Origin of the sequence: Paenibacillus sp. FSL H8-0259, from assembly GCF_037963255.1 — a bacterium.
Taxonomy (GTDB): domain Bacteria; phylum Bacillota; class Bacilli; order Paenibacillales; family Paenibacillaceae; genus Paenibacillus_AQ; species Paenibacillus_AQ phytohabitans.
This window is the reverse complement of sequence record NZ_CP150147.1, coordinates 1,384,116-1,614,801: the sequence shown is the minus strand read 5'-3', so window position 1 is coordinate 1,614,801 and position 230,686 is coordinate 1,384,116. Positions and strand designations below refer to the sequence as shown.

General features: G+C 51.8%; 215 protein-coding genes, 5 tRNA genes and 2 pseudogenes (2 of these 222 only partly in view). 64 read left to right on the top strand and 158 right to left on the bottom strand.

The window, feature by feature from the left end; genetic code table 11:
* Together NSU01_RS06995 and NSU01_RS06990 are read left to right on the top strand one after the other, a co-directional pair.
* A protein-coding gene (locus NSU01_RS06995; RefSeq protein ID WP_076242401.1) for a Cof-type HAD-IIB family hydrolase crosses the window boundary here: on the top strand, positions 1-775 show its 3' portion. Its footprint begins 29 nt before the window's first position; the window shows 775 of its 804 coding nt (coding positions 30-804); its start codon lies off the left edge, out of view; its stop codon occupies positions 773-775.
* Positions 776-890: 115 nt separating this feature from the next.
* Positions 891-1,256: a hypothetical protein gene (locus NSU01_RS06990; protein ID WP_076242400.1), complete on the top strand. Its 366-nt coding sequence runs from the start codon at positions 891-893 to the stop codon at positions 1,254-1,256.
* 45 nt (positions 1,257-1,301) lie between these two features.
* Here NSU01_RS06990 and NSU01_RS06985 read toward each other — a convergent pair whose 3' ends face one another.
* The 8 genes from NSU01_RS06985 to NSU01_RS06950 all read right to left on the bottom strand — a co-directional run bounded on the left by NSU01_RS06985 (position 1,302) and on the right by NSU01_RS06950 (position 10,666).
* Positions 1,302-3,137, bottom strand: coding sequence for an ABC transporter ATP-binding protein (locus NSU01_RS06985; RefSeq protein ID WP_076242399.1), 1,836 nt, complete (start codon positions 3,135-3,137; stop codon positions 1,302-1,304).
* A 14-nt stretch (positions 3,138-3,151) separates the two neighbouring features.
* Complete coding sequence (locus NSU01_RS06980; protein WP_042134392.1) at positions 3,152-3,733, bottom strand: GNAT family protein; 582 nt, start codon at positions 3,731-3,733, stop codon at positions 3,152-3,154.
* A 946-nt stretch (positions 3,734-4,679) separates the two neighbouring features.
* Positions 4,680-5,402 (bottom strand): 5'-methylthioadenosine/adenosylhomocysteine nucleosidase, encoded by a 723-nt coding sequence (locus NSU01_RS06975; RefSeq protein ID WP_076242398.1) that lies wholly within the window; start codon positions 5,400-5,402, stop codon positions 4,680-4,682.
* A gap of 4 nt (positions 5,403-5,406) precedes the next feature.
* Positions 5,407-6,684, bottom strand: a complete 1,278-nt coding sequence (locus NSU01_RS06970; protein ID WP_256703761.1) for an iron-containing alcohol dehydrogenase family protein — start codon at positions 6,682-6,684, stop codon at positions 5,407-5,409.
* A gap of 115 nt (positions 6,685-6,799) precedes the next feature.
* On the bottom strand, positions 6,800-7,459 hold the full coding sequence (locus NSU01_RS06965; protein ID WP_039296489.1) for a methionine ABC transporter permease: 660 nt from the start codon (positions 7,457-7,459) through the stop codon (positions 6,800-6,802).
* Positions 7,459-8,478, bottom strand: a complete 1,020-nt coding sequence (locus NSU01_RS06960) for a methionine ABC transporter ATP-binding protein (RefSeq protein ID WP_076242396.1) — start codon at positions 8,476-8,478, stop codon at positions 7,459-7,461. The genes NSU01_RS06965 and NSU01_RS06960 overlap by 1 nt, the downstream gene beginning before the upstream one ends.
* Entirely contained in the window at positions 8,471-9,685 is a 1,215-nt protein-coding gene (locus NSU01_RS06955; RefSeq protein ID WP_076242395.1) for an aminotransferase class I/II-fold pyridoxal phosphate-dependent enzyme, read from the bottom strand. Before NSU01_RS06955 ends, NSU01_RS06960 begins: the two co-directional genes overlap by 8 nt.
* 123 nt (positions 9,686-9,808) lie before the next feature.
* Positions 9,809-10,666 (bottom strand): MetQ/NlpA family ABC transporter substrate-binding protein, encoded by an 858-nt coding sequence (locus tag NSU01_RS06950; RefSeq protein WP_256703728.1) that lies wholly within the window; start codon positions 10,664-10,666, stop codon positions 9,809-9,811.
* 240 nt (positions 10,667-10,906) lie between these two features.
* Here NSU01_RS06950 and NSU01_RS06945 point away from each other — a divergent pair, with 240 nt between their 5' ends.
* Positions 10,907-11,362: an S-ribosylhomocysteine lyase gene (locus NSU01_RS06945; RefSeq protein WP_076242394.1), complete on the top strand. Its 456-nt coding sequence runs from the start codon at positions 10,907-10,909 to the stop codon at positions 11,360-11,362.
* 21 nt (positions 11,363-11,383) lie between these two features.
* Positions 11,384-12,154, top strand: a complete 771-nt coding sequence (locus tag NSU01_RS06940) for an SDR family NAD(P)-dependent oxidoreductase (RefSeq protein WP_042134383.1) — start codon at positions 11,384-11,386, stop codon at positions 12,152-12,154.
* A gap of 148 nt (positions 12,155-12,302) precedes the next feature.
* Here the strand turns inward: NSU01_RS06940 and NSU01_RS06935 are convergent, their stop codons facing one another.
* Positions 12,303-12,650 (bottom strand): VOC family protein, encoded by a 348-nt coding sequence (locus NSU01_RS06935; protein ID WP_042134381.1) that lies wholly within the window; start codon positions 12,648-12,650, stop codon positions 12,303-12,305.
* 90 nt (positions 12,651-12,740) lie between these two features.
* On the bottom strand, positions 12,741-12,950 hold the full coding sequence (locus NSU01_RS06930; protein WP_042134378.1) for a hypothetical protein: 210 nt from the start codon (positions 12,948-12,950) through the stop codon (positions 12,741-12,743).
* Positions 12,951-13,284: 334 nt separating this feature from the next.
* Here NSU01_RS06930 and NSU01_RS06925 point away from each other — a divergent pair, with 334 nt between their 5' ends.
* A complete protein-coding gene (locus NSU01_RS06925; protein WP_042134376.1) occupies positions 13,285-13,605 on the top strand; it encodes a MazG-like protein in 321 nt (106 codons plus the stop codon).
* A gap of 97 nt (positions 13,606-13,702) precedes the next feature.
* Here NSU01_RS06925 and NSU01_RS06920 read toward each other — a convergent pair whose 3' ends face one another.
* From NSU01_RS06920 to cysT, 6 genes are all read right to left on the bottom strand, one after another.
* A complete protein-coding gene (locus tag NSU01_RS06920) occupies positions 13,703-14,485 on the bottom strand; it encodes an MBL fold metallo-hydrolase (protein ID WP_076242393.1) in 783 nt (260 codons plus the stop codon).
* A 130-nt stretch (positions 14,486-14,615) separates the two neighbouring features.
* A complete protein-coding gene (locus NSU01_RS06915) occupies positions 14,616-15,245 on the bottom strand; it encodes a hypothetical protein (protein WP_339302814.1) in 630 nt (209 codons plus the stop codon).
* Positions 15,246-15,289: 44 nt separating this feature from the next.
* Positions 15,290-16,357: a sulfate ABC transporter substrate-binding protein gene (locus NSU01_RS06910; RefSeq protein WP_076242391.1), complete on the bottom strand. Its 1,068-nt coding sequence runs from the start codon at positions 16,355-16,357 to the stop codon at positions 15,290-15,292.
* A gap of 39 nt (positions 16,358-16,396) precedes the next feature.
* Positions 16,397-17,461: a sulfate ABC transporter ATP-binding protein gene (gene cysA / locus NSU01_RS06905; RefSeq protein WP_076242390.1), complete on the bottom strand. Its 1,065-nt coding sequence runs from the start codon at positions 17,459-17,461 to the stop codon at positions 16,397-16,399.
* A 2-nt stretch (positions 17,462-17,463) separates the two neighbouring features.
* Entirely contained in the window at positions 17,464-18,261 is a 798-nt protein-coding gene (locus NSU01_RS06900; RefSeq protein WP_042134367.1) for a sulfate ABC transporter permease subunit, read from the bottom strand.
* Complete coding sequence (gene cysT, locus NSU01_RS06895) at positions 18,258-19,073, bottom strand: sulfate ABC transporter permease subunit CysT (protein WP_042134365.1); 816 nt, start codon at positions 19,071-19,073, stop codon at positions 18,258-18,260. The genes NSU01_RS06900 and cysT overlap by 4 nt, the downstream gene beginning before the upstream one ends.
* Positions 19,074-19,266: 193 nt before the next feature.
* On the opposite strand from cysT, the gene NSU01_RS06890 reads away from it, so the two are divergent.
* The gene (locus tag NSU01_RS06890; protein WP_042134363.1) at positions 19,267-19,668 is read left to right on the top strand and encodes a secondary thiamine-phosphate synthase enzyme YjbQ; all 402 of its coding nucleotides are present in this window, start codon (positions 19,267-19,269) and stop codon (positions 19,666-19,668) included.
* Between the two features lie 153 nt (positions 19,669-19,821).
* On the opposite strand, the gene NSU01_RS06885 is transcribed toward NSU01_RS06890, so the two are convergent.
* The 3 genes from NSU01_RS06885 to NSU01_RS06875 form a co-directional block, all read right to left on the bottom strand.
* On the bottom strand, positions 19,822-20,403 hold the full coding sequence (locus NSU01_RS06885) for a TetR/AcrR family transcriptional regulator (RefSeq protein ID WP_039296452.1): 582 nt from the start codon (positions 20,401-20,403) through the stop codon (positions 19,822-19,824).
* A gap of 4 nt (positions 20,404-20,407) precedes the next feature.
* Entirely contained in the window at positions 20,408-21,040 is a 633-nt protein-coding gene (locus NSU01_RS06880; RefSeq protein ID WP_039296449.1) for a YigZ family protein, read from the bottom strand.
* Between the two features lie 130 nt (positions 21,041-21,170).
* Positions 21,171-22,526, bottom strand: coding sequence for a glucose-6-phosphate isomerase (locus tag NSU01_RS06875; RefSeq protein WP_039296447.1), 1,356 nt, complete (start codon positions 22,524-22,526; stop codon positions 21,171-21,173).
* 263 nt (positions 22,527-22,789) lie between these two features.
* On the opposite strand from NSU01_RS06875, the gene NSU01_RS06870 reads away from it, so the two are divergent.
* Positions 22,790-23,692, top strand: coding sequence for an NAD(P)-dependent oxidoreductase (locus tag NSU01_RS06870; protein WP_076242389.1), 903 nt, complete (start codon positions 22,790-22,792; stop codon positions 23,690-23,692).
* A 498-nt stretch (positions 23,693-24,190) separates the two neighbouring features.
* Here NSU01_RS06870 and NSU01_RS06865 read toward each other — a convergent pair whose 3' ends face one another.
* Entirely contained in the window at positions 24,191-24,508 is a 318-nt protein-coding gene (locus NSU01_RS06865) for a pyrimidine/purine nucleoside phosphorylase (protein WP_039296439.1), read from the bottom strand.
* A 34-nt stretch (positions 24,509-24,542) separates the two neighbouring features.
* Complete coding sequence (gene tkt / locus NSU01_RS06860) at positions 24,543-26,594, bottom strand: transketolase (protein ID WP_076242388.1); 2,052 nt, start codon at positions 26,592-26,594, stop codon at positions 24,543-24,545.
* 318 nt (positions 26,595-26,912) lie between these two features.
* Between tkt and NSU01_RS06855 the strand changes: the two genes are divergently transcribed.
* The gene (locus NSU01_RS06855) at positions 26,913-27,557 is read left to right on the top strand and encodes a hypothetical protein (protein WP_042134351.1); all 645 of its coding nucleotides are present in this window, start codon (positions 26,913-26,915) and stop codon (positions 27,555-27,557) included.
* Between the two features lie 81 nt (positions 27,558-27,638).
* Here the strand turns inward: NSU01_RS06855 and NSU01_RS06850 are convergent, their stop codons facing one another.
* From NSU01_RS06850 to NSU01_RS06785, 14 genes are all read right to left on the bottom strand, one after another.
* Entirely contained in the window at positions 27,639-30,824 is a 3,186-nt protein-coding gene (locus NSU01_RS06850) for a hypothetical protein (RefSeq protein WP_076242387.1), read from the bottom strand.
* A gap of 573 nt (positions 30,825-31,397) precedes the next feature.
* Complete coding sequence (locus NSU01_RS06845) at positions 31,398-33,662, bottom strand: hypothetical protein (protein WP_076242386.1); 2,265 nt, start codon at positions 33,660-33,662, stop codon at positions 31,398-31,400.
* An 8-nt stretch (positions 33,663-33,670) separates the two neighbouring features.
* Complete coding sequence (locus NSU01_RS06840; protein ID WP_076242385.1) at positions 33,671-34,288, bottom strand: hypothetical protein; 618 nt, start codon at positions 34,286-34,288, stop codon at positions 33,671-33,673.
* Positions 34,289-34,345: 57 nt separating this feature from the next.
* On the bottom strand, positions 34,346-34,843 hold the full coding sequence (locus NSU01_RS06835) for a hypothetical protein (protein WP_042134344.1): 498 nt from the start codon (positions 34,841-34,843) through the stop codon (positions 34,346-34,348).
* A 20-nt stretch (positions 34,844-34,863) separates the two neighbouring features.
* Entirely contained in the window at positions 34,864-35,244 is a 381-nt protein-coding gene (locus NSU01_RS06830) for a hypothetical protein (protein ID WP_039296416.1), read from the bottom strand.
* Positions 35,245-35,259: 15 nt separating this feature from the next.
* On the bottom strand, positions 35,260-35,403 hold the full coding sequence (locus tag NSU01_RS06825; RefSeq protein ID WP_156118554.1) for a hypothetical protein: 144 nt from the start codon (positions 35,401-35,403) through the stop codon (positions 35,260-35,262).
* Positions 35,404-35,408: 5 nt separating this feature from the next.
* Positions 35,409-35,618, bottom strand: a complete 210-nt coding sequence (locus NSU01_RS06820; protein ID WP_042134342.1) for a hypothetical protein — start codon at positions 35,616-35,618, stop codon at positions 35,409-35,411.
* A 61-nt stretch (positions 35,619-35,679) separates the two neighbouring features.
* Positions 35,680-36,549 (bottom strand): hypothetical protein, encoded by an 870-nt coding sequence (locus NSU01_RS06815; RefSeq protein WP_144025956.1) that lies wholly within the window; start codon positions 36,547-36,549, stop codon positions 35,680-35,682.
* Between the two features lie 11 nt (positions 36,550-36,560).
* On the bottom strand, positions 36,561-37,610 hold the full coding sequence (locus tag NSU01_RS06810) for a hypothetical protein (protein WP_076242383.1): 1,050 nt from the start codon (positions 37,608-37,610) through the stop codon (positions 36,561-36,563).
* 11 nt (positions 37,611-37,621) lie between these two features.
* A complete protein-coding gene (locus tag NSU01_RS06805) occupies positions 37,622-39,196 on the bottom strand; it encodes an ATPase, T2SS/T4P/T4SS family (protein WP_076242382.1) in 1,575 nt (524 codons plus the stop codon).
* On the bottom strand, positions 39,193-40,263 hold the full coding sequence (locus NSU01_RS06800) for a hypothetical protein (RefSeq protein WP_042134335.1): 1,071 nt from the start codon (positions 40,261-40,263) through the stop codon (positions 39,193-39,195). The genes NSU01_RS06805 and NSU01_RS06800 overlap by 4 nt, the downstream gene beginning before the upstream one ends.
* A gap of 25 nt (positions 40,264-40,288) precedes the next feature.
* Positions 40,289-41,068, bottom strand: a complete 780-nt coding sequence (locus NSU01_RS06795) for an SAF domain-containing protein (protein ID WP_076242381.1) — start codon at positions 41,066-41,068, stop codon at positions 40,289-40,291.
* A 272-nt stretch (positions 41,069-41,340) separates the two neighbouring features.
* Positions 41,341-42,237 carry a formyltetrahydrofolate deformylase gene (gene purU, locus NSU01_RS06790; RefSeq protein WP_042134331.1) on the bottom strand — a complete coding sequence of 299 codons (897 nt, stop codon included), beginning with the start codon at positions 42,235-42,237 and terminating at the stop codon, positions 41,341-41,343.
* A gap of 46 nt (positions 42,238-42,283) precedes the next feature.
* Positions 42,284-43,411, bottom strand: coding sequence for a deoxyribonuclease IV (locus tag NSU01_RS06785; protein WP_076242380.1), 1,128 nt, complete (start codon positions 43,409-43,411; stop codon positions 42,284-42,286).
* 171 nt (positions 43,412-43,582) lie between these two features.
* Here NSU01_RS06785 and NSU01_RS06780 point away from each other — a divergent pair, with 171 nt between their 5' ends.
* Together NSU01_RS06780 and NSU01_RS06775 are read left to right on the top strand one after the other, a co-directional pair.
* On the top strand, positions 43,583-44,047 hold the full coding sequence (locus tag NSU01_RS06780) for a DUF2621 domain-containing protein (protein ID WP_042140824.1): 465 nt from the start codon (positions 43,583-43,585) through the stop codon (positions 44,045-44,047).
* Positions 44,048-44,097: 50 nt separating this feature from the next.
* The gene (locus NSU01_RS06775; protein WP_076242379.1) at positions 44,098-45,003 is read left to right on the top strand and encodes a TIGR01777 family oxidoreductase; all 906 of its coding nucleotides are present in this window, start codon (positions 44,098-44,100) and stop codon (positions 45,001-45,003) included.
* On the opposite strand, the gene NSU01_RS06770 is transcribed toward NSU01_RS06775, so the two are convergent.
* From NSU01_RS06770 to NSU01_RS06725, 10 genes are all read right to left on the bottom strand, one after another.
* Positions 44,994-46,700, bottom strand: a complete 1,707-nt coding sequence (locus NSU01_RS06770; protein WP_076242378.1) for a DUF6382 domain-containing protein — start codon at positions 46,698-46,700, stop codon at positions 44,994-44,996. The two genes, NSU01_RS06775 and NSU01_RS06770, sit on opposite strands and share 10 nt — an antisense overlap.
* A gap of 41 nt (positions 46,701-46,741) precedes the next feature.
* On the bottom strand, positions 46,742-47,254 hold the full coding sequence (locus tag NSU01_RS06765) for a prepilin peptidase (protein ID WP_042134324.1): 513 nt from the start codon (positions 47,252-47,254) through the stop codon (positions 46,742-46,744).
* Positions 47,255-47,281: 27 nt separating this feature from the next.
* Positions 47,282-48,256 carry a TadE/TadG family type IV pilus assembly protein gene (locus NSU01_RS06760; protein ID WP_076242377.1) on the bottom strand — a complete coding sequence of 325 codons (975 nt, stop codon included), beginning with the start codon at positions 48,254-48,256 and terminating at the stop codon, positions 47,282-47,284.
* 15 nt (positions 48,257-48,271) lie between these two features.
* Positions 48,272-50,347, bottom strand: coding sequence for a hypothetical protein (locus NSU01_RS06755; protein WP_144025955.1), 2,076 nt, complete (start codon positions 50,345-50,347; stop codon positions 48,272-48,274).
* 335 nt (positions 50,348-50,682) lie between these two features.
* Positions 50,683-51,348, bottom strand: coding sequence for a TadE family protein (locus tag NSU01_RS06750; protein WP_076242376.1), 666 nt, complete (start codon positions 51,346-51,348; stop codon positions 50,683-50,685).
* The gene (locus NSU01_RS06745) at positions 51,345-51,533 is read right to left on the bottom strand and encodes a Flp1 family type IVb pilin (protein WP_076242375.1); all 189 of its coding nucleotides are present in this window, start codon (positions 51,531-51,533) and stop codon (positions 51,345-51,347) included. The genes NSU01_RS06750 and NSU01_RS06745 overlap by 4 nt, the downstream gene beginning before the upstream one ends.
* Before the next feature lie 13 nt (positions 51,534-51,546).
* The gene (locus NSU01_RS06740; protein ID WP_076242374.1) at positions 51,547-52,419 is read right to left on the bottom strand and encodes a type II secretion system F family protein; all 873 of its coding nucleotides are present in this window, start codon (positions 52,417-52,419) and stop codon (positions 51,547-51,549) included.
* An 18-nt stretch (positions 52,420-52,437) separates the two neighbouring features.
* A complete protein-coding gene (locus tag NSU01_RS06735) occupies positions 52,438-53,229 on the bottom strand; it encodes a type II secretion system F family protein (RefSeq protein WP_076242816.1) in 792 nt (263 codons plus the stop codon).
* Positions 53,230-53,291: 62 nt separating this feature from the next.
* A complete protein-coding gene (locus tag NSU01_RS06730; protein WP_076242373.1) occupies positions 53,292-54,563 on the bottom strand; it encodes a CpaF family protein in 1,272 nt (423 codons plus the stop codon).
* A complete protein-coding gene (locus NSU01_RS06725; RefSeq protein WP_076242372.1) occupies positions 54,560-55,717 on the bottom strand; it encodes a hypothetical protein in 1,158 nt (385 codons plus the stop codon). The genes NSU01_RS06730 and NSU01_RS06725 overlap by 4 nt, the downstream gene beginning before the upstream one ends.
* 294 nt (positions 55,718-56,011) lie before the next feature.
* Here NSU01_RS06725 and NSU01_RS06720 point away from each other — a divergent pair, with 294 nt between their 5' ends.
* Entirely contained in the window at positions 56,012-57,202 is a 1,191-nt protein-coding gene (locus NSU01_RS06720; protein ID WP_076242371.1) for a copper amine oxidase N-terminal domain-containing protein, read from the top strand.
* A gap of 109 nt (positions 57,203-57,311) precedes the next feature.
* Here the strand turns inward: NSU01_RS06720 and NSU01_RS06715 are convergent, their stop codons facing one another.
* The 3 genes from NSU01_RS06715 to NSU01_RS06705 all read right to left on the bottom strand — a co-directional run bounded on the left by NSU01_RS06715 (position 57,312) and on the right by NSU01_RS06705 (position 58,819).
* Positions 57,312-57,710 carry a thiol-disulfide oxidoreductase DCC family protein gene (locus NSU01_RS06715; RefSeq protein ID WP_076242815.1) on the bottom strand — a complete coding sequence of 133 codons (399 nt, stop codon included), beginning with the start codon at positions 57,708-57,710 and terminating at the stop codon, positions 57,312-57,314.
* 127 nt (positions 57,711-57,837) lie between these two features.
* On the bottom strand, positions 57,838-58,116 hold the full coding sequence (locus NSU01_RS06710) for a hypothetical protein (RefSeq protein ID WP_039296361.1): 279 nt from the start codon (positions 58,114-58,116) through the stop codon (positions 57,838-57,840).
* 283 nt (positions 58,117-58,399) lie between these two features.
* Positions 58,400-58,819 (bottom strand): organic hydroperoxide resistance protein, encoded by a 420-nt coding sequence (locus tag NSU01_RS06705; protein ID WP_042140820.1) that lies wholly within the window; start codon positions 58,817-58,819, stop codon positions 58,400-58,402.
* A gap of 187 nt (positions 58,820-59,006) precedes the next feature.
* Between NSU01_RS06705 and NSU01_RS06700 the strand changes: the two genes are divergently transcribed.
* A complete protein-coding gene (locus NSU01_RS06700; RefSeq protein ID WP_076242370.1) occupies positions 59,007-59,486 on the top strand; it encodes a glutathione peroxidase in 480 nt (159 codons plus the stop codon).
* 139 nt (positions 59,487-59,625) lie between these two features.
* Here the strand turns inward: NSU01_RS06700 and NSU01_RS06695 are convergent, their stop codons facing one another.
* The 3 genes from NSU01_RS06695 to NSU01_RS06685 all read right to left on the bottom strand — a co-directional run bounded on the left by NSU01_RS06695 (position 59,626) and on the right by NSU01_RS06685 (position 61,234).
* Entirely contained in the window at positions 59,626-60,540 is a 915-nt protein-coding gene (locus tag NSU01_RS06695) for a polysaccharide deacetylase family protein (protein WP_076242369.1), read from the bottom strand.
* A 123-nt stretch (positions 60,541-60,663) separates the two neighbouring features.
* A tRNA-Leu gene (locus NSU01_RS06690) sits at positions 60,664-60,746 on the bottom strand.
* A gap of 119 nt (positions 60,747-60,865) precedes the next feature.
* Positions 60,866-61,234, bottom strand: coding sequence for a helix-turn-helix transcriptional regulator (locus NSU01_RS06685; protein WP_042134309.1), 369 nt, complete (start codon positions 61,232-61,234; stop codon positions 60,866-60,868).
* A 148-nt stretch (positions 61,235-61,382) separates the two neighbouring features.
* On the opposite strand from NSU01_RS06685, the gene NSU01_RS06680 reads away from it, so the two are divergent.
* Complete coding sequence (locus NSU01_RS06680; protein ID WP_076242814.1) at positions 61,383-61,580, top strand: Rha family transcriptional regulator; 198 nt, start codon at positions 61,383-61,385, stop codon at positions 61,578-61,580.
* A 36-nt stretch (positions 61,581-61,616) separates the two neighbouring features.
* Positions 61,617-62,258, top strand: coding sequence for a hypothetical protein (locus NSU01_RS06675; RefSeq protein ID WP_076242368.1), 642 nt, complete (start codon positions 61,617-61,619; stop codon positions 62,256-62,258).
* A 19-nt stretch (positions 62,259-62,277) separates the two neighbouring features.
* Here the strand turns inward: NSU01_RS06675 and NSU01_RS06670 are convergent, their stop codons facing one another.
* The 41 genes from NSU01_RS06670 to NSU01_RS06470 all read right to left on the bottom strand — a co-directional run bounded on the left by NSU01_RS06670 (position 62,278) and on the right by NSU01_RS06470 (position 103,063).
* Complete coding sequence (locus NSU01_RS06670) at positions 62,278-63,270, bottom strand: hypothetical protein (RefSeq protein ID WP_076242367.1); 993 nt, start codon at positions 63,268-63,270, stop codon at positions 62,278-62,280.
* Positions 63,267-63,704, bottom strand: coding sequence for a DUF3788 domain-containing protein (locus NSU01_RS06665; RefSeq protein WP_042134303.1), 438 nt, complete (start codon positions 63,702-63,704; stop codon positions 63,267-63,269). The genes NSU01_RS06670 and NSU01_RS06665 overlap by 4 nt, the downstream gene beginning before the upstream one ends.
* A 531-nt stretch (positions 63,705-64,235) precedes the next feature.
* On the bottom strand, positions 64,236-64,643 hold the full coding sequence (locus tag NSU01_RS06660) for a hypothetical protein (RefSeq protein WP_042134301.1): 408 nt from the start codon (positions 64,641-64,643) through the stop codon (positions 64,236-64,238).
* An 11-nt stretch (positions 64,644-64,654) separates the two neighbouring features.
* Positions 64,655-64,807, bottom strand: a complete 153-nt coding sequence (locus NSU01_RS06655; protein WP_081969850.1) for a deaminase domain-containing protein — start codon at positions 64,805-64,807, stop codon at positions 64,655-64,657.
* On the bottom strand, positions 64,782-65,426 hold the full coding sequence (locus NSU01_RS06650; protein WP_076242366.1) for a hypothetical protein: 645 nt from the start codon (positions 65,424-65,426) through the stop codon (positions 64,782-64,784). The genes NSU01_RS06655 and NSU01_RS06650 overlap by 26 nt, the downstream gene beginning before the upstream one ends.
* 415 nt (positions 65,427-65,841) lie before the next feature.
* Complete coding sequence (locus NSU01_RS06645) at positions 65,842-66,183, bottom strand: Imm3 family immunity protein (protein ID WP_042134298.1); 342 nt, start codon at positions 66,181-66,183, stop codon at positions 65,842-65,844.
* A 32-nt stretch (positions 66,184-66,215) separates the two neighbouring features.
* Positions 66,216-68,324: a deaminase domain-containing protein gene (locus NSU01_RS06640; protein ID WP_076242365.1), complete on the bottom strand. Its 2,109-nt coding sequence runs from the start codon at positions 68,322-68,324 to the stop codon at positions 66,216-66,218.
* Between the two features lie 109 nt (positions 68,325-68,433).
* Positions 68,434-68,733: a WXG100 family type VII secretion target gene (locus NSU01_RS06635; protein WP_042134296.1), complete on the bottom strand. Its 300-nt coding sequence runs from the start codon at positions 68,731-68,733 to the stop codon at positions 68,434-68,436.
* Between the two features lie 189 nt (positions 68,734-68,922).
* Entirely contained in the window at positions 68,923-71,877 is a 2,955-nt protein-coding gene (locus NSU01_RS06630) for a DUF5704 domain-containing protein (protein WP_339302796.1), read from the bottom strand.
* A gap of 418 nt (positions 71,878-72,295) precedes the next feature.
* Positions 72,296-73,531, bottom strand: coding sequence for an S-layer homology domain-containing protein (locus NSU01_RS06625; RefSeq protein ID WP_076242364.1), 1,236 nt, complete (start codon positions 73,529-73,531; stop codon positions 72,296-72,298).
* 40 nt (positions 73,532-73,571) lie between these two features.
* Entirely contained in the window at positions 73,572-74,549 is a 978-nt protein-coding gene (locus NSU01_RS06620; RefSeq protein ID WP_076242363.1) for a hypothetical protein, read from the bottom strand.
* Positions 74,536-75,087, bottom strand: a complete 552-nt coding sequence (locus NSU01_RS06615; RefSeq protein ID WP_076242362.1) for a hypothetical protein — start codon at positions 75,085-75,087, stop codon at positions 74,536-74,538. Before NSU01_RS06615 ends, NSU01_RS06620 begins: the two co-directional genes overlap by 14 nt.
* A gap of 15 nt (positions 75,088-75,102) precedes the next feature.
* Positions 75,103-75,465, bottom strand: coding sequence for a hypothetical protein (locus NSU01_RS06610; protein WP_076242361.1), 363 nt, complete (start codon positions 75,463-75,465; stop codon positions 75,103-75,105).
* The gene (locus NSU01_RS06605) at positions 75,465-76,004 is read right to left on the bottom strand and encodes a hypothetical protein (protein ID WP_042134289.1); all 540 of its coding nucleotides are present in this window, start codon (positions 76,002-76,004) and stop codon (positions 75,465-75,467) included. The genes NSU01_RS06610 and NSU01_RS06605 overlap by 1 nt, the downstream gene beginning before the upstream one ends.
* A gap of 24 nt (positions 76,005-76,028) precedes the next feature.
* On the bottom strand, positions 76,029-76,553 hold the full coding sequence (locus NSU01_RS06600; RefSeq protein WP_042134287.1) for a hypothetical protein: 525 nt from the start codon (positions 76,551-76,553) through the stop codon (positions 76,029-76,031).
* A gap of 59 nt (positions 76,554-76,612) precedes the next feature.
* The gene (locus NSU01_RS06595; RefSeq protein ID WP_076242360.1) at positions 76,613-77,122 is read right to left on the bottom strand and encodes a hypothetical protein; all 510 of its coding nucleotides are present in this window, start codon (positions 77,120-77,122) and stop codon (positions 76,613-76,615) included.
* A gap of 13 nt (positions 77,123-77,135) precedes the next feature.
* Complete coding sequence (locus tag NSU01_RS06590; RefSeq protein ID WP_042134284.1) at positions 77,136-79,217, bottom strand: hypothetical protein; 2,082 nt, start codon at positions 79,215-79,217, stop codon at positions 77,136-77,138.
* A complete protein-coding gene (locus NSU01_RS06585) occupies positions 79,214-81,061 on the bottom strand; it encodes a Flp pilus assembly complex ATPase component TadA (protein WP_076242359.1) in 1,848 nt (615 codons plus the stop codon). Before NSU01_RS06585 ends, NSU01_RS06590 begins: the two co-directional genes overlap by 4 nt.
* Positions 81,054-81,884, bottom strand: a complete 831-nt coding sequence (locus tag NSU01_RS06580; RefSeq protein WP_144025952.1) for a hypothetical protein — start codon at positions 81,882-81,884, stop codon at positions 81,054-81,056. The genes NSU01_RS06585 and NSU01_RS06580 overlap by 8 nt, the downstream gene beginning before the upstream one ends.
* A 2-nt stretch (positions 81,885-81,886) precedes the next feature.
* Positions 81,887-82,465 carry a hypothetical protein gene (locus NSU01_RS06575; protein ID WP_042134276.1) on the bottom strand — a complete coding sequence of 193 codons (579 nt, stop codon included), beginning with the start codon at positions 82,463-82,465 and terminating at the stop codon, positions 81,887-81,889.
* 5 nt (positions 82,466-82,470) lie between these two features.
* Positions 82,471-83,517: an SAF domain-containing protein gene (locus NSU01_RS06570; RefSeq protein WP_042134274.1), complete on the bottom strand. Its 1,047-nt coding sequence runs from the start codon at positions 83,515-83,517 to the stop codon at positions 82,471-82,473.
* A gap of 21 nt (positions 83,518-83,538) precedes the next feature.
* A complete protein-coding gene (locus tag NSU01_RS06565) occupies positions 83,539-83,892 on the bottom strand; it encodes a hypothetical protein (RefSeq protein WP_144025951.1) in 354 nt (117 codons plus the stop codon).
* A gap of 20 nt (positions 83,893-83,912) precedes the next feature.
* Positions 83,913-85,364, bottom strand: coding sequence for a hypothetical protein (locus tag NSU01_RS06560; protein WP_076242357.1), 1,452 nt, complete (start codon positions 85,362-85,364; stop codon positions 83,913-83,915).
* Positions 85,365-85,392: 28 nt separating this feature from the next.
* Positions 85,393-85,644: a hypothetical protein gene (locus NSU01_RS06555; protein WP_042134268.1), complete on the bottom strand. Its 252-nt coding sequence runs from the start codon at positions 85,642-85,644 to the stop codon at positions 85,393-85,395.
* Positions 85,613-86,383 carry a hypothetical protein gene (locus NSU01_RS06550; RefSeq protein WP_144025950.1) on the bottom strand — a complete coding sequence of 257 codons (771 nt, stop codon included), beginning with the start codon at positions 86,381-86,383 and terminating at the stop codon, positions 85,613-85,615. The genes NSU01_RS06555 and NSU01_RS06550 overlap by 32 nt, the downstream gene beginning before the upstream one ends.
* 8 nt (positions 86,384-86,391) lie before the next feature.
* Complete coding sequence (gene essC, locus NSU01_RS06545; protein ID WP_076242355.1) at positions 86,392-90,381, bottom strand: type VII secretion protein EssC; 3,990 nt, start codon at positions 90,379-90,381, stop codon at positions 86,392-86,394.
* Positions 90,382-91,089: 708 nt separating this feature from the next.
* Positions 91,090-91,347 carry an ABC transporter permease subunit gene (locus NSU01_RS06540; RefSeq protein WP_076242354.1) on the bottom strand — a complete coding sequence of 86 codons (258 nt, stop codon included), beginning with the start codon at positions 91,345-91,347 and terminating at the stop codon, positions 91,090-91,092.
* A gap of 282 nt (positions 91,348-91,629) precedes the next feature.
* Positions 91,630-91,712, bottom strand: a tRNA-Leu gene (locus NSU01_RS06535).
* Positions 91,713-91,716: 4 nt separating this feature from the next.
* Positions 91,717-91,791, bottom strand: a tRNA-Glu gene (locus NSU01_RS06530).
* A gap of 172 nt (positions 91,792-91,963) precedes the next feature.
* Positions 91,964-93,100, bottom strand: coding sequence for an alanine dehydrogenase (gene ald / locus NSU01_RS06525; RefSeq protein WP_076242353.1), 1,137 nt, complete (start codon positions 93,098-93,100; stop codon positions 91,964-91,966).
* Positions 93,101-93,324: 224 nt separating this feature from the next.
* The gene (locus NSU01_RS06520) at positions 93,325-94,521 is read right to left on the bottom strand and encodes an ABC transporter substrate-binding protein (RefSeq protein WP_076242352.1); all 1,197 of its coding nucleotides are present in this window, start codon (positions 94,519-94,521) and stop codon (positions 93,325-93,327) included.
* A gap of 75 nt (positions 94,522-94,596) precedes the next feature.
* Positions 94,597-95,298, bottom strand: coding sequence for an ABC transporter ATP-binding protein (locus tag NSU01_RS06515; RefSeq protein ID WP_076242351.1), 702 nt, complete (start codon positions 95,296-95,298; stop codon positions 94,597-94,599).
* A 4-nt stretch (positions 95,299-95,302) separates the two neighbouring features.
* A complete protein-coding gene (locus tag NSU01_RS06510) occupies positions 95,303-96,085 on the bottom strand; it encodes an ABC transporter ATP-binding protein (RefSeq protein ID WP_042134258.1) in 783 nt (260 codons plus the stop codon).
* On the bottom strand, positions 96,054-97,022 hold the full coding sequence (locus NSU01_RS06505; protein WP_179093401.1) for a branched-chain amino acid ABC transporter permease: 969 nt from the start codon (positions 97,020-97,022) through the stop codon (positions 96,054-96,056). The genes NSU01_RS06510 and NSU01_RS06505 overlap by 32 nt, the downstream gene beginning before the upstream one ends.
* Positions 97,023-97,034: 12 nt before the next feature.
* On the bottom strand, positions 97,035-97,940 hold the full coding sequence (locus NSU01_RS06500) for a branched-chain amino acid ABC transporter permease (RefSeq protein WP_039296535.1): 906 nt from the start codon (positions 97,938-97,940) through the stop codon (positions 97,035-97,037).
* 473 nt (positions 97,941-98,413) lie between these two features.
* Entirely contained in the window at positions 98,414-99,496 is a 1,083-nt protein-coding gene (locus NSU01_RS06495) for a Gfo/Idh/MocA family oxidoreductase (protein WP_042134256.1), read from the bottom strand.
* An 18-nt stretch (positions 99,497-99,514) separates the two neighbouring features.
* Complete coding sequence (locus NSU01_RS06490) at positions 99,515-100,432, bottom strand: helix-turn-helix domain-containing protein (RefSeq protein ID WP_179093400.1); 918 nt, start codon at positions 100,430-100,432, stop codon at positions 99,515-99,517.
* Positions 100,433-100,474: 42 nt separating this feature from the next.
* Positions 100,475-101,479 (bottom strand): Gfo/Idh/MocA family oxidoreductase, encoded by a 1,005-nt coding sequence (locus NSU01_RS06485; protein ID WP_076242349.1) that lies wholly within the window; start codon positions 101,477-101,479, stop codon positions 100,475-100,477.
* A gap of 556 nt (positions 101,480-102,035) precedes the next feature.
* Positions 102,036-102,124, bottom strand: a tRNA-Ser gene (locus NSU01_RS06480).
* Between the two features lie 6 nt (positions 102,125-102,130).
* A tRNA-Asn gene (locus NSU01_RS06475) sits at positions 102,131-102,206 on the bottom strand.
* A 104-nt stretch (positions 102,207-102,310) separates the two neighbouring features.
* A complete protein-coding gene (locus tag NSU01_RS06470; RefSeq protein ID WP_076242348.1) occupies positions 102,311-103,063 on the bottom strand; it encodes an MBL fold metallo-hydrolase in 753 nt (250 codons plus the stop codon).
* 133 nt (positions 103,064-103,196) lie between these two features.
* On the opposite strand from NSU01_RS06470, the gene NSU01_RS06465 reads away from it, so the two are divergent.
* On the top strand, positions 103,197-103,625 hold the full coding sequence (locus NSU01_RS06465; RefSeq protein WP_179093399.1) for an Lrp/AsnC family transcriptional regulator: 429 nt from the start codon (positions 103,197-103,199) through the stop codon (positions 103,623-103,625).
* Positions 103,626-104,671: 1,046 nt separating this feature from the next.
* On the opposite strand, the gene NSU01_RS06460 is transcribed toward NSU01_RS06465, so the two are convergent.
* The gene (locus tag NSU01_RS06460) at positions 104,672-111,592 is read right to left on the bottom strand and encodes an S-layer homology domain-containing protein (RefSeq protein WP_076242346.1); all 6,921 of its coding nucleotides are present in this window, start codon (positions 111,590-111,592) and stop codon (positions 104,672-104,674) included.
* A gap of 227 nt (positions 111,593-111,819) precedes the next feature.
* Between NSU01_RS06460 and NSU01_RS06455 the strand changes: the two genes are divergently transcribed.
* Complete coding sequence (locus tag NSU01_RS06455) at positions 111,820-112,461, top strand: pentapeptide repeat-containing protein (RefSeq protein ID WP_042134244.1); 642 nt, start codon at positions 111,820-111,822, stop codon at positions 112,459-112,461.
* On the opposite strand, the gene NSU01_RS06450 is transcribed toward NSU01_RS06455, so the two are convergent.
* Positions 112,458-112,943, bottom strand: coding sequence for a SprT family protein (locus tag NSU01_RS06450; protein WP_081969846.1), 486 nt, complete (start codon positions 112,941-112,943; stop codon positions 112,458-112,460). The genes NSU01_RS06455 and NSU01_RS06450 overlap by 4 nt on opposite strands.
* Positions 112,944-113,064: 121 nt before the next feature.
* On the opposite strand from NSU01_RS06450, the gene NSU01_RS06445 reads away from it, so the two are divergent.
* Entirely contained in the window at positions 113,065-113,424 is a 360-nt protein-coding gene (locus tag NSU01_RS06445) for a hypothetical protein (RefSeq protein ID WP_039296308.1), read from the top strand.
* Positions 113,425-113,551: 127 nt separating this feature from the next.
* On the top strand, positions 113,552-113,689 hold the full coding sequence (gene cmpA, locus NSU01_RS06440; RefSeq protein WP_099052445.1) for a cortex morphogenetic protein CmpA: 138 nt from the start codon (positions 113,552-113,554) through the stop codon (positions 113,687-113,689).
* A gap of 113 nt (positions 113,690-113,802) precedes the next feature.
* On the opposite strand, the gene NSU01_RS06435 is transcribed toward cmpA, so the two are convergent.
* Both NSU01_RS06435 and NSU01_RS06430 read right to left on the bottom strand, forming a co-directional pair.
* Complete coding sequence (locus tag NSU01_RS06435; protein WP_179093398.1) at positions 113,803-113,970, bottom strand: hypothetical protein; 168 nt, start codon at positions 113,968-113,970, stop codon at positions 113,803-113,805.
* Positions 113,971-114,094: 124 nt separating this feature from the next.
* Entirely contained in the window at positions 114,095-114,589 is a 495-nt protein-coding gene (locus NSU01_RS06430) for a DinB family protein (protein ID WP_039296306.1), read from the bottom strand.
* Positions 114,590-114,771: 182 nt separating this feature from the next.
* Here NSU01_RS06430 and NSU01_RS06425 point away from each other — a divergent pair, with 182 nt between their 5' ends.
* A complete protein-coding gene (locus NSU01_RS06425) occupies positions 114,772-115,347 on the top strand; it encodes a CGNR zinc finger domain-containing protein (RefSeq protein ID WP_076242345.1) in 576 nt (191 codons plus the stop codon).
* 3 nt (positions 115,348-115,350) lie between these two features.
* Here the strand turns inward: NSU01_RS06425 and NSU01_RS06420 are convergent, their stop codons facing one another.
* Together NSU01_RS06420 and NSU01_RS06415 are read right to left on the bottom strand one after the other, a co-directional pair.
* Positions 115,351-116,484 (bottom strand): GGDEF domain-containing protein, encoded by a 1,134-nt coding sequence (locus NSU01_RS06420; protein ID WP_256703727.1) that lies wholly within the window; start codon positions 116,482-116,484, stop codon positions 115,351-115,353.
* A 290-nt stretch (positions 116,485-116,774) separates the two neighbouring features.
* Entirely contained in the window at positions 116,775-116,948 is a 174-nt protein-coding gene (locus NSU01_RS06415) for a hypothetical protein (RefSeq protein ID WP_042134236.1), read from the bottom strand.
* A gap of 132 nt (positions 116,949-117,080) precedes the next feature.
* Between NSU01_RS06415 and NSU01_RS06410 the strand changes: the two genes are divergently transcribed.
* Together NSU01_RS06410 and NSU01_RS06405 are read left to right on the top strand one after the other, a co-directional pair.
* A complete protein-coding gene (locus tag NSU01_RS06410) occupies positions 117,081-117,380 on the top strand; it encodes a hypothetical protein (RefSeq protein ID WP_042134234.1) in 300 nt (99 codons plus the stop codon).
* Between the two features lie 250 nt (positions 117,381-117,630).
* A complete protein-coding gene (locus NSU01_RS06405; protein ID WP_076242343.1) occupies positions 117,631-118,626 on the top strand; it encodes an S-layer homology domain-containing protein in 996 nt (331 codons plus the stop codon).
* A gap of 150 nt (positions 118,627-118,776) precedes the next feature.
* Here the strand turns inward: NSU01_RS06405 and NSU01_RS06400 are convergent, their stop codons facing one another.
* The 4 genes from NSU01_RS06400 to NSU01_RS06385 all read right to left on the bottom strand — a co-directional run bounded on the left by NSU01_RS06400 (position 118,777) and on the right by NSU01_RS06385 (position 121,888).
* Positions 118,777-118,977, bottom strand: a complete 201-nt coding sequence (locus NSU01_RS06400; protein ID WP_144025949.1) for a hypothetical protein — start codon at positions 118,975-118,977, stop codon at positions 118,777-118,779.
* Between the two features lie 131 nt (positions 118,978-119,108).
* Complete coding sequence (locus tag NSU01_RS06395) at positions 119,109-119,300, bottom strand: hypothetical protein (protein ID WP_076242342.1); 192 nt, start codon at positions 119,298-119,300, stop codon at positions 119,109-119,111.
* Positions 119,301-119,412: 112 nt separating this feature from the next.
* The gene (locus NSU01_RS06390) at positions 119,413-119,826 is read right to left on the bottom strand and encodes a hypothetical protein (RefSeq protein WP_076242341.1); all 414 of its coding nucleotides are present in this window, start codon (positions 119,824-119,826) and stop codon (positions 119,413-119,415) included.
* Between the two features lie 82 nt (positions 119,827-119,908).
* Positions 119,909-121,888, bottom strand: coding sequence for a TetM/TetW/TetO/TetS family tetracycline resistance ribosomal protection protein (locus tag NSU01_RS06385; RefSeq protein WP_076242340.1), 1,980 nt, complete (start codon positions 121,886-121,888; stop codon positions 119,909-119,911).
* A gap of 292 nt (positions 121,889-122,180) precedes the next feature.
* On the opposite strand from NSU01_RS06385, the gene NSU01_RS06380 reads away from it, so the two are divergent.
* Positions 122,181-123,155, top strand: coding sequence for an S-layer homology domain-containing protein (locus tag NSU01_RS06380; RefSeq protein ID WP_076242339.1), 975 nt, complete (start codon positions 122,181-122,183; stop codon positions 123,153-123,155).
* A 151-nt stretch (positions 123,156-123,306) separates the two neighbouring features.
* Here NSU01_RS06380 and NSU01_RS06375 read toward each other — a convergent pair whose 3' ends face one another.
* The 13 genes from NSU01_RS06375 to NSU01_RS06315 all read right to left on the bottom strand — a co-directional run bounded on the left by NSU01_RS06375 (position 123,307) and on the right by NSU01_RS06315 (position 138,213).
* Positions 123,307-124,059, bottom strand: a complete 753-nt coding sequence (locus NSU01_RS06375; RefSeq protein ID WP_144025948.1) for a hypothetical protein — start codon at positions 124,057-124,059, stop codon at positions 123,307-123,309.
* A 71-nt stretch (positions 124,060-124,130) separates the two neighbouring features.
* Complete coding sequence (locus NSU01_RS06370; RefSeq protein WP_076242338.1) at positions 124,131-124,610, bottom strand: GNAT family N-acetyltransferase; 480 nt, start codon at positions 124,608-124,610, stop codon at positions 124,131-124,133.
* 66 nt (positions 124,611-124,676) lie between these two features.
* Entirely contained in the window at positions 124,677-125,591 is a 915-nt protein-coding gene (locus NSU01_RS06365) for a GNAT family N-acetyltransferase (RefSeq protein WP_256703726.1), read from the bottom strand.
* A 942-nt stretch (positions 125,592-126,533) separates the two neighbouring features.
* Positions 126,534-128,696, bottom strand: a complete 2,163-nt coding sequence (locus tag NSU01_RS06360) for a Tex family protein (RefSeq protein ID WP_179093432.1) — start codon at positions 128,694-128,696, stop codon at positions 126,534-126,536.
* 693 nt (positions 128,697-129,389) lie between these two features.
* Positions 129,390-130,601: a tetracycline resistance MFS efflux pump gene (locus tag NSU01_RS06355; protein WP_042134223.1), complete on the bottom strand. Its 1,212-nt coding sequence runs from the start codon at positions 130,599-130,601 to the stop codon at positions 129,390-129,392.
* Positions 130,602-130,922: 321 nt separating this feature from the next.
* Complete coding sequence (locus NSU01_RS06350; protein WP_256703760.1) at positions 130,923-131,486, bottom strand: TetR/AcrR family transcriptional regulator; 564 nt, start codon at positions 131,484-131,486, stop codon at positions 130,923-130,925.
* Between the two features lie 280 nt (positions 131,487-131,766).
* Positions 131,767-132,117 carry a type II toxin-antitoxin system PemK/MazF family toxin gene (locus NSU01_RS06345; RefSeq protein ID WP_019913013.1) on the bottom strand — a complete coding sequence of 117 codons (351 nt, stop codon included), beginning with the start codon at positions 132,115-132,117 and terminating at the stop codon, positions 131,767-131,769.
* 3 nt (positions 132,118-132,120) lie between these two features.
* Positions 132,121-132,402 (bottom strand): ribbon-helix-helix protein, CopG family, encoded by a 282-nt coding sequence (locus tag NSU01_RS06340; protein ID WP_039307597.1) that lies wholly within the window; start codon positions 132,400-132,402, stop codon positions 132,121-132,123.
* A 212-nt stretch (positions 132,403-132,614) separates the two neighbouring features.
* Positions 132,615-133,796, bottom strand: a complete 1,182-nt coding sequence (gene alr / locus NSU01_RS06335) for an alanine racemase (protein WP_042134217.1) — start codon at positions 133,794-133,796, stop codon at positions 132,615-132,617.
* Positions 133,797-133,978: 182 nt separating this feature from the next.
* Positions 133,979-135,061 (bottom strand): outer membrane lipoprotein carrier protein LolA, encoded by a 1,083-nt coding sequence (locus tag NSU01_RS06330; protein WP_042134215.1) that lies wholly within the window; start codon positions 135,059-135,061, stop codon positions 133,979-133,981.
* Positions 135,062-135,357: 296 nt separating this feature from the next.
* Positions 135,358-136,257: a DUF4367 domain-containing protein gene (locus NSU01_RS06325; protein WP_042134213.1), complete on the bottom strand. Its 900-nt coding sequence runs from the start codon at positions 136,255-136,257 to the stop codon at positions 135,358-135,360.
* Positions 136,254-136,817: a sigma-70 family RNA polymerase sigma factor gene (locus tag NSU01_RS06320; RefSeq protein WP_042134211.1), complete on the bottom strand. Its 564-nt coding sequence runs from the start codon at positions 136,815-136,817 to the stop codon at positions 136,254-136,256. Before NSU01_RS06320 ends, NSU01_RS06325 begins: the two co-directional genes overlap by 4 nt.
* 193 nt (positions 136,818-137,010) lie before the next feature.
* Entirely contained in the window at positions 137,011-138,213 is a 1,203-nt protein-coding gene (locus NSU01_RS06315) for an MFS transporter (protein ID WP_197074336.1), read from the bottom strand.
* Between the two features lie 183 nt (positions 138,214-138,396).
* Here NSU01_RS06315 and NSU01_RS06310 point away from each other — a divergent pair, with 183 nt between their 5' ends.
* Positions 138,397-138,972, top strand: a complete 576-nt coding sequence (locus NSU01_RS06310) for a TetR/AcrR family transcriptional regulator (RefSeq protein WP_042134209.1) — start codon at positions 138,397-138,399, stop codon at positions 138,970-138,972.
* A 7-nt stretch (positions 138,973-138,979) separates the two neighbouring features.
* Here the strand turns inward: NSU01_RS06310 and NSU01_RS06305 are convergent, their stop codons facing one another.
* The 3 genes from NSU01_RS06305 to NSU01_RS06295 form a co-directional block, all read right to left on the bottom strand.
* Positions 138,980-139,162, bottom strand: a complete 183-nt coding sequence (locus tag NSU01_RS06305) for an aspartyl-phosphate phosphatase Spo0E family protein (RefSeq protein ID WP_039307562.1) — start codon at positions 139,160-139,162, stop codon at positions 138,980-138,982.
* 264 nt (positions 139,163-139,426) lie between these two features.
* A complete protein-coding gene (locus NSU01_RS06300) occupies positions 139,427-140,332 on the bottom strand; it encodes a DMT family transporter (protein ID WP_305954176.1) in 906 nt (301 codons plus the stop codon).
* Positions 140,333-140,505: 173 nt separating this feature from the next.
* Complete coding sequence (locus tag NSU01_RS06295; protein WP_039307558.1) at positions 140,506-140,922, bottom strand: MarR family transcriptional regulator; 417 nt, start codon at positions 140,920-140,922, stop codon at positions 140,506-140,508.
* A 341-nt stretch (positions 140,923-141,263) separates the two neighbouring features.
* Here NSU01_RS06295 and NSU01_RS06290 point away from each other — a divergent pair, with 341 nt between their 5' ends.
* The 3 genes from NSU01_RS06290 (at position 141,264) to NSU01_RS06280 (ending at position 143,938) form a co-directional block, all read left to right on the top strand.
* A complete protein-coding gene (locus NSU01_RS06290) occupies positions 141,264-141,800 on the top strand; it encodes a DoxX family protein (protein ID WP_042134203.1) in 537 nt (178 codons plus the stop codon).
* 208 nt (positions 141,801-142,008) lie between these two features.
* Positions 142,009-143,133, top strand: a complete 1,125-nt coding sequence (locus tag NSU01_RS06285) for a stalk domain-containing protein (protein WP_076242336.1) — start codon at positions 142,009-142,011, stop codon at positions 143,131-143,133.
* A 25-nt stretch (positions 143,134-143,158) separates the two neighbouring features.
* Positions 143,159-143,938, top strand: a complete 780-nt coding sequence (locus NSU01_RS06280) for a TatD family hydrolase (RefSeq protein WP_076242335.1) — start codon at positions 143,159-143,161, stop codon at positions 143,936-143,938.
* A gap of 345 nt (positions 143,939-144,283) precedes the next feature.
* Here the strand turns inward: NSU01_RS06280 and NSU01_RS06275 are convergent, their stop codons facing one another.
* The 4 genes from NSU01_RS06275 to NSU01_RS06260 all read right to left on the bottom strand — a co-directional run bounded on the left by NSU01_RS06275 (position 144,284) and on the right by NSU01_RS06260 (position 148,460).
* A complete protein-coding gene (locus NSU01_RS06275; RefSeq protein WP_076242334.1) occupies positions 144,284-144,859 on the bottom strand; it encodes a histidine phosphatase family protein in 576 nt (191 codons plus the stop codon).
* Positions 144,860-144,940: 81 nt separating this feature from the next.
* On the bottom strand, positions 144,941-146,230 hold the full coding sequence (locus NSU01_RS06270) for an MFS transporter (RefSeq protein ID WP_076242333.1): 1,290 nt from the start codon (positions 146,228-146,230) through the stop codon (positions 144,941-144,943).
* Positions 146,231-146,316: 86 nt separating this feature from the next.
* Positions 146,317-147,471, bottom strand: coding sequence for a winged helix-turn-helix domain-containing protein (locus NSU01_RS06265; RefSeq protein ID WP_076242332.1), 1,155 nt, complete (start codon positions 147,469-147,471; stop codon positions 146,317-146,319).
* Positions 147,472-147,704: 233 nt separating this feature from the next.
* Positions 147,705-148,460 (bottom strand): YjgB family protein, encoded by a 756-nt coding sequence (locus NSU01_RS06260; RefSeq protein ID WP_076242331.1) that lies wholly within the window; start codon positions 148,458-148,460, stop codon positions 147,705-147,707.
* Between the two features lie 281 nt (positions 148,461-148,741).
* Here NSU01_RS06260 and NSU01_RS06255 point away from each other — a divergent pair, with 281 nt between their 5' ends.
* From NSU01_RS06255 to NSU01_RS06245, 3 genes are read left to right on the top strand one after another with little or no spacing between them, the layout of a single operon-like run.
* Positions 148,742-149,401: a sigma-70 family RNA polymerase sigma factor gene (locus tag NSU01_RS06255; RefSeq protein WP_339302767.1), complete on the top strand. Its 660-nt coding sequence runs from the start codon at positions 148,742-148,744 to the stop codon at positions 149,399-149,401.
* Complete coding sequence (locus NSU01_RS06250; protein WP_076242330.1) at positions 149,398-149,742, top strand: hypothetical protein; 345 nt, start codon at positions 149,398-149,400, stop codon at positions 149,740-149,742. The genes NSU01_RS06255 and NSU01_RS06250 overlap by 4 nt, the downstream gene beginning before the upstream one ends.
* Positions 149,732-152,095 (top strand): carboxypeptidase-like regulatory domain-containing protein, encoded by a 2,364-nt coding sequence (locus NSU01_RS06245; RefSeq protein WP_076242329.1) that lies wholly within the window; start codon positions 149,732-149,734, stop codon positions 152,093-152,095. The genes NSU01_RS06250 and NSU01_RS06245 overlap by 11 nt, the downstream gene beginning before the upstream one ends.
* A gap of 93 nt (positions 152,096-152,188) precedes the next feature.
* Here the strand turns inward: NSU01_RS06245 and NSU01_RS06240 are convergent, their stop codons facing one another.
* The gene (locus NSU01_RS06240) at positions 152,189-152,740 is read right to left on the bottom strand and encodes an RDD family protein (RefSeq protein ID WP_076242328.1); all 552 of its coding nucleotides are present in this window, start codon (positions 152,738-152,740) and stop codon (positions 152,189-152,191) included.
* Between the two features lie 20 nt (positions 152,741-152,760).
* On the bottom strand, positions 152,761-153,246 hold the full coding sequence (locus NSU01_RS06235; protein ID WP_076242327.1) for a hypothetical protein: 486 nt from the start codon (positions 153,244-153,246) through the stop codon (positions 152,761-152,763).
* A gap of 137 nt (positions 153,247-153,383) precedes the next feature.
* On the opposite strand from NSU01_RS06235, the gene NSU01_RS06230 reads away from it, so the two are divergent.
* Positions 153,384-154,295, top strand: coding sequence for a copper amine oxidase N-terminal domain-containing protein (locus tag NSU01_RS06230; RefSeq protein ID WP_076242326.1), 912 nt, complete (start codon positions 153,384-153,386; stop codon positions 154,293-154,295).
* On the opposite strand, the gene NSU01_RS06225 is transcribed toward NSU01_RS06230, so the two are convergent.
* Positions 154,296-154,604 carry a hypothetical protein gene (locus NSU01_RS06225; RefSeq protein WP_042134179.1) on the bottom strand — a complete coding sequence of 103 codons (309 nt, stop codon included), beginning with the start codon at positions 154,602-154,604 and terminating at the stop codon, positions 154,296-154,298. It abuts the gene before it with no gap.
* 201 nt (positions 154,605-154,805) lie between these two features.
* Between NSU01_RS06225 and NSU01_RS06220 the strand changes: the two genes are divergently transcribed.
* Positions 154,806-155,786 (top strand): BadF/BadG/BcrA/BcrD ATPase family protein, encoded by a 981-nt coding sequence (locus NSU01_RS06220; RefSeq protein WP_076242325.1) that lies wholly within the window; start codon positions 154,806-154,808, stop codon positions 155,784-155,786.
* A gap of 64 nt (positions 155,787-155,850) precedes the next feature.
* On the opposite strand, the gene NSU01_RS06215 is transcribed toward NSU01_RS06220, so the two are convergent.
* A complete protein-coding gene (locus NSU01_RS06215; RefSeq protein ID WP_076242324.1) occupies positions 155,851-156,759 on the bottom strand; it encodes a L,D-transpeptidase family protein in 909 nt (302 codons plus the stop codon).
* Positions 156,760-157,015: 256 nt separating this feature from the next.
* On the opposite strand from NSU01_RS06215, the gene NSU01_RS06210 reads away from it, so the two are divergent.
* Positions 157,016-157,579 (top strand): hypothetical protein, encoded by a 564-nt coding sequence (locus NSU01_RS06210; RefSeq protein WP_063779782.1) that lies wholly within the window; start codon positions 157,016-157,018, stop codon positions 157,577-157,579.
* Between the two features lie 119 nt (positions 157,580-157,698).
* On the opposite strand, the gene NSU01_RS06205 is transcribed toward NSU01_RS06210, so the two are convergent.
* The 3 genes from NSU01_RS06205 to NSU01_RS06195 form a co-directional block, all read right to left on the bottom strand.
* Positions 157,699-158,706 (bottom strand): sugar kinase, encoded by a 1,008-nt coding sequence (locus NSU01_RS06205; RefSeq protein ID WP_042134174.1) that lies wholly within the window; start codon positions 158,704-158,706, stop codon positions 157,699-157,701.
* Complete coding sequence (locus tag NSU01_RS06200; protein ID WP_042134172.1) at positions 158,703-159,758, bottom strand: SPFH domain-containing protein; 1,056 nt, start codon at positions 159,756-159,758, stop codon at positions 158,703-158,705. Before NSU01_RS06200 ends, NSU01_RS06205 begins: the two co-directional genes overlap by 4 nt.
* Before the next feature lie 175 nt (positions 159,759-159,933).
* Positions 159,934-163,293, bottom strand: a complete 3,360-nt coding sequence (locus tag NSU01_RS06195; protein WP_076242323.1) for an Ig-like domain-containing protein — start codon at positions 163,291-163,293, stop codon at positions 159,934-159,936.
* Positions 163,294-163,729: 436 nt separating this feature from the next.
* Here NSU01_RS06195 and NSU01_RS06190 point away from each other — a divergent pair, with 436 nt between their 5' ends.
* Together NSU01_RS06190 and NSU01_RS06185 are read left to right on the top strand one after the other, a co-directional pair.
* Entirely contained in the window at positions 163,730-164,737 is a 1,008-nt protein-coding gene (locus tag NSU01_RS06190) for an ABC transporter substrate-binding protein (RefSeq protein ID WP_076242322.1), read from the top strand.
* A gap of 144 nt (positions 164,738-164,881) precedes the next feature.
* Positions 164,882-166,594, top strand: a complete 1,713-nt coding sequence (locus NSU01_RS06185; RefSeq protein ID WP_256703725.1) for a helix-turn-helix domain-containing protein — start codon at positions 164,882-164,884, stop codon at positions 166,592-166,594.
* An 813-nt stretch (positions 166,595-167,407) separates the two neighbouring features.
* On the opposite strand, the gene NSU01_RS06180 is transcribed toward NSU01_RS06185, so the two are convergent.
* From NSU01_RS06180 to NSU01_RS06130, 11 genes are all read right to left on the bottom strand, one after another.
* Complete coding sequence (locus tag NSU01_RS06180; RefSeq protein ID WP_256703724.1) at positions 167,408-168,922, bottom strand: alpha-L-fucosidase; 1,515 nt, start codon at positions 168,920-168,922, stop codon at positions 167,408-167,410.
* Positions 168,923-168,927: 5 nt separating this feature from the next.
* Positions 168,928-169,620 carry a copper homeostasis protein CutC gene (locus tag NSU01_RS06175; RefSeq protein WP_076242320.1) on the bottom strand — a complete coding sequence of 231 codons (693 nt, stop codon included), beginning with the start codon at positions 169,618-169,620 and terminating at the stop codon, positions 168,928-168,930.
* 8 nt (positions 169,621-169,628) lie between these two features.
* Entirely contained in the window at positions 169,629-170,528 is a 900-nt protein-coding gene (locus NSU01_RS06170) for an ROK family protein (RefSeq protein WP_076242319.1), read from the bottom strand.
* Entirely contained in the window at positions 170,525-171,241 is a 717-nt protein-coding gene (locus NSU01_RS06165; RefSeq protein ID WP_042134161.1) for an N-acetylmannosamine-6-phosphate 2-epimerase, read from the bottom strand. The genes NSU01_RS06170 and NSU01_RS06165 overlap by 4 nt, the downstream gene beginning before the upstream one ends.
* A 93-nt stretch (positions 171,242-171,334) precedes the next feature.
* On the bottom strand, positions 171,335-172,153 hold the full coding sequence (locus NSU01_RS06160; protein WP_042134160.1) for a carbohydrate ABC transporter permease: 819 nt from the start codon (positions 172,151-172,153) through the stop codon (positions 171,335-171,337).
* The gene (locus NSU01_RS06155; RefSeq protein ID WP_039309670.1) at positions 172,150-173,031 is read right to left on the bottom strand and encodes a sugar ABC transporter permease; all 882 of its coding nucleotides are present in this window, start codon (positions 173,029-173,031) and stop codon (positions 172,150-172,152) included. The genes NSU01_RS06160 and NSU01_RS06155 overlap by 4 nt, the downstream gene beginning before the upstream one ends.
* Positions 173,032-173,381: 350 nt before the next feature.
* Complete coding sequence (locus NSU01_RS06150) at positions 173,382-174,677, bottom strand: extracellular solute-binding protein (RefSeq protein WP_076242318.1); 1,296 nt, start codon at positions 174,675-174,677, stop codon at positions 173,382-173,384.
* Positions 174,678-174,859: 182 nt separating this feature from the next.
* A complete protein-coding gene (locus NSU01_RS06145; RefSeq protein ID WP_042134155.1) occupies positions 174,860-176,056 on the bottom strand; it encodes a response regulator in 1,197 nt (398 codons plus the stop codon).
* Between the two features lie 3 nt (positions 176,057-176,059).
* A complete protein-coding gene (locus NSU01_RS06140) occupies positions 176,060-177,910 on the bottom strand; it encodes a sensor histidine kinase (RefSeq protein ID WP_256703723.1) in 1,851 nt (616 codons plus the stop codon).
* Between the two features lie 641 nt (positions 177,911-178,551).
* The gene (locus NSU01_RS06135) at positions 178,552-179,283 is read right to left on the bottom strand and encodes a ThuA domain-containing protein (RefSeq protein ID WP_039309665.1); all 732 of its coding nucleotides are present in this window, start codon (positions 179,281-179,283) and stop codon (positions 178,552-178,554) included.
* Between the two features lie 113 nt (positions 179,284-179,396).
* A complete protein-coding gene (locus NSU01_RS06130) occupies positions 179,397-180,275 on the bottom strand; it encodes an AraC family transcriptional regulator (RefSeq protein ID WP_076242317.1) in 879 nt (292 codons plus the stop codon).
* Positions 180,276-180,475: 200 nt separating this feature from the next.
* Here NSU01_RS06130 and NSU01_RS06125 point away from each other — a divergent pair, with 200 nt between their 5' ends.
* Positions 180,476-181,141: a sensor domain-containing protein gene (locus tag NSU01_RS06125; protein ID WP_083705102.1), complete on the top strand. Its 666-nt coding sequence runs from the start codon at positions 180,476-180,478 to the stop codon at positions 181,139-181,141.
* Positions 181,142-181,263: 122 nt separating this feature from the next.
* Here the strand turns inward: NSU01_RS06125 and NSU01_RS06120 are convergent, their stop codons facing one another.
* Together NSU01_RS06120 and NSU01_RS06115 are read right to left on the bottom strand one after the other, a co-directional pair.
* Positions 181,264-182,130: a GNAT family N-acetyltransferase gene (locus NSU01_RS06120; RefSeq protein ID WP_076242315.1), complete on the bottom strand. Its 867-nt coding sequence runs from the start codon at positions 182,128-182,130 to the stop codon at positions 181,264-181,266.
* Between the two features lie 209 nt (positions 182,131-182,339).
* The gene (locus NSU01_RS06115) at positions 182,340-182,792 is read right to left on the bottom strand and encodes a YhcH/YjgK/YiaL family protein (protein ID WP_042134145.1); all 453 of its coding nucleotides are present in this window, start codon (positions 182,790-182,792) and stop codon (positions 182,340-182,342) included.
* Positions 182,793-182,937: 145 nt separating this feature from the next.
* Between NSU01_RS06115 and NSU01_RS06110 the strand changes: the two genes are divergently transcribed.
* The gene (locus NSU01_RS06110) at positions 182,938-183,540 is read left to right on the top strand and encodes a hypothetical protein (RefSeq protein ID WP_042134142.1); all 603 of its coding nucleotides are present in this window, start codon (positions 182,938-182,940) and stop codon (positions 183,538-183,540) included.
* Between the two features lie 8 nt (positions 183,541-183,548).
* Here NSU01_RS06110 and NSU01_RS06105 read toward each other — a convergent pair whose 3' ends face one another.
* The 5 genes from NSU01_RS06105 to NSU01_RS06085 form a co-directional block, all read right to left on the bottom strand.
* Positions 183,549-184,076, bottom strand: a complete 528-nt coding sequence (locus NSU01_RS06105) for an NUDIX domain-containing protein (RefSeq protein ID WP_042134141.1) — start codon at positions 184,074-184,076, stop codon at positions 183,549-183,551.
* A gap of 159 nt (positions 184,077-184,235) precedes the next feature.
* A complete protein-coding gene (locus NSU01_RS06100; RefSeq protein WP_076242314.1) occupies positions 184,236-185,024 on the bottom strand; it encodes a VOC family protein in 789 nt (262 codons plus the stop codon).
* Complete coding sequence (proC, locus tag NSU01_RS06095; protein WP_076242313.1) at positions 185,021-185,836, bottom strand: pyrroline-5-carboxylate reductase; 816 nt, start codon at positions 185,834-185,836, stop codon at positions 185,021-185,023. Before proC ends, NSU01_RS06100 begins: the two co-directional genes overlap by 4 nt.
* A 1-nt stretch (position 185,837) precedes the next feature.
* A complete protein-coding gene (locus NSU01_RS06090) occupies positions 185,838-186,680 on the bottom strand; it encodes a MetQ/NlpA family ABC transporter substrate-binding protein (protein ID WP_076242312.1) in 843 nt (280 codons plus the stop codon).
* On the bottom strand, positions 186,658-187,725 hold the full coding sequence (locus NSU01_RS06085) for a uroporphyrinogen decarboxylase family protein (protein ID WP_042134132.1): 1,068 nt from the start codon (positions 187,723-187,725) through the stop codon (positions 186,658-186,660). The genes NSU01_RS06090 and NSU01_RS06085 overlap by 23 nt, the downstream gene beginning before the upstream one ends.
* Positions 187,726-188,009: 284 nt before the next feature.
* Here NSU01_RS06085 and NSU01_RS06080 point away from each other — a divergent pair, with 284 nt between their 5' ends.
* Together NSU01_RS06080 and NSU01_RS06075 are read left to right on the top strand one after the other, a co-directional pair.
* Positions 188,010-189,179 carry an amidohydrolase gene (locus NSU01_RS06080; RefSeq protein ID WP_076242311.1) on the top strand — a complete coding sequence of 390 codons (1,170 nt, stop codon included), beginning with the start codon at positions 188,010-188,012 and terminating at the stop codon, positions 189,177-189,179.
* Positions 189,180-189,331: 152 nt separating this feature from the next.
* Positions 189,332-190,066: a glycerophosphodiester phosphodiesterase gene (locus NSU01_RS06075; RefSeq protein ID WP_076242310.1), complete on the top strand. Its 735-nt coding sequence runs from the start codon at positions 189,332-189,334 to the stop codon at positions 190,064-190,066.
* Between the two features lie 376 nt (positions 190,067-190,442).
* On the opposite strand, the gene NSU01_RS06070 is transcribed toward NSU01_RS06075, so the two are convergent.
* A complete protein-coding gene (locus NSU01_RS06070) occupies positions 190,443-191,294 on the bottom strand; it encodes a GGDEF domain-containing protein (protein WP_076242309.1) in 852 nt (283 codons plus the stop codon).
* A gap of 234 nt (positions 191,295-191,528) precedes the next feature.
* Entirely contained in the window at positions 191,529-192,110 is a 582-nt protein-coding gene (locus tag NSU01_RS06065; protein ID WP_305954175.1) for a histidine phosphatase family protein, read from the bottom strand.
* A gap of 192 nt (positions 192,111-192,302) precedes the next feature.
* Here NSU01_RS06065 and NSU01_RS06060 point away from each other — a divergent pair, with 192 nt between their 5' ends.
* The 17 genes from NSU01_RS06060 to cysC all read left to right on the top strand — a co-directional run bounded on the left by NSU01_RS06060 (position 192,303) and on the right by cysC (position 210,734).
* Entirely contained in the window at positions 192,303-193,454 is a 1,152-nt protein-coding gene (locus tag NSU01_RS06060) for a phosphodiester glycosidase family protein (protein ID WP_042134127.1), read from the top strand.
* Between the two features lie 186 nt (positions 193,455-193,640).
* Positions 193,641-195,263: a spore germination protein gene (locus NSU01_RS06055; RefSeq protein ID WP_083705100.1), complete on the top strand. Its 1,623-nt coding sequence runs from the start codon at positions 193,641-193,643 to the stop codon at positions 195,261-195,263.
* Complete coding sequence (locus tag NSU01_RS06050) at positions 195,260-196,363, top strand: endospore germination permease (RefSeq protein WP_042134124.1); 1,104 nt, start codon at positions 195,260-195,262, stop codon at positions 196,361-196,363. The genes NSU01_RS06055 and NSU01_RS06050 overlap by 4 nt, the downstream gene beginning before the upstream one ends.
* Positions 196,360-197,592, top strand: coding sequence for a Ger(x)C family spore germination protein (locus NSU01_RS06045; RefSeq protein ID WP_076242308.1), 1,233 nt, complete (start codon positions 196,360-196,362; stop codon positions 197,590-197,592). Before NSU01_RS06050 ends, NSU01_RS06045 begins: the two co-directional genes overlap by 4 nt.
* Positions 197,593-197,604: 12 nt before the next feature.
* Positions 197,605-197,838: a hypothetical protein gene (locus tag NSU01_RS06040; RefSeq protein ID WP_042134121.1), complete on the top strand. Its 234-nt coding sequence runs from the start codon at positions 197,605-197,607 to the stop codon at positions 197,836-197,838.
* 9 nt (positions 197,839-197,847) lie between these two features.
* On the top strand, positions 197,848-198,945 hold the full coding sequence (locus tag NSU01_RS06035) for an endospore germination permease (protein ID WP_076242805.1): 1,098 nt from the start codon (positions 197,848-197,850) through the stop codon (positions 198,943-198,945).
* Between the two features lie 113 nt (positions 198,946-199,058).
* Entirely contained in the window at positions 199,059-200,021 is a 963-nt protein-coding gene (locus NSU01_RS06030) for a YafY family protein (RefSeq protein WP_076242307.1), read from the top strand.
* Positions 200,022-200,105: 84 nt separating this feature from the next.
* On the top strand, positions 200,106-200,564 hold the full coding sequence (locus NSU01_RS06025) for an SRPBCC domain-containing protein (RefSeq protein ID WP_042134116.1): 459 nt from the start codon (positions 200,106-200,108) through the stop codon (positions 200,562-200,564).
* Between the two features lie 297 nt (positions 200,565-200,861).
* Positions 200,862-201,116 (top strand): FeoA family protein, encoded by a 255-nt coding sequence (locus tag NSU01_RS06020; RefSeq protein WP_042134114.1) that lies wholly within the window; start codon positions 200,862-200,864, stop codon positions 201,114-201,116.
* Positions 201,113-201,844 (top strand): FeoB small GTPase domain-containing protein, encoded by a 732-nt coding sequence (locus tag NSU01_RS06015; RefSeq protein ID WP_042134113.1) that lies wholly within the window; start codon positions 201,113-201,115, stop codon positions 201,842-201,844. The genes NSU01_RS06020 and NSU01_RS06015 overlap by 4 nt, the downstream gene beginning before the upstream one ends.
* Positions 201,822-203,231, top strand: a complete 1,410-nt coding sequence (locus NSU01_RS06010; protein ID WP_042134111.1) for a nucleoside recognition domain-containing protein — start codon at positions 201,822-201,824, stop codon at positions 203,229-203,231. The genes NSU01_RS06015 and NSU01_RS06010 overlap by 23 nt, the downstream gene beginning before the upstream one ends.
* A 1,057-nt stretch (positions 203,232-204,288) precedes the next feature.
* A complete protein-coding gene (locus tag NSU01_RS06005) occupies positions 204,289-205,134 on the top strand; it encodes an STM4015 family protein (protein ID WP_076242306.1) in 846 nt (281 codons plus the stop codon).
* Positions 205,134-206,582: an STM4014 family protein gene (locus tag NSU01_RS06000; RefSeq protein WP_144025947.1), complete on the top strand. Its 1,449-nt coding sequence runs from the start codon at positions 205,134-205,136 to the stop codon at positions 206,580-206,582. The genes NSU01_RS06005 and NSU01_RS06000 overlap by 1 nt, the downstream gene beginning before the upstream one ends.
* Entirely contained in the window at positions 206,579-207,364 is a 786-nt protein-coding gene (locus tag NSU01_RS05995) for an STM4013/SEN3800 family hydrolase (protein ID WP_042134103.1), read from the top strand. Before NSU01_RS06000 ends, NSU01_RS05995 begins: the two co-directional genes overlap by 4 nt.
* Positions 207,365-207,395: 31 nt before the next feature.
* Entirely contained in the window at positions 207,396-208,784 is a 1,389-nt protein-coding gene (locus tag NSU01_RS05990; RefSeq protein WP_076242305.1) for an STM4012 family radical SAM protein, read from the top strand.
* On the top strand, positions 208,781-209,683 hold the full coding sequence (locus NSU01_RS05985; RefSeq protein ID WP_076242304.1) for an STM4011 family radical SAM protein: 903 nt from the start codon (positions 208,781-208,783) through the stop codon (positions 209,681-209,683). The genes NSU01_RS05990 and NSU01_RS05985 overlap by 4 nt, the downstream gene beginning before the upstream one ends.
* A gap of 490 nt (positions 209,684-210,173) precedes the next feature.
* The gene (cysC, locus tag NSU01_RS05980) at positions 210,174-210,734 is read left to right on the top strand and encodes an adenylyl-sulfate kinase (protein ID WP_076242303.1); all 561 of its coding nucleotides are present in this window, start codon (positions 210,174-210,176) and stop codon (positions 210,732-210,734) included.
* A 206-nt stretch (positions 210,735-210,940) separates the two neighbouring features.
* Here cysC and NSU01_RS05975 read toward each other — a convergent pair whose 3' ends face one another.
* Together NSU01_RS05975 and NSU01_RS05970 are read right to left on the bottom strand one after the other, a co-directional pair.
* The gene (locus tag NSU01_RS05975; protein ID WP_052421691.1) at positions 210,941-211,612 is read right to left on the bottom strand and encodes a hypothetical protein; all 672 of its coding nucleotides are present in this window, start codon (positions 211,610-211,612) and stop codon (positions 210,941-210,943) included.
* A gap of 477 nt (positions 211,613-212,089) precedes the next feature.
* Positions 212,090-213,526 (bottom strand): PLP-dependent aminotransferase family protein, encoded by a 1,437-nt coding sequence (locus tag NSU01_RS05970; RefSeq protein WP_076242302.1) that lies wholly within the window; start codon positions 213,524-213,526, stop codon positions 212,090-212,092.
* A gap of 241 nt (positions 213,527-213,767) precedes the next feature.
* On the opposite strand from NSU01_RS05970, the gene NSU01_RS05965 reads away from it, so the two are divergent.
* Positions 213,768-214,718, top strand: a complete 951-nt coding sequence (locus NSU01_RS05965; protein WP_076242301.1) for an EamA family transporter — start codon at positions 213,768-213,770, stop codon at positions 214,716-214,718.
* A gap of 103 nt (positions 214,719-214,821) precedes the next feature.
* Here the strand turns inward: NSU01_RS05965 and NSU01_RS05960 are convergent, their stop codons facing one another.
* Positions 214,822-215,415, bottom strand: a complete 594-nt coding sequence (locus NSU01_RS05960; protein WP_042134094.1) for a hypothetical protein — start codon at positions 215,413-215,415, stop codon at positions 214,822-214,824.
* 315 nt (positions 215,416-215,730) lie between these two features.
* On the opposite strand from NSU01_RS05960, the gene NSU01_RS05955 reads away from it, so the two are divergent.
* Genes NSU01_RS05955 through glpX form a run of 3 tightly spaced genes read left to right on the top strand, consistent with a single transcriptional unit; the run spans position 215,731 to position 218,224 of the window.
* The gene (locus NSU01_RS05955) at positions 215,731-216,375 is read left to right on the top strand and encodes a helix-turn-helix transcriptional regulator (protein ID WP_179093394.1); all 645 of its coding nucleotides are present in this window, start codon (positions 215,731-215,733) and stop codon (positions 216,373-216,375) included.
* Between the two features lie 18 nt (positions 216,376-216,393).
* Positions 216,394-217,194, top strand: a complete 801-nt coding sequence (locus NSU01_RS05950) for a pyruvate, water dikinase regulatory protein (protein WP_039302045.1) — start codon at positions 216,394-216,396, stop codon at positions 217,192-217,194.
* 34 nt (positions 217,195-217,228) lie between these two features.
* A complete protein-coding gene (gene glpX, locus NSU01_RS05945; protein ID WP_042134091.1) occupies positions 217,229-218,224 on the top strand; it encodes a class II fructose-bisphosphatase in 996 nt (331 codons plus the stop codon).
* Positions 218,225-218,670: 446 nt separating this feature from the next.
* On the opposite strand, the pseudogene NSU01_RS05940 reads toward glpX, so the two are convergent.
* Together NSU01_RS05940 and NSU01_RS05935 are read right to left on the bottom strand one after the other, a co-directional pair.
* Positions 218,671-219,054, bottom strand: a pseudogene (locus NSU01_RS05940) (YsnF/AvaK domain-containing protein); the annotation flags it as partial.
* A gap of 300 nt (positions 219,055-219,354) precedes the next feature.
* A pseudogene (locus NSU01_RS05935) lies at positions 219,355-219,849 on the bottom strand (general stress protein); the annotation flags it as partial.
* A 373-nt stretch (positions 219,850-220,222) separates the two neighbouring features.
* Here NSU01_RS05935 and NSU01_RS05930 point away from each other — a divergent pair.
* The 4 genes from NSU01_RS05930 to NSU01_RS05915 all read left to right on the top strand — a co-directional run bounded on the left by NSU01_RS05930 (position 220,223) and on the right by NSU01_RS05915 (position 223,764).
* The gene (locus NSU01_RS05930) at positions 220,223-220,534 is read left to right on the top strand and encodes a (2Fe-2S) ferredoxin domain-containing protein (RefSeq protein ID WP_042134087.1); all 312 of its coding nucleotides are present in this window, start codon (positions 220,223-220,225) and stop codon (positions 220,532-220,534) included.
* A gap of 171 nt (positions 220,535-220,705) precedes the next feature.
* Positions 220,706-221,551, top strand: coding sequence for an AraC family transcriptional regulator (locus NSU01_RS05925; RefSeq protein WP_042134085.1), 846 nt, complete (start codon positions 220,706-220,708; stop codon positions 221,549-221,551).
* 159 nt (positions 221,552-221,710) lie between these two features.
* Positions 221,711-222,700 (top strand): aldo/keto reductase, encoded by a 990-nt coding sequence (locus tag NSU01_RS05920; RefSeq protein ID WP_039302057.1) that lies wholly within the window; start codon positions 221,711-221,713, stop codon positions 222,698-222,700.
* Positions 222,701-222,855: 155 nt separating this feature from the next.
* Positions 222,856-223,764, top strand: a complete 909-nt coding sequence (locus NSU01_RS05915; RefSeq protein WP_076242299.1) for an aldo/keto reductase — start codon at positions 222,856-222,858, stop codon at positions 223,762-223,764.
* A 119-nt stretch (positions 223,765-223,883) separates the two neighbouring features.
* Here the strand turns inward: NSU01_RS05915 and NSU01_RS05910 are convergent, their stop codons facing one another.
* Complete coding sequence (locus NSU01_RS05910) at positions 223,884-224,177, bottom strand: hypothetical protein (RefSeq protein WP_042134081.1); 294 nt, start codon at positions 224,175-224,177, stop codon at positions 223,884-223,886.
* A 313-nt stretch (positions 224,178-224,490) separates the two neighbouring features.
* On the bottom strand, positions 224,491-225,225 hold the full coding sequence (locus tag NSU01_RS05905; protein WP_081969841.1) for a ZIP family metal transporter: 735 nt from the start codon (positions 225,223-225,225) through the stop codon (positions 224,491-224,493).
* A gap of 425 nt (positions 225,226-225,650) precedes the next feature.
* Here NSU01_RS05905 and NSU01_RS05900 point away from each other — a divergent pair, with 425 nt between their 5' ends.
* Positions 225,651-228,443 carry an S-layer homology domain-containing protein gene (locus NSU01_RS05900; RefSeq protein WP_076242298.1) on the top strand — a complete coding sequence of 931 codons (2,793 nt, stop codon included), beginning with the start codon at positions 225,651-225,653 and terminating at the stop codon, positions 228,441-228,443.
* A gap of 164 nt (positions 228,444-228,607) precedes the next feature.
* On the opposite strand, the gene NSU01_RS05895 is transcribed toward NSU01_RS05900, so the two are convergent.
* Both NSU01_RS05895 and NSU01_RS05890 read right to left on the bottom strand, forming a co-directional pair.
* The gene (locus NSU01_RS05895) at positions 228,608-229,924 is read right to left on the bottom strand and encodes an amidohydrolase (protein WP_076242297.1); all 1,317 of its coding nucleotides are present in this window, start codon (positions 229,922-229,924) and stop codon (positions 228,608-228,610) included.
* A gap of 12 nt (positions 229,925-229,936) precedes the next feature.
* Positions 229,937-230,686 carry the 3' portion of a Zn-dependent hydrolase gene (locus NSU01_RS05890; protein ID WP_083705098.1) on the bottom strand. The gene runs 663 nt beyond the window's last position, so the window shows 750 of its 1,413 coding nt (coding positions 664-1,413); its start codon lies beyond the right edge, outside the window; it ends in the stop codon at positions 229,937-229,939.

Here is a 230,686-nt window from a genome sequence, read left to right as displayed (position 1 = left end):
CGACACCCTGATTAATGACGACAAGGAAGTTACCCCTGCCACCCAAACTGCGCTGGAACAGGCTGTTGCCGCTGGCGTTGTGGTTACCCTCGCTACCGGACGCGCTTATGCTTCCGCCCAGGCGATTGCCCGCCAGACCGGACTGAATGTGCCGATCATCACTTATCAGGGGGCACTCGTTAAGAATCTGCTGGACGAAGAAGTGCTCTATGAGCGTTATGTCCCGCAGGATGCGGTGCGTAAGCTGTTCCAGTACTGTGTGGAGCATGACCTGCATCTGCAGACTTACATCGACGACAAGCTGTATGCCCGCGAAGAGAACCAGAAGCTGATCGACTATTCCGCTCTAAACAAGACTCAATACTACATTGAGCCGGATTGGGAAGGGAAACTGGTCCCGCAAAAAACACCTAAAATGCTCATCATCGACGATCCGGCCTTCCTGGATGAGCTGTCCCCGATCCTGCGCAATCTGCTCGGTGATTCGGTTCACATCACGAAGTCCAAGCCGCATTTCCTGGAAATCATGCATCACGAAGGCACCAAAGGCCTGGCGCTTGAATTCCTGGCTAAGCATTTCGGCTGCGAGCTGTCCGAGACCATCGCTGTCGGTGATTCCTGGAACGATCACGAGATGCTCGAAGCCGCCGGCCTCGGTGTCGCTATGGCGAATGCCATTCCTGCCCTGAAGGAAATTGCCGATTTCGTTACCCTCAGCAACAATGAGGACGGCGTGAAATTCGCCATCGATAAATTCATTCTCGGTGCAGAATAACAGGCATTCCTCTCTGAGCGGATATCTTATATGACAAAGGTGGCTTACCGCCGGTTCAGTTTATTGAACCGCTGTAAGCCACCTTTTATAATCCAAGAAGAAAGGAGGGTCATCCATGGAAGAAGTATCTGCTGCGGACCAGCTCGAATCCATTAAATCCTGGCAATCGACCATCAAAAAACTCGAAAATGCCTTTGCGCAAATGACTCAAAAGGGCACAAACATTTCGCTGGTAAAGAAACGGCTCAATGCTTCACACATCGGCTTAGCGGTTCTGGAGAACGTCTGGAATCAACAACCTCATCAGTACTCCCATGAAGATATAGCAGAAGCCCGCAAAGTTCTGATTGAAATAACCCCATCTGTTGAACATAGTTACGCTAAATCCAAGGCTGGCAGTCCACAACAAACTCTTTTAGAAAGAAGACTCCAAGCCTTGAAGCTGGCTGTTCAAGCGATTGACGCTCTCTCTGCCAAGTAGCGCGTAGCGCATGCTGAAAGCCAAGAACATAGCTGAAGAAGACTATTATAACGTACCTGCCGCAGCTGTCTCCTGCTTGAGGGGGGTCGTTCCGCCGCTGCTCAAGCTCTCACCGCCCAGAGAAGAATATTGCCCTTCCTCCACTGCTTCCTGCTCCAGCTGGGAATTATACAGCTCGAAGTACCGTCCCTCTGCCGCCAGCAGCTCCTCATGTCCGCCCCGCTCCACAATCTCCCCGTTCTCCATCACCAGAATAATATCGGCATTCTGGATGGTTGAGAGGCGGTGGGCGATGACCAGCGTTGTTTTATCCTTCATCAGCTTGCGGATCGCCTGCTGGACCATTTTCTCCGACTCATTGTCGAGTGCCGCCGTAGCTTCATCCAGCAGCAGAATCGGCGCGTTCTTCAGCATCGCTCGGGCAATGGAGAGACGCTGTCTCTGCCCTCCGGACAATCTCGAACCATGCTCACCAATATCGGTGTGGATGCCTTCCGGCAGCTCCATCACGAAATCATAAGCGTTCGCCTGCCGCAGCGCTTCTATAATCTCTTCTTCCGTAGCCCCCGGTCTTCCGTTACCGATATTATCACGGATGCTTCCAGTATACAGACCCGACTCCTGGGGAACATAGGCGAAATAACTTCTCAGCTGCTCAAGCGGCATCCCGGCAATCGCCTGATTATTAATTGAAATCCCACCTGCATCCGGTTTGTAGAAACCGAGCAGTAGCTTGAACAGTGTGGATTTACCGCCGCCGCTCGTACCCACCACAGCCATCTGCTTTCCGCGCGTTAACTCCAGGTTAACCTTGCTTAGACTCTGCTTCTCACTCTCCGGATATCCGAACGACAGGTCTGCGAGCTGTAGCACATTGAAATCAGGCTGCTGCATCTGCTGGTCAGGCAGTACCTCAACCTCGGGAGCAGCATCCATCACTTCAAAAATCCGTTCCGCCGCACCCAGCGACTGCTGCATGGAAGCGACCAGGCCCGGCAGTACCGAGAACGGCCCAACCAGATAATTCATCAATTGGATGAAGGCAATCATCGCCCCGACCTCAAGCGAACCTTTGGCCACAAACCACCCGGCAATGACCAGCGCAAGCAGGAAGGTAAGGTTGCCCAGTACAGAGGAGATCGCCCCAGTTGCTCCTTCGATTCTCGCCTTCTTCTTCTCCCCGGAGGCAATGCTCTCACTATATTCTATATACTGCTTCTGCAGCCTGCGCTCAATCGAGAACGCTTTGAACACCATGCTGCTGCCCAGGATATCATTCAGAAAAGCCGTCGTTCTGCTCATATTTTCCTGTACCCGCACACTGTTGGCACGCATCGCATTGCCGAATATTTTGCCGGTCAGGAACAGCAGCGGCCCTACGGACAGACAGATCAGCGCAAGCAGCCAGTTGATATAGATCAGATAAGCGAAGGAGGCCACCGCCAGCAGCGGATTGCGCAGCAGGTCCATCATGACATGTCCGCAGGCTTCACCGACCGACTGATTGTCGTTCGTGAACCGGGACAACAGATCGCCTGAATGATTGCGGTCGAAATAAGACTGCGGCAAAGCCAGGGTATGTCCCATCATGTCCTGGCGCAGTTCATTTCTGATTTTGGCCGAGATATTGGTTTTGAGATACACACTTAGAAAGGTGTTGATTCCGGCGACCGTCAAGAATATAACTCCGAACCAGGCAAGGTCTGTAAAAGCCTCTACGTCCAGACGGACCGCCGCATCCGTAATCCGGGACAGGAACCAGGCCATCGTCAGATCAAGGACAATACTAAACAGGGTAACTAGCAGTAATATGCTATAAATCAGCTTATGTCTGAGCATGTATGTACTTAATCTGGCAAAAGCACCTTTCTTCTTCTTCACATCATCATCTCCCTTTAGAATTCAACACCCCGCACCTTAGCGTACACTTTGCTGTCATGGAGTTCCCCGTCCGCCTCGCGTGTGCTCCGGCGCAAAATGCCGTCCAGCGTGAACCCGGCACGCTCGGCGACAGCAGCGCTTTTGGCATTCCGCGCACTGCAGCGGATCTCAATCCGGCTGGCCTCCAGCTCTCGTATTGCGAAGGCGGTAATTCCGTTCACCGCTTCCGTGATGTATCCGTTGCCCGCGCAGGAGCTCCTAATCCAGTAGCCTGTCTCGAAACGGCGGCAATCCCAGTCGATATGATGCAGGCCGATGTTGCCGATATATGTGCCGTCCACCTTGCTGTAGATCTGCATATTCAGTGTCGAGCGCTTCAGATACGCTACCCGCGACTCCCGGACATAGACCTCGGTCTCTTCCACCGCCGGCATGCTCTGGGCAAAAGGCATCCACGGCTTCAGCTCGTTCAGGCTCTCTCCGATCGCCTTATTCATTTCCGCCCCGTCTCCCGGCCGCGCAGCCCGGACGAGCAGGCGCTCCGTTTCAAAGCTCTCTGGAATATCCAGCAGAATTGGAAGCAAATTCTCACTCATACCAAATTCATCCTCCACTATAATCGAATATCGTTATATTATAGTGCGTCCTCCTTTTCTTGGAAATAATGAAAAATACACATTAGTTGCTTAAAATTGGAAGGCGGGCTCATTGTTTATTTACATTCCGTGCTTGGATGCCTTTAGTTTACAGAGCTTGCGGGAAAGCGCCCAGCGGCGGCAGGCGGATTCGCGGGTCGGTCCTGGGGCTGAAAAATGTCGCTACTGCACAGCAAAAACCGCCTTTAAAGCCACGAACAAAGCTCTTCAGCAGCTCCGTTCAGTACTCACAGGCGGTTCCGGGTAGATTGAACTTGAAATTATTCCAATTGGGATGTTGTTCATAACTGCGGTGAATATTTGGACTTTCAGCCGCTGTTGTCACCAGATTTCTTGATTGTTACTGCTTTTAGCGGTAGAGTCCGGTGACAAAGGCAGTCGCTGGCGCTCCTACAGTTCCAAAATTCCCCTCCGTTATTCTCATCTGTTATTGTCTTCTTCAGTTCAAGCTATAGAAGTTTAATATATTCAACTATAAAGAAAGGCTGATCTTGAAATACTTACGCATACTTAGCTTTCCTCAGTAAATGTTGTACGGAATACAACAATTCCTTCCTAATATCGAGCGAAATCCAAAATTGTTGTATAAAAGGCAACATTTCCGCTCATCCAAACGGTTTAAAGGGACAATTATTGTATTTCATACAACAATCTGTCCAATCATGTTGGTTTCTGGGGAGCCAAGTTGTAATACGTACAACAATTGCAGTGTTGACCGGTTACTTGTTTTGGTTTTGATCAATAGTGCGGTTTATAGTAGTTGTTCTTCTTAGTAAATTGGCCGATAGTAGTTGCTCAGGCCAGTTGCTCACTGTTAATGGTCTGTCCACTTAGTATTTAGTCACTTAGTATTTAGTCACTTAGTATTTAGTCACCTATCAGGCACTCACTTAGCGCCACGAGTCTCCGCCGCTGTATACAGTGCCAGAATCTCCGTAACGATCTCCGCCGAGTTGGTGGCGGCGAGCTCCAGATGCGACTTGAATAATCCGGCCGCTTCTGATCCGGCTATGTCGGAGATCGCACGGACAGCAAGGAACGGCACACCGAATTGGTAGGCGGTTTGCGCAATCGCTGCACCTTCCATATCTGTAGCCTTAGCTGCAGGGAAGCGGCTGCGGATCTCATCGGCCCGCTCCGGTCGGCTGATGAACGAATCCGCCGTAGTAATCAGTCCGGTGACGACTGCCTCCGCCCTGGAAGTGCGGGCAATCACCTGCTTCGCCGCAGCCAGCAGATCGCCCGCGACCGGATAACGGTCCGGCATCTGCGGCACCTGCCCATAGGCATAGCTGAATGCTGTTGCGTCCACATCGCTGTAGATCAGTTCCTCGGCGATGACCACATCGCCAACCCTAAGCTCCGGAGCCAAGCCACCGGCAGCACCGGTATTAATGATGAGCTCACAGTGGAACCGCTCCAGCAGCAGCGTTGTAGTTACTGCCGCATTCACTTTGCCGATGCCGGACTGCAGCAGAACCACATCCAGCCCGTTCAGCCTGCCGGAATGAATTCTTCCCACGCCTGCCTTCAGGCTGCGCACCTCCGTCATCCGTGACAGCAAGAGCGCTACTTCCTCTTCCATTGCGCCGATAATCGCAATACTCATGATGTTACTGCCCCCTGACCATGATATTTTGTTGACGCACACCGGACGCCGTCTGCCCTCTTTGATAGCTATCGTCCGTGTCCACTTTCCAGCCAGCTTCGTCCACATACCCTGCTCCTGCAGTATCGTTTGTCTGTGCCACTTCACCGGTACCTAACGCCCGTCCCGGTCCTCCGGCGGAATCCCGGCGCCAGCTGCCAACGAACCGCTCCAGTTCAGCCGCCGCATCCGCAATCCGCGCGGCAGTAATCACGCCGTGCATCCTGTGAATGGAGGCCTCCGGCACCGCCGCCCGTTCTCCCAGCTCCAGCAGATCGCCCGGAGTCAGGAAGTCCAGCCCCATATCCGCCAGACTGGCTGGCAGGCCGATCTGCCGGTAGAACGGTAGCAGTTCTTCTATCTCCGCGAAGTTCTCTTCCAGCGCAAGCTGAACCAGCACACCGTAAGCCACCTTGCTGCCATGCAGCAGGCTGTGGGCCTCCGGGATAGCCGTAAGCGCATCATGGACGGAGTGCGCACCGGCAGTTCGGCCATAATCTTCACCGAAGCCGCCGACCAGACCGCCCACCATGATGATCGTTTCTACCGTCCGGGTCAACGCATCATCCAGCACTCCCGCCGAAACGGCCGCGAGCGCTGCTGCGCTGTACTCCAGCAGGTGATCACGGCATTTGCGCGCCGTGAACCAGGCCAGCTCCACTTCAACCGGAGGCGCAGGCAGATGGCGGATGATGGCGTCAGCCTCATACCATTTGGCCAGCGTATCGCCAATGCCGGCTGCCAGCAGCTCTGGCGGTGAAGCGGCGATGACAGCCGGATCGAGCAGCACCAGCGCGTTGCTGCGCGGGAACACATCGAAGCGGACATAAGCCCCTTGACTGTCGTACATCACGCTCAGCGAGGACCAGGCGGCGCAGGTAGCGGCCAGCGTCGGCAGAATAACTGCCGGCAGATTCAGCTTGGCTGCAGCAGATTTGACCACATCCGTGATCTTCCCGCCGCCTACGGCAATAATCGCCTGCAGCTGATGCTCTACCGCATAACCGGCTATGGCATCACGCTCCCCGTAGGTGCATTCACCGCCGTAGACATGATAATGGATCTCCGTTCCGTCAAGCTGCGGCCAATACCGCCCGGCCGCCGCCCAGGACTTCACACCGCGCACCACCAGTACCCGCTCAATTCCCCGTCTGCGCAGATGCTCCTCCAGGTCATTCCAGCTGCCCTCCCGGCAGACGAATTCCTGCGGTGCCGCGCGCACGATAAGACGTTCCGCCATAATGGACCCTCCTTCAAAGTTTTGTAAGCCTACGCTTCTTGAATCACCTTCATACAAAACTTGCTTCGGAAGCATCCGCTTAAGTTTTGTAAGCCTACGCTCAGCCTCAGCCTCATTCCTAGTCCCGCCGCGCCTTACGAGCCAGCCGGTTCCCTGCAGACTGAATACCCTGAACGAAGATAATCAGAATGGCTACGGTAACGATCATGACGAAGGTGTCGAACCGCTGGTAGCCATACGAGATCGCCAAATCACCAATTCCGCCGCCCCCGACCGTTCCCGCCATTGCTGTGGCCCCGACGAGTCCGATCATCGCCGTGGTCATCGTCAGGATTAGCGACCCGAACGCCTCCGGCAGCAGGAAATGCCAGATCACCTGAAACGTAGTCGCTCCCATCGCTTCCGCAGCCTCCAGAATCCCCGGGCTAACCTCAAGCAGAGAGTTCTCGACCAGGCGTCCAATATAAGGCGCTATGTATACAACAAGCGGTACAATCGCGGCGCTGGTACCAATCGAGGTGTGCACAAGCAGCCGCGTGAAGGGAATAATCGCTACGAGCAGAATGATGAATGGCAGAGAACGGACAATATTAATGATCGGATTAAGCACCGAATAGATAATTCTGTTAGGCAGAACACCGCCCGGACGTGTAATAACAAGGATGATGCCGATAGGAATCCCCAGCAGCGCTCCAAAAAACAACGAAACCCCAACCATAACCACCGTTTCCCTCAGTGCCTGAAACAGCTGCTCCGAGGTAATCACTGTATCCAGCATTAAACCTCCACCTCCTGAATGTCCACACCCTGGCTGACGATAAAAGCCGCCGCCTGATCGATCACTGTATGCTCGCCGTTCAGCTGCAGAATCATTGTCCCCAGCGTTGTCTGCTGGATTTCCGTCATGTTGGCGAACAGAATATTCGCATTGACTTCGAATCTGCGGATCAGGCTGTTGATAATCGGCTCCGAGGCTGTGCCTCCAACGAACTTCAGCCGGAACAGCCGCCGCCCAGGTTCGGCCTTCAGCGTGTTCAGCACACTTTGCGGCACACTGTTATGAATAACCGTCTGCACGAAGCTCTGCGTAGTGGGGTGATGCGGACTGCCGAACACATCCAGCACCTTGCCCTGCTCGATGATCTCCCCCTGCTCCATCACGGCAACCTTGTTGCAGATCTGCTGGATGACAGCCATTTCATGCGTAATGATCATGATGGTGATGTTGTACTCTTTATTTATTTTTTTGAGCAGCTCCAGAATAGATTTGGTCGTCTGCGGATCAAGTGCCGAGGTCGCTTCATCACATAGCAGGATCGACGGATTGGTAGCCAGCGCCCGGGCAATGCCCACCCGCTGCTTCTGGCCGCCGGACAGCTCCTTGGGATAACTCTTCGCCTTATCCTCCAGCCCGGTGAATTTCAGCAGCTCGGTGACCCGGTCCTGAATCTCCTTTTTGCTGCGTTTCAGCAGCACCAGCGGAATCGCGATATTGTCGAATACGGTCTTAGATTCCAGCAGGTTGAAATGCTGAAAAATCATGCCGATCTTCTTCTTGGCCGCGCGCAGCTGCGCCGGATTGTACTCCGCCAGCGGCTCACCTTCCACGAGCACCTCTCCGCCTGTCGGCCGCTCCAGATAGTTGACCAGCCGGATCAGGGTGCTTTTACCTGCACCGCTGTAGCCGATAACCCCGTAAATATCACCCTTGTCCACATGCAGGCTTACCCCGCGCAAAGCTTCAATGGATTGGCCCTTCCGTTCAAACGTCTTATAAATATCTCTTAGCTCAATCATGCTGAGCTGCCCCCCTCAGGTTCGTGACCACCGTCTGCTTGAAAATACCTGCCGCTTCTATCCGGTCTACCGCTTCGTTCAGCCTGTCCTCGCTGTTCACCAGGCTAAGCCGCACATACTGCCGTCCTTGTTCTCCGAAGCCTTCCCCCTGCGCCACAGCCACCTGCGCTTCATCCAGCAGCCGCTGGGCGAAGGTTTCCGCTGTATAGCCTGAAGGCACTTTGAACCACGCGAAGAAGGTGCCCTGCGGAGCCGGAACCTCCCAGCCGATGCCCCGAAGTCTCTCTACCAGCACATCGCGCCGCCGCTGATACAGGCTTCCCAGCCGCCTCACCGCATCCTGCGGTCCGAGCAGAGCCGCCGCTGCCGCATCCTGCACTGCACCGAACACGGTGCTGTACGCCTGCGTATGATAATGCTTCAAGGCAGCAATGATCGAAGCGTTGCCGGCGGCGAAGCCGAACCTCCAGCCTGCCATGTTGTAGGTTTTGGACACAGTATAGGTTTCAATTCCATAGGCTTTGCCGTCCGCATGCTGAAGCAGGCTAAGCGGCTTGTGGCCGTCGAAGCCGAACGCGCCATAGGCAAAATCATTCAGCACCGGGAACTTATAGCGGGCGGCAAGCTCCAGCGTCCGTTCCCAGAATTCCCTCGTAGCCACCGCCCCGGTCGGATTATTGGGATAGTTCAGCATCAGCAGCTTCACCTGCCGGAGGATCTCTTCAGGAACACGCCCGTAATCCGGCAGGTAGCCGTCCTCTTCATAGACAGGAAGGGTATGAACCCGGGCTCCCGCCAGCTGGGCAGCGGCATGATAGGCCGGATAAGCCGGATCGGCGGTAAGCATCAGATCCCCCGGATTCAGCAGACTCTGAGGAATGCCGACCACCCCAATGCCCGAGCCAGTGAACACAGCGATCTCATGCTCCGGGTCAAGCTCAACGCCATACTCCCTTTTATAGAAGACGGCGATGGCTTCAAGTGTGCTTTTTTTACCGTAAAACGGCGGGTAGCCCTGATTCTCCGGTTTGTCGATTGCCGCTTTCAGGGCATCAATTATAGGCTGCGGCGTGGGCTGATCCGGGTTGCCGCTGGCCAGATCGATCACGTCTATCCCTTTGCTGCGGTAATCGGCGATTCTGGCTTTCAGCGCGTTAAAGTAATTCCCGGACAACTCTTTTACAACATTAGCGGGTTCAAAATCCATACACTTACACCTCTTCACAAGATCTCTGAGACTTCAAGCTTCAGGCTGGAATATACAAAGGCGATCTGCCACTTCTCCCAGACAGGGAAATGACAGATCACCAGGCAGCGCTATAATGGTTTGTTATTTCGTAAAGTAGTCCGGCAGCTTGTAGCCTTCATAATCCGGATTCGACGTGATGTACTCCTGGAACTCAGCAGAATGGTAGCCTTCGATAATATCTTTGACAAATTGGGCATCCTTGTTCTTGCTGTCGACCGCCACGATATTCGTGAACGGGTCCGTCATTTTCTCCAGCTGCAATGCCGTGGTCAGCTTAATATTATTGGAGACGGCGAAGTTCCCCTGAATAGCAGCGTAATCCACATCCTCCAGTGCGCGCGGGCCCTGGGCCGGCTCAGTGGCGATGAACTTCAGATTGTGGGGATTGGATGTAATATCTGCCAGTGAAGTCTGCAGCGGATCAATATCCTCCTTCAGTGTAATCCAGCCCACATCCTTCAGGACGTTAAGCGCGCGGAGCATATTCACCGGTTCGTTCGGCAGGTTGACCTGATCGCCGTCGCTGACTTCATCCAGGCTGGTGTGTTTTTTGGAATAGAGGCCCATCGGCGGAGTAGGCACCTTCACCACACCTACCAGGTCGATTTTCTCACGCTCATTGATAGATTCGAGGTACAGCGAATGCTGGAACACGTTGGCGTCAATCTCGTCATTCGCTACGGCAACATTGGGCTGGATACCATCGGTGAATTCTTTATAAGTAATGGTGTAGCCCTTGCTCTCCAGGTAGGGTGCAACACCGTTCTTGAACTGGTCACTGTAAGGTCCGGGATTGAAGCTGATGCGCAGCGTCTTCTTCTCTTGTCCGGAGGAATTACTGCCTGAACCGGAAGCTTCACTGTTATTACCGCAGCCTGCGATAACCAAAGTGGTGGCAATGACTAACAGCGCGGAATGAATCCATTTTTTCTTCAACATGTAATTTCTCCCCCAATGTAGATATTTCTGCAGAAACCCAAGCCAGACGATCCGGCAACAACAACCGACAATTAAACCTAGTAAAAGCATCAGAATTAAGTTGATTCATATGTTACAATGCATTAATATTCATGTCAACACATTTTAATTAAGATGATTGGATTAATCGGCTTTGTCTATTTACATCTTTTATACGTTGTGATAGTTTGATATGAAAAGCTTGAAAGGAAGAGGAATAACATGGCGAAGGTTGAAAGTTTCCAATTGGATCATACGAAGGTAAAGGCCCCTTATGTGCGGGTTGCAGGTACGGAGAAGAATGAGAAAGGCAGCACCATCCAGAAATATGATTTGCGCTTCCTGCAGCCGAATGCGGATGCATTGCCTACTGCCGCTGTCCACACCCTGGAGCATTTGCTGGCCACTTATTTGCGTGATGAGCTGGAGGGCATTATTGATATCTCCCCGATGGGCTGCCGGACCGGCTTTTATCTGATTATCTGGGATGAGCATAACCCTGCCGATGTTGCTACCGCGCTGACCAAGGTTCTGCATAAAGTACTGGATACAGAGGTTGTTCCTGCGGTCTCTGCACTGGAATGCGGCAACTATAGAGACCATTCCCTATTCAGCGCCCAAGAGTACGCCAGACAGGTCCTGGATGCCGGAATCAGCGATGATCCCTTCAGAAGCTAGAATGAGAGGAAGCCTGCTGCCATGCTGAACATCGATTTTACTGGAAAAACGCTGGTAGTCACCGGGGGGCTGACCGGAATCGGCAAAGGCATTGCCGATTTATTCCTGCAGGCTGGTGCGAATGTCGTGATTGGCGATATCGCCTGTAAGCCTGGCGTGGAACAGATCCATGAGCGGCTGGTGCAGATCCGCATCGATGTCACGTCAAGTGAGGATGCCGCGCGGCTGGTTGAATGTGCGGTGGATTCTTTTGGCCGGATCGACTTCCTGGTGAACAACAGCGGGACATCGACGATGGACTTTGCCGTTGACATCAAGGAGGAAGACTGGGATAAGGTAATGGATATCAACGCCAAGGGCGTATATCTGGTCTCCCAGGCCGGGGCGCGCCAGATGCTCCGCCAGGGCGGCGGCGGCCGGATCATCAATATTGCCTCACAGGCGGGCAAGAACGGCTACCGCTGCATGGGCAATTATGTAGCCTCCAAGCATGCGGTCCTTGGTTTCACCAAGGTCATGGCGCTGGAGCTGGCCCGGGAGCAGATTCTCGTGAACGCGGTCTGCCCGGGGATCGTCGAGACGGACATGAAGAAGCGCGAGCGTGTGGAAGGTGCTGCCCTGCGCGGAATGACACCGGAGGATATTCTCGCCGAGGACCGTTCGCAGGTCCCGCTCGGCCGGACGGCTGAGCCGGAGGATGTAGCGAACGTAGTGCTGTTCCTCGCCAGCCCGCTCGCCTCCTACATGACCGGCCAGGCAATCAATGTCACCGGCGGCATGACGATGAACTAACGCAATCCCCCCATAAAGCGGGGCCTCTCATGGACCCTGATAACTTTTCAAATTTATTATTACAATAAAAGGACTTCACCTGCGGCAGGCGCCGCCGGGTGAAGTCCCTTTTTAACAGATTCGCCGTATGAAATTGAATTTCTACCTTCTATTTCTCCCAAAGCTCAATCAGCCGCCCGTCAGGATCTTTAATCCACACAAACTTGCCGTATTCGCTGCTCTCTTGTTCCTTGGCAAGCGGTACGCCTATTGTTTCGAAGTGCTGAATAGTCTCGTTTATATCATACACCTGGAAATTCAGCATCACCTGTTGGTCGGTTGGAAAATAACTGTCATCCTCCGCAAAGAACGAAAAGATCGTCTCATCCCCGGATTGGGGATTAATCACAGTCCCATTCCAGTTGTTGATTTCAAGCTTCAGCACATCACTATACCATTTTTTTACAGACTCAAGATTAGTAGTTCTCCAGAATATTCCTCCGAAACCTTTTATCATCGCATCCGACTCCTCTCCATCATCACATTGTCAGCTAGCCGATTACGTTAGATATTCGAGTTCTGAAGCGGAGTTCCTTCTGACTAAGCATTAAATAAAGTCTATCTGAATTTGCGGAGGCTGCGTAAGAATGAACGTTGAGGTGCGCCGCGAATGCTGCCGTCCTCCCACCACTACCTCATTCTCATCATACCCGTTCACACGCCCTCCGCCAGTCATCTTCCCCTCTGTTATAACCAGAACATAGCTGCCGAAAAAAATTGCATTATCCAGCTCAAAATCATGCTGCAGTGTTGTCATGTATATGTTCACCCGCGCTTACAGCAGATCTGCCGTTAACGTATTCATGTAGGCCTCGACGTCGTGTGCATTGGAAGCATCCATATAATCAATAATAACCTGTGGTATTGATGGTTCATTTTGACTCATTAGTATACTCACTCCTGTCCGTCATCTTCGCTGCCAGCCCGGCTACCGGCCAAGTTCACAAGTCCACTATACGCCCTGTAACAGGACTACATTATGTCATATTAAGCAGGAGTCATATTCTAATATGACATAATGCCGTCTAATTAGGCGTGCTATATTGGGCAGGCGATATACTAACTTGCCATAGGGGAGAAGTGCAATAGATATGAATATTAACGAGGCGGCATTACGTTCCGCTCAAATCAGACAGCTCTATCATCAATTGGAACGGCAGCATCATGATAAGGAGTGGACAGTCGAAGAGGATGCACTGGCATTCCTGACAGATGCCGGATTGGTGGGCCGTCTGACCATGTCACAGCAGGGGCGCTGGCTGGCTCAAGGGGATACTGCAGCTGAACTGGAGCATAAGCTTGGCGAATGTGCGTGGTGGCTGATGGTTTTGGCTGAACGGATGAATATTGACTTCGCTGCAGCACTGGATACCTTCTTATCCAAAACAGAGAAGCTGCTTGGGCAAGAATAATTAGGGTTGCATGTTAAGAAGCTCCGGGAGATCCGGAGCTTCTTTGTTTGTATATACACGGATCGTTCATGCTGAAGTCACCCGCTGATCCGGCGCTTCAAGACTCCTCACGATACAGCCGAACCCTCATCCCGGTAACGGCAAGGGTGACCTTCTCCGGCAGAATATAATCCTTCTCCAGATTCACATCATGGGACATATGCGTATATACCGCGCGGCGCGGCTGCACAATTTCAAGCAGGTCTGCCGCCTCCGTCATGTCATATACAGAACGGGTGGACAATTCTGCCGCCTCGTAATAAAAGCTGGTTCCCAGCACCAATAAGTCTGCTCCGTGCATATGCTTCGTTTCCTCCGGTGTGAGGGAGATGGAGTCCGGACAGTAGACCCAGACATAACCTTCTTTCTCCAGCCGGAAGGCGTAAGAGTAGCCGTTCTTGCCATGGTTGACCCGCCACGTGCTGATCTGCCAGCCGTCCAGTGTAATGCCGTCATCGCAGGGAATCATGTCGATATGAGCACTTAGCCACGGGTATTGGCGCAGGATCACGGGAATCACCTCCGCCGGAGCGTAGAGCTCCCCCCTGAAGCCCATCCAGCGGCAGCTGTCCGCCCATTCCGGCAATCCGCCGATATGGTCAAAGTGAGCATGCGTCACCAGCAACCGCTGCATGCTGCGGTGCCCCAGCAGCTCCATCTGCTTGCGCCAGTCTGGTCCGCAGTCAATCGTCAGAAAGCCGCTGCCGTTATCTATAAAGACAGAAGAACGCAGCCGGTTATTACGGCCGCTCGTTCTTGCTTCCGTGCAGGTTTCACAGTCGCAATAGACCCGGGGTACGCCCATGGCATCCCCTGTTCCCCCAAAAATCAATGTATCCATAAGCCCGCCCTCCTTCATTGTGCTATTTCAGAGTATCTCAATCTGTATATTATAAAACAGCAGCCGTCCCTTTGCATCCTGCATCCCGATTCCCGCCGCTCCCCCGCCCGCAACACGAAGACGAACAAACTCATCGGCTTATGCAGCCTGTGCAGCTTATGTAGATTATAGGCCGCCTACTTTCGGCGGATTCAGGGGCACTTTTGCCCCTCATTTCCTCCTGCTGCCCACTTTTGGTGGATTCAGAGGGATTTATCCCTTTAATTTCCTCATACCGCCCACTTTCAACAGAATCAGAGGGATTTATCCCTTTAATTTCCCCATACCGCCCACTTTCAACAGAATCAGAGGGATTTATCCCTTTAATTTCCCCATACCGTCCACTTCCAGCGGAATCAGAGGGATTTATCCCTTTAATTTCCTCATACCGTCCACTTCCAGCGGAATCAGAGGGATTTATCCCTTTAATTTCCTCATACCGTCCACTTCCAGCGGAATCAGAGGGATTTATCCCTTTAATTTCCTCATACCGTCCACTTTCAGCGGAATCAGAGGGATTTATCCCTTTAATTTCCTCATACCGCCCACTTTCGGCGGATTCAGAGGGATTTATCCCTTTAATTTCCTCATACCGCCCACTTTCGGCGGATTCAGAGGGATTCCTATACAAAAACAAAGAGCCGTCCGGCAGCATCCGCCGCTGAACAGCTCTCCTAATCGCCCGCATCTCACCGCAAGCGTGAATCACAAATAATTCCATTTCCTCTAAGCATCATCCGTCAGACTGTATCCTCCAGTCCCCGCCTAAATCCCGGCCAACACCTGATACCAGATTCCACGCTTGGAATAGAGGGTCGTACGGACTTCTTCCCAGCCGCCAAGGTAGCTGATATCGAACAGTCCCGCTGGAACCGGATACTGGCTCTCATGCTCCGCATAGACCTGCTCGTTCACCGGACGGAAGCCGAATTTGGCGAAGACCTCCTGCGCCTCCGGCGTGGTCAGATAATCCACCAGCGCCTCTGATGCCTCGCGGGTGCCATGCTCATCCGCATATTTGTCCACCACTGCAGCGGGGTTCTCGATCAGGATTGTATTCTGCGGGATGATCACCTCATACTTCACCCCTTGGGCTATCCGCGCCAGCAGCTCATTCTCATAAGTGACGATTACATCGCCTACCCCGTATTCGAAGGCCGCCATCGAAGCGCGTCCGCTTTTATCCAGAGACTCCACGTTGGCGTGTATGCTCTCCAGAAAAGCTTTCGCGGCAGCAGGGTCTTTCGCCCCCTCCTGCTCCTCAGACAGCTTCAGACCCGCCCCGTAGATCGCATTGATGTCCCACTGCGCACCGCCGGACGTCTTCGGATTCGGATAGAGCACCTTCACACCCGGCTTCGCCAGATCGGCAAAATCATGAATGCTCTTGGGGTTGCCTTCCCGTGTACCCAAGGCCACAACCGAACGCGTGACCATTCCAGCCTCGCCGCGTTCCTTCCAGCTCTGCTCCACTAGGCCCGCTTTGACCAGCTTCTCAACATCGCCTTCCATCGCCAGCAGAGTGACATCCGCCTCGAATCCGCCGGCAATCGCCCGCGCCTGGGTTCCGGAAGCCTCATAGGACTCCTGGAATACGATTTTTTGGCCGGTCTTGGCCTGCCATTCCTCCGCGAACAAGGGTAGAATTTCGCCCATCGCATCCTTCGCTACACTGTAAGCCCCGACTACCAGGGTCAAATCCCCCTGCTGCGCCGCAGCAGCTGTTGAACCTTTCTGCTCATTTCCGCAGCCGGCGGCGGTCAAAGTGAGCACCGCCAGCATTACGACAGCCAGCCATCCGTGCAGTTGTCTGCTCCTTCTGAAAAGCCTCATACCGGCGACACATCCTACATCTTATATTTTTAAATATTTCTAGATAAATACAGGCATCGGATCTTCCTTCAGCCCGTTCTCCTGAATCCAGCTGTGTTCATCATTGAACAGGTAGGCGCGGTGCACAAGCACGGAAATTTTCTGCCCGGGAGTCAGCGTCTCCTTCTCCAACGAGCGATAGGTTACCAGCTTATGACCGTTCACCTCAACCTCCACCAGCCATTCGCTGCCGCGGAAATGCAGATGCTTCACGATGCCCTGCTCGGTGGCCGAAGCCATTTTGAATTCATGCAGGTGGCCTACCTCGATATACTCGGGACGGATCAGTGCCTTGGTCGGTTTGCCGCCGCCTGCCCCTTTGAACCCCTTCAGCTCGGAGGCACTCTCAATCAGCGTCGATTCCCCGATAAAGGTCGCCACGAACGGTGTCTTCGGCTCCTTGTAGATATCCCATGGCGTACCCTTTTGCTCCAGGCGGCCCTGGTTGATGATCATAATCTCATCCGCCACCTCAATCGCTTCATCCTGGTCATGGGTAACGAAGATCGAGGTTATGCCGACACGCTCAATCAGCTCCCGCAGCCAGGAGCGCAGCTCTTGGCGGATCTTGGCATCAATCGCCGCGAACGGCTCATCCAGCAGCAGCAGCTGCGGCTCAGGCGCGAGCGCCCGGGCAAAAGCCACACGCTGGCGCTGACCTCCTGACAGCTGATGCGGATACCGCTTCTCGAAGCCCTTCAGCCCGGTAAGCTCCACCAGCTCGGCCACGCGGTCATGGATGGCATTTTTCGAACTCTTTTTCACCTTCAGCCCGAAGGCAATATTCTCAAACACGGTCATGTGCTTGAACAGCGCATAGTTCTGGAACACGAAGCCGATCTCACGCTCCTGGGGCGGCAAGTTATTCACAGTTTTGCCATGGAAAATAATCTCCCCGCTGTCCGGTGTCTCCAGTCCCGCCAGCATGCGCAGGATGGAGGTTTTGCCGCCTCCGCTTGGGCCGAGCAGCCCGATCAGATGACCTTTGGTAATCCCGAAATTGACGTCCTTCACGGCGTGGAAATCTCCAAAATGCTTATTCAGTCCCCGGACCTCTACATGCATAACTAGTGCACACCCTTTCTTCTCTTGCTCCATTCCATCAACAGCAGCAGACCCGCGGAGAACGCGGCCAGCACCAGCGCTATACCGCCCGCAGCCGTAACATTGAAATTCTCGACATCCTGATAGACCAGCGTGGTCGCAGTCTGCGTTTTGTTCATAATATTGCCGGACACAACGAGCACCGCACCGAATTCACCAAGCGAACGGGCCACCGTCAGAATCACTCCATAGATCACGGCCCAGCGGATCGAAGGCCAGGTCACTTTCCAGAAGGTCGTCCATCCATATGCACCAAGCGTCGAAGCCGCTTCCTCCTGCTGGGAGCCAATCTCCTGCAGCACCGGCATCACCTCACGCACCATCAGCGGGAAGGTCACGAACAATGTGGCAATGACCATTCCGGGAAAAGCATACACAATCTTCACTCCGATTTGTTCAAACAGCGCACCCAGCGCACTGTCCGGCCCCAGCAGCAGGACGATCATCAGACCGCCGATCACCGGCGATACCGCATAAGGCAGGTCAACGATGCTGTTCAGCAGGCTTTTCAGGCGCCGTCCCAGCCAGTTCGCCCGCACCAGATACAAAGCCATCATGATACCAAACAGCGTATTCAGCAGCGTAACTACGACCACCACGAATCCGGTCATCATCAGCGCGTGCAGCGCCTCCGGCCGGGTCAGGGCATTCCAGAAGCCGCCCCAGCCTTCGCTGAAGGCACCGATCGTCATTTTACCCAGCGGCGCGGCAATCAGCAGGAAGAATACGAGATACGTCAGTGTAATCCAGAGTCTTCTCATGATCTTCTCCCCCGCATCTGCAGCAGACTAATCAGCCAGAGAATAAGAAAGGACAAGGTCAGGAGAATAATCGAGACCGCTGCGGCCCCCACCGGATTATCACTCTCAACTTCGCCGAAAATAAATACCGATGACACCAGCGTCCGCCCCGGAATATTGCCCGCCACCAGCACAACCGCTCCGAATTCAGCGAGCGCCCGGGAGAAGGCCAGCATCCCCCCGCCAATCATACCCGGTGACATCGACGGCAGAATGACCTGCAGGAAGACCCGGCTGGGCTTAGCCCCCATCGTATACGCCGCCTCTTCTTCAGAAGCGTCCAGCTCCTCCAGCAGCGGCTGCACCGCCCGGATCACGAAGGGAAAAGTGACGAAGACCATGGCAATCACAATCGCCGGCTGGTGAAAAACAATCTCGAACCCCAGCGACTCCGCCAGACCGCCGATTAGGCTCCCTGGACCCAGCAGCAGAAGGATCATTAGGCCTCCAACGGCAGTAGGCAGGGCAAACGGGAGATCAACCAGGCTGTTCAGCAGCGCTTTGCCGGGAAACTTATAGCGTATAAGCACCCAGGCAATCATCGTCCCCAGCAGCACATTAATGAGTGTGGCGATAACCGCCAGCTTAAGCGTCAGTAAAACCGACTTCCAGGCAATCGGATCCATAATACTCTCGACAAAACTGCCAATACCGAGCGAGAATGAATTGTAATAGACACCGAGTATCGGCAGCACGATCAGCACTACAAAATAAAGTAAAATAGTTGTACGGAATCCCCAGGTCCAGCCTTTGTGTCTAATCAACGAATTCAATGGTTAAGCCTCCCACCTCCGGCTATCCGGTCGGTATACTCGTCTTTAAAGCTGTAATTATTCCTATTAATATACTTGGTTTAAAGTTATCACTACTTTACCAAAGACCGCTTGCTGCCGTCAATTACTTTCGTAGCTTTTGGGTTAAAGTATATAACATTCATTTTGCCTATGTAAGAGAGGGGAGTTCATTATGCTTCATACTATGGAGATCAGCACCAGCAAACGGGATGAGTTACGGGATATCACCCGCGAGGTCCAAGCTTATGTGAAGAAAAGCGCAGTGCGAAGCGGAATTATTGTAGTGTATTGTCCGCACACCACCGCGGGGATTGCGATTAACGAGAACGCCGACCCGGATGTGAAACATGATGTGCTGATGCGCCTGGATGAAGTCTATCCGTGGGAACATCCGAAATACCGCCACGCCGAGGGCAATACCGCTTCCCATCTGAAGTCAATCACAGCAGGCCCTTCCCAAACCATTATTATTCATGATGGAGCCTTGCTGCTGGGCCGCTGGCAGGGGATCTATTTCTGTGAGTTCGACGGTCCAAGACACCGGCAGTATTATCTGAAAATCATCGGGGGGTAGTCCGTTATTCCGTATAAAAGCTTATAGAAAAGCAGCTTCGCCGGTTCCTGCGGAGCTGCTTTCTATATTATTTATAGCTTCTATAACACTTTCACCAATCAATGTTATACCAATGCAACGCTCTAAAGTGCGGATTGCTAAAAAAAACAGCTATTATAAACTGCGGCTTAATACTTTGACATGAGTAAGTGCGGCTTGCTTCACATCTTCGAAAAGCACCTTATCTTGAATATAATAGGAGATAAATCCGTGAGCAGACAAGAACAGGGTCAGCGGCACACTTTGCCAGTCTTCCGACACATATCCCTCTTCCTTCATATGACGGCGGACAATACCTGCAAACAACTCGAAACATCGACCCTGTTCAGCTCTACAATAAGCAAGCAGCTCTTCATCGCGGATCATGAACATGATCTCATACTGGTACGGATGATCCAGCCCGAAACGGATGAACTCCATAATCAGCTGTTCAACACGGGTCATTCCCTCTTCAGGGGGCATGCTCATTGCCTGATTCAGCAGTGTAGCCACATGATTGAAATCCTCGACTACGATTGCGTAGAATAATTCAGCCTTCTCTTTGAAGTGGTAATAGAGAGAACCGTGACTATAACCCAGATGCTGGCCGATGCTGCGCATCGAAATGGCCCGGTACCCTTTGGTTATAAAAAGATGCCTCGCCGCCTCCAATATCCTTTCCCTCGACAATTCCTGCTCCACTGCTCTTCTTGCCATAAATTTATTCCCCTTCGCTGTAGTAAAGCCGCCGCCCTTCCGTAACCTGGGCTTGCGCCCCGGTAAGATCGGTTATCCATGCGATAAATGCGTCACCTTCATCATTGCGCGGAAGACATAGCAGCGTAACTTTATCCGTAAATAAAGTTTCGCCAGTCTGGATGCCTCTGCCCCGCAGCGCGTTCTCCACCTTGCCCAGCCAGGTGTATTCGATTTCCACGAACACCTCCCGCCTCAGCACACGGGTGATCACCTCTCCGGCTTCCAGTGCCAGCACTGCGCCGTCTGTATAGGCCCGAATCAGTCCGCCTGCGCCCAGCATAATGCCTCCGAAATAACGGGTAACTACAATAGCGACATTTTTAACCTTTTGGCTGCGGATTACTTCCAAAATCGGCTTCCCGGCCGTTCCACTCGGTTCACCGTCATCCGACTGTCTTTGGATCTCATCCCTCTCACCAATCATATAAGCAGAACAGTTATGTGTAGCGTTCCAGTGCTGCTTCTTGATGTCTTCAATGAATTGCACGGCTTCTTCTTCGCTCTCCACCGGCATTACATGTCCGATGAAGCGTGATTTACGGATTACGACTTCCCGTGAACCGGGAGCACGTACCGTCCGGTATTGTTCCAGCATTTGTTGTCCATTCCTTAATATACATATGATAACTTGATATATATTAGGAGCAGCCCCCGGTAATGGTTACCTATGGACTGCTCCCTGATGACTTACATTTAGTATGAATGATCTGCGCGTATGGTTACAACTACTCAGTAAGTCTGGCTTCCAGCTCTGCCTTTTCTTTCTCGTAGCCCGGTTTACCGAGCAATGCGAACATATTCTTCTTGTAAGCTTCAACGCCCGGCTGATCGAACGGATTCACACCCAGCAGGTATCCGCTGATGCCGCAGGCTTTCTCGAAGAAGTACACCAGATAGCCGAAAGTATAAGGCGTCTGGTCAGGAATAGTGACGATCAGGTTCGGCACTTGGCCGTCTGTGTGCGCCAGCATGGTTCCCTGGAAGGCCTTCTTGTTCACGAAGTCCATCGTCTTGCCTGTCAGGAAGTTCAGTCCGTCCAGATCATCAGGATCAGACTCGATCGATACATGGTGCTGTACCTGTTCTACCTGGATAACCGTTTCAAAGATATTGCGGTTACCTTCTTGAATGAACTGACCCATGGAGTGCAGGTCTGTCGAGAAGTCAACGGAGGAAGGATAGATTCCTTTGTAATCCTTGCCTTCGCTTTCTCCGTAGAGCTGTTTCCACCATTCAGATACAAAGTGCAGGGACGGCTCGTAGTTCACGAGGATTTCCGTAGTCTTGCCTTTGCGGTAAAGTGCGTTACGTACTGCGGCATATTGATAGCTCTGGTTCGTAGCTACATCCGGATTGTTGAACTCATCGGCTGCAGCTGCGGCCCCTTGCATCATTTCTTCAATGTTGATTCCGGCTACAGCGATGGGCAGAAGGCCTACCGGTGTCAGAACGGAATAACGTCCGCCTACATCATCAGGAATAATGAACGACTCGTAGCCTTCTTCGTTAGCCAGCTTCTTGAGTGCGCCCTTCTCCTTGTCTGTAGTTGCGTAGATACGTTTGCGTGCTTCTTCCTTGCCGTATTTCTTCTCCAGTGCTGCACGGAAGATTCGGAAGGCAATAGCCGGTTCAGTAGTCGTACCCGATTTGGAAATTACGTTCACGGAGAAGTCTTTGCCTTCTACCAGATCAAGCAAATGCGTGATGTAGGTAGAGCTGATGTTGTTGCCGGCAAAATAAACTTCCGGAGTCTTGCGCTTGTCCTTGGACAGGTTGTTGTAGAACGAATGCGAAAGCGCCTCAATAGCTGCGCGTGCTCCCAGGTAAGATCCGCCGATACCGATAACGATCAGTACATCGGAATCACTTTGGATTTTCTTGGCAGCCTGCTGAATACGGGCGAATTCTTCCTTGTCGTACGCTGTAGGGAGATCAATCCAGCCCAGGTAATCGGAGCCGGCTCCGCTCTTGTTATGCAGCTGTTCGTGGGCCAGTTTCACCGGAGCGGCGAAATAGTCAATCTCGGTCTGGCTGAAGAAGGAAAGGGCTTTGGTGTAGTCAAAATTAATCTTCTTGGACATCGGTAATGGTAGCCTCCTGTTTATCTCTTTAGATTTGACACCGTTTGTTGCAACATTATTATCTAGGATACTTTAATTTGCCTTGACTGGCAAGGTCTTAAGGCATATCCCCGGCTTTGGAACCATGTTTATGAAAATTCCATGGAAGCGTTTACTGTCCGGAACCGGAAACCTGTTCTGTGGAACATGCCAGGACCTTCTGATAGAATGTAGACAAACTTAGTTTCTATATTATGATCTCAAAGAGCAAAGGTGGAAATGAAATGAAACAGATCGGCTTTATCGGACTCGGAACGATGGGAGCGCCTATGGCGTCTAACCTGCTGCGCAGCGGCTTTGAGGTTACGGTGTACAACCGCACAGCAGAGAAATGCAGACCTCTGGAGCAGGAAGGCGCGAAGGTTGCTGCATCTCCGCAAGCTGCGGCAGAAGGCAAGAATGTTATTATCACCATGATCAGCAATGATGATTCGATCCGGGAAGTATTCTACGGTGATAACGGTATTCTGGCTACCCTTCAGCCGGGAACCACCGTTGTGGATTCCAGCACCATCTCGCCAGGCCTCGCGAAGGAAATTGCCGTAGCCGTGGAAGAACGGGGCGGCAGCTTCCTCGATGCTCCGGTAACGGGAAGCAAACCTGCAGCCATCGAAGGCACCCTCGTCTTCATGGTTGGCGGCAGCGCCGCAGTGATTGAAGAGCACCGTGATATCTTCGACTCCATGGGCAGACTGCTGCTGCATATGGGTGCTAACGGCAGCGGTGCCGTAGCCAAGCTCGCTCACAATGCCATGGTCGGCATTCATAATGTCGCCCTCGCCGAAGGCTTCTCCATCGCCGTGAAATCAGGTGTTCCCGCAGACAAGTTCCTCGAGCTGGTGAAGAACGGATCGGCAGGCAGCAAGCAGGCTGAGCTGAAGGGACAGAAGATTATTGATAATGATTTCAGCAACCAGTTCTCCCTTGCTCTGATGCTCAAGGATCTCAAGCTGGCATCCTCGCTCAGCGATTCTACCGGCGTACCTTCGCCTATGCTTGGTGTCGCCAAGAGTATGTTCCAGGCGGGCTTCAATCACGGCTACGGGGATGAAGACCTGTCTGCTGTGGTGAAATCTTACGAAGACTGGATCGGCCAGAAGATCGGCGGCAAGGCTGACCAGAAATAATAAACCATACTCAATCAACAATTCCTGCAGGCGCAGCCGGATTTCAGGCTGCGCCTTTTAGCTGCAAATTTAAAATACACTAAGTGCAGGGCTCGCCCTCTCTTAGGTTCGTTCTCCCTAGTTACAGCTTATGTAATTATCCGATTGCAGCCTAAAAATCCCACTTCTCTGCACCTCTGAGAGCTCAACAACAACAAACATACGTTCTTATGTAATGGTAACAAATTTCCGGTTATATGGCAACACTCTCCTCATTTACCTCAATTGATATGGGACTAGCCGAATACGCCAATACCTCACTTATAACGTTGTGTAACTTGGATTTGGGCCGATTCAATGAGGAGAATGTTGTATTCTGGGCGGAATTTTAACAAAATCACCTTGAACTATAGGCAGTCTATGACATGACCCGCGCCATTTCAATCATTATCTGCACACAAAGAAATCCCCCGGCAGCCTAAAGCTCCCGGAGGATTTCTACATTTCTATACTTTTAAATTACACAATCGGGTAAGAACAGCAATAATCAGTTAATGCGAAGACTTCCAGCGCAAACTTGGAGTTGCCGGGAACATGGAACGTTTCTGTTCCGTCGATGTCTTTCCACACGTCAGTACCGGGAAGCAGTACTTTAAGATTGCCGGAGAGGATTTCCATCGTCTCTGGACCTTCTGTGCCGAATTCATACACTCCAGGCAGCATAATACCGAGTGTCACCTTAGTACCGTTCTCTAAAGTAACTGTACGGCTGGTAACTTTTCCGTCGTAATAGATATTCGCTGCTTTTTGAATTGTCGCGCCCGTAAACTGACTCATATGCTTATTCTCCCCTTTATGGTTAATCCGTCTATTATAGCAGGGCTTTCACGCGGCTGACTACATTTTCCACGGTGAAGCCATACTCTCTGATTACTGTGTCGCCAGGGGCGGAAGCGCCGAAGGTAGTGATACCCAGGATGTCGCCTTGATCGCCTGTATAACGTTCCCAGCCGAAGGTTTGCGCCATTTCAATCGCCAGACGGGCTTTCACTTCAGGCAGAATTACGGAATCACGGTAAGCCTTGTCCTGTTTCTCGAACAGATCCCAGCTCGGCAAGCTGATTACACGGACATCAATGCCTTCTTCGGCAAGAGCAGCCTGAGCCTTAACAGCCAGCTGTACTTCAGAGCCTGTAGCAATGATCTGTGCCTGCGGGGTACCATTCTTGGAATCAGAAACTACATAGCCGCCGCGTTTGATGTTCTCGCGAACGCCGTCCACAGTTCCCGGCAGGATCGGCAGGTTCTGACGGGTCAGTACCAGCGCTACCGGATTGGCTGTGTTCTCCATAGCATAAGCCCAAGCTGCCGAAGTTTCGTTGCCGTCAGCCGGACGAAGCACGGTAAGGCCTGGAATGATACGCAGGGACGCAAGCTGTTCAATCGGCTCATGGGTAGGACCGTCTTCACCGACAGCGATACTGTCATGTGTAAGCACGTAGGTTACCGGCAGCTTCATGATGGAAGCCAGACGGACAGCCGGGCGCAGGTAATCTGTGAATACGAAGAACGTACCGCCGAATACTTTGAGCCCGCTGTGCAGTGCAATCCCGTTCATAGCCGCAGCCATACCGAATTCGCGGACGCCGAAATAGATATTGCGGCCGTCATACGATTCAGAAGTGAACTGGGACAGACCGTTCAAGTGAGTCATTGTCGAGCTCTCAAGGTCAGCAGAACCTCCGACCAGCTGCGGGATACCGGCAGTCAAACCGTTCAGCGCATTACCGGAAGCGACACGGGTGGATACTGCTTTGTCTTCTGCTTTGTAGAATGGAAGATTGGCATCCCAGCCTGCTGGAAGCTCACCGTTCAGTGCAGTTTCGAGCTGTGCAGCAAGCTCAGGGTAAGCTTGTTTGTAAGCTGCAAATTTCTCATCCCATGCTTTGTTAGCTGCGATCCCTTTGGCTTTCACTTCTGCAAAGCTGGCGCGTACTTCGTCCGGAACAAAGAAATCTTCTTCATATACCCACTTGTAGAAGTCCTTCGTAAGCTTCGCTTCATCAGCACCCAACGGGGAGCCGTGAGTACCACCATGGCCGCCTTTACCTTGTTTGTTCGGGCTGCCGTAGCCGATAACGGTCTTCACTTCGATCAATGTTGGTTTGCTGCTGTCTGCTTGAGCTTCAGCAAGAGCCTTACCGAGTGCAGGAAGATCGTTGCCGTCTTCTACGCGCAGAACCTGCCAGCCGTAAGCTTCGAAACGTTTGGCCACATTCTCGGAGAACGCGAGGTTCAGCTTGCCGTCGAGGGAAATATCATTGGAATCATACATTACAATCAGTTTGCCCAGCTTCAAATGGCCGGCAAGCGAAGCGGACTCGGAAGAGATCCCTTCCATCAAGTCGCCATCGCCACAGATCGCATACGTATAATGGTCGATTACATTATGTTCGTCTTTATTGTAAGTAGCACCCAGCTGCGCTTCAGCCATCGCCATACCTACAGCCATACCGATACCTTGTCCAAGCGGACCGGTTGTCGCGTCTACACCTGCAGTGTGGCCGAACTCCGGATGTCCCGGTGTCAAGCTGCCCCATTGGCGGAACTGCTTCAATTCTTCCATTGGCAGATCATAGCCGCTCAGGTGGAGCAGGCTGTAGAGCAGCATGGAGCCATGTCCGGCGGACAATACAAAACGGTCACGGTTTACCCAAGTCGGGTGATCCGGGTTATGATTCATCGTCTTGGCGAACAGCTGGTATCCCATGGGTGCGGAACCCATTGGCATGCCGGGATGTCCGGAATTCGCTTTTTCAATCGCATCAATAGCAAGTGTACGGATCGTAGTGATGGCCAGGTTGTCCACCGTCGAGTTTTCTTCTTTATGAATGGCTTGATCTTTTTTTGCTTGTTCAGTCATTAAAATAATCCTCCTCAAATCAAGAATGTCATTTTGACTATTATTGTATCACGTAAGTGGAAGCATTTCCAATTGTTTTTGCTACAGCTTATAGTTAGCGGCTTCTGCCAGGTCTATGCACTCTACCACCAGCTTCGCAGAGTTTCGGAAGGGTTGGGGAGGATGCAATACTGGGATGGAGGAACTTAGCCTTAAGTCTAGTTTCTATCTAAGACTAAAGTTTGTTTTACAAAGCTGATTTATACAGTAAGATGGAAGTACCTCAGCAATATTTTTTACCGGATTATCCATTACTTCCAGCAGAAAGGGATTTCGAAGATGACTGCAAATAGAGATATCTATGTTGTGCTTACCGGAACGGGTACGGCCTTCAGCGGAATTATTAAATGGTTCACCAAAGCAGAGCTGAATCATGCTTCGATCGCCTTTGACAGTGAACTGCGCGAGGTCTACAGCTTCGGGAGAAAAAGAGTGCACAATCCGTTTATCGCCGGACTGATCCATGAGAACTTTATCCATCCGTTCTACAGCAGTGCAGACTGTGCCATCTATCAGCTTAGAGTCAGTGCCGAAGAGTATGACACCATGTACAACCATGTCCAAGGTATGATGCAGAATCAGGAGCGCTATAAATATCATCTGCTCGGCCTGGTGGGTGTGCTGCTGAATATCCGGATCGACAGGGAGGATGCTTTTTTCTGCTCACAATTTGTAGCCTCTGTATTTGAAGAAACGGCCGTGCATCCGGTGGCCAAGCCCTCCTGCTTCGTAACTCCGGAGGATTTCGCCTCGTCCCTGTGTGCCCACAAGATATTCAGCGGCAAACTTTCCTATTATATGCGCCGTAATAATCGTGTGGCTCTCCTCACATCCAGCTTACATACCACCAGTTCACCCGTTCCGGGGGCGGTTGCCGCACGAATGCTCCGCTTAAACGAAGAACGGACTGAGGGGATCGTCTGAACGATCTCCCTCCGCCCGTAGGATGCTGCGTGATATGAACAGATAAGAATAAGATACCGGTAGCTGAGTGACTAAGTTCCGTTATTTTACGCGATGACTCTGATAATATTCTGACCAATCCCCCAGAATGGTTACCGTAACTGAATCGACTTTGGTGGTGAATTCATTAGTCGCGGTAAAAGTGAACGTAACCGGACCATCCGGCAGCTGTTCAAACGACGGGTCTGCCAATTCGCCTGTCCACTTGGTCTTGTCACTTCCGGTCGGACTCAGCTGCGCTGTATACCCTCCGCTCATTGTAACCTGAACGGTATCCGGCAATCCGGTTGCCGTGCCCTGCAGCACGAATTTCTCACCCGCCCAATAAACAGTATACCCCCGCGGACTCTCCGCATTCCCGCTTTTATTCAAATTGTAAGCCTGACGGTTGCTGTTCCACTCCTCTGTGTGCTGGACAGCCCCCTTAATGCTGAGCAGATTGACCATCATATATTTGCGCGGAGACACACTGCTCCAGCCGAACCCGTCATACCCCTCAACTTCCACAGCATATTTCTCATTCTCAGCAAGCATGCCGGAAGGAACCTTCCACTGCTTAGCGCCGGATACCTGTTCACCGGACTGGGCCTTTACCGCCCCGCTTGCCAGATTAATAATACGTACTTTGAAGCGTTGCTGCACATCGCCGTCTTCATCCTGATAATCCCACTGAATCACAGGGGTGAGTGTACTAACAATGGTTGGACTGGATGGGCTGGTGCTGGTTGGATAAATAATATTCACAGCCGGAATCCGGTTCACGACCGTGATATTCTGCGACAGCTCCCGGTATAGTCCCAGACTGTCCGTGACGACTTGCCGCAGCGCGAAGGTTCCGTTTGACGTGAATTGCTTGGTGAAGCTCTCCTGTATGCTGGCCAACCCTTCGTTCCCGCTTGAAGGCTTAAGGAAATATTGATATTTAATACTGTCGCCCTTCGGGATATCCGCATCTGTTGCAGTGCCAGTGATCTGCAGTACATCCGTCCGGTAAATGGGTACCGCTGCTGCATTGCGGCCCGTATCCGTCATCAGGGTAAAACCGGCATGCGGCGGATTATCGATGATGAAGGCTTTTTCATTGGAGACTTCCGACCAGGAGCCTTTTGAATAAGCCCGGGCGTATAGGCTGAAGATCGCGAACCGTTCAAAGGTGGGATTAAGCACCTGATACTGACGCAATCCGCCGGTAGAATCTGTATTCTCGACTGTTTTGGCCAACTGTCCGTCTTTCGCGAAGAACTCCAGCCGGTATTTCTCCTGCGGATCGTTCTCCGGATCACTGTAGTTCCACCCAATGAGAGGATCGCCCTGCAGCTCTGCATCCAGAACAGTCGGATTTGTAACCGTACCTGCCGGAGCCGTAAGCGTGATAGCTGGAGCCTGGTTTTCAATGACATCAATCTTTAGCTTAGCCACGTTTGACTTTGCACCGATTTGATCCACTACCCAATGTTCCAGGGTGTAGGACCCTGTGTCCGGGAAATCTATATTTATATTGGCTGTGCGGTACATTGTTGTGGTTCCATCGCTGCTGGTAACCTTCCAGTAGTATTGTAAGCTGCTTGCATCCGACGAGTCTTCATCCGTATCCACACCATAGTAGGTTTTGTTGTCATATTGGTATACAACCGCTGGTCCATTGATTCCTGCCGTTGGAACATGATTCTTGACCGTAAACAACCGAGTGGCATTCGAACTCAGCAATCCATCCGATGCTGTAAGCCGCATTTCCCACCCATCAGAGATGGCCTGCTGCTGTGATATCCCGTAGTTTGAAATTAAATCACGGATCGTTATCACTGGACTCCGATTACCGCTGGTATAATAATAGCCTGAGTTATTGATCCGTGCGTTCCAGCCATAACTCAGTCTGTCCCCATCCTCGTCCGGATCGGGCGTCAAATTTTCCAGCGGAATTACCGTATCCCGGTACACTTCAGATGGCATATAGAATGCAGCTGCAGGTGGATGATTCATGACCTGCACGGTTTGGCTGTAGGGTTCTGACCAAAGCCCCCGATTATCATGGACCTGTAAGGTTAACTGGTAAGTCCCCACTCCGTAGGCGGCAATATTCGGAGGTGTAGTTGCCCCGCCCCAATGACTCCATACCTGCTGCCAGCCGTCCTTAACCACCGTCCAGCTATACACATCAAGCGGATCATTATCCGGATCAAAGGACTTGTCTGTGACCGTCGTAGACTTACGATAGGATACAATGTTGGGATCTACCGTAAAGAGTGCAACCGGTGGGAGATTCCCCCCATTGCCAACAGTACGCACACACCAGTCACTCCAAACTCCTGCTCCATTTTCTCCGTCCACATCACGCACCCGCAGCCGGATATCATATTGATCAGATGTCGGCAGCTGCGCAGGCGGTTGCCCGTCCATCCACATTTCAGATTCGGTTATTTTATACTGCCATTGCCAATCCATCAAGCCCTTGTTATACGCCTTAATATGATCAAGATCGTAGGAGCTATCTGTGATTTGGAGCCATCCCCCCGTTAGCTTCGCACTAAACAGAGCAATCGGCTTGCGGTGTACGTGAAACGTCATGGATGATAAATTATCGCGGCTCCATAGCCGGTAATCATCGAACCGATCATCACTTTTTGGATTATCTCGAGCCTGGAAGGTGGCCACATACACCCCGCTGTAGGGGAATGACTGATACTGGGAATTCCGCCATAGACCACTGTCACCAATGATCCCCATCGAATTGTCAAAAAAGTTCGGATCGTGATCATACCGGTACCTGTCTTGATACTTCGGGTCCCCTTCATAATCTGTATAGGATGTCGTGATGTCTACAGGTGTATTGATTAAGATAAAAGACTTATTCCTTAACCTATAGGACACATTTACATATAGTGTCCTCTCGTCTTTGAAGTTGTATGGATCTACGACTTTGACAGTGATCGTATGCCGTCCAGGAGGTATCCCGTCTGCCAAAACGTCTATGGGTATGGAAAATGGTTTATTATATAATGCCTGCGGAATGGTTACTTTCTTGTAGAAAACATTCGGGATCTCCGCACTGACCACCACATCGTTATTGTCCACATCGCGTACATATCCTTCAATGTTCATCCCGCTGAAGCCCGGCTCGTTAATGAGCTGCTGTTCGCTCGGAGTCGTTACGGTTAGACTTGGAGCTGAATTGATAATTAACGGCACATCGTAAAAATAACGTTGGGCGGCATTCGCCCAACCATTCATGGGAGTGTGATACCAATGACTATCTCTTGCCCATACCACAATATCTAACTTGGTAGGAAGTTCCCGATCCCATGGTACACTCACCTGACTCGTAGGTGGTCCTGATAGACTCAATGTATTATATGTTTGAGTAGCCGGGAACTCATTTACTAACCATTCCCTATAATTAACTGTAGCGCTCTTTGTTGGCGAACTAAAACTTGTGGAAATGCTCACAAATCTAGTTCTCCAGTAGTCAGAATACCAATCCTTATTTGACGATTTCATTATAATTGGTGAATCCAGAACGACGTCATATTCAAAGTTAAGAGTTGTTAGGTCAAATCGGACATTTTTTAGAGTAAGACTTGGCATATCAAGAGTTACATCTCCGATTTCCCCCATATATGGTTCCCAATACCTAGTATCGCTAAATGCCTCTACATGTATGTCGATATAGTTAATTACATTGGGATCACCCGCAGCAGCTACCCGCACCTTTCCCGGAAAAGCTTCAGGACAGGTTAGAAGCAATAACACAGCAGCCATGAATATTGAGAGTACCTTGTTAAATTTCTGCATATTCTTTCCTTTCTACCATGACCAATCCACATCTGGTGCCTGATTTTTAACCTTAAAGATTCGTTCAATAGCATTCTGTGTGATGTCTGAGTTGTTCGATTGGCGATCATCCTGGGTAACAAATTCATCAATCGTGGGCTGACCAAATTCTTCAAATACGGTGAGCCTTACCTGGTACTGCCCAACATCCCGCACTTTAAAATTGAGATGATCTAAATTCTCGTTACTAAAGATGACCCAGCTCTCATCTGCAAAATTCCCGTTGTTATTCGAATCGTAGCGATATTCCCATAGCCTCCGGGCCACAATATCCTTATCCGGAGAATAGGACATGTCATCGATAGAGATCGTCGCCTGATTGCCATCTGCAGGGTTACGATACGCAGAGCCAGGAAGTGTGAAGTAAGCAAAGGGCTTCTCATCCGGTACAATATCAAACGACACTTCGCTATTCGCAGACAGCCCCAGGGTATTCTCGACATAGATTGTTGCTTTATATCTGCCGGGCTTTTTAAACAGTACATCTTTACTTGGCACGTCATTCAGCGACCCGCTGTATTTAATGTCTGCGTTGGTACAGCCAGAAACGGCAGTGATGGTGATTTTAGTTTTAGAATCTACCAACGGGTAATGTGTAGGGCTGCTGCTATAACTGCGGATAATGACCTTCCGGTTCTGTTTTAAGGTTCCTTCAGCGTAAATAGATGCATTCGGGACCGGCTCAATGACCGTAATTTCAGTACTGGTGCTCCCGGCCATTGAATCATCATCCAAAACCGTGAGTGCCAGCGACTGCTCACCTAAGTGCTCTTTATCGTACCAAAGGGTCCCCCGCGGCCGATTTGTCAATTCTCCTATAGCATTCGGCGTGTCCCAATAATAGCTTTTGATAAAGCCATCCGTATCGTAGGAGCCTGCGCCGCTGGCTTCAAATTCTTGTCCTGCCTTAATCGTCTTTGGTGCTGAGATAAGGGCAATCGGCGGCTTCAGCTCTCGCGGAGGATTCGGAGGAGAAGTTGGTCCTGGAAAATCCCCGCCTGGAGGAGTTGGAGTTGTATACACTCCGGCTTTCACGGTGTAGGACTCCTTCAATGAAGTGATGGTTCCCGTTTTGGTTACAACGGGTTTCTTGAACCTCACGACTATACTTAATTCGTATTCCTGTGTGATACTAGGTGCCTTCACTTTTGACTTTTGAATCGTAAAATCTATTTTCTTTGAGGACGTAAGGGTTTTAGAATAATCCTTTAGCGTTTTCAGTGTGCTGTCATTGCCTTTTTCTTTGGCATAAAACACCCATTCCTCGATGTTAGACGAATCTTTATATGCCAACAGCTCCCCTTTTAGGTTAATTTGTACCGGCACGTCTTTATCCTCGAACTTTGCCGGATTGGGTGAAGGCTTTTCGAGGATTGCTGCACCGGTTAGAGTTGGTTCATCGGGGAGGCCGTAGTCGAAGGTTACCGAACCGGCATAGCTATATGAGGTTACCTTGGCATTGGCTGTGAAGTAATAAGGCAATGTGACGTAATACAAACGTCCTTCTACCCATTGCCCTTTTTCAAAGCTATCCGATACTTCTTCAAAAGTATACTTACTTGACGGTACCGTGTACGTAATAACAAACTTCCCATTTTTGGTACCAACCTTTCCTGCATCATCTTCCAGAGATAGTGCATTAAGTTGGATGCTTGACTGTATAACGCTACTATAAGGAACAGTATCAACTCCATTCTTGTACCAGTTCGCTTGCCCCGGGTCCACAGGAATCGATTTGGTAGTGACTACTCTGTTAGGTGGACCTCCAGATGGGGTTGATGAATCTTGAGCATTGACATTATAGTTTTTATTTACATCAAGTTTTTCATCGTAATCATTAATTTGCCATCTTCGACCATCCGCATAACGCCATATAGAATTACCAGGAGTAGTTTTAAAATTTCTAGAATAAGTACGGTCTTTACCTTCAACCTTAAAGGTTTCAACTTTCTCGTTTCCCTTTAACGTAAGCTTTATTTTCCCGTTCTCAACGACAATTTCACCGATAACACTGTTATTACCAGAATATTTAAAAGTTCCCGTCTTAATTGCTGAACTACTTACTCCGCTGGGGAGATCCAAATAGAAGGTTTTGGCGCTGTTGTCTGATCCGACTAACCCTATTGAAACAGGAATACTTACTGATCCCAACTTTGTATCAGCAGCTTGTACAGCGGAATTCGTGAAAAAAGGGAGTAGGAGGAGTATGCACAGCGCTACAATATATATTTTCTTCACGGCTCTACCTACTCTACTGCTCGTTTGACGATGTATTTTTCTGTGAATTGACCCTTGTTATCTACCCAAATCACAAAGGTTTTAAAATTCTCATCGTATGAAAATGCTTGATAGGTTGATAACTTTTTTCCGGGTTCAAGTTTCCATACCCACAAAGCATCCTTGCTGTTCAATTTGTTGGCACTACTTTGTGGCATAACTGTCAAAGCATCTTTCCCGAAATACAGACGCCATTTTTCGCTTAAATCCTTAGATGAAAACTGTACAACTGTCTTGCTATTGTTCGTAATAGTTATTTTTGTCCAAATAAAATATTTTCGTTCAACATTGTACCCATACTTCTTAATCAGCGCTTGTGCATCCTTGGACTTTGCATCATAAATCATAATCTTCTCCAGCGTATAACTAAGTCCCCCAGCCTCAACTGTTACCGGAAGCTCTACATCCTTCACCAACCCATATTTCGAAAGATTATCCCTCATAATCGGAGCCGCCGTCGGTTTTGCAGCTGTTGCACTGGCAGGCCCAACTTGACCTGCAATTACACCGGCTAACAATGTTGTTGCCAGTAAAACTTTTACAGCTGTTCTCCCCATCATTGTTTTGCTGAGCATCGTCTTTTTCATAATCGTACTCTCCCTTAATTGTAGTAGTTGGATCAGAACCCGCCGAAGCTCATATGGCTAATGATTCAGCTTATATTCTTGAACCGCCGGCACAGTAATTGCTTCTTGTACTTTGTTTCTGGAGATCAGGGCCGGATGCTCTGTTTCAATAACTGCGATGACCGAAGGGCCCTGTATGTATTTGGTGATGCCGTAAGCAGGGTCTTCATAGAGCATGGGAAACGTATTACCCGTCGCTTCATCCACAATGTCGAACTTGACGATCTTCACTTGAGCCTGGAGCCGGCTCCCCGCTAAGGGGGATAAGCCGTCGTCCAGTCCCAGATTACTTTGCAGCGTTTGGCGGAAGGTCTCATACGCCGCAGATGGGTCAATAATCAACCTACCTTGTGCCCGCGCTGCTTCGTTCAACTCCTGTGATGCATCGTGAACCGCCATATTGTTGGCATCCTTGAGCATACTGCGCATGATGTCCCACTCCTGATTCTGAATTTGAAAAAACCAGGAGTAAATAAAGATCAGCAGGACAAACGCTAGCTTAATAATATAATCCATTGGTCAGCTTCATCCCTTAGTTAATCGAGATATTCACTCATGATCGATCCGTGCCCATAATAACGTGTCGGCTGGGAGACGCCGGAGAAATTGTAGGGAAACAGATTTACCCTTGGCGCTGTTACATACACATCTATCCGCTGCTTGCGCTCAAGAATCATTTCCGTACTGCTAGTAATTTCAATAGAGCTCTCCGGAAAACCGACAGCCTTCAGGTTCGAGATGACCTCGCCTCTCATAGAGGCTGTAACCATTCCTTCGGTTGCAGCCTTTTGCGTGATATAGGATGTGTTGGCTTTGACCTGCAAATCCAGCAGATAATCAATATACGTAAAAATCGGCTGCAGGATAATGAACAGCACCAGCCACATAAACAATGCCCGGAGGACGGTTGCCTTCAAGCGCAGCGCCTCCTTTTAATACTGTTCAACTGCTTTGACATGGGTAATGATATCATCCTGGCTGCCGCCGATAATGCTTGTTGCCCCGGCGATAAAAATCCCTGCAATCACAAAGCCAATAGCCAGAAACAGTGCGACGGAAATCGAGTCCTTCTTCATCTCCGTTAAACCAAAGGAGGAACGATGGTATACGTTACGGCTGCTTCCCCCGAGCCTGACGGCTCAACCAGGCTAACCGCCGGAATGACCGGTCTGTTATCATCTGCATCGTCAATTACGTCCCGTACGACAGGAATCAGAATTGCGATTACGATAGCCACACACAGAAATCCGATAGCGATAAATAAACCAGTAGAAATAGCGTCCTTTTTCATTGTTAATATCTCCCTTTTTATTTTATATTTTTAAGTGCTGTTTGAATATACAAAAATTCACTCATTGAAACATCCCCACACCGCTAAAATTGCCCTTAATCAGCATAATGTACTGCATAGCCAGACATACAATCATCAGGAAGGTAGCGATAGACGGAATTACATTAATGATGGTCGATACATCGCCGATGAAGGACCATTTCTTCAGATATTGGTCGCTCGATATTTTGGTGATAATCTTGCCCTGCTCCCTTAAATAATTCGCTGCTTCATGATCATCATCCATGCCCTCTGTCGCCAGCAGAATCGAACGGATATCATTAATGAAAGCGTGGTTCTCTGGAAATTTGCCGCAAAACCATTCAATCGCACGTTCGGTTCCCTCATCTACCGCCCTTTCCGAGAGCTCATATAGATCCTGACGGATATAATTGAAGTGACTGGCTGTCCCTGCACAAAAAGCTCCAAATTCCACATACCCGCGCTTGCGCAGCCGGTTATTCTCATAGAGACGGATGAAGGAAATCAGCTCCCCGTCTTTTTGAATAAGCGTCTTCTGATGCAGCCAGACCAGCAGCCAGCCAAGGGGCAGAACCCGCTGCGGACTGGTAATCAGCAGAATAAGCGCAGCAATAAGCGGATCATAAATAGATAAAGGCTCTGAACGTACGAAGTCACCTGCCGTCTGAACCAGCAGATAAATCAGCGCCGCCGAGTACCGGAACAGTGTGATTTTGCCTGCTGATATGGACAGACCGCTCTGATTCAGCAAGTGCTGCAGCCGTTCATTCTGCACCCGTTCCCCGAAGGCCTTCCATTTCACGCCGAGACGGAGCACATAACGTTCCTGACGGCTGCTGCTGCTGACAAAAACCAATAGAGCGAGATACACAATACCTGTTACGGCTATCAAAAGTAGTAATCTATCCATTATTCATCACCTTAGTGGTAGTCCAGCTTGGGCCTGGCGAGGATGGTACTGATCATGAACGAGATGAACATTCCCGCAATGATGACCATCATAAATGTAAGACCAACGGTAGTCTCAAACTGCAGTTTGAAATAGACGTCGGGCTTCAGCATGTACATAAATGTTCCAACCGAAGAAACCAGCACAACCAGATTTCCGTACAGTCCCAGGCTAATCGCATCCCTGCTGCTTGCTTTGACCGTCAGAATCGTCTCCCGTTGCTGCTCCATGGAGCGGTTAAGCATCATGAGCGAGCTTTTGAGATAACGTGTGCCTTCCTTCTCGCAATAGAGCAGATCCGATACGAATTCTACGGCAAAGGTTGTTCCGATCGCTCCGGCAAAACGCCCCGCCTCCTCATTCAGCTCCCGTTCATTACTGTAATTGGCAAACGCCGCTCCAAGCAGCTTCAAGGGAGTCTTCAGCACATTATCCCCGGCCAGCAAATCACTGGTTCTCGACAGAATGGAATCCGCAGATAAATGAGTGAATTTGGTGGCGATTTTGATCACATCGAGCAGATCGTAGCTCCCCCGTACTTTCCTCTGAGCATAGGTATACCTCATCCGTAAATATGGAATGCTTGCCGAGAGAACTGCCAGAAACAGCGGGAGCCGCCAAGCGTCCTGCACAGCTGTACCGTCATTTAACACAATCCCCTCCAGGAAAGGATTATTAAAGCTCATATGTCCCGGCAGCTCCCGCAGAGTCAGCAGACCCGATAGAAAAACCCCCGTGAACAGCATGCCTGAACGGGTGACAAAACGCATAACACTGATTCCCGGCTCATACCTCTTATGGGCAAAATACAGCAAATCATCCAGATGGCGGTATAGCCACATTCTTTTATTAATCATGCTTACCTTTTTGCCGAACAGACTCATCCTCAGGTTCATCCGGAAATCCATCTTTTGTCCCCACTGCGATAAATGCCGCTCAATAAGCGGCTTCACCAATAGCCACAATCCGCCCGCGGCCAGTAAATGAAAGACAAACTGGATGATATAGTACAGCAGCCCCACAGGCTCCCCCCTCATTCGTTCAAAACAATCCTGGATTTCAAGCTTTCCTTCAGCGGGTCCACCATTGGTTTCTGGGCAGCGAGATGTCCAAGCTCCTGCAACATAAGCCGCGTGGCCCGTGCATTCTTCTTCTTCATCTTCAGCATTAGTCCCGGCGTCAGCTTGTCATTGTAGCTCCAGGCCGACTGCTCCGGCTCCCAGCGCATCAGATCATTAGCGAATACCGAGTTACTGGCTTCCTCATAAAAAACCTCGGATATCCGCGCGAGCCGTTTCTTCCCATCGGGCACACTTTCCAGAATAAATACCAGCTCACAGGATTTCAGCGCTGAGATTAAATGCCCCTTCAGGCTGCCGCCAATCCGTGTAGATACGGCAAATGCACCCTGGTAAGGAATATCCTCCGAATCCACCGTATGAAAGGTTCCGGTAATGCCGTCATAGCCCTTCTCGCCGCTCCACAGATAGAATTCCCATTCGTTATAACGCATCTCCGTCATATAGAGAATGTTCGGGTCATGCCGCAGCGATTCCACGCCGACCTCCATCAGCTCCTCATTGGATGCCTGGATTGGAATGATCCGGTGGCCCTTGATCTGATATGGCAGAATTGACTCCGGATGCTTCTCAATCATCACCACTCCCATGCAGGAGGAGGAACCGAGCAGCTGCTCTCCGACAATTGTATTGGCAAAAGTGGTTTTGCCCGAGCCTACGGCACCCGCGATAATCGTATTACGAAACGTACCCGTAAGCGCACGGATCAGTTCAATCGCTTCCGCAGGGATGCATTCTGTGCCGGCCTGATCATCCAGATCCAGGAATTCGACGACCTGGCGGCGCAGCGATATGGTGGTGAAGCCTTCCCAGACCCGTGGCGACACCCAGATGGCTAACCGGATGAACCGGCCCGGCCAGAGGGGATCGTCCATTTTGAATTCCACCGAAGGGTTATCCTTGTTCAGCTTTTTGTTGGGATCGCTTTTCAAAAGGGATCGCTTGAGCTGCTCTACACGATCCAGCGAAGGCATCTCATACGGATAAGCTACAAACCTGCCCTGGTGGTTATAGAAAATTTGCCGTCCGATCATCTGCAGACCGGTTGATTCACTATAAGCCCGGTCCGTAAACCAGCGGTACGCAGGTCCGAACCCTTTCCATTCATGAAACAGCGCTTCAGCGGCTGTACGGTAAGCCTCCGGCACCTTGCCCGTAAACGGGGTACGGCGCAAATATTTCTCGATCTCGTTCATGAAAAAGCTGACTGCCTGCGGATCACCAATCAACGCCTTGGCATTTAGCTCGAAATAGCTGTCATCCTCACGCTCCAGTCCGGCGTTCATTTCACTTTTCATTTTTTGCAGAAAGCCGTAGAAGTCTTCCTTGCCGGGTTTACTGGTACGGAGCACGCTCTGCTTCAGTGAGAAAAGCCGTATGTCCTCTGTCTCCTTCGCTAATCCAGGCAGTGCCTGTCCGCTCCCGTCCTCCTCTTCCTGCCGTCTTCCATGCTCAGGGTCTAGCGGAGTCCATCTTGATGGAATTCGCCCCTGCTTCAGCGGCCAAGCTTCATCCGGATATTCAATCATTGAAATATTCCCTTCTTTCGGACTTCCAAGGCCAGACCCAGTGAAACCAACAACGCATGAACCTTATCGTCTACATGCTGAAGTTCTTTTTTGCCGAGCGGCAGGCTCTCCAGGAAAGGCTGGTAATACGGAAGCTCCAGCAGGATCTCACTGCCAAAGCGCAGCGCCAGATTCTTGGAGGAGGTCAGCTCTTCTACATTGCTGCGGTTAATGATCCACTGGAAATCCTGCGGATGCAGATCCATATGCCCGGCCAGCTCCATCAGAGGCTGCAGCCTGTATTCATGACGGGGATGCGTTACAATCATCCGCAGCACGGATTTCTGCATACCCACATACCAGGCGGCACTTTCCGGAATGGACCCGAAATCAGCCACCACTACATCGGCATTGTCACTTGCTCTGGCCAGCAAATACTCGATCTCCTCCTCCTGATAGTCCTGAGCGCTTAAATAATCGAAGTTGCCCGGCAGATACGAATATCCTTCCTGTTTCACAAACCCGGCAAAGTCCTCATCGTGAAGCATTTTGCCGGTAATCCGCGGCCGCAGCCTGTCCAGACTGACTGCTGTCTTACGGTCATAACCCGGATCGTACAGATCAAGACCCAGCACGATCACCCGCAGCCCCGAAGCCGCAATCCGTCTGGCGAATAGCTTAGCTGCACTTGTACAGCCAATGCCCGGCCCGGACCCGAAGAATCCGATCAGATTTCCCCGCTCTGCCTGCTCATCCTCAAGCATGTAGCGCAGCTTATCGATGATCGCTGATGAGGTGGAACGCGGAGGCATGAAGAAAATCCCCAGGCTCTCACATTGCATATGAATGGCCTGATACCCCCTCACTCCTTTTTGCAGATATACATACAAAATGTTGGAATCCGCATAACTCCGGCGCAGCCCGCTGAGTCCGGATACCGGTACCTGCTCACTTGTCACCATCAGCAGATGTCCTCCGGCCTGCGCCGGCTCAGGCAACACGCTTTGGGCGATGACCGTAAATCCGGCAAGCTTTATTTCATTAATGGTCAGCTGATCCATACCCAGACTGAATATTTTCAAGCTCATCTTTCCTCCTGTCTGCTCCACTCTCCTACTCCACTCTTACGATCCACAGCTTCTTGCCCTGTTCCAAAAATGCCCCCAGCAGCTCCCCGTCGCTCTTCTTCAGCTTCAGCTCCGGCGTAGCTACTTTCCCGGTCGAGGTGAAGCGGTTATTGTTGTTGCCATTCTCCGAATCCAGCACATCATTGTTGTCTTCAGTGCGCACATAATTCACGGTTACTCCGCTGAGAAATACTTTGCGGCCGGGAAGCGCCGGCTGAATTTCCTCATCCACCGCAGATGCCGGTCCTGAAACCTTCACGCCTGCGGAAGCATCTGCTGCCCCGGCTGCCGGGCTATAGCCTGTCCGGTCCTTAACCGGCGAATCCCCTTCTACCAGATAAATATCCACTTTATCTCTGCTGCGGAGAGAACCATTAATGGCATAGATCGCCTCTTTGGGTATAGGAAATATCCCCTCATCCTGCTGCGGCTCCAGATTGCTCACATCAATCAGTGATTCGGTCAGAATACTGCCATCCGTCAGATTCACATTCGTAATCTTCTGTTCCACCTGATCCAGGCTTCGGATGACACCAGCCGGAATGTCTTTGGTCTGCACGGAATCCAGATAGAGATCTCCGGGCTTCAGCTCATAATTTTTCGGTAAAAAGCCTCCGCCATCCACCTTGATTTTGACGACTGTCTGAGAGAGTACATAGGGTTTGAAATAGAGATCATAGCCAAGCAATCCGCCGAAGCCGGTGGTCAGGATGAGAAAGGCAAAGATGTAATTGCGTTTTACTAAATGTCCGCGTTGTGATGACAAGCCCTTTACCCCCTTTGAATGTGAAATCTGCACATAACAAAATACATTTTGGTTTGAGATCCAAAATGCCGATAAAATGCTTTTTTACCTATAGTGGTGAGAAGTGTATTAGATTATTACTGTGAGGTTGTTGTATAGCTTGAGGCTGCGGGAGAAGCTCCCGGCTGAAGATGTTTCCGGTAAAAATCAGGCCGGAAGGATGTTATATGCATCCGTGTGATTCCTGACCTTTACCGGAGTGGTTGTAATGGTTAACTGGAATGCTTCGCTGCTTAATTAAAAACTACTGTTTTATTATGATGCACGAGGATTCTGTCCTCAATATGCCATTTCACCGCACGGGCCAGAACTACCCGTTCAATGGTGCGTCCGATGCGCTTAAGCTCGTTCACATCATCGCTGTGGCTGACCCGCTGCACATCCTGCTCGATAATCGGACCGCCGTCCAGCTCTTCAGTCACATAGTGGGCAGTAGCGCCGATAATCTTAACCCCGCGCTGATACGCCTGGGCGTACGGCTTGCCGCCGACAAATGCCGGCAGGAACGAATGGTGGATATTGATAATCCGGTGCCGGTAATGCTCGATGAACGAAGGGGAGATAATCTGCATATACCGGGCCAGAATGATCACATCGATATCATCACCGATCACCTCTAGCTGACGTTTCTCTGCGGCTTCCTTCGTATCCGCCGTAACCGGAATATGATGGAAAGGAATGCCGAAGGATTCAACATAAGCCTGCATGTCCGTATGGTTGCTGACCACAAGTGCAATATCCGCATCCAGATCACCAGCCTGCCACTGCCAGAGCAGCTCCACCAGACAGTGATCCTCTTTGGATACAAAGATCGCCAGCCGCTTCTTGTGGCTTACATTGAAGATCTGCCAGTTCATCTTGAAGCGCTCGGCAACGCCGCCAAAGATCGTACGCACCTCTTCCAGCCGTTCATCCAGCTTAGGCAGGTCAAACTCCACTCTCATAAAAAACATTCCGCCGTCCGGGTCCATCGTATATTGATCCGACTGCACAATGTTCGCACCATGCTGGTACAAGAAATGCGACACCGCCGCTACGATTCCCGGACCGTCTGGACAGGAAATGAGCATACGCGCCCGGTCCGGATATTGTCCGCCTGATGAATGATCTCTTTTCACATGTAACTCCATATTTCTCCGTCCATCCTCTCATCTGCTTGCGCAATCTGTTGTTGGATTAAGCATTCACGAGCAGCTGCTTGCCTGCCAGCCAGGCGATCAGCCGCTGGTTGACAGCTTCCTCACTAAGCTGAGGGAATAATCCGGCGGCAATTACATTGTCATAGAGACGTTCCAGCGGTTCACGGGGATCGGCTTTTTTGGCTTTGGCATCATTCTTCAGCAATTCCCATACATCAAGCACATAGCGGCGGGAGTCCAGCTCCTGTTTGGCAAAAAAAGCATGCAGCTCTTCCAGCTCCTGCAGGAACTCCGCTCCGAAACGTTCAGCCACATTGCCGCGCAGCAGAGCAATTTCCACTTCATACATTGGACGAAGCTTCTTGGCATCCTTGCCAATCCACGGGGTCTCCAGAATGAACGGCAGACCTGCCAGTGCTTCATGATGTACGACATTGTTGATCGTCTCAAAACCAATATAGCCCGAGCCAATCGGAGTATGGCGGTCTTTGCCCGCTCCCCGCGGATTCTTGCTGTCATTAATGTGGATAACGCCGAGCCGCCCCAGGCCGATGGTATCGTCGAATTTCTTCAGCACGCCATCCAGATCGCCCACGATATCGTATCCGGCATCATGAATGTGACAGGTGTCGAGACAAATGGACAACCGCTCATTATGTACGACCTTATCGATAATGGAAGCAATCTCCTCGAAGCTGCGTCCGACCTCTGTTCCCTTGCCGGCCATTGTTTCCAGAGCAATATGCACTTCCGTCTCATTCGTACCGCCAAGGACCTCATTTAGTCCGTCTGCAATACGCTGAATGCCATATTCGGCATCCTTATCGGTAAATGCACCCGGATGCAGGACAATATGCTTAACGGCAAGCGCATGGGTACGGCGGATCTCCTCCTGCAGGAAATCAACTGCCAGTTGGTAGGTGCTTTCCTTGTAGGAGCCCAGGTTAATAATGTATGGGGCGTGAACCACAATCTCTTCGACGCCATTCTGCGCCATAGCCAGCTTCCCTTCCTCAGGGAACATCGATTCAATTGGCTTACGGCGCGTATTCTGCGGCGCTCCCGTATATATCATAAACGAGGTAGATCCGTACTCATTTGCTTCATTGGCCGCGCTCAGGAGACCCTTGTCCGCGCAGGACACATGTGAACCTATTTTCAGCATGCCTATTTCCCTCTTTCCTTCACGAATTAACCCTTATTCTACCGTGATCGGGAAAATAAATCTAGGCAAGCCCCAGAAGGCTGCTTCCGCTTCGCAAAACTTTGGAAATACGCTATACTTTAGATGAGTAAAAGGAAAGTGACAATCATCATTGTCAAAGGCGGTGTATACATGCATTTTCATTCACCCTCAAGCTTGTTATCTGCAGCTCCGAGCAACTGGTTTATGAATTCCATCGCATTTTGGACCTTTTTACTGCTGGGCTGTATGTGCATCGGCGGCTATTTTATGTTCCGCAAATTTCTTAAGGTACTGCCCAAGGCTGACGGCAAGTCCAAGCTGGACTGGCAGAATTACTGGGTAGAACGCAGCCGTCCACTATGGAGCGACGAGATGAAGGCTTTTCTGGACCAGCTGGTTCAGCCGGTACCCGGCCCCTTCCGCGACATCGCCAAACATTCCATTGCTGCCGAGATCGGCAGAATTGCTGTGGAGAGCAACGCTCCGGAGGTAACCCGCGAGCACTGCATCAAAGGCTATATTATAGCCACACCACGGCGCGATAACCGCTTTCTGGTTACCTTCCTGGAAAAGAACGGCATCGACTACACACCTTATAAACATTTAGTCAAATAACTGCTAATCAGGTCACGCCATGGTCAGGCGTCCAGAACAGGAGCACCCCTATGAAATATATCATTTGCGGAGGCAGCGGCTTCATCGGCAGCGAACTAACCGAATATTGGCTGCAAAGCGGGCATCAGCTCATCAGTGTCGGCCGCAAGCTTCCGGCGAACCCACGAGCTCATCCGGGTCTGAGCTATCTTACCTGGGACAGTCTGAAATCAAATCCAGAAGCTGCCGAAGGCGCAGATGCACTGGTTAATCTTGCCGGAGCTTCCCTTAGCCAGCGCTGGACTCAAAGCGGCAAGCAGGCGATTATGAAATCACGGCTGGAAACCGTTACCGCAGCAGGGAAGCTGCTGCAGTCGCTGCAGCATAAGCCCCAGGTAGTCGTCCAGTCCTCTGCTGTCGCCATTTACGGGACTTCACGGCAGGATACCTATAATGAATCTTCTCCAACCCGCGTTGTAGACTTCCCTTCAGAAGTCGTCAAGACCTGGGAAGAGGCTGCCGATGAAGCATATTCGGGCTGCCGGCTGATCAAACTGCGCACAGGCGTTGTGCTGGGCAATGAGAGCGGTGCTTTTCCCAAAATGAGGTTGCCGTACTCCCTTGGCTTCGGCGGCAGAATCGGCAGCGGCAAGCAGTGGCTGTCCTGGATTCACCTGACGGATATCGTCCGGCTAATCGAATTCTGCATTCTTCATCCTGAGATCGAGGGTCCTGTCAATGCCACTGCACCGCAGCCGGTTACGAACGAACAATTCGGAAGCATGATCGGCAAAGTCTATCATCGTCCGCATTGGTTCCCCGTCCCGGCATTTCTGTTGAAGGCTGCCGTAGGTGAGCTGTCGGAAATTCTGCTTGGGGGACAGCGCGTACTTCCTTCCAAAGCGGTGAATAACGGCTTCACGTTCACCTATCCAACCCTGCAGCCGGCACTTGAACAGCTGAAATCTCAAGTGTGAAACGTATAGCAGCCCTTAACAATCGTGAACACCGCTCCTTCGGTCAACGGATACTCTTTATAAGGAACCATAACCTCACCAGCGAGAAGCGTGCCGTTCCTTGAGTCCAGATCCTTCAGGATATATACGCCGGAGCTTCTGGAAATTTCGGCATGCACCCGCGATGCCCCTTCAGATGTCTCTACATACTGGGCGACCTCTGAAGAGCGGCCAATAATGAAGCTGGGGCGGTTCAGTTCAATTCTCTCAGGAGTTCCGCCGTCATCCGCCTCGCTTCTTTCCAGATAAGGAACTGCCCGCCCGCTTGATGGGAGCCCACCCCCTTTAACCGGTTCCGGTTCCCGGATAAGCAGCGCCGTGGCAGCTACAGCAGCAGGCGCTTCTTTCACATGAAGCCGTTCCTCGGCAATCTCCGGGGCTGTACCCTGTCCGCCTGCCATTGTCCCCCTAAGATAAGAGATTTCAGCAGATGATGCTTGTTCTGAACGCATGTAAGCGGGAGCTGAAGTCCGGAACGGCGCTACCGGATTTCTGCCAAAATCCCATTCCAGCTCATTCCTCAGCTTCCGGCCTGTACCCTTCCTGTCCTCTATCCCCTCCTCCAAAAATTCTTCCTCTTCCTCAGATCCGCCCCGGGTAATCCTACCGCTCCACACCATCCAGCATACAACTGCCAGCCCCAGAGTTACTGCTGCACAGACCGCGAGCCAAAGCGTCAAGGGATTATTTAAATAGAGAAACTTCCATAACAACGCATCGCACAGCACTGCACCAAGTACAATATACGTCCGATACGATGATGTTCCGTCCACAGCAGCTTGGAGGGTTTGTTCAGGCATATCAGGCCTCAGCTGTTCTCCGGTTGCTCCCCCATCCTTCCGCTTCAGCCGCGGTGCGCCGCTCATCCATGGAGCCTGATCTGGCGCCTGTCCAGAAGCAGGAGGCACACTCTCCTTACCTCCTTGCTCCCACGCGAAGGCTGCTCTCCCCGGGAAAGCCGTCTTTGGCTCTTCCAGATTAAGGAGCGGAGGCTGTTCCATTCTGTCTGCTGACCGAATCGGCGCTCCTGCCAGCTTCCCCTGAACCAGCCCCATGGCTTCAGGAGGAGCCCTGTATTGGTCTGCCCCTGTCAGCAATTCTGCTAATAGTTCCTTAAGCCCTGCAGGGCTGAAAGCCTCCTCCCCGCAGTATTGCAGCAGCCGCTGCATTCCGTCACCGGACAGCTCATGGATGGCCGTCATAAAAACCATGATCAGTGATCTGAGTGACTCCCCCGGACTTACAGCTGATTCTGTATGCTGCAGTGGAAGGTAGGTAAGGAACACTTTTCCACTGTTTAACGGACCCTCAATGAAGATGTAGTCTTCATGCAACGCGTACTGCTCTGCACGCAGCATATACAGGCGCCCCTCCTCCATTCCTGCAGCGATCTGCAGCAGCAGCCCGAAGAATTCAAGCATACTCAGCCTCTCACTTTTGAGCAGAGCCCCCAGCATTTTTCGTCTTGATACGGTATATTCCAGTGTCACCTGCAGGTCTATCTCTCTAAGAAGCAGCCGCAGATGATGCGGAATGCCGGTGTTCATCAGCATGCGGGCCTGAACCATGTTAAGCTCTCCTGCCGCCAATCCCTCAGGCTTGCCGAGTAGCATCGTTATCCCATCCTGCTGCACGAAATCACGTTCCAGTCCAAACAAGCAGCTTCACCTCCTGAGCTGTTATAACTCCAAACCTCAAGTCAGAAATAATAATACGCACAGATAAATCCCGGAAAAACAGCCAGCATAAACGGAAACCGGAGCAGATCACTCGCCTGTCCTTTTTTGAACATATCCGTATTACGGAGCAGCAGGAATCCCGCACTTCTGCTTAATATACCGCGTACCCTCCGGCCTGCTCCCCGCCTGAAGAGAATCATGCTCCAGCCGACAACGGCTCCCAACAGCACTGAATACACAATTACCTGCAGGGAGAACAATACACCAGTCCAGGCACCAATTCCGGCAAAAAGCTTAACATCTCCAGCCCCCACTGCCCCGATGAAATACATGATCAGCAGCAGCAGAAACCCCGAACCTGCACCGCACAGAGATAAGAGCAGTCCATGCCAGCCACTCATAATCACCTGCAGGGATATTCCTGCAACCAGTGCAGGCAATGTGATCCAGTTAGGGATCTTCATCCAGCGTATATCTGTGATTAATGCTGCTGTCAGGAACGGCAGGCAGCCCCAAAAAGCCCATTCTGTCATCCCCACTCCCCTTCCCGTAAACTTCAGTTATTTCACAACTGTAAAAGTAGCCTCCAAGGAGGTGCCGTCAGCCAAACAAATGACGAAGGGCCAGGTCCCCGGTGTTGTATTTACGCCTATCTTCCATTCCCATTCGATATATCCGTTCTCATCCGCCTGCTTCCAGCCCAGATATTTGGCCGTGCTCTGACCGCTTTTGTAAAAAATGGCCAGGTTCGCCGAAGCACCCGGAGGCACCTTAACCTTTATCAGGCCCTGATGGTTCGCCACGCCCGGATTAGGCTTCTCCAGGACGACAATGATGCCTGTTTCTTCATCGGGTCCGGCCGCACCGCCATCTCCGGATACATCTGTGTTGCCGATCCATAAGCGTTCGACTGCACTGGCCTCAAGTACAATCTTTTGATTCAGGAACGGGACCTTCATCGGCAAATCATAGCTGACTACCAGTCCGAAGTAAGGATGTGTTCCTTTATTCAGATCAGGGACGGTTACATTAGACACATGAATCCGGCTGTATTTAAGCCAGTCCGAAGACAGATACGGCTTCAGCATAGGCTTAAGTGCGATATCCAGTACGGCCTCGGAAGCTCCGGCCTGCACCTTCTGGAGCGGCCCTTCTCCCTGCTGGACTGCAGCGCTGACCCAAGATTCCATAGGCTCAGGAAGCTCTTTCACATAATTCTCGCTCCATTCGGCAAGCGACAACCGCGGAATACTCCATACACCCGGAGAGGCAGAGCCAGCGGACGAATCTGTGTTCTCTGCTTCACCTGCATCATCCCATTGCTGTGCGGCCAAAGCCGCAGGATACATATGCGCCGAGACTATTTTAACCGTATCGGAAACCGTGCTCTGCAGCGCCGTGGAATATAGTGTCATTTGCACAATAAAGATCAGGAACAGGACAAATAACAGAAACATGGGTAGAACCAGCGCCGCTTCTACAACCATGCTGCCTTCATCACGCGGGCCCGGCGATTTCCGCAGACAGAGCTTCATTCGGCCAATCCTCCTTCAATAAGAAAAGTCGGCCCCTACTTTCCTGAAATAATTCTTACCCCGGACGTCCCCTGAGAGTCCTGCACTATAATCCACCAGCTTCACTACTCCAGGGAGAAACCACAGCGGCATGCCCATTGTGAGTTCTGCTGAGGCATACGTGAACTTACCCGCCGGATCAGTGCCGGTATTCAGGCGGATAAGTGCAAGCATCCGGGCCAATTGTTCCTCCCCTCCTCCATGAAGCAGAAGAAACAACCGCAAATGATCACGATAGGTAAGCTTCGCGGTCATATATTTGGATAAAGGAATCTCCCCGTTCCTGCAGAGCAGAAGCATGTCCTGAACAGCCTGTTCAACTCCATACAAAAGTGCAGCAGCCAGGACCGCCAGCGGATTGCCCAGACTGGCTTTCTCTATCATTCCCTCCATAGTCCGTACGGCCAGCCGCAAGGCAAAGATCTCCCCATATGCCGCCGCTACATTTCCGGCAGGATTATAGAAGCCATACAGAATATACTCCAGCTCCTGAGCCTGAGGATCAAGTTGTTCCCCGAGCTTTTCTCCGAGTCCTTCCGCAGACCCGGAAGCCAGCGGAGTCAGCGCCGATAGATCAAAATGACGGAAATACATTGCTGAATACTCTGTTTGATACAATCTGTCCCTGGTGCCTTCCAGAACACTGCTCATCGCTGAGTACAAGCCGTCCATATTTTTCATTGATGATTTTCCGGCAGTATACTGATCACCGCTATTCACAGTAACTGTTGCTTCCTGCTCTATACCCTCATTGAAAGAGACATTCTCCTCGTAGTATTGACGCAGACTACGGTACCGTTCCACGGCTTCTTCTGCGCTTTCACCCAGACCGCGGATCTCATTAAGCAGTTTCATAGCCTCCCCGAGCTTGGTTTTGGCCTGTTGTTCCGTTTGCCTGCGCCCACTGTCCGAAGTCCGGCGGCCGTCAATCTGCGCGGCCTCAGCTGTAATAATGGATCCATGCTCGCCATAATTCTGTATATAACTATGAATTGTCCCTGAAGCATTCAGAACACCTGTAACCATGCCTGAATACTCTCCAGATGATCCTGATAATGCACTCAATACGGCTGGTAATCCGGATACTGCCGGCTCCAGGTTCATTGCAGCCTGTTCCTGTTCCCCTAAGTTATTGTCCATAGTACTGAACTCGGATGAAGGGAGAATAAGGCTTGCTGCTTGTTCCCTCAGCTTCCTGAGCGGCTCTGAATTCATTTCTTCCACGCTCCCCGGGATGTCCCAGTTCCGCGCAGGATCATTTCCGGCAGTATCTGCGGCAGCCATTGACTGATCGAGCATGCTTTTCATCTGCCGGTTTAAATCCTCAGCCTTCGTAAGTGCTGATCTGGCCTCCTGTAACCGGGAGTTATGATCTGCCTGAACCTCAGCCAGAACACCAGGTATCCGGCTGATCAAATCAGATACTTGATTTCTATACAGCGATAGAACTCCTGAGTACTTTGGCGGTTTTTTGGTATCCCGGAACAAATCCTCGTAATACTTGGCGAAATAATCGTTATACATCGCCGGGATATCCGCTGCAGAGGCAATGGAGCCCAGCCCAGCAGGATATATATGATTAGCAGGAGGATTCATCAGAAGCTTCTGCAGTTTCACTGTACTGTCAGCAGCCTCTCTTCTCTTCTGCAGCATAAGTTCCAATGCTTCCTCACGCTGAGTATATAGAGGCTGCAGGTCTCCCAGTATCTGTGTTGTCTGTGAAGCCTCCGTCATTGCCGCAGACAGGGGTTTCAGCTTTCCTGCCAGCTCCAGTGCGAAATCAACAGGTGCTTTATACTTCATTTCTTCAATAATCTGCCGCCGGAAGATATCATAGCTGCCAAGCGGCCGGCTCCAGTTCAGCGAAGAGGAATCCAGCTTTACCGGCAGCAGATTAAAGGCATCTGCCCGCCCGCTCTCATACAGATTATCGTTCAGCACCTTGGACAGCAGCTGATTGCCATCGTTACCGCCGAAGGCGAACAGGGCATACCGGTCCCGTAAAGTAATATCATAAGAGGACATCACGGAGCGGACCCCTGCTCTCGCCAAACGTTCCTCCTGCACATTCACAGCCGCAATCCGCGCGTAATCTATGAGCACAGTGGTGAAAAGAAATACGAAAGCCAATATCATAATCAGAAAAATGGAGACAGATCCTTCAGTTGTATGCAGATATCTGAAAGTACACCTAACTAACCTTCCGGTTCTATTACTATCGCTACTTCTGTTGCTACTTCTGTTCCTAGTTCCGCTCCGCCTTGCGTAATTCCGGCAGCGGCCCGGGCTAGGAAGCTTGCTGAACTTGCATTCCTTGGAATGCAGCATCCGTTATCACCTCCTTCCAGCCCCATCACCTGAACCAGTCCCGCCGAGATATTGGCAGCTTAGTGCAGCTTGTCCAGCATGAGGGCAGCGTTCTTCTTCTCCATGCCCGTGTCCTCCTTGCTGCCGGATGAATGATTCTTGAACTTGGACCCGTAGTAACGCATGAGGTCTACGGTTCGAATAAACTCAACAGGCTCAGTAACATAGGAGCTGGCAGACACCTCGGGAACCGCCTCATCCGCCAATAATTCATCCAAGACCGGTAAACTCAGCACCTTCTTTAATTCAGCACTGATCTTGCGGCCTGTGAATCCGTAAGTGTAGCTAAGCTCTCCCGTCAGATTCAACGGGACAATCTTCGAAGCTTGCCGCAGCTTCACTACGGGCAATTCGCCCCCACCCTCCGCCTCACCAGGCAGTACAATTGCCGTACTACCATTCTGTGCCCCCTTTCCGAACAAGGACCCCAATAATCCATCTTCGCTGATTCTCCAGTACAGCGGATCATAATTCCCAGCTGCGAATTCCCCATCCACCGCCCTGTTGCTATTCTCCCAATTGTAGGCCGCACGCTCGGTTGCAGCTGAGCCCACCTGCAGCAGCATCGACTTCTGATAGCTGTAGAGGGAGAAAAACAGCAGCAGCATTGTGATGCACATAATGATCGGCAGCAGAAGCGAAGCCTCGATTGTGAAGCTTCCCTCCTCCTCCTGTAGAGGAATCACTCAAATACTTCCTGACTCTTATCTCCGGCAGTACTAATCAAATCCTTAACTACCTTTACAATCTCTTCACGGAACACCATCACTACCGCAATCAACACAGCAATAATCAGTATCATCTCGAGCGTGCCCAGTCCATCTTCATCTCTCCAAAAATTCCTCACACCTTCTGCAATCAGCGTCATCATATGCTTCTACCTCCTACATTTTTAACATCATCAGCGCCGGTGTCCCCACCAGCACAATCACAATTAAGAAGATAACCACCATCGGGAAGACCAGCTTTGAGGAAGCCTGTTCCCCGTGGGTCCGGCTGATAGCCTTCCGCTTCTCCCAGAGCATCCGCGACAGATCACGCAACGACAGAACAAAGTCAGCTCCGCCTCTGCGGTAATTTAGCAGTACTGTAGTTGTGAAGATGGAGACTTCCTGCACCGCACAACGCTTGCTGAAGTTCTCAAACGCCTGCTGGAACGAATAGCCGCCTTCCCATTCCGCTGTCATCTTCAGCAGTTCAGCATACAGCGGATGGGCACTGTCTCCCTGGCGGCTGTTGACACAGCGGAGGATTGCCCGCTGCACCGTCTCGCCTGCACCAACAAGCAAGACTAGGCTATTCAGCAGCTCCGGCAGCTCAAGCAGGATTAGCTGCTCCCGCAGGCGCACCTTCTTGTGCAGGTCACTGACCATCGCAACCGGAAGTAGAACTGCCAGGAGGCCGCCAATTGAGATTCCCGCCTGCTCACCCGTAAACAAGGTTAGTGCGCTGCCTCCTGTGATCAACAGCCAGCTGTAGCTGAACATCTCTCCCATGAATAGCAAAGTTCTTTCTGCGCTATGGCGCATGCCGTAGATCCGCTGCAGTGAGCGCTGAATTTTGAACATTACTGCCGGGATTAGGCTAACGACCTTCCCCTTCTCCACAAGCAGCAGGATTGGCTCGCCCAGCCACCGCAGCCGGAGCCCTGCCATGGGCAGCTCACGCAGCGCTGCGTAGCGGCCGCTGCATTTGAAGCGCAGAATCATCCAGCCGGCGGTGAAGATAAGCATGACTGCAGCACATAACAGTGACATGTCAACCCTCCCTCCTCTTCACAATGGAATATCCATGATCTTGGAGGTCCAGAGATAGCAGAGAAATAAGGCAATCAGCGCCAGCGTGGAGACCCCTATTCCAGCACCTGTATACATCGGCTGCATATAGTCTCCCGCTGTCAGGCTCATGAACATCACCATCATCAGCGGAGAGACGAGTAAGGCCTTGGCCTCAAATTTCTTCTGGGCAATACTGACCGCAATATCCTGCTGAATATCCAGCTTCTCTCCAATAATTGTAGAAGTGCGGCGCACGATCTCCACGAGATCCCCGCCCGTCCGCTTGCAGACCATGAATACATCTGCAAAACGTTCCACATCCTCCATGCCTGCCCTTTTGCTGAAATCATACAGCGCCTCTTCTACCGGCTCCCCGTACTCCATGCGGGTACAGATAATATTCAGCTCAGCGATCATGTCACCGCTTCCCTCAGGGTCAAGCATCCGTAGATCAAGCACCGCCTCGCGAAATGCATTCTCTACCGACCGTCCGGCAGATAGCGATGAAGAGAGCGAGAATAGCATCTGCTTGAACTGCAGATTAAGCGCTGAGCGCCGGCGCTGGAGCAGATATTTGCGCAGCAGGCGGGGGCAGGCTGCACTGCCCGGCACAAGCAGCACAGAGAGAAGCAGATGATGATAGAACAGGTAACCAAGGCCAAATAACAGTACACCCCCTGTCAGAATGACCAGAATTCGTTGCATGGCGTTCAATTCGTACCGGGTATAATCCGGAAGCACTGCTTGCTCGCCCGCAGCAGATCCGCCAGGCGGCTGAACCGGCTTTATTCCTTTCGCGAATATCCTTCTATCCGCTTTGGGTACACTCTGGCTTCTGTTCTTCAAGGCATTCAGGACACAACCTCCTCTTGCTTCCTTCTGGCTGCGCTGAAGCGCAGCAATGAATAATCACTGATTCCGGCCATTCGCAGTTTGTTTGTATGCAGCAGCGGATTGCCGCAGGCGGCAAGGCCGCCCAGTACCCGGCCATCCCTTTCCCCGGTTTCCCGAAATTCATATAACGGATTCAGCTCAACCTCTCCGCTGCGCAGACCCGCAACTTCACAAATCTCCATGACTCTGCGTGAACGGTCCCGCAGCCGTGAGAGATGTACGAATATATCAATCGCTGACCCGATCTGCTGACGGACTACAGCTACCGGCAGCTCCGCGGCACTGAGAACCATAGTTTCCAGACGGCTGACCATATCATGCGCACTGTTGGAGTGGCCTGTTGATAAACTTCCGTCATGGCCGGTATTCATCGCCTGCAGCATATCCAGGCACTCTGCTCCACGCACCTCACCAACAACAATACGGTTCGGCCGCATCCGCAGTGAAGTGCGGATCAGATCGCGGATGGTAATCTCACCCCTTCCTTCCGTGTTGGCATTTCTGGTCTCCAGCGAGACCAGATTCGGGACCGTGACAATCTGCAGCTCCGCAGAATCCTCTACCGTAATCACACGCTCCTGCGGCGGTATGAACTGCGACAGGGCATTCAGAAAGGTAGTCTTTCCCGAGCCTGTCCCCCCGCTGATGAAGATGTTGTACTTGGCCGCAACCAGAATCTGCAGCAGCTCTGCAGCTTCCTGACTGAGCGCTTCACGCGTCACCAGCTCGGCCATGGTCATAGGTGTCTCAGGGAACTTGCGGATGGTCATTGCCGGGCCCCTTAGCGCAGCAGGCGGCAGCACGATATTGACACGCGAACCGTCCTGCAGCCGGGCATCTACAATTGGCGAAGACTCATTCACCACCCGGTTAACACCTGAGACTACAGTCTGGATAATATCTTCCAGCCGGCTTCTGGATTCAAAAGCCAGCGGCAGTCTGCGGATCATGCCATCCTCCTCCACAAAGATCTCCTCATGGCTATTGATCATAATCTCGGTAATGGCCGGATTATCTATCAGCGGCTGCAGGATATCCAGCCCCCGGAAGGAGTCGAACAGCTTCTTCACCAGCTCGTGCTTCTCCTTGGCCGTCAAAAATTGCAGATTGTCCCGTCCAAGAATAATCCGTTCAATAAAAACGGCAAGCTCATGGTTTCCTATGGCCGAAGTAACGTCCAGCCCTGCCCGGATGTCGCTGCGCAGTGCTCTGAACATTTCTTCATTCATGCAGAACTCCCGGTAAATACGCCCGGCAAAGCCGGTTCAATTATGCTTCTGCAGAGCTGCTGTACTCCCGCTATGAATTGAGGTGAGCTCAGGCACAGCTCTCCGTAATGCTGCATCCCCCAGGAAGGAATATACGGAAGTGTACCCGCCAGCCCGGTTCGGGCATCCGCGAGGTTGTCATTCACCGCATCCGAACAGCAGTTCATCACGAATCTGCTCCTGGCTCTCAGTTCCGTGGGCATGCCGGAATGCGGGCTGTCGAAGTAGGTAAGCCAGCGTTCCGTCTTGTGCCGGCTTACCTGCTCGTTCTTCAGTACCCACAGCAGGAGTCCGCATCTGTGTAATACAGCCTGAGCCCGCTCCTCCTCAATGCTTCCGGTATCCGCAATGATCACATCATAGCTTCCGGACGCAGCCAGCCCTTCTAATATCTCCAGCGTATCCTGCCGTGACATCTGAAGCATTTCCCTGAAATTTTCCACAGGTCTGAATGCATCACAACGCAGGCTATCATGCCTGAACGCATAATCCTTCCATAAGGGCTTCCCCCTCCCTCCCTTGTTCTCTCCCCCAGCCTTGAGTTCGTAGAGCAGGCGTTCAAAGCCCGGAGCGTTACCGCCCGGCATCCGCAGATATAATCCGCTGCTGTCCACACTCTCCAGGTTGAGGTAGAACACCGAGAGGCCGAGTGCACCAAGCTGCTTCGCCATATTCAGGGCAAGCGTTGTTTTGCCGCTGCTGCCGCTTGCCGAGACAACCCCCAGCAGCAGTGTTTGCTCCTTGGGAGCAGCAGCAGTCCTGACCCGCTTCAGATCACACAGCTGGAGAACGGACTCCAGCAGCGAGGGAAGCGCCTGGTATTTGGCAATCCTCATTCCTCCTGCCACATTACCGGCATTCGGCAGATCTCCCGCATCACTCAACACTGCCCACGGAACCGTGCTCCTTCCTTCCACCAGCCAGGCTTCAATGAAGGAAGGGTCACCGGCAACGGCATCCGGAATCTCGTCTCCCTTCATAAATTCCATAAAAGTGTCCAGCCTGCTGAACGCTGTGATCCGCAGCATTTCCCCATACTCACTATGGTGAAGATAATGCAGCAGCGGTTCAATGTACTCGCTCTCCCGGACTGCAAGTACAATTCTTGCCGTCATGAAATCACTCTCCTCTCAGAATATTGGCAAAAATGGCAGCAAAAAAAGCACCGCCAATAACCGTGGGATACGGTCATTGAACGGTGCTTCCGTTACTGTTCCTTTAATTTACAGCTATAGTAGCATATATATAAGAGCTCAGCAATATCTTTTTTACCAATATCCGAGTGAACCTCCCAGAATCCCCCTATCTCACATGTCCTGCAAGGGATATGTGATCATTCTCCGCGTACCTTTATAATACATACGTACATACATAAGTTAGTCCAGATTATAGAGAGGAGTTTCACAATTATGAAACTAATTCCCGGATTCCTTGCCGTTCTTGCCTTATCCGGTGCAGTCAGCTTATCCGCTGCCGCAGCAGAACAACCTATTACAGTCCTGATTGATCAGCAGAAGCTGAACCTGAGTTCCAGCTCGCCGGTCAAAGACAACGATTCTATCCTCGTGCCTATGCGCCCGATCTTCGAGAAGCTGGGCCTGGAGCTTACCTGGGATGCCAAGACCAGCACCATCACCGCCAGTAAGGAAGGCCTGAGCATCAAGCTGCAGATCGGCAGCAAAAAAGCAAGCGTGAATGGAACGGTCAAGTCGCTGGTATCCGCTCCCCGGATGATTAATAATGTGACGTATGTCCCGCTGCGCTTCGTCAGTGAAGCTACCGGCAACCAGGTGAGCTGGGATGCCAAAGCTAATACCGTAGCGATTACCAGCGCAGCAGACACTGCTGCATCCACCAAAGAAATCTCAGCCCTGTTCGATAAGTACGCCGACTATTTGAATAATGAGAATGCCAAAGGTTTCGTGTCGCTTATCGATCCGCAGTCTCCGCTAACCGCGATTGGTCCGCAGCTTGAGGAACAAATGGCGGAGTATGATACCAAGACCACCATTGAGCAGCTGAACATTATTGATGTGCAGAAGAGTGAAGCAACTGTGCAGACGATCGAAACCAGCAAGAAGCTCGGCGGTGCTTTTATGCTGAACAGCAAAGCTGAGTACATCTATTCCCTGACCCGGAGTACCGCCAGCACACAGTGGCAGATCAGCAATCTGCAGATCAAAGCAATAGAGTATTCCCTTCCGGAGGGGACACTCGAAGCAGCAGTTTCGGTCCCCAAAGCTGAGGAAGATCTGATCAATGCTGTGGTTCAGGCTAATTTTGATTATACCAACAAAGAGAACCTGGACGGCCTGCTCTCGACCATTGACGAGACTTCTCCCGCATATACTCAGACCAAACAGGTGTATGCCCAGATGTTCCAGGTCTATGATCTGGATTCCGCTATCGAGTCTTCCAAGATCATTGATTATGCAGCCGATGAAGCTTCCGTATATCTGGTGCAGACGACCAAGAAACTAAGCGGTCCTGCGTTACCGGATAGCCGCTCCACCACTGTGACAACCCTGAAGAAGTCTGCTGACGGCAAATGGAAGCTTTCCCAGAGCTATATGCTTAAAACGGAACCTTTGAAGCCGTAAGGAACTGCTCAGGAAACATTGAATTCATCTGCGTCAAAATAATCTGCACCCCAAAAAGCAGTGCCGTCCTCAGAGGACGGCACTGCTTTGTATTAAACCCGGTTTCCGGCTACAGGAATCTCCGCTTCAGATCCGGTGACGGGAGCAGACACTGTTCATCCCGGCCGAACCAGCGGTAGCGGTTCCTTGCCACAAGCCTGTACAAGGCGTTACGCAGCGGTTTCGGCACCAGGATGAACACATATGCGAGCGGCCACGGAAACCGCAGTCTGCGGGCAATCCGCAGCACTGCAGCCGACTCTGTATAATAGCTGCCGTTCTCCACAAGCACCACTGTGTTTAACTGATTGCCGGGCAGGCTGCCAGCCCTCAGCAATTCCTTGGCCGGCTCACTCTGCAAGGAGGCGAACATGAAGTTCGCCCGGGGATCACGGGGAACAATGAACCGGACCAGCCCCTGGCACAGATGACAGACTCCATCAATCAGCACAATGGATTTACCCTGCATTTCCTTGTACTCTTCAGCCACTTCGCCGCCCCCTTCCTCTTAATCATAGTGTACCCTTCATATCCTCTTCTGAAAAAAAACAAAAAACGCGGGATAGCTCCCGCGCCTACAACGTCCGTACGTGTAATTATTCAGCAATTGCCTTGTTAATCCACTCGTCCCCGATCATTTGCCCTTCGAAATCAGCTGTGAAGGAATCCATGCATCTGCAGATGAAATCTTTGCGGCATACCGGACATGGCGTCTTGAGCAGGCGGCTGATGTTCGTCATTTTCCATTCCGGAAACCGATTGTAGAACGCGCGGCACTCCGTTCCGTCAGCAAGCTTGATAATGAACTCGTACAATCCTTCCTTATCATTGCTGCTGGCTTTGGTCACATTCGTAATATTCGGTCTGTAAGACATCTTCATCACCCATTATTTAAATTTTTGGTAGTTAATAGCACACGCGACATTAACAGATACTTAGACATATTAAAGAATTTCCGGGGTGATGTCAACCAAACAGCAAGCTCGCGCCCGCTATTTATTGCACTTCTAACCTTCTCCGACTCTATTTAGCCATTATTCCCAGCTTTGTTCATTCCTACCCGTTGTTTCTGCGGCTCCACATAGTATAAGACCGGACATCGGCTGTCCGGCCTTATACGGGAACATATCATTTTCAATGATATAACTTCACCATACCTTACAGTACGTTCAGTTCAACCTCAATATTTCCGCGGGTCGCCTTCGAGTACGGGCAGAAATCATGAGCCTTCTTCGCCAGATCTTCCGCTACAGACCGTTCAATACCCGGCAGCTTCACATCCAGTTTAACCGCAAGCTTGAAGCCTCCGTCGCTCTCGTCCTTGCCAATCAGCACGTTGGAAGTGATCTCCACATCCTGCAGCTTCACGCCCTCCTTACGGGCAATGTTGGCTAGTGCACTCTCATAGCAGGCACCATACCCTGCCGCGAACAGCTGCTCAGGATTCGTACCGGCACCGCCGGGACCGCCAAGCTCCTTCGGAATTTTGAGGTCATGCTTAAGGGCTCCATCCGATGATTCCACTGAACCCTCGCGGCCCCCGCGAACGGTTGCTGTAGCTGTATATAACGCCTTCAGTTGCACTGCAGTCATCTTTGATCTTCTCCTTTTTCAAGCGGATTTTGTACCGACACATACCTTTAACTTAAACATCCCCTGCATTTTGAAACGATTATGCAATGTTGTCACAACCTGGAGGGTTGCTTCTGACGGTGAATAGTGTACAATTAAATTGTGATAAATCAATGTTCGGGAGGAATTATCCATGAGTGTCTATGATTATGAAGCCAACACCCTTAAGGGCCAGGAAGAATCACTCTCCAAATACAAAGGTAAAGTACTGCTTGTCGTGAACACAGCCAGCAAATGCGGTTTCACTCCTCAATATAAGGGTCTCCAGGAAGTGTACGATAAATTCAAAGACCGCGGATTCGAAGTTCTGGGGTTCCCCAGCAACCAATTCGCCGGACAGGAGCCGGGTGAGAGCGAAGACATCGCCGAGTTCTGCGAGATTAATTACGGTGTAACCTTCCCTATGTATGAGAAAATCAATGTCAACGGCAATGAAGCCCATCCTTTATTCAAATATCTCTCCAAAGAAGCACCCGGCGTACTCGGCTCCAAGAGCGTGAAATGGAATTTCACTAAATTCCTGGTGGATCAGGAAGGCCGCGTGCTGAAGCGGTTCTCACCGCAAACCACACCGGACCAGATTGAAGCAGACATCGCCAAGCTGCTGGAGTAGAGCGACCTAATTCATCTGTCTGCCGCAAAATACAAACACCCTTACTGCCCGCATGAATGCCGGGTGTAAAGGGTGTTTTTTTCATCTTAAGCTTACCGGTAACTTCCTGTAATTAACCCCGGCGCAAGCCTTGCCTTATCTAGCCCAAGCGCATCTGTTCACGTACGTCCTTCCAGGATATCAATCGGATTTCTTCGTCCACCAGCAGCTGTCTGAATTCCTTGTCCATACACAAGTTATATTCCATTTCTCTTTTGGCCGAAGAGGGGGTAAGGGTGCGCATTTCAGCAGTGTCCCTTGAAGGGTGCACGACCAGCTCCGTTATTCCAGCTTTCATTTCTTGGATGGCCTGCGATAATTGCCGCCTCACATCAGGATAACCCTCCCCCTGCTCCTGCTCATAAGGCAGAATGATTAAATCATCAATCAGCGGGATTCCCCGGCGGTCTGCCGAATGAATTCTCTTCTGGAACAACTCCCGCATCTGCGGAGATAAAAAAGACTGGTTCACAATGTTCCGGGGCAGCTTGAACGGCAGCCGGTATTCCTCACACAAGTCGAAGGCCAGCTCCAGAAAATCGCGTCCGCCCGCCAGTCCCAATAGACTGCCCTCATGACTGTCCAGATGTGTCGGATCAATCCCCATCCGTATGGCGGCTTCGATCTGATTGCGTACTTCAGTCCTGACTGCTTCTTCAGCAGCCTGAAGCTCCACTTCAGCCGATGTCCCCCAAAAGTACCCCTCTTGAGTCATTAACGATTGAACCCTTCCATCTCTCGTCACCGGCCCCCACTTATACTGCGGGAAACTGGAAGTAAGCGTAAGATGCACACCGATATTCGCTTCGCGGTTATGTGCGGCATAGTCAGCTGCCTGCTTAGCCCAGGGCCCTGGCATCATAATCATGGCGGAAGTAATGGCCCCTGTGTCCCAAAGCTTCATAATCGCCTCATTCATAGAGTGGCACATGCCGAAATCATCCGCAGTAATAATCAGGCAGCGCCCGTTCAGACTCCGCTTCCCACTCCATTCTTTACTCCGTCCGGTATACATTATCCTCATCCCCTTCTTATTTGATTTCACTCCATGCTCCTGCAGCTGCAAACCCAAATAAACAGCAAAAAACCTGAAGTCCCTTATGGATAAGGAATTTCAGGTTTCTGCTGTTACATGTTATGCGGTAGAGAGGACTCGAACCTCCACGGGTATACACCCACTACCCCCTCAAGATAGCGTGTCTGCCATTCCACCACTACCGCGCGGTGTGTACAAATGTTAAAGCTTTGTTTGAGGCCAACATTCAATATTATAAATCCATTGCCGCAAAAAGTAAAGATCCCCTTTTAAGAATTTTCACTCCTGTCAGAGCATCGCTTATTTAATTAGAATTCCCGTCATCCGCCTTGCGCTTACGGTACTCTGTAAATTCAATGTATTCCTTGATAAACTCCTTCTCTTTCTGCAGCAGTTCATCCGTTTGGCAATTCAATTGCCGTATTTGGCCAAAAAAATAATCCTCTCCGCTTTCTTTCACCGTGTCCACACTCCGCTTGCCCAGAATCAGCCAATCGAGGCTGACATTAAAAAATGCGGCGATCTCAATCAGCTTATGCGTGCCGGGCGTCGACTTGCCCCGCTTCCAGTCTCCCATGTTGCCGGTGCTGATATTCAGCTGCTCACAGAAAGCTTTCTTCGTAAGTCCTTGCCGTTTGATGAGAGATTCAATTCGTTCGTAAATGGAGTGCATTCGGTAACCCGCCTTCCGCCAAAATGTTTTATACGTAAAAACGTTATTTTTTATTGTAAAATGACGTAAAAAAGTATATAATTAACTATTATTATGTCTTTTCCTAATTATAACATAGCGGCTGGATAGTCGATAAGAGGTGAGTGATCTGAACAGCAAACGACCTATTACTCCATATGGCTGGGCTATCAAACAGCGTCTGACAGAACTGCATTTGGACCAGAAGAAATTCTGTGAGTTACACGGCATCCCACCCTATCGGCTATCCAACCTGATTCACGGCACACGTAAAGCCGACCGCTACCGCCGCCAAGTCGCCGAACTGCTGAACCTCCCGCCATCCTAGCTTGTCATTCCTGCACCACCCAAGGAGCGATTACCATTGCCGGACAGTATCTCTTCTTCCATCATTCAATCCCTGAATGCCATGAAGCATAACTCGCTGGTAATCGGCAGCACTGGGGACATCCGTTTCGCCAGCGATCACTGGGAAGACTTTAACCGGCTGTACGGCTTCTCAAGTGCTGGGGACTGGCTCGAATTGAATGTGCTGGAGCTGTTTCGGCACAAGCTGGCTGATCCGGACGGGATGGTAAAGCTGGAGCAGCTGCTGTGTGATATTTTCAAGGGAATCCGCCTTGTTGCCAGCGCTCAGCTAACACTACTGACCTGGAATAACGGCAGCAGAATATTTCACCTGGATATCTTCCCGCTCCTTACTGAACAACAAGCACCCGCGCATCAGACTGCCGTCCTTACACTGCGTGATATTGGACCTTCCCCTAAGTCAGAGGAATCTGCCGGTCCTCCCCTTGTAACCCAGTGCCCCAGCGTCCATCTACACCCAAGCCCCCAGCTCGTGCCCATCTGTGCAGCCTGCAAATCAGTCCGCAGCAGCCAGGAGGAATGGATTACCATTGAACGTTTCCTGAAGCTGCAGCTCTCTTTACAGTTCACCCATGATATCTGCCCGGACTGTATCCGCGAGCTGTATCCGAAATATGCGGCGGCTCTGAAGTGGTGAATCCTGTTAATAAGCTCTGTTAGCGAGACCTTGCCAGAATAATTAATTCTCCATCCCATTCGGGAATAAACAAGTGGTTGTTATAATAGTCAAGACTGCAAATTTTGGGTAGCTGCAGAGCAAGCGGATTTATAGATATAGCTGAATCATTAATGTAAGAAGGGACTCTTGAAGTACGGCCAGCAATCGTGGTTATCCGCCCCGTTTCGTGTTCGACCGTTCGAACCACATGATTCTGTGTGTCTCCAATGAATAGATTGCCCGCCTCATCAATCGCCAAAGACCAGGGCCCATCGAAGTGCTCATCCTGATTAGATCCGAAGGTTGCCTCTAATGCCGGGCCGCCATCTCCGGAATAACCACCTGTCCCCGTACCTGCCACTCGTATTACTACATCACAGCTAACATCAATCATCCGTACACAATAATTCCCGCTATCCAGAACATAGATATTGCCATCAGGCCCGCGCCGCAGATCAAAAATCCAATTAAACTGCACTTCATCCCTTGCTGCCTTATCCTGCGCAACCCCTGGTACACCGTTACCGAAAGTGGTAAGCAGCCGGCCTTCAAGGTCGAACTTGTGCACTCTGCATCCGGTCACCTCATTAATCCACAAGAAACCGCCCGGATCATACTCGCAATTGCCGATGTCCTTCAGCCCCCATACGTCTCCGGCGATCAATAGCTGCGAACTGCCTGTAAAGTGATTTATCCGGAATACCTTGTTATTCCCGCTGCTTACAACCATGATTGTATCTGAATCTATTGTAGTCATATAAGTGGGGTTAGCCAGATCAACATGGATATGCCGGACTCCAGCCCTCACCGGTGACTTCCCGGCCGTCCAGCTGAGCGTATTGCTGCTCCTGCTTATTTTCCCCAGCCAATGTGTATCATGATCCAGTATGAACCGGTTCCCCTGACCGTCGTGAAAACCGAAATGACAGTATCCGTCGATAATTGTGCTCCGCTCTTCAAAATGCAGAATACGTTCAACCGTCCAGTTCATCGGCGGACTCTCGCTTTCCTCTTGATCAGAATCATCCTTTGGATATCCTCAAGCTGTCCGGCAGCTTCGACCCTTATCCATAACCATTTCCCGTCATGATACTGGGCTGCAGAATCATACACGGAGCGGAAAGCGCCGCTGAACTCTGCACATCTGTCCTGATATCCTTCAATCTCCTTTTTTCCAAGGACAAGCAGGACGGTAAATCCGTTTTTCTCCGGGAACATGTTAAATAGGGTTTTTCCACTTTTACGGTACCTGACGTTCCAGCCGTAATTCTTGCCGCCATAATTCCATTCGGCTACATGGTCGTAATGCTCCTCTGCAAAGCTCATTAATTGAACCCAGGCATCCTTCGCCCCACTTCCAAGAGATGAATACAGCTCGTCTTCCGTTGGCATTTCGTTTTTATCGGTAAACCGGTCACTATTCATACCTGCACTCCCCTGAATTTATGATTCAAAGCAAGCATTCGCAGGCTGTCATTACGAGTATTGTAGCATTTTATTGCAAAAAAACGGAAACCCTTATCGCTAAGGATTTCCGTTCTCCATAGCTTGATTCAATTCCGAAGGAATACCTTGCTGTGACAAATATACCCCAGATTTAACCAGTAGTGTCCGTTAGGCTCAATACCAGTGAGGACGGTCACTCTTGGCACGTAACTGCTGAAGCGCCTTTATCCATTGAAGCCAGCTTCTCATTACTAGGATGGTCTGACAGTAATACTGAAATGAATAGCAAGGCTAATCATGGTCGTATCTAACCATAATCAGCCTGCTTCGGTGACGAATAACGTTATTCGGTTACACCATTAAAGTATTCCCGTGCTTTCTAACAAAATAGTAAAATCTTCATAAGGGCATTACATGGTTATATCTGTTATTTGTTGACTGATGCTTTCATTCGGCACTAAGTAGCCTCCACCTGTTTAAGTTCGTAGTACCACCTTTACAACACTAACGTCAATCAACTTTCAAACCTAAGATGTATTCTACTCTTGACTTAGTAGCAAAGCTTGTCTCCCTAATTTTATACTCATCTTTACTATCAATTAATTTCTTACATACTTGAATATCTTGCACCAGCTTTTCAATGTCATTTTTATCTATATTTTCTTCGAATTCAACGTTTTCAAGGTAAATATCCAGCTTGTAATATATAAAATCAGCAATTTCTTTATATTTTAAACTCTCTATGGCAATAGAAATAAAATATAATGTTTTAGTAAATAAACTATCGTTTACTCTTCTCCAGTCTTCTTCCAAGGTTTTTGCTGAAACTTGAGCCACATTTAAACCTTCTTCTTCAATGTATTCCTCAAAATCTAGCCCTATTGATGATTTTATCGATTCATAACTTGTCATATTCATATCATCAGTCCTTATTTCATATTTTTAGAATAGACATTCAACTCAATATTTGGAAACTTACGTCTAAACCCCATAATTAAATTAGAACAACTTTGACACGCATCTAGTTCTGTAAACAAATCTATTCGCCCTTTAACATTAGGATCTTTTATTTGAGAGCGCATATTCTTCCTTCTCCAGCAGTGGTACGCTTTTGTCTGTAATGGAAGGATCGTAGTCACAGGCTTTGATAGCTGACTGCTTGTAATATCCGCTGAGGTCCTTCCCGGGCTGATACTGGACTTCGCTTATCCCCATCGACTTCAGCTTCTTGCGCGCTTCTTCTGCCTGCTGATGTGCAGCCTCCATTTGTGCCTGATTGCCAAAGGTCTTATACACCTCGTAGGCGGTCTGTGACTTTCCAATCTGCTCCCGTGCTTCGTAAATCTCTTTCAGCTTCATCTGCGCGGCCAGTCCATTGATGCTTACCAGGCCTGACTGCTGAATCATTCCCCGCAGCTTCTGCACCACCGGATCGCTGCTCCATTCATCCCTGGTACTTAGAATCGTTAACGTACATATCAGGCTGGTCACGGCCTTCTGTGCCAAGAAGGGGATAGAAAGTGGACCGAATGACCCACGGCTGCCTCCGCTTCCAAATAACCCTGCCAGTACACCCAGTTGCTGGCTGAGCTGACCTGCCTGCCGCTTATTCTCGGCTTGTACACCCTGGACGCCCTGAACGGCACTACGGATCAGATCCTCCAGCTTCTCAGCCTCGCTGGTTAATTCCTTGATGAGCAACTGGCTTTCTGATGGTTTGACCCTGCTAGGATGGTCTGACAATAATACTGAAATGAGAAAACAGGCCAATTATGTCGTTTTTGACTATAATTGGCCTGCTTCGGTAACGGAATAGCATTATTCGGGCTACAACATTAAAGTATCTTTGTACGTGCAATCAAAATAGTAAAAACTTTATCCGGGCATTATTATTGGTTGACTGATGCTTTCATTCAGACTCTGTGTAGCTTCCCAACAAAGAAAAACTTTGAAAAGCACGAAGTCAATCAAGGTTGTTTACTCCACCTGATCAAACTAAAATTGCGATAGTTCATACGGCACTTAATGCATCTATCTACCATCTACCATCAATCAGATAGTCACAGCACTAAAGATAACTCATTTTTAGCTCTATTTAAAAAACATATTCCCTTAATTAGGTTACTCTGAAAAGCCGCCTCCGTATCTCTTCTATCTCCTTTTTCACAATGTTTAGTTCAGCATCCTCAAATTGATTTAGTGTGTGCAATAATATATCGGCTTCTGTAAGTTTAAAAAACTCATCAGAAACATCGGGTCGAACTTCATTATGCTCAACGCTTAATTTCACCAAAATAATATAAATCATTAGTTTTTCCAATTCATTTGCTTCAATTACTGTTTCAAATTCATAAAGCGCTCTTTCAACTGATTGGGTGACATTCAGTCCAAGAGCTAAGGATTGGTCAAAATTTTCACGAACTATTTCACTAGCCTCTTCATAACTCCAAATCTCCATTGGAATCCTCTCTTCATTCAATCTTAATAGAATTATTTCTTTCCAGTATAAATGTTCAGTTGTATATTGGGATATCTTCTTCTAAATTCCAAGATAACATCACTACAGCTAGCACAGGCCAACCGTTCAGTAAATAAGTCAATAGTTCCAGTGGCTTGTGTGTTTTCCCCAAGTCTATATGCTACGTCTTCCAATATTTTAACTTCTGTATCCCATTCCCGGCTATAAGCTTTTTCTGTTCCAACATATCCATCCTTATCGACATTAATTGTTTCAAAGCTCCTTTGCTCTTTTGATTTTAATAAAATAAAACCGTCTGAACCTTTATCAGTTGCAAAGTTTACGCTACTGTGAGCTTTTAATTCATTAGGAAGTCCACTAATTTCTATCTTGGCAACACCTAGATTGCCAGATTTTTTGATTGAGCTTGGTAATTCACTTCTTATCTCATCAACTCGTTGTTGGAGTGCTGCTGCCACTCCAGTCTTTCCCTTCCCCCCAACCCGAACCTCCTCAAGCTCCTTACCCTTCCCATCAATCTCCGCCTTGGCCTTAGCGGTGCCATCCACCTCTTTAAACTTCACTTCACGGATAGACCCGTTCACGAGCTTCTTTACACTCGCCAGCCCTTTGCTGGCGGCGGTGAATAACGCATCTCCCGCTCCCGCTATTGTCGTGTTCACACCTACCGAGATTAAGCGCTCTCCCACGCTTTGCTTCCCATCATCCCGGTAATCGTTGATCGCGTCCATGGTTTCTTCAAGGGTTCCGCTGATCGCTCCGGCTACCATCGATTTAAGTAAGGTGGGCGAGAACTTACCTACCACGCCTGGTGTCTTCACTGCGCCCAAGAACTTCCAGGGCAGGCCGATGCTAATGAAGGTTCCGGCTATTTGTCCCGCTTTTTTTCCATACGGATCGTCCATTGGGTTCACATAGCCTTCCGGCATTGGACCTGCAATCCAGTCCCCCAGCATCCTTGGGAGTCCAAATGTGGCCGTGTTAATGGCTTGGACCATCATATTGCTTCCACCCATTAGGATGTTCGCCACTGTCTGATTCCCTACTCCGCTTCTCGCCAAACGGTCTTGATCTGCTGCTTCCTTATCCAGCTTCTCGTAATACGCCTTGAGTTCTTCATATATCCGGTCCTGTTCCTCAGCTGGTAAAGTAACCCAGTACGTTCCTTTCAGCCGCTCGATCACCGCCGGATCGTTCCGGTTCAGAATGTCCGCTTCTGACACGCTGTTATACGGGTCTACCGGTCCTAGCGTTGCCTCCGGTTGAATCAGGGCCAGTTGCTGCTTCGCCCACTCCCCCTTTATTCCCGGCTCCATCGCCATCCGCAGCAAAAGCGCATATTCTTCCTTCTCCAGCAGTGGTACGCTTTTGTCAGTAATGGACGGATCGTAGTCACAGGCTTTGATCGCGGACTGCTTGTAATATCCGCTGAGGTCCTTCCCGGGCTGATACTGGACTTCGCTGATTCCCATTGACTTCAGCTTCTTGCGCGCTTCCTCCGCCTGCTGATGGGCCGCCTCCATTTGTGCCTGATTGCCAAAGGTCTTGTACACCTCGTAGGCGATCTGTGACTTTCCAATCTGCTCCCGTGCTTCGTAAATCTCTTTCAGCTTCATCTCCGCGGCCAGTCCATCGATGCTTACCAGGCCTGACTGCTGAATCATTCCCCGCAGCTTCTGTACCACCGGATCGCTGCTCCATTCATCCTTGGCACTCAGGATCGTTAACGTACGAATCAGGCTGGTCACGGCCTTCTGTGCCAGGAAGGGGATAGAAAGTGGACCGAATGACCCACGGCTGCCTGCGCTTCCGAATAGCCCTGCCAGTACACCCAGCTGCTGGCTGAGCTGACTTGCCTGCCGCTTATTCTCGGCTTGAACACTCTGGACTCCCTGGACGGCACTTCGGATCAGATCCTCTAGCTTCTCAGCTTCGCTGGTTAATTCCTTAATGAGCACTTGGGCTTTTAGCAGCTCCTGCCCCAGCGGGATGCCGCCCCAGTCCGAGGCTTTTCCCTTGAACTGCAGATGCAGGCGGTTTGTGTCCTGGCTGACCAGTCCAATCTTCGTCCGCAGGCGCTCTACTTCATCGACATTGAACAATAGTTTCGTCGTCGCCATGGCTTCCCCCTGCTAGTTTCTAATAAAATCAGCTATGCAGTATGCTGCATAGCTGATTGCATTCTTATGTAGTGGGACTCTTGCTGTTTATTTGGATAAAGAAAATTATTTAGAAACTTTTGTTCTGAGCAGCTTTAATTTCTTTAGAAAGAGTTTCATAACTGTTCGAAACATTTCTCATATGAATTCCAATATTCTCAAGAGCTTGGCCAAATGCAGTAAAAGTTTTATCCATTCCTTTCACCTTTTCCGCAAACTCTCTTGCGGCAGTATCCTCCCAGATACTGTTCAACGTCGTAGCTGTAGTCGTAATTTTTTTCATTAAATTATCGTATTCTCCTTTTTGTTTTATAATATTCTCTGCAAGTGTTTTCAAACCATCATAGTTTACTGTTACTTTGTCTGCCATTATAAATCGCTCCTTATAAATCATATTTTTATATAAAAATGAACTTGAAAAACACAATTATTAATTTGAAGGAATTTCAAGTTCATTAGTATAACTCAGGTTTCACTTAATTTATTTATCGGATAAACGCGTAAATTATTTTATATTTTATTCCTTTAAAAGAACTTTTTACCTTAATTTAAATTATCTTCATTTCCCCTGCCCCTGATAGTCATTGCGCACCGAGAAATCCGATTCGAACAGGATTATATCTCCCGAGGTAAAGGAAAAGGTCTGCCCCATTTCATCTGTGTCTGCGGTCATCTGGCCCTCAATCGACCACATATTGGCTTCAGGCGCTTTGTAGCCCAGAATGCGGGTGCCGGCATCACTATTTTTGACCGTATAAATTTCGAACTTCACCAGGATATATCCGCCGGTAATGAACTCCTGTTCATGGCCGTCCAGTGCGCCTCCATAATGATTCGCCAAAGTCACAATGTTAGTCCCCTTGGGCAGGATATAAGGAGCTATCGGCAGGTTGTATTCCCCGTACCAGTGCTGCACGCTGCGTACTGCGGCAACGGGGTTTACTCCATTCGGAATATTCGTAGGACCGACTAAGGTACGAGATGTATAAGGCAGAATTTCCAGGTTATAGCCTTCGGCAATCTCGGTTTTACGCTTTATATACTTCTCGTAGAACTTCAGCCAATTAGTTTGTCCCCGCTCCGCCTCCGTGAGGATATAGTTATACTCATAGCTGGCCGCCGTGAATAACTCACCGCCTGATATATTCCGCAGGCCATCGGCCAAGCGGTAGGTGCGGGTATAGCTCAACTTGTCCTTCGGTGAGCCGACGCCGATCATCTTATTGCCCGAACCCGAGACGTCATAATACAAATCTACGGGCGCTGCACTTCCTCCGGTTTTCGGAATAAAGTAGAAGCTTGGCTCAATGCGAATTCCCTCTCCCGGCTGCCACAGATTCCCAATGGTCCGGAAATCGAACAGAAACGAGTAGCCGTTATGCGGAACCGTTATTTGCTCCGTGGGATGTGAACCTTTGCGGATAGGGAGATGCCACTGTCTTTGTCCGCTTAAAGCCGTTGGTGCACCATTCTCATCGTTCCCGCCCGTATAATACATTGCGCTGCTATGGTCCAAATTGCCCGTTCCCGTGCGGAATACTTTTTCAAACCGGAAATCTCCGATATCCCAGATCCGAAAATCGAACAGCCGCCCGACCACACCGACATTGAAGCTCTCTGCTGCGCAGTAATTCGCCAGATTACCGTTCAGATTAACCTGACACAACTCCGCCCCGTCTGAAGGTGTATTGATTGCCCAGGACTGTGTATGAATGGTATAGTCCCCTTCGTTAACCCAAGTCGGCATGGTAAAGTTCATATACGGTGTCCCGACAGGGATGTTGATCCAGGTGTTTTCCGGGTAATACTGCCCCTCTTGGAACACACCGAACGGAAACTGGATGCGTTTGTTCTGCGTGTACTTGCCATAATCCCGGTTGCCGTAGCCGGGAATGTTCAGGTGCTGCCCGCTCTCTGTGAAATGAACAGTAAAGGGCCGGTCCAGAATCAGCACCGTCCGGTCGTAATCCGGGTCCATCCGCTGGTCGTAAGGACGGTTATCATCCGGGAGAAGCGAATAGTTGACGACGGGTGTGTGTACGGTGATGGAGTTAATTCCATTGATTGGATACGACTGGTCCCCCTGTCCCTCCACATTCTCCGGCAGCATCGTGTAATATATTGAGCCAGAACTGGCCGCATTTGCCCGGTTGAGCAGACTCCGGTTAATCATCAACTGGCCTTGATAAAGTACATCGCCTCCGGTATCCTGCGGATCGGCAATCCTTCCCGGAACGGGCCCGGTCTTTGTAGAGACAGTGTCATCCATAATTATCTGTCCGTTGAATACCAGCCGGTCATTCTGCACCTTTGGATCGTTCGTTTGCGATTCTGCAAGACTCTTAAGCTCCGCTGAATCATCAACATCGTCCGGGCCAGGTTCATGGTCCCCACCATCAACCACCTCCGGCGTAAACGATAGGGTTCCTGTCTCTTGGGGAACAACATGCTCTTCCACCACTGTGCTATTGGCAAGTTCAAGCGCTGGAGGATTATAGTTATTAGGGTAAAGTGTGACTGAACCATCCGGCAGTGCATAGTTCTCCATCAGTGCCCGGTCGATTTGATAGACAGATAACTGATCGATCTGCCAGTACGCATATTCTCTAGGCGTCAGTTCAAAGGTATAGGTTTTGTCAAAGGATGAATCTTTGGGAATTGGATCTTGGGGGATCGGATCTCCACCATCCTCTCCCGGAAGATCCGGCTGCGCTTCCTCCCATTTAGTAGGATAGGTAACATCCACACTGCAGGAATAGCGTATCTGCCCTGCCATATTGGCAAAGGTATGTTCAAACAAATAATTCTTTCCCCACGCATTGGCGTATAAATGATCTGAGGTAGGAATTCCGGTCGGTGCATCAAAATGTATCCCATTCGCTGCATCATCACCCAGAATGACCCCGCTCGCTGCCGGGTCCATAAATGATGCTTGCGGAGCCGCAATCTTGTTCGGAGGTTGAATGGTGTAGGTGCATTCGCCTGAGCCGGAGCCTTCTCCCCCGCCTACGGTTATGGTAGCAGTTCCATATAGGGAATATGGATATTTGTTCCACTTGGCTGTGATATGTGCAGTTCCTTCTGCATGGGCCACTACTTTCCCATACTGGTCTACAGTAGCTACTGCTGAATTATCTGAGCTCCAGATCGTATTCGTTGTCGCCGATGTCACATCGTTCCAATTGTTGGAGAAATCGGTCATATCAGTAGCCATTGTCCGCACCTGAGCCTGCAGATTTTTCGAATCATTAACTTGAAGAGTAGCATTTTGGAGTACACGCATTTGTTTCTTTTCAACTACATATCCTTCGTATTTTACATCCATTGGAATATAGTATTCTGCTGTATATTTATTCGCCCCATCCGCTCTAGTACCAAATTTTGTTTTTAGATTATAATTTAACGGATAGCCCGTATAGACCTTGATGTTAGCTGTCATTGTACCTGCCTGAAACTCCGGATTTCCGCCAGCCACAGCTGGCGTATAAGTGGCCCCAACTGCTTTCCATGCCATATCTGATATTTCCAGATTTTTGATTTCAGATATGGGGAATGCATTTTCTCTTTGGTCTTTCATGGATTCAGGGGCATAATCTCTCATATCCAAAATAAAATCGGTACGTTCTTTCTTCGGAACCGCAGAGTCTCCAGATCCATTCGTTAAAGTTGTTTTTGGCCCGCCTGTATAAGTTGCTGTCCATTCGGGACCATCTGATTGCACCCATACGACTTTGGGACGTGCCTCTTTCTCACCTCTTACTTTTACTTTCACAGTCTGCATGGGTGCCAGACCTTGCGGAGTTACATCAATGTCTAGGACCCCCTCCGGGTATCCCTGATTAAATCCTGTTGCATAAGACGGAACTGGAAATAGAGCAAGTATTAAAGCTAGAAGGAGTAAACCTACGCCCCACTTTTTCATACCGCCTCACCTATTCCTCTTTCGGTTTATAATAGAGCCAGTATCCGTCATCCATCGTCAAACCCTTTTTACTTTGCCCAACTTCTATGAATTGCACCTGCCATAAAGTAACCCCTTTTCCGTCCATATAGTTTGCAAAGAATTGCTGAGGTTCATCATAGGGTAAAGTATTATATCCATATTTATTTTTAAGATTATCAGTCCTTGTTCTATTTCCTGTAAATAAACCACTATCATGATCACTGTAATAATCACCTATGGAGAATGGACTTTTCAACGGATAAATAGTAACTTCAACATACGCCCTATATACTCCAGGTTTATCTTGTTCAGCTATTATTTCACTTTCATCGAAAAACAAAGGTGCATAAATCCCTTTAGGATTTTTGGGATCCTGTGCATTCACAAAAATGAAATGATTTAATTTGACAATACAGCTTTTATTTTTGAATGTGAATGTTTTCTCAGCAGCATCATTAAAGGAAGATTTACCCGTCGTAAACGGACTGATGCTCTCCATATTCGTCCGCTTGGTTCCCACTTCCCGCAGCTCATTTAATCCCACGAAACTGGCTGCCGGCTGCTGACCGACCTCATTCAAACGCAGCAGGATAGCGGATGCTTCCGCTCGTGTCGCTTTTTGAGTTAATCCAAAGGATCCGTCCGGATAGCCGCTCATCAGCTTGGTCCCCAGCGAAACCGCAATATACGGAGCTTGGGACTGTGAGACTCCCGGTTTAAAATACTCTTTTACCGGAAGCACCGTTGTAACCGTGTCCTGCAAGGCCTGCTTATACTCTGGATCGGCTGCCGCAAGTCCGGATGCCATCCATTTGGCAATTTCCATCCGTGTAATAGGCGTGCTTGGCTTGAACCCGTTCGGATAATCACTGATATTAATGTATCCCAGTGCAACTGCCCGGTTCACTTCAGTCTCACTCCAATGCCCTGCCAGATCCGGGAAATTTCCCGGTTGTGCTGTCTCAGGCTGTACCTTCGACGCCCTTGCCAACAATGCCGCGAACTCTGCCCGGGTTACTGATCCATTCGGTTTGAATGTGCCGTCAGCATAACCTTTGAAGTAGCCATTTTTCACCGCCGTATCGATAGCCGCTTTAGCCCAGTGCCCTTTAATGTCCGTAAACGTAACAGTCTGCTCTGCTGCTAGCACTGGACGACTCTGCACCAACAAACTTGTGCATACTATAGAAACAATCAATAGACTGTTAAGTATTATTTTTTTCATTATTTCCCTCCTTTATTGAATTGCACTCATTCATTTTCTTTCACCTAACCGCACAATCCTCCACAAAATACCCTTTCCTCGCTGCCTCCTCCGGATCGAACAGGCTCTCAATCACATTCGCTCCGGCAGGCAAGCAGCTTTCACCGTAGGCCGTACGCCGGCCTGCTGCATTCCGGGTTCCGATTAGCACCTTGCGCCGCATGACCGCGCCGCTGCCGAGGGAATAAGCATCCAGCAGCTCCCCGCCGGGAAGCGGATAGCCTTGTATAAAAGCCATCATTCCCACATCCTGTATTGACTGCTCCTGAAGACCGCGCGGCAGTGTGAACTGGATGGATAAGCCCATCCGCTTCACCAGCTCCAGGTGCCTGTTAATGGCCGTGGCCAGATCCTGTTCGACCAGTGAAGTGATCGTGCTCTGGCGGATCTCACGGAATAGCTCAAGTGAGTTGATAGGCGCTAGACTCGTCTCTCCGGCCAGCTCCGCGTAATCTCCCTCATAGAATTCATTGGTCCCAGTATCATACACCCGGGCGTTATCGTCCAAAGTGAAGTAGAGCAAATTACCATTACGAAGCTTGTAATAGTAAGGCCGTTCCGGCCAGCTGACAGGCTTAAGCTCCTTCTCTCCATTACTGGCTGTATCATCAAGCGTAACCAGGGTATATCCGCTATAACCGAACATCACAAGGGCCGGCATATGCATTTTCAGATTGTTCAATTCAGTCCTATTATTCTCCAGTCCGAATTTCAGCGCCAGGTTACTGTAGAACACACTCAGCACATCCTGATCCAGCTTCAGCTGGCGTTCCCGGCCATAATGGACTGCCGTTATCGTCGGCTGCATTTCCAGCCGGGACAGATAGTCTCCGGCATCATCCACTGCGGCCTGAAAATCATCGGAATAACGTTTGTACTGGTCTTCATTAAAGACCCGGAGGTCTTCTCTAGTATCATTAATAAGCACTAGCGGTATTACTATAATCAGAAAAACAAGCACTACACTAAGGGGCTTCACTTCGCACCATTCCCCCGTACTTCAAATTGAGCGGAATCCCCTCACTATGGAATAACATGGACCGCATCCGCGAAGCCAGTGTCGTCCCTGCAGATTCCAGCCGGACATTGAACAGATCACCAACATGCATGGTGAACCTTCTGCCGGGGGCATCTGCAGCAAGCGAAGCTGCTGATCCAGGATACAGGACTCCCAATATATCCTTATTAAAATATCCGTCATACCTGACACTGAAGCTGTTCTGAAAGGTCGAATAATCATCAGGATTGGTGTATAGAGGCTCCAGGTTCTTTTTGTAATATTCCATTTGAACATCGAATACTGCATATGAAGCATCCAGCGTATGAAGAAACCTCTCATAATCTCCGACATCCACATACCCTTTGGCACGAACCGTATCTACGAACTCCACCATAGCCGCATTCGCTGCAAGCTTCGTATTCTTCTCTACTACCTCTGATTGGCGGAAGGCCGGGTAGACTCCAAACACAAATGCCAGCAGAATCACGATAATTACACCTTTTAGCGCATCTGCCATGCGGCTCCTCCTTTCTCAGCGGGCAGCAGAGATTTCCGTAACCATCTCATTAGTCCGCGTAACCCTTAGCTCATAAGCAACACCAGGCACACCCCGCAGATCCACTGCATCAAGGTCTGTTTCTTCATTAAATACAATGCCGTCTATCACTAAAATGTAATCCCCTTCGAGTGCCTGAGGAATCATACCAATTAGCTGCTCTCCTGAGACTTTCTTCAAATCACCGGTCCCTGTATAGGGGGCTAATGCAACTGTAGGCGGCTCCGGCCGACTGGCCTGAACAGTGCTGTCAGCTTCCAGGCGCAGAAACGTAAAGCCGCCAATTACGAACATGATCCAGGCGAATAGGGTTAGCAGGAATTGGGTGGCGGTTTTCATTACTTCACAGGGTCTTGATTAAACTCAATAATCCGGACCTCACCGTTTTTATCCCTATGCAATGTGGCTGTAAAGATAGAGAGCGTATTAATATTGCAGTTATAATCATTAGCCGCATTTACACTTTGATCGAGCATTTGGGATACGGAATAATTGTCAGCATCATCGTTTATATCTGAAAGATTAAGCTCTGTAGCCGCTGTTCCTTCGACAGCCGCTTTCGCTGGCACATAATAAGTTGTGTATGTATTCCGGGCATAGAAACCTTTCTTATTGACGCCTGTCTTAATCAGAATGGAAAATTGAGGTCTTCCCTTATACCGCATAGCAGCATTAATCACATCCTGACCGGACACATCCTTGTTATCATACATATTGAATTCCGCCTGATTGATCATTTGGGTCTGGGCCAGTGTCTGCTCCTGGGCACGGATAAAGTAATTGTTAATAATCAGATAAATACTTACCCCTGCAGCAACAATTAAGATGGTAACAATAATACCGATAACCCATTTCAGACCCGTTGAAATATTCTCCATCTTCAATAACTCCTTCCTGAATATTTATTTCTGCGTAAACACAATTAAACGCACTTCCTGATTACTGTCCCTGTAAACAACAGCTTTAAAGACGGATAGCGTATTTACCAAATGATTTTTATCTCCGTAGGAGGATGGTATCTTGGTCTGATCCAGCATTTCTGAAACACCGATGCCTGCATCGGAATTTTCAGTTTTCGTCAAATCAACAATAGGCTTATTTATATCAGTAGGCTGAGTATAGTTCTTCCCATATGTATTCTCTGCATAAAACCCTGTAGTATTTTCCCCGGTAATGATCTTAATCGCAAACTGCGGACGCCCCTTGTACCGCATCGCCGCATTGATTACATCCTGGCCGGACACATCCTTGTTGTCATAGCTGTTAAATTCCGCCTGATTAATCATCTGGGTCTGAGCCAGCGTCTGCTCCTGGGCGCGGATGAAGTAGTTGTTAATGATCAGGTAAATACTTACACCTGCGGCGATGATTAGAATGGTAACGATAATGCCGATGACCCATTTTAGGCCCGTCGAAATATTTTCCATGAAGTTCTCCTCCTCACTTTATATTGAAAGGTTGCTTCTATACTCTCAGTCCAACAACACTACTGTGCCTGAAAATAAATAGCCGCAATCCGCTCGTTCTTGTCTTTGATCAGCTTAGCCCTGTACCTGGATTGGGGGCTGACGTAAACCGGGCCGGATGCATTTGAAATTTCCTCATCTGTCCGGGTATAACTAATACTGGTCCCTTCCTTGAACTCCCCGCTTGAATAATTAAAATTACGGCAGGAGCCCTCCCCGCTCGGATTCATACTAAATTCCCTGGTGGATACATCCTGACCGTAGACATAAGGTCTTTGAACATAAAGGCAGAAGCCCGGCTGTGACTCATAGCGGCGGTAAGCCGTAAGAATCTGCGAGCCGCTGACCAGCTGATTGTCGAAGGCGGAATATTGCTGCTCCGACAACGCCCTCGCCTGTGCTGCTGCCTGGCTGTTCGCAAGCTCAACTACAGGCTGTGTTTTCCCCCACAGGAACAGGCCGGAGGATATAATGGCCAGCGTGATCAGAATGGATATGGTTGTTTTCAAAAAGCTTGCTATATTCTCCATGCCTGTAGCTCCTTCACATTTTGCCGGTCACAACAGTCAGGTCGCCCAGCTGCTGGAAGGCCATATAGACGAAGGGAAGCAGTAAATATAAGGTGAACGTTGCCTGCATCGGCAAGAACCCGAACATTTTGCCCAGTGTACTTTTCCTGCTGATTACCTTCTCGTAGTGCTCCTTGCGCTGATCCATCGCGAACGCTCTTTCGGCATCCATATCATCGAATGCTTTTTTTACCGGAATCAGATCAGCAGCAACCTGCAGGCGGTCAGCCAGCCGTTCCAGGGGAACAAAACGTGCATCCTCCTTCAGCTTCTCAATGGCATCCCAGCCACCCGCTTCATAATCCAGCATGCAGCGCAGCAGCTGCCGCTCAAAAATATAACTGTAACGGTGCAGCCACTCTATAATTTCATACACGCTGATATTCGGAAATTGCGACAGCATCATCGACAGCGTATTGAAGCCGTCCACCTCATTCTGCATTTCCCATTTCCGCAGCTGGGTTCGGATAATCAGGTAAGCATCCGGGAGGAAGAAGCCTGCCGCAGCCAGCCCGAATGCCAGCAGCAGCTCATACCATTTGTAATATTCCCGGTGGTACTGCTCCACTCTGTTCATCAGCTGCTGTGCATAGGCATTCTGGTCCAGGCTGGACTGAAGAAACGGCTTATGCTCGGCCTGCTCCTGAATATATAGCAGCATCTGATCCGGTGTAATATCTCTCGCTACCAGCTCTCCGATCAGCGACTGCTCGAAGGCATAACGTTCCTCACTGAGCATCTTCTGGGATTCCGTCTGATTCCCGCCCGTCGTAATCAGTACATTGGGATGGAGGAGGTTATGTCTGATATTCACATGGATAGAGAACTGAATAATCACTACGAGCAGGAATATGCCCACTGCAGCCAGGGTCTTCTGTAAGTAGTAGGCATGATGGGAGAGGCCGGAGTTGGCATCCTTCAGAACACCCGCTACCTTAAAGTGGACGGGTTCATGCTCTTCCGGAGTAATCCGGTCCGTTACTCTGTAGACCCACTTGTTCTTCAATAGCCGGTTTAACCACTTGCCTTCATCCTTAATAGCCTGCGTATCCTCATCAACACCCTTCAGAATCCGCAAGGCAACGAACGATACAATAAACGTAATGTACAGCAGAATCAGTGAATACAATCCCCAAGCGGAATTATAGTAATTAGTCACAATCGGGAACATGCTCTCTGCCCATTTACGGATCGGGTCCAGCATGAATACCGGTGACACCGCTACAAAGACAATCCCGTACAACAACCGGTCAATCCGCTCACGGCGGTTGATATCCATATGGATCTCTTCTCTGATATTGCCAAGCATGGACAGATAGATAGAGCGCTCGCCCTTATGAATATCCGCATCGCCATATTCACCTATCTTGTAGCTCACTCCGGCCAATTGCTTCATATACCGGTTAGGTGCAACCTCATAATACCGCTGCAGCTCATCTTCCGGGTCCACCGCTGCAAGAATGCCGGCAATCTGTCTGGCATGCATAGCCACCATAGGCTTGGAACGCTCTGCAGAATTCTCCAGGCTGACCTGCACCATATGTGTCTGATGATATTCATGGCGGATATCCAGAATCATGGAAGACTGGTCATACAGCATCTGCTTGGCCAGACGGCCTATGAAGAGGTCGCTTAGAATTCCTCCCAGATAAATGGAAACCAGCATAATGGTTGCACGGCTGACCCAGGAAGAGGTCCAGAGAAAGGACAGCAGCGAGATCAGCAGAATACAGGCAACGATCATTAGAGTCAGTGCAGCTGCACGGCTTCTGATCATAATTTCATTTCCGGCATGAATTAAGGTGAGGCGGGACCGCATCCGGTGGAGCAGTTTTTTGATGACCGGAAGTTCATCAAGTACCGGATAGGCCTTATGAGCTTGTTCCAGCCATCTTTTGTCCTTGGTACGTGTAGGCAGCAGTGCCTTGAGGCGCCTTTGCTCCTGATATTGCGTGCCCTTCAGCTTACGCTGCACAATGCTGAGCAGGACAAGCAGGAGAGCCAGCAGGATGACGGATGTAACGAGAACAATCAGCACTATATTTTGCAGACTCATGCAGATTGCCCCCAGTACTTATCAATAAATGCAGTGAACTCCGCCGCATCATCCTCATCCATGTTTTTGCGCATTTCATCAATTTTCCGGCTGCTGATTGGATGCTTGACCACGTATTCTCCGGCTTCCCAGACAATGATATCCTTGTAATCATAAGAACGCCTGTCAGTCATCCGCCCGAAATATTCAGTCATGGTATCCATAAAAGCATCCAGCTTGTCCGTAATTTCAGCGCGCTCCGCGTAACTCCGGGGATATTCGAACTGAGGGTCGGCCGGAATAATCTCTGTAATCCGCTCAATATAACGTTTGCCGGCTCTGAGCACCAGATGGACGTTGAAGCCCAGCGCCTCAACCACCTGCACCTCGGCAATTTTTTCATTGCTGAATGCTCCCGAGGCAATCAGGCTGTTGCGGAGTGCACTGACGAGATTCGCCAGTGTTTTGCCGTGATGGGTAAACAAGGTATACTCAGAGGCCACCTGGGCTGCCTGAATGACATAACTGACCACACTGTGAGTGGCGGCTTCGCCGACAATGTTAACCGCACCATCTGTTTTCTTTTGTACATCCAGCCCGTCCTGACCGCTGACCGAGGGCGTTTCCCGAAAAGAAAGGATATTTTTACCCGGATACATTTTTCTCGCCCAAATTTCAAAAGAGGTCTCCTGAATCCGGATATTCTTCGCATCAATATATTTGATTAGCGCTTTGAGCAGCGTTGTTTTACCCGATCCCTGTCTTCCTGTAATTGCAGTTACTTGATGACCAAGGATGAGGTAGACCAGCATATGAATAGCAAGCGGCGCACCCTGATCTTTGATCTGCTGGTCCAGTTCTACCAGTGAATCATTGAATTTGCGGACAAAGAACGCCCAGCTCTCTGCCATTTTGGGCCTCACCACCACGACACGGCTACCGTCAGCCATATCGTTGATGATATAACCCTTGGATTCATTCAGCTGGCCTGGATTGCCGAAGCCGTAAATGTTCTGGCAGACCCGCTTCAGCTCCTTTTCGGAACCGAAGCTCAAGAATTCCAGATGAAGCGATTTCCCCCGGTAAAACGTCCATACCGCATCATAGGATTGCGGAATGAAATGCTGCTGTTTGGTATATTCCAGAAAATCAGTGGTTTGCACGACATCCGGAGGCATCCCGCTTGTTCCGCCATTCACACCGTCGATATTCTGATCCCGCAGCTCATCAATGACCCCAAGACCTTTATAAATTTGATAGGCCCGTTGTACAATAATTTCAATCTTGTCCTGCATGGACAATCCCGGATGCTCCGATTGATAGATGTGGCGGATCTGCTCTTCTGTAATCTTGTATCCCCGGGAACCGTCAGGCAGTCTTTGCAGAGTATCCAGACTATATTTGCTTACCATTACATTAAAGGCATCCTGCCCGTGATCTTTCTTGAAGACATGGAGCAGGATATCGAAGCAATCCTGTGAAGTCAGACGGCCCGCATGGCCGAAGCTGATGATCTTGTCCACATTTCCTTCATCCAGACCATAGGTCTGCACCAGCAGATCCTTCATGTACAGCTTGACGTATTTCTTGGCGGATAAATCACCATGCATGCAGCTTCTAAGTGCCTTCTGCAATTCTCTGCGCCGTGCTTTGCGGCGGTTATATTCTTCTTCGCTCGGACTGCCTTCATAGAGGGAAGAGGCGATAATCTCCTCGAACGCACGTCTCAGAAACAGCACGATTTCATTCATATCGTATTTCAGCTGCACGGATGGCGGAGCCGAGTTTTTACGTCTGCCCAGCCATAAGAACAGGAATACTCCAATAATAATCAGGACTATAAATATCAGGATAAGATTAATCATTTGCAGCTTCCAATTCCGGCAAGGCGGATATTTCCAGCGTCTGAAGAATAAGCTGGCCCATCCCCCGCACTGCAGCAGTGAAAGTTCCGTCTTCACTAAATTCCAGAAAACGGGTCCGGACCTCCCTAGCTTTCAGCAGGAACGGCACGGTCCGGCGCTCGTTCTGTGCATCCATGAACCCGGTATGATAAGGAACTATGCCGACAGCAGATTTTTTCAGCCGGTATTGTTTAATAATTCTTTCCTTATTCATCCTTGAGCTGCGCTCGTAGGCACCCAGGCAATAGAGCACTTGCTTGTCGCCCGGCACAGGCGATCTTCCGCTTGTCTCAAAGTAGGTGTTCAGGCTCACCTGATTTTGACTCAGGTTCACAACAATCAAATCCGCCTGCTCCATAACCAGTGATACCACCTCCGGGTCATCTTCGGCCGAGAGGTCCACAAACAGAAGATCATAAAATCTTCTGTAATCTTTGAAAATATGCGGAAGTAAAAGCTTGGCCGTGTGCTTCTCTGTATTCAAAGATCCGCTTAACAGCTCCAGGCGGTCTTTAAGAATAGATTCCGCATGATCTCTTATCCCCTCGGGGGTAAGCATCCCGCACTGCACCAGCCGCTCAATGGCATCGATCCCCCCGGAAGTCGCCGCCTGAGCAGCCGCCCTTGTCTGAGAGAATACATGTTCAAGCACCCCTTGCTTCAAATGCGTGTGCGTCATCAGCACCCGGATATGATGATCCAGTGCAATCGTTGCCGCCACAACGGCCATATTTGAAGTTGTTCTCCCCTGCCCTCGGGCAGGCCCCCAAAACGCTACCAGCACCTTTACTCCCCCCGTTTCCTCGCATACTGCCATAATTTCTTGATGTCATTCTTAGGCACATTGCCGATTTCAATTAAAAAATCATTTACAGCCACGGCAAAATCCTTATCCACCTTAAGATTCACCCGTCCATCATGAACCCAGTCAATTCTCCGCTCTGCGCTGGTAATATAACTAATCTTGGAGGTGATTACCGGGTAATACCGGTCCACATATTTCAGTCCAAGCCCGCATTCCTCTTCGATAACAACCAGAAGAGCAGGCATATGCTTTTGATCCAGCAATTTATCCACATGTTCCATAGCCTGGCGCTCGTAGCTGGTTGCAAACACAATCTGCTCATCCTCCAGTCCTTCCGGATAACCATGATGCCAGTCATACAGGACAATATCCGGTCTGTCAGCCACATCCGGCTCAGCATCCCGTATCTGTATACCGGATACTTCTCCATCGAAATATTGATAATGCCTGTGGTTGTCCGAAATGATCATGACGTCATTGTTGTAATAGCCTTTTAACAGAATAGCGGCTACCAGGATGAAATCATGTTTCTCACAATCTCCGGCGACAACAATATTCAAATCTGTCACTCTCCTTCCAGCAGACTGTCTTCGCCTGTAGCTTCTGTATTCATCCCGCCCGCCGAACTCTGGTCTGCGCTGGAATCCACAGGTGCCTGATTACTCTGGTCAATGATTCCGTTAACCGATTGGCTGTTGTCCACTTGGGCAGCCTCAGCGGCTGCAGCTCCCTGCTCCGATTTCCGCTTAATTACACCGCTGCCGCTAGGGGCGTCGGCCCCGACACGTATGTTATCTTCATCTTCAAGGGCTTCAAGCCGTTTCTCCAGCTCTTTACGCAGATCCTCAGCCAGGCTCCACTTGGCCTGATCAATAATAAAGGGATTGCTTTTAATGACTTTCAATACATCCAGGTTAGGCACATAATTCACTACTGGCTCCGGCTGAAGCTCAGGCTCCACATACTGCTTCATATACAGCTCAGCATTGTTAATATAGGCATCCACTAAGGCTGCCTGAAGCAGCTGCGCTTCTTCTTCACTATCGTTGAAGAATGTATACTGATTCCCCAGGTCAACATCCTCGAGCGATTTCTTTCCAACAACTATGTAATCCTCACCGTTAGGAAATACGATTCGGATATCGACAACATCCCGTTTGGTCAGCCGCAGCGGAAGCTTGATATACTCTGTCTCTTCCTTACGTTCCGAAGGCTCAAGTCTCGCCTCATCACGCACCATCTCAGTAGTTACCGCTGTCCCCGGCATGGCATTGATCTTCAGGTATTTGCCGACGATTCCCTTGGAATCGCCGATCAGATTGTCCGGAGAAGAGAATTTGGGAAGCTTCTCTGCCATTACATCCTCTGCGGTAATTGCCTCACCGGCAAGCTTGGCGGAGACGAGAACATAGGCTGTCTGGGACTGGTCCATATACCGCTGCAGGACATCATCCTTGTCCGCCAGCTGTGCTTCATAAGCGGCCCGCTCATCAATTAGCCTGGCATTGTAGTGACGGTAGGTTGCGAACCATACCCCGGATGTTGCGACGGCAACAAGACAACCTGAAATTATCGTGTATCTCAACATTTTTTTCCGCTTGCGTACTGCCACTTCATGACCTCATTTCCATCCCTATTTGATTTTCCCTGTCTTTTTCGCTGCAGCTGCAGCTGCTGCTTCAGCCGCAGCCTTTTCACTGGCTTGCCGCTGTGCTTCCTTCACTCTTGCAGCCTCCGCCTCTTCTGTCCGCTGTAATTCAGTTGCATAACTCATCATTTCTGATTCAATCTGGACAATGGCGGCCTTGAACTGATTCATTTTCTTAATCCATTCTGTGCAATGCTGCTTAAACTCCTCACCGCCCATATCTACCCAGTAATCAGATACGCCTCCGATCGCAGTACTCATCTTGTCGCTGCATTCCTGGGCAGGAGCAAGCAGCTGATGGCAATTAAAAGCCATACTTCTAACCAAACCTGAATTCATAGCAGCCTCCTAGTTATGAATTAACGGCTCTCCGGAACAAATGAGAAACCGATACCTATTAACAGCAAAGTCACAAATAATACCGTTCCTGCGATGATCCAGAACAGCGTTTGCTTACGGATAAGCTTCTTCTGGACGGTCAACAGCTTCATAACCCATGCGACAGCCGCTTTATCCGGATAGAGCGGGTCCTGATGCGCCGGCATCAATGTTGCTTCAATTTCCGGGAAATCCTTCTTTAGCACTTGCAGCACTTCCTGATGCCCGTTCTCCAGCAGCAGTCTGCATCGCTTGCGTTCAAACGGGTTCAGGGTATTCAGCTTCTCTTTCAGCAGTTCATATTTCCACATAGCCCCGTTGCCTATCATCATTGGAATTTGTGAGTTCCACCACAGCTCCAGCCCGCCAGTCCCCTTCCGTTCACGGTGAATATCGAGCCAAAGAATGATATGTGTGAAGCCGCTGGCCAGAAGCTCGGACATATCCCAGGAATATCCGCGGCGGTAAAAAGTAACGCCTTCATATTCAAACATAGTGGACACGGAGTCTTCCTTCTCACCTTTAAATACAATCTGTTCAAGTGAGCCGATTTCCGGCCGGTCATCTCCGCAGACCAGTGGCTTCCAGCCCAATTCAGCCAGTCCTGCCGCAACCAGAAAAGCAGCTGCACCTACATCCTCTTCCCCGCCAACGCCGCACACCCCAATAACGAGGGGAACATTGCTGCCCAGTATTCTCTGACCCGTTACAGGCGCAGTTTGCTCCTCAGACGGTAGGGATTGCTCCAGGCTTTCCAGCGTTCCTGTTACGGAAGGTGCCGGAGACTCTGTTCTTGCCGGAGGCCTTGACCTTGTTGCAGTAGCCGCTGTGGCTGGACGCGCAGCATTGGCAGCCCTCCCGGTGTTACCTGCCGGAGCTTGCAGAGCGGCTGCGGGCTGCGGGCGGGTAAGCGACTGGACCGCTCTTACGGGAGCGGGCGGAAGCTCTTCCCTTACCGGAGCAGAGGTAGTTGCTGCCGATTGGCCTCTAAAGGAGAAAAGCCCCTTCTTCTTTCCCAGGATATGATAGTAATCCCTTGTTGTTTTCTTTTCCTTAATCCAGTTCAGCAGATCATCGCCCTGGAATTCGGTGGTGAACTGCAGATCATGAATGTTCATATTTACCATAGACCGGATGAACTCAATATCTGTACGCAGCGCAGGGTCCAGCTGTACAATCAGTCTTGTATGCTTGAGATACTTGCGGATCAGTGTCATGAATCCGGTAATATCAGCAGCCTTAACCGGTGTACCCAGACCCGCTCCGCCCTCCATGATTACGATTGAGGAAGGATCGACCTCTTTACTGCTGAACCCGCTGATAAAGCTATGTAAGGTGGAGTGCTTACCTGAAATAACGTAGCCCTCATGCTCCAGCGCCCTTGACAGAAGCATAATGAGTTCAGGTGAGCAAACTAAATGTACGCTTTTCATAAGAAACCTCCTCGGGTAATTCACCCGCTTAGTAAGGTAATATCCGGATAATTGACCCGTCTCCCTGAATTACATCTGCCAGAAGCACCTGCAGTCCAAGCTCCGACCATCCCTCTCCGGTACTGCTGACCTCACATTTGAATTCCCAATCATCGGGGAGCCAGTTTGCCTGCTTCAGAAGCTCCACACATTCCCCCGCCGTAAGGAAGAGCGACACCTCCAGATCGAGTTCCTTCTCTCCTTTGCCTTTAAACTGAAATGTTGTTAATGCTGTCGACATATACGGCCTCCTCTGAGCGATGTGTTTCTTGCAGCCAAGCTATCATTCCCTCTACCGCTGCTGCAAAATGAACAGGAGTTCTCATGACTCGTTCTTCTGTCCCGCGTTGCAGCAGCGACATATGATCTTCATGTATCAGCAAATTCAGTTCACGTTGTACTTGTACCTTCTCCTCAGTGCATTGGATTTCCGCCAGAGAGAGTACTGATGCACCGGCCAACAGCATTTGTTCCACCCATTTTTCCAGGTCAGACTCTTTATCTGCAACAAGAAATTGTTCTGAGTTACCCAGACCTTGCACTAACGGGGTTCTGTTCACTACCTGGAACACCAGCTCATGCCACGCATAAATTTCCTGCACTTTATAGCTGCTGCCATCCGGCTGATGTTCAAGCTCAAACCAGGCGCCGTCCCGGAAGAAATAGTAGACCTTAAGCGTCTGCTGATACTTTTGTATAATCTGACACAGATATGCCGTACTGCCTGAGGCGATACGGATAAATTCATGAAGCCCTTCCTTCACCTGCGCGTTCCCCATAAAATCAGTCTCCAGATACCCTTTCCTTTCAAGCGATCTCATCTGTGCATCCATAAGGGCGCGCAGACTGCGCTCAGACTCCGCCTTGAGATCCGTATCCAGTCCCGGAAAGCTGTTTCCTCCCGTTAATGCCGTCAGATAGATAATTTCCAGAGCATGCAATTCAAACACCTCACGAGCTGGTTTCATCGCTTCTTTCACCTGCTTATCTATAGTTCTGTTATCATTTTGAGCCGCCGGATTACCCCTTCTGTAAGCAGCATCGCCTCACTGGCGTCCATTCCCCTGTTAAGCTCGTCGTAATCAAGGTGTTCCATCACGGCAGCATAGCATGTGTGATCACTTGGTGCTCCGCCCGACAACAGCGCATTTCCACTGTTAATCAGTTCACCCGCAAGTTCAGTGGTTAATTGCATTTTACTCAGCTCAACAGCATTGCTGCCGACCATCAGGAGCACACCCAGCTTGCCGCCAAATCTCGCAATCCGCTCTAGGTGATCCAGGGATTCATTGTCCATCAGATCAAAGGCTGATTTGAAATGCGGCATCAGAATTACGAGAAGCGGGTATTGGGACAGAATATAACCAGCTTCGTCAAATGCCCCAGGCTCCGGAGAATCGGCAAAGGCCTGCCTGGCATCATTTTTTCGCAGCTGCAGCTGTTCAATGAGTGATTGTGTAAGTTCCAGGAACGCTTCAGCCGTGTCCATATAACGGGTAAGCACAGGGTTGGCCCTCAGGCCCGCCAAGTTGGCCACACCGCTGTCGAGCAGATAGAATTCCTTAGTGACCTGGTTTGCCGAATCATGAAAAGTTTGCACTAATGAGTTGAACCTGAAATCCACCTGCTGCAAGCCGGTGTACGATACAACAAAGTTACTGACATGCTTGATATTGATCGCTGCCGGAAGTGTGGTATTCCAATCCAACCCTGCCGGTACAAGATATTCTCCATCCTCCGGTTGCGCCTTGGAGGCGCACTCCAGAAGCTCTTCCAGCGAAAGCTTGTCCGGAATTACGGCAATACCTACCGGTTCAATCTCTCCGGCCACAGCTTTCATCTCTGCACTAATCCTGCGGAGTGAGGCTGCAACCTGATCATCTGAGCTGCCTTCCCCCGGAAGTGCAGTATGGAATTCCAGAATCCGGTTATCTTTGAGCAGCCCGCGTCCCACAGTGCTCGTTGGCTCCATCCCGTCCGTTCGGCCCAAAATGCTGCTGTAATCCAGCCTGTCAGACATTTGGAACACCAGAGCCTGCTTGACATTCTGGCTGATCCGGTAGGGATAGGAGCTGACAGCATTGGCTGCAAATACAAAATAAATCCCGTAGTTACCGCCTTCTCGTACCAGCTTCGCCAGATCTAATACATGGTCATCGTATGCTTCTGCAAATCCGGTGTAGTTATCAAGGAGAATAACAATGTATGGAACCTTGTCACCAGATGCTGCGCAGTAAGACACCAGATTACTAATGCCAAGCTGCGAGAATTTACGTTTGCGTTCATCCAATTGGGACAACAGCCAGCTGATCAGTTTAGCAAGCTTCTGTTCCTCCTCTGGATAAATAATATCTCCCAGATGAGGCAGCTCATGAAAGACACCCAGTGTCCGTGTACCGAAATCCAATATGTAGAAATGCACGTATTCAGGATCATATTTCAGGGCAAGCGACATAATAATGGTCTTCAAAAGCATGGTTTTGCCGCTGCTCGGCGCCCCGTACACAAGCAAATGTCCATTCTGGTTAAAATTAATGTCCAGATTGTATTGATCCTGATCTGCAGGGTTATCTACCCGCCCAACGGTTGCCGTCAGATTATCCGTTGGCTGCTGCCAGTGGACTCCATTCCAGATTTGCTGCGGCTCCAGCACTTCCGTAAGCAGGAGAGTCTCCGGAAGCGGAGGAAGCCATAGCTGGAAAGCCTCCCGGATGGAGTGCTCAGCCGAAAGGGCAGCGATGTGATTAACCACTGCCTGAAGCTCGCTTAGTTGCGAAGCCCCGTCACCACTCTTCACCTTCGGCAGCAGGGATCTCCGCTCACCGCCCAGGGTGACAATCTCCATCTGAGGTCTTTCATCGCCAGCCGAATCACCACCCGCGTACGGTGCTCCGCTCCAGGAGGACTGGAATAGGGTGAAGACCTCATTATTGCCGACCTGCAAATATCCGCGGCCCTTCTCTTTGATCTCTGCCGCTTCAGGGCGTTTCAGCATTTCCTGGCTATCCGATGGTGTCTGCACCTTCAGACATAGCTTGAAACGCGAGTTACTCCAAATCTGCTCATCGACTACTCCAGATGGCTTCTGGGTTGCCAGTATTAAGTGGATACCCAAGCTTCTTCCGACCCGCGCCGCACTGACCAGCTCTTTCATGAATTCCGGCTGATCCGATTTCAGCTCCGCGAATTCATCCACCACTATGATCAGATGCGGCAACGGAAGACTGACTTCCTTGTTGCGGTACAGGATGATGTAATTATCAATGCTGGTTACACCGGCATCACTGAACAGCCGTTGTCTGCGCAGCAATTCGCTTTTAATGGATGCGAGGGCGCGGTTAATCTGGTTGCCGCCCAGGTTCGTGATCGTTCCTACCAAATGGGGTAGCCCCTGAAACGCATTGGCCATTCCCCCGCCCTTGTAGTCAATCAGGACAAAAGCAACCTCATGGGGATGATAATTTACCGCCAGACCCAGCAGCAGGGATTGTAGCAGCTCACTCTTCCCTGAACCGGTGGTCCCGGCAACCAGTCCATGCGGACCGTAGCTTTTTTCATGCATATCGAACAGCAGGGACTTCCCGCCCGCCCCGAGTCCCAAGGGAATAGACAGCGTCCGGTTGGCCTGATTCTTAGACCAGCGCTGTAGCACATTCAGCTCCTCCACCTGCTCTACCTCAAAGCTCTCCATGAAGGTGACCATTGACGGAATATAACTGTTATTTTGCCCCTCCTTGATTCTAAGCGGAGATAACGAACGGGCAAAAAACTCTGAATGCTGCTTATCCAGAGAATCAACTGTAAAATGATCTGCTAAATGATTTAATAGCTGCCTCGTATCTTTGCGGACCATTCCTTTACCGTCCCTGATTTCAAGAATGGCCTGGCAGTTCAGCGGCAACGCAACATCTATCTTCTCAGAGATAAAAATACTCGTCGCGCCAAGCACAGAATTATTGGACAGCAAAATCTTCATCATTTCTGTGCTATCCCACAATTCAGGAGCAAACACCAGGAATACATAATGTGGGGTCTGCAGCGTCTGCAAGCCATAGCCGCTCTGGCCGCTTTCCTCTCTTTTTCTAAGGATAGGGAGCAGTTCATCGGCAAAATTGGAGGCTTCGTAAGAGGTCGTAGCCAGACTTCTAAATCTCCGGCCTTTGTCCCATGTATGGGGCAGCCATTTCAGCCATGCCCAGTGTTCCAGATCCTCAGGCTGCATCACACATACGATTCTTACGTCATCGTAGCCCTGATGTGTAGTCAGATGAACGATAGCTGCATTCAGAAAATCGCGAACCTCCCGCTTTCTGCCGAATATGCCAAGCGTATTAATATTGCTAAGCGGAATGTACACAGGAATATCTCTTACGAAATACATTTCTTCGCAGATTTTGGCAGCGATTTCTTCAAGCGGATTATCGTCGTCGATTGCTTTGGTTCTGGGGCTGTATGTAGGTACCAGTGAAATGGGCTGTATCCCCACTCCGATCCGGATATTCAAGAAATCATCTTCAATTGCCGTTCTCTCCCATAGCTGCTTGCTTCTGCCGCGGACGATTTCAATGCAGCTGGAGATATCCGGATGTATGTATGTATAAGCCTCACGCTGCGTACTGGCAGCATTTTGCAGCTCATTGCGGACTTGGAATAAATAATTCAGATATTTCTTCTCCAGCTTCTTATTTTGCTCCAGATGCTTCTTCACACTGGATTTGTAATTCATCACCGAGATCATAACTGTTAGAAACGTCATACTCATCGTCGAGATCAGCATCGTATACGATCTGGTCAAGGTTGACATGAAAATTGCAATCAGCATCATCCCGATCGGCGGAATAATAATGGTCAGCCAGGAGAAGGTCGGTTTGCCCGAAGGCTTGGCAGGGTCCTCCAGAGCCAGTTCGCCTTCCGGATAGCTTGGTTTAATTCTAGGGGTTCTTTGTACCTGATTGGTTAGCATTTCTTGTACGCTCATTTTTTTCATCACCACTGGATAGGAATTTTGGATTACCAAGCTCATTTAATTTAAAATTTTTAATAAAAAAATATAAAATTTCATTAATTTGGGATTTATATTTAGCATTATCGGTAATCCTCGACAATAGTTTATATTTTCCATAACATTTATTGTTAATATAGTTCATTAATCCCTAATTAGTCACCCTTCTCTTTAACGTATTAAAATTAACAGAGCATAAAGATATAGTTCAATAGCCACTATGCTCATTTCTGCAAGCACCGGAATTATGCATAATGGCATATTTACTTTTTTTACCTAACCCCGATTATATTTACCATCCGTTTTCTATCTTTACTTAAAATGTATTTTTTTCGTTAGTACACCCCCGTCAAACTTTTTTATTTATTTATCAGCCAACTGCCGGCTTCTCTACTTCAGGACTTCAATACTATGAATAATGACTGTGTCAAAACTATTCCATTGTCCTATTAAAATAAAATACCTGCGGGAATTTACTTCTTAGCCTCAAGTTTTGAAGTACTCAAAAACAAATAGGCCGCCAAAATGGCGGCCTATTCTTCTGCTGCTGAACCTAGTTCAGGTATTCTGCTTGATTTCATATCCGTTTTTTGTCCTTACCCTTTAACCGCACCGCCAGTAAGTCTCCGGACCAATGTTTTGAAGCCGAAGAGGAAGCGGAGATCAGCGGAAGCGTGCCCAGGGTCAGACCCAGGATACTTGCCGAATAATCCGTAAGGAGATCAGCCCCAGGGTGCTGATGCCCGGCACCAGGAACGGAACTACGATTCTTGTGAGAATGGCCGATTCCGAGCAGCCGTCGATCCGCGCGCTTTCGATGACCTCGGTCGGGACTGAGGCGCGGATGAACTGGGTCATGAAGAATACGCCGAAGGCGTTGTTCAGTCCGGCCAGAATCAGCGGCGCATGGGTGTTGTTGAGGTGGAACCACTTCATTTCCATAACATAAGCAATCAGGCCCAGGGCACCATATCGTATACTTTCTCCAGTGCAAGCGGCTCATCATCCACAAGCATGACCGAAATTACAAAATCCATTGCACCCCCCGCTCCTGTCGATGTCTAATATATATGCAGGTATAACGGAACATAAGGCGCCATCAATGGATGTACCCACAACAACAAAAAAAGCAACTCATCCGGAGACAAGTCGCTATTCTAAACGCTCTATTTATATAACAAAAAAACCCTTGAATCATCAAGGGTTTCCTGTCCATTACAATTATGCGGTAGAGAGGACTCGAACCTCCACGGGTATACACCCACTACCCCCTCAAGATAGCGTGTCTGCCATTCCACCACTACCGCATATTGGTGACTCGTATGGGATTCGAACCCATGTTACCTCCGTGAAAGGGAGGTGTCTTAACCCCTTGACCAACGAGCCAGATGATAAGCTTGTGTGTTTGTCACAACAAAAATGAGTATATCAAACCTCGCTAAATTTGACAAGCCTTTTTCCAAAAGAAAATATCAGGGAGAAATACGGCGTGCAGCCTCCGCTTCTCCCCATCCCAGCCCCGCCTTCCCGCGAGGACAGAAACTATATTCTCCCATTCTTAAATACGTCCGCCAGCGGCAGCTAGGACACGGATTCCATCGGCACATTCATAGCCCAGACTCTGCGCTACTGCGGGATTCGTTACGTGTCCAGCTACCACATTCAAGCCGCGGGCAAGCGCCGCATTATTGACCGCAGCCACATGAATGCCATGATTGGCAATCTGCAGCGCATAAGGGATCGTCACATTGGTCAGTGCCAGTGTAGAGGTCCGGGCGACCGCCCCCGGCATATTGGCCACCGCATAGTGCACCACGCCATGCTTCACATAGGTCGGGTTCTCATGGGTTGTAATCCGGTCGATGGTCTCAATCGAGCCGCCCTGATCAATCGCCACGTCCACGATCACAGAACCCTCTGCCATTTGCTGCACCATATACTCTTTGACCAGCTTCGGCGCACGGGCACCGGGAATCAGTACAGCCCCGATCAGCAGATCGGCTTTGCGGACAGCCTGCTCAAGATGATAAGAATCCGACATCACCGTAATGAGCCTACCGCCAAAAATATCATCCAAAGCCCGCAGCCGGTTCGCATTCAGATCCAGGACTGTCACGCGTGCCCCCATCCCCAGGGCAATCTTCGCCGCATTGGTGCCGACAATACCGCCGCCGACAATCACTACCTCTCCAGGCTGAACTCCCGGCACACCGCCCAGCAGGACGCCTTTGCCTCCCTGCGGCTTCTCCAGCAGCCCGGCACCGATCTGCACAGCCATCCGTCCGGCAACCTCGCTCATCGGGATAAGCAGCGGCAGGGAGCCATCTTCAAGCTGGATGGTCTCATACCCTACCGCCGTCACCCCGCCCTCCACAAGCGCCTTGGTCAGAACCGCCTCCGGCGCCAGATGCAGATATGTGAAGAGAATCAGGCCTTTGCGGAAATAAGCATATTCCTCCGGCAGAGGCTCCTTCACTTTAATGATCATCTCCGCCTTGCCCCAGACTTCCGCAGCGGTGTCCAGAACTTCAGCACCTTTATCCAGGTATTCTTGATCTTCGAAGCCGCTGCCTGTGCCGGCAGAGGCCTGGACGAACACCTCATGCCCCGCCTTCCGGAGTGCTTCTACCCCGGCCGGGGTTATGGCGACGCGGTTCTCATTATTCTTGATTTCTGCGGGTACGCCAACAATCATGCTGATTCCCCCTCAAAGTTTTGTAAGCATAACCTTCCTTGATATAACATCGGCAAAACTCGCTTCGGAAGCACAGGCAAAGTTTGGTGAGCATAGTGATATGAGAAAAGAAAGGCTCAGAATTGAGCCTTTCTCTTCTCAGCTAAGGTGATGCAGGAGGCCGCACGGCCTCCTGCGGTTTAGAACCCCAATTCCATTCACCTTAGTATATGCGGATTTCCTTCTTAAGGATTAACCTTTGTTTCGAAGGTCTGTTTACCGTCAACGAATTTCAGAACGACAGCCGCTTTAACCGGGTCATGTGTTTCGTTCAGGGTAATTTTGCCTGTAGCGAGCTGCAGATCTTTGGTTGCTGCCAAAGCTTCTGTAATTTTGGCCGGATCAGCTTCACCGGCACGGGTGATGGCATCAGCCACCAGCTTCAGTGCATCGTAACCAAGGGCAGCCATACCATCCGGAACTGCACCGCCGTTAGCTGCTTTGTAAGCTTCAACGAAGCTCGTTACTTCAGTAGCTGTATCTTCAGGCGAGTAGTGATTGGACATGTAAGTGTTCTCCAAGGCTTCTGAACCAGCGATTTCAGCCAGCTGCGGAGAATCCCATCCGTCGCCGCCCAGGAATGGAACGGTAATACCCATTTCACGGGCCTGTTTCACGATTTTACCAACCTCTTCATAGTAGCCCGGCAGGTAAATTACATCGGGGTTAGCTGCTTTGATACGTGTCAGAACGGCTTTGAAGTCAGAGTCTTTCTGTTGGTAGGACTCCTGGCTCAGCACTTCGCCGCCTTTAGCTTTGAAGGTCTCTTCGAAGAACTTCTGCAGACCTTTGGAGTAGTCACTCGAAGTATCTGTATAGATTACTGCTTTTTTGGCTTTCAGGGAGTCGATTGCAAAGTTAGCCATCACTTCACCTTGGAATGGATCGATAAAGGCTGCGCGGAACACATATTCATTCACATTGCCACTGCGCTCATCTACAGTAACTTTAGGGTTGGTGGCACCTACTGCAACGAGTGGAATCTTCTTCTCGGTAGCAACCGGAACGATACCCAGCGTATTGGTAGAAGTGGAAGCACCAATGATTGTAACAACCTTATCATTGGTAATCAGCTTCTGTGCTGCTTGCGTTGCTTCTTCAGACTTCGAAGCGTTGTCGGCAATTACCAGTTCCAACTGCTTACCAAGAATCCCGCCCGCTGCGTTGATCTCATCAACAGCCAGCTTCGCGCCCTTCGATGCGGAGTCGCCGAAAGAAGCTTGACCGCCTGTGAGCTCAAGGTCAGCCCCGATTTTGATTGTGCCTGCGGCAGCATTTCCGCCGCTTGCAGAGTTACCGCTGTTCTCTGTGTTGTTGCCACAGCCCGATGCTAATACCGCAGTCAGTACTGTCGACAAAATAATGGCCCCAATTTTCTTCATTGTTTCTCCCAGCCTCCCGATTAATTAATTTTTATATGTTGTTTCTGTGATGCTGCTGTAGTTAGGCGTATCTGTTTAGTGACCAAGATAAGCCATTTTGATTTCATCGGAATCGGCCAATTCCTTGGCGTCTCCTTCAAGTACTACCCTGCCTGTCTCCAGAACATAGGCACGGTCGGCGATTTTGAGCGCCTGATGTGCATTCTGCTCAACCAGCAGCACAGTGGTTCCCGCGTCATTGACTTCTTTAATGATTTTGAAAATATCCTGGACCAGCAGCGGCGCCAGCCCCATGGACGGTTCATCCAGCAGCAGCAGCTTGGGGTGTCCCATAATCGCCCGCCCCATGGCAAGCATCTGCTGTTCCCCGCCGGACAGCGTTCCGGCCTGCTGCTTCTTACGTTCCAGCAAACGGGGGAAGGTATTGTAGACTCTCTGGAAGTCAGCTGCCAGGCTGCTGGAATCCTGCAGATAAGCACCCAGCTCCAGGTTCTCCTCAACGGACATATTCGCGAAGACACGGCGTCCTTCAGGACAATGAATTAGCCCTTCCTTAACAATCGCTTGAACACTTTGATTGACAATCGATTTATCCAGGAATTCAATACTTCCTATCTTGGGTTTAAGCAGCCCCGAAAGCGTCTTGAGCAGCGTTGACTTGCCGGCGCCATTGGCACCGATTAGTGTAACGATCTCTCCCTGCTTCACGTTGATGCTGAGATCCTTCAAGGCATGAATAGCTCCGTAATAAACATTGATTCCTTGTACTGTAAGCATAGTTCTACGCCTCCTGTCCCAAATACGCTTCGATAACCTTCGGATTATTCCGGATTTCCACCGGAGTTCCGTCAGCGATAAGGATTCCGCGGTCCAGGACGTAAATCCGGTTGCAGACACCCATAACCAGCGACATATCATGCTCGATCAGCAGAATGGTAAGGTCGAATTCTTCACGGATCCAGGCGATCAGATTCATCAGATCACGTGTCTCGTTCGGGTTCATCCCGGCCGCAGGCTCATCGAGCAGCAGCAGCTTGGGTCCGGCAGCAAGCGCGCGGGCAATCTCAAGGCGGCGCTGGTTACCATAGCTCAGATTGCTGGCTACCTCATGACTCTGATCGGCAAGATTGAATATTTTGAGGATATCCATCGCCTTCTGAGTGATTTCGTCCTCTCCCTTGAAATGCTTCGGCAAACGGAGCATAGACGAGAATAACGAGTGTTTCGCATGCTGATGAAAAGCAATTTTGACATTCTCCAGCACAGTCATAGCCGTAAATAAGCGGATGTTCTGGAACGTACGGGCGGCACCCTTATGGTTAATTTTATAAGGCTTCATACCGCCAATGGATTCGTTATTTAGAAGAATGCTGCCTGATGAAGGGGGGTACACCCCGGTCAGCAGATTGAATAATGTTGTTTTGCCGGCGCCGTTGGGTCCGATCAGCCCAATCAGTTCACCTTTATTAATATGAAGGGAAACCTCACTGACTGCCTTAAGTCCGCCAAAGGATCGGCTGGCCTCCTTAACGTCAAGGAGCACTGCTGCCTTCGATTGCGTCATTTGCCTTAGCCTCCTTTTTGCCGAACTTGCCGAATGAGAATTTGGTTGTGCCCAGCAGACCGCTTGGGCGGAAGATCATCATCAGGATGAGCACGATGGAGTAAATAATCATGCGCCATTCCGGGAATTCCCGAAGGTATGTGTAGAGCAGGGTAACGAACACCGCTCCGACGATGGAACCAGCCGTGCTGCCAAGTCCCCCGAGAACAACCATAACGATAATTTCAAACGACTTCAGGAAGTTGAAACTGCCCGGCGTGATAACGTAGAACGTATGAGCTGACAACCCGCCAGCAATCCCGGCAAACAAGGCACCGATGGTGAAAGCGATAATTTTGTAGCGTGTCGTATTAATACCCATAGCCTCTGCTGCAATTTCATTCTCACGGATAGCAATACATGCCCGGCCGTGTGTAGACCTAATGAAGTTATTAATCAGAACCACAGAAATCAGGGTGAAGAAGAATAACATCGTCCATGTTGTTTTGGCAGGAATACCGCTGAGCCCTGAAGCCCCGCCGACGAATTCTGTATTCAGCATGACAATCCGGATGATTTCACCGAATCCCAGTGTGGCGATGGCAAGATAGTCACCATTAAGCCGGAGGGTAGGCATTCCGATCAATACGCCGAATACCGCTGCCAGGAGTCCGCCTGCAATAATGGCTGGAACGAATGGCACGTTGTAGTCAAGGGTAAGGATCGCCGAAGTGTATGCACCTACGGACATAAATCCGGCATGACCAATGGAGAACTGCCCGGTAATCCCGGTAATCAGGTTGAGCGATACGGCAAGCATGATGTTAACACCAATTAGAAGCAGCATAGATTGGTTTACATCACTTAGTACTCCCGTTGTTAGAAGAACTTTAACAACTCCATAGAACGCAAGGGCAACGATAATGCCCATCCAGAACTTTTTATTTATATTTTTCACGGCAGTTCCCTCCTACACTTTCTCCCGGACATTCTTGCCAAACAGTCCGGATGGTTTAAAGATAAGGATCAGAATCAGTACCGCGAATGCCACGCCGTCACGCCATGAGGAGAACCCGAGTGAAGAAATCTCTGTCTCTACCGTTCCCAGCAGCAACCCGCCTACAAGGGCACCAGGAATACTTCCAATTCCCCCGAGCACTGCAGCTACGAATGCTTTGAGTCCAGGCATAACCCCCATCAAAGGATCGACTGAGTTATACGTCATTCCAAAAATGACTCCGGCAGCAGCAGCGAGCGCTGAGCCGATTGCGAATGTAGCTGAAATGGTGCGGTCTACGTTGATCCCCATCAATCGCGCCGCCTCCACATCGAATGATACCGCCCGCATTGCTTTACCGGTTTTGGTATAACGGACGATATACTGCAGGACAAGCATTAGAATAATCGTTGTTAGCAGAATCATTATCTGATTGGATTCCACTTGGATGGAAGAACCGAACAGATGATATTGCTTCTTCTCCATAATATCCGGGAAGCCTTGAGCCTGAGGCCCAAGAATCAATACTCCGGTATATTCAAGCAGGAAGGATACACCAATCGCAGTGATCAACGCGGCAATCCGGGTTGACTTGCGAAGCGGCTTGTAAGCCAGACGCTCTATTGTGATACCGAGCAATGCGCTGATGGTCATCGAAATGATCAGCGACAAGAGCAGGACAACGATGGGCGGCAATCCGGCATTCGCCAGATATTTGGCACTGTAGAGTCCGATGAACGAACCTACCATAAATACATCGCCGTGCGCAAAATTGATCAGTTTGATGATACCGTAAACCATAGTGTAACCAAGGGCGATCAGAGCATAGATACTGCCTACGGAAATCCCGTTAATTAGTTGCTGAATGAAGTACTCCATCGCCATCCCCTTTTCCCCATAATAATCAAAATTCCCCTTTCTCTGCCTTGCCTCTCTTTTATTTCTTTATGATGTCATTTATATTAACACAAGGGTTGGGTGTCGTCACTAATTTTTATGTGAATTAATATAAAATTCAAGATTTAATGTTATGTTACATAACATGGTATGTGTAGTATTCGGTAGGTTTTTGTTACTTTTCGAAAAATTCGTAGAAAACGGGAGTAAAACAGAGGATTTTAAAGCAGGATAGTTTTAGGATTTGTTTCCTTTTCTTATACAATACTTTATTTACACGCAATTAATATAACATTTGTCTCTTTACAGCAGCACTCCTTCAATTTATTAAAGGGGTAACGGGTTGAACCGGCAGACTTTTTGTCGTAATTTGTCTAGAAAGCAAATAAGCTGGCACCTCTTACACCGGGAGGTCCAGCTTATTTGCCTGATATACTCTGCAGACCGTCTAACGTTTAGTCCAAATAAACCGCCTTACCCGTCTGTGCAGATTCATAGATAGCCTCCAGAATCCGTGAGACCACATAAGCCTGTTCAGGAGTCACGACCGGATCTTTATCCTCTTCAATGGCTTCAATCCACTTTCTCAATTCCACATCCGTAGCCTTCTCTGTTTTCCCTTCATAGAAAGCTACTCCTCCGGCATCGAGCTCAATTTCATTCGTGTACAGCTTACTATGCTTCTCCCCGTTAATTCTGAGACCATTCTTCATATCCGCACCCGCTTCCGTTCCGCTTAAGCTGCACTTGGCTTCATCCACGTCCAGCGAATTAAGCGCCCAGCTCGCTTCCAGCGTAATCGTTGCGCCATTCTCCATCACAATCATCCCGAAGGCGGAGTCTTCCACGGTGAATTTCTTCGGATCCCAGGGTCCCCAGGCATTTGCAGCCTCTTCTTTTCTGGAAAGCTCATGGTATTTGGTACCCAGTACAACCTTCGGCTTATAATTGTCCATCATCCAGAGCGTCAGATCAAGCGCGTGGGTTCCGATATCAATAAGCGGGCCTCCGCCCTGCTTCTCCTCATCCAGAAAAACACCCCAGGTCGGAACCGCTCTACGTCTGATCGCATGCGCTTTCGCATAATAGATATGGCCAAGCTCCCCTGCTTCGCAAACCTTTTTCAAATATAAGCTGTCTTGTCTGAACCGGTTGTCATAACCGATCGTCAGCTTCTTGCCTGTACGTTTCGCCGCCTCGGCCATACGCTTGGCATCTGCCGCTGTTTTGGCCATTGGCTTCTCACACATCACATGCTTTCCCGCTTCTAATGCCGCAATAGAGATATCCGCATGCGCATCATTTGGAGTAAGCACATGGACAATATCAATAGAAGCATCCTTCAATAATTCCAGATAATCCGTATAGACAACAGCATCCGCGTTTCCATATTGTTCTGCAGCCGACTCCGCCCGTTCCTTAATAATGTCGCAAAAGGCAACCACCTGGACCTTATCCTGTCTGCTCAAGCTCGGAAGATGCTTCCCGTTCGCAATGCCTCCACATCCGATAACTCCAACACGATACACTTTGCTCATATCCTCTCATCCTCACTTTTAATTTAATTTTTTGGACTTGCGGTAGGCCGCCGGAGTCATCCCGAGCCGCTTGCGGAAAACCGAATGCAGATAGGTCGCATTTGTAAACCCTTCGGACTCAGCAATGTGTTCTATCGGCAGGGTGCTAGCTTCAAGCTTGCTGCATACGGCCTGCAACCTTATCTCTTCAAGAATCCGGCTGAACGTTCTATCCGGATCGATCTGCTTAAATATCCGCTGCAGCTGCCTGGAGCTGATATTCAGCTTCTCAGCCACATTCTCCAGGGTCACGGTTGCTGAAGAATTCGCCTCCATGTATTGAATGGCATATTGATAGCGGTAGGCCAACATATCCCGGACCGGTGCCGAGGTTCCCATCCCGCCTGCATCGTAAGCTCTGGTTACCTTCAATAAAATACTGATCACAAGATGTTTAATAGAAGTATAATATCCCGTAAGCTTGCCGTCGCAGGCCTCATACGCTTCAAGAAAGCATCTCATAGCCTTGTGATAATCCTGCGCAGGTACAGGGGGAAGTTTCCTCAGCTTCTCAACGCATTCCTCGGCTTCCGCAACCTCCCATGAATCCGCATCTTCTCTGAGCTTTTCAGCAATATTGACATGCAGACACAACTCATCCATCGCCTCTTCCGGCTCCGCTTCCTGACGATGCATCACTCCCGGTCCGGTTAAGTAGAGCATTCCTTCCGTTAAAGCATACGCCTGCTCGCCAAGAATGACCGTTCCCTTGCCCCGTGGTATGAAATGAAATTCAAATTCAGCATGGTTATGGAAATCAATGACCTTTCCCGGCGGAAAAGAGGTCAAATGAAACCGGAGAACTGAAATTTCATAATGTCCCCACAGGATTGAAATATCCAGTCTTTCAAGCATATCCTGCTTCTCAAACATAATCCCGAAAGGAAAATGGCTCATTATAATCCTCCTGCTTAAGCTAAGCTCTTCATGGATGAGTGATCAGGCGTTCAATTCGTCTAACCGGATAACACGGCCTGCCTTCGCGGAGAGATTCGCCGCCTCCATTAACCTTGTAAGCTCAGTTGCGATTTGAATATTCTCGGCAGCAATCGTGTTGTTCTGAATGTGGGTGACCCATTGTTGAAATGCACTCTCCCGGTGGCCCTGCAGAGGCACATCTATCCAGGAATCCCCTTTGTCTGGCGCTTTAGTACTTCTAACGAGCAGCTTCTCTTCAGGCGTTCCGTATAAAAGGGTTCCTTCCGTTCCATGCACTTCGATCGTAAACGGTGAGTAGCTATTCACGAATCCGGCTTCCACCACACCAATAGCCCCTGAATCGGTATAGAGCGTCGCCACCGCGTTGTCTTCCACTTCCTTGCCTGTTACATATCCAAAGCTCGCACTTACACCGGTCACTTCTTGACCCAGAAAGAGCCTGGTCAGGTACATGGGATGACAGCCAAGGTCAATTAAGGCACCGCCCTGGCATTGCTCCAAGCTAAAGAAATGTTCGGGAAGCCAGTTTGCAGTTGCACCATTATGAGATAAGCGGACTCTGACATACGTTATTTCTCCAAGCAGTCCCTGGTTTAGAATTTCTTGAACCGATAAAGTATAACCATCATTTAGACGCGGGAGGGAAACCGTTAGCTTCACCCCATGACCCGAGACTTCTGACAGGATTTCATTGACCTCACTCAACGTTGCAGCCACAACCTTTTCGGTGAAGATGTGCTTGCCGGCTTGGGCAGCCGCAATGATGATATCCCGGTGCTGACAGGTTGGCGCGTCGACAATAACGGCATCTATATCCTTCCGGGCAAGCAGGTCTTCCAAGGAATCAAAAAACGGAACATTCAAGCTGTCCGCAGCCTTCTTGCCGCGCTCCGCATCCTCGTCCCACACCGCAGCGATTTCAGTATCACTATGTTCCTGCGCCTGCTTCGTATAATCCCAGGCATGCACATGCCAAAAGCTGATTTTGCCAATCCTAATGCTCATTCTCTTGCACCTCCATATATATTATTCTGACATTACCTATAAGGTATCATATAACATGCAGGTTTTTTAGTAGATAAATGCGACAATAACTATATGTAATTACGACATCAAAAAGGAACCCGCATACTTCAAGGCTTCACATCGCTCTGACTGGATGAACGCAAAAAAAGAAGCTCAAAATGAGCTCCTTTTGTATTAATACGTATGAATAGTTGCAGGAACGGAGAGAGAGGGATACTCTCACTGCGCGAGAGATTGCGAAGAATCCCTAACGAAGCTTATGCTCCAACGAACCACTGAGGGTTCTCATCCCTAGCAGGGAAGTAAATCTACGGAGAGAGAGGGATACTCTCACTGCGCGAGAGATTGCGAAGAATCCCTAACGAAGCTTATGCTCCAACGAACCACTGAGGGTTCTCATCCCAAACAGGGAAGTATATCATACGGATAGAGAGGGATACTCTCACTGCGCGAGAGATTGCGAAGAATCCCTAACGAAGCTTATGCTCCAACGAACCACTGAGGGTTCTCATCCCTAACAGGGAAGTATATCATACGGAGAGAGAGGGATTCGAACCCTCGCACCGCTTACGCAGTCTAACCCCTTAGCAGAGGGTCCCCTTATAGCCACTTGGGTATCTCTCCAAGTAATGGCTCCCCGAACAGGACTCGAACCTGTGACAACTCGATTAACAGTCGAGTGCTCTACCAACTGAGCTATCAGGGAACATTAACATGAACAAGGATTAATTTATCATGATTCTTTAGGTTAGTCAAGCTTAGCGAAAGAGATTGTAAGAACGTTTACAAACTATACAAATTTCCTTGGGACTACACCCATTCTCCGTCCAAAGGTACAGCGACACGGTTAAGCAGTTCCTCTTGTTCAAGGCGGAGCTTCAGCAGTTTACGGGTAACGTGGCAGTGGTTAATGGCATCCATATGAACGGCAATCACGGATGCTTCCGGGGCTGCATGGCATACATCCACAATATCCTGTTCGTTCATAGTGATATGTCCTCCGCTTACGAAGCTTGCTCCTCCGGCATTCACGACGATAACTTCCGGGTGATAATCATCAAGTACCTGCCGGACTTCGCCGCACCAGATTGTGTCTCCCGCCAGATACAGATCGGGTTCTCCTTCCGCCTGGAATACGAAACCGGAGACTTTGCCCATTCTCTCCCCGATCTCTCCCGTTCCATGTCGGCCATCAGTACGCGTCAGGGTTACTCCACGCACAGAAGCTGCCGCACTGTCTTTAATCTCTGTAACATGGGCGAAGCCCTGCGCTGTAATTTTCTCTCCATCTCCCTCCTGGCATAGTACCGGAAGCTCATGCGACAAAAGCTCCGCCGCCGCTGCATCCCAGTGATCCTGGTGGAGGTGCGTCACGAGTACAGCATCCGGCTCCAGCCACTGCTCTACAAGCCCCGGTAAAGAAACCAGCGGATTCCGCTGCTCATTCGTGGTATTTATAATTGGCGGATTGACTCCCTGTGCACTCAGCATCGGGTCAACCAGAAAGGTTACGCCGCCGTATTCCAGCCATAATGAGGCGTGGCGGATCAGTTGGATTTTCATAATAAACACCTCTTTCTTATACTTGTGCTTGGGTTCTGCTACAATTAATTATAAATCGGCCGCAGATAAGAATACATTGTGCCGCGAAAGAGATTAGCCTGTTCTACTTTCACCCGGAAAGGAAATTACACTTATGATGCCCTACCTCATTGACGATACGGATTACCGCATCTTACAGCTTCTCATAGAAGACTCTACATTAAGCCACAAAGATATCGGAGCTGAAGTTCACCTGACCGGCCAAGCCGTTGGCGCGCGTATCCGCAGAATGCGGGAGCTGGAGATTATTGAAGGCTACACTATCCGCTGGAACCCGCTCCGGATCGGGCAGAATATGCATGCTTTTATTACGGTTTTTCTCAGCACCAACGCCGCTCATCTGCCCTTCCAGAACTTTGCGAAGAACCATACGAGTGTCGCGGAGCTGTACCGCATCAGCGGGGAGGGCTGCTATTGGATGCGCGTACGTACCGTGAATCAGGAAGCGCTGACTGCTTTTCTCGATGAGCTGCTGAGGTACGGCAATTACCGGGTCAACCTGGACATGGGCCAGATCAAGTAGTTCTGTTGCAGGCTGAGGGCAGGTATAGGGCAGGCTGAGGGCAGCAGACGGCAAACAGAGCGAACCTTTTGTAAGGCTTGCCTTCCTTGCGGATAGGGGGCGAGGTTAAATTCATAGTTAGAAACAAGTTATCCGGGCTGCGAATTAATTGGTTCTCTAGGAGTTGCACCCGCGAACGTGCTCACGATAGAACTACGTATGGAATCATCCATAAGACCGGCAGCGGAAGTAGCTATGGAACCAGCAGTGGGAGTAGCTATGGAATCAGCAGTGAGACCGCCCTAGGAAAACTTCAGCAAAAATTTCGACGAAAATATTATTTGCAACTGCAGATGAAAATTTAAAACACTCTCCACTCTGTATGCCCCGCTCAGCCGACTTTGGGTGAAATTATAGCTACTCTTCCTATATGAGCGGGAGTACTGGAGAATTGTTACCTTCAGATCCGGAATTGTTGTACTTTTTGCAAGATTTTTGGCGGTTTGGCGGTTGTGAACCCACATTGTTGTACTTTTTGCAAGAATTCTGACGGGTTGGCAGTTTTGAGCCTCAAATTGTTGTATTTTCTGCAGGATTTCTGGTAAGTAAGTAGTTTTGAACCATACATTGTTGTATTTCCTGCAAGATTTCAGCCGTCTCGCACCTCTCTGTCCCACCAATCTGCCGGCTTCGGGCGATATTAAACACACTTCTGCGTCTCCCTCACTCCCTTCTGCCAACTTTAGCTAATTTTCAAACACACTTCTGCGTCTCTCCTTTTCTCCATTCTGCCGACTTTCAGCTAATTCAAAGACACGTCTGCGTCTCCGTCCTACCTCGAGTGAGATCAACAACACTTCTGCATCTCCTCCCCTCCATTCTGCCGACTTTCAGCTAATTCAAAGACACGTCTGCGCTTCGATTTCCTCTTTAGTCCACTTTCTGAGAATTAAAAGCACTGCCTCCTGGCCTAGATAAAAATAAGCCGCCGCGAAGGAAGACGGGGGAAATCCCGCGTTCCTTTGCGGCGGCTTGTAGGTTGTTCGTTAAGCCGTAACGACTAGCGGCTACTCGTTCAGCAGCTTGCCCGCACGGAGCAGGCGGGTCAGAATAACGGCGGTTTCTGCACGGCTGGTGTTGCTGTCCGGCGCAAAGTATCCGGCGGATTGGCCGTTCATAATGCCGGTGGCGGTTAATCTGTCTACAGCTTCCTTAGCCCAAGCAGAGATACTGGCAGCATCCTTAAATGTGCCTGGCCCCGGCAGTGCTGACGCAGAAGCTGCTTCATTAATTGCTGCATTGGCGTGAAGCAGCTTCCAGGCTCTGGCGGCCATGACCGCCATCTGCTCTCTGGTGATCATCGCATCCGGACGGAAGGAACCGTCCGCGTAGCCTTGAACCAGCCCCAACAATACGGCGGTCTCCGCGTCAGCGGCGTACCAGGAGCTGGCCTGCACATCGCGGAAAGCGACGGCTGCAGCCGGCAGCGCATCCGGCTGCAGGCCAAGCGAGCGGACCAGCATGGACGCGAATTCCGCCCGGCTGACGGTACGCTGCGGCGCAAAGACACCGGCCGACTGGCCGTTCACAATCAATCTGCTGGCCAGCAGATTGATCTCATCCTTGGCCCAGTGAGCGTAGATATCGCCGAAGCTTGCCGGATTCACGGCAACGGCCATTATACCTCCGGCCAAGCTGCTCTTAACGGTAACCCGGGTCACACCTGCCCCGGATTCGAATACTGCCGGAACGTAACGGAAGGTTCCGTCCTTGGCATTATAGACCAGCGCCACTGCTGTCTTGACGTCCATTACTTCGTTAATGGTGAATGTACGCTCGACATGTACAGTGCCGAAGCTTCCCGCCGGCAATGAGGTCTTGCCGTCCGTAACATTCAAGGTGAAGCCTGCCGGCGTTCCCTTCACCTTATAGTTCTGCTTGCCTGCAGCGGCAAGCAGCCCCGCAAGCTCCGCGCCTGTCTGCGGCACGAGCTTGAACTCCAGCGTTCCATCAGGCAGCTTCGCGCCCTTCAGAACGCTGTCCGCCAGGGACAGCGGGAGACGGTAGGACGCGTCCCCGCTCCGCACCACCAGTACAGCGTCTGGACTCGCCGCTGCCGCTGCCCGCAAGGCAGTCCCGCTGAAGCGTGCGGTACCCTCTGCATCAGCCGCCACTTCAATTACCTTCTGCCCGGCGGCAATACTCTTGAGCTGCGCATCGTTATTAGCCGCAGGCACAATCACGGGCGCCGGAGTAGCCGTAGGAGTTGCCTGCGGGTTCGGGTTCGCATTCGGACTCGGAGCCGCCGTCGGACTTGGAGTCGGACTTGGAGTCGGACTTGGAGCCGCAGTCGGACTCGGACTTGGAGTTCCCGGATCCACAGGATCGACAGGGTCAGCAGCCGATATCACAAGATCATACACTCTTGTGCTGCCAAGGGCGGACACGGTAAAGGTAGTGTTCCCTTTAGCAACTGCCTGCAGCTTCCCTTCTTCCACAGTGGCAAGGCTGCTGCCTGCAATACTGATGACTGCCTGTGCAGTGATATCTGTACCTTTCTGATCCATTACCTGCAGCTTGGAGCTGGTTCCCTCTTTTAATACCACAGGTCCGGTCTGTCCATCTCCAAGCTTGATCGAGAATGGCTTGACGCTGCTTGCGATACCTTGATTCTTCTCCAGAACCGTAAATGTTGACGAGGTGTTCGCCACCAGATTCATCCGCTCCCCGCGGATAATCAGGTTATCAGCCAGCAGACTGCCTCTCATCTCCTTCGTAATCTCTACTCCGTTAGTGCCTGCTCCATCGATCACGTTATCTGTTAGGGTGATTCCGTCCATATTCAGATTACCGTGGACGATGAGCCCGGAATAGGTGCTGTCCAGCGCAATGTTATTGCGGATTAGCACATTGCTGTTGATGTTATTTTCCCCGGTATAGAGCCATATTGCCCCCAGATTCACACCATAGCCGGAATCATAACTGCCGGTACGCAGCAGGGTGTTCCGCTCCACAACGGTCGTGCCCTGGAACGGCTCTGCGCTGAAGCGTGTGGATACAGCAATCCCCGCTCCGTTCGTCACCGTGTCCTTCACAATATTGTCCTGGATCTTATTATCCTTGCCGCCGAACACGACGATATTATCAGCCAGCCACGGCAGAGATACATTGTTAAAGCGTACCGTATTATTAAAGCTTGGCGTCCGCTCGCTGCCGTTGACATCATTCAGCCCGGCATCGGTGAAGGACCACATGGCGATACCATCATCGCCCGGATAGCGGATATCGCTCTGCTCCATCATGCTGTTCCCTGTACCTACAGCGAAGTTGATCCCGTCCGCCATCAGGTTGCGGATACGCAGCCCGGCCATATAGAGGCCATTGGTGCGCGCTTTCTCACCTTTGGGCTGGGTCAGCCATAAGCCTGCTTTGGTATGCTCAATCCATACATTCTGAATGACCGAACCTTGACCGAAGGCGCCGTGAAAAGCATTCGTAACCGCCTCATCGTCACGCACGTTAATGCCGCCCTCAATCAGCAGATCGTATACGCCGGTCTTGCCGCCGTGGCCGTAGAACTTGGCGCCGTTCAGCGTCGTGTACCACATGCCTGCGCCGCGGATCTCCGCATCGTCCAGATCCAGCAGTCCGCTGCCGACATTGAAGCTGCCTTCCGGGAACCAGACGCCTGCATCCTGAGCTTCGGCTACGGCAAGTGCAGCCTTAAATGCAGCAGTATCATCGCCATCATCCCCGGCAATGGCTCCAAAATCAGTGACAGACAGGAAGCCCTCAGGCTGAGCCAGCGCAGGTGCAACCTGCTCCATATCCGCCAGATCGATTACATAAGAGGCGGCATGATCATCCGCGCTTTTCTCAAGGCGGATTACTGCTCCTGCCGGAGCCTCACCGATCAGCGCATGAATCTCGTCATAGAAGCGGTGTCCGCTGCCTTGACGCGGGTCATTCGACCATGGGTAGCTGCCGTATTCCCAGGCGTATTTTGACGTGAGATTAAGCACCCGGCGTTCCCCATTCACGAAGAGCGACAAGGTTTCCTCTGCTCCCGCCCCATCCGGACTGTCCGGTATGGAATAACGGAGTACGATTGAATTCGCAGGTTTGGCCAGCGTAAACTCCACATACTCGCCGGTGTTTTTCAGGATGACTGCTTCGCGTCCTGAAGCCTCCGAAGCCAGACTGCGGTATTTCCGTGAAGGCGTGACCAGCGTTCCATTCGTAACGGCATCCTCCGCTTCATAGCTGATATAAGGAAGCGTAGCTCCGCGGTAGGTTTTATTGATGCTATCTTTGACAGTCAGGCTATCGATTGTGATCCCGCTCGATGACGCTTCTGCGTTACTGAATGAAACCGTATTGATTCCTGTCCGCAGGTCAAGCGTAAGCTCAGCCGTCTGCCATACGGAAGCGGAGGCTCTGGCAGCAAGGCTTACATCGCCCTGCTTAAGACCATTGACCAGGGTCTCCAGCTCAGCCGCAGCGGCGGAAGCATTCCGGTAACGGAGCACAACGTCGTATTCCTCCGCTACATCAGCATTCACGGCAAACCGCAGCACCCCATCCCCATGGAATGCCTCTTGCCCGGCATACACAGCATCTTGAGGTACAGGAACAAAGTTCCACAGAGCGTCCTGCGCTGCATCCGCCCCCAGTTGAACTCCTGCGTCCCCATAAATAAGCGCAGATTGCTTATCCGCACTTAACAGCAGCCGGTATCCCAGCTTATCCTGGATACTCCACTGTGCGTCTTCCTTGTCATCGGAATCCACAAGGACAACAGCGCCCTCCTGATCGCGCGCAAGATAATGGCCCGTCTGGACATTCATCACCCGGTTCCGGCCATTGAAATCCTGCACCAGCCATTGCGCCTGGGCCGGACCTCCGGAAGCATCAGCATAAACCAGCTTGCCGTCCTTTTCCGCCACTATCGTGCCGTCCATTCCTTGCGGTGCGATGGTAATGATATTCGTGTCGTTCTGGACCGGTGTAGCCGTATCCGTGTTTCCGGCTTCGCCTTCCGGCATGTTGAATTCTTGCGGTGCAGCTTCGAGTGTCCATTGCAATGACGCCTCAGTGTCCAGCAGCAATGCGCGCTCAGCATATCCCGTCTTATTCTGCAAGTTGATGTACTCATCGTTATATTCACCGTAGAGACTGCGGATGGTGTAATGCTTGGCATCTGCAGCGAGACTGACATCCCATGCTGAAGCGCCGGTATCCGCCGGATCACCGCCGGTACTCTCCAGGAATGAGTAATCACTGTTTAGAGTAATATAATGGCCCGTGGCACGATTCACGATATATTGCTGCCCTGCATCCGTAACGATACTCCAGTGCGAGTAACCATTATCTGAAGCAGGCTGGCCGTACAGCACAACTCCGTGTTTGTTCTCATACAGGTAATCTCCGGTGCCTGCATTTTTGAACCGGACAGGGGCGACTGGAAGCGGCGGTACCGGTTCGAAAACAGGCTCAGCAGTAAACTGCACACTGTCCCTGACGGCAGCATCCGCAGCCTTGCTAATCCGGATTACCGGATAGCCGTTATCATCAGCGGCGCCATACAGGTAATGGCCTGCCCAGGCACTTTTGAAGGTAGTACGTCCTGATTCCTGCATATCAACTATCCATCTGATGCTTGCCCAGACGTCATATACCGTCTGCTCCGTCCGGACGGGGCCCGCGGGCTCTTCCTGTTCAATGACCGCTGCCAGACTCTCCAGGGAAATGTACCTTCCGGTGCCTCGATTCTTCAGCTTGACCGCACCGTTACTGCCGGGGATATCGATCAGCTGCCAGACGAAGGAATCGTCTCCGGGAATAAGCTCTCCGTACGTAGCCTGACCGACTGTGGGATCAGCAGCACCGCCACCGCCACCCGCACCAGCAGTTGCAGTATCACCTGCATCCAGAGCGAGCAATGCCTCTTCCTCTTTAGCAGCCTTCTCCGCTATATCCTCCAAGTCTCCGCCAGCCTGATCCTGCGGATCATACACATCCGCTGTAACTGTACCGTCATTAACCGGAAGTGTAACCTTCAGCACAGGAGCAGGAACAGCATCATCCTTAAGATACTGATCGGCCCCGTTCACTCCATCCAGCTTGAAGCGGAACAAATCATGTTTCTTCTCGGTTACGGGTACGAACTTCCACTTGGGACTGCCCCAATCTGGATTGATCACCCCATACTCGGCATATTTGGTCAGATTCTGCAAAGAAATATACTTCAGCGGACGCTTGTTCGGCTCCTTATCCAGCACACTCGCGATCACATAGGTGCTGTCGCCGGTATTTCTGCCGGTCCAGATGTACGCCGGATCCACATTATCCTTACCGTCAAGCGGAGCCACTGAAATATGACCATCCGGCATCTGCGCTACATTCATGTAGTGGCCTGTTTTTTTATTCTGAAAAAGCTTGCGGCCGTTGTACTTCTCAATCAGCCACTGGTCTGACCCGTCCTCCTGCATATTGCCGTATTTCAGCACACCGTCGCTGCTCTCATACCAGTAGAAGGACTGCCAGGTATTCTGAATCCGGTAATAATGAAGGGAGCCGTCTGTCGGGATGTCCGGGTCAAGCAGCTGCCACTGGGCAGACAGCGAGCTTGCATCAGAGCCTGCGCCGGCATGTCCGCCTCCCATCAGGGACAGATAGTTTCCCGGAGCCCCTACATTCTCAATCGTCTGGTAGTCATCATAATCATCCGATTCATTGAAATCCCACTGATCGGAAGGCAGACTACTATTCATCGTCACGGCAGCAGCGGCACCATCCGCATAGTTAAGATAATGTCCGGTGGCTGCATTGCGGATGCGTTTATGGCCGTCATAGTCCTCGGCGTACCACAGGTATTGACTCTCATCTGCTGCATCCGGGGCGATAACCCCATGCTGGAGCTCGCCGCCTGCAGCTTCATACAGGAAATCGGTTGCTACTTGCGCATCGGTATAGGTGGCAATCCGCACCGGCTGCAGCTCGCTAACCGTGACGATCCGCCACTGCGCACTTGGATTGCCTCCCCAGCCCGGCCAATTGTTGGAGCGCACATCGCTGTCACCGTCATACTGGGGATTGAGCCATAATGAATTCCCGCCGTCGGTCAGACCCTGATTGCGGAAGGTTACAAGCCCTGCCTCCGGGGTGCCCGGTGCCGGCTCTTGGACCCACTCACTCAGATTTGCTTTGGCCGGATCAATCTCAGCCGAGAAGACCCCATACCAATGCTCTTCATTCTGCTTGATGTAGTGTCCGGTCGCCCGGTTGCGGATCAACAGTGTCCCGGAATCTGTACCCGGTTCCAGAAACCACTGTGCTGCCTCATTACTGAGCGGCTGTGCACCGTGCTGTACCTTCCCCTCATTCTCAAACATGACGTTGCCCGGGCGCATCACACTTTCGATCCGGACAGGCGCTGCATTCAGACTCACAAAAGCCCACTGCGGACTCTCAAACGTAATGTTGATATCCGCACTGGCCTGGGCATAACCCAGCTGATTCTCCTCATGGATGACCAGCTTGCTCTCCTGAGCCGTCGCACTGCGGATGACCATATAGCCGGCTCTGTTTGAAGTATCTATCAGCCATTGGTCAGCGGTGCTCCCCCCGCCCGGGGCAGCAGCTGCCTTGAGTGAATCCTCTTTGCCCGCATTGCCTTCAAGCGTAATGAAGTGGCCGGTCTTCACATTCTGAATCCGTGATAAGCCGCCCTCCGTGACCACATTCCAATGGGAAGAGGTATCCGCCGGGTTAGTCATTCCGTAGCGGACAACGCCTTCGCTTGTCTCATACAAAAAATTGCTCTTCCACTTGTTCTTAATCAGAACAGTACCCGCTGGAATTTGCGCTGCGCCTGTTCCCAGGACACCCTCTGCATGGACGGAACCTCCTGTTCCCGCCAGAGACAGGTTCGGAAAAATAAGCAACAGCGCCAGCAGTCCCGCGACCACGGACCTGAATCGTTTCATAAGTGCGCCCCCTCTAACTAAAATGGACTTCTTTTTCATCTTAGTTTGGTAACGCTTACAAAACGATGTGTGATTTTATCCATCCACAGGTGTATTTGTACGTACATGCTTAAGGCGGGCTGTAGCCGCTGTAATTGACAAAAGCCCCGGTTCGCAGGATAGTTAACTCATTCAGCCGCCAAGTTGTCCATACTTGAACGGATGGAACTAATTCTACGGAGGCATTCATGAATAACAAGATCGAACAACCCCGAATCCCGGAACCGGAGCTATTGCTGCCGCAGCAGATTCACTCTCTGTCTTCCAAGGACGAATTCAGCCGCTGTCTCATTTCCGGAGCGCTAATTGAATACCAGGATGCTGCCAGAGTGTCCTTTGATAAGGTTATTTTCAAAAATGTAACGATCACTGAATCCTCTCTGCACGGCATTGAGCTAACCGATGTCATCTTCGATCATTGTGACCTGTCCAATGTCGATTTCAGCGATGCCTTCATGCATAGGACAGAATTCAGGGATTGCCGTTTGATTGGCACGGACTTCACGAGAGCGAGGCTTCAAAATGTATCGGTGACCGGGTGCATCGGGGAGTTCGCGGTGTTCCGGTTTGCTAATTTCAAAGGAGCCTCCTTCGAGCGCAGCTCGCTGATCAGCGCCGATTATTATCAGTCCACCTTAAGCGGCCTCTATTTCTCGGAATGCAATCTGGATCAGGCCACACTGGCCGGGTGCAAGCTGAAGGATATCGATCTGAGCGATTGCGAGTTCACCGGCCTCGTGGTGGACCTCCAGGACCTGGACGGCTGTGTAATCTCTGCGGAGCAGGCGGCTTCTTTCGCCGGACTGCTGGGCCTGGTGATTAAATATTAAGTAGCCGGACCCGCACCTGCCTCCAGGGTGACCAGCTTCAGCTTGCCCGAACATTTCCCGCAGCGGTAACGCTTCGGATCGGCTCTGCGTTTGCGCAGATATTCGGTGGCACAGGCCACGCACACCAGCTTGTACCGGTAAGGCTGCGGCTTCCTCGCCTTGGCTCCCGGCAGTGTCTGGCAGTAGCGGCTGCCCCCGACCCGGGCGAGCAGTGTTTTGAAATCGGCATCCCGGTGCATATATCCCCGCTTCGCCAGATGCAGATGGTAATGGCAGAGCTCATGCTTGATGATTTTCTCCGTCTCCTCCCGGCCGTGGATGGCAAGCTGCTGGGGATTGATCTCTATATTATGGCTTTTGGTAAAATATCGTCCGCCCGTTGTCGTAAGTCTGCTGTTAAAGCTGGCTGTATGCCGGAAAGGCACGCCGAAGCTGTTCAGTGACACCTGCTCGATCCACTGCTGCAGCTCTTCGTTACTCATACTTATCATAGCGCTCCTTCACGGCTCCTCTCCCTAAGGAAATAAGATCTCTACTTGAATTGTAACTTGCCCATAGGCTACACTGTCAAGAAGGAAGACAAGTCCGGAGGGAGAATGAGTTATGCCGAAAATGCGGTATGTAATTTTGCAGCAGGATCAGGAACTGCAGTTCGTGGAGATGCCGGAGGAGTATGCTTACCAGCTGAGCGCCCTCAATCTTCGCCTGAATAAAGAAATTGACAAGCTGACTGCGGAGAATGTACCCGGTCTGCCGCGGGCGATTGCCGAGTGCGATTCCCTGGAGCTGCTGCGTGAGGAGCATCACCTGGAGTCCGGGCTGGCATATATCAACCGTCTGGAAAATGCTTTTGCCTCTATACAAGAGACTGAGTATCCGCTGATCTCGCTATTAACGGAAATCCGCGCGCTGCAGGCCCAGCTTGAGCAATGGTATGAAGAGGAAGAGGAAAGTGTGCAGTAGCTGGCAGTTGTAGGGATGGAGCTGTACGGCTAATTGCCACATGTAAATGAATGCTGCTGCCGCACCTTTGGGCGGCCTTCCCCATATGCTATCTGTACATAGGATGCATGCCAGAGGAGGGGTACCCTTGCCGCAGTGGCTTTGCCAACAGCTCATGAAGGCTTATTTCAAGAAAGACCGCCGTCAGATCAAACTGCTGAATGAATGCTGGTTCTTTTACCGGAATTCTGCCGAAACCCGTGAATTCATCACCAAAGACGTATAAGTATTATTCCGCATTATATCCGTAAGCGCCAAAAGGGAGTGACCGCGCAGCCGTAGAAATCATGGCTGTGGGGCACTCCCTTTAACATATATATCCAAGCCGGATTCTGTTGCTTAGAACATCGGGAATACATACTTCACCAGGAAGAACAGCAGTCCAAAAATGATGATGATATATGCGGCATATTTAATAAAGGTGGATGCGACGAGACTGGAATCCGATTTCTTGTGCACCTCTGTCCGTTCTACTTCAACACTTCTGTCCTTGGTATTCGGTTCCATCTTCAATCTCTCCTCTCGGTTCGTTAGCTGTATGTCATCCATTAACCCCCGTATTTCAGACTGAAACAAAAAGAAACGGGCACCGCCCTAAGGGACAGCGTCCGTTTCTACAGGAAATCAGCTTTTAGTCAAAGCTGCGTTGGCCCGGCCAGGAGCCCTGCAGCTTACGGACCAGTACGATCTGTCCTGTATGATAGGAATCATGCAGAATCAGACTCATTACTTCTTCGCCCGGTGCATGTCCGGAGCCGCCCCATTCATAAGCACCTTCCTCCAGGGCCACAATAATCTCCCGCAAAGAGGCATGAACGGACTTCAGCTTCGCAACTGCCTGGTTCCACGCCTCTTCCCCGCTCTCCGTTACCGTAAACGTAGCATCATTGCTCTCAAGATCAGGCAATTTCTCCAGGCCCTTAAGCTTGCGCAGCAGACGTTCCTTATAATAAGTCAGATGATTGACGGTCTCCCAGATGGAATTGCCCGCTGCCCCCTCCGGCTTCCAGCTTGCCTGTTCACTAGTCACCCCTTCAAGCGCGTCTTTAAGCGGCGGCTGCCAATCCTCAACATCCATCACATAATCCCAGTTCTCCACCAGAACATCGCTAATCTTATTTTGCATATTTCACCCTCCTAAAGTTATATGGAACATCCTCTTCTCTGACTTTGGTAACGATTAAACAACCCAAATAACGGTTACATTAGAAATGTAGCATATTTGCCGGAGCGCTTCAAGTAACTAGCAAAACTTATTTTTAACTGTTACAATCAAAGGAAACATCGTGGTGAAAGGAAAGATGCAGCTTGCTGTGGGAGGATTTCATTAACAGCTACTGGCGGAATTGGCGGACAGGCGACCGGAGCAAGGACCGGGATAGGCTGGATGAACCGGAGTGGCTGGCAGAATGGCTGGCGGCACAGAAATTACCTGCGGCAGGACCGATTCTGCCGGTAGAACTGGAGCGGCTGAAGCAGCTGCGCGGATTATTATGGGACGAGGTACAACGGCTGGTGCAGGGACAACCTACGGAAAGCGCTCTGCTGGAACAGCTGAATCAATATATGGGTAACGGGCCTGTTCTGCGGAAAGTAGTCTGGGGTACCGGCGGCGAAGCCGGGATTTCATTGCTTCCCCAGCGTGCAGACTGGGAGCAGATTATGGCGGAGATAGCGGCTTCTTTTGCCGAAGCACTACTGGAGAAGGAAGCCTCACGTTTCCGGATTTGCGGAAATCCCGATTGTCTCTGGGTCTATTACGACGATACCCGCAACCGCTCGAAGCGCTACTGCGACGACAAGCTCTGCGGGAACCTGATGAAGGTCAGACGGTTCCGGGCGCGCAAGAAGGCTGCGGAGGATGAAGGAAATCTGCCGGACTAGCATTTAGACAGACTGCAAATGCCGGGTCTGCTGAAGCGGAGTCAATGTTGTGTTTTTGCCGGATTTTTTGGCAGTATAGAGCAGTTCATCCACTTCCTCAAACAACTGTTCTTTGGTGGCTCCTTCGGAGTAGCTTTTGAGTCCGATACTGACGGTCACTGCAGTATTCTCCAACTCTTCATGTAGAGTCTCCGACAGTTGCTGACGTACCCTGTCTGCCAGCTCGTAGGCTTCTTCATAGGTCTTCTCAAAAAAAAGAACCGCAAATTCCTCGCCCCCATAACGTGAGGCAATATCCGTTGGAGTGATATTATCTTTAATCACCTTGGCGACCCGCGCCAGCACTGCATCACCGGTACGGTGGCCGTATTTATCGTTAATCCGCTTGAAATTGTCAATATCAATCAAAGCCAGATGAAACGGCGCACCTTGATTCCCGTACTCCAGCGCTTTATCGTAGAACTCGTGGAAGGAGATATGATTGTACAGGCCGGTCAGCGCATCCGTAGTGGACAGCTTGCGGATCACCGCGTTCTCGATCATCAGATTCTGCTTGGCCGTCAGTGTCGCTTCCAGATCACTCGCCAGCTCCCGCCCGTTAATAATAATAATGCTGGCTACCAGCGTGCCCACCAGCAGAAATAGCGGAATGGCAATCAGATCGAAATCATTCAGATAATATTTGAACCAGTAATCCCAACGGTAGAGAATGAAGAACGCAGCCGCCTGCAGGGCAGACGTAAATAAGGTCAGATCCAGCCGGAAAAAGATCGCCGAAGCAAAAATCGGCAGCAGCATCAGCGCCCCGATAATCCGGATATCCATATTCAGATGGATAATCATCATGGCAATAATGGTCCCGGACACAAACAGCAGGACAAAGGAATATTTCGGCGCAATCGCATCAACGAACTGGGTCACCCCGACAACCGCACTCATCAGCAGCGTCGGGTAGAGCAGAACATCATAATAAAATTCATGCGGGCCCATTGGGTATGAAAGAAATAAAAAAGCCCAGAGCTGCGCAGCAAAATGCAGAGCAATTACGAGCCAATAAGTACGCAAAAAACGCTTGATCCACTTGGCCTGCCGCTGTGCGGAAGTATCCGAGGGGCCCATGAAATCTCTTAATCTCAAACCATTCACCCGCTGCATGTAGATTTGATCAACACATTTCTATTATTTTAACATGATTTGCCCCGGGTACGATACTCACTTACGGGATATGTACTGATTTTTTTGGGGGTTAATGCGTCTACATATAGTGAGGGAAGTTACGAATGTCAGCCCTAGTGGAGCCTTGTGTGTCTGACAAATTCTAAGGTACGAAGGAGCTAGGAATTTCATAGGCGGGATATCAAAAAGCAAATAAAAAATGACCATCCAAATTGTGAGTTCTGGAGGCCATTACTTCTTCCAAACATGCTTTATTCTTCCGTCCCAATCTTTCCTTTTTCTTTTTCAAAATCTGCTATGTGTTGCTCGATCAAGTATTCGATCTGCATAGCAATAGACCGCTTATTTTTATCTGCGATATATTTAATTTTGTTGAAATTATCATCTTTTAAACGTAAAGTAAATACTCTTTTATCAGTTGCCATATGTTTGTACTCCCTAAAAGTGATGTCATTATTCTATCATTGTGAAAATAACGTTCATAGATTCACATTGACATCTAAGTGATGTCACCTTATAATTTTAGCTATATCATATTTTTTATCGGGGGAGCATACATGACAGATGTGGAGCATGCCTTTAACAAGTTTCTTTCCATACGTATGGAGTATATAGGAAGTTCTATACTATCTAATTCTGATGACTATAAGCATTTAATTTACGAATGCAATCAGTTGTTTGTAGAGTTGATTTCCTTGCTTCCCCAAGACTGCCAACTTCGTCTACAACATTATGAGACTAGTACCGTTCTACTCCAAAGTATTTCAGAAACGCTAATGTACAAGCAAGGCTTAAAAGATGGAATGAATCTCAACACTCTTCTACCCAATGAGTCACCTCAAAATAATCTTCAATAATTCCTTAGAACAGAAAAGTTCGTAATTGGCCTACTACAGCATCATTCCCTTTTTTCCACATTAGTATATCCTCATATTTCCACATTAAGATCCCGACAGTTTTACACTAACAACAAAAACAGCTTTCCCCCATTTCAACTTTCATAATTTCAGTTCTTTGCTCTCAATGCATACGCATACAGGAATTTTTCTTCGCCGGGTGCAACATTTCTCACCTAAAAGCCATCTTAATAGGTAGAGGTGATGCACAATGAGAACAACTAATATTATAAAGCGCGCAAAAAAAATGAGCATCGCGTGCGGAATCCTGGCTGCCAGCTTGTCGTTTGGAGCATCCGCTTTTGCCTTTTCTGATCTGAACGGACATTCTGCCGAAACCAAAATCAATGCGCTACATGCCGCCGGTGTGATTAACGGTATAACCAGCGATCTTTTTGCTCCCAACGCTAAAGTAACCCTGGCGCAAGGCGTTCAATTTCTCGTCAAAGGGCTGGCGCTGACGCCACTGACAGATACGGGCAGCACTTCCACGGCCAGCAGTTTTTTTGACAATGTAAAAGACAATGCCTGGTATGCCTCCTCATTCCTGACCGCCAAGCAGAGCGGTTTGACTCTGGCACAGAATGCCAATCCGAACGCAAACCTGACCCGCGCAGAATTCGCTCATCTGTTAACCGAAGCCTTGCAGAGCAAGGGTGATTTCCCGGTTACCAAAATGTATTTCATGGTCGAGGATGGCGACAAGCTCTCTTCCGATGTTATGAACAGCCTGCAGATACTGCTGAACACGAAGGTTATTACGCTGGACAACGGAAAATTCCGCCCGGCCGATATCATCACCCGCTCCGAGGCTGCTGTTATGGTTCATGATGCCGCTGAGTTTGCAGCACGGGCCATCAACCAAGACGATACAGTAATTGAGCCTTCTGAACCAGAACCAGTTCCGGTTAATAACTACGTTTCCAATGTTGTCCTGGAAAAAGCTGCTGAAGGCATCAATAAAGCCACCATCACCGTCGATAATCTGCCTAATCCCGGCTACGGCCTGGCGGTAGAGCGCATCGAATTCACCAGTCCCACCAAAGCAGTGATCTACTTCAAAATAACCCTGCCCGATCCGGATATGATGTACCCGCAAGTCATCACCAAAGGGACGGTCTCCACTTATCTGCCCGAAGGCTACACTGCTACAGCAGAGCCTGTAATGGGTTCGCGTTGGCTGCAGCCGGCAACCGATGTTGAGTGATTCTTGATAAAGACTTATTGTAAGGTTACAAGCAAATGAAAAACAGATCATGCCTGCATTCAGGGACATGATCTGTTTTTTATTTCACGCATTCCATGTTAAACAGTAGACGCATACTGCGAAGGACTACTTTCATCTAGCTATAGTAACCTATTTCTCTTTTGGAAGAAGCAATTCTCTTATAAAGGCGCCAACAAAACCAGAAAGAAGAACAATTACTACAATATTTAGTGATTTATCAAGTACTGAAGATGAAAAAATCACTCGAAAGCTCTTTGTTATGATGGTTATTACAAATACTAAAGACATAGTGATAAAACCTGCTCGGGCAGATATTTTCACTTCATTCATTCCTCTCTAAAACAAAATTACCAAAATCTAAAATATATTTATCACAAAGTGATTAAGTAATACGCAGTACGAGGAGGCCAGTAAAAAGCAGACCACTTACTAGCGGATTCTAAAGGAGCTCGTTTTAGAGTTCAAAATTTATCGGGATTTTTAATTCTAATTGAGGCTACTTCCCCACATTTTTTGCAGAATGTGTAAATAACCGGAGAACCAAAAGAAAATGTTTTACCAATCGGCATTACTCTAGCATCCACAGCGTTCACTTCACCTTTAGCAAAGGTAGTGCTTCCACAAGCTTTACAAGTTAAGCTTTCTTGGTTCATAATGGCCACCCCCATAAAACATACGAATTATTCCAAATGGAGGTTTCATTATTAAAAAGCAGTAATGAACAGTTCGAAAATATTGGTTTTTTATATTGAATCTAATTCCCTCCTACGTATGAAAAACCGTCATCAGAAGAATCAGCAAACCGCTGATCAGCCCGAACAGTTCGAGTGCAAACATTCGGGAACGGATTTTGCGGAAAAATACGATAGAAGGATGGACCAGTCCAGCCGCCATATACAGAAGAGACAGCAGCAGGCCGAAGCTGAGCAGGGAAAAAATCGGGTTATCCGCCTGGGGCACACCAAGGAAAATGACCAGTAGGATGAGCGCGGTCAGCAAATACAGAAACCAGCGGGCAATTCGGATAGCTGGTCCGGATTGTAGCGGGGGAGTGTTATCAGCGGCTAGCTGTTCACGGGTATGCTTCTCCAGTGCCCGCCGGAACTCCTCTGGATTCTCGTTGCGCATTCGCTGCATTTGGTTCGCATTGTCAATTCGCTGCTTCAGGCTTCTAAACATGCGGTTCTCTCCTCTCCATTGCTGCTTCTATCGTTATACTGTGCTACTGCTTCTCATGCCCTGCCTATTTCTTTTACCCATCCTACCCCTGCAGCGCCTTCCGCACGCTTAGAATATACTTGGCCTGATCCAGCGGGTTCACGCCCCGGCGGGTGCGCTCGGCAGTGACGTCCGGCGGGCACGGTTCATAGCCGGCAAAAAAGGAAGTAAACGTGCTCCGCCCCTTCGTGTAGGAGCTTAAGGTCACAGGATAATCTAGCGAGGTTGCCAGCGGCAGCCTGCCTTCGATGATCATCCGCTCGCCCTGCAGCACGGGCGGCTCGAAGGTGCCGCGCATCTGCACGAGGTCGTTCATCACGCGGCCGCCGTTCTCCTCAGGCACGACGATGCGCACCTGCAGGATCGGCTCCAGCAGGCTGGTGCCGGTATGGGCCAGCCCATCCATGATGGCCATGGGCGTAGCCACGGCAAAATCCAGCGGATGGGTATGCCACACATGGTGGTTCCCCTCCACCAGTGTGATCTTGAGGTCGGTGACCTCCCACCCGCGCAGACCCTGCTGCAGCGCCTCCGGCACGCGGCGGGCCGTCTCATTCTGGTATTGCGGCAGCAGATCGGAGCTGCGCACCAATGATTCATAGACGAGGCCGCTGCCCGGCGGCCCCGGCTCTATCTGGAACCTCAGAATCGCCCAGCAAGGCTTCGGCATCAGGTACGCAACGTAGCCTTCACCTGTGCGGCTTGGCGTTTCCCGGTAGATCACCGACGGCTGGCCGAAGGTAACCTTCAGCCCGAATCGCTCCTGCAATACACTATCCAGAATCTCCAGCTGGATCGGCCCCATCACCTTGATATGCAGCTCCCGCTCCTCCTGCAGCCACTGGGTATCCAGCAGCGGGTCCTCGTCGGCAAGCTCCTGAAATGCGGCAATCACCTTATGGTCGTCGGCATCCGCTCCCCAGAAGACACGAACGGTCAGCAGCGGGACGGCAAGCTTGGCCTCCTGCGGAATGGCCTCCGGTTGGCCCAGTACATCGCCGATCCGCACGCCAGCCAGCCCATAGACTACAGCGATGTCACCCGCTTCCAGCGCCCCCACATCCTCGGTGCGTCCGCCTTCGACCTTGCGGATCTGCGTCACCTTGCCCTGAACCTCCTGCGTATAATTCATCACCGTGTCCCGGTTGCGGATAGTTCCTTGATAGAGGCGCACGAAGGCCATGCGGCCCATGCTTTTGTCACGCTGGATGTTGTACACGATGCCGGACACCGGCTGCTCCGCATCCCCGCCCGCGCGGGGGAAATACTGGGTCATGGCATCGAGCAGCGCCGTGACACCGAGACCTTTGGCCGCTACGCCATACACCAGCGGATACATTCTTCCTGCGGCCGTCCGAACGGCCAGCTCTCTTTTCCACTGCGCCAGATCTGCCGCACCGCCCGCCATATACAGCTCCAGCAGCTCCTCGTCCCGCTCCGCGAGCGCTTCCAGCAGTTCTGTCCGCGCCGCCGCGTCCGCACCTTCACTCCACAAATCCGCCGCCCCTATGTATTCCCGTTCCCTATATAAGGGCTGCTGCACAGGCACAATATCCCCGGACAGATAGGTCCGCGCCTGAGTTAGCACAGCGGCTGGATCCGCGCCGATCCGGTCCATTTTATTCACGAAAATAAGCGTAGGAATCCCCAGCTTGCGCAGCGCATTCCAGATCATCTCACTCTGTGCCTGCACGCCCTCCACTGCTGACAGGATCAATACCGCACAATCCATCACCCGCAAGCTGCGCTCCACCTCGGACAGGAAATCCACATGCCCCGGGGTATCGACCAAGTTGATCTGCACTCCTTGCCACGTAAATGAAGCCAGAGCCGCCCGCACAGAAATCCCCCGCTGCCGCTCCACCTCCATGGAATCCGTCAACGCCGTTCCGCTGTCGACACTGCCAAGTGCGCGAATCCGCCCGCTCTCATATAATATATGCTCCGTCGTCGTCGTCTTCCCCGCATCTACATGAGCAAAAATCCCCACGTTGATCCGTTCAACCCTCTGCTGCTGAATCATCTATGTTCTCCTGTCATAAGCCGAATGTATGAATGCCTGATAGTGTTTGAATCCGTTTACTGATTCTACTTCAAGTGTACAGCCAAATGCCGCTAATGTTCAATCGGTAAGCACTTTCCCGGATGACGGCCCCGCGGTCTGCTGATACTAACAACAATGCGCCTTCTGCAATTAGGTTACTTGGTGACAGACGCACATTACTCAGCCCAACAACAATTTTTTCAGCTTATACAGAACTGCCTGCAACATTTCGGCCCCTTTGGCCATCTAAGAGTATAAGAGGTGAGGCACAATGAAGAATAAATCATCATTCCAGAAGCGCGCTACAAAAATCACTCTAGCGTGCAGCATTCTGGCAGCAACAGTATCATTCGGAGCATCGGCTTCTGCCTTTTCGGATCTGAAGGGCAATGCTGCCGAATCCAAAATCAATGCACTCCATCAAAATGGCATCATTAACGGAATTACCAGTGATATGTTCGCACCGAAATCCAAGCTGACTTACGCCCAAGGCCTGCAGTTCATCGTCAGCGGCCTTAAGCTGTCCCCGCAGAATACAACCGGCAGCAAAGCCAGCGATTACTTCGACAAGGTAAAAGATAACGCATGGTATGCCTCCGCATTCGCGGCTGCCAAGCAGAGCGGATTGTCTCTGGACAAGTCCATCGACCCCAACGCGGCAATGACGCGGATCCAGTTCGCTCATTTGCTGACCCAGGCGCTGCAGAGTAAAGGGAATTTCCCGGTTACGCTGATGTATGCGAATATCACGGATGGCGGCAAGCTGTCTACAGCGGAGATGAACAGTCTGCAGATTCTGGTCAATACCCGCCTGATCACGCTGGAGAAGAACAACACCTTCCGTCCGAATGAACCGGTTACCCGTGCGGAAGCCGCTGTCCTAATCTATGACGCAGCCAAATTCGCCAAAGAGGTAATCACTCCGGATGACAGCGCCACTGCTCCGGTTAATGACTATGAAGCAGCGGTTACACTGGAAAAAGCGGCTACTGGTGTAAACAAAGCCACTGTCACAGTTGAGAATCTGCCTACCTCAGGTTACGGCCTGTCGATTGAGCGGATTGAATTCGGCGCTAACCAAACAGCAGTGATCTACTTCAAAGTGACTGCGCCGCCTGCCGGTTCCATGAATCTGCAGGTCATCTCTACCGCCTCCGCGGTGACTTACCTGCCTGAAGGGTATACAGCGGTAGCCAAATCCGTAACAGGTTCGGCTTCTGCTGCCGCTTCTTCCGCAGGGATGTAAGTGAGAAATACAGCGGCTACTGCTTGATACCATGGCACATGGCAGTAACCTATAAACGCATATACGTCAAAAGAAGCCGCATCGCCGTTGGGATAACCAAGGGATGCGGCTTTTTGCGATGTACTAATAACTGGCGCTTTCAGTCCTTACGTTAAGGTGTCCACTGATCATGAATGATCCCTACAAGGATATGATCCTGACCATTCTTCTCGAACACCAGCCGCAGGCTGCGCCAATCCATGCCCTCTGCGGAAGGATCGATCCCCTTGATATAATAATCAACGTAATCATGAGTTTCCTTAGGATACACCTCGTTGATATTGTTCACGGTTGTACCTTGCCCCTGGCTTTGATTCACAGTAACTTCAGCCTTCCCTGCAAAATCCTCATCGTACACATACTGCTTATAATAATCCGCAAAGGTTAGCTTAATCAGCTCTCCGGTACCGGCGAACTCACGCCATTCACGCTTTACCGGATCTTGCATTGCAGCTTTCAGCTCTTCCTGGCTTAACACAATGTCTTTATCAACATCAACATAAGCGTAAGGGGAGAAGCGGACCCCTCTGTCCCGGTGTACCCACGCGGCGAGCGTCTCCATACTCCCGTTCTTCAGCGCCCGCATTACTGTGGTTGCCGCTTCCAGCGCTGTAGGCGGTGTGCCTTCCTCCGGCGGTCCGGGGTCTTCCGCTACCGGAGTTGGTTCCGTACCCTCAGGACTTGGAGCAGGCGTTGCAGCCGGTGCCGGGGATGGTACAGCCGGAGCGGGCTCCTGAGTAGGTGCCTCTGTCTGATCCGGTGCGGGTGTTGCTTCCTGAGCCGTGTCAGGCGCTGAACTGCAGGCTGCAAGAAACAGCATTACAACCATCAGCGCAGTAAATCCAATAGATCTTGCCTTGTACAAGATATCCCTCCTCATTCTGCCATACTTACCCATTAGACGCTGCCCGGCCGGATATAGTTGCAGGGCGTTTGTCACTTGTCCAGGTAAGCGGCGGGAGGGGCTAGTTCACTGATTTGCAGCAGACGTACGATTTCACCGTCGATTACTTCTTCCCCAGCTTGTGAAAATCCTAAAGATTCATACAGCTTCCCCGCAATCAGATTGTCCGGCCGGTGTCCAATCATGATTCTAGTACATTTGGAATCACTCATCAGCTGAATCAATGTTTCCATTGCTGCCTTGCCATACCCTTTGCCTTGATGCTTGTGATCAACCATTAGGGCAGGAATCCAATAATTATCATCCTTGTCCGGACGGGTGCAAAATACGAGAAATCCGACTGGGACCTCTTCTGAGTAAATCGCACGCAATTCAAATTCATCAACATACTTCGATTCAGCAATCCAATAAACCACAGGTGCAGGAAAAACATTCAGCTGCTCTGGCTTAACCGTAAGCTGGGTACATTCATACCAATTCTCACTAGAGACAGGCTTTAGTTCCACAGACATATAAACTTCCTCCCAACTTTCACTGTGCGGATTTCACTGTGTAGAGGAATTCATCCTGAGTGATTATTACTCCAGCTCCGTATACAATCTGATCTCCTGCCGTCCGGTTTGAAAACCCACGGATTCGTACAGGGACAGCGCTGATTCATTGGTAGTCATGGCGATAAGCTGCACCTGCTCCAGCCCGTGCTCCTTCAGATACGCCATAGCACGGACCAGCAACGCCTTGGCGATCCCGCGTCTTCTCCATGGCTCACGGACAAACACGTCCTCGATAATGCCGTTCTTATCTTCCTGCCAGACCATCAGACTGCCGGCCACCTTGCCTTCATCCAGTACAACAGCCGATGTCCAAAGCGGATGCTCCTGATATTCCAGCAGACGTTCCACGCCCAGCGGGGTATCCGGCCAGATCTCAGCCTCCAGTTCCAGATAAGCTTCTCTCTGCTCCGGCGAATCCAACTGAACCCACGCTGATTCAAGACCTGCCGCAAGCTCTGCCACGGGTATAGGTTCGTTCAAGTCACGATGGAGCGTATATAACCGGCTATGCGGCAGGTAACCCAGATGCTGTGCGAAATAAGTGTTGCAGCTCTCTTCTGCGGCATAATTCCCCGTACACAGAACCGTTCCGTATTCCCGGGGCAGTGTCCCCTTCAGTTCATGCGCCCGTTCCAGCAGAAGGGAGTAGACACTGTCGAGCAGTCCGATATCCTGTTCACGCCCGGGCAGTGTTTTCAGATTCACAAAAATCTTATGTTTGCTTCCAGGCAGACGTCCCGGGGGAACCACATTGAAGATCTGCAGCTGGCCTTTGGCCACCATTTTGTCCCCTTCAATGGCACAGATTACATTCTCCCAATTGCTCTCCTCCCCTACCCACCAAAAAAGCACATCCTCCTGTGCCGACACCCGCGCATACATTTCCCCAAGCGCCGCCATATCGTTCTGTCCGAAATTCCTGATCACTCTATTGCTCAATACCGGTCCGCCACCTTCTGTTTTTGTTCATCATAACACTGTGTGGAAGAGGGATTAAGATCATTAACAATTATAACTATTCTCTACCGCAGCTTGGCCCGGAGCGTTACATCTGCTATTTGGGGTTGCCAAAAAACGGCTGCGCCGTCCTGGTCAAGGAAGCGCAGCCGTCCGGCTGGTCATATGGGTTGTTCTTGGGTTGTTCTTGGGTTGTTCTTGGGTTGTTCTTGGGTTGTTCTTGGGTTGATGCTGATTTGGGTCTTATTCTGTCTTGATTGGTCATTAGCCGTGGTGTTTCGTATTCGTTTCTTCTGCTGCTGTATTCGCGGGCTGGTCATTATTAACAGGTTAGTTTGCTGGAGCTCCATAGTGACTATCCAAGATCCAGTTGCCCGGGTGCTCCACTCCAGTGTACATGTCGGCATTCTTCCTTGCGGACTCCAGAGACGTTATTTTGCGAAAATAGCCTGTTCTGCTCCCCTTGCGGACTCAGAAGACGCTATTTGATCTTTCGGGCATGCCAGCAGACCTCGAGCCATGAAATAGAGGCCTTTGAGTCCGCAACCACGATCAAAACGCTGATTTCCGCAAAATAGGGTCATCTGAGTCCGCAACAGTTCGTGCAATAGAGCTCAGACGGGCCAGTTTCCGCGTGTTCGGCAAGCCCGGCCCAATGGGCCCGGCTTCCCTTGTGCCACGAGTCTGTGCCAGCCCCGGCAACTGCTTCTTGGCCCTATTTCACGCTGCAGGCCACCTATTTCGCTGCTCTGACTTCTCGCATGGCCAGCCTCGTATACCGTTTGCCCTTGCTTCAACCTGCCAGACGATGTAGCCGGCCTGCTTCACGCTGCCGCCCAGCTTGCAGCGCCGGTCTGACTTCTCACATGGCCAGCCTCGCATACCGCCTGCCCTTGCTTCAACCTGCCAGCGATGCCGCCGGCCCTACTTCACGCTGCCGCCCGCCTCGCGCGGCTGGCGCATGGTCAGGCTGACGCGGCCCTTCTTCAGGTCGACGCCCATCACCCATACGGTGACATTGTCTCCCACGGAGACCACGTCCATCGGGTGCTTCACGAAGCTGCCGCTCAGCTGGGAGATATGGACCAGCCCGTCGTTCTTGATGCCGATATCGACGAACGCGCCGAAATCGATCACGTTGCGGACGGTTCCCTGCATCTCCATGCCGGGAACCAGGTCCTCGATCTTCAGCACATCCGTGCGGAAGATCGGCAGCGGCAGCTCCTCGCGCGGATCGCGGCCCGGGCGCTGCAGACTCTCCAGGATGTCGCGCAGCGTAGGCACGCCGACATCCAGCTTCACAGCCAGCTCGGCGGCATCCTGCACCTCCAGCTGCTGGGCTACTTCCTTGCTGCCGAGCTTCTCCACATCGAGGCCCAGCTCGCGGAACAGCCGGTCGACCACCGGATAGGATTCCGGGTGGATCGGCGTACGGTCCAGCGTGTTATCCCCTCCGGGGATACGCAGGAAGCCGATGCACTGCTCGTAGGATTTCGCGCCCAGGCGCGGCACCTTCTGCAGCGCCTTGCGCGTGGCGAACTTGCCGTTCTCCTCGCGGAACTTCACAATATTCTTGGCGATCGTCGCATTGACTCCCGCCACATAGGACAGCAGCGAGGCCGAAGCGGTATTCACGTCGACACCGACGTGGTTAACCGCCGACTCCACGACGCCCTTAAGGCTCTCTTCCAGATGCTTCTGTGACACATCATGCTGGTATTGCCCGACACCGATCGCCTTCGGGTCGATCTTCACCAGCTCCGCGAGCGGGTCCTGCACGCGGCGGGCGATGGAGGCGGCGCTGCGCTCCGCCACATCCAGATCCGGGAACTCCTCCTGCGCCAGCTTGGAGGCCGAATACACGCTGGCCCCTGCCTCGTTAACGATCAGGTAGGCCAGCTCAGGATTCCCGACCTCGGCAATGACCTCGGCCGTGAACTGCTCCGTCTCCCGCGAGCCGGTGCCGTTGCCGATTACGATGAGCTGGATGCCATATTTGGCAATCAGCTCTTTGAACTTGGCCGCCGCCTCTTTCTTCTTGTTGTTCGGCGGCGTCGGATATGTGACCGCTACCTCCAGCAGCTTGCCGGTATCGTCCACAACGGCCAGCTTGCAGCCGGTGCGGTAGGCCGGGTCTACGCCCAGCACATGGCGGCCCTTCACCGGCGGCTGCAGCAGCAGGCTGCGCAGATTTCCGGAGAAGATGGAAATCGCCTGCGCCTCGCCTTTTTCCGTCATCTCCCCGCGCACCTCGCGCTCGACGGAAGGTGCAATCAGCCGTTTGTAGGCATCCTCGGTCACTGCTTCGAGCAGCTCTTTGACCGGGGACGGACCCTTCACCAGCTTGCGGATAATGAAAGCGTGAATCTTGTCGGCAATAATCTCAATGCCGACCTTCAGCACATTCTCCCGCTCCCCGCGGTTGATAGCCAGAATACGGTGCGGCGGCATTTTGTGCACAGGCTCACGGTAGGAATAGTAATTCTCATATACGCTCTCCTGCTCCGCATCCTTCGCTTCAGAGACCAGAATCCCCTGGCTTGCCGTATACTGGCGCACCCAGGAACGGATGGCCGGATCATCGGCAATATTCTCGGCAATAATATCCATTGCCCCTTGGACAGCAAGCTCCGCACTGTCTACACCTTTATCCGCATCTATATATTTCGCCGCTTCTTCATAAGGATGGCCCTGGCGGCGCTGCTCCATGATCCAATCGGCAAGCGGCTCCAGCCCCTTCTCCTTGGCAACACTGGCCCGTGTCTTGCGCTTTTGCTTGAACGGACGGTACAAGTCCTCCACTTCCTGCAGCTTCACAGCCTTCATGATCTGCGCCTGCAGCTCCGGGGTCAGCTTGCCCTGCTCCTCAATGCTGCGGATGACATCCTTCTTCCGCTCGCCGAGGTTGCGCAGATATCCAAGCCGTTCTTCGATATCGCGCAGCGCGTTCTCATCCAGCTCTCCGGTCATTTCCTTGCGGTACCGGGCGATAAACGGAATTGTGTTGCCCTCATCCAGCAGCCCCACCGTAGTCCGTACCTGCTTCAGGCTAATGCCCAGTTCCTTCGCAATTGCTGCAGTAATCAGTTCCTGCTCCTGGCGGGCAGCCGCATCTTCCGCCGCTTTACCCGCCCCATTAGTATCAACGCTCAAGTATATCCCTCTTTCTATACGCAGTCTGAGTTCATAACTCTCTACTAAAATACTATCACAGTTTGCCGCAGGACCAAAGTTTGGCACGGTAAAGTACCCCCGCAACGCAAGCTACCAACCGGGTGATAACTCAGCAGATTTACGGGGACCCCAAAGCATATTCCGCCCGGAAGGCGAAATATACAGCTTACCAAGGTTAATTGGACCCTACCTTGCATACCTTTACCTTTCCCGTTTAAGGTTCCCTCAGGCACCCACCCGCTCTGCAACAATAGCTGGATAAACGTATCTTATTTTAGCTGTTTTGGAGCATTCGAGTGTTTTAGTTGGATAAACGTCATTTAATTCCATGCACTTCCTCAACTTTGGCTAATATGCCTTATATTAAGTGCTGTTTTTCCAACTGCTGTTTCAGAGGGGCTTCTCCACTTATGAGCAAGTGGAACAAATCCAACTCCCTGCCCCCCTGCAGCATCCCCTGGCTAATGAGGAGGTTTCCGGTGTCTTTACCCGCCCCAGCGGAGTTATACAAAAAACGGCTACACCGTCCCTCGCGGGACAGTATAGCCGATTCATAACCTCTAACGCTTGGACATGGTTGTATAGGTAACCAACCTTCCCCTCCATTTACCGCATCACCGCACTCCGCCGGCTCCGTTTCCGCCGCCCGTAACTCAGCGACATGAGGAAGCAGAGCACCATGACGAGCGCAGCCGCCGCATATGGGAAATTCACATCCATATCGAACAGGATTCCGGCAACAATCGGGCCGGCAATATTGCCCAGACTGGTGTAGGCAGAGTTCATCCCCATGACAAACCCCTGCTGCGATTCATCCGCCATCTTGGAGAGCTGCGTACCGACGGCGGGGCGGAGAATATCCATCGCCAAGAATACGATGAAGGTCACTGCAACAATAGCTGCGAACCCGTGAACGAACAGCGTGAGGAAGATAGACAGTCCGGCAATGAGCAGACAGATGGAGATCACTCTATTTTCGCCGAAACGGTTCAAAATCCAGCTAAACACCGTAACCTGAACCACCGCACCCGCGATGGAACCGAACGTCAGGACGAACGCAATATCCTTGGGGGTGAACCCGAACTTATGATCCACAAACAGCCCGAACACTGTATCATAATTAGCCAGCCCGAAGGAGAGCACGAATATGATCACCAGACCGAAGAAATAAGGCTCGCGGTAAGAGCGCAGCATCTGCATTCCCAGATTCTCCTTGTTACCCTCATCAGACTTCGCTACATCACGCTTCTCCGCAGACAGTGATTCCGGCAGAACGGCAAAAGTAATGAGTGCGACAACGGCAGCCGCTCCGGCAGCGACGAAAAAGGGTACCCGGATGCCGAGCTCAGCCAAATATCCGCCAATTCCCGGCCCGATGATGAATCCCGTAGTAATGGCCGCATTGATCAAGCCCATACCTTTGGCGCGTTCTTCAGAAGAGGTCGTATCGGCAACATAAGCCATAACCGCCGGCATAATCATCGCCGCACCCGCACCGCCGAGCATTCTGGATACGAAGAGCAGCCAAGGCACATTAGCCAGACCAAAGAGCAGCTCCGACAAGGCAAAGACAATTAGTCCGGCGATAATGATTTTTTTGCGGCCCATCCGGTCCGACCAGTTCCCGGCAAACGGTGATACCAGCAGCTGCGTCAGGGCAAAAGCGGCCACCAGCAGTCCGACAACACTCCCGCCAATGCCCAGCTCATTCATGTAGGTCGGCATAATAGGGACAACTAGACCAATTCCCGTGAACGCCAAAAATATATTCAACATCAGGAGCAGCATCGCGCCCCGGTTTCTTAGTAATAATGACATTGTAAATCCCTCCGTAATTCCCGGGCAAATCTTCAGGCTCCAGGTGTGCTTCATTTCATGTAATAACAGTCTCTCCCATTAACGGGCGAAGAACTCATAACGGCGCGGGTACAGCTGCTTGCATAACGCCGTGGACAAGACCGACCATCCGGTCTATTTAAAATATAATAATTTATACACTTCGCAACGCAAAAAATTATCCCTAGCTTTCACGCAGAAACAGCCTGAAAGCGATATGCAATATCGATGCCTCGGAAGCATAAGCTCCTATGAATGAAGCTTAGCCGTTTCTGCTTGTGGATTAAAAATCCCGTTTACCGTTCAGCTCTCCCGGGTACGCAGTCCTTGAAGCAGCAGCTGAATGGCCCCGCGGTAATATTCCCTGATATCCTCAGGCCCCTTGGCGAGTGCTGTAATCTCGCTGACCCTGCCGATCCCTTCCAGCATCCCGCTGACGATGGTCACATAGTTGTCCAGGTTGCCTGGAATCAGATATCCGGAATCCATACCCTCCTGAAGCAGGTCACGGCAGGCCTGTGAAGCAGATTCGTAGATCTGCGAGAGCCGCTGGCGCATATCATCGGTAAGCGTACGGGATCTGGCGTATTCCTCAAGTGCATGAATCAGCGGATTCTGGAAGTCATTCGCGTAATGATCTCCCAGCGCGAACAGCCTGGCTTCCGTCCCGGTGATCTTGCTCCGCAGCTCCTCCCACTCACAGAGCCACTTCTGGGTATCATCCTCCACCACATACAGGAACAGTTCATCCTTGCTGGGAAAATGGTGATACAGGCTGCCCTTGCTGACCTTGGCAGTTATGCAGACTTCATTCATACTTACCGCACCATAACCCTTATGCGCGAACAAATGTGAAGCATTCTGCAGAATACGGTTCTTGGTTTCTTCTCCATCCGAGCGTCCTTTGATATGTATCCCCCCTATAGACCGACTGACCGGTCTAATTGTAACATAAGGTCAAGCCCTTGCACAACACCCGGTGGAACTGCCAAATAACCCACACAGCGGGGCATTATCTTCAAGCATTACTCCGCTACTTTCCGTTGACCCCGAACGTATTCATTCTTATCCTTGTAAAAAAGGCATACCGGATACAATCTCCGGCATGCCTTTTAGTACAATTATTGATGTCATAGCCCTATAAGGTTCAGAAGTCAATCAGACCCAGGCTGATTTGCAGCGAATCATCCACCAGCTTCATGGTCTCATCGTCCAGGTGGGTGATCTTATCGGTTAAGCGTTGTTTGTCAATGGTCCGAACCTGCTCCAGCAATATAACGGAATCCCGGTCAAAGCCATGGGCAGCCGCATCAATCTCCACATGCGTCGGCAGTTTGGCCTTCTGGATCTGGGCAGTGATAGCTGCCACGATTACAGTCGGGCTGAAGCGATTGCCAATGTCGTTCTGAATGACCAGTACCGGCCTAACTCCGCCTTGCTCTGAACCCACGACCGGTGAAAGGTCGGCAAAAAAAACGTCGCCGCGTTTAACAATCAATATTTACACCCCGCTTACTAAGCGGCCAAGAGTACTGTCTGCATCTTCCTCTGCGAGAAAGGCCTCGCTTGCCATGGTCAAATTAATCTTAGCCATTTCCATGTATCCCCGCTGCATCGACTCCCGGATGGTACGTTTCCTCCGTTCGGTCAAGTACAGCTTCATGGCCTGCCTGATCAATTCACTACGGTTAGAGTTCTCCAATTGAACGATCCCATCCACTTCCTGCAAGAGATGATCGGGCAAGCTGATCATGATTCTTTTGGTGTTCTGCAAATTGGCCACCTTCTCTTCCACCCCCACAAACCTTCTGCCCTTGTGTTCCAGTGTTACAATATACAAGGAATTTTATACAAGGAATATATGCCGCCAGTATATCAAGTATGCTGCATCCCATTATAAACTAGAAATGGCGGTTCGTATAGACTATAAGTCACACGCTCTATACGGGTTAGTCCTTATTTTCAATTCCTGCACAAGGTCCCCTGGTCCGGGCTTCAAGTCTGCAGCAAGGGATTCACGAGGTTGGGTAACATGCCTTCGCGTACATATACGCGGGGCACCCGGTGAGCCAGCATACAGATGACTTCGTAGTGAATCGTCCCAAGATGGAGCGCCAGTTCGTCTGCCGTGATCGACACGGCTCCCTGGCGGCCGATGAGTACAACCTCTTCGCCAGCTTTGATTTGTTCCGCTTCTTCAGCGAAAGATTTGAGTGATACCATACACTGGTCCATGCAGATTGTTCCGACGACAGGAACGCGGCGTCCGCGTATTAGCACCTCCGCTTTGCCCGTTAGCATGCGGGAATATCCGTCAGCGTATCCCACGGGAAGCGTAGCGATAACCTCATCGCTGTCCGTGAAATACCGGGTGCCGTAGCTGATGCCTGAGTCAGGCGGCAGGGTCTTGATATAGACAGCCTGCGTCTTCAGCGTCATTACCGGGTGTAAAGCCACCAGCTCGCGGTTCACCTCACTTGAAGGATAGAATCCGTACAAGCTTATGCCTACACGCACCATGTTGCTGGATAAGAGAGGTGTATCAATGGCCGTAGCGCTATTGCCCGTATGTATGATCGGGATCTTAATATCCATGTCCCGAAGCGTTTCCGCCACGCTCATGAAACGTCGGTGCTGCATCAGTGTATAGCTTTTGTTCTGTTCGTCTGCCTTAGCAAAATGAGTAAACATGCCCTCCAGCTCCGCCTGCGCTACTGAATGCACTTCAGCAATGAAAGCAGGTGCATCGGCCGGTAATAATCCCAGCCTGCCCATCCCGCTGTCAATCTTGATGTGCACCTTCAGCCGGTGCTCCTTCTCTACAGGAAGCGCTCTAACAGCTTCCAGTACTTCCGGTGTGAACAGTGTTACGGTAACGTTATTCTTCCAGGCAACGGCTATTCCTTCAGGGGAGGTGTAGCCCAGCACCAGAATAGGAATTAGTATTCCCGCCTGACGCAGCTCCAATGCCTCATCCAAAAAGGCGACACTAACATAATCCGCTCCAAGTCGTTCCAGCTCCCGGGTCACTTCCACGGCACCGTGTCCGTACGCATTTCCTTTGACGCATCCCATGAATTTGGTCTCCGGCAGCAGTGCCGCCCGGAAAGCCTCATAATTGGCACGCAAATCATCCAGATTGATCTCGGCTACTGTCGGTCGATAGCTTGCTTGCACTTCAGGTTCACCTTCTTACATTGTAGTAAAACATCTACGCTGAAATCGCATAGAACTTGGGGTCTTACTGCAATGGTAATGCTTAGAGAAGGCCTCTGTCAATGTGAGCAGAACCAGCAAAAAAACGGATACTGCGTGTAGAGGAATATTTCCCACGTTGCGCAGTATCCGCCTACTGATATTTATTTACCCGATTGTTCCTCCATAGAAGCGGCAATTTGCATCATTTCCGTAACTGGCAGATTATCGCTCGTAATCCGGTACTCGACACCCTCATTCATCCAGGTCAATGTCTGCTGCTCGTCTCCGCTGAGAAGTGCCCAAGTGAACCCGAGATCGATCACACTGCCTGGAGCCAGCGATACCGCACGGTCCAGCGGACGGGCTTCCATAATGGTGTACTGGTAGATGCCGTCATAACGGATAAGCACCGCATGATCCTTGCTGCCTTCAATTTTGTTCGTATCCTTCAGCTTCACGCCTGCCGGAACATAATCCGGCTCGATGATTCCGAAGTCACCCATTTCTGCCGCAACCGGCTGGACGGCCTGTTCCCCGTCTTCCGCCACTACCGGATTACCGTTCTCATCCACCTCAGCTACAGTGCTCTCCGAAGGTGAGCCCGTGGCCATATTCTTTTGCATATCAAAAGAATCTGCGGCGAATTCAGGATCAAACTTGAAGCTGTCGAAGGTCACGTTAACGACAACCTTGGCTTCGGAATCCGATACCTGAACCTGCTTTGGTTCATAGGTTTTTTTGGCGAGCCAGATCTTCTGGCGGACCAGCGCGCTGCTCTGATAATTCGCTGCTACCTCAAACACATAATTGTCCCCGTCCTCTACGAACTGGCGGTTGTTGTCAGAGACAATTCCCTTGAGCAGCGTCTGGTACAGATATACCTGTCCCTGGCTGTCCGGCCAGTCGCTCTGGAACCGGAAGCTTTTGCCGAGGCTTGGTGTCAGAACGAATACGCCCTCATCATTGCGCAGCACAATCTGCTTCACATCCTTCTGGACATTGGACAGGCTGATCCGGTAGTAGGACGGATTCTTGTACCACACTTCCACTTTGTATTCCTGCGGCTGCTCCCCGGTGTACAAGGTCATCGTGCCTGAGCCTTGATAAGCTCCCTGCTTGCTTTCCAGCTTGTCAGACACACTATTCAAATCCTTGACCACAGAGGCGGCATCCTTCTTCCCGCACCCCGTCAATACTAAGGCCACGCTCATAATGATCGCGAGTACCCATGTTATCCGGCGCATGACATCATCCCCTTAACCTGTTTTGAATGCATTGATTAGTACATGTCTATGAAGGACTTGGCCTCAATATGCAGACGGGCATGACAAGCAGGCGGAGAAGTATTCATCCGGCCCCGAATCCGCTCCGGCCTCCCGGGAATCTTACAATCTATGTATGGTTCTTATTACTTCTTATATAATAGAAACGCTATTTCAAAAAGCACCGGACCGCGTTCCCCGCTACGCTCGGGGGTTGCAGTCTGGTGCTGTGATTCATCCTGTTCCTGGTACCTGTTCCCTTCTCTGCTCCTGCCTGCTTACCAGTTGATGGACTCTGCGATCTTCATTACCTCAGCCCGGTCAAGGCCGCGGGTGCTGAGGCCGTACAGTACTCCGTTTGCTTCCCAGTCCAGACCTCTGCCACTGACTAGAACCGCATCGGTTCCCTTGATCTTCACCTGCTCTACCGTACCCTCTGTCGACATTGCAAAGGCGTTGTCCTCATTGGCCAGGCGCAGCTGCATCCAGATCCGCTTCCCCTTCTCCTTGCTGGAGAAGAATAATTCAACAACCTGACCGTTCACGCCTTCCTCGCCCTTGAAGAATTCTCCATGGTCGAAGGCGAAGCCCTCAGGCAGATATTCCGGCAGCTTTACTTTGAAGAGGGCGTATTTGTCCAGCTCCGCAGGCTCCTTGACAGCAAATTTATGCGCTGCCTCCTCTTTCTCCCGCTGCTCCTGCTCGCTCAGTGTAATCAGTTGATCCCCGTCAAAATCCACTATGGCCTCACCGGCTGCATTGAAGATGGCTTCCGGCATGGGGCGGAAGGAATTGACCGGATTGCCTTCCTGATCAAATATTTTGCCCTTCCAGGCATCCGGGAACACCGGCGGAACGCTCGCATCCATCTGACTTACCTCAATGTGTCCCAGATTTACCGACATTAGCACCCTCTCCAGCATCTCCTCCGCGAAAGAAGGTCTGACGAAGGAAACACTTACTATCCCTGCCACCAGAAGGGAAGCCACGATCATGGCCGGACGTCTAAACCGTTGTTTAATATTCATCTTTAATTCCTCCTGTTCCTGTAATGAGCGGCTTCTCACTTGGCGGAGAATGGCTGCCTTATCGGAGTCCCGGGAAAAGTCCTGCTGTGCCAGAAATTGTTCCAGCTCCAGCAGCTCAAGCGAATCCGCTGTCTCCTGCTTGTTCTTCATAGCCCTTCCACACTCCCTATTTCAGATTTCAGTTTCCGCATACTGCGATAGAGAATGACCCCAACGTTGCTCTCCGTCATTCCTGTGACCAGCGCAATTTCTGTATTCTTAAGATCTGCCCCGAATTTCAGCGCGATGATATTCCGCTCCTTCTCACTGAGCGTATCCAGCGCCAGCTTGAGCCTGTCACTTCGCTCGCCTTCGAGAATCAGGTCTTCAGGCTCCTTTTTGCCGGATACCAGCTCCCGGATTGCATCCAATGAGAAGAACCGGTGCCTGGCGCGGCTTCTGTAATAGTCATTCACTACATTCCTGGCAATGGCGAACAGCCATACCTCCAGCGGAGCTTTCTCCGGAGAGTAGCCGGGCAGCTTGGACAATGTCTTCTCGAACACCTGGCTGGCCAGGTCTTCAGCGGTATAACGGCAGTTCACCCGGTAGGCAATATAATTGAATATCCGTTTATAGTAGGTTTCAAAAACCGCTGTGAACTCCAGCTCGGTTTCCGTCTTTTCTTGAACTCTTCCGTGAATCAAAGGCAGCAATGCGCGCTCTTGCATCCTTAGAGGCCCTCCTTCCAGGCTGAATTTACTTGGCCAAGTAATTTACATGAGCTAGTACGCTCTTCATCCCGATTCCATTACATCACGCGGCAAAATAAAAAAGACAGAGGATCGAAGCTCCCCTGCCTACTTTAGTTATATTCGAAATATCCGGCTATGCGGATTATTGCTGAACACCATGCTCCCGGTCTTAAACCAGATTCTTCTTCTCGGTCAAAAAGTACACCAGAGCCAGCACCGGCAGGGCCAGCCCGATCAGTGTAGCCAGACTCCAGCCGCCGTAAGCATAAGCCCAGCCGCCCAGCGAGGAGCCTACTGCTCCGCCTACGAAGAATATCGCCATGAACAATCCGTTCAGCCGTCCTCTTGTTTCATTGCCGAGCGAATAAATCGCCCGCTGCCCCAGCACCAGGTTGCCGGATACACTCATGTCCAGCAGAATGGCCGTTAGAACCAGCAGGCCGAGTGTTAGATTCGAATCATCCCGGAGCAGATAAGCCAAGATAAAGGATACGGCGGCAAGTGAGATGGCCAGACCTGTAAGCAGTCTGGTCCAGCCCCGGTCTGCCAGTCTGCCCGCAATAGGGGCTGCCACTGCTCCGCCCACACCGGCCAGTGCAAACAGGGCAATTCCTTGCTGGGACAGGTGATAGTAGCTGGACAAGTACATAGGAACTGTCGTCCAGAACAGACTGAAGGCACCGAATAAGCTGGCCTGATAAATCGCCCGGCGCCGTAGAACCGGCGTTTGCATCCACAGTGTACCCAGAGAGCGGATTAATTGGCCGTAATTCAACGTAGGTTCTGGCTTGCGTGCCGGAAGTATGCGGGACAGAAGCAGGGTCAGGAGCGCAATCACAACTGCTGAGACCACAAATATAGACTTCCAGCCCCATAGTCCGGCCATGAAGCTTGCTACCGGCCGGGCAAACATAATACCCAGCAGCAGTCCGCTCATCACATTGCCTACCACACGGCCGCGTTCTTCCTCTGCTGCCAGATAGGAAGCATACGGCACCAATATCTGCGCAGCTACCGAGCCCAGCCCGATAAACATGGAGGCTGCAAGAAACAGCGGTGCATTCGGTGCAAGTGCCGCAGCTGCCAGTGCAGCTACAACCAGAATTAGTGACGTTACAGCTAGCCGCCGGTTCTCGATAATATCACTGAGCGGTACAATGAACAGCAGCCCGACAACATAACCGATTTGTGTCAGCGTCACAATCAGCCCCGTGGCTCCGGGAGACAGATGAATGGCTTGCCCGATCGGTCCGACCAGCGTCTGTGCATAATAGAGATTCGCCACAATCAGTCCGCAGGATACTGCGAGCAGAAATGTGATCCAACCGGGAACGGCTTTGTGATTCATAGCGGATACTGCTTGTTGTTTCATTAGTAACTCCACCTTTCAATTTGTAATACTGAACGTACAGTTTAGTAATTCCTATGACCAAATAATATACTAAACGTTCAGTATTGTAAATAGGCATTTTTATGTTATACTCCAGTTACAGATCGATCTTAAGTTTGGATGTCGCAGGTTATCTATGTAGTAATCTATTAGGAGGAACGAGCCATGGATAAGAAGAGAGGCCGGCCGCGCAATACGGAGGCGAAGAATGCCATTCTGAACGCTTCATATGATTTATTGCTGGAGATGGGATTCGGTGCAGTGACGGTGGAGAAAATCGCGGAACAGGCTCAGGTCAGCAAAGCGACCATCTATAAATGGTGGCCGAATAAAGCTGCGGTAGTGATGGACGGATATCTTTTTGCCGCAACCGCCAGGCTGCCTATACCGGACAGCGGCTCTGTGAAGGAGGACTTGCTGATTCATGCGGGAAATCTGGCCATGTTCCTGTCCAGCCGGGAAGGCAAAGTCATTACTGAACTGATCGGTGAAGGGCAATTTGACGCAGGACTGGCTGAGGCTTACCGCAGCAGATATTTCGGTCCGCGCCGCCAGGAGGCCTGGCAATTGCTTGAACGGGGAGTAGCCAGAGGAGAATTGAAGCAAGAGCTCGACATCGGGAGCAGCATCGACTTGATTTATGGGCCTATTTTTTACCGGTTATTGCTGACGGGGGATGCACTGAACGAGGAATCTGTCCGGAACTTAGTCTTGCTGGCGCTTGAGGGGATTCAGGCCTGACTGCAGTTTAACGCTTAGGATCGCGGTTTTTATCGATGGCATCCGCTTTATGATATTCATTAATGAGGTCGTCCAATTTTTTGGACTGTCTGATTACACTGGGATGCAGGCGGCCGTGCTGCTCTTCCATCTGGTTCAGCCGGGTCCGTTCTGCTTCGATATGCTTTTGTATAGCTTCCAAATGATCCATTATCTTCCCTCCTGCAAATATTTTATAAGGATATGGCGAATTGCAGGGTACTCCGTACAATGCAGTATGGCAAGTGGAAACGGCTTTGCCGTCCTTTTGTAAGGACGGTACCGTTTCAGCGAGAAATAGAAGGATAAGTTATCATGTGAAACATATAAATTCTTATATTTATAAAAAAACCACCGGATATACGGGAATCTTCCCCATCCGGTGGTTTTTGATTTTGTGCATGGTTATTGGAAGGATTCAGGGATTTCGTTCGATTTATTTCGCGGTCTCTTTAGTCCGTGATTTCAAAGAAACCATTACAGTCATAAGTACAACCATTCCCGCTCCCAGTGCCTGGTACAGATTGAAGGGGACGGACAGCCAGATTACGGAGGAGACAATAGCTGAGACCGGTTCCGTACAGGACAGCAGGCTGGCTTCATGCGGAGCAATGTGGCGGAGACTGCCGATGTATAGATAGAAGGCGGCTAATGTTCCTAGCAGAATAACGAATAGTATAGCCAGAATGATAGACAGCGACCAATCAGCAGACGGTACGGACCAGACCGGATGAATCAGACTCATCCCCGCTCCCCCCACAATCATCCCCCAGCCCATCAGCAGTGAAGTGCTGTACAGCTTAAGCAGCGGACCGGAATAGAGTGTATAGAACGTCAAGGACACTGCGGATAGAATCCCCCAGATCAAGCCTCTCAGAGGAACGGTCAGCTCCGAGGAATCGCCGCCGGTCAGCAGTAAATACGTTCCTCCCAGCGCGAGCAGCGCACCGGTGATATCCAGCGGAGCCAGCTTGGTTCTTGTCCAGATAACAGCGTACAGGAGAATAAACAACGGGGCTAAATACTGCAGCAGTGTGGCGATTGCAGCATTGCCTGACTCAATGGAAGCGAAATACGTGTACTGTACCCCAAGCATGCCCAGCAGCCCGAACAGCAGCATTTGAAGAACGAATCTCCGGTCCAGCCACAGCTTCCATACCTGCGAGCCCTCCTTGCGGAGTGTAAACATCAGGAACAGCGCTCCCGATACCAGCAGTCTCAGGGTCACCAGCCAGGCCGCAGGCAGCATGGCCTGCTGGAACAAATGCTGGGCTACCGTCCCCGATACTCCCCATAATAACGCTCCGCCGGAGGCCATAATAATTCCTCGGGTCCGTAACATTGTCTCCATCCCTCCTGCGTATATGTATAGATATTTAGTGTTAATTATACGGAATTACCGGCTGTCTCTTCTGGTAGATAGATCATATCTGGCGGAGCATATCCCCCTTATTCTTCACAGTAAACAGAGCCTTTCGTTCTCGAAAGACCCTGCTTCTCCGGCATGCACTTGTATTACAGCTTAATCTTGGCAAGCAGGCTCATCAGCTGCTGCTTCTCTTCAGGAGCGAACTCCTCATAGACCGCTTCCAGCAGCGATTCGGATACCGCCTCGAACACCGGCTGCAGCTCCCGTCCTTTTGGAGTAAGAGATAATCTGAATATCCGTCCGTCCTGCTGGTCCTGCTCCCGTCTCACGTAATCCAGCCGCAGCAATTTGTCCACTAATGCCGTAATCGTAGACTTATCCTTATCAATCCCACGGGACAACTCGTTCATTGTAAGAGCTTCCCGGGCAAACAGCTGATACAGAATATCTCCGTGCGATGGAGCGATGCCGTGAATATCATGCTTTTTCAATTCCTGTTCAATGAACTTATTTCCGCGTCGGTGAATACGGCCAATGACCGCCAATACATTTTTTTCATTCATATCTTATATGGTAGATTTATATAAATTAGGTGTCAAGCGGCTTCGTCCAGCCCTCTAAAAGTATATATAATCCGGGTATTGAAAATTTTATGAAATATTAATCAAATTTTAGTTTGATATAAAATTTTATTTGGATTTTGTGATTTATATCACACTAATTGTGAAAAAAATCACTTAAAATTAAGGTATCGAAGATGATCATCCGATACACAGATAAAGATTTTCAGGATAGGTAGCTCACAGACAGTTAGCCAATAAAACTTAAGCCAATGCTTCCGAAGTGAGTTATGAACGACGTGACTTGCAGAAGGTATGCTAACTAAACTTTAGGAGTGGAGAGTATGTTCAACAACTGGTTTCGCACAAACAAAGCAGCTATGGTGCTGCTCACAATAGTACGTCTATATGTAGGTTATCAATGGATTGAAGCAGGCTGGCACAAACTTACCGGCGGTTTCGATGCTTCTGGCTTCCTGAAAGGGGCCATTGCCAAAAGTGTCGGTGAAGATGCCACTGTACAAGCCTGGTGGGGCAGCTTCCTGCAGCATGCGGCGCTTCCCGGTGTCAATTTCTTCAATCTGCTGGTTCCTGCAGGTGAATTTCTGGTCGGACTTGGCCTGATTCTGGGCACCTTCACTACCTTCGCCGCTCTGATGGGAATCGTTATGAACTCTGCCTACCTGCTCTCAGGCACGGTCAGCACCAACGTCCAGCTGCTGCTTATGGGAATGATCATTGTGGTCTCGGCGGCCAATGCCGGCAGAATCGGTCTTGATTATTGGGTCCTCCCTTACCTGCGCAGCTTGTTCCACAAGAAGGATCATACTCCCGCAGCCCGGCCTCTGGCTCCCGTTCAAGCTATGAAACGTTCCGTATAACTAAATTAATAGACTGTATCTTAAAGGACCCGCAAGAAAAGGACAGCATCCGCTTCCTTCTCCTGCGGGTCTTTGTCATACGCTTAGCGCGCAGAGCAGGTAACCGTAACAGGCTTGTCTTATCTTTGTTAACAGAACGTGACCCGCTAGCGGAGTTTTTCATTTATAATAAAATGGATTGGAATTTCCAGACTCCGGAGGTTATCTTATGAAAAAATTAATTGCCGCTTCCGCTATCGCCCTGCTCCTAGCAGGCCATGCGGCGGCTTCATCCATAAATATTGCCCATTCTGCTGCAGCTCCTCTATCCCTTAAGGTAGACGGACAAGCCGTTCTTCCCCAAGTTCCGCCATTTCATTCCAATGGGATATTATATGTACCGGCTCTTGCCCTGATGGAGTTTTACCCTGTCCAGCTGCAATGGAATAATGTCCTCAAGCAGCTTACTCTCACGACTGGCTGGGATAATAAAGTCCTTACCCCCGGCAGCTCCTCTATCCAGGTCCGCTATACACAAACAGATGGAAGTTATAAAGATAGCCTGGAGGCCCCTGTTATTCTTAAGGCCGGACATGTATATATTCCGGCAGATAGTATGAATTCGCTTACGGGTGCTACCACAGAGCTGGAAGCGGGAGGAACCCGGGTCGCGATTACGCCGGGCAGTCTCAGCACAACGGTCAGGGTTCCCGCTGAACCCCTCGTTGTGGCCGGGGATAATGCCAAGGTCAAGCTGTATGCTTCGCTGAAGGACGGCAACACCTACAAAGGATTCATCCTGGAAGTGAACGGCAAGAAGCACAGCTTCGACTGGACCGTAGACAGAGATTTCTCGAATCCGCCCCAGCTCTTCTATGCTGATATAGATTCTGACGGGAAGCCTGAAGTAACGGTTGTGTTCACAGTGGGTACCGGAACTTCGCTGGTAGTGCAGGAAGTACATGTGGTCAAGCCTGAACAATGGAAGGAGCTCTCCGTGCCTGCAGCGGACCAAGCGGCTTCAGCTGTAGTATCCTCCAGCATTTCAATAGATCAGAACGATGTGCTGCTGAAGCTTGAGCTCCAAGGAGCAACCCCGTCCAAAGTAACAATGAGAATTCCGGACCGTGCAGAAGAAGCATTGAAATATTTCGGCAAGACTGCCGGTATTGGTGCGGTTACCTATTACTCGGTGAAGGACGGCAGGCTGTTAGCGGATACCAGCCTAATGGTAGGAATGACCGAGAGCATGGGGACGCTGAAGCTGGTATACAAGGCAGGCGCAGCGGGGATGGAGCTCGGATCCATCACCTTTGAACCGCATGATACCACTCAGCAATTTGTAGTGAAATAACCTGCGGAGGAAGGAGCAATTACGCATGATTGATGCCCATATTCATCTGGACCAATATGAAGAGACTTTGTTATCCTCTTTGCTGCAGAGCCTGCCGGAGCAGGACATTGAGGCGCTGATTGCTGTCTCGATGAACCTCGCCTCCAGTCTGCGTACTCAGGGGATAGCAGCCCGTTATCCCGGGCTGGTGAGACCCGCCTACGGCTTCCATCCCGAGCAGCCGCTGCCGCCGGAAGAGGATCTGGCCGCGCTGCTGGACTGGATCACGCTCCATGCCCCGGATATGACCGCTATAGGTGAAATCGGGCTTCCCTACTATTCCCGGACCGAAGCTATAGAACGCGGGGAAGCATGGGATATGGAACCTTATATCCGGCTTCTGGACAGACTCCTTGGTCTGGCGGCACGATTAGCCAAACCAGTGGTGCTGCATGCCGTCTACGAAGATGCCTGGACCGTATGTGATTTGCTTGAACAGCATCACATTACCCGGGCCCATTTCCATTGGTTCAAGGGCCCGGGAGTTACTGTCGACCGTATGATCAGCCGGGGCTATTATATCTCGTTCACTCCCGATATTCTCTATGAACAGGAGATTCAGGATCTCGCACGCCGCTACCCGCCGGAGCTGGTCATGGCGGAGACCGATGGTCCGTGGCCTTTTGAAGGCCCATTCACCGGGCGTACCACCCATCCGGCGATGGTGCATGACGTTGCCGCCGCCTGGGGAGCGCTGCATGGTTATACCGGGAGCGAGGCGAAGGCTATTTTAACAGCGAATACGGTGCGGTTCTACGGACTGTAGCTTAGCCGTCACCGTACCCCAGTGAATGATGGACTCCGCCGTGCCGCGGCGACCGCCAGCAAATCCTGTACAAACTACAAGATTTCCCGCATTAAATGGGCCGCAATCTCAAATTGTTGTAGAAAAGGCAGCATTTCTCCTCCTCCAGGCGGTTTGGCGGGACAATTCTTGTATTTCATACAACAATCCTCCGGATTACCCGGTTATTTATGGAACGAAGTTGTAATTCGTACAACATTTTCACTTATGCAGAGCGAACTTAAGATGCTCACTCTCCTCGCTCGCGCCAAAGAACGCACCCAGCCCATCCGCGGCTTGGTACGTTCTTCCGGCCATTCTCCATGCTCATCCCTTTACTATAAGACGCTCCACCCCGGTCAGCTGGCCTTCCGAGTAGGCCATGACATAAATATCTGGCTTGGTGGTCTTCAGCAGGAAGTCCAGATCATATTCCGGGGCAAAATAGCCCATCATTAGCGCCATTACGAGCCCGTGGGTACCGATGGCAACTCTTTCTCCTTCATGTGCCTGCAGGATTTCCTGCAACGCTTCTACCGCCCTTGCCTGGCATTCGCGGTTCGATTCCCCGCCCGGCAGGGCATAGTCCGGATCGGCATACATCGCCTGAAGTGAAGCAAGCAGATCCTCATCCGGCAGTTGCCGGTTGCCCTCCATCCAGACCTTCTCTCTTAGATCCTCCTCGAGGGTAATTTCCTGCCCAAGTACCTTTGCCAAATCGGCAATCGTATGTATGGCGCGGAGATACGGGCTGCTGTACAGCGCGTTAATACCTTCATTACGCAGGCATGCTGTTACTCTGCGGGCGTCCTCTTCCCCTGCAGGAGATAGGCCGCGCGTCCATTCGTCCACCCCGGTCCGGAGTGAATCCCCGTGTCTCACCATGTAAATATAAGTCGTCATTGGTTCCTCCTGAATATGTAATGTGGCAGTGCAGAAAAAGCCCCGAAGGGCTTGATCTTAAACTTACTGTCTGCCTTTAAGCTACCCCTGTTCTACTGCAGCTGCTGGCTGTACACCTTCCAGCTTGAGCTTGGCCACAGGCCAGAGCAGCCGTCCGAAGAGCAGACCCGCCAGACCCAGAAGGAGCTGCAGAAGGCCGATGTTGATAAAAATACGGGCAGGGCCTACATACTGGACAAGTATGCCGCCTAATAAAGGTGCAACAATAAGTACCGTGCTCAGTACGGTGTTCTGGATGCCGAAGATACGGCCGGTCATATGCGGCGGGGTTTCTTTTTGCAGACAATAATTGAACGTAACCATGAATACCCCGTTTCCGATCCCCAGTACAAATCCGATCAGCAGAACCCATACTATCGAAGCGCCGGGCTGAAGCAATCCAAGTGCAGCAATGGAACCGCCGATCAGTACATATCCCGAGCCGAGCCTCCAGCTATATCCCGTTTCGGGATTCAGCTTGTTCAGCAGAAGGATGATCAGCACAGCTCCTACTCCGGTAGCGGCTACCATCCAGCCGAGCAGGGATTCCCGCTCCGGTGCAAATACCCGGAACAGGCTGGTGAACTGGAAGTCGACCACCTGAAGTACAAGTGCCCCGGCCAGCCCAAACAGCATAGTATTCAGCAAAATCCGGCTGCGCAGCATGAAGCTCCAGCCTTCCCGCCACATCGTATGCAGCGGAATCTTGTCTTCCGGCGCCTCTGGCTGTTTGCTGTCCTCTTCATCTGTACGGATGTTCTTAACGGACAGCAGCAGCAGATAAGAACAGCCGCGCAGCAAAGCATTGATCAGTATGCACCATTGCGGCGTAAGGAAGGCGAGCGCCAGACCTCCGAGCAGAGGGCCGGCAATTTTGGAGCCCTGGTTAACCAGCCCATTGAGCGACGAGGCTTGCAGCAGCTGATCCTCTCTGACCAGGCTGCGGGTCAAAGACTGCTGGGCAGGCATATTCAGCGTGGATAGCGCTGAACGCAGCGCCAGCAAAGGCAGTAGCCAGAACATGCTCGGGGCGAATAGCACCAGTACAGTCAGCAGCGCAGTCAGCAGATCGCAGACACGCATCAGCTTCAGCTTGTTCAGCCGGTCGGCGGCTACTCCGGCAATCGAGCCGAACAGAATGCTCGGCAGCGCCAGCGCTACCGGAATAAGCGCCAGCATCAGCGGCCCGGCCTGCCAGCGGTAGCCGACCAGCACCTGAATAGCCAGTGCATCGAACCAGTCGCCGAAGCTTGCCGTGGCGAATGCACTGTATACCCGCATGTACGTTTTGTTATGCAGCAGGCTGGTTCCCTGCTTGGTTGTAAGCTCCATCTGACATTCCTCCAGGTTACATGTAATATCATTGAATGTGCGAAACATTCATGATCCTACTGTAACGGAGAATTGTCAGAGAATTATCAGGGGGATTCGAGCAGCGGCAGCAGCAGATTTTCGAGAGGCAGTTCCAGCCTTAGCAGACCAAAAGCTTCAAGCTCTGCTGTAAACAGGCTCTCATACTTGCGCGCCAAGGAGCTCCCGGCCAGATACATCCGGCAGAAATGATAAATCCGGTACACCGAATAGAAGCGCAGCGGCACAAAGCCGGACATATCGAGCACCTGCAACCCCTCATGTATCAGTTTCTCTCCCTCTGCCCACTGTGCACGCCGAAGCGCCCACAGTCCCTTTACTACTTTGTAACCGCCGATCTCCCGCAGAAAAGGCTTGCCCCTCAGTGTCCGGCTGACGGTTTCATCCATACGATCCAGCTGCTCATCCCCGGTTCCCGCCACCAGATGAATGAACAGCTCCGTAATCTGCGTCGCCGGAACGAAGTTCTCATAATCCGGTTCGGATATTACCTGATAGGAACGTTTTAGGCGTTCCAGCGCTTTTTCCGGCTGGCCTGCCAATGTGTAGAGATCCAGCATGGTCAGAATCTCCAGTTCCATCTGTTCAGGGGGGTTCAGCAGTTTCCGCTCAATCAGACGTTCGGCGTATTCCACCTTCACCTTGGGGTCACCTATGAAGAAGTAGAACAGGTTGAGGTAAAAAAGCCGGTCCTTCAGCGGAACCTCATCCGTGTAGATCAGCCACTCCAAATCTCCCTGGACGAAATGAACGACCATGGAATAATGCGGGTCCAGCTCGTAGCCGAGAATATCCTGCTGGCGCGCGAGGGTCAGCATCGATTTGCCCTGACCGTAGATATGAAATTTCATGAATACCTCACTCATGGTATCCCGCAGCTCCGGATCATTCGTTGCAGGGGTCATTGCTACCCCTTCCGGTGAGCCCGGTACGGCCAGGCTATAACCGAACCCGCGGATGGTCTTGATATCAATCCCGCCCAGCCCGCGCAGCTTCTTGCGCAGCCGGTAGATATGATCATCGACGGTCCGTTCCACCGGATACTCCATCGGCCACACTTTATCGAGAAGCTGCTCGCGGCTGAAGGTCCGCCCCCTGTTGCGGTACAGAAACTGCAGAAGCGCAAACTCCTTGGGCAGCAGCTCTATGGTTAACCCGCCGGCAGATACTTTATATTCGCTTCCGTTCAACTCCAGATGCATAGCTGTGCCTCTCTTCTTTCTACAGATCAACCCATAAACTGATTATATCAGCAAGAAGTTCTGCGCACGATAGCAGCAGCTGCATTCATGAAGGGCAAATGCCCGGTACTTGTATCCGATGATCAAGAAGAGAAAAGTCCCTCCACAGTTGCCGCTGCGAAGGGACTCTTCTTAAACTTGCTCTACCTATGTGACAGCGGCTGCCGTAAATCCGGACACCTATAGAGGCTGATCTAGCCTGCCATATTGTTGAATGAATCCTGTTCGGAGAATACAGAGATATGATCCACGGTACCCGTTGAATCCGGAATGATGAACTTGAGCTGATACTGCTTGCCCGCCTGGTATATATAAATGTCATCACTGCCGTTCACGGAGGTAGCGTCCGGCTTGCCGAGGACTTCTTCAATCTGCTTCAGCGTCAGCTTCTGTAAGTCGGAGGCGCTTGAACGCACATCAAAGATTTGGCTGCCCTTGTTAAAGCCGATTACCACGTGCTTGCCGGCATACGTGGAATAAATGCCTTTGCCTGCCGATTCTTTGGTGTCCGGCTCTCCCCATGCTGCTTCCACATCATCAATGAGTCCGCTGTGTGCAGCATATTCCACGCCGGGCACCTTGCCCTGCTTGGCTAGCTGCAGCAGCTCTTTCAGCTGCTTGCTCAGCTCCTGCGGCGTAGCGGCCGACGCTTCACCTGCCGCTGCGCCAGGCTCTGCAGCCGCAGGTGAAGCGGCCGCGCCAGTGCCGCCTTGCGCAGCAGGAGCCGCGTAAGGCGCAGCTGTTGCTGCAGCGCCGCCAGCTTCAGCCGGCTCCGTGCCCGCCGCCGGGGCGGGACTCCCTTCCGGCTGTGCAGACGCCGGAAGCTCCGAGGCTTGCGCAGCCGCCCCTCCGGTATCCGCCGCATCCGGCTTACCGGAATTACAAGCCGTTAGACTGAGCATTCCGCCGAGTAGAATTATGCCTGCTATCGTTTTGAATGATGTGATCATGATGCCATCTCCTTCGTAATAGGTACCATCTTTTAAAGTTTAAACTGTTATCCTATGACGCAGTGTCCCCGTTAAAGGTTGCACGATGCTCCTTCTCAGGCTGCTCCTTCTATAGAACATTTTTGGCATGGAGCAGCTGGGGAATGATGCTGCCGCGTGAAGTTGCAGCGCTGCTCTCACCGCAGAACGCCCCCAAAGCTGCATTACCGGATCTGTTGCATTTAGTACAGTAGAACTCCCTAAAAATTACCCGGAATTCGATTCTATTGCACTTTCTGCAATTGAGAAGCATATTCGCTGCTCAAGTCCTTCAATTCAGGAATTATTTCCCTGCGGCACGCAACCTTCCTCCCGCAGCACGCATCTTACTAATAAAGGGAGGGGAGCTTCATCTGGATATTATAGAGAGAATCAAAGCCAGGGATGAGTCCGCTCTCCGCCAGCTGATGGAGCAATATGGGGATATGCTGTTCCGGACCGCCTGGCTGCTGCTGCGTGACCGGCAATCTGCCGAGGAAGCCGTACAGGATACCTTCATTCAGGCCTATGCCAAAATCGGGCAGCTGAAGGACCCTCAGCGTCTGAGACCCTGGCTGATCACCATTGTGGTTAACCGCTGCCGGATGAGACAGCGGACATGGAGCTGGCGAAATATTTTTCCTGCGCCGGAGGGCGGGGCCTGGGTAAAGAATGAAGCAGGCGCCTCCGCAGGCGCAGAAGAGCTGTTTATAGCAGAATGGCATAATCTGCAGCTAAGTGAAGCTGTAAGAAGTCTGGATTACATCTACCGCGAATGCCTGACGCTGTACTATTACCATGAGATGAGCATCCGTGAGATCAGCGGGCAGTTGAGATTACCTGACAATACTGTGAAATCCCGGTTATCCCGGGGACGGTTATTGCTAAAGCAGATTCTGGAGAAGGAGGGGCATGTTCTATGAGCAGTGAACAAGAACACATCAAACGCCGTCTGGATGAAGAGTTGAGCAGCCTCTCCTTCAGCGGACAGGAACGGGTTCTGCAGCAGACTCACCCTAACGTACCGCTGGCCCGCCTGCGGGCACTATGGAATAAGGAGCTGGAAATTCCACTCAAGCCACTGGGTGCGCTATCTGCACTGTTAATCGCAGGTGCGCTGATCCTCTGCTACCCGCAGAGCGGGACCCCGGAACATGAGGCCCGTACACTGCCGGCACAGGGCCAGCGGGAACTGATTGAAGCCGGCGGCAATACGTACTGGAAAGACATTTATGAACAGGCGGTGAGACGCCATGAAAATTAGAATCAAGGTCAAACAGCTGGTGCTGTTCGTCCTGCTTCCGCTTACGTTGTTGATACTATTACCGGGTGTTCTGCAGCAGGCAGCAGCGCCATCCGTTCAGCCTGCAACCTCCGCCACAGCGGATACCGGGGCCAAGGCACGCCAGGAACTGCTGAACACTCTGAATTCCAGCACCGGCAGCAAGCGTATGACGCTTATCCGTACCAGGATCATTGAGCCCGGCAATGCGAGGCCTCCATATCAGTACAATGTATATATCGGTTCTTCCTCAAGCCAGTGGAGCCAGAACAATAACGAAGAACCCCCTTCCCTACTGCTTCCCGGGGATAAGCTGCGGTTCCTGAGAGAGTATATGCTAGAAGGCCCTATAGACCGCTATCTGCTTACTGCGGCTAAACAGCTGGTCTATGAATATGATGTCCTGGGCACCGGAAGTGACGGAGACAAGGTCCTTACGGAGGCTATTGCAAGAATTAGCAGCAAATCCTCTTTGGCCAGAGAGCTGCTCCTGCTTCAGGCACAGCGGGCACTGAGTGCAGGGAATTGGGCGGCTGCAAAAGTGCTGCTCGTGCAGGCTGACTCCCCGGGGCATTATGGTGAAGAAGAATCAGATGCCCGTTCGGCCTGGCTGAGTGCACGGCTGCTCTTTGCAGAGGGAGACAGCAGCGGAGCGCTGAAGCTGATAAACAACGGTCTGGAGAATTACCAGGAGGTCCGTGACCGGAAGTATCAGGAGATGAACGATGGGAGTGGCGGGGACTCCCAAGACTCCAAAGACTTCCAAGGCTCCACGGGGGACTCTGCATCCGCACCGGAATCCTTTACAGCAGCTTCACAGTTTCTGGAGGAGCCACATTCTGAATCAGAGCGGCAACTGCTCCTGATGCAGAACGCTTTATTATCCGCTGCGGAAGCAGGAAACTCTGCTCCTGCCACCTTGTCAGGGACACTAACCTACAGCGACGGCACTCCGGTCTCCCGGGCAGGCATCTTCCTGCGGCCGGAGAGCGAAGTTAATCATAGTGTGTTATATGGCTCGGAGCCGTATGAAATCGTCACAGATGCACAGGGCCGTTTTTCCTTCTCAGGCGTCATTCCCGGCTATTATCAGTTATTTTTGGGCCTGAGCTTTGAGCAGATCGACGGCTGGACTTGGCCTGTACAGGCGGATGATTGGATCGAAATCAATCCAAATGACCGTTTGACCCACAATATTGACCTTCAGCCCTTGCTGGAGCTGAAGTCACCGGTGAATTCGCAGATCCTTACAGGTGATTCTGTAGAATTCGAGTGGGAAACTGTCCGGAATGCCGCCTCATACAGTCTCAGCGGCACAGTCTCAGCGGAAGGCAGCACCTTCAGTTATGTAATCCGCCAGCATATCACGGGGAATAAGATTTCTATCCCTGTAACAGAGCTGTATAACAGCAGCGGTTTCTCCACCAGCAGCAGCGGAGAAGGCTGGGAATCGGTCGAGCCTTCGTCTCTGCTCGGCTTCGCCGATCCAAGCGGCCGCTTCTCGTGGAGCATCGAAGCCTATGATGAATCCGGACGGGTGATTACCCGCAGCAATGGCTACCGGCTGAACGAAGATACCGTCGGCAATCTGCCTTTCTTCTATTTACATTCACGCAGTCTTACCGCTGCCGATCAGCTGGTTAAAGCGCAGAAGCTTGAACAGGCACTGGAAGCGTACCGCCACGACTATGCCGGAGATCCGCAGGATGATCATGCCCTCAAGATGCTGGTTCATCTCATGACAGCCAAGGCTTCCTATACTAAAGACAAATCCTTAGAGGCCGCAACGATACCTCTGCTAGTGAAGCTTGTAGAGCTGCGTCCGACTGCAGACTATGTCTTCAACCTGGCGCATTACTACTATGAGCAGTCCGACTGGAAAAGCTACAATCATTATTATTCCTGGTTTCTTGAGCTGCGTGATCAGAAACCGCACAGCTATGATCAGGGAATTAACGCTACCGCGCTGATGTACCAGGGGAAATTGGACGAAGCCCGCAGGCAATTCGTCGCCTCACTGGAGGAGGATGGCAGCCACCGCTTCACCGGCAGCTATCTGGCTGCAGAGCTGGCGGCGGGACAGCCGCTGGATGCCGTACTAAAGCTTGCTCAGCGTTATCCCCAGCATAGTCCCGGCTCCAGCCCAGTTAACTGGGCGAAGCTGATAACCCTGATGAAGGCAGAGCGTACGGGACAGCCGGAGCTCTTTGACCGGGAGCTGGAACAGATGCTGAAGCTATACACAGCAAGGTCCGGGAAGCTCAGGGAATGGACCAGAGAAAGCGGGGATTCCCCGCTGAAGACATTCATGAAGGCCGTTCTGGAGGTGGGCTAGTCCACCTCCGGAGCAGGGCAAAGGGGATAGAACAGGAGCGGCAGCGCCGCCTGATCTATCCCCTTTGCAGTTGGCTTATTCTATTCTTTTGGCTCAAACAAGACGGTCCAGTGCATTCTTCTTAACCACATAGGTTCCGGCCATCATATCATGCAGCGCCCGGTTGCGCCGGGTGAATGCAACGAATAGGCAATCGGCGACCACGACCCAGCCAAAGAACACATTCAAAATCGTAGCGAGCGGGGTCCAGTTGGCCAGACTGCTGGAAACCGCAGATAATTCCTCAGTGTTCAAACTCACAATAACCGCAAGAAAGCCGTTGACGATGAAGAAGAAATATCTAATCAAAGCCTGCTTCAGCGCCGGATATCTCCCGTCCTCGTTAATAATCCTTACCCCCAGAAGCAGTCTGCCCGGAGTGCCTCCATATTTGACAACCGTGAACACATTGAAGCCTATCAGCAGCACAAACTGAATAAAAAGTGGAAACGCCGACTCCGCCGACTCTGCGGCAGAGACGCAAAACCTGTTCAAAAAATACGTAGGAATGGCCAAAATCAGAAAATCAATGAAGCTGATCAGTACTCTTTTCCAAAAACCTACATAGTCATCCAAATCGAGCTGTTCCTCTATCCGCTGCTCCATACTGTTCCCCCTCAGTGCTTCTACTTGCTATCCCTGGCTGAACCCATAATATCCTTCCCGGTCTGTATGGCCTCCTCTAGCGTATTAGCCGGAGCCGAGATATATCCCTCTCCGGCTGCAAGCCCGTAGCGCTCATCAAGATGGGTCAGCATAATCCAGAACTTATCCAGCTTCTGAGACGCTATAATAGAGCCAATCGAACGCCGTGACCGGTCTGCATCCAGGACCGTCAGAATTCCCAAGTAGTATCCGCCGCCATCCTTAAGCTTCACATCATAATGAAGACCTCCATCCAGTGTAAGCTCGCCGGTAAACTCACTGCTTCCGGGCACACCTCTCCATACTTCACCCCTCAGCCCGATTGCGCTATGCTTCACGACTTCATTATTGGAGTAGATCACACTAGGGTACACCCGCTCCACATGCTGCGGACGAAACCATACATAGCCCAGGGATGCTACGATCAGTACTGTTATTGCTGACACTATCCATGATTTCCGGGTCAAAGCTCTCCCCCTTTTCTATCAACTCCTATGAACTGTTGGAGTACAACTGGCATATACGCAACTTTCAAATAGATCCGGCGTCTATAACTGTATAATTTTAGTAAACCAACAAAATTTTCGAAGGAGGACTACTCAAGATGAAAGTCATCAAATTTATCTGCCTGCCGCTGCTGCTGTTAATATTGCTGTCCGGCACTGCCCTCGCCGCCCCTGCTTCAGCTCCAACCATTACAGTAGAAATAAACAACTCCACGATAAGCACGGACATTCCCCCTTATCTCACACAAGGCACAACCATGGTCCCGCTAAATGTAGTGAAGCATATCCCGGGGATTACTGTCGCTTGGAACAATGGCACCAAGACGGTTACAATTGGCCGCAGCGGGGAAACAATCACACTGGTTGCGGGTCACAAGACTGCCCTGATTGGAAGCAAACCAACCGCACTGCCTGTCGCCTCGGTTTTGCATAAAGGCAGAGTCATGGTGCCGATCCGCTTCATAGCAGAAGCTGCAGATGCGCATGTAGCCTGGAATGCTGCCACCCGGATTGTGTATGTCGCCAAAGCAGATGAGACGCTGATCACTCAACTCCAATCTGCGAATCTGGGGGAAGCACGTACAGCAGCCCTTCATTTTCCCCGCGTCAGCACGCTTAAGCAAATCCCTATCATTAATGAGTCACAGAATCAGGACTATTATTTCCCGGAAGGCACAGCGGGCCGTTTCTTCATTCAAGGCGGGCCTGGTTTTTCGTATTATGAAGTTACAGGTAATTATGCGGAAGAGATCTGGTCTGCCAAAATAGACTATAGTGCCCCATCCTCTGCCGGACTCTTCTTTGTACCGTACAAAATTGTGGATCAGGCCGGAAAAATGCCCGCCTATAAGGGTAGCCTCGCGTTCTATCATCTGATGCTTCCGGTTATGGAGGCAACCTATGGATTCATTGATGCTACGGGTGTCTCCAGAACGGTCGGGCAACAAAATATGAATCTAAATGAGTTCTTTGAAATTCCAGGGGAAGCATCATCCTCTGTACAAAACTAATTACATCCAGATCGGTACCGCAAACGGAACAAGAATCAGCAGCAGCGCGGCGACACTCAGACTCCGGGTCCACACCGGCTTCAGCTTCTGATTCTTCTCCGATTTGTACCAGCCCTTGAACTGCCAATAATTCCGGTACATCACTAAGAATATGAGAAAATTACCGATTACTGCAGTATACAAATACCCGGTCCATCCATATAACATTTTGAAGATCCACTGCTCCACACCCCCGAGTACACCTAGTGTCAGAACCAGCAGAACCACTAAACGCAGCATTTCTGCCATAAAACTTGCGAGTTTACTCATTTTGTCCTCCGAATCAATGTTTTCCAGTGCTCTTCTATAACTTCTATATTTACCCTGTTAATCCTGCTTCAGCAACAGCAAGCTCCCGGTATAGCGGCTGCCGTGAAGGAGTATTATCCCCTCGCAGTATCTGCCTGTGTCATATCCAACGCTGGAGTGATTATAGTATTCTGTAGAAAAGAACGTGAAGAGGTGTCCGGAATGCAGCGAACAGATGTTGTAATTGGAATCGATGGAGGAGGAACTCATACGCGGGTTATAGCCGCCGATATTGAGGGAAATGTACTAGCCTATTGCAAAAAGGGAAGCGCTTCCGCGTACCGGGACTCTGCCGCTCAGCATAACGTGAGGTCAGCGATTATAGAAGCGCTGGAAAGCGGCGGCATCGAGCCCGGCAGGGTCATCGGCATGGCTGCCGGGGTTGCCGGATATGACTCGCCGGAGGATTTGAACTGGATATTGCCGCTCACCGGGGTTCCGGAGCTGACTTGTCCGAGGTGGCACGTCAATGACGCGCTTATCGCCCATTACGGAGCACTGCTTACGCAGCCCGGCATTATTGTCATCTCGGGAACTGGCTCCATCATTATTGCCATTAATGAAGACGGACGTTATTTACGCAATTATGATTTTCATCATTATGCCGCAAGTGCCGCCCGGCTCCTCTCATATGATACCGTCTTTGAAGTGCTGGCCGGTCACACAGATTCAAGCGATGAGCTGCTTGTCGCCCGGATGCTTGCGCACTGGAACGTTGCTGCAGCCTCTGAACTATATATGCTTGCAAGTGAAGGGTTTGACGATGACCGGAAAGCCCGGGACAGACGCTTTGGAGAATTTGCTCCTATAGTTACGGAAGAAGCGGAGCAGGGAAGCTCCACCGCCGTCCGGGTATGCGGCAGGGCTGCAGAGCAGATTAAGACGGGCATCGGTCTGCTGGCTTCTTCTTTTGCGCAGCAGACCGTCCCGGTAGCCTTCATCGGCAGTGTGGCAAACAGCAGGTATTTTCAATCGGAATTACGCAGTTTACTGAAGAACGGGGCCAACAAACAGTATAAGGTGGTAACGCCACAGCTCCCGCCCGAAGCAGGGGCTATCCTATATGCATTGGAGCAATTAGGCCAGCCGGTCACCGAAAATATAATCAGCCGGCTGCAGCATAGCAGCAAGCTGCCTCAGTGAGCATATACGCAGCGCGTGATTGCTACGGATAGACCTTCATCTGGCAGCTTCTAGTATAGGCGCATCACAGCTCCACAGCCGTCTCTTTGGCGTTCCATATGACGGGAAGGCCAAAGAGCGGCGTTAAGCTGCCTAAGGGAATATACAATCGCCCGTTTACAGTCCGCGAGGCCAGCATGGCCACCGTTTTGCCGTTCACCTTCGCTGTTTCGCTAAGCGGTTGATGGACCGCGGTATGCTCACCTATAGTAATGATAAGCGCTCCGGTTCCCGCTTCCTGCTTCAAGGTTCCCCCCAGCAGGGCAACCGATTCTCGGAGCGGAACGAATACCCGTGAATTCTCCAGCAGGAAAGAATCCTTAACCTCCAGCTTTTCTCCATTGATGATAAAGACGCCTGCAATCATTGTCGGCCCGGTGGAATAGCCGCTCTTCACTGCGATGCTTGCCATATCAAGTCCTGAAGTAGTAATGATCACGGGAGTGTTATTGGCTACCCTTGGATACAGCCAGTGGATATCCTCATTATGCATCCGGATGCATCCGGCGCTGACATATTTACCGATGGAGGCTTCATTATTGTTGCCATGAATGGCATAAGTCGTGCCGTAGGTATCGTTCACTTCCAGCCCCAGCCAGCGGTCGCCCAGCGGATTGGCCGGATCGCCTCCGGGAATCTTTTCTTTGTAATAGGGTCTGTTCTTGATTTTGACCACAATTTTGAAGCTGCCTTCAGGCGTCAGGCTCTTGGTCTTGCCGGTGGCGACCGGAAAAACCTTCTCCAGCTTACCGGCGCTGAAATAGGCCAGCTTATTCGTCTTTTTGTTCACAATAATCAGATCTGAGGATGATGATGACGCTGCTGCGGCTGATCCTGTGAAGCATGCTGTGAACAGCACTGCGAACACAAGCATAAGCTTGATGCTCCTTGGAACATAAGTTGTAGTCAGGCTGATACGCTCACGCAGATTCATGGTTGCCCCACCTCCAGGTTATGGGTGATACTGGAAACTCTTTTCTACATAGACGTCAGTCTGCCGCATTAGTTGCACAGCAGCTTGTACCTATTCTTATCAACTCGTCCCTGCGGATTTGAAGCAGAGTTTGCACAATTGTAACCGTTCAAGCGGTGCTTCGCGTGCGGTTTCATGAGGATGAATATTAAGTGCCTCCGCCAGAGATAATAAGCCCGCATGACCATTACAGCACCCGCCAAGGAGGCCATTTACTTTGAATTCAAACCATTCCAGCCAGATCAGCCAAAGCGAGCAAATCATCCAGCAGCTGATGACACAGACCCAGCAGGGCACGCAGAATTATCAGCAGCTTCTGCAGCAGGAGCAGGAGCATGCCGCCAAATTGCAGGAGCTCAGCCAGCACAGCAATAAGGCCATTCAGATGATTCAGCAGGCATTACAGGGCCATCAGACCGCTATGCAGCAGCTGCAGCAGGTCTCACAGTTAATCAGACAGCTGGAGCAGATTCCGCAGACTGCCGGCTACAATACAGGTGGTATTCAAAGATTCAATACTGAACAACAGGGCTTTAATACAGGAATCCCAAGCTTCAGTACTGGTAACTCTGGAAATCAAAGCTTCAGCACAGGCTCCGGAGGATATAATTCTTCCTTCAGCCCGTCCTTCACTTCCAATAGCCAGCCGGTAAATTCACTGCATAGCCCAATTAACTCTTCAATTAACTCTTCTTTTAACCCGCAGCCGCTGCATACACCCATGCAGACTAACCATTCCTACGGTTCACCGATGAATCAGGGACGCAGCTTCCAGCAGTAATATAAGCCGGACTACGCGGTTCAAGACAAAAGGGGTTCTCTCAGGCCGTACCAGCGGCACTGCGGAGAACCCCTTCTTTGCATCTGCACTTCGCGCCTGGGCATTCATACATATGCATGTTAGACTACCAGCCGTCCCCTCTTCTCCGCGAGGCCAATCGTCGCCTCTACGCCGGAGTTGAATTCCAGGTAGTCGCTCTCGACTCCATCACTGAAGATTACCCCGTCCTCCGGCATCTGCGAAGTAATTCGCAGCGGCATACGGCTGTTGATCCTGCCGAATACCAGACCAGCCGAAGTCGTCCGGCTGGGAAAAGGCTCCCGTACCGTAAAGTAGAGCTCCGGATGATCCCAGGCCAGCTTGAGCGCCGCCCCGTTTTCCTGCGGTCTGCCCCCATGTACAGACGCATGTGCTTCCAAGCCCGCCGTTACCGTCACCTGTTCCGCTGCCTGCCATTGCGCCGCCTGGCTGACAATTCCCGCTGCTCCGGCGAGAACGCTTTTGAGCCAGCCGGTGGAGCCCATGCCGGTAGAGACAATAATCCCGCTGGAGGACTGCTGCTCCAGTGTGCCGTTCAGTTCAAGCTGATAACGGGCCGAGACATGGGTCCGGCGGCCGATGAACAGATCGTTGACACCGTACAGGCTCTGGCCGTCATTCAGCTCTGCCCTGGCAAGGGTAACCTCGCGTACCTGCCGCTGGCTGCGGAGCACCTCCGGCACCAGCTGCCGCAGGTCCTTAACCGTGAAGGGCAGCAGCACACCATCCCAGCGCTGCGGGTCGGGATTTACACCGATCAGCGGCTGCTCCCGCAGGTATTTCAGCGTATTGGCAACCAGACCGTCCTGCCCCAGCACAACTACTGTATCCCGCTCTCCAAATATAAAGTTAGGCACATGCTGCCGGTCCAGAAGCTGCAGCCGGCCTACCGCGCTCAGCTCGGTTACAGCAGCCTCTACCGCCTTGCGGTAAGTGAAGTCCTCGCTCAGATAATCGCTGAAATCGGCCCCCAGCCGTTCAATATAGAACTGGGCCTGCTGGATCGTATTGTAGCGGACCACCAGTTCTTCCAGGCGCGTCTTGCGCTTGATCAGAATAATCTTGTTCTCGGATACCGGGCTGCTCATCGTCCGTTGCCTCCTCTTGCCGCGCCCGCTCCGTTACCCGGCGACCCGGCCATAATTCCCTGCAAAAGATCCGGGGTAATATTGAGCTGCCCGATCTTCCCGGCATTCTCAGCCAGCTCCTGGAACGCGATGGCAATCAGCTTATCCGGATTCATGCCTACATTCGTCAGTGCCTGAAGTACACCAGGTGCTACGCCCTGGAGCGAATTCATCACCGCCGATAACTCGTAGGCCTTGGCATCCGCTTCCGCTCTCTGATTCGCCACTGTCAATTCAATCAGCTCCTGCTTCTTCTCCTCCAGCGCAGTATCGAAGCTGAGCTGCTCTTCCTTCATCTCATTCTGCTTCTGCTTCACCGAGCGTTCGGCATCGAGCTGGGTTTCGCGGATCTGCCGCTTCTTCGTCTCCACGGCGATCTCCGTATTCAGCTCATTCTCCTTCACCCGCCGCTCCTGCTGAATCGAGGCATTGCGCCGTTCATAGAGCGCATCGTCGGCGCTGCGGAGAATCTCTTCGCGGGCCTGCGCCTCCAGCGCGCGCAGCGTTTCCTTATTCGGCACGATTGCCAGAATGGACAGCCCCATCAGCTCGATGCCCAGCTTCTCTATCTCCGCACTCTGTCCGATTTCGAGCGTAATTGTCTTAGCCAGACGTTCACTCGACTGAATGGCTTCCTTCAGCGGCAGCTGCCCGAGCTGCTTCTTGGTCAGCACCTTGGCGATATTGATCACCCGCTGGGCCAGCTTGTGCGGATCATCGGAGAGGTAGGAATTCTTCCGCAGATTATACGTATAGTTAAGAATCTGTGTAGTCTTGCGGTAATCCACGATCCGGTAGGTCAGCTGCCCCTGCACGGTCACCGTCTGATAATCAGCCGTAATTTCCTCGAACATGAACGGTACATCAATCGAAGAGACCGGCACCACTACAACCGAGGTCGTAGGCGCGTAATAATGGAAAGAAAGTCCTACACCTTCCTGCACTACCTTACCGTTCTTCACCTTAAGGACATATTCACTGGGCTGGAACTTTACGAAGCGGAATCCGAACATGGTCATTACCTCCTGTTGTTTATTTTAGTGATTGATATTAACGAAATGTTATTATTAATTTGTTATTAACAACATCTTAGCAGACTTTGATGATATTATCAATATGTTAATAACAAAAATCCGCAAAAAAAACACCTCACTCTCCAAAATGGAAAATGAGGCAGGTGTGAGTAAATTACTTAACAGTGACCTTTATCTTCACGGTTTTGCCGCCGTATTTCACGGATATGCTCGCAGTACCTTTACTGTTGGCCTTAATCAGGCCGTTTTTGCCGGTAGCTACAAGCTCCTTGGTGGAAGTCCAGACTGCTGTCTTGGATACATCCGATTCACTGCCGTCCTCAAAAGTAGCCGTTGCCGCCAGCTGCACCGACTGGCCTGCACTCAGCGTAAGATTCATCTGGCTGACCTCGAGATATTTCAGCACATCAACGGTTACGGGGACTTTGACGGTTTTGCCGCCGTATTTGGCCGTCACATAGGATTTGCCGTAAGCCACTGCCTTGACCGAGCCTCCGGTAACTGTGACGATCTTATAGCTTCCGCTTTTCCACTCCGCCTTGTCCGTCACATCCTTCGTTTTGCCATCGCTATAAGTGATGCTTACTGCGATTTTGGCCGTATCGCCGGATTTCATCGCCAGGTTGGTCACCGATGCTTCGATGACAGTGATCTGATCCACTTCAATGTTGACCGTCACTTTCTGCCCTCCATAGGAGGCGGTGATCGCCGTTTTGCCCTTCAGCACTCCGGTTACAAGACCTTTCTTGACCGTAGCGATTGTAGTCTTGGCCGAGCTCCAGTCTGCATCAGCCGTTACATCACTCTCTACCCCGGCGGAATCGGTGGCAGTCAGTGTAATCTGCTCCTTGTCTCCGGCAGACATCGTAATCAGGCTCACATTGGCAGCCAGCTCATCCACAAGGCCCACGTTTACGGTAACGGCGGCCTTCTCCGTCCCTATTTTGGCGGTAATCACCGCTGTTCCTGCAGAGAGGCCGGTAATCAGACCGTCCTTAACTTCGGCAATCTTCTCATCGCTGGAGCTCCACTCCACCTCACTCGTGATCGTCTTGTCGCTGCCATCACTGTAACTGCCGGTAGCCTCGGCCTGATAAGTCTCGTCTTCCTTCAGTTCAATGGTCTTGGCCTGCAGCGCCAGTTTGTCCGGTGTGCCTGCCGTGATTTTGACCGTTGCCGTCTTGCCGCCGTAAGAGGCCGTAATTACAGCACTGCCTGTGGCATAGGCGGTAATGGTTCCTTTGCTAACGTCAGCTACATCCGCATTATCCGTACTCCACACTGCATTCTCTGTGACATCCTGTGACGTTCCGTCTTCATAACTGGCCATAGCCGTTACCGCTTTGCTCTGGTCCTTGCCGAGGTTCAGCTTGCTGACCGTAAGATTCAGGCGCGCAGCTGTTTCGACGCTCACCGCAACGGTGAGGGTTTTGCCGCCATAAACGGCGGTAATTGTAGTTTTGCCGGACTTGTAGCCTGTAACCAGACCTTTGTTCACGATAGCGATATTCTCGTCAGCGGTGGTCCAGACTGCGCTGTCTGTCACCGTGCTTGGGGTGCCGCTTGCATCGAGGGCGGTCAGCACAAGCTGATGAGTTCCGTTCAGGCGCAGGTTCAGGCAGTCGTTATCGACGCTGAGCTTATTGCTTTTGCCAACTGCGGCAGTTGCAGTTACTGTCTTCCCGCCATAGGCTGCTGTTATCGTCACATTACCTTCTGCGTAGGTTGTAATACTTCCTTTTTCCACATAAGCCACAGCTTCATCACTGGAGGTCCAGGTTGCCTTGCTGGTTACATCGGTTACCGTACCGTCCGCAAAAGTCGCCTTGAGCACAAGCACCTTAGCAGCATCCACCGCAAGATTCAGACTGGTTTCACTTAAAGCCAGATGTCTTGCTGTTCCCACATCAACGGTAACCGTGGCCGCCGCTCCATTATAAGTTCCTGTAAGGGTCGCCGTACCTACGGAATAACCGGTGATCAGGCCTTTGCTGACCATAGCGATGCTCTTATCGCTTGTGGTCCATGCCGCACTGCTTGTAATATCCGATGAGGACCCGTCGCCTGCAACGGCAGTCAGCACAAGCTGCTTCGTCCCGCTGATCTGCAGGAATACATTATCATCGCTGGCTACCAGTTTACTTACGGCTCCAACTTCCACCTCCGTCGAGGTTTCAAGTGTGCCATAGACGGCAGAGATTGTTGCGGTTCCAGCCAATTTATAAGTTGTGAGGGAGCCTTTTTTGACAAAAGCCACAAGCTCATCACTCGAACTCCATGCCGCCTTAGAAGTAACATCTTCTGTGCTGCCATCGGCATAAGTCGCCGTCAGAGTTAGCGCATGGGTGGAGCTTGTCTTCAGGCCAAGCTGTTCTTCGCTCAGATCCAGATACCGGGCCACCGCAACATCCACATCCACCTGTACAGACTTATCGCCATAGGCTGCTGTAATCGTCGCCGTTCCGGCTGTATAGCCGTAAACCTTGCCTTTGTATACATAAGCGATACTGGAATCACTCGAGCTCCAGACTGCGGTGCTGGTCACATCTTTGGTCGTCCCATCCGGGTAGACGGCGGTGAGTTTAAGCTGCTGATCTTCTTCCGTCTTCAGAAAAACACTCTGATCATCCACAACCAGCTTACTGGTCTGGTCAACCGTTACCTCTACTGTGGTAGTCTTGGTGCCGTATTTGGCGGTGATAACTGCCGTTCCCTGCTTGTAGCCGGTAATGACGCCCTTAAGGACATCGGCAACCGCTTCATCACTGGAGGACCAGGCGGCCAGGGACGTTACATTCTCCTGCGTGCCATCCTGGAAAGTAGCTGTAAGCTTAACAGCAGAGCTGTCTTTCAGCAAAAGCGCAAGCTCGGGCTGATCCGCTTCGATCCGTTTGGCTACCTCTACATTCGCTGTGACGGTGATGGTTTTTTTGCCATATACGCCTGTGATTGTGGCTGTCCCGGAGGTGATCCCTTTGACTGTACCGTTCACCACGGTAGCTACCGCAGCATCGCTTGTGCTCCAGACTGCCTTGTTCGCCACCGTGGCGTCCGTTGTATTATCCGAATACGTTGCGGTCAGAATAATGCTGCCCGATTCGGCTTTGCGGAGATCCAGGCTCTGGACATTCTGCGTCAGCGCTTTAACCTTCTTGGTTACAGTAACCGTTGCGGCCTGGGAGAACTTCGTGCCGTCACTATATGTAAATACCGCAACAATTGTAGCTGTCCCTTCCGCCTTGGCCGTCACAATCCCGTTATATACGGTGGCTACCGCCGGCTTATCGCTGGACCAGTCACTGTTAACCATCACGTCGCCTGACGTGCTGTCGGAATAGACCGCAGTAGCTGTTAGAGCCGAAGTCTCTTCCACCGCGAGCGTAAGTTCACTTACATTCAGCACAATTTTGGAGACCGTTACAGTGGTGGCTGCCAGCGCCAATCCCCCGTTAGTCAAGACCAGAAGCAGCGGCAATGCCATCAGCAAAAACCGGAAATAACTATTTTTCTTCAATCCGTTATCCTCCTTGTTGAATTATGATTTGAATCTCTTATCGACATATCCCGGCTTTTAATTCAGGTACTAAAGACTTATATTTTTTCTTATAACAACGGTAATGAATCAGTTATTTATCTATGTATTTACACAATCCGCAGAAAAAGAACACCTCTAAATACACCCTGCTCAAGAGATAGGCTGAATGCATCATAACAACCCAAACTGAATGTAGTCTGAATAGCCTCATTCTTTAAAACCTGAAAATTCACAGCGGATATCCGGTTTTGCACAAGCTCCATTCTCTTTTGCACAAACAAGATTCTTCTTTGCACAAACTAAATTCCAGCTTTGCGTTTTGTCCATTGAGTAACGGATGGTTATCATCTATGATCATTTCAACGAGAATGATTATCATTATTGGTAATCGATATAATTGGGAGGCCTACTTACAATGAACAAGGCAAGACAACCTTTCGCTATCCTGTGCATCATCTTCCTGATGAGCACCTTACTGCTCGCCTGCAGCAGCACCAAGAATGATGAAGGCAACGCTGCAGCTAACACAGCTGCCGGCAATACCGCTGCAACCGCCGCTCCAACCGCAGAAGCTAGTGCAGAACCGGCAGCCACAACACGCTCTTACACCGATTACAAAGGCCATACGGTTGAGATTCCTGTGAACCCGCAGCGGATCATCTACTCCGGGGAAACTTACGGTGATCTGATTGCCCTGGGCGTACAGGCCACCGGCTATCCGCTCTCCATGGCTGAAGGCCAGGTGTTCAAGGACAAGCTGACCGGGGTAGAAGATGTCGGCTTCCCGATCAACCTGGAGAAGACGCTTGAGCTTCAGCCGGATCTGATCATCTATGCCGGAATTGAAGAGGCTGATTTCGATGCCTTGTCCAAAATCGCTCCAACCATTATCTTCGATACCTTCGCCCCGCTGAAGGAAAGGATGCAGGAAATCGGCGGTATCCTGGGCAAAACAACAGAAGCAGAAGCCTGGCTGGCTCAGTACCAGACGCAGGAAGACGCCATGTGGGCCCAGCTTAAAGCTTCAGGCATGAAGGAAGGCGAAACCGCCGCAGTCTTCACTTACTATCCGGGCGACAGACTGTTTGTAATGGCTACAACCGGCCTGTCACAGGTACTGTATGGAGAGAACGGATTCAAGCCTACTCCGGCGATCCAAAAGGTGCTTGACGCCGACATGGGCTTCCAGGAGATTTCGATGGAGGTTATCCAGGAATACGCAGGGGACCGTATTTTCCTTCTGACGCCGGTAGCTGACGAAGCCAAAGCATCGACCGACAAGCTGCTGGAAAGTGCAGTCTGGAAAAGCCTGCCGGCCGTTAAGAACGGCTATGTCTACACGCAGGACATCATGAAAACCTCCAGTGATGCCGCCACCAGAGAATGGCTGCTGGGCGAAATCCCCGCAATGCTGAATAAGTAACGATTACGCATGCAGACAGGACGAATATTAAAAGCAGCTTATCAACTAATGTTGATAAGCTGCTTTATTTTATATACAATGAGATTTATTGATAATCGTTCTCAGTATGTACATCAATTGATCCCCTGAAAGGAGTGCCGAGCCTTGAGACAGAATGCCCTGAACCCGGGACTCCCCCCTGCCCCCGCACTTGCAGCGGCTCCGGCCCTGCCGGCAGTTCCGCTCCGCTCCCTGCTGTTTCAGCTGAAGGGCATTGAGCTGGTAATCCAGAGTGCCGACACTGTGTCCGCTGTGCAGACTGCCGGTCAGCATACACTTCTGATCTTTACCGGAGGCCGCGGTGAACTCTGTATCGGGGAGCAGCCGGCCCTTTCAGTACATGCAGACAAGTGTTGTCTGCTGTCCCCCGGAACTTCCTACAGTACGGATAACGCGGAAATGACACTATACTATTATTTGATATCCTTTGCCGCTATTACGGCTGGAGATTCCCCTGCTTCCCATACAGCTGAATTGCTGCCTGGCCGGAAAGAGCTAATCGTCCACCCTTTCACCCGGGTGATCCGGCTCGCGGAAGAGCTGCTTGCGAACCAGGGCAGCGGGGACGAGCTCCAGTATTTCAGACAGCAGCTGCAGTTCCAGGAGCTGCTGCTCCTGCTGTTTGAACATAATTACTCCACCCGCCAGCTGCCCAGTCCCGCGCAATCCGTGGAGAGTACGATCCAATTCCTGCAGGATCATTATATGGAGAGCATTACGGTGAAGCAGCTTGCGGAGCTGGCACAGGTCTCTCCCTGGCAATACACCCCAATCTTCCAGAAGCTGACCGGCAAGCGGCCGCTCGATTATCTGACCGATCTGCGCATCGGGCACTCCAAGAACTATCTGCTGGAATCGGCCGAGCCGTTGCGCGAAATCGCCCGGCTGGTCGGCTTCTCCGATGAATATTACTTCAGCCGCCGCTTCCGGCAGAAGACGGGAGTCACGCCCGGGCAGTATGCCCAGGCCCAGCAGCGCAAAGTTACCGTCAAGGATTGGACGGGGCATGAAGTGGAAATTCCGGAGCGGCCGAAGCGGATTGTCTACCACGGGGAGACACTGGGAGATTTGCTGGCGCTGGGAGTCAAGCCTGCCGGAGGCGATGAGGCCTTTGCCCGGAACAGCGTCTATAAGCACCGGGTCAAGAATCTGGCCAATGTCGGCTTCCCGCTGGACCCGCAGCTGACCCGGCTGATCAGCCCTGACCTGATTATTATCGCGAATTCGGACGAGCGCGCCTATACGCGCGTCTCCGGTATCGCCCCGACCCTCACCTTCGATTCGTTCGCGCCGCTTGAGCATCGGCTGCGGATACTTGGCGGGTGGCTCGGCAGGCAGCGCGAAGCGGAAGCCTGGCTGGAGGCCTACCACGCCAAAAACGCTGCCATGTGGCAGCGTCTGTACGCAGAGGGGCTCCAGCCGGGAGAAACCGCCTCCGCGCTGGTCTACGACCATGGCAACCGCCTGTTCGCTATGGCGATGACCGGACTGTCCACGGCCCTGTATGCTCCCGGCGGCCTGCAGCCGACGGCAGAGATTAAGGGCCTGCTGGACCAGGGGCTTGGCTTCGGCGAGGTTGATCCGGCGAAGCTGCACAGCTACGCGGGGGACCGCGTCTTCATGCTCATCCCGGAGCGCGAAGACTCGCGGGAAGCCATGGAGCAGCTGCTGCTGACGCCGCTGTGGAACAGCCTGCCCGCCGTACAGGAGGGCCGCGTCTATATGCTCGACGGCGCCAAATGGAATTCCGGCGATGCCCTGACCCGCGAGCTGCTGCTGACTCTGCTGCCCAGGCTGCTGGGGGGAGCGGGCGGGTAGGCGGGTTCGGGAATTCAGAGTGACTGGAACCTGGTACAATATCATAACTAAAGAAGTGAGTCCATTTAACAATGCAGTAACTGCTGTATTCCGTTCCAAATGGAAATTCAGTGATAGTTGTATAATGTGCAATTAATAACAGCGAAAAGAGAGGCTTGCCTCATATAAGTGCAATCTGTACAACTAAAATTACCCAAATGAGTGAAAACAATCTACAAACAGCTATTTAATTGCACGAAATACAACTAAACGGATAATTGGGTGTATATCAGACGATTTAGTTGTACAAAGTGCACTTATGCACATCGCTTACCGCACACACCTAGGCATATACCGTAATCGGATCATCTCAGGCCATTAGCAAGCGATTTACCAAAATGGTTTTCACTAAATAAATCTGACGCTACACCAGGAGCTGCCCTAGATCGCCTGAATTCGTACCTCGGCAGAGTTCGTACAATAGATTTCTTCCTTTCAGCCACAATTAGGGACGATCCCTAAATTCTGTTGCAGTAAATACATTAGAATGCCTTTGCAGACCCTTAAAACCCCGATTCTGTTGTACAAAATACGATCAGCCGGCTGTGAGGTTAGTCCGGAGTGGCTTGGAGCCAGTTTGGAGCTTGTTGCAGCTTGTTGCAGCTGGTTTGGAGCTGGTTTGGACCGGTTTGCAGCTGGTTTGGAATTTGTTCGAAACATGCCGGCGACCCGGAGCTTGCCCAGAATATGCAACTTGGCCGGAATATGAAGCTTGCCGGATTCACCCGGAGCAGTCCCGTAACTCCTGCGCCCGCTCCTTTACAGCTCAAATGTCTATTTCGCCGCTTCAGGAGTAGAATACTTGATCTTCAATACCAGAATGCCCCGGCCGCGCATGTCAGAGGGCAGTTCTACAATCAGGCCTTCTCCGGCCCGGCTCCACTGCAGCTCCCCGTTCCAGCCCAGCAGCTCCACCTGCAGAATCTCTCCGGCAAGCTGCTTGGAGCGGTTGCCCAAGGTCTCGATGACTGTTGTTCCGCCCTCCGGCCAGCCCATAACAGCGGCATAGAGCAGCTCCCCGCCTCTGGCGGTGAAGCGGATATCCTGCGGGGTGAACGGGCTGCGCTTCGTATCGTTAAATGTTCCGCTGACGATCTGGGTCGGCCCTTCGCCATATACCTTCCAGGGCCGCGTTCCGTAGATCGCTTCCCCGTTTACCGCCAGCCAGTCCCCTACCTCCAGCAGCAGCTGCTGCTCTTCTTCAGGAATGGTCCCGTCCGCACGCGGCCCGACATTCAGCAGCATGACGCCGTTTTTGCTGACTATATCGACCAGGTCGCCGAGTATAACTCCCGAGGTCTTATATTTGTGGTCGGCAATATGGCACCAGGCGGTTTCACCTACCGAGGTGCAGGTCTGCCAGACCTCCGGATTAATATCGGCCAGCTGGCCCCGCTCCATATCATAGACGGCGGTTCCTTCGGCAAAAGCATCAAATTTATAGTTTATGACTGCCCCCTGGCCCCATTCGGCAGCCTTGTTGTAATAGTAGGCGGCGAGCTTTTGCAGATAAGGCTTGAAGACCGGCTGCTCGATCCACCAGTCGAAATAGACCAGCTGCGGGCCGTAACGGTCGATCAGGTCGCAGGTGCGGACCAGCCAGTCGTCCAGAAACTCCTCATTCGGCGGCAGAATCGGCAGCGGATACGCCGGATCACCGTAGCAAGACTGCGCCGGACCGTACAATTCCGCGTATTTCGGGTCCTGCACATCTGAAGGCAGCTCGCGGCCTCCGTTGTAGTACCACCAATTCTCCGCACGGTGGCTGGAGACGCCGAAGGTCATATAATGCCGCCGCACGGCTGCGCCAAGCTCGCCGATAATGTCTCTGCGCGGACCCATCCTGGCAGCGGTCCACTCCGAATAAGGGCAGTCATACATGGCGAAGCCGTCATGATGCTCGGCAACCGGCACTACGAACGCGGCACCGGCGCGCTTGAACAGGGCAGCCCACTCCTCGGCATCGAATTTCTCCGCCGTGAACTGGGGAATGAAATCCTTATAGCCGAATGTGTCCGGCGGGCCATAGGTCTTCAGATGATGCTCATACACCTCTGTGCCTTCCCTGTACATATTGCGCGCATACCACTCTGTCCCGAAGGCGGGAACAGAATACACACCCCAATGAATGAAAATCCCAAACTTCGCATCCTCGTACCAGCGGGGAACGGAGTACTCCTCCAGAGACTTCCACTCAGCTCTAAACGGGCCGTTCTCTACAGTATCCTTGATCTCCAGCTTCTTCTGTTTGCGCAGCTCATGCAGCGATGGTTTTGACAAGGAACTCACCTCTTCTATGGTTTGAGAATCTTGCGGACGGCTTCCAGCCGCCCGGGGTCAACCGGCCTCAGCGGATCGCCGTCCTCCCGGACAGCCGAACCGAAATGCACACGGCGGACAGCCGTCCGGGAGATGAAATCCTTCAGGCCTGCAGCATTCAAGCCGCTGCCTGCAAGGATGGAGAGCGAAGAACCGGCGGACAGCCGTTCCAATACGGCAATCCTCGCCATACCCTCAGCGGAAGTAGCCTTATCGCTGCCGCCGGAGGTCAATATATCCGTAATCTGCGGATACCGCTTCAAGACTTCAAGCGCCTCAAGCTGATCCCGCACCTCATCAAAAGCCCGGTGATACGTTACCTCCATCCCGGCCGCAGCATCAAGCAGCCGGACCAGCAATTCTTCGTCCACGGTCCCGTCACTGCGGAGCATGCCCGTGACCAGGGACAGTCCGCCCACTCCGGCAATATGCCGGATATCGCGCAGCATCGTTTCCGCGTCGGATGGGTCATACCGGAAGGAACGCGCATGCGGCCGTACCATTACTCTTACGGGAATGCTGACTGCCTCCCGCACCGCTTCAATCAGCCCAAGGCTGGGTGTTAAACCGCCTTCCCGGATTCCGGTAATCAGCTCGATCCGGTCCGCTCCATAACGTTCAGCGGTAACTGCATCACTTACTGTCGTGGCTATAACCTCTAACAGCATAGTTCACTCTACTTCCCTTCCTTGTTCATAATCATCCGTGCCGCGCCGATCATTCCGGCATCATTGCCAAGCTCGGCAGGAAGCACCTTAATGGACAGCGGTGACACGGCGGCAAGCCCGCTCATCCAGGCATCCCACCATAAGGCATGGGATTCCGCGACTCCGCCGCCAAGAATAATCGCCTCCGGGTCCATGAAAGACTGGATATTATGCACGGCCAGGCTCAGGTCGTGCATATATCTCTTCATGGGTGCAGCCGCTGTGGCGCTGCCTGCGGCGAATTCTGCCAGCAGTCTGCGGCCGTCCCAGCCCTCCGCCGCTTCTGCGGCCAGCCGGCTGAGCGCCTTGCCGGACAGATAATGCTCGGCGCAGCCCCGCTGCCCGCAGCTGCAGGGAATTCCTCCGGGATGGAGCACCATGTGCCCGATCTCCCCGGCTCCGCCCTGTCTGCCTGAGATAGCCTCAGCATTATGAATAACGGCTCCGCCGACACCTGTACCCAGCGTAAGCATCACATAATCCTTCAGCCCCGCAGCCGCACCGCGCCAGCCTTCGCCAAGAGCTGCTGCATTGGCATCGTTGCCAACCGACACAGGCAGCGGGAACTCCTCCTCCACTGCTTCCGCCAGGCGCATGCCGGTCCAGCCCGGCAAATTCTCCGTCGCATAGAGGACTACGCCTTCAGCCGGATCTACCCGCCCGGCAGTGCCTATGCCAATGCCGCCGATCCCGTATCCGCAGCACACAAGCTCTGCAATAATCTTCTTCAGCGCAGCGAGAATCCCTGCTGCCCCCTCGTTCACAGGCGTAGCGGTACTGCGGCGGGCAACAATCTCCCCTTGCCCGTCCACCACTGCCGCCTTTATTCCGGTTCCGCCGATATCGGCCCCGATATAATAGCGGCTCATCCTTCGGCCTCCGTTGTTGCGCCGCCCGCCTTCTCTTTCATCGCCTTCACATAACGGGCGGCTATCCACTGCGGACGGGTAATCGCCGAGCCTACGACGACGAAGTCCGCACCCAGCTCCAGCGCCGCAGCCGCCTGCGCCGGCTCGGATATCCCGCCTTCGGCGACTACCGGCACCTCCAGGACAGCGGACAGCCGCTCCAGCAGATCCAGATTCGGCAGCGGAGTTCCCAGCGTCTCTGCGGTATAACCGCATAGCGTAGTCGAGATGTAATCCGCGCCCCATCCGGCCGCCTGCACCCCTTCTTCGAAGGTCGAAATATCGGCCATCACCGGTATCCCCGCAGTCTTCAGCGCGGCAAGGGTCGCCTCCAGCGTGCGCCCGTCCGGCCGGAGCCGTCCGGTACCATCGATGGCCACAATATCGGCCCCGGCCGCATAGACGGCAAGTGCATCCTCAAGCGTCGGCGTAATGTAGACCTCACTGCCTTCATGCTGTATTTTGACCAGTCCGATCAACGGCAAGCCGGCGGCATCCTTAATCGCCCGGATATCCGCCAGCCCTCCGGCACGGATACCGGCCGCCCCCGCTTCCTTCGCCGCCATCGCCATCGCCACCATATGATGGCTTCCGAACAGCGGCTCGTCCTCCAGCGCCTGGCAGGATACGACCAGACCCTGATAGGGAATGAGACTCCCTGAACCTTTTCCCATAACCTCGCTCACCCTCCCTGCATATCATTTTCGCGTATCACACGGCTGCCCTCTTAACATTCTCTCATTCTTGCACCTTAGCCATCCAGCCTCCTAGCCCTTAACCGCCCCGCCCACCAGACCTTTAATAATGAAGCGCTGGACGAACAGGTAGAGAATGATGATCGGCAGGGCCACAAGTGCAGCACCGGCGAACATCTGCGGCCAGTTGGTGTTGTATTGGCTTTTGAAGGCCATGAGGCCCACGGGCAGCGTACGCATATCCGGCGAAGACAGATAGACCAGCGGATTGAAAAAGTCATTCCACGAGTTGATCGCCACCACGATAATACAGGTCGCCGTAATCGGCAGCGTCAGCGGAAAAATAATTTTCAGGAAGGTCCGCCAAGGTCCGCACCCGTCCACCAGCGCCGCCTCCTCAATTTCACTTGGCACGGTCTTGAAGAAATTCACATAGAGGAAGATCGGCAGGGCCAGCCCGGAAGCAATCTGGATCAGCGACAGCCCGACATGCGTGTTGAGCAGATGGATCTCCCGCAGCACCAGGAACGCCGGAATCGTGCCGGAGAAGGCCGGAAGGATCAGCCCCATCAGGAAGAAGGTCGACATCGCGTCCGATTTATATCTTTTGCCATGATGCAGACCGTAAGCGGCCAGCACCGAGACGCCGATGGCGGCAGCGGTTGTCATCACCAGCACCAGAACGCTGTTCCCGAAATACGGCAGCAGATTGCCGGTGCGGAACGCTTCGGTATAATTGCTCCACTGCGGGTCTTTGGGCAGGCTGAGCGGATTGATCGTTGACGGTGTCTGCAGCGAAACCGAGATCATGACCGCCATCGGAACGAGTACAATAATGAGCGCGATAATCAGCACGGTGTAAATAGAGGTTTTCTGTAATGTAGTCGTCAATTCGCCACCTCCAGACGGCTGAGCAGCTTCATCTGCACAAAGGTTACAACCAGAATCATCACGGACAGGATCATCGCCATCGCGGTGCCGTAGCCCATTTGCGAGGTTTTGAAGGCATATTGATAGATCATAATCCCGAATGTCTGCGTGGAATTGGCCGGTCCGCCTTGCGTCATGATGAAGACATGCTCGAACATTTTCATACAGCCGATCACCGACAGCACTGTGTTCACAATGACCGAAGGAATCAGCAGCGGCAGTGTAACTTTCCAGAATTTGTTCCACGGTCCTGCGCCGTCAATGCTTGAGGCTTCATATATTTCACCCGAAACGGATTGTAGTCCAGCCAAGTAGATCATCATCGAATAGCCTGTGTACTGCCAGACCATGACGAGTGCAATCGCGTAGATTGCCAGGGAAGGATCACCGAGCCAGTCCAGCTGCGCCAGACCATTCAGCCCGACTGCGGCAAAAAACTTCGGCAAAAATCCGACCATCGGCGCATACATGTAGCTCCACACATAGCCGATTACAACGGTGTTCAGGATAACCGGGAAAAAGATAATCGCCCGCATCCACACAATGCCCTTAAGCTTCTGGTCGAGCAGTACGGCCAGCAGAATTGATGCGCTATGCTGCAGCACGATGACTACAACGGAGAGAATCGCCATATTCTTCAGCGCCGTCAGGAGCAGCGGATCACGGAAGGCTTCGCGGAAATTCTCCAGCCCGACCCAGTCGGCCTTGAATGAGAAGCCGTTCCAGTCGGTGAAGCCGTAGTACAAGCCGCTGAAGATCGGTCCGGCAAAAAACAGCAGGTAGATCAGGAGCGCCGGCGCGATAAACAGCAGGTAATTGCGAAAATTCATGAATTTCATCTTCTGCCTCCATCCCTCACCCCAAATTTGGGTAAAAAAAAAGAAACCTAAGCGAAAGACAGGGTTGTCCTTGATCTGAGCTTTCGCTTATTCTCTTGTGTTGTGTGTGTTCTATAAAGATTGTGCCTGAAACTCCTCCCATTTAGGTTCAGCCGTGACTGCAGAGAATGTTTGGACCTCCGGCCGCTGTTATGTTTGGATTTCCTGATTTGGACCGCTGATCGCGGTAGAAATCCAAACATAAAGGCGGACGCTACCGCTCCTACAGTTCCAAACTTCTCTTCCGCCACTCTCCCTAAAAGGTATACTTTTCAAACCCAATCTTTATAGTTTTGTTTGTCTTATATGTTCTATATGTCCTTATCTTGAGCTGTTTGCATTTGTTCCAGCAGCTTGGTGGTGTCCACGTCCTGCTTCAGCAGAATCTGCTGGAAGATCGGGAACATTACCGGCTCGATGGACGAGGTCATGCTCGGGAAAATCTGGGCTTCGCTGGCGTCAATCAGCGGCTGGAGGGAAGCGGCCAGCGGGCTGTAGGTTTCGGAAGTGCCGCCTTTTACCGTTACCGCCTGCTTCGTTTCATCGGACCAGATTTTAGCCATTTCCGGCTCGGCCACGAATTCCATGAACAGCTTGATTTCTTCCTGATGCTTGCTCCAGGATACGCCAACCAGCAGGTTGTCGGACACCAGATTCGTTACGAGCGGCTGATCGCCGCGGTTGACCGGAATCGGGAAGGCACTGAGTTCAAAGGCGGAGAAGTCTGCATCAAAGTTCTCGCTGTAGCCCCATTCGCCCATCGGCCACATAGCGGCTTTGCCTTCTTTGAATACCTGCGCCACCTGGTCATAGCTGAGGCCGACGGAGTTCTCCAGCAGATAACCTTTATCCGCCAGCTCCTTCATGCCGTCGAAGTAGCCGGTGAACTCAGGATCGGTCCACTTTTTGTCTCCGCTGGCCAGCTGCGGGAATACGTCTGCATTGTCATGCTGATACAGTCCGAACTGTGAAGTGGTGATGAACTGGGTCGCCCAGCCGTCCTTGCTTCCGATGACCATCGGTGCGGTGCCGCTGGCTTTGATGGTCTCGCTCACCGCCATCAGCTCTTCCCAATTGGTCGGAATCGCAAGCCCCAGCTGGTCGAACAGCGTTTTATTATAGAACATTACGATCGGCTGGCTGTTATAGGGAACGCCGTAGGTTTTACCGTCCACTGTGCCCAGCTTCACCGCAGCTTCAAGATAATTATCCAGCCAAGGGCTGCCGGAGATGTCCATCAGGACATTCTCTTTGGAGAATTCGGCCACCTGATTCGGGAACAGCCACAGCATGTCCATATCGGACTTGGAGACAATCCGTGTACGGATGATTTCCCGGAATTGATCGTATACCTTGTCGTGCTCTATCGTGATGTAGGGATATTTCTCCTGGAATTTATCAACCACCGTCTGGCTGATCGGGTTCCATGTGGTCAGCTTCAGCACCACCGGCTCTTTCTCAGCATCCCCTTCTGCAGCGGAACCGCTTGTAGCAGCCGCTCCGGAATTACCGTTTGATGCCGCATTATTACTGCCGCAGCCTGCAAGAATGACCAACAACCCAAGACATAATACCGACAACCACCAGAACCCGCCTTTTCTTCTCATGTGTTAGCCTCCCTGACATTATGTTTGTTTCATGAGTTAATCGTACTCTGTTTGTGTCAGGTTAACTACCAGGTTGATCTGCTGCTTTATAGCTATTAATTGCTTATCTTGACCGCTCTGCCGGATGACTGATCCTCCAACTAGACGAGAATTGCGGTTTCCGTCAAATATTTGCTCTTTACTCACTGATTGCGGAATTCCAGTGGTGTCAGACCTGTGTCATCTTTGAACAGCTTGCTGAAATAATGCGGGTTGGCATACCCCAGCTCCTCAGCCACCTCGTACACCTTCCGGTTGCTCTCGCGCAGCAGCTTGCGGGCCAGGAGCATTTTTTTGGCGGTCATATATTCATTGAAATGCTGTCCGGTCTCCTTAAGAAACTGGCGGCTCAGATGGCTGACGCTGACATGAATCGCCTCTGCGGTCCGCGCCAGCGTCACATCCTCCAGCAAATGCTCATCGATATAAGCCGTTGCCAGCCGGATAATTCCGCTCAGCTTCCCGCCGCTCACCGGCTCACGCTCCGCCGCACTTCTATAGGCCTCCGGCAGCTCCGCCGCTGTCCGGTGAAGTCCGCTGCAGGTATACGCCATGCGGATGCCCAGCATTTTGTACAACCCTTGTTCCAGCTGATCCAGATAACCCTGCATCGCACCGGCTCCTGCTTCGTCAACGGACGCCTTCTGCGGCAGCAGCCAGACCAGCTCCTTGTTCTCCCGGCTGAGCAATATCCCGCCCCATTCCCGGGAAGTATATTCCTCCAGATAATAACGGAACGACATAAAGCGGGCCAGCGCCGCCTGCGGTTCAATTTCTTCGTTCTCGGCCATGCGCAGAATAGCCAGCCGGTAGCCCGCTCCATACAGGGACTCCAGTCCATACTGCTGCCACTGCTCCAGCCAATTCTCCAGGGGGGCCTGTGTCTCAAGCATCGACTGCAGGAATAGATCCCGGTCCTTATCGCTGTATCCCGGCACCTGCGGCACTGCCGCCTGATGAAGCTGCTCCAGGGTCCCCGCTGCTTTGAGCAGCGCCGCTGCAATCTCCTCGGCCGCCATCGTCGGCTTATGCAAATAATCAACGACTCCGATGCGGACAGCTTCTTTTACATAAGGAAAGTCCTCAAAGCTGCTGAAGAAGATAATCTGCACACTGGGGTACTGTTCCTTGATTCTGCGCGCCAGCTCCAGGCCATCCATGCCCGGCATGCGGATATCCGTCATCACAATGTGAATCTCCTCCCGGGCCAGCACCTTAAGCGCCTCATGCCCGTTCGCAGCCTCGGCTTTCCAGGCAATGGCAAGCTCATCCCAATTCAGCATATAGCGCAGCCCCAGCCGCACAATGGTCTCATCCTCCACTACAAGCAAATTCCACATGCTTCATTCCTCCATTCGCGGCCGGGACGTATCTCCGTCTTCCGGTTGATAAGGCAAATATAATTCTGCCCGGGTTCCCTGGCCCGGACCACTCTTCAGCGTCAAGGTATACGGCGGTCCGAACCTAAGCCGGATACGGTCACGGACGTTGGCTACACCGATGCTTGAACCCGCGTTGCCGTCCCCATCAGGGGCTGGGCCCTGCTCTCTCTCGCCGTTGAGCACCTCCAGTGTATCCTGCGGTATACCGTGCCCGTTGTCCGTGATGGTGATCAGCAGCTCTTCCCCGCCGTTCCCTGTTATCCGGGCACCCACCTCAATCAGCAGCGGGCCTTCGATATCGAAGGAGCCGTGAAAGATCGCATTCTCCATCAGCGGCTGCAGAATCATCGGCGGGACCATCGCCTGCCCGATATTCTCTTCAATCTGCCACTCCACCTTGAAGCGGTTCGTGTAGCGCAGCTCCATCAGCCGCACATAATGATGCAGCAGCTCCAGCTCCGCAGACAGCGGCACCAGTTCGCTGTCCAGCTTCATATTGGCATGCAGCAGCTTGTTCAGTGACTGCAGCAGCCGGGCGATGCCTTCCGACTGCTGCAGCACGGCCAGCATGCGGATGGAATTGATCGTGTTATACAGGAAGTGGGGAGCGATTCTCGCTCTAAGCGCATACAGCTCGGCCTCCCGCTTCTGCCGCTCCTTCTCTTCAATCGACTGGACCAGCACATCAAGCCGCCGCACCATCGTGACATAGCTGAGATGCAGCTGGCCGATTTCGCCCTGGACCGGCAGGGCCGCCGGAGTGATGAACAGTCCCCGCTCTACGTCGCGCATGGAAGAGATCAGGCTGCGGATCGGCCTTGAGAGGTTCCTGGCCAGCAAGAGCGACAAGACCGCAGCCGCCACACTGAAGATCAGCACCAGCACCACGGTGAAGTTGCGGATCACATTCGCATCGCCAAGCAGTTCTTCCCGGTCAATCATGAGATAGCTTGTCCAGCCCAAATACTCACTGTGCGCATATACACCGGTCGCCGCTGCCATCCCGCCGCCCAGATCGGGCAGATTGATCAGGCCGCGGCTTGTCCCGCTGTGCGAGGATTGCACTGCCGCTGCGCGGAGAAACCGCTCGTTGTCTCCGGTCTGTGTGGAATAGATCAGCTTCCCCTTCTCATCGGCCACAATCACATGCATGCTCTCCAGCTGGAAGGAGCGGACAATCTTGTCCATGAAGTCAGGACGGATATCCACGGCTACTACTCCGGCCGGAGTGAAATCATCATTAAGCAGCACGCGGGAAGCGGTAATTGTGGGGAACGGAGCACTGTTGAACTGCCGCTCCAGCCGCAGTCCGGAGATGAATACGCCTCCGCTTCGCTTGAGGGTCTCCTTATACCATTCCTCGTCTACCGGACTTACGGCTTCATTAATGGAGGAGCGGTCGCTAACCCTGTAGCCGTAGATATTGCCTTTGGTGCTGTAGAATACCAGACCCTGAATCGTGGAGAAAATCGAAGGGTAAGTCACGAGCAGCTTGGCGAACTGCTGCTGGGTTTCAATCTCGCGGTAACCCCACTGGTCGCGGGGCACGTAAGGCTGGTTCAATATTTGAAAGATTTCCGGTGTGAAATAAGGAAAAGTACTGAAACGGTCCACATCCTCCACCTGGCGCTGGATCGCCGCATTCAGCTGTCCGGCAATGACGCCGAGATCGGCGTTCACCCGCGACTCCAGCGTGCTGACCGATTTGAAATATGCCATCGTGCCGATCACAATCGACGGGATAATCCCAAGCATGAAGAAGGCGAGCATCAGCTTGCTCTGGTATGTTAAGTTGTTCCACCGCCGCATCATCAGCCTCTCCTCCTGGTCCGTTAAATTTTATTCAGTATAAAGGATTCTGCAGACTGCTGCATGGAAAATAACGAAGTAAATATTTAACATCCTCTCACTCCAGACTTGGCAGAATAGCCAAACCCTTGATATACAAGCATTTATATCTAACATATATATGCCGCAACTTAATTGGTTTAAATTCAACATTGTTAGTTTATCTGCCACAAGCGTAAGGTTGGTCATGGCTAACCGGAGACGTGCGGGAGTGCGGGAACCTAGCGCTGAGCTTATAGCGGAAGCAGTCCAGCTAATGATAGATGTGGCGGAGGATGGTGTCGGCCAGCGGTGAAAGGCATGCGGCTTGTGAAGGCCGGCCTCAAAATGAAAATGTTGTACGTATTGCAACTCGAACCTCCCAATAATGGAGGATTCCTAAGGATTGTTGTACGAAATACAAGAATTCCCCCGCTTGGCCGCTTTCAGGAGAGAAAATGTTGCCTTTCGTACAACAATCCTGGATTAGAGCCGCTATCCTGAAGAAATTGTTGTATTTTCTGCAGGATTCTACAGCGTAACCCATCTGTTAGCGCGTCAGCACAAAAAACCGCCAGACCGTTAGGTCTGGCGGGTAACTTTTTCATCGACTGCAAGACTATAGGTTATACGCCTACTGTGCTTCTAATCGGCTCCAGTGCCTCGGAATGGCCGTACACCGGAACATCACGCTTGACCGGAGCACACCAGTTCACGCCGTTGATGATAACCTGCTGAATTTCCTTGTTGTAATAGGTTGGATAGGACTCGTGGCCGGGCTGGAAATAGAAAATATTCCCGCTGCCGCGCCGGTACGTTGATCCGCTTGGAAACACATTGCCGCCTTCGAACCAGCCGACAAAGATCAGGCTCTCCGGTGCAGGCACGTCAAAGTGCGCCCCGTACATCTCTTCCTGCTCCAGGTCAATATATTCGCCGATGCCAGCGGCAATCGGATGGCTTGGCTCCATCACCCAGAGGCGTTCTTTCTCCCCGGCTTCGCGCCATTTCAGATCACAGCTTGTGCCCATGAGCTTGATGAAGATTTTGGACATGTGGCCTGAATGCAGCACCACCAGCCCCATCCCCTCCAGCACGCGCTTATGAATCCGGTTCACTACCTCGTCACTCACTTCCTGATGGGCAACATGCCCCCACCATACCAGTACATCAGTGTTATTCAGCACTTCTTCTGTCAGACCATGCTCCGGCTCGTCCAGCGTTGCCGTTCTTGTATCCAGTCCCGCTGCGCTCAGAAAAGAGGCCAGCTGTACATGTATGCCATTCGGATAGACCTGGCGGATTCGTTCTTCCTGCCGCTCATGGCGGTATTCATTCCATACGGTTACTCTGGTCACTATGGACACTCTCCTGTTTCAAAGATGAATTTTACGGTTAAGTTTAGTTTTTGACTACTTTTTATACCTCTATCATACAAATCTGCAAGCAGGCTTTCTTCCTGCATTCTTGCTCAATTATTCCCGGATATTGTCTTGCGGTATTTAAGCGGAGAGATCCCCGTAGCTTCCTTGAATAAATGGTGAAAGGTCTTCCCGCTGCCGAACCCGGCCGCTTCCGCTACCGCTGACATCGGCAGGTCTTCGTTGAGCAGAATCCACTTGGCCTTATTCAGCCGGTACTCCGTCAAAAAAGCGACAAAGGTCATACCCGTATTCTTCTTGAACAGCTTGGTGAAATAATACGGGCTGAAGCCCATGTATCCGGCCACCTCATTCAGTGTAATCGCTTCCTGATAATGCTGCTCTACATAGCTGAAGATCCGCTCCAGCCGCTCCAGCGTCTCTCTGGACTGGGACAATGTGTCTTCCGAGAACTTGGGCTGCTTCTTGACCCTGCTCTTCGGCACCTCCCGCATAATAACCGTCAGCATTTCAAACATCCTGGCCTTAATCAGATAAGCGTAGCCTTCCCGGCGCTGTGTATCCTCCTCATAAATGCTCTCAATCAGAGCCATCATACTGGCGGCAGCCCCTTTCGGCCACTTTGAACTGGAGAATTCCATCTCCGTGAACATATCCCGCAGCGGATAGTCATTGCCTCCCAGTGCTGCAACCTCCTGAAAGAAATTCAGATCAAACTGTATCACTACCCGCTCACTGTCAGGTGACGCCAGGAAATAATGCACATCTCCGCCGTTGATGAACTGCACTTCCCCCTGCTCCATGCGGATCGGCACATCATTGATTCCCAGATTCAGACTTCCTTTGGTTACATAGATAATCTCGATTTCTTTATGCCAATGCGGATAGGTCAGATCATCTCCTCCGCAGACCAGGCTGCGAAACGGAAAATGCTTGTCCACATCCGGAATTTCCAGATAGATATTCATAAGCGCGGCTCCTTGTCCGGGATATTGATCATTGCGTACTCTATATTCATTTTAGAGAAATACGCCTGCCCATGCCAACTTAAAGTAAAGGAGAGCTGCACTAGACCAAAGACCAGTATTATTCCCGCCTCCGGGTGCGTGTATTGTATGGATTTAACCTTTATACTGAAGAAGGTAAAATTTGGAGAGGGGTTGCCCTGATGTTACGACGAAGTATAAACGCGTGGAAAATGCTCATGCTTTCTTTGCCCAAAGGAATAATCGCTTTTGTTATTGCCATTACAGGCCTATGTGTAAGTCTGCCTCTGGTAATTATATGGGTTGGGCTGCCTCTGCTGGCCCTGACACTAACCTGGTGCCGCACGATGATGATCAGTGAACAGAAGGCTGCCGAAGCCTGGTCTCACGGTAAAGGGGGAGCCTCGCAGCATATTATGCCAGACCATCCGGCTGCCTTCCGCTGGGAAGGTCTGCGGACATTAGGATACCAGCTTCGCCAAGGCCAGTCGTACCGGGGAATCCTGTACAGCATACTGCAGCTGCCCGCAGGTATTCTGGGATTCACCCTTGCTCTTGCCCTGCCCCCGGTTGCCATTAGTGCCCTCCTGTCGCCTGTAGTCCAGAGAGTCAGCTCTTCCGTATTCTCATATGACCAGAATATGCTGGACCCGGACGTCTTCGTGTTCCTGTCTGGTACAACACCGGATGAACGCTCCTGGATCGTATGCGGAATGGGATTTGTACTGCTGCTGATGCTGCCGTTACTGCTTTCGGGCCTTGGACGTTTGTATACTGCCTGGATCAACATGATCTCTGGAACACACCAGGATGTGAAAGCCCCGCTCGAAGTCCTACATAACGCTTAGACGCTTCACTTCTGGCAAAGGTACGGCTTGCACCTGTTGTACTGTTCCGGTTCACGAAAAAACGGCGGTACATCACCATGATGCGCCGCCGTATCTTTTCTGCATATGCACGCCTCATTCTACTAATCAAATTTTAACTGGAGCGAATCACAAATTGGTATATAGCCTATCTTTTGATAGATGCTATTAGATATGGGATTTGCTAAGTCCGTATATAAGACGCACTTCGTAAACCCTTTATCCAAGGCAAGCTGGCTTATTTGCGCCACAATTGAAGTAGCGTAACCCTTGCCGCGCTCATATGGAGGGGTATATACAAATGCCACGCCAATAGCCGTCTGCATTTCCCTTGTATATCCAGCCATAGAAACGGGTATCCCGTTGTCTTCTAAAATATAGATTTTTTTCGATGCTATCCGGTAGAGGTAAGGGTCTGCCTCTTGCGGGATGGACATTTCTGTTTGGCCATAACTCCCCGCTGCATAAAATGCTTCAGCCCAGTATGGGAAAAAGTGAATATCCTTTTCATTCAGCAATCGAACGATACCAACCTTTTGAATGTCCGGGTTTACTGCCGTAAGTTCATATATACGATGGCTCATGGTTGTATTACAGGTTATTCCCTTGCGCAAGGCATATTCTTTGGCATAATACTCTGCCAGGTTTTTTTCGGTTGTCACACCTGGAATTTCACGGTCCTTCAACCCGTCTATCAGACAGTTTATAGCTTCCGGGTTAATGATGTTGTCTGTTGCATAAAGCGTAATATTGTGTGGCGGTGTCATTATGGCGGTAAGTTGTATGCCCTTAGCATCCGAAATAGTTGCCATTACCCAATTTACAGGGTCACGCCAGTCTGTTTTGTCTTTTCCTTCATGCCCAATGATGATATTGCCAAGAGGAATCAAATTTTGTGCTTCATGACGCATCAGGACATCATAGGTATCACGGTAAAACTCATGCACATCCGTATACAACTTGAATTGCATTGAAATATCACCCTTTCATCTGCTCACAGATCTACTTGTCCTCTTCACCGCATTTGGTCTAACAATCCTGCCCGAAAGCTTAATAAAAGCATCGTCAGTCTACAACTTTACTTTCTTTTGACAACGGGAAGCGTTGTTCCTGCAGCTTAACCAGAAACGGCTACACCGTCCCTGAGGGTCAGCATAGCCGTTGCTCCTTGTCCTAAGGACTATAGCTTAATCTTCAAAACTACCTTCCGCACAGCCTCGGGCTTGCCTGCTTCAATCCCTGTCATATGTCCGTCCTGCGGATAACACACGACAAGAGCACCCGGCCCTGCAGTTACCGTAGATTCTACTGCACCGGTGAAGAAGATCGCATCCTTCTCTGCGCTGTAGTCATCTCTCACATCAAGCTGCTCAACCGCAGCATAGCCGATCCGCTCTGTACCTTCCAGAATATAATGCAGATCGAGATTCACACGGTGAGCTTCCCAGAAGCATTCTCCGGCATCCTTGGTCTGATATTCGTTGATGAAATAGAACATCTCATCATTGACCTCATGGCGTCCGGCCGCTTGCCCGGTGAAATCGGTATCGCGCAGAAACTGCAGCCCCCTCTGGATCTTCTCTCCGTATGCAGCCTCATCTTTGAGCAAATGGCTAAGTGTATCAACAATCATGCCTGGAATCCCCCTGGAATCTCTGAATTATTCCCCGCCTTGCAGAATACCCAAATAATATATGATCCCGGCAGGCCCGGTCTATGTATTTGTTCACGTACTCCCCGCATATCTATTAAATAGTTACCTTTTAGGAGGCGGTTCAGTGCTTATTATTCTGATGTACATGTTTGCTGTGCTTGGCGTTTCGCTCCTGCTGTCAGCTGCGGTGCTTCAGTTCATACGGTCCCATCCCCAAGCACCCGGCCGGAAAGAGGCCATCCATGCCTTGTCCGCATTCAATCTTAAATTTCCCCAGCGGTTCATCACACCTGATGAATCCCATCTGATCGCCTTGGATGAGGCGGGCCAGACTATGGCCATCGGTCTGCTGCATCCCGGCAGGCAGGAGCCGGCGACAGCCACCATCTACACGTTCGACACCATTCTGGGAGCGGAGATCGTCGAGAATGCCTTAACGCTCAGCAAAGTCAGCAAGACGAGCCGGATTACGACCAGTGCGCCGAGAATCCGCCCAAGTGTAGCCGCCACCCCCGGGTTCGCAGAAGCTGTCCAAGCCGTAAGCAATGCCGAAGAGATCAGCGAGCTGACGCTAAAAATCTATTTTAACAACGCGGATACGCCTGTCGTATCGATTCCCTTCCTGCCCCGGCTGCTGCCGGCCCGAAAAACAGATCTTCAGTACTCCGCAGCCTTTCTGGAGGCGCAGCAGGTGCACGAGAGAATCCGCAATATCGTCTCAGCCTGAAATCATGCTTAACGTGAGGCCGCTGTGAAGCTCTCCAAGGTCCGTCCTTGTCTTAGCTTACCGATGATCGTCAGCAGGAAGCTCTCCGCGAGACTGCCCTTCAGTATGGCGTCCGCAGCTTCATCCAGCGTGAACCATGCCGCATGATCCAGCTCAGCGCTCATTGCGCTTAAGTCCTCCGTGTCAGCCACACTGATGAAATTAAGCATCAGCGTATTGGAAGGGGCGAAATACTGGCTGCGCATGTATTCATAAGCGATGATCTCAAGCCCTGCTTCTTCCTGCACTTCGCGGATCAGCGCTGCCTCGGCGTTCTCCCCTTTATTCACGTAACCGGCCAGCAGGATATAATCCTTGCGGTTATACTGCTGGATGAGCAGGATTCTATCCAGCTCCCTGTTCAGCACCGCTGTACTCATTGCCGTGCTGAACACCGGGAACCGGAACGCGGCACAGGACTCACAGTAGGGTACCTCCCCTTCTCCGTTACATTCCTTCAGGACCAGACGGCTTCCACATTCGAGACAAAACTTCAAGTGTATCGCTTCTTTCTGTTATGGGTATAGTTCAGACTTATTCTAAGCGATTGCTGAAGAACACACCAGCCGTAATTCATTACCGCACATAGACCGCTTCCCGGCAACAAAAAGCCCGCTGCCGGCAACACACGCAGGCAACGGGCTTGCAATTCGTCATTACTCGGCTGTAAACACATACTCGCCTTGAGCAATAGTGAGCGTACGGCCCGCCAGTCCCGGAGCATCGCCGCTTAGCAGCAGCCGGGTCATCTGCCGGTCTTCCCCGCGCCGGAATTCAAATACCTTATCGCCAACCGCCAGTGAAACGCTATCGCCGGGGGTTGCAGATGAACCGGCCTGGACTTCCGCCAAGCCGAAGATTTCTCCCCAGTGAGCCGCCGCCGCTGCCGGATCAGGTACGGAGAATACAGCACGGCGGACCGTCACTTCTCCTGCCGGATGGGGAACGATAATTCCCGCTGCCGTCAGCTCCTCTTCCCGCAGGGCATCGGTTCCCTTCCACTCGATTATGAAGGGATAGACCAGACCCTGGTAATGGCCGCCGATAGTCAGCATGCGCCATTCAATCCACTGTCCCTGTGCATTCAGCCGTCTGCCATCAAGTATGGGTGACAGCTTCAGGCCCTGCTTCTCCAGCGCTGATGCGGTTGCTTCAATATCATCGGTGCGGATCGCTACCCTGCTGAACCCTTCATGATCAGGCAGCAGATTCACGGCATCCTTCACTACCAGATTAGGGGTATCCAGACTTGCCGCTAATTCCCGGTCCTCAATCGCCAGGAATTCGATGTAGTTCAGCCCGAAATAGCTTAGCGCGTTATGAGTCCCCCACAGCTTATGCGATCCGCCGTAGGAAGCGGCCAGGCCATTGTCCCTGAAGGCTCCGATGGCCTGTTCAAGATCATTGACATAATGCACGGTATGATCCCACTGCAGCACGCTCATGACTTCACCTGCCCCAGCTCCGTTGTGCGTTTCACAGCAGCCTTGACACTGCGCTGAAGTCCGGCTGCGAAGCCGCTGTTGTTCAGCTCATACAGCGCGTGAATGCCAACTCCGCCCGGAGAGTTGTTGATGTCCAGCAGCTGCCGGGGATGCAGTCCGCTGTGCCGAAGCATGGCTACGGCCCCCTCTACATTCTCCAGCGCCGTCGTCCAGGCTTGTTCGCGCGGCAATCCTGCCAGCACTCCGGCATCGGCCAGGGACTCGATGAAATAATAGACATAATTCGGCCCGGCCACCCCGTACCCGGTAAAGATATCAATCAACGCTTCCTCCAGATACTGCACCTTGCCGAACCCGTTCAGGAACTCCTCCACCTGCTCCTTACCAGCGAAAGCGTTCAGAGCTGCCCCGCTGTAGCCGAGTCCGGTATCGGTCAGCGTATTCGGGATCACCCGGATAATCGGGCGTTCCGCTCCAACATAACCAGCCAGCCTATCGATGGTCACTCCGGCGACAATGGACAGGACCGCCGCTCCGCTTGACGCATAGCTGGAGATGGCCGCGCCAACAGCTGCAAGATCATCCTGAGGCCGGACGGCAATAATGATCAGCTCCGCTCCGGCAAGCTCCGCCTCCTGAGACTCTCCGGCTGCCCGCACGCCATAGGCAGTATTCAGATAAGCCGTCCGTTCTTCATGAATGTCTGCCACGCTGATCTGCTCAGCCTTATAAGTACCATTGCCAACAACGGCCCGGATGATCGCTTCCGCCATTTGCCCGCCGCCGATGAAATGAATTCTGCCCGCTGCCATATCAGTTGTTCTCCCAGGCATCCGGAAGGATGAAGCCGTCGTATTTATCCTGGGCGTTGATGTAATCCTCGAACTCCTGCGATTCATACGCTGCCTTCAGATCCTTGGCCCACTGGGTATCCAAATCGCCCTTGTTCACCGTCACGGTTACCCGGTGCTGCTCCGGCGTGTTCTCAATCTGGAGCGCTTCGGTAATCTGCCGCTTGGCATTGGCGATATAGTTGCCGTTCACCACACCGTAATCCACATCGGCCAGCGAGACCAGAATCTGCGCCGAATCCAGCGACTCCAGCTTCAGATCGTATTTGTCCGGCTCCACACTGCTGAGGTTGAAGTCTGTTGTCCCGGCATCCGCCTTGACCTTCACCCAGCCGAGATCCTCCAGAATTCGTACCGCACGCTCCTGGTTAACCGGATCATTCGGCAGGGCAATCACAGAGCCGTCCTTCACTTCATCAAGCGATTGATGCTTCTCGGAATAGAGTCCCTGCGGTGCGCTCGGCACGAAGTTCAGCACAGCCATATCCGCATCCAGTTCCGCGTTGATGCCTTCCATGTAAGCCGTACTCTGGAAGATGCTTGCGTCAATGGAGCCTTCCTTCATCGCCGGATTGACCTGCATGTTCTGGGAGAAGGTTTTGATCTCCACCTTGTACCCTTCCTTCTCCAGAATCGGCACAATACCAAGCCGGAACTGTTCTTCATAGGTGCCCACGCCAAAGCCGACAACGATATCCTTCTTCTCTTCTCCGGTAGCCGTTTTGTTCCCGCAGGCTCCCAGCACGACCGACATCCCCACCAGAACCACAGCTGCCAATTTCTTAAACTTCACGATATTTTTCATTATTTGAACCCCTTTTCATATGTGACTCATGCGGAATAGAATCACGTAATGCCTGTAACGAACGATCTTCCACGGTAATCGGGATCGCGCAATTGGGTGCAAGCAGGAACGGCTCGTCCGCCATAAGGCGCAGGGCGAATTCAGCCTGTGCACGGATGCGCCCGGGATCATGTGCTGCGAATAAGGCATGATCCACTCCCCCCACCTTCGTCGGCCTCAGCTCTGCATGCAAACCGGGGTTACCCGGTGCTGCGGTATCCCAGCTGATGCCCTCAATGGGATAATTATTGAACCTTTCCGGCTGCGAATAGGCACCGCAAGTATGCAGAATCCTTTTGCCATAACCGGCGGCTTCCAGCACCATCTCATCATACGGCCGGGACAGCTCCTGAAACGCCGCATCATCAAAAACCCCCGGATGAGCAGTGCCGGTCACCGCATAAAAAATCCCGTCCAGCCCCCGTTTTCCCAGCTCCTGCACATAATCCGCCAGCGTCAGGGCGATGGCCTTCAGCGCTTGATGTACACCTGCACGCTGCTCCTCCAGCAGACTTTCCACGGTCACCGGCTCACGGCTGCCATAAACCGTGTCACCGGCATAAGCCGACTGGCCCGCCAGAAACAGCAGCACGGTAAGCGGCGAGAAAATGGTCTGGGTCAGCGGAGTATCCGGCAGGCCCTGGCGTATAAGGCTTACAGCCTCTAACTGCTCGGCCAGCGGCGCTGCGGCTGCAGCCTGCTGCGCCTGTATATTCCAGACATCCTCCGGCTTCCGGATCACCGCACGGGTCTGCTTGGGAAATACCGTACGGTAATCCGCGAAATCATAGGTGTTGCCCCATGTCTCTGCATAATACGTAGCCCGCGGATTGATTTTAACCCAGTCCCAATCGAATTGCTTCGTATAAGCTACTGTACTGTCTGCAAGATCACCGGCATTACTCTCCCGGTCTACGAAATGGCGCCAGCCGCTGACAATCGGCCGATCGGCCCGCTCCCCTGACAGCAAGGCCGCAAAACGCTCCTGTCTCGACCACTCTCCCATATGTTCTCCCCCTTCTGGACGTAACACATTGTCTCCGAAATATTAAATAAAGAGTTATTCTATCGGATTTAAATGAATTGGCCGTATAATAGCATGGGGAAAAATTAAACGTCAATGAGATATCCATCACTTTCATGAAATATTTCATAAATCCCCGGATCGTTAAATAACACATTGACAGCGCCTTTCCGTTAAAGGTATTATGCGCAGTAAATAAATCAATCGGATTAATCAGGAATCTACAGGAATGATAGATTAATTGGAGAAAGCGGGGCTGTACATCCATGCCGTCATTAACTCAAGATCAGGAACAGCAGCTGGCTCAGCGTTTGATTCAGGTGCGCAGGGAGCTTCATCAGCAGCCCGAGCTGTCGAACGAGGAATTTCAGACCACTGACAAGCTGCGCCGCTGGCTGGCTGAAGCGGGAATTACTGTGCTTGATCTTCCGCTGCAGACAGGACTGATTGCCGAGATTGGCAGCGGCCGGGGCCCGGTTGTTGCCATCCGTGCAGATATCGATGCCCTGCCTATTGAAGAGGATACGGGGCTGCCCTTCTCCTCCGTGATTCCCGGCAGGATGCATGCCTGCGGGCATGATTTCCACACGGCAGGCATCCTTGGCGCAGCCTGCTTGCTGAAGGCACAGGAAAGCGAGCTTGCCGGGACCGTCAGAATACTGTTCCAGCCTGCGGAAGAGACCGGGCATGGGGCCATAGCCGTACTCGAGTCCGGCGGGCTCCGCGGAGTAGATGCCATTTTTGGACTGCACAATAACCCGGACCTGCCAGCAGGCTCATTCGGAACACGCAGCGGTGCACTTACTGCCGGTGTAGACCGGTTTGTCATTAAGGTTCTCGGCAAAGGAGGACATGCAGCTCAGCCGGAACGCGGCCAGGATACGATTGTAACAGCGGCGCAGATCATCACCTCGCTGCAGACAATCGTGAGCCGGCTTACCAGTGCGGTTGAATCGGTGGTGGTCAGCGTAACCCGGATACAGGGCGGCAACACCTGGAACGTCCTGCCCGGCGTTGTAGAGCTGGAAGGCACAGTCCGGACGTATAATGAAGCCATCCGCCAAGCCGTGCCACGGCAGATCCGGCAGATTATCGAAGGGGTCGCTGCCGCTGCAGGAGCTGAAGCACAGCTTGAGTGGATACCCGGACCGCCGGCAACGGTCAATGACCCCCGCTGGGCCGGGTTTGCCGCAGCGACTGCGGCCCGTCTTGGCCTCACTGTCTTTGAGCTTGATCCGCAGATGGGGGGCGAGGATTTCGCCTTTTATCTGCAGCAGCTGCCGGGCGCATTCGTCAACATCGGTACCGAAGGGGTTTACGGCCTTCATCACCCGCGCTTTGACGTCGATGAATCGGCGCTGCTGCCGACAGCACGGTATTTCGCAGAGCTTGCTGCTGCGGCCCTGAATGAGCTGGGAATTAACCCCCCATTCTAATGGCTTCTGCCGGTGCAAGGGTAATTTCCAAGAAATCACACCCTTTTCGCTGCTTGCGGACAGGGTTTCTTCATGTTATGTGGAATACACTACAAGGGGGCCCGTCCAACACGGGCATCATCACAACCAAGAGACGGAGGGAATTACAGTACATGAACATCATTAATTTCGCGCATCGCGGCGCATCCGCAGTCGCCCCGGAGAACACAATGGCGGCATTCCGCAAGGGTCTTGAGCTTGGCGCAACCGGCATCGAAACAGACGTGCAGATGACGAGTGACGGAGCCATAGTAATCATTCATGATGAGAATCTTAGCCGCACCACTACAGGCAGCGGATATGTGAAGGATAAGACGCTTCGTGAAGTGCTGGAGGTCGATGCGGGGTCCTGGTTCAGTCCTGAGTTCACAGGAGAGCGGATTCCGACACTGGATGAGCTGCTGGATCTGCTTCAGGGACGTGAGACAGTACTTAATATTGAGCTGAAGAACGGCACATTCCTTTATCCCGGTATGGAGGAAAAGGTAATAGCCGCTGTACGGGAGCAGGGCATGAGTGAGCGGGTAGTCATCTCCAGCTTCAACCACTACTCCCTTGCTTATTGCAAGTCGCTGGCACCGGAGATCCGCACCGGCATACTGTATGGCGAAGGCTTATACCGTCCGTGGGATTATGCGGCTACGCTTCAGGCGGATGCGCTGCATGCCCATTACTCTTCCGTTCTGCCGGAGTTCGTCACCGATGCAGCGGAGAGCGGAATCGTCTATCATCCCTGGACTGTAAATGATCCCGAACAGATGACCTATCTGATTGAGGCCGGAGTGGCCGGCATCATTACCGATCACCCGGATGTACTTGCCGGGCTGCTGGCAGCCCAGGGATTATAGTATTGGCAAAAAGGCCGGAGTGGCTGCTGCTTCCGGATCAGGAGCCGTCTGAAGCACTCAGGCAGCAGCCGTACCAAACAGAAACGGATACCGTCCTCTAAGGGATGGTATCCGTTTCTGCGTAAAGCTATCACTGTCTCATACCTGGCTCGTACCCGCCTCATACCAGGTTCATTGCTGGCCCCGGTATTAATGTTGTACGTACTGCAACTTTGCTTGCCACCTGCCCAGCTGTCCGGGAGAATTATTGCACGAAATACAAGAATTCTCCCGCTAATCGGCTTAAATGAGGAGAAATGCTGTATTTCATACAACATTTGATGATTAGGGCCGATTTCATGAGCAAAATGTTGTATTTTGGGCAGGATTTCACAAGCTACTGGGCTCTGGAGCTGCTGACCAGCTTCACAGGAGGAAGACTATTCTCCTGCTTATGGACCGCATAACGCCCGCTGCCCAGCTGCTTGGCATTGTACATAGCGGAATCAGCTTCCTGGAGCAGCCGCTTCCGGTCAATTCTGCCTTGGCTCATAGTGATGCCGACGCTCGCGGATACGAACAATTCATGCGTCTCCAACTTATAATTCCGGGTGATATTCTCCAGAACCTTAAGGGCCAGCTGCTCCGCATCCTTGCGGCTGCAGCGTTTGGCGATGATGACGAATTCATCCCCGCCTACCCTGAATATATGTCGTTTGCCTTTACGCGAAAATTGCTGCAGACTGCCGCCAACGGCTTCCAGCAGCAAATCTCCCGCATGATGGCCGAGCGTATCATTAATCGCTTTGAAGCGGTTAAGGTCCAGATATAATACCGCAAGCTGTTCGCCTGATTTGCAGTGATCCCAGAAATGATCCATTCCATTCTTGTTGAGCAGTCCGGTTAAGGTATCCCGGTAGGCCAGTTCTTTCAGCTGCTCGCGCTCTCCGAGGAGCATACGCACACGCAGGAACAGGTACAATATTCCGGCGAGCGTAAGCACATAGAGTGCCATAGTAATAAACAGATTGCTATCTTCAGCGGTGAACCCTGACAAAGTTCTCTTGCCCAGCACGTGCATGCTGCCAAGACCTGCACTAATAACTAGTACAACCAGGCTCGTGCGGACCGCGCGGGCTCTTTGGTGACATTTGGAGAAATTCCGCGTCAGCCTGAGGATGCTGTACACCGTTAGTACTCCAATGAGAATAGATAATACAGCCAGTATATAATTCCGGGCCTCTTCCAAATTACTCTGCCCTCCTTTGATAATCATATGATTTATCGCTTTTAAGCGCTACTGTACAGGGTTAGTCTGAACATATTCTGAACATTTCCGGCAGGTAAGGCCAGACTTTGCATAAATGCTAAGAATATTATCGGCAAAAGCTGCAGGATTTGCGATGGTATGTTCTGGGACATATGGAAGAGAGCCGCCCTTTGCACGGGAGACTCTCTTGTATTCCAGAATCGTCCAGACTGTCTATTCGTTCATATGTTCCACGCCATTGTACAGTTCGCAGGTCCAGCCGCCGGCATCTCTGATTATACGGGTAATTGAAGTATTCTTCAGCACTACACTGAGATCCAGTGAGGGAACAAGTCCTGCCAGCGTACTGCGCAGAATGGCGCCATGACTGACTATGAGGACATTGCGCCCCGGATGGCGGGCGGCAACCTCCTCAACAGCCCGGACACCCCGCTCCTGGGCCAGGTCCCGGCTTTCCAGCTTCATATCCATCGTCTTCCACCCGCTGCCGAACCGCTCGATCCGCTCCTTCTCCGTAGTCCCTTCTATTAACCCGCCGTTCATTTCCCGAATCCCCGGGATCAGACCAGCCAGCGGAATCCCCAGTCTCCCGGCAATGACCTCCGCCGTCTGTCTGGCCCGCAGCATATCGCTTGAATAGATATAATCCCACGATTCACTGCTGAGACGCTCTGCAAGTACAGCCGCCTGCCGGAAGCCCTCCTCGTCCAGAGGATTATCCGTATGGCCCTGTATCCGGCCTTCCTGATTCCAGAGTGTGCTGCCGTGCCGAATCAAGCCTATTCTTGTTATCATCGCTTCCCGCCTTTGTGCCAATATCCGTAAGTGTTTTCATTATAAACGAACAGCCCGCTCTATGCATGTTCCATTGACGGTCAAGAGAGCCCGCTATATTATAGTATTTCAAGTGCTTCTTTCTGGAGTCCGTTCCAGATTCATCCTAAACTGCAGTTATACTGCTACAAATTGAAGGAGATTTCGTTTACTATGAAAAGAATGTCCGTCCTCTTCACCGCTTTCTGTCTGCTTGCTGTACTTCTGTCCCCATTGCAATCCCGGGCCGCTGCGGCGGCACCAGCCAAACTTGCCGTCTATGTAGATAAGGAGAACCATTCGTTCATTCCGCTAAGATTCCTGAACGGCTTCGCCGGCATCCAGTCTGTAGTAAGCTCTGCCGGAGGACAGATCCGGGTAACACGCGATGATTTGTCTGTTACCTTCACTCCAGGCACGGCCGGAGCCTCCGTCAACGGCAAGCCCGTTACCCTGGGCGAACGTCCCTTTAGCGAGAATGGCATGACTTATATTCCGTTGTCTCTCGTCAGCCAGACGCTTGGCATACAGCTCCAGTGGAATAAAGATTCCGCATCGCTCAAGCTCACGAGCGGCGAGGCAACAGCCACCCTGCCCGTGCAGAATGGCGCCCTGATCAAAAGCGGTACGCCTGCTGTAGTCAGCGGCAAACATACATACAAGGTCGGCGGACGTTCCTTCTCCGTGCAGACCGTTACGGTCTCCCTGCTGCATCCGTCAGTGAAGCTGGATGCCGTTCTTGCCGGAAATACTGTCGGCAAGACAGAAGCGCTCGCCAGCATCGCTAAGCGCAGCAATGCCGCAGCCGCCATCAACGGCACCTTCTTCGATGCCTACACCAAAGGCACCTATTATGCTCCCTACGGCTATATTATCAGCGGCGGCAAGATGCTGAAGAACAGCCCCGGAGATAAGCGGACGGTCTTTGCCTATGACGGCAACCTTCTGGCTGAGCTGATTCCGGGCAGTGAATTCAAGAACCGCTTCGACAGCGGCTCCATTCAAGGAGCATTGCAGGCAGGCCCCCGGCTGCTGGTGAACGGCAAGGTATCCCTCAATGTGCTCGCCGAGGGCTTCAAGGACCCTAAGATATTGACAGGCGGAGGCTCCCGCAGTGCGCTGGGTCTGACGCGCGACCACAAGCTGATTCTGTTGACCTCCGGCGGGGCAACCATCCCCCAGCTGGCGGAGATTATGAAGCAGGCAGGTGCGTACCAGGCGATGAATCTGGATGGCGGAGCTTCCAGCGGCCTATACTATAACGGCAAATATCTGACTACACCCGGCCGCCTGATCAGCAACGCACTGGTCGTCCAGACCAAATAATATCCGGCTATAAGCATCTATATGGAGGCATTTCTCTCATCCTGAACAGGTTGGAGAAATGCCTTTTTCACGTTCACCAGCCTGAAATTCATCCACTGATTCCGTAAATCAGGCAGAATAAGGAATCCGACTGCGGGGGATAATACAGCCAAAGAATCCAGAATCCAGCAGAAAGGAGCCCCGAAGATGCCGCAGAATCAGCAGAAAGGCCGGAAGACAGGTAAAGATCCCGTGGAAACCTCTGTACCCGCACCGCTCCCCCTGAACCCTTCACTTGAAGTGAATTTGCAGGAAATCGGAAAGAGGATCGGCAGCAGCTCGGATATCGTCATCCGCAACTTCACCAATGAATCCTTGAGCTCCCTTTCCCTTACGTTCATATATATTGACGGCCTGGTGAATGCCGATTCTGTCAACCAGACGGTGCTCCAGCCCTTGATGGAGAATGTGACGTTGAAAGGAGATTCAATTACCGCCGAAGCGGCTTTCAGCATGATCAAGGATCAGATGCTGCCGGTCGGGGGCGTCAAGGAAGGCAAGACGCTGGAAGTGCTGTTGGCTATGCTCTTTGAAGGCTATACGCTGATTCTGTTCGAAGGACTTCAGGTAGCACTGGCTGCGGATACCTCCGGCTGGGAGAAAAGAAGCATCAACGAACCTACTTCTCAGGGTGTCATCCGCGGTCCGAAGGAGGGCTTCACGGAAAGTCTGCGCACGGGAACCTCCATGCTGCGCCGCCGGCTCAAAACTACCGATCTGCGGATCGAAGAATATAAAATCGGCCAGCGTACCCAGACCGGAATCGCCATCATTTATTTGAAGGGCATCGCCAGCGAACAGGTGCTGACAGAAATCCGCCGCCGGCTGGATGCCATTAATACGGATGCCATTCTGGAGAGCAACTATATTGAAGAATTCATTCAGGACGGCGGCTTGACCCCCTTCCCTACTATTCAGAACACCGAACGTCCCGATGCGGTGGCCGGAGGCATTCTGGAAGGCCAAATCGGGATTATTATTGACGGCACCCCCTTTGCCCTGCTGGCGCCGTCTACCTTCTTCAACTTCTTCCAGTCCAGTGAAGATTATTACCAGCGGTATGACATTTCCTCCTTTCTGCGGCTGATCCGCTACGGGGCTTTCTTTGTGTCGATGCTGCTGCCCGCACTCTATATTGCAGTCACTACCTTTCACCAGGAAATGCTGCCGACCACCCTGCTGATCAGTCTCGCTGCCCAGCGTGAAGGGGTGCCGCTGCCCGCACTGGCTGAGGCGCTGCTCATGGAGCTCACCTTCGATGTGCTGCGCGAAGCGGGGGTGCGCATGCCGCGCACCATCGGACCGGCTATCTCCATCGTCGGCGCGCTGGTGCTGGGCCAGGCTGCCGTTCAGGCCGGGCTTGTCTCGGCGGCTATGGTTATTGTGGTTTCTTTTACGGCCATCTCGAACTTTGTGATTCCGTCACTGGCGATCGCCAACTCCATCCGGCTGATCCGCTTTGTAATGATGTTCATCGCTTCAACGCTTGGCTTGTTTGGCATCATGTCCTTCATGATGGTGCTCCTGATTCATATGGCGGGACTGCGTTCCTTCGGCGTTCCCTATCTGTCTCCGGTAGCGCCGATGATTCCGCGTTATCTGAAGGATATCTTCATCCGCGTTCCGCTATGGAGCATGACCATGCGTCCCAAGACCGATCTCGGCAAAGAAACCCGCAGACAAGGGCCGAACCAGAAGCCTCAGCCCGTTGAAGGAGCGAATCAAGGAGAAGCAGAACAGCCGAAGCCTCAGGGGGAGGGTCCAGCATGAATGGAAAAATCGGCACCACCCAGGCAGCCATGCTGGTTGTTAATACGATTCTGCCGACGGCTACCGTCGTGCTGCCCATCATTATTAGCACCTATGCGGAGCAAGATGCGCCAATGGCGATTATTATGTCCACCTTGGCCGGGCTGCTTATTGCTGCAATTGTCGGAACTGTGATTCAGAATAACAATGGCGCTCCTTTTCTGGACTGGGTCAGGGAGCAAAGTTCTCCGGTAGTCTCTACCATACTCGGTCTGCTGATGCTGCAATTCTATCTGGATACCACGGCAACGATCCTGCGTGAATTCGTCAATTTCATCAAGGACAATGTACTGGTCGAAACCCCGGTTACCATACTGGTGATCCTGATTCTGTTCATCACCATCTATATGGTCAGACAAGGCATCGAATCCATCGCCAGAGTGAATACCCTGGTTATCCTGCTCTATTTCGTTTTCGTCCCCCTGTACCTGTTCGGGTTGTTTAGCGATCTGAATGTGCATAATTTATTGCCGATGTTCGATCATAACCTGGCTGAATTAACGCTGGCCAGCCTGACACCGACTGCCTGGATGTCTGAAGTGGCCGTGCTGCTGTTTCTGGCACCCTACCTGCAATATCCGAAGAGAGCGCGGATTATCGGGTGGACCGGACTTCTGTTCGTCTCCGCTCTTATGATGTTCTCCCTGATCTCGGCCCTGATGGTGTTCGGTCCGGATTTCATCAAGCTCAGCACCTATCCGGGCTTCTCTACCGTCGGCATTATAAGGATTGGACGGTTCATTGAGAAGCTGGATATTCTGTTCATTTCCTATTGGGTGCTGTCCATCTATCTGAAATTCGCGATCTTCCTGTTCGTGACAGTAGAGTGCTTCAAGCAGACGTTCCGGGTTAGCAGCAGCCGGCCTTTTATCGGAGCGCTTGGTCTGCTTATTGCACTGGAATGCCTGTTCACCTGGCAAAGTTCGGCCAAGCTCAACGTTTATAACAAGGAAGGACGTTTTGTGGTCTTCTTCCTGTTCAATGTGCTCGTACCGCTGGGGGCTATCCTACTGTACCGGGCACGGAAGTTTAGGTCCAAGCGGAAAGGGTGGGAATCATGAACCTGCAGAGAAAGACATTGCATCTCATCCTCTGTCTCCCGCTTCTGTCCGCCCTTCTCTCCGGCTGCTGGGATGACCGCGAACTGAATGAGCTGGGGGTTACCTCAGGTTCGGCTTATGACTGGGATAATAACGAGTGGAAAGCTACTTATCAGGTCATCAATCCTTCATCCGGTTCCAGCGGGATGGGCGGCAGCGGAGGAGGCAGTACAAGCTCACCGCCGTTCGTCACCTTCACGGTAAAAGGGCGGACGATTATGGAGGCGATCGAGCGGACCAATCTGACCAGCACGCGTGAGATGTTCTTCTCCCATTCGCGGATTACGGTCATCGGGGAAAGTCTGGCCAAGCATGGCATCAATCAGCTGATCGATATGTTCCTGCGCAAGCAGGATGCCCGGGAAACCGTATTTGTGTTCATCTCCAAAGGCGAAGCAGGCGATATCCTGGATCAGCTGATGCAATTGACCAAAAACCAGGGCGCCGGTATCCAGCTCATGATTGAACAGGAGTCGCGGCTGCTGTCCTTTTATCCCGGTACACGCCTGTTTGAGCTGGCGATGGCCCTTTCCTCCGAGTCCGGGAGTGCCGTATTGCCGGAGATTCTGCTTACGGGTCCGGATATTATGGATGAGACCAGCGAGACCGGCCGGACAGATCTGCCTTCACGCCTGGCGCTGGGCAGACTGGGTGTAATCAAAGGCGAGAAGTTTGTGGGCTGGCTCAGCCAGAAACAGGCCTTTGGCTTGTCTTTTATGACAGACAATATCAAGACTGCAACCATCGCCTTCGCTTCCCAGCCCCGGAAGAGCGACAAGCTTGACGCCTCGTTCATCCTTCAGAATTCCCGGACTACTGTACACCCCGTCTGGGCTAAAGACCATTTCATCATGGATATAGACATCAAGGGCAGCGGGGTATTAACGGAGCTGGGCAGCGTTATGGATCTGAATGACCGTAAAGCGATCAGTGAAATGGAAGCATCCCTCGAACGGCAGGTACTCGATCTCGTGAATAACTCCTGGACGGAGGTTAAGAAGCTCGGCGCAGACGTCACAGGCTTTGCGGTAAGAGTCCACCGCAGCGACCGCAAGCGCTGGAAGCAGATTGAGAAGGATAAAAGCTGGGACAGTGTATTTCAGGAGATTGAGATCCGCCCGCATGTCTCGTTCCAGATTGAACGGACAGGCCTCAGCAATAAATCGTTCAAGTCTGTCCAGCAGGAGTAAAGGAGCTTCACTATGAAAATAGCTATAACTCTTATACTCTATATTCTTGCCTTCCTATGGGGCAGCACCAGGCTGCGCGGAAAGGGCCGCCAGCTGCACCGCCTGTGGCTGGGCTGCATTCTTGTCTATTGCGCTTATATTAATATTTGCGGAATGACAAGAACCCCCTTCATTAGTGTCGGGATCTTGTATACGGCGTTCTTTCAGCCTATCGGCAGGGCAATAATCTATTGGTTAGGAGGCTGAATGCTGATTATGCCCAAAAAAGAACAGGTGTCCTCCCTGCAAATTGCGTTCATGATTATGCTGTTTGAAATCGGCAGCACGCCGCTGTTCCTGCTTGGAGGCAAGGCCAAACAGGATTCGTGGCTGGCAATGTGTACGGGTTCAGCCGCCGGATTCATCCTGCTTCTGCTTCTGATGTGGATTCAGCACCGTTCTCTGCATACAGATCTGATTGGAATGCTGAAATTTCATTTCGGCAGGTTTGCCGGCTCATTCATCGGCGGGGTCTATGTCCTCTATTTTGCTTATCAGTCCATGCGTAATGTCCGTGATTTAGGTGAGCTCACAGCAATCACCATGCTGCCAAGAACCCCGATGGCCGTAACGATGTTAGTCTTTGTGCTTCTTGCCCTCTATGCGATCTGGAAGGGGGCAGAGGTTATTTTCCGGCTGCCGGAGGTTCTGCTGCCGGTGATGATCTTCTTTTACATTGTGCTTGTTGTGCTGCTGGGAATTATGGGATCGATTGATTTCGGCCGGCTGGCTCCGGTCATGGAGGGCGGACTGATGCCTATCGTCAAAGCCGCGCTGCCGGATATCGTCTCGTTCCCGTTTGGGCAGATGATCGTATTCCTGATGCTGTGGTCCTTATGGGAGAAGCCCGGTGTGCCGGTAAAATATACGTTGAACGCCTATCTCTTGATCAGCCTGTTCCTGATTTTCATGAACGCGCTCAATGTGGCTGTTCTCGGTCCCGCAATAGCAGGGAGCAGCCAGCTGCCTTTTCTCAAAACTGTCCGGACCTTGTCGAACCTCAAGTTTGTGGAACGGCTCGATATCCTGGTGACCATCCAGCTCTTTCTGGGACTGCTGATTAAGATGATGCTCTTCTATTTCTGTTCGGTAAAAGCTATTGCGGAGCTAACCGGCAAACCGGCCAAATGGTGGGTCTTTCCGGTAGGCGCTATGATCTATGGAGCTTCCTTTCTGGAGCGCGACTACACGCAGCATATCGCCATCGGCCTGGGCCCCAGCCTCAGGCTTGATCCGGTGTTCCAGGTCGCTATCCCCCTGCTGCTGGCCATTTCCATATTGGTGCGCAGCGGGTTTAAGAGATCCACTTCGTAAGCCGGTCCCAGCCAGGCTACATTACCCGGCGGCGCTGCAGAAGGTTGGCAAAACGGGTTGTTGAAGGTAAACTGGCTGTTAGATCAGTCATTCTGCCTAGGAGGTTCAAACCATTGGCCAAAGCCGATTATATGTTGTCTATACTCTGGATGCTGAAGCAGCGCAAAAGAACGGCCGCCGAACTGGCAGACGAGCTTGAACTAAGCGTCCGTTCGATCTACCGCTACATCGATGCGCTGTGCGCCAGCGGTGTCCCTGTAGAGGCCGATGCCGGGCCGGGCGGCGGCTTTTGGCTGCCCGAGCATTTCAGCACCGCTCCGCTATTCTTCAATGATGGAGAACGGCGGGCACTTGTACAGGCATCTGCTTTTGCCAGGGGGAGCGGCTACCCTTACGTTGATGCCCTCGACGGGGCAATTGCCAAGCTTAAGCGTTACAGCAATGAGGCCCAGCTGTCGCAGATGGAACGCCATGAGAGCGGACTTGCGATCCTCCACTCCCCTGGAGAGTACCCTTCGCTGCTGCTTGAAGAACTGGAAGTCTGCACTGCGGAGAGTCTCTCTCTTCAGATGGAATACCGTAAGGGGAACGGTACCTCTGTTTCCTCCCGTTGCATCGACCCTTATGGTCTGGTGATGTGGAAGGGCCAGTGGTATCTCTCCGGCTTCTGCCATCTGCGCCAGGATATCCGCAACTTCCGGGTGGACCGGATCACCGGACTGCAGCGGACAGGGGCAGCCTTCCTTCGTCCTGACGGATTCTCGGCACGGGATTTCTTATTGCAGAGGCTGCTTCCTGCTGCAACGGAGCAGGACTCTGAGTTAACCGCTGTGGTCATCGAAGCGTCCGAAGCCACCCTGAACGATCTGTGCAGTCACTGGCTATTCGGGCATACGCTGGAGCGGCGCAGCACGGGAAGTGCCCGCTTTCTGCTGAATCAGGCTGCCTTACACAGCTTCGCCCCTTATTTCCTGTTGCCTCACGGCAAATCGCTGGCCATTGTGGAACCCGCATCCCTCAAGCACAAGCTGTCCAGGGTTGCTGCGGATCTCGCCGAACATTATAAGGATTCTTAATCTCCTGAGGGATCACTGACTGCAGCTGTCAGTGATCCTTGTGTATATTGTTCATGAATCCAATAATGCCAGGAGGAACAGGGAATGAGAGAATTGAAGTATGACTTCTATATTGGTGCTGCCGCTGCAGAGGTATGGGAGGCTCTAGTCTCCCCGGAGAAGGTCCGGCAAATCTATTACGGGAGTGTGATCCGCTCCAGCTTTGTTGTGGGTGAACAGCTGGAGTATGTAGGTCCGGGGGCTGCCGGGGAAGAAACGGTGCATGTCTACGGCACTCTGCTCGAATATGTTCCGCAGCAGACGCTGCGCTATTCCCATAAGACCGGTCCCTCTTATCTCACGAATAGAGAGGGTTATGAGTCTGTCATCTCCTGGAAGCTGGAGCCGGCGGGCGGCTGTACCAGGCTGACACTGGTTCATGGAGACTGGCATCCGGACGACCCTTCCTACGATGCCAGCAACAGTTCATGGTGGCAGATTCTCAGCAATACGAAGACGCTGGCAGAAACCGGCCGCACCCTGGATTTCGGCAGCCGGGAGTAAGCAGCAGACAGCCTCCGTTATATTCAAACAATTATCACCACAGAATAGACTCTTCTAATTTATTACTCTTCCGCTATCCCTGCTATAAAGAGGCTCGTGCCGCTTTTATAGCAGGGATTATTTTATTCTTTCCCTAGGGAAACATTCTTGTTGCAAGGACAAAATTATTTACATATACTAATATTGTGGCAGGCTGCAATAATCTATGCCGCGTGCACAATACACTATATAAATGCATACTCCATACTTATGGCTATATATTCATTCATTCCATTTCATACGAAAGAAGGAGATCTTATGGCTGAAGCCGTTATTCCATTGTCAGAAGCTGTGAACGGCAGTACGCTGCGCATCAGCGGCATTGAAGTTCAGGGCGTGCTGCGGAGAAGACTGCTTGATCTGGGATTCGTCGTCGGCAATGCTGTAGAAGTGCTGCGGCGCAGCCCGCTGGGAGATCCTACAGCATTCCGGGTAAGCAATACAACGATTGCCCTGCGCCGGGAAGAGAGCTCATTAATCTATGGTCAATTAATTGGAGGCGGTGAAAGATGAGCCAGTACACTGTCGCTTTTGCAGGCAATCCCAACACGGGTAAGAGCACGCTATTCAATCTGCTGACCGGCATGCGCCAGCATACCGGCAACTGGGCAGGCAAAACCGTAGTCACCGCCGAAGGCGGGTTCTCCCACAGGAACCACACGTACCTGGCTGTGGATCTTCCGGGCACCTACTCGCTTTACTCCAACTCCGCCGATGAAGAGGCTGCGAGGGACTATATTATTTTTGAACAGCCGGATGTAACGCTAGTGGTCCTGGATGCTACCTCGCTGGAACGCAATCTTAACCTTGCCCTGCAGGTACTGGAGATCACCGGCCGCGCCGTGGTCTGCATCAATCTGATCGATGAAGCCCGCCGGCTTGGGATTGATATCAATCTGAAGCGGATCTCCAAGAGGCTCGGCGTTCCCGTAACCGCTATTTCTGCCCGTAACAAAATTGGTATTGAAGCGCTTCTTGATCAAATCGAGCGCGTGGCCACGGGTGCATTCAAGGCAGAGCCGCTAAAAATCACCTACAGCTCTGACATTGAGCAAGGCATTGCCGAGCTGATTCCTATGGTTGAGCAGACCATCGGTTCGAGATACCCCGCCCGCTGGATTGCCCTGCGGCTGCTGGATGGTGATCACAGCCTGCTTACTTCACTCAAAGCCCGCATGAGCCGCAAGGATATTCCCGTAAGTGAGGAGGTGGTCGGCCATGGAATCACCGCATGCCATTAATGGTCACGACCCGGTGGATTCTCTGCTCGCAGCCGCTAAGAAGCTGGCTGATCAAGGGGGAATCCGCGATGAGATTGTCAGCGGGATCTACGGCGTATCCGCCGGCATCTGCAGCGATGCAGTCACCTATCAAGATAAAAAGAAGCTGGGCAGCACCTATAAACTGGATAATATCGTTACCTCCAAGCTCTGGGGCTTCCCCATCATGCTTGCCGGTCTCGGCCTGGTATTCTGGATTACGATTGCCGGAGCCAACTATCCTTCAAGCTGGCTGGCCTCCCTCTTCAGCTGGATCGAAGGTTATCTGACTGCAGGATTCACTGCTGTTCATGCGCCGGCCTGGCTGCATGGCGTCCTTGTGCTCGGACTGTACCGCGGAACCTCGTGGGTCATCAGTGTCATGCTGCCGCCGATGATGATTTTCTTCCCGGTGTTTGCGCTGCTGGAGAATTTCGGTTATCTGCCCCGTGTAGCTTTTAACATGGACCGCCTGTTCAAGAAATCCGGCGGCCACGGCAAGCAGGCCTTAACGATGTCAATGGGCTTCGGCTGCAACGCAGCCGCCATCCTCTCGACCCGCATTATTGAATCGCCCCGTGAACGGATGCTGGCTATTCTGACCAACAACTTCGTGCCCTGCAACGGCCGGTGGCCGACACTTATCCTGCTCTCCTCCATGTTCATGGTCGGCGCGGCGACAACAGGAATGCTGCGTACGTTCTCCACAGCGCTGGTACTGATGGGCATCGTGCTGGTCGGCATTACCGTAACTCTGAGTGTATCCTGGGTCATGTCCAGAACAGCGCTGCGCGGTGTGCCTACCCATTACACGCTGGAGCTTCCGCCGTACCGCCGCCCGCAGATCTGGAAGACCATTGTCCGCTCCTCCAAAGAGAAGTCGCTGAATGTGCTGACCCGTGCTATCGTCGTCGCCGCTCCAGCTGGTATCATCACCTGGATTCTCGGCAATGTGTTTGTCGGCGGAGAGAGCGTGCTTAACCATATGGCTGCATTTTTCGATCCATTCGCTCAGCTGCTCGGTATGGACGGCTTTATTATCATGGCCTTCATCCTCGGGCTGCCGGCCAATGAAATTGTGCTGCCGATCCTGCTGATGGGCTACATGTCCTCGGGTGCCATGGTTGATATCGAAGGTCTTGGCAGTATCAAGGATATCTTCCTGAGCCACGGCTGGACCTGGCTGACGGCGCTGAATATGATGCTGTTCTCCCTGCTTCACTATCCTTGCGGCACCACGCTGGTGAACATCTACAAGGAGACCAAAAGCATGAAGTGGGCAGTGCTCTCCGCCGTCATTCCGCTCGGCATCGCCATCGCGGTAACCTACCTGGTTGCAGCCGCAGCACGGCTGTTCGGCTGGGTATGATGCCACGCCGCTGGCCCGGCTCCCTGCCGCTTAAGGCGGGGAGCCGGGCGATGGGGAGAGGCGACGAGCCAGGGCAATGGAGCCGGGCGCGCAGGCGGGACGCTGTGCGGGGCGACGGGGCGGGGCAATGGAGCCGGACGCTGTGCGGGGCGATGGAGCCGGGCGCGCAGGCGGGACGCTGTGCGGGGCGACGGGGCGGGGCAATGGAGCCGGGCGCGCAGGCGGGACGCTGTGCGGGGCGACGGGGCGGGGCAATGGAGCCGGGCGCGCAGGCGGGACGCTGTGCGGCCCCCTCCCCTTCCTCCCTTCAAAATCTTGCACGAAATACAACAATCCCATCGCGATAAGCGGCAAAAATCAAAATTGTTGTACAGAATACAACATTTCCCTTATTTTCATTGAATTTATGTAGAAATTCTTGCATTTTCTACAACAATTCTCTCTAATGTACCGTTATCTCTACCTCAAAGTTGTAATTTGTGCAACATTTGTTAGGAGAAGCGTTACATACGGGCTGCATAACTTCATTTCGCGCACGCAAAAGCCTAAAATTACTCTGCAGATACCTAAAACTCCATAAGTTTGCGAAAATCAGCCTCTCAAGCCACTCTTCCCCCATGCTACTCTACAAGTACCTTTACTACTGCTCTACTCCTACCCTACATCCGCTCTCCAGCTACTCTCTTGCTACACCCATGCTACTCTACAAGTACCTTTACTACTGCTCTACTCCTACTCTACATCTGCTCTCCATCTGCTCTCCAGCTACTCTCTTGCTACTCTCCTACTCTCCAGCTACTCTACAAGCACCTCTCCTACTACTCTACAACTACTCACCAGCTACTCTCCTACCACTATTCAGTTACTCTACAGCTACTCTACAGCTACTCTACAGCTACTCTCCACACACCCTCATCCTACTCTCATGTCCCTGCTACCCTACCGCTCCAGCTGCCGACAAACCCTCTCCCGTAACCTTCCGTCTTGGCCATTTGACTCCCCATCTGCTTAATGTTAGGGTGATTTGGAAGCCATAATTTTCCGGGAGGGAATGTTCATGACAGCAGTGAAGCTCAGTATCGATTACGATGCATTTGAAGAAGGTAAGCGGATAGAGACGGAGATTGAACAATTGAGCAAAAGCCCCGAAGCCGCTGAAGTAAGCAGTCTGACGATTGGCGATTGGGGGCAAGCCTACGAGAACAGCTCGGAGGATGCCGTCCAGGCGCTGGTGAAGCACAGTGCAAGTTTCCCTGCGCTGCGCAGGCTTTTTATCGGGGAAATGGGGTATGAGGAATGTGAAATTTCGTGGATTACCCAAACTGACCTCTCGCCGCTGCTTCCCGCTTATCCGGAGCTGCAGTCATTGACTGCGCAGGGCGGCACGAACTTGCGGCTGAGCCAGCTGCAGCATGAGAAGCTCGAAGAACTGATTATTATAACAGGCGGACTCGGCAAAAATGTCCTGGCCGATATCGCCGCCGCCAATCTGCCGAATCTGCAAAAGCTCGAATTATATCTAGGCGTGGACAACTACGGCTTTGACGGCGGTCTGGAAGACCTGTATCCGCTGATCGCCCCCGGAAAGTTCCCCAAGCTTACCTATCTGGGACTCAAAAATAGTGAAATCCAGGATGAAATTGCTGCAGCCTTAGCCGATGCACCTATTCTGGAGCAGCTCGAGACACTCGACCTGTCCCTCGGAACCCTTAGCGATACCGGCGCCGAGGCGCTGCTCGCCAGCGGGAAGATCAAAGGACTAAAGCTGCTCAACTTGAGCCATCATTATATGTCTGACGGAATGATTCAGCGCTGGAAGAACAGCGGACTGCCTGCCGATGTCAGTGACCAGCAGAAAAGCGACGACGAGGATGACTGGCGTTATCCGTCGATCACCGAGTGATGCCACCCGCAGAGCCGCTGATTGTGTTCTGCAATCCCGGCGACAGGCGCTCGGAAGGCATCCGGCAGGCGCGAAGCCGCCTCGGCATGCCTCCGGCGGTCCTGATTCCGTACGCCGGGCTGCTGCAGGGCCAGCCGCTGGCTGAATTTCTGGAGCAGGCGGGGCAGCGACTGGACATACTGCCGGAGCAGGAGCAGCCGATGGGCGGAATGTCCGGGCAGGCAGGGCAGCGGGTTGATGGAATGCGGGTGCTGGATGCATTGCAGGGACAAGCACAGGTTAATTCACCGGCACCGGACAGGCAGCCGGACCTGACAGAGCCGGCTGCCCAAGGCCGCGATAGCAGCCGGCAATCCAGGCTGGCCGCACCTGCCCCCGCAGCGCATGCCCCGGCCACGGCCCCGCCGCTGCTGCGGCTGGAGTCGCCGGGCGGCAGCTTCGAAACCGAGCGCGCCCTGATCGCGCTCGGCGCGCCGGATGCGCCGGACGCAGACGACTCGCTGCATCCTTACGGCGGCCAGCCGGACCTCCGTCCGCTGAGCTTCAAGGCGGCCGGCGCACTCAAGGATATGCCCGGCGTGCTGCATCATCCGTCCCAGTGGTTCCGCGGCTACTGCCGGCTGCTGGCCCGGATTCAGCGTGAAGCCGGGCAGCTCCTGCCCGCCGCCCGCTGGACCAACCATCCCGGCGAGATCGCCGCGATGACCGACAAACGCCGGACGCAGCAGCTTCTGGCTGCGGCTGGCGTTCCTATTCCCCGGCCGCTTAAGGGCAGCAGCGGAGAAGCCCCCGTGGACTACGCCTCCCTCCGCGGGCTGATGCTCTCGCAGCGGATGCACCGCGTATTCATCAAGCTGGCCAGCGGCTCAGCCGCATCCGGCGTCATTGCCTATCAGCTCAATCCGGCAACGGGAGCTGAGGTGGCGGTCACTACCATCGGGGTCGAGAGCTATATCACCCGTCCCCCGGTGTATTATAATTCCGGTAAGCTGCGGCGCTATACGGACTCTGCGCTCCTCGCCGGAATCATCAACTGGCTCTACCGCCACGGCGCCTACGCCGAGCAGTGGATTCCGAAGTCCGGCGCGGACGGGCAATCGTTCGATATCCGCCAGCTGGTTGTTGCCGGTGTGGCCTGCCACTCGGTTGCACGGGTAAGCCGTACACCGATTACGAACCTGCATCTGCGCAGCCGCCGGATGACTCCGGCCGAAGCCGGACTCACGGAGGACATGCAGGCAGAGGTACGGCAGACGGCCGAGCAGTCTCTGGCTGCTTTTCCGCGTTCCTCCGTGGCGGGAATTGATGTATTGGTGGGGAGCACCGGGCGGACGTATACGGCGGATGTGAACCCTTTTGGCGACTTATTGTACGATGTGGAATACCACGGCTGCAGCACCTATGAATGGGAAATGAAACAGCTATCCGGGAGGAACCTGGCCCTATGACCGATATGAATGCCGTTGTCGGCACCCACGATATCTTAATGATTACGCTCGATACGCTGCGCTATGATGCCGCTGTTCTGGAGGAAGCCAACTGCCCCAACCTGTGCGGCAGCGGTTCCTGGGAAAAGCGGCATACGCCCGGCAGCTTCACCTATGCAGCCCATCATGCCTTCTTCGGCGGATTCCTGCCCACTCCGGCCACTACGAATAAGGCTGAGCATGTGCGGCTCTTCCATTCCCGGAATACCGGGCTCAAGACCCATCCCCATACCTGGCTGTTCGATACGCCGGATATGGTGTCCGGGCTGGCAGCGGCGGGATATCAGACGGTGTGTATAGGAGGGGTAATCTTTTTCAGCAAAAAAGTTCCCCTCGCCCGTGTCCTGCCCGGTTACTTCCAGCACAGCTACTGGCGGATGACGTTCGGGGTGACGAACCCGCGCTCGACCGAACATCAGGTGAATCACGCGCTCAAAATATTGAATAATACACCGCTTGACCAGCGTCTGTTCATGTTCCTGAATGTCTCGGCGATCCACGGCCCGAATCATATGTTCCTGCCGGGTGCGAAGCGTGATTCCGTGGACAGCCAGCGCGCTGCCCTCCGCTATGCCGACGGTGAACTAGGCCGGCTGTTTGCTGCCTTCCGCGAACGCGGTAACCCGGTGTTCTGCCTGGCGTTCTCCGATCATGGAGAAGCTTACGGCGAGGACGGCTACCAGGGCCACCGGCTCGCGCATGAAACGGTATGGAATGTTCCTTACCGCGAATTTTTTATATAGCTGTACTATCCCGCAAAAGGAAGGAGAACGTATGACGTCAATCCGGCAATCCCTTCATCATAAGAGCAATGACGAAAGTCCTCCCTTCTCCTCCGGGGAGCTTCAGGAATGGACCGGGCAGATTACGGCCAATCCTTACCGCAATTATCTTTATTCTTATCCGCACAAAACCGCTTACCGCGAGTTCGCAGCCCCCATTTCTTTAGAGGAGCTGTGGCGGGACGAGCCTGCGGAGAGTTTTTTCTTATATATGCATATTCCCTTCTGCGGCGCTCGCTGCGGCTTCTGCAACCTGTTCACCCTGCCTGACAAAAGAGCGAATGTCCACGCCGAGTACGTGGATGCGCTGGAACGGCAGGCGAAGCAGTGGGCTGCTTTTACCCGTCACAAGCCTTATGCGCGCTTCGCCATCGGCGGCGGAACGCCAAGCCTGCTGGCTCCCGCGCAGCTGAACCGGCTGTTCGGCATTGCTGCGGATATCATGGGTGTAGACCTCGCGGCCACCTCCATCTCCGTCGAAACCTCACCCGAGACACTGACAGAGGAGAAGCTGTCGATCCTGAAGGAGCATACCGTCGACCGGGTCAGCATGGGGATTCAGAGCTTCGTGGCCGCTGAGTCGGCTGCCATCTACCGGCCGCAGGACCCGGACGTGGTATACCGGGCGCTTGAGCTGCTGGGTAAATATGATTTTCCCATCCTCAATCTGGACCTGATCTATGGGCTTCCGGGTCAAACGGTGGAATCATGGCTGTATTCGCTGAATCAGGCGCTGCTGCATGAGCCGGAGGAGATCTTCATCTATCCGCTCTACACCCGTGAGCACACGATTGTGAAGCCGGGCGATCTGCTGCGCCAGACTGATATCCGCCATGAATGCTATCAGGCCGCAGGCCAGCTGCTGGCAGAGCACGGTTACCGCCAATATTCGATGCGCAGGTTCGCCAAGGAGAACGCTGGAACTGCTAAAGATATTCTCGATTACAGCTGCCAGGAGGAAGGCATGGTCGGCCTTGGCTGCGGTGCCCGCTCTTATACCCGGAATGTGCATTATGCCTCCCGCTACGGCGTCAGCCGCAAAGCCACGGAGAGCATCATCGCTGACTATGTAGCAGCCGAACGTTATGATACTGCTGACTACGGGATTGTACTGAGCCTTGCAGAACAGAAACGGCGCTTCATTCTCAAAGCTATCCTGCATAGCGAAGGTCTCACCGTGGCAGATTACAGCCGGAGATTCGGTTCTACGCTATGGGAAGATCATCCCGAGCTGGGTCTGCTGGTGCAGAGCGGGTTCGCCACGGATGAAGAGGGCATCCTGCGGCTTACTCCGGGCGGTCTCGGCTACTCCGATTCCATCGGCGACTGGTTTATTTCCGGCGAGATCAGGGAGCAGATGGAAGGGTTCATCCTGCCATGAAGGCGGTCCTCTACTACCGCGGCTCCCTCTCCTCCTGCAACTATGACTGCCCTTACTGCCCCTTCGGCAAAACAAAAGACAGCGCCGCCACCCTAGCCAAAGACCGTGAGCATCTTACGGCCTTCGTCCGCTGGGTGTCGGAGCAGGGAGCGGCAGGCCACCGGCTGTCTATTTTCTTCAATCCCTACGGCGAAGGACTGACACACCGCTGGTACCGGGACGCGCTAATCACTCTATCCCATCTGGAGCATGTGGACAAAGTCGCCATCCAGACGAATTTGTCGGCCCGGCTTGATTTCACCGCAGAGCTGAATCCGGCCAAAGCAGCCTTCTGGGCGACCTATCATCCCGGTCAGGTGAGTGAGGAACGGTTCCTGGCTCAGTGCAGGACTGTATACGGGCAAGGCATTCCCTTCAGCGTGGGCAGTGTAGGTGTACATGGTGCTTTTCCCGCTATTGCTTCGCTGCGTGCCGCCCTGCCGGAGGATGTCTATCTGTGGGTGAACGCCTACAAGGACAAGCCGGATTATTATACGCCAGAGGATGTAGGCTTCCTTAGCGGGATAGATCCTTATTTCCGGATCAATGCCGTTGACTACGACAGTCTGGGCAAAAGCTGCAATGCAGGCAGCAACGTCTTCTATGTGCAAGGGGCAGGTCTCGTGAAACGCTGCTACAAGGACCGCGCGGTCATCGGTAACCTCTACCGCGATGGTCTCGAAGGACTTGCTGCGCAGCGCAGCTGCCGGATGAAGGTCTGCGACTGCTACATCGGCTATATCCATATGCCGGAGCTCGGCCTGGAGCAGATTTACGGCTCCGGATTGCTGGAGCGGATTCCTTACGGCGCGGGAGAGAGAATCCCAGACGAAATGAGGGAAATGGGGATTCAGCGGTGAGCGGGTTGGGTTGGCGGATTGGATTGGCGGGTTAGGTTGGCAGATTCGATAGAATTGACACGGCGATGGATAGATACCGCTAAGGCAGGGCGAGTTCCAAACACAATTTCTCTTATATGTGGGGGAATGCAGACGCAGAGAGGCCACGAATAGGTGTATTTCGTACAATTAAAAGGAGGATAAACACCGGATTTGTGCGGATAAGTGTATTCTGTACAACTAAAAATGGCCTAAGGCGCTCCTTTGGGGAAAGTCAGTCCTTTTAGTTGTAGAAAGTGCAGCTATTAGATTGGAAAGACAATGGCTGGTGACTTTAGTTGTAGTAAATACAGTTATTGTCGGATGAGGTTCTTGGCTTCGAGCAGAAGTCTGGTTCTATCTCCCAGGCCGCTATTTCGAAAGAGTACCGTTCAATGGATAGAGCAAATGTGGCTACAATATGGCTACAATGTGCTTACAATGAAGCCAAAAGTTACGGGAGGACAAAGCAATGACGGCTCAGCTACATGCTCAGACACAAACAGGGGTAACGATATGGCTCACCGGCCTGTCCGGAGCGGGCAAGTCCACGCTTGCCGCTCTGCTCAAGGACCGGCTGCAGGAGCAGGGCCGGGCAGTGGAGTGGCTTGACGGTGATGAGCTGCGGCGCACACTGGGCCGGGGCCTCGGCTTCAGCCGCGAGGACCGGTTCGAGAATATCCGCCGGGCGGTCTATATTGCCGGCCTGCTGAACCGGCACGGCGTGGTCACCGTGGTCTCGGTGATCAGCCCTTATGCCGACATGCGCAGCTATGCCCGCCTGGAGCTGCCGGGGTTCGTGGAGGTCTATGTAGACTGCCCGCTCCCCGTCTGTGAAGCGCGGGATGTCAAAGGGCTGTACGCCAAGGCCCGCTCCGGTGAAATCCCGGCCTTCACCGGGATCTCCGATCCTTATGAGGCTCCGGACCGCCCGGAGCTGAGGCTGCTCACGGCAGAGCGTACACCAGAGGAATGCGTGGAGGAAATGATAGACTGGCTTACGGAGAACCGGCTCTATCAGCCTTGGCGCTAGAGTTAGAGTGCGGACATTCTCCTGCTTCGCCTGCGCTATGAGCATAATAGAAGGGAGACTTATAGCGTTTAGCCATGAGCCTCCCTTCTTATTGATATGAAGCTCCCATTCCTCCAACAAACTAGCCGCGTTGCTCAGGTATCCTCCAACGTCGCTTCCCCCCGTCACATCTTACTCCGCCTCATCCCGCTTTAATCTGCCTTACACTATTTTCGCGATTTGTTACTCTGACGGCGCTGCCAGGTTAGCCCTAGTGCTATCAAGATCACCATCCCCGCACCCGCTCCCACATATAGCAGCCATGGTGCTGTTGCTGAATGGTTGTCTACAGGTACTGAAGGTGCATCACCTTCAGCGGTCTCCGGCGGCGCTGTCGGCGACCCGCCGCCGGTACCTGGCCCCAGCTCATTCAGATCTTCCTGCGCGTCAGCATACAGGGCAGTCCGGCTGCACAGGCTCGTAGTCAGCTCACTCTGTTCTTCATTCCCCTTCGCTAGGTTTCCATCTGCTTCCGCTCCTCTTGCATAAACCATGTAGCGTTCACCCTCGGCGAATTCAAAGCCGCAGCTGTCTCCGGACTGCGCCGTACTTACGGTCACTTGATTACCCAAATCCCCCTTCCAGCGGGCACCCACCTGAAAGGTAACCTGCATGGGATCGGCGCTGGATTGGATAATTCCAGATGGTTTGGCGACCGATATTACGGTGCCTTCAAACACGGCCGTACTGTTTTCCATAGCCTCCAGCGGAGGAGCTGGTATGACACAAGAACAGGCATAGGTAACCTGCGGACGTACGGTCAGTAGTGTCATGAAGACAAGCAGGGCACACAGGAACATGAGCAGGACGCCCCGGATTCTTTTTATCGCAATCATCATAATCACTCTCCTTATTCACCAGACGAAATTTCCAGAGAAAGGTTACTCTATAAACCATAAAATCCCATGCCAGCAAAAAGGCACGCGGGTATAATAGGACAGTCAGCGTAATAAAAGCTACGTGATAACGGCTGCGTCACGGGCATGTGATAGCAAGCTGCGACCAGACAGCTACGTGATAACGGCTGCATCATGAGCATGTGCTACCAGCTATGCCTGACGGATATATGATAGCAGCTGGCTCATCATGTCTGCAGGCTAAACCCCAAGGCTTACCCGCGTCTACTTTCTGCATCTGCTTTCTGCATCTAATTTCTGCATCTGCTTTCTGCATCTAATTTCTGCATCTACTTTCTGCATCTAATTTCTGCATCTACTTTCTGCATCTACTTTCTGCGTCTACTTTCTGCATCTGCTTTCTGCATCTAATTTCTGCATCTGCTTTCTGCATCTGTTCTTCGTATTTACTCTCTAAATTCACTCTCTATGTTCACCCTCCGCCTCGATCTCCCGCGCAATTGCGGTCAGCTGCCGCATCCCTTCACGAAGCAGCGCTTCGCTGGCGAAGGAGTAGCTGAGGCGCAGCCAGGACTTCATCTCGCCCAGCGGATCACAGATTTCACCGGGAACGAAGGAGATGGACTGCTCCATACAGCGTACAAACAGCACATCTACGGACACTGTGTCCGGTAGCTTCACCCACAGGTTCAGACCGCCCTGCGGAGCTGTCCATTCCCAGCCGGCGGCAGCGAGCTCCTCCTCCATGATCTCCTTATGCACCTGAAGCGCGATCCGCAGCTTGCCAAGATGCTGCTGCAGGCGCGGCGAGGTGTAGTAGTGGAGGAAGATCTTCTGATTCAGCAGCGGCGTCCCGTTGTCCGCCAGCGACTTGGCGGCAATCAGCCTCTCCATGAACGGATAACGGCAGGCTACTGCGCAAATCCGCAGCCCGGGGGCTACATACTTGCTGAAGCTGCTGATGTAGATGACCCAGCCTTCGGTATCATAGGCAAAAAACGGCGCCGGCGGCTCCTCCTCAAAGTGCATATCACGGAACGGATCATCCTCCACCAGCAGGCAACGGTAGCGCTCCGCCAGCTCAACGAGCAGCTTGCGCTGCTTAGCAGGCACCGTATAACCCGTCGGATTATGGTGCGTCGGGTTAATATAGAACATCCGCGGCTTATGCCTGCGCATCAGTTCCTCGACCGCCGCCAGATCATACCCCTGCGGCGAGATCTCCACCGGAACCAGCCGCGCGCCTGCCCGGCGGAAAATATCCAGCGCCACACTATACGTCGGACGCTCCACCAGCACGGCATCCATCGGGCCGAGCATGATTCCGGCGATCAGATTGATCGCCTGCTGCGCGCCCGAGGTAATCAGCAGCTCGCTGGCCGAGAGCTGCAGCCGGTACCGGTCATGGAAATGACTGCTCAGCGTAGCACGCAGCTCCTCATCCCCCTGCACGGTGGAATAGGTACCCATGACCTTCGGGTAGAGGTCGAATACTTTTTTGACATAATCGGACAGGAACAGGTTGGGCAGCAGACCCGGATCAATCAGCGCCTGAGAGAACTGGTAAGTCACCGGCTTCCGCTGAATATCGGACATCGGACTCTTGACCGTATACCCCAGCACTGCTGCTCCTTCTTCCACTGAGTTGGCCATCCGGCTGCCCGGCGATACATAATAACCGGATTTGTCTTTGACATACAGCATACCGTTCTCCGTAAGTGCCCGGTAAGCCTTAAATACCGTCAGCCGGTGGACACCCAGCTCATCCGCCAGCAGCCGGATCGACGGCAGCTTGTCATGAGCCTTCCACTCCCCCCGCTCGATCCGGTTCAGCATGAACTCATAGACTTGGCGGAACAAGGGATTACTTTGCTCTGCTCCCACTGACTTCTTCATATACCCCCGCCCTCTCCACAATATACTCGCAACCGCCCCGCTGCCCACAGCTCGCCATTCACCTTTCACCGTTCGCCGCTCACTCCAGCGCACACGTCCGCCAACTGCTCTTTGCCCTATTGTACAGCATTCCGCCCAGCAACTGTTCTGTGTTCTGCAATCTGTTCTGCGCCTATGAGGATATGATTAACAGAATACTTTAGGAGATTGCCACATTACCACCACAAAGGGGCACGGAAACATGATTATGTTAGCTTATTCACTGGTCTGTCTGATCTTCGGCACAACCTTTCTCGCGATCAAAATCGGCGTAGACGCCGGAGCGCCGCCGTTCTTCTCTGCGGGACTTCGTTTTTTCACGGCAGGGGCGGTGCTGTTCCTGTTCATGGTAGTGAAAGGCAAAGCCAGCTTCTCGCTGCTACTGCGCAAGGAAATGCTGTTCACCGGAGCAACGCTGACCTTCGGCACCTTCGCCGCACTTTACTGGGCCGAGCAATATGTATCCTCCGGACTCGCGGCCGTATTATCGGCAACCGGGCCGATGATGATTCTGCTGATGCAGATGGCTTTTCTCCGGCAAAAGGCTCCCGCCTACTCGCTGTTCGGCTGTATCATCGGCTTCACCGGCGTACTGCTGCTTGTGCTGCCGAATTTTGCAGCTGATGTCACACCGCTCTGGCTGATCGGCTGTGTTGTCGTTCTGATCGGAGAACTCTGCTATGCGGCAGGGGCGATCTACTCCAAAAAAGTAACCACTACCTTCTCCGGAGTATCCCCTGTGGCACTGAATGCGGCCCAGATGATGTACGGCGGAGCGCTGCTGTTCACCATCTCGCTATTTACCGAGCCGCTGCATCCCGCCTTCCTGTTATCGTTCAAAACCGCAGGCTCCCTGCTCTACCTGACCGTTGTCGGCTCCATGGTTGGTCATACCCTGTTCTACTGGCTCGTCTCCAAGACGAATCCTGTCTTTCCGTCGACCTGGCTGTATATCTCTCCGCCGATTGCCGTAGGGGTGGGCTTCCTGTTCTATAACGAAGCGGTAACCTGGGTAACGCTGCTTGGTGTATTCACCATTATCGCTGGCACGGTCCTTGTGAATGCAGGCGCGCTGAAGCAGCTGATTTTCAAACAAAAACCGGCAATACCCGTACTTCAAAAAACAAGCATTGAAGCTCTTCCGCAGGATTAATTAATCCTGCCCCTGTTTAGCAAAAACAGCCTGGACCCTTACAAAGGGCTCCGGGCTGTTCTGTTATTTTCACCCTATAGCTCAAGCGCGCTGGGGGATAACGCTACTCCTCAGAGCTGAAAAACAAATTCAGCGGCAATTCCTCATCGCTCTCAAAACTGTTCGATATCCTGTAGGTAATATACAGCTTCTTCTCACCCTCGCCATATGTCCACGATTCTCGGATAAAGCCTATTGACGGCATGAGCGGAAGCGCCATCCGGTCAATCGTCTGAACCGATTGCTCGACTTTGTCAGCCTCTTCATCATCCGCAGGCTTGTAATGTTCCAGAAAAGCACGCACTAGCTCTCTCGCATCCTCATAACCGCTTTCCGATCTGGGAAAGACCGTCCCAATCCGGTAACCGATAATTGTATCATTTGTAACATCTGCCGTAATCTGCTGGATGAACTCCATTTGATTGACGGTCAGGACATCATCCTGCATGATTGTACCCAAATTCGGATCATATTCCCCCACAGCATCGGTAACCCCCAGAACGGCAAGCCCGTCTTCGAGCGGCTGGTTGAACACAGCCCTGTGCTCTTCCACCTGTGTGAACAATTCTGCGTACTTCGGGGTGTCCTTGCTGCATCCGGCAGATAACAGCGTTAGGATGACTATCCCGCAAATGAGAACGAAGCTTGATTTCCTCAAATGAATACACCTCCTTGCCTGATCAAACCTTACCATACATGTGAGGAAAGAGCATTAAATAAATACCATATATTAGAGAATTTTTCTTTTCCCTTAACGCAAATCTGATTAAGCTACCTATTTTTTCAGAAAATTATTATATATGACGTACTATATATTGCATTTATGATCATTATTGCGTATTATATAAGCAAGTTAGGGGATTTAATTCCAAATAGGACGTCTGAATGAAGAGGGGGAATCGGCGCACGGTGCTCCTTTTCTGCCAAGGGAGTGCCTGTATCTATAACGTAAACCGGAAAGTGGAGGAAAACTGTGATCGAACTGACAACCCGGCAATTGCAAATTATTGAGATTGTGAAAAAAAGAGCGCCGATTACCGGAGACCAAATCGCGGAAAGCCTGGGCCTGAGCCGGCCGACCATCCGGGGGGACTTGTCCATCCTGGTTATGCTCGAATATGTCGATGCGAAGCCGAAGGTCGGTTATTTCCCCGGTACCAAAGCCGCAGCGCGCCATAACAGCCGGGGGCTGCTGCAGGATACCAAGGTTAGCGATATCCAGAGCATCCCGGTCATTATCCGCGAGAATACAACGATTCAGGACGCCGTAGTTACACTGTTTCTTCAGGATGTCGGTACGCTGATCATCTGCGATAGCGACGGCAAGCTGACCGGTGTCGCCTCGCGCAAGGACTTCCTGAAGGTCACGCTCGGTAATCCCGGCGCGGTAACCATGCCTGTGAGCATGGTCATGACCCGCCAGCCCAAGGTAATAACTGTTTCGCCCGATGACACGGTGCTTGACGCCGCGCAGCGCATGATATACCACGAGGTAGACAGTCTGCCGGTAGTTGTTCCCGGCAGCGGGGAAGGGTCCGGCTCAGGTCTGGACGTAGTAGGGCGGCTCACGAAGACTTCCATCGTGAAGCTTCTCCTCGAGCTTGAAGCCAAAGGATAACGGAGGAATCGATAGAGCATGGAGCCATCCACCCATTACATTACGATATGCTCGGATTCTATTGGAGATACGGCGGAAGCTGTCGTGCAGGCCGTCATTCACCAATTTCAGAATCAGCGTGTCACGATCAGAAGATACGGTAATGTCAGACATGAAGATGAACTGCGCAAATTAATGGAAGAGACGGCCCAGCTTCAAGGTTTCGTAGCTTATACCCTGGTCCAGCCGGAGCTGCGGGAGATGATCCGCGAGGAGGCAGTCCGCCTCGATCTGCGGATTGTGGATATTATGGGCCCGATGATGCAGGCCTTCATCGATACCTTCGATGATGCTCCGGAGGCCCGGCCCGGACTGCTGCATCAGCTGGACGAGGAATATTTCAGCCGGATCGAGGCGATTGAATTCACCGTCGCCTGTGATGACGGACGTGATCTCGGGGCCATGCTGAAGGCGGATATTGTTCTGCTCGGCATGTCCCGCACCTCGAAGACACCGCTCAGCATCTTTCTGGCCCACCGCGGCAAGAAGGTGGTGAATTATCCGGTCGTCCCGGAGGTCGGTCCGCCGCAGCAGCTGCTGAGCCTGCCGCCGAACCGGATCATCGGTCTGACCATGAAGCCGGAGTACATGCTGAAGATCCGCTCTGAGCGGCTGAAGATGCTGGGCTTGCCTACCGGCTCGCAGTATGCCAGCCTCGAACGTATTACAGAAGAGATGGAATATGCGGCAACACTGTTCGCCAAGCTGGGCTGCCCGGTCATTGATATTACGGATAAGGCGATTGAAGAAACCGCCGGCATCATTATGGGTTATATCTAATCTAACTATTCTAACTACACTGGAGGGAATCATTATGGAACGCGAATTGGCACTGGAAATTGTACGGGTCACTGAATTGGGTGCTTTATCCTCAGCACGCTGGATTGGCCGGGGCGACAAAAATGCGGCAGATAATGCTGCCACAACCGCAATCCGTTCCATGTTCGATTCTGTCTCCATTGACGGAACCGTGGTGATCGGCGAAGGCGAGATGGATGAGGCGCCGATGCTCTATATCGGAGAACGTGTCGGTAACCGGAACGGCCCTTCCGTCGATGTAGCGGTAGATCCGCTGGAAGGGACCGAGGTCGTCGCCTGCGGACTGCATAATGCACAGTCGGTGATTGCAATTGCTGACAAGGGCAGCCTGCTGCATGCGCCGGATATCTATATGGAGAAGCTGGCCTGCGGACCGGAGCTGGCCGGTAAGCTAAGCCTGGATGATCCGGCCGAAGTAACGCTGCGCAAAGCCGGCATGATCACCGGCAAAGCGCTCTCCGAGCTGACGGTGATGGTACTGGACCGCAAGCGGCATGAAGGCTTAATCAGCATCCTGCGTGAAGCAGGCGTGCGCATCAAGCTGATCAATCACGGCGATGTCGCCGGGGCAATAGCCGCTGCGCTGCCGGACAGCGATGTAGATCTGTACATGGGCTCCGGCGGAGCACCGGAAGGTGTACTCGCCGCCGCCGCACTGCGCTGCCTGGGCGGCGAGCTTCAGGGCAGACTGCTGCCCGAAGGCCCCTTCGAGATGCAGCGCTGCCTGCAGATGGGTCTGGACAATCCGGCACGGGTGCTGTCCATGGAGGATATGGTCGGCACCGGCGATGTCATCTTCGCCGCCACCGGGGTAACCTCCGGCGAGTTCCTCAGCGGCGTCCGCTTCATCGGCAAGGAACGCGCCGAGACCCATTCGGTGATCATGCGGGCGCAGAGCCGCACGATCCGCTACATCCGCAGCATTCATTTCCTGCCGGGCAAGGACATCCCGGAGGTCATTCCGGCCAGAGCCAATGCGGCCTTTATGTAGGCATCAAGGCAGCGGATAACAATTGTATTTCATACAGTTATAACAAGGTATACGCCCAGATTTATTACGCTAAGTGTATTCTGTACAGCTAAAATAGCATGAGGTGAGCCTTTTGAGAGAAACTGGTCAATATAATTGTATAAAGTGCAACTAAAGCACTTCCCGGGCAATTTTCAGTGATTTTAGTTGCAGAAAATACAGTTAAAGCCTCGCCGGATTGGGTCCTCTGCTTCAAGCGGAATTTCATTCTGATCCGAGGATTACCGGTTCAATGAATATACAAAAGGGTTTCCGTGAAGTCCGGCTGGACTTCGCGGAAACCCTTTTATTTTTCTCGCTGAAACAGCTCCATGATTAAAGTGACGGCAAGGCCGTTCCCACTAGCTTTAGCCTTAATGACAAATCCCGTCATCTAGCCTGTCAGAATGTTATAACGTCCCTGCTATTTAACGGCTGCGGCTGTGGTCTCTCAGCAGCTCGTCACTGCCGTCCACCTTCACTTCTCCGCTCTTGTCGACCCGTGCTTCCTCGCGTCTGACCGTATCCTGTACCTGCTCGGTTCCCTGAACCTCACGTTTGTGAATTTCGACTTCACCGGTAACGACCGTATTCTTACGGACCTCCACCTGCTCCTCGCTCACCGGGATTCGGATCGTTTCATCCGCGCCAACCGGCTCTGCTGTTGTGTCATTATTGACGGCACGCCGCTCAATAACAATCTCTTCATGGGTAACAGGGACATTGATCGTTTTCTGCTCTTCGATGATTTCCTTGTGTACGTTGACCTCACCGGTCTGCACCTTGTTCTTGGATACGTCCAGCTGTTCTTCACGCAAATGCAGCCTGCGGTCTTCATCCGGATCATTGAACCCGCCAGTTCGTGTACTATCCAGCGCCCTGTCTATGCCATTCGGCGTACCGGAATATACATCTCCCGTCATTCCCCGCCGGTTCACATCATCCAGTGCTCTTGTCCCCGGGAGATCATGCTCCGTTGCCGAATTCATCGTATCCAGCCCTGTATCGTCCCTGCCTTCAAGACCCGAGCCGTTGAACGCGGCATCCACGGTATCTGTTACCGAATGACGTGCGGTATCCGCAGCATCGCCGGTTGTATTAGGATCATCCATATAACGGTCTGCGTTCGCTGAATTATGGTTGCGGAAAATGGAGTATACATCACTTTCCCGCGTGTTATCTGCATCAACCATGACCAAAATGCGTCCTTCATCCACATAGTTGTCGTAACTCTCCGCTTCATCCTCCGGAATACCCAGCCCGATCAGACCGCCCACAAGCCCGCCTGTTCCTGCACCTACGGCTACTCCCGTCAATGTCGCGGCAATTGGTCCCGCAGCAATAATCGGCCCGATCCCCGGTATCGCCAGCGCGCCGATGCCTGCCAGCAGCCCGGTGACACCGCCGAGTATACCGCCTGTTGCTGCACCGGATGCCATGCCTTCAGGCGCCTTGGTTCCTGTCTCATCACTGATCGCTTCAACATCCCGTTTATTTCTCGCTATCACTGAGATATCCTCTGTCAGAAACCCGTGACTCTTCAAGTCTTCAATGGCCCGTGAAGCTTCATGCTCGGTATAGAATACACCTACAATTTTCTTGTTCATAACGATTCCCTCCTGGTAGCTTATTTTGTGAATAAGGATTGGTCTCACTTTAACTTTCACATCCCTTACTTAACCAAACAGGCATCCGCGAAACTGATATTTTATAAACTTGTAAACGTAACCTCAAAATTATTTATGAAACAGGAAATAATCCGGGAAATAATTTCCAAGCGGATTTCCTCCTGCATTCCGGACACATTTTACTCATATTCCCCGTTTCGGAGTCAGCATAGATAACACTTAATTATCCGCCTCATGGCATTTATTAAGCCTTTTAGAACAATGGTCTCAACCGCATTACAGCACCGCCAAAAGAGGCTATACTCCTCATAAGACAGGTCAGCCACTCAGATATCTTATAGGGGGAACCGCGATGAATATGCGTTTGAAGGTGCTCAAGAAACATTTACTTTTCTGCTGCAGCGAACACTGCAATAACCAGGATGTTGAAGAGGTCATGCAGGAATTCAAAGAGCAGATGGTGGAACACGGGATTAACAAAACGGTCAAAATCAACAAAACCAGCTGTCTCGGCCTATGCGGCAACGGGCCTTTTGTCATCGTGTATCCTGACGGAATCTGGTACTACAATGTAACCACCGATGATGTGGCGCGCATTGTGGAGGAGCATCTGGTGAACGGGGTGCCCGTGGAAGAGCTCGTTATGCTCAAAATGGAAGCCTGACCCTGCCAAAACTCCGGCATCTGTGTTATGAAATATGTACGTATGGTCCCTCTCCCCTTCAGCGGAGCCGGGACTTTTTGCGGTTGATCTGCCTTGGGGAAACTGATGTATAATGGGGAATATACACTTTTTAGGCAAAGAACACTCCCTATACAGGAAAGAGGCTGAAGCATGGCCATATTCAAATATAATTCCCATCGTCCACACCGAACCAGTCCCGATCTCCATCTCCATTATTGGGGACAGGAGCAATGCGCACCCGGCCATTCCGTCGGACCCGGTGTCCGTGATTTGTACAAAATCCACTTCATTCACGAAGGCACCGGCAAAGTCGTTGTCGGGGAAGCGAGCCACACGCTGGGGGCAGGACAAGCCTTCCTCACCTATCCCCATGTTGTGACGCATTATGCCGCAGACCAGGACAGTCCCTGGACCTATTCATGGATTGCTTTTACCGGAGAAGAAGCCGGATATCTGTTGTCGCGGACTTCGCTGTCGCCCGAGCAGCCGGTGTTCCCGATGGATCAAGAGCTGATGCCCTCTCTATTCGAGAGGCTGTCTGAAGCCGCCGATTGCCAGGATGTGCTGGATCTGCCGCTCAAGGTAATCCTCTATGAGTTCTTATCCCTGCTGCTGCGCACGGTTCCGGCCACTGCAAACCTGGTGATTCCGCGTCAAAAGAGTGTCTATGTCGAGCAATGCCTCCACTACCTGCATGCCCATTATTGTGAGAATGTCACCGTGGAGAGCATGTCCGCTTCTCTGAAGCTGGACCGCAAGTACCTCTCCACATTGTTCAAACGGACGATCGGTCTGCCGCCGCAGCAGTATCTGCTTAATTTCCGGATTGCCAAGGCCTGCGAGTTGCTGACCGAGACCAGCTGTACCATCGGCGAGATCTCGCATTCTGTCGGGTATCAGGACGCACTGCTCTTTTCCCGTATGTTCAAAAAGGTTAAAGGCTGCTCCCCCAAAGAATACCGCATCCGCCACACCGATACTGACATTGTTCTATAAACATCATCCATGCTGACATACGATTATCCGCACGGATTCGGTACAATAAGAACGTGGCCCGGCCGGAGAAGCAAACGCTAACATTCCCCGGATAGGGAGCGCCAGTTTGTACACATTAATCACAGAACACACTAACCAACAAATTGTAGGAGGAATAATATGTATATCGCTAGTCCTGAACGCTATGACACTATGAAATATAACCGCACCGGCCGCAGCGGCCTGCTGCTCCCGGCGATTTCGCTTGGACTCTGGCATAATTTCGGCGGCAACGATGTGTTCGAGAACGGCCGGGCCATGGTCCGCCGCGCTTTCGACCTGGGGATTACCCACTTCGATCTCGCCAATAACTACGGTCCGCCCGCAGGCTCCGCCGAAGAGAGCTTCGGACAGATTCTGAAGAAGGATCTCGCCGCGTACCGCGATGAGCTGATCATCTCCAGCAAAGCCGGCTACTATATGTGGCCCGGCCCGTACGGCGAATGGGGCTCCAAGAAGAATCTCGTATCCAGTCTGGATCAGAGCCTGAAGCGGCTGGGCCTGGATTATGTGGATATCTACTACCACCATCGTCCAGATCCGAATACACCGCTCGAAGAAACCATGTCTGCACTGGATCTGCTAGTACGCCAGGGCAAAGCGCTGTATGTCGGTATTTCGAACTACAAGCCTGAAGAAGCGCGTGAAGCCGCGCAGATTCTCCGCCGTCTCGGCACTCCCTGCCTGATTCATCAGCCGAACTATTCAATGATGTCACGCTGGATCGAAGACGGGCTGCAGGATGTGCTGGCTGAAGAAGGCATCGGCACTATCGCTTTCTCTCCGCTGCAAAAGGGTATCCTGACCGACCGTTACCTGAAAGGCATTACCGCAGATTCCCGTGCAGCCGGACCAAGCGTGTTCCTCTCCGAGAAGGAAATCACGGCCGAGGTGATCGCCAAGGTAAGCAAGCTGAACGATATTGCCGCTGCCCGCGGACAGAAGATGTCCCAGCTCGCCTTATCCTGGGTACTCCGCGGCGGCAAAGTGACCTCCGCGCTGATCGGCGCGAGCAAAGTCAGCCAGATCGAAGATGCTGTAGCTTCCCTGAATGCGCCTGAGCTGAGTGCAGAAGAGCTGGAGCAGATCGAGAACATTCTGCGCGGATAATCCGGCGCCTGAAAGGCTGATAGACAACATCTATTCTTACTTATAACGGCAATCCTGCCCGCCCGGCTGACAGCCAGCGGCGGCGGGATTGCCGTTTTGGCGTATCAGGATGATATAATAGACACAATTACAGTAACGAAAGGACGTCAGGTCAGATGAACACTAACCGTTTGGGACAATCTGATTTATATGTAAGCGCCATGGGCCTCGGCTGTATGACGCTGGGGACGGATGAGGTGAAGGCCGCTGCTATTATTCACGAAGCGCTTGATCACGGAATCAATTTCCTGGATACCGCCGATCTCTACGATGAAGGCCGCAATGAGGAAATCGTCGGCCAGGCGATCCGGCACCGCCGTGCAGATGTAATTCTGGCCACCAAAGTGGGCAACCGCAGAATTCCCGGCCAAGAGGGCTGGAGCTGGGATGCTTCCAAAAGCTATATCCGCTCGGCTGTGAAAGAGAGTCTGCGCAGGCTGCAGACTGATTATATCGATCTGTATCAGCTGCACGGGGGAACGCTGGAAGATGAGATTGACGAGACTATCGAAGCTTTTGAAGAGCTGAAGCAGGAAGGGGTAATCCGTCATTACGGGATTTCCTCCATCCGGCCGAATGTCATCCGGGAATATGTGCAGCGCTCGGGAATAGTCAGTGTGATGAGCCAGTACAGCATTCTCGACAGACGCCCGGAGGAGAGCATCCTTCCGCTGCTGGCCCGGGAGGGTATCAGCCTGATTGCGCGGGGACCGCTGGCCAGCGGCATCCTGACAGAACATGGCCGCAGCAAGGCGGAGCGGGCATATCTGGACTATACTGCTGCGGAGCTGTCAGAGCTGCACGGCCAGCTGATGCAGCAGACTACCCTCACCCGTACCTTGACGCAGACAGCGCTGCAGTATCCGCTGGCTGATCCTGCCGTTGCCGCAATTATTCCGGGGGCGAGCAGCCTTGCACAGCTGCGGCAGAATATTGCATCCGCTACCTCACCGCCACTCTCTGCCCTTGAGCTAGAGACTGTCCGTAAGGTGAGCAAGGCAGGACGGTATACACTGCACTTGTAGAGTTGAATGATTCCAAAGCGAAAGAAGCTGCCTTTGAAGCTGCAGGAAATCTGCAGTCATTGGACAGCTTCTTTTTCATACCTCCGGGGAACAAGTTTGAATTACAGCGATAAATCCGGTTAACCGTGCTTTCTCTTCTTAACGATCCATATAATCACCGAAGCTGCAAATACCAGGGCAGTAATGAGCCATGTCAGCAAAAAGGCCATACCCAGCCCAATATTCGCATCGAGCGCGTCTCTTCTGCTCTCCAGCACCAGCATCACCGCGAGCGGCGCCCCGCTGGCAATCAGCAGAACCGTCATACTGTAACGGGCAAAGTTCGTCCGTTTGTGAATGGCAGCATACAAGCTTATGAAACCAGCAACCAGAAGTACAAATGTCAGTAAAGCTTCCCAGGTTAGTCTGTCCATCAAATCACACCTTCCATCTTCAAGCTAGCGCTCTATGAATCGCTGGGATAACAGCCAGTATAGCTGCTTTGGGAAGCAGACGCAAATCGTGTCTCGCTTCCAGTTCAATACAAAAAACCGCCTGGTGTCTACACCATAGGCGGTCTTAATATTGAGATCAATGAAACTATAGTTTGGAGATCAATTGTACCGCTTCAGCCCGCGTAGCCTTCTGCAGCGGATTAAATTTGTTGCCGCCTTGTCCCAGGATCAGCCCAAGCTTCCGGGCAGCGCTGGCATACGGCCGCGCCCAGGCAGTGATGGAACAAATCCGTCATCCGCCAAAAAACGTTGTAATATACACCATCGCCAGCAATCCAAATATAAACGAATAAGTCGAAGGCCGCTCATATCCATGGCCGTGGCTCTCCGGGATCAGCTCCTTATAGACAATGAAGAGCATCGCTCCGGCTGCGAAGGCCAGCCCGTAACCAACTACATTCTGCACATAGCTGGCTGTAAAATAACCGATGACCGCCGACACCATCTCCATGAGGCCGGTCAGGGCGGCAATAGTCAATGCCTTGCGCCGGGTCGCACGGGCATTCATCAGAAATATTGCCAGGATCAGGCCTTCCGGCATATTCTGGGCACCGATCGCAATAGCTACCATGGGCCCCAGGCTCGCCTGCTCACTGGCATAGCTGAAGCCGGTACTCAGACCCTCGGGAATATTATGAATGAACAGCGCGATCATCACGAGCAGCGCTTTGGAATCCAGATTGCTGAGACCGGGCTTGTTCTCCACATCAATATGCGGAATATGGCTCTCGATCAGATCAAGCAGAAGCACCCCGGTAATCAGACCCAGAGTAAGAGCGATGATTCCCGACTCTTTGATCGCCTGCGGCATCAGTCCGAAGGTGGTCGCGGACACCATAATTCCGGCGGTAAAGGCAACCAGCACATCCTTCCACAGCTCAGACAGCCGCTTCACGAACAGGATGGGAATCACGCCAAGAACCGTAGCCATTGCAGATAAAAAGCTGCCTAGAAACGCACTCGCCAAGTCTTCAACCCCTTTTGTGGACAGGACTTATAGACAAGCTTATGCTTCCGGCAGCCTTAAATATAACCAGAATTTCACTATTACGTATTATCCCGGTTTACAAAAACATTTACATAATAACGCAATTAATTAAATCAAATATCCTATTTTTATACAAAATACTACTTTTTACTCCAAAAAAACTAATATTTCATAGACATTCTTCGTCATTCAATAGTAGTATTTAACATTCAAAGGAGGTTCCTTTACATAACATTTACCTTTCCTAATTAGACTTTAATGAAAGCTGGTGTCAAGAATTGAAGAGTAAAAACAGGCTACGCCGAAACACGCTTATTATATTGCTATGTATTTGTATGAATCTCATGTCTTTGGGCCAATCATTCGCTGCTTCCAGTGCTCATGATACTTCCGGAGCTACCGTTGTGGGCAAAGACGCAGCCGGCCATTGGGCGGAGGGTGTCCTTACGGAATGGCAGCAGCAAGGATTGCTTACCGGCTATCAGGATGGATCTCTTCAGCCTGACCACCAAATTACCCGTGCCGAATTCACAGCATTGATCAACAAATCCTTTGGTTATACGAATACAGCAGCAATCACCTATGCGGATGTCAAATCATCCAGCTGGTTCTATACGGATATTACCAAAGCTGCTGCTGCAGGATACATAATGGGATACCCGGATCAGACCTTCAGACCCAATCAGTCACTTTCCCGTGAAGAAATGGCGGTCATTGTAAGTTCTGTCCTTAAGCTGAACGCAGTGGATATGGCCGCTTCATTTACGGATACGGCTGCAGGCCATGAGTGGAGCAAGAAGCAGATTAACGCCATTGCTGCAGCAGGCCTTATGAACGGTTATGGTCAAAAATTCAGACCGCTCGCTACGGCTACCCGGGCAGAAGCTGTCAGTGTGCTGGACCGGGCCTTGAAACTCCAAACGTCCTCTTCCGCTAATACAATCGTTTACGATAAAGCAGGTAACTATGGACCTGAGACAGGCGTTGTCACAGTCAACGGCTCTGTGTATATTGAAGCGTCCGAAGTTGTGCTGAGCAATACCATCATCACAGGTGATCTGGTGATCAGCGAAGCAGTAGGCAAAGGTGATGTGACCCTAAAGAATGTCACGGTTAAGGGTACCACTACCATTGCAGGCGGCGGAAAGAACAGTATCCATGTAGTGGATTCAGTGCTTGTAACCGTCATTGTCAATAAGAAGGACGGCAGTATCCGAATTGTCACCGAAGGTACCAGCTCGGTTGAACAGATTACTCTGCAGTCAGGTGCACTGCTTGAAGAAGGCAGCGGAACCGGCAGCGGCTTCGGTAATATCGATCTCTCCGCAGCTATTCCGGCGAGTGCAGAAGTAGCTTTGGCCGGAACCTTTGAGACGGTAGATATATTCGCTACCGCTATTAAGGTCAACCTGACCTCGGGCTCCATCGGGCAGCTCACGCTTGCTCCAGGTGCCGCAAATACAAGAATTGATATCGCTAGCGGAGCAAGTATCAATACGCTGATTCTAAATGCTGTTGCCTCAGTAACCGGAAAAGGCTCCATTGGCACTGCCTTGATTAATGCCAGCGGCTCGACCATCGCCCAGACTCCGGGACATGTGAGCTACGGCAATAATGCTTCAGCTGTTGTTGGCGCTCCGGTAGTGTCCGGAAACAGCAGCAATTCACACGCAGTAACCGAGGTGGTCTACGGATTCGAAGGTTATATCTCGGATGTGGACAATCACCCGGTAGCAGATATGACTATCCATTTCCGTAAAGGTCTTGCAGCGACAACCGGAACCATTGCCGCCAGTGTGATTACGGATGCGGAAGGCAAGTATTTTGCCAATCTGGCTCCCGGCATCTATACCGGAGAGTTATCAAAAGCAGGATATATTACTACTTACGTGATTGGCGCTTCGTTGACGACCCATAAGAACACTGAACAGAATGCTACAGCTATAAAAATTCCGGCTGCCGACGAAATCCGGATTGTTCTCACCTGGGGCGAGTATCCGTATGATGAAGATTCGCATCTGATTGGGCCTGCACCTGGCAACCAATCCTTCCATACCTGGTACGGTGACAGAGAATTCTCCAATAATGATGTAGTGTATGCCGATCTGGATCATGATGATACCTCTTCATACGGTCCGGAGACTACTACCATCCGCAAACGTGTCGACGGCAAATATACGTTCTACGTCCACAACTTTAGCGGAAACGGAGCAGATCATACGCAAACCTTAGCTGCTTCCGGAGCCAAAGTAGAAATCTACAACGGCAGCAACGCAACACCGGTAAAAACTTACCATATCCCTGTTGCAGACAGCACCGATGAATACTGGCATGTGTTTGATATGAATGTTGCAGGCAGTGAGCTGAGCTTCACAGACACGAACATGTTGACAGTGAATCCCCCTTATGTTGAGGTTGATGTGAGTCCTACGCCTAATACCTACAACCTTTCTGTGGAGAATCATGTCGGTACCAACGACATTGTAAATGTTTATGGACTTGAGCCAGGTGATGTGATCTCTGTGTACTCAGAAGAGGGTGGAACAGCTGAACCATTGCAGACTGCAACAGTGTATGGTGAATCAACCAGTATTAGAATGACAGGACTTGATTTCGGAAAAGAGTATACCACTATCTATATTTCCCTGAAAAAGCCGAATCGTACTGAAAGCTATGCGATTCCTATCCCGGTGCTCTCCGAAGCATCTTATGCAGAACTGGCTACAACCATCGCCGGCAACTTCAAGGACCGGGTACTTCCCGGCACAATGACTGTTGGCCAAACGGTCTATATGGCTGATCCAGCGTTCGAGTGGCCTAGAGATTTTGATGTTAGAATTATGGATTTTCAAGCTCCATCTACCGTTACTGATGATGTATATCTACTTAGAGACTATTATTTATGGTACATGGATTATAACGGAACTGCAGAGCCGGTGAAATATAGTATTACGTTGGAGTTGAAACTCGACAGTTCTGCAGTTACCAAAGAAATCTTCATTACAGTTCCAAGCGTATTCACTGCGCTGCCTGAAACCATTGCCTATGCACGAACTCTGAATGACGATCGCCTTGCCGATCCTCTAACTGCCGCAGAAGTAGTTGTAAGCAATCCTGAAGCAACGGCCGAGCAATACATTCAGGCAATAAAAGATCTACATTGGATTTTCAGTTTAATTGCTAACGAAGAAAAATAGATCACGCAGCAGCCCAATTTAACATGTATGTTAAATTATATTTCCACACCAAATAGCCAGGCTTTCTATAGCCTGGCTATTTGGCATTCATTTGTCCAATTGCCTGACATCAATCTGACTACCTCGACTCCACCGTTCTATCATTAATCTATCCATTCCTCCCTCTACTTCGCCCACTTCTCAAACAACCGGTCTACCCGTCCTCCGATGGCTGCCTCGGATACTGCCTTGATCTTTCCTTGTTCAAAAACCACCTTCCCGCCAACGACTACTGTCCGGATCGCTCCCGGCTGCATGGCATAGACCATGTTCGCGAACAATTCCCGCTTCGGAGCCAGCGACAGATCCTGAAGGTCGAGCGCCGCGAAGTCGGCGTGCTGCCCGGTTTCGAGCGAACCCACCGGCAGCTGCAGAATCTCCCCGGCACTCCGGGTGCCCATCCGGTACACCTGTCCGGCGGTGATGCAGGTACCGTCCAGCCGGCTGACCTTCTGCAGAAGCGCACACATGCGCATCTCCTCATACACGCTGATCCGGTTATTGCTGCAGCCTCCGTCAGTCCCGAGTGTCACTCTGACGCCTGCCTTCAGCAGGTCGGGAATGCGGGTCACCCCGTCAGCCAGAAACATATTACTGGACGGACAGTATGCCAGCGACCCGCGTCTTGCGCCAATCAGTTCAATCTCAGAATCCTCCACCCAGACCAGATGAACCGCAATCATCCGCTCATCGAGAACGCCCAGGGAATCCAGATAATGCACAGGCCGCAGGCCATAGTCACGCTGGATCTCTTCTACCTCGAACATTTCTTCTGCCACATGGATGTGAAAAGGTGTATCCAGCTCCATGGCCAGCTTATGCCCGGCCTTAATCATCTCCGGTGAAGCCGCATGCGGGCTATGCGGAGCCGGATGTACTGTAACCATGGGATTGCCCTGATACTTCTTGGCTAATGACCTCGTCCGCTCTACAGCCTCCGGAACCGTCTCCCGGTAATCCAGCGGTGCCCCGGTCCAGTCATACATCGTGCGGGCAAATACAAGCCGGATTCCCAGATCACCCGCGGCCCGGATCACAGCTTCATCGTAGACAGTTCCGCCGTTATGCACATAGAAGAAATCACAGACGGTCGTGATTCCGTAGCGCAGCATCTCTCCGAAGGCAAGCAGCGCGCCGGTATAGATGGCCTCTTCATCGAGAAGCGGTGTGTACTTGTACAGGGCCTGATCCCGCCAATCCAGAAACGGCTTATCAATCGCGATCCCGCGCAGCAGACTCTGGAAGGAGTGATTATGTGAATTGACGGTACCGGGAACGATAGCTCTGTTCTCCCAGTGGATGTGCCTGGCATCGGGATAGCGGCCCAGCAGCTCTTCACGTTCTCCCACATCCGTAATTATCCCGTTCTCCACCAGCAGAGCGCCATTCTTCTTGAATTCGTCCTGCGTGTACAGAACATCTGCAGAATATATTTCGCGCATGGTTTGGTCCTCCTAACGGCTTAGTTGCTCATCGAGTGCCAGAATAGACTGCAGCAGGACATTGCCCGCCTTCTCAATATCCGCTATCCGGCTCTCTTCCTCCGGGCAATGGCTTTTGCCGCCCAGACTCGGTACGAAGAGCATTCCCGCGCAGGTCAGCGAAGCCATATGCGTAGCATCATGACCAGCCATGCTGCCCAGCTGCAGAACCGGAATCCCCAGCGCTTCTGCCTGCGCAGCACTCACATCAATGACCCGTGCATCCATTGGCTGCGGCGCCTGATCCAGAATCAGCCGCCGCTCCAGCCGGAGGGCTCTGCTTCGGGCAATCCCCTCAGCCTGCTGGCTCCAGTCCCCTATCATCTCCTGAATCTGCTGGCGGTCCGCTCCCCTGGCCTCCAGGTGGAAGAGTACCTTCTCCGGAATAATATTGGCGGCATTCGGTTCATTGCTGATCCGCCCGATCGTGCCCACGGCTTCATCCGCCGGCTGCTTCCGGCAGACCGCTTCGAACGCCAGCATCATCTCGGAAGCGCCCATCAGCGCATCCTTCCGGTCCTGCATCAAGGTGGTACCGGCATGATTCGCTTCTCCTGTGACGGTAATCTCCTCGCGGTAAATTCCCGTGATGGCGGTGACGATTCCCACTGGAATGCCCCGGTCCAGCAGCCGCTTACCTTGCTCAATATGGACTTCGAGAAAAGCCGCAAGCGCCTCGGGGTCCCTCCGGCATTGTTCGAAATGCTCAGGATCTCCGCCTGC

Bases quoted from the DNA above. Each gene is read 5' to 3' on its own strand.
- NSU01_RS06850 (WP_076242387.1), bottom strand. From the start codon at position 30,824: ATGAATGGTTGGGCGAATGCCGCCCAACGTTATTTTTACGATGTGCCG.
- NSU01_RS06510 (WP_042134258.1), bottom strand. From the start codon at position 96,085: ATGACGCAATCGAAGGCAGCAGTGCTCCTTGACGTTAAGGAGGCCAGC.
- NSU01_RS05975 (WP_052421691.1), bottom strand. From the start codon at position 211,612: ATGATGATTGCGATAAAAAGAATCCGGGGCGTCCTGCTCATGTTCCTG.
- NSU01_RS06855 (WP_042134351.1), top strand. From the start codon at position 26,913: ATGACTGCAAATAGAGATATCTATGTTGTGCTTACCGGAACGGGTACG.
- NSU01_RS06710 (WP_039296361.1), bottom strand. From the start codon at position 58,116: ATGTCTTACAGACCGAATATTACGAATGTGACCAAAGCCAGCAGCAAT.
- NSU01_RS06225 (WP_042134179.1), bottom strand. From the start codon at position 154,604: ATGAGTAAACTCGCAAGTTTTATGGCAGAAATGCTGCGTTTAGTGGTT.
- NSU01_RS06990 (WP_076242400.1), top strand. From the start codon at position 891: ATGGAAGAAGTATCTGCTGCGGACCAGCTCGAATCCATTAAATCCTGG.
- NSU01_RS06305 (WP_039307562.1), bottom strand. From the start codon at position 139,162: ATGGATCATTTGGAAGCTATACAAAAGCATATCGAAGCAGAACGGACC.
- NSU01_RS06605 (WP_042134289.1), bottom strand. From the start codon at position 76,004: ATGGAGAATATTTCAACGGGTCTGAAATGGGTTATCGGTATTATTGTT.
- NSU01_RS06485 (WP_076242349.1), bottom strand. From the start codon at position 101,479: ATGAGCATTAGGATTGGCAAAATCAGCTTTTGGCATGTGCATGCCTGG.
- NSU01_RS06380 (WP_076242339.1), top strand. From the start codon at position 122,181: ATGAAGAATAAATCATCATTCCAGAAGCGCGCTACAAAAATCACTCTA.
- NSU01_RS06645 (WP_042134298.1), bottom strand. From the start codon at position 66,183: ATGGAGATTTGGAGTTATGAAGAGGCTAGTGAAATAGTTCGTGAAAAT.
- NSU01_RS06035 (WP_076242805.1), top strand. From the start codon at position 197,848: ATGCCCAAAAAAGAACAGGTGTCCTCCCTGCAAATTGCGTTCATGATT.
- NSU01_RS06065 (WP_305954175.1), bottom strand. From the start codon at position 192,110: ATGATAACAAGAATAGGCTTGATTCGGCACGGCAGCACACTCTGGAAT.
- NSU01_RS06945 (WP_076242394.1), top strand. From the start codon at position 10,907: ATGGCGAAGGTTGAAAGTTTCCAATTGGATCATACGAAGGTAAAGGCC.
- NSU01_RS06630 (WP_339302796.1), bottom strand. From the start codon at position 71,877: ATGGCATGGAAAGCAGTTGGGGCCACTTATACGCCAGCTGTGGCTGGC.
- NSU01_RS05985 (WP_076242304.1), top strand. From the start codon at position 208,781: ATGAAGGCGGTCCTCTACTACCGCGGCTCCCTCTCCTCCTGCAACTAT.
- NSU01_RS06010 (WP_042134111.1), top strand. From the start codon at position 201,822: ATGGAATCACCGCATGCCATTAATGGTCACGACCCGGTGGATTCTCTG.
- NSU01_RS06600 (WP_042134287.1), bottom strand. From the start codon at position 76,553: ATGGAAAATATTTCGACGGGCCTAAAATGGGTCATCGGCATTATCGTT.
- NSU01_RS05925 (WP_042134085.1), top strand. From the start codon at position 220,706: ATGGCCATATTCAAATATAATTCCCATCGTCCACACCGAACCAGTCCC.
- NSU01_RS06975 (WP_076242398.1), bottom strand. From the start codon at position 5,402: ATGAGTATTGCGATTATCGGCGCAATGGAAGAGGAAGTAGCGCTCTTG.
- NSU01_RS06270 (WP_076242333.1), bottom strand. From the start codon at position 146,230: ATGGAGCTTACAACCAAGCAGGGAACCAGCCTGCTGCATAACAAAACG.
- NSU01_RS06415 (WP_042134236.1), bottom strand. From the start codon at position 116,948: ATGGCAACTGATAAAAGAGTATTTACTTTACGTTTAAAAGATGATAAT.
- NSU01_RS06025 (WP_042134116.1), top strand. From the start codon at position 200,106: ATGAGAGAATTGAAGTATGACTTCTATATTGGTGCTGCCGCTGCAGAG.
- NSU01_RS06370 (WP_076242338.1), bottom strand. From the start codon at position 124,610: ATGTCTGTGGAACTAAAGCCTGTCTCTAGTGAGAATTGGTATGAATGT.
- NSU01_RS06200 (WP_042134172.1), bottom strand. From the start codon at position 159,758: ATGTTCGGATTCCGCTTCGTAAAGTTCCAGCCCAGTGAATATGTCCTT.
- NSU01_RS06625 (WP_076242364.1), bottom strand. From the start codon at position 73,531: ATGAAAAAAATAATACTTAACAGTCTATTGATTGTTTCTATAGTATGC.
- NSU01_RS06020 (WP_042134114.1), top strand. From the start codon at position 200,862: ATGGCTGAAGCCGTTATTCCATTGTCAGAAGCTGTGAACGGCAGTACG.
- NSU01_RS06170 (WP_076242319.1), bottom strand. From the start codon at position 170,528: ATGAGCCGCTATTATATCGGGGCCGATATCGGCGGAACCGGAATAAAG.
- NSU01_RS06610 (WP_076242361.1), bottom strand. From the start codon at position 75,465: ATGAAAACCGCCACCCAATTCCTGCTAACCCTATTCGCCTGGATCATG.
- NSU01_RS06760 (WP_076242377.1), bottom strand. From the start codon at position 48,256: ATGAAGCTCTGTCTGCGGAAATCGCCGGGCCCGCGTGATGAAGGCAGC.
- NSU01_RS06955 (WP_076242395.1), bottom strand. From the start codon at position 9,685: ATGGATTTTGAACCCGCTAATGTTGTAAAAGAGTTGTCCGGGAATTAC.
- cysA (WP_076242390.1), bottom strand. From the start codon at position 17,461: ATGCATGTAGAGGTCCGGGGACTGAATAAGCATTTTGGAGATTTCCAC.
- NSU01_RS06435 (WP_179093398.1), bottom strand. From the start codon at position 113,970: ATGGAACCGAATACCAAGGACAGAAGTGTTGAAGTAGAACGGACAGAG.
- NSU01_RS06240 (WP_076242328.1), bottom strand. From the start codon at position 152,740: ATGGAGCAGCGGATAGAGGAACAGCTCGATTTGGATGACTATGTAGGT.
- NSU01_RS06685 (WP_042134309.1), bottom strand. From the start codon at position 61,234: ATGCACTCCATTTACGAACGAATTGAATCTCTCATCAAACGGCAAGGA.
- NSU01_RS06980 (WP_042134392.1), bottom strand. From the start codon at position 3,733: ATGAGTGAGAATTTGCTTCCAATTCTGCTGGATATTCCAGAGAGCTTT.
- NSU01_RS06465 (WP_179093399.1), top strand. From the start codon at position 103,197: ATGATGCCCTACCTCATTGACGATACGGATTACCGCATCTTACAGCTT.
- NSU01_RS06090 (WP_076242312.1), bottom strand. From the start codon at position 186,680: ATGAAAAATATCGTGAAGTTTAAGAAATTGGCAGCTGTGGTTCTGGTG.
- NSU01_RS06835 (WP_042134344.1), bottom strand. From the start codon at position 34,843: ATGGATTATATTATTAAGCTAGCGTTTGTCCTGCTGATCTTTATTTAC.
- NSU01_RS06395 (WP_076242342.1), bottom strand. From the start codon at position 119,300: ATGAACCAAGAAAGCTTAACTTGTAAAGCTTGTGGAAGCACTACCTTT.
- NSU01_RS06215 (WP_076242324.1), bottom strand. From the start codon at position 156,759: ATGAATCTGCGTGAGCGTATCAGCCTGACTACAACTTATGTTCCAAGG.
- NSU01_RS06260 (WP_076242331.1), bottom strand. From the start codon at position 148,460: ATGATCACATCATTCAAAACGATAGCAGGCATAATTCTACTCGGCGGA.
- NSU01_RS06040 (WP_042134121.1), top strand. From the start codon at position 197,605: ATGAAAATAGCTATAACTCTTATACTCTATATTCTTGCCTTCCTATGG.
- NSU01_RS06865 (WP_039296439.1), bottom strand. From the start codon at position 24,508: ATGAGTCAGTTTACGGGCGCGACAATTCAAAAAGCAGCGAATATCTAT.
- NSU01_RS06330 (WP_042134215.1), bottom strand. From the start codon at position 135,061: ATGCGCCGGATAACATGGGTACTCGCGATCATTATGAGCGTGGCCTTA.
- proC (WP_076242313.1), bottom strand. From the start codon at position 185,836: ATGGCAGCGGGCAGAATTCATTTCATCGGCGGCGGGCAAATGGCGGAA.
- NSU01_RS06515 (WP_076242351.1), bottom strand. From the start codon at position 95,298: ATGCTTACAGTACAAGGAATCAATGTTTATTACGGAGCTATTCATGCC.
- NSU01_RS06615 (WP_076242362.1), bottom strand. From the start codon at position 75,087: ATGGCAGATGCGCTAAAAGGTGTAATTATCGTGATTCTGCTGGCATTT.
- NSU01_RS06840 (WP_076242385.1), bottom strand. From the start codon at position 34,288: ATGAAAAAGACGATGCTCAGCAAAACAATGATGGGGAGAACAGCTGTA.
- NSU01_RS06165 (WP_042134161.1), bottom strand. From the start codon at position 171,241: ATGGGAAAAGGTTCAGGGAGTCTCATTCCCTATCAGGGTCTGGTCGTA.
- NSU01_RS06405 (WP_076242343.1), top strand. From the start codon at position 117,631: ATGAGAACAACTAATATTATAAAGCGCGCAAAAAAAATGAGCATCGCG.
- NSU01_RS05990 (WP_076242305.1), top strand. From the start codon at position 207,396: ATGACGTCAATCCGGCAATCCCTTCATCATAAGAGCAATGACGAAAGT.
- NSU01_RS06300 (WP_305954176.1), bottom strand. From the start codon at position 140,332: ATGTTACGGACCCGAGGAATTATTATGGCCTCCGGCGGAGCGTTATTA.
- NSU01_RS06120 (WP_076242315.1), bottom strand. From the start codon at position 182,130: ATGCAATTCAAGTTGTATACGGATGTGCATGAGTTTTACCGTGATACC.
- NSU01_RS05910 (WP_042134081.1), bottom strand. From the start codon at position 224,177: ATGGACAGACTAACCTGGGAAGCTTTACTGACATTTGTACTTCTGGTT.
- NSU01_RS06820 (WP_042134342.1), bottom strand. From the start codon at position 35,618: ATGAAAAAGGACGCTATTTCTACTGGTTTATTTATCGCTATCGGATTT.
- NSU01_RS06495 (WP_042134256.1), bottom strand. From the start codon at position 99,496: ATGAGCAAAGTGTATCGTGTTGGAGTTATCGGATGTGGAGGCATTGCG.
- NSU01_RS06785 (WP_076242380.1), bottom strand. From the start codon at position 43,411: ATGCTGAAAATAGGTTCACATGTGTCCTGCGCGGACAAGGGTCTCCTG.
- NSU01_RS06815 (WP_144025956.1), bottom strand. From the start codon at position 36,549: ATGGATAGATTACTACTTTTGATAGCCGTAACAGGTATTGTGTATCTC.
- NSU01_RS06190 (WP_076242322.1), top strand. From the start codon at position 163,730: ATGAACAAGGCAAGACAACCTTTCGCTATCCTGTGCATCATCTTCCTG.
- NSU01_RS06965 (WP_039296489.1), bottom strand. From the start codon at position 7,459: ATGCTGGATACAGTGATTACCTCGGAGCAGCTGTTTCAGGCACTGAGG.
- NSU01_RS05995 (WP_042134103.1), top strand. From the start codon at position 206,579: ATGACCGATATGAATGCCGTTGTCGGCACCCACGATATCTTAATGATT.
- NSU01_RS06520 (WP_076242352.1), bottom strand. From the start codon at position 94,521: ATGAAGAAAATTGGGGCCATTATTTTGTCGACAGTACTGACTGCGGTA.
- NSU01_RS06100 (WP_076242314.1), bottom strand. From the start codon at position 185,024: ATGAGCGTGCTGCAGTGGGATCATACCGTGCATTATGTCAATGATCTT.
- NSU01_RS05965 (WP_076242301.1), top strand. From the start codon at position 213,768: ATGATTATGTTAGCTTATTCACTGGTCTGTCTGATCTTCGGCACAACC.
- NSU01_RS06725 (WP_076242372.1), bottom strand. From the start codon at position 55,717: ATGACGGCAAGAATTGTACTTGCAGTCCGGGAGAGCGAGTACATTGAA.
- NSU01_RS06800 (WP_042134335.1), bottom strand. From the start codon at position 40,263: ATGAGCTTGAAAATATTCAGTCTGGGTATGGATCAGCTGACCATTAAT.
- NSU01_RS06920 (WP_076242393.1), bottom strand. From the start codon at position 14,485: ATGGATACATTGATTTTTGGGGGAACAGGGGATGCCATGGGCGTACCC.
- NSU01_RS06910 (WP_076242391.1), bottom strand. From the start codon at position 16,357: ATGAGGCTTTTCAGAAGGAGCAGACAACTGCACGGATGGCTGGCTGTC.
- NSU01_RS06285 (WP_076242336.1), top strand. From the start codon at position 142,009: ATGAAAAAATTAATTGCCGCTTCCGCTATCGCCCTGCTCCTAGCAGGC.
- glpX (WP_042134091.1), top strand. From the start codon at position 217,229: ATGGAACGCGAATTGGCACTGGAAATTGTACGGGTCACTGAATTGGGT.
- NSU01_RS06745 (WP_076242375.1), bottom strand. From the start codon at position 51,533: ATGATGACGCTGATTGCAGAAGGTGTGAGGAATTTTTGGAGAGATGAA.
- NSU01_RS06765 (WP_042134324.1), bottom strand. From the start codon at position 47,254: ATGACAGAATGGGCTTTTTGGGGCTGCCTGCCGTTCCTGACAGCAGCA.
- NSU01_RS06565 (WP_144025951.1), bottom strand. From the start codon at position 83,892: ATGAATTCAGGTTTGGTTAGAAGTATGGCTTTTAATTGCCATCAGCTG.
- NSU01_RS06015 (WP_042134113.1), top strand. From the start codon at position 201,113: ATGAGCCAGTACACTGTCGCTTTTGCAGGCAATCCCAACACGGGTAAG.
- cysC (WP_076242303.1), top strand. From the start codon at position 210,174: ATGACGGCTCAGCTACATGCTCAGACACAAACAGGGGTAACGATATGG.
- NSU01_RS06930 (WP_042134378.1), bottom strand. From the start codon at position 12,950: ATGACAACACTGCAGCATGATTTTGAGCTGGATAATGCAATTTTTTTC.
- NSU01_RS06640 (WP_076242365.1), bottom strand. From the start codon at position 68,324: ATGGCGACGACGAAACTATTGTTCAATGTCGATGAAGTAGAGCGCCTG.
- NSU01_RS06805 (WP_076242382.1), bottom strand. From the start codon at position 39,196: ATGATTGAATATCCGGATGAAGCTTGGCCGCTGAAGCAGGGGCGAATT.
- NSU01_RS05895 (WP_076242297.1), bottom strand. From the start codon at position 229,924: ATGCGCGAAATATATTCTGCAGATGTTCTGTACACGCAGGACGAATTC.
- NSU01_RS06125 (WP_083705102.1), top strand. From the start codon at position 180,476: ATGTTACGACGAAGTATAAACGCGTGGAAAATGCTCATGCTTTCTTTG.
- NSU01_RS06055 (WP_083705100.1), top strand. From the start codon at position 193,641: ATGCCGCAGAATCAGCAGAAAGGCCGGAAGACAGGTAAAGATCCCGTG.
- NSU01_RS06245 (WP_076242329.1), top strand. From the start codon at position 149,732: ATGAAAATTAGAATCAAGGTCAAACAGCTGGTGCTGTTCGTCCTGCTT.
- NSU01_RS06045 (WP_076242308.1), top strand. From the start codon at position 196,360: ATGAACCTGCAGAGAAAGACATTGCATCTCATCCTCTGTCTCCCGCTT.
- NSU01_RS06005 (WP_076242306.1), top strand. From the start codon at position 204,289: ATGACAGCAGTGAAGCTCAGTATCGATTACGATGCATTTGAAGAAGGT.
- NSU01_RS06935 (WP_042134381.1), bottom strand. From the start codon at position 12,650: ATGATAAAAGGTTTCGGAGGAATATTCTGGAGAACTACTAATCTTGAG.
- NSU01_RS06385 (WP_076242340.1), bottom strand. From the start codon at position 121,888: ATGATTCAGCAGCAGAGGGTTGAACGGATCAACGTGGGGATTTTTGCT.
- NSU01_RS06665 (WP_042134303.1), bottom strand. From the start codon at position 63,704: ATGAATAGTGACCGGTTTACCGATAAAAACGAAATGCCAACGGAAGAC.
- NSU01_RS06430 (WP_039296306.1), bottom strand. From the start codon at position 114,589: ATGCAAAATAAGATTAGCGATGTTCTGGTGGAGAACTGGGATTATGTG.
- NSU01_RS06715 (WP_076242815.1), bottom strand. From the start codon at position 57,710: ATGCAGGGTAAATCCATTGTGCTGATTGATGGAGTCTGTCATCTGTGC.
- NSU01_RS06075 (WP_076242310.1), top strand. From the start codon at position 189,332: ATGAACATCATTAATTTCGCGCATCGCGGCGCATCCGCAGTCGCCCCG.
- NSU01_RS06775 (WP_076242379.1), top strand. From the start codon at position 44,098: ATGAAATATATCATTTGCGGAGGCAGCGGCTTCATCGGCAGCGAACTA.
- NSU01_RS06540 (WP_076242354.1), bottom strand. From the start codon at position 91,347: ATGGAAATGAAGTGGTTCCACCTCAACAACACCCATGCGCCGCTGATT.
- NSU01_RS06275 (WP_076242334.1), bottom strand. From the start codon at position 144,859: ATGACGACTTATATTTACATGGTGAGACACGGGGATTCACTCCGGACC.
- NSU01_RS06220 (WP_076242325.1), top strand. From the start codon at position 154,806: ATGCAGCGAACAGATGTTGTAATTGGAATCGATGGAGGAGGAACTCAT.
- NSU01_RS06050 (WP_042134124.1), top strand. From the start codon at position 195,260: ATGAATGGAAAAATCGGCACCACCCAGGCAGCCATGCTGGTTGTTAAT.
- NSU01_RS06470 (WP_076242348.1), bottom strand. From the start codon at position 103,063: ATGAAAATCCAACTGATCCGCCACGCCTCATTATGGCTGGAATACGGC.
- NSU01_RS06960 (WP_076242396.1), bottom strand. From the start codon at position 8,478: ATGATTGAGCTAAGAGATATTTATAAGACGTTTGAACGGAAGGGCCAA.
- NSU01_RS06265 (WP_076242332.1), bottom strand. From the start codon at position 147,471: ATGCATCTGGAGTTGAACGGAAGCGAATATAAAGTATCTGCCGGCGGG.
- ald (WP_076242353.1), bottom strand. From the start codon at position 93,100: ATGATTGTTGGCGTACCCGCAGAAATCAAGAATAATGAGAACCGCGTC.
- NSU01_RS06940 (WP_042134383.1), top strand. From the start codon at position 11,384: ATGCTGAACATCGATTTTACTGGAAAAACGCTGGTAGTCACCGGGGGG.
- NSU01_RS06660 (WP_042134301.1), bottom strand. From the start codon at position 64,643: ATGAATATGACAAGTTATGAATCGATAAAATCATCAATAGGGCTAGAT.
- NSU01_RS06825 (WP_156118554.1), bottom strand. From the start codon at position 35,403: ATGAAGAAGGACTCGATTTCCGTCGCACTGTTTCTGGCTATTGGCTTT.
- NSU01_RS06890 (WP_042134363.1), top strand. From the start codon at position 19,267: ATGCTTCATACTATGGAGATCAGCACCAGCAAACGGGATGAGTTACGG.
- NSU01_RS06590 (WP_042134284.1), bottom strand. From the start codon at position 79,217: ATGAGTCTGCAAAATATAGTGCTGATTGTTCTCGTTACATCCGTCATC.
- NSU01_RS06280 (WP_076242335.1), top strand. From the start codon at position 143,159: ATGATTGATGCCCATATTCATCTGGACCAATATGAAGAGACTTTGTTA.
- NSU01_RS06780 (WP_042140824.1), top strand. From the start codon at position 43,583: ATGCATTTTCATTCACCCTCAAGCTTGTTATCTGCAGCTCCGAGCAAC.
- NSU01_RS06150 (WP_076242318.1), bottom strand. From the start codon at position 174,677: ATGAGAAGAAAAGGCGGGTTCTGGTGGTTGTCGGTATTATGTCTTGGG.
- NSU01_RS06230 (WP_076242326.1), top strand. From the start codon at position 153,384: ATGAAAGTCATCAAATTTATCTGCCTGCCGCTGCTGCTGTTAATATTG.
- NSU01_RS06390 (WP_076242341.1), bottom strand. From the start codon at position 119,826: ATGTTTAGAAGCCTGAAGCAGCGAATTGACAATGCGAACCAAATGCAG.
- NSU01_RS06900 (WP_042134367.1), bottom strand. From the start codon at position 18,261: ATGAGAAGACTCTGGATTACACTGACGTATCTCGTATTCTTCCTGCTG.
- NSU01_RS06400 (WP_144025949.1), bottom strand. From the start codon at position 118,977: ATGAATGAAGTGAAAATATCTGCCCGAGCAGGTTTTATCACTATGTCT.
- NSU01_RS06445 (WP_039296308.1), top strand. From the start codon at position 113,065: ATGCCGAAAATGCGGTATGTAATTTTGCAGCAGGATCAGGAACTGCAG.
- NSU01_RS06700 (WP_076242370.1), top strand. From the start codon at position 59,007: ATGAGTGTCTATGATTATGAAGCCAACACCCTTAAGGGCCAGGAAGAA.
- NSU01_RS06655 (WP_081969850.1), bottom strand. From the start codon at position 64,807: ATGCGCTCTCAAATAAAAGATCCTAATGTTAAAGGGCGAATAGATTTG.
- NSU01_RS06085 (WP_042134132.1), bottom strand. From the start codon at position 187,725: ATGGGAGAGTGGTCGAGACAGGAGCGTTTTGCGGCCTTGCTGTCAGGG.
- NSU01_RS06950 (WP_256703728.1), bottom strand. From the start codon at position 10,666: ATGTTGAAGAAAAAATGGATTCATTCCGCGCTGTTAGTCATTGCCACC.
- NSU01_RS06500 (WP_039296535.1), bottom strand. From the start codon at position 97,940: ATGGAGTACTTCATTCAGCAACTAATTAACGGGATTTCCGTAGGCAGT.
- NSU01_RS06410 (WP_042134234.1), top strand. From the start codon at position 117,081: ATGACAGATGTGGAGCATGCCTTTAACAAGTTTCTTTCCATACGTATG.
- NSU01_RS06205 (WP_042134174.1), bottom strand. From the start codon at position 158,706: ATGAGCAGCCCGGTATCCGAGAACAAGATTATTCTGATCAAGCGCAAG.
- NSU01_RS06585 (WP_076242359.1), bottom strand. From the start codon at position 81,061: ATGATTAATCTTATCCTGATATTTATAGTCCTGATTATTATTGGAGTA.
- NSU01_RS05915 (WP_076242299.1), top strand. From the start codon at position 222,856: ATGAACACTAACCGTTTGGGACAATCTGATTTATATGTAAGCGCCATG.
- NSU01_RS06155 (WP_039309670.1), bottom strand. From the start codon at position 173,031: ATGAAATTCATGAATTTTCGCAATTACCTGCTGTTTATCGCGCCGGCG.
- NSU01_RS06290 (WP_042134203.1), top strand. From the start codon at position 141,264: ATGTTCAACAACTGGTTTCGCACAAACAAAGCAGCTATGGTGCTGCTC.
- NSU01_RS06310 (WP_042134209.1), top strand. From the start codon at position 138,397: ATGGATAAGAAGAGAGGCCGGCCGCGCAATACGGAGGCGAAGAATGCC.
- NSU01_RS06175 (WP_076242320.1), bottom strand. From the start codon at position 169,620: ATGCTGTTAGAGGTTATAGCCACGACAGTAAGTGATGCAGTTACCGCT.
- NSU01_RS06595 (WP_076242360.1), bottom strand. From the start codon at position 77,122: ATGGAGAATATAGCAAGCTTTTTGAAAACAACCATATCCATTCTGATC.
- NSU01_RS06455 (WP_042134244.1), top strand. From the start codon at position 111,820: ATGAATAACAAGATCGAACAACCCCGAATCCCGGAACCGGAGCTATTG.
- NSU01_RS06870 (WP_076242389.1), top strand. From the start codon at position 22,790: ATGAAACAGATCGGCTTTATCGGACTCGGAACGATGGGAGCGCCTATG.
- NSU01_RS06925 (WP_042134376.1), top strand. From the start codon at position 13,285: ATGAATATTAACGAGGCGGCATTACGTTCCGCTCAAATCAGACAGCTC.
- NSU01_RS06060 (WP_042134127.1), top strand. From the start codon at position 192,303: ATGAAAAGAATGTCCGTCCTCTTCACCGCTTTCTGTCTGCTTGCTGTA.
- NSU01_RS06320 (WP_042134211.1), bottom strand. From the start codon at position 136,817: ATGCAAGAGCGCGCATTGCTGCCTTTGATTCACGGAAGAGTTCAAGAA.
- NSU01_RS06460 (WP_076242346.1), bottom strand. From the start codon at position 111,592: ATGAAACGATTCAGGTCCGTGGTCGCGGGACTGCTGGCGCTGTTGCTT.
- NSU01_RS06130 (WP_076242317.1), bottom strand. From the start codon at position 180,275: ATGAATATCTATCTGGAAATTCCGGATGTGGACAAGCATTTTCCGTTT.
- essC (WP_076242355.1), bottom strand. From the start codon at position 90,381: ATGAGCGTACAAGAAATGCTAACCAATCAGGTACAAAGAACCCCTAGA.
- NSU01_RS06140 (WP_256703723.1), bottom strand. From the start codon at position 177,910: ATGATGCGGCGGTGGAACAACTTAACATACCAGAGCAAGCTGATGCTC.
- NSU01_RS06555 (WP_042134268.1), bottom strand. From the start codon at position 85,644: ATGTCGACAGCATTAACAACATTTCAGTTTAAAGGCAAAGGAGAGAAG.
- NSU01_RS06325 (WP_042134213.1), bottom strand. From the start codon at position 136,257: ATGAAGAACAAGCAGGAGACAGCGGATTCGCTTGAGCTGCTGGAGCTG.
- NSU01_RS06145 (WP_042134155.1), bottom strand. From the start codon at position 176,056: ATGTGGAATTTGCTTGTAGTGGAGGATGAGACCATTGTGCGGCTGGGG.
- NSU01_RS06875 (WP_039296447.1), bottom strand. From the start codon at position 22,526: ATGTCCAAGAAGATTAATTTTGACTACACCAAAGCCCTTTCCTTCTTC.
- NSU01_RS06450 (WP_081969846.1), bottom strand. From the start codon at position 112,943: ATGAGTAACGAAGAGCTGCAGCAGTGGATCGAGCAGGTGTCACTGAAC.
- NSU01_RS05930 (WP_042134087.1), top strand. From the start codon at position 220,223: ATGAATATGCGTTTGAAGGTGCTCAAGAAACATTTACTTTTCTGCTGC.
- NSU01_RS06635 (WP_042134296.1), bottom strand. From the start codon at position 68,733: ATGGCAGACAAAGTAACAGTAAACTATGATGGTTTGAAAACACTTGCA.
- NSU01_RS06880 (WP_039296449.1), bottom strand. From the start codon at position 21,040: ATGCTGGAACAATACCGGACGGTACGTGCTCCCGGTTCACGGGAAGTC.
- NSU01_RS06080 (WP_076242311.1), top strand. From the start codon at position 188,010: ATGCCGTCATTAACTCAAGATCAGGAACAGCAGCTGGCTCAGCGTTTG.
- NSU01_RS06670 (WP_076242367.1), bottom strand. From the start codon at position 63,270: ATGAACTGGACGGTTGAACGTATTCTGCATTTTGAAGAGCGGAGCACA.
- NSU01_RS06250 (WP_076242330.1), top strand. From the start codon at position 149,398: ATGAGCAGTGAACAAGAACACATCAAACGCCGTCTGGATGAAGAGTTG.
- NSU01_RS06915 (WP_339302814.1), bottom strand. From the start codon at position 15,245: ATGGAATTATTTGTGATTCACGCTTGCGGTGAGATGCGGGCGATTAGG.
- NSU01_RS06740 (WP_076242374.1), bottom strand. From the start codon at position 52,419: ATGTCACTGTTATGTGCTGCAGTCATGCTTATCTTCACCGCCGGCTGG.
- tkt (WP_076242388.1), bottom strand. From the start codon at position 26,594: ATGACTGAACAAGCAAAAAAAGATCAAGCCATTCATAAAGAAGAAAAC.
- NSU01_RS06490 (WP_179093400.1), bottom strand. From the start codon at position 100,432: ATGAGCCATTTTCCTTTCGGGATTATGTTTGAGAAGCAGGATATGCTT.
- NSU01_RS05920 (WP_039302057.1), top strand. From the start codon at position 221,711: ATGTATATCGCTAGTCCTGAACGCTATGACACTATGAAATATAACCGC.
- NSU01_RS06730 (WP_076242373.1), bottom strand. From the start codon at position 54,563: ATGAATGAAGAAATGTTCAGAGCACTGCGCAGCGACATCCGGGCAGGG.
- NSU01_RS05950 (WP_039302045.1), top strand. From the start codon at position 216,394: ATGGAGCCATCCACCCATTACATTACGATATGCTCGGATTCTATTGGA.
- NSU01_RS06000 (WP_144025947.1), top strand. From the start codon at position 205,134: ATGCCACCCGCAGAGCCGCTGATTGTGTTCTGCAATCCCGGCGACAGG.
- purU (WP_042134331.1), bottom strand. From the start codon at position 42,237: ATGGAGTTACATGTGAAAAGAGATCATTCATCAGGCGGACAATATCCG.
- NSU01_RS06885 (WP_039296452.1), bottom strand. From the start codon at position 20,403: ATGGCAAGAAGAGCAGTGGAGCAGGAATTGTCGAGGGAAAGGATATTG.
- NSU01_RS06720 (WP_076242371.1), top strand. From the start codon at position 56,012: ATGAAACTAATTCCCGGATTCCTTGCCGTTCTTGCCTTATCCGGTGCA.
- NSU01_RS06115 (WP_042134145.1), bottom strand. From the start codon at position 182,792: ATGATTGTTGATACACTTAGCCATTTGCTCAAAGATGAGGCTGCATAC.
- NSU01_RS06315 (WP_197074336.1), bottom strand. From the start codon at position 138,213: ATGAAACAACAAGCAGTATCCGCTATGAATCACAAAGCCGTTCCCGGT.
- NSU01_RS05970 (WP_076242302.1), bottom strand. From the start codon at position 213,526: ATGAAGAAGTCAGTGGGAGCAGAGCAAAGTAATCCCTTGTTCCGCCAA.
- NSU01_RS06295 (WP_039307558.1), bottom strand. From the start codon at position 140,922: ATGAATGAAAAAAATGTATTGGCGGTCATTGGCCGTATTCACCGACGC.
- NSU01_RS06695 (WP_076242369.1), bottom strand. From the start codon at position 60,540: ATGTATACCGGACGGAGTAAAGAATGGAGTGGGAAGCGGAGTCTGAAC.
- NSU01_RS06355 (WP_042134223.1), bottom strand. From the start codon at position 130,601: ATGTCATTATTACTAAGAAACCGGGGCGCGATGCTGCTCCTGATGTTG.
- NSU01_RS06560 (WP_076242357.1), bottom strand. From the start codon at position 85,364: ATGAAAAGCGTACATTTAGTTTGCTCACCTGAACTCATTATGCTTCTG.